At 37.7% G+C, this 230,686-nt stretch carries 190 protein-coding genes, 2 tRNA genes, 24 pseudogenes and 1 other annotated feature (1 of these 217 running past the window's edge); of the genes and pseudogenes, 89 read left to right on the top strand and 127 right to left on the bottom strand.

The annotated features are described in order from the left end of the window. Positions 1-183 precede the first annotated feature (183 nt). Positions 184-495: a metalloregulator ArsR/SmtB family transcription factor gene (locus ABLB98_RS06610; RefSeq protein ID WP_005215950.1), complete on the top strand. Its 312-nt coding sequence runs from the start codon at positions 184-186 to the stop codon at positions 493-495. Between the two features lie 48 nt (positions 496-543). Here ABLB98_RS06610 and ABLB98_RS06605 read toward each other — a convergent pair whose 3' ends face one another. Genes ABLB98_RS06605 through yaaA form a run of 3 tightly spaced genes read right to left on the bottom strand, consistent with a single transcriptional unit; the run spans position 544 to position 2,238 of the window. Further along, positions 544-1,161, bottom strand: a complete 618-nt coding sequence (locus ABLB98_RS06605) for a metal-dependent hydrolase (RefSeq protein WP_348883641.1) — start codon at positions 1,159-1,161, stop codon at positions 544-546. Positions 1,162-1,170: 9 nt separating this feature from the next. Beyond that, on the bottom strand, positions 1,171-1,434 hold the full coding sequence (locus tag ABLB98_RS06600; RefSeq protein ID WP_348883642.1) for a hypothetical protein: 264 nt from the start codon (positions 1,432-1,434) through the stop codon (positions 1,171-1,173). A 21-nt stretch (positions 1,435-1,455) separates the two neighbouring features. Further along, positions 1,456-2,238, bottom strand: coding sequence for a peroxide stress protein YaaA (gene yaaA / locus ABLB98_RS06595; RefSeq protein ID WP_348883644.1), 783 nt, complete (start codon positions 2,236-2,238; stop codon positions 1,456-1,458). Positions 2,239-2,362: 124 nt separating this feature from the next. Between yaaA and ABLB98_RS06590 the strand changes: the two genes are divergently transcribed. From ABLB98_RS06590 to ABLB98_RS06580, 3 genes and pseudogenes are all read left to right on the top strand, one after another. Continuing rightward, a complete protein-coding gene (locus ABLB98_RS06590) occupies positions 2,363-2,992 on the top strand; it encodes a hydrolase (RefSeq protein ID WP_348883645.1) in 630 nt (209 codons plus the stop codon). A gap of 28 nt (positions 2,993-3,020) precedes the next feature. Further along, on the top strand, positions 3,021-3,452 hold the full coding sequence (locus ABLB98_RS06585; RefSeq protein ID WP_348883646.1) for a hypothetical protein: 432 nt from the start codon (positions 3,021-3,023) through the stop codon (positions 3,450-3,452). A 125-nt stretch (positions 3,453-3,577) separates the two neighbouring features. Further along, positions 3,578-3,858 (top strand): annotated as a pseudogene (locus ABLB98_RS06580) (DUF2157 domain-containing protein); the annotation flags it as partial. 193 nt (positions 3,859-4,051) lie between these two features. On the opposite strand, the gene pepD reads toward ABLB98_RS06580, so the two are convergent. The 4 genes and pseudogenes from pepD to pheA form a co-directional block, all read right to left on the bottom strand. Beyond that, the gene (gene pepD, locus ABLB98_RS06575; protein WP_348883647.1) at positions 4,052-5,512 is read right to left on the bottom strand and encodes a beta-Ala-His dipeptidase; all 1,461 of its coding nucleotides are present in this window, start codon (positions 5,510-5,512) and stop codon (positions 4,052-4,054) included. Between the two features lie 101 nt (positions 5,513-5,613). Beyond that, positions 5,614-5,883: pseudogene (locus ABLB98_RS06570) on the bottom strand (hypothetical protein). 282 nt (positions 5,884-6,165) lie between these two features. Further along, complete coding sequence (locus ABLB98_RS06565) at positions 6,166-8,415, bottom strand: bifunctional prephenate dehydrogenase/3-phosphoshikimate 1-carboxyvinyltransferase (protein ID WP_348883648.1); 2,250 nt, start codon at positions 8,413-8,415, stop codon at positions 6,166-6,168. Between the two features lie 110 nt (positions 8,416-8,525). Then, positions 8,526-9,635: a prephenate dehydratase gene (gene pheA, locus ABLB98_RS06560; RefSeq protein ID WP_348883649.1), complete on the bottom strand. Its 1,110-nt coding sequence runs from the start codon at positions 9,633-9,635 to the stop codon at positions 8,526-8,528. Between the two features lie 297 nt (positions 9,636-9,932). Between pheA and ABLB98_RS06555 the strand changes: the two are divergent. Next, a pseudogene (locus tag ABLB98_RS06555) lies at positions 9,933-10,199 on the top strand (alpha/beta hydrolase); the annotation flags it as partial. Positions 10,200-10,288: 89 nt separating this feature from the next. On the opposite strand, the gene ABLB98_RS06550 reads toward ABLB98_RS06555, so the two are convergent. Continuing rightward, the gene (locus ABLB98_RS06550) at positions 10,289-11,434 is read right to left on the bottom strand and encodes an acyl-CoA dehydrogenase family protein (protein WP_348883650.1); all 1,146 of its coding nucleotides are present in this window, start codon (positions 11,432-11,434) and stop codon (positions 10,289-10,291) included. A gap of 249 nt (positions 11,435-11,683) precedes the next feature. Here ABLB98_RS06550 and ABLB98_RS06545 point away from each other — a divergent pair, with 249 nt between their 5' ends. Beyond that, the gene (locus ABLB98_RS06545) at positions 11,684-12,679 is read left to right on the top strand and encodes a glycosyl transferase family protein (RefSeq protein WP_348883651.1); all 996 of its coding nucleotides are present in this window, start codon (positions 11,684-11,686) and stop codon (positions 12,677-12,679) included. Positions 12,680-12,724: 45 nt separating this feature from the next. Here the strand turns inward: ABLB98_RS06545 and ABLB98_RS06540 are convergent, their stop codons facing one another. From ABLB98_RS06540 to ABLB98_RS06530, 3 genes are all read right to left on the bottom strand, one after another. After that, positions 12,725-13,654, bottom strand: a complete 930-nt coding sequence (locus tag ABLB98_RS06540) for an IS5-like element ISAba10 family transposase (protein WP_261632362.1) — start codon at positions 13,652-13,654, stop codon at positions 12,725-12,727. Positions 13,655-13,895: 241 nt separating this feature from the next. Next, on the bottom strand, positions 13,896-14,168 hold the full coding sequence (locus ABLB98_RS06535) for a YeaC family protein (protein WP_005159772.1): 273 nt from the start codon (positions 14,166-14,168) through the stop codon (positions 13,896-13,898). Then, the gene (locus ABLB98_RS06530; RefSeq protein WP_034601775.1) at positions 14,165-15,073 is read right to left on the bottom strand and encodes an NAD(+) kinase; all 909 of its coding nucleotides are present in this window, start codon (positions 15,071-15,073) and stop codon (positions 14,165-14,167) included. The genes ABLB98_RS06535 and ABLB98_RS06530 overlap by 4 nt, the downstream gene beginning before the upstream one ends. Positions 15,074-15,307: 234 nt before the next feature. Here ABLB98_RS06530 and mrcB point away from each other — a divergent pair, with 234 nt between their 5' ends. Beyond that, positions 15,308-17,722: a penicillin-binding protein 1B gene (mrcB, locus tag ABLB98_RS06525; protein ID WP_348883679.1), complete on the top strand. Its 2,415-nt coding sequence runs from the start codon at positions 15,308-15,310 to the stop codon at positions 17,720-17,722. Positions 17,723-17,741: 19 nt separating this feature from the next. Then, positions 17,742-18,311, top strand: coding sequence for a tetratricopeptide repeat protein (locus tag ABLB98_RS06520; RefSeq protein WP_348883678.1), 570 nt, complete (start codon positions 17,742-17,744; stop codon positions 18,309-18,311). 9 nt (positions 18,312-18,320) lie between these two features. Here the strand turns inward: ABLB98_RS06520 and ABLB98_RS06515 are convergent, their stop codons facing one another. Beyond that, positions 18,321-19,232 carry a thiamine phosphate synthase gene (locus ABLB98_RS06515; protein ID WP_348883677.1) on the bottom strand — a complete coding sequence of 304 codons (912 nt, stop codon included), beginning with the start codon at positions 19,230-19,232 and terminating at the stop codon, positions 18,321-18,323. Positions 19,233-19,407: 175 nt separating this feature from the next. On the opposite strand from ABLB98_RS06515, the gene hemP reads away from it, so the two are divergent. Beyond that, complete coding sequence (gene hemP, locus ABLB98_RS06510) at positions 19,408-19,578, top strand: hemin uptake protein HemP (RefSeq protein ID WP_004661888.1); 171 nt, start codon at positions 19,408-19,410, stop codon at positions 19,576-19,578. A gap of 138 nt (positions 19,579-19,716) precedes the next feature. Here the strand turns inward: hemP and ABLB98_RS06505 are convergent, their stop codons facing one another. Next, positions 19,717-21,474: a GspE/PulE family protein gene (locus ABLB98_RS06505; RefSeq protein ID WP_348883676.1), complete on the bottom strand. Its 1,758-nt coding sequence runs from the start codon at positions 21,472-21,474 to the stop codon at positions 19,717-19,719. A 230-nt stretch (positions 21,475-21,704) separates the two neighbouring features. Here ABLB98_RS06505 and ABLB98_RS06500 point away from each other — a divergent pair, with 230 nt between their 5' ends. Then, on the top strand, positions 21,705-22,976 hold the full coding sequence (locus tag ABLB98_RS06500; RefSeq protein WP_348883675.1) for an MgtC/SapB family protein: 1,272 nt from the start codon (positions 21,705-21,707) through the stop codon (positions 22,974-22,976). A gap of 8 nt (positions 22,977-22,984) precedes the next feature. On the opposite strand, the gene tsaA is transcribed toward ABLB98_RS06500, so the two are convergent. After that, positions 22,985-23,719: a tRNA (N6-threonylcarbamoyladenosine(37)-N6)-methyltransferase TrmO gene (gene tsaA / locus ABLB98_RS06495; protein WP_348883674.1), complete on the bottom strand. Its 735-nt coding sequence runs from the start codon at positions 23,717-23,719 to the stop codon at positions 22,985-22,987. A gap of 100 nt (positions 23,720-23,819) precedes the next feature. On the opposite strand from tsaA, the gene ABLB98_RS06490 reads away from it, so the two are divergent. After that, positions 23,820-24,599, top strand: coding sequence for a ferredoxin--NADP reductase (locus ABLB98_RS06490; RefSeq protein WP_005159755.1), 780 nt, complete (start codon positions 23,820-23,822; stop codon positions 24,597-24,599). A gap of 72 nt (positions 24,600-24,671) precedes the next feature. Here the strand turns inward: ABLB98_RS06490 and ABLB98_RS06485 are convergent, their stop codons facing one another. Both ABLB98_RS06485 and ABLB98_RS06480 read right to left on the bottom strand, forming a co-directional pair. Next, positions 24,672-25,409, bottom strand: coding sequence for a transposase (locus ABLB98_RS06485; protein ID WP_369028931.1), 738 nt, complete (start codon positions 25,407-25,409; stop codon positions 24,672-24,674). 127 nt (positions 25,410-25,536) lie between these two features. Next, positions 25,537-25,731 (bottom strand): hypothetical protein, encoded by a 195-nt coding sequence (locus ABLB98_RS06480; RefSeq protein WP_004662441.1) that lies wholly within the window; start codon positions 25,729-25,731, stop codon positions 25,537-25,539. A 604-nt stretch (positions 25,732-26,335) separates the two neighbouring features. Between ABLB98_RS06480 and ABLB98_RS06475 the strand changes: the two genes are divergently transcribed. The 5 genes from ABLB98_RS06475 to gcvH all read left to right on the top strand — a co-directional run bounded on the left by ABLB98_RS06475 (position 26,336) and on the right by gcvH (position 31,041). Further along, complete coding sequence (locus tag ABLB98_RS06475; RefSeq protein ID WP_348883260.1) at positions 26,336-26,731, top strand: hypothetical protein; 396 nt, start codon at positions 26,336-26,338, stop codon at positions 26,729-26,731. A gap of 394 nt (positions 26,732-27,125) precedes the next feature. Continuing rightward, positions 27,126-28,976 (top strand): ABC transporter ATP-binding protein, encoded by a 1,851-nt coding sequence (locus ABLB98_RS06470; RefSeq protein WP_348883259.1) that lies wholly within the window; start codon positions 27,126-27,128, stop codon positions 28,974-28,976. Then, the gene (locus ABLB98_RS06465) at positions 28,976-29,416 is read left to right on the top strand and encodes a MaoC family dehydratase (protein ID WP_004662447.1); all 441 of its coding nucleotides are present in this window, start codon (positions 28,976-28,978) and stop codon (positions 29,414-29,416) included. The genes ABLB98_RS06470 and ABLB98_RS06465 overlap by 1 nt, the downstream gene beginning before the upstream one ends. Positions 29,417-29,543: 127 nt before the next feature. Beyond that, complete coding sequence (locus ABLB98_RS06460; RefSeq protein WP_249571351.1) at positions 29,544-30,569, top strand: AraC family transcriptional regulator; 1,026 nt, start codon at positions 29,544-29,546, stop codon at positions 30,567-30,569. Between the two features lie 97 nt (positions 30,570-30,666). Continuing rightward, a complete protein-coding gene (gene gcvH / locus ABLB98_RS06455; protein WP_348883258.1) occupies positions 30,667-31,041 on the top strand; it encodes a glycine cleavage system protein GcvH in 375 nt (124 codons plus the stop codon). Positions 31,042-31,107: 66 nt separating this feature from the next. On the opposite strand, the gene aspA is transcribed toward gcvH, so the two are convergent. Beyond that, positions 31,108-32,550 carry an aspartate ammonia-lyase gene (aspA, locus tag ABLB98_RS06450; protein WP_348883257.1) on the bottom strand — a complete coding sequence of 481 codons (1,443 nt, stop codon included), beginning with the start codon at positions 32,548-32,550 and terminating at the stop codon, positions 31,108-31,110. A 480-nt stretch (positions 32,551-33,030) separates the two neighbouring features. Between aspA and putP the strand changes: the two genes are divergently transcribed. Then, a complete protein-coding gene (putP, locus tag ABLB98_RS06445; protein ID WP_348883256.1) occupies positions 33,031-34,527 on the top strand; it encodes a sodium/proline symporter PutP in 1,497 nt (498 codons plus the stop codon). A gap of 58 nt (positions 34,528-34,585) precedes the next feature. Here putP and ABLB98_RS06440 read toward each other — a convergent pair whose 3' ends face one another. Continuing rightward, positions 34,586-35,077, bottom strand: a complete 492-nt coding sequence (locus ABLB98_RS06440) for an Lrp/AsnC ligand binding domain-containing protein (RefSeq protein ID WP_004662457.1) — start codon at positions 35,075-35,077, stop codon at positions 34,586-34,588. Between the two features lie 120 nt (positions 35,078-35,197). Here ABLB98_RS06440 and putA point away from each other — a divergent pair, with 120 nt between their 5' ends. The 3 genes from putA (at position 35,198) to ABLB98_RS06425 (ending at position 40,753) form a co-directional block, all read left to right on the top strand. Beyond that, positions 35,198-38,959, top strand: coding sequence for a trifunctional transcriptional regulator/proline dehydrogenase/L-glutamate gamma-semialdehyde dehydrogenase (gene putA, locus ABLB98_RS06435; RefSeq protein WP_348883255.1), 3,762 nt, complete (start codon positions 35,198-35,200; stop codon positions 38,957-38,959). A gap of 231 nt (positions 38,960-39,190) precedes the next feature. Next, positions 39,191-40,276 carry a tRNA (uridine(54)-C5)-methyltransferase TrmA gene (gene trmA, locus ABLB98_RS06430; protein WP_348883254.1) on the top strand — a complete coding sequence of 362 codons (1,086 nt, stop codon included), beginning with the start codon at positions 39,191-39,193 and terminating at the stop codon, positions 40,274-40,276. Between the two features lie 249 nt (positions 40,277-40,525). Next, positions 40,526-40,753, top strand: coding sequence for a hypothetical protein (locus ABLB98_RS06425; protein ID WP_004661846.1), 228 nt, complete (start codon positions 40,526-40,528; stop codon positions 40,751-40,753). A 46-nt stretch (positions 40,754-40,799) separates the two neighbouring features. Here the strand turns inward: ABLB98_RS06425 and ABLB98_RS06420 are convergent, their stop codons facing one another. Next, complete coding sequence (locus ABLB98_RS06420) at positions 40,800-41,495, bottom strand: phosphodiester glycosidase family protein (RefSeq protein WP_348883252.1); 696 nt, start codon at positions 41,493-41,495, stop codon at positions 40,800-40,802. Positions 41,496-41,709: 214 nt separating this feature from the next. On the opposite strand from ABLB98_RS06420, the gene ABLB98_RS06415 reads away from it, so the two are divergent. Both ABLB98_RS06415 and ABLB98_RS06410 read left to right on the top strand, forming a co-directional pair. Further along, on the top strand, positions 41,710-42,243 hold the full coding sequence (locus tag ABLB98_RS06415; protein WP_348883261.1) for a lecithin retinol acyltransferase family protein: 534 nt from the start codon (positions 41,710-41,712) through the stop codon (positions 42,241-42,243). A gap of 129 nt (positions 42,244-42,372) precedes the next feature. Further along, positions 42,373-42,830 (top strand): annotated as a pseudogene (locus ABLB98_RS06410) (GNAT family N-acetyltransferase). 96 nt (positions 42,831-42,926) lie between these two features. On the opposite strand, the gene ABLB98_RS06405 reads toward ABLB98_RS06410, so the two are convergent. Continuing rightward, complete coding sequence (locus tag ABLB98_RS06405) at positions 42,927-43,505, bottom strand: YceI family protein (protein WP_005159723.1); 579 nt, start codon at positions 43,503-43,505, stop codon at positions 42,927-42,929. Between the two features lie 227 nt (positions 43,506-43,732). Here ABLB98_RS06405 and ABLB98_RS06400 point away from each other — a divergent pair, with 227 nt between their 5' ends. Then, positions 43,733-44,143 (top strand): OsmC family protein, encoded by a 411-nt coding sequence (locus tag ABLB98_RS06400; protein ID WP_005159721.1) that lies wholly within the window; start codon positions 43,733-43,735, stop codon positions 44,141-44,143. Positions 44,144-44,156: 13 nt separating this feature from the next. Here the strand turns inward: ABLB98_RS06400 and ABLB98_RS06395 are convergent, their stop codons facing one another. The 4 genes from ABLB98_RS06395 to ABLB98_RS06380 form a co-directional block, all read right to left on the bottom strand. Then, entirely contained in the window at positions 44,157-44,657 is a 501-nt protein-coding gene (locus tag ABLB98_RS06395; RefSeq protein WP_348883251.1) for a hypothetical protein, read from the bottom strand. Between the two features lie 67 nt (positions 44,658-44,724). Further along, positions 44,725-46,713, bottom strand: a complete 1,989-nt coding sequence (gene tkt, locus ABLB98_RS06390) for a transketolase (protein ID WP_348883250.1) — start codon at positions 46,711-46,713, stop codon at positions 44,725-44,727. Between the two features lie 243 nt (positions 46,714-46,956). Next, positions 46,957-47,409, bottom strand: coding sequence for a transposase (locus ABLB98_RS06385; protein WP_348883249.1), 453 nt, complete (start codon positions 47,407-47,409; stop codon positions 46,957-46,959). After that, positions 47,375-47,755, bottom strand: a complete 381-nt coding sequence (locus ABLB98_RS06380; protein WP_348883248.1) for a transposase family protein — start codon at positions 47,753-47,755, stop codon at positions 47,375-47,377. The genes ABLB98_RS06385 and ABLB98_RS06380 overlap by 35 nt, the downstream gene beginning before the upstream one ends. Positions 47,756-48,023: 268 nt before the next feature. Between ABLB98_RS06380 and metK the strand changes: the two genes are divergently transcribed. Further along, positions 48,024-49,190, top strand: coding sequence for a methionine adenosyltransferase (gene metK / locus ABLB98_RS06375; protein ID WP_348883246.1), 1,167 nt, complete (start codon positions 48,024-48,026; stop codon positions 49,188-49,190). Positions 49,191-49,240: 50 nt separating this feature from the next. Here metK and ABLB98_RS06370 read toward each other — a convergent pair whose 3' ends face one another. Beyond that, positions 49,241-49,498: a hypothetical protein gene (locus ABLB98_RS06370; protein ID WP_087535893.1), complete on the bottom strand. Its 258-nt coding sequence runs from the start codon at positions 49,496-49,498 to the stop codon at positions 49,241-49,243. 229 nt (positions 49,499-49,727) lie between these two features. Here ABLB98_RS06370 and ABLB98_RS06365 point away from each other — a divergent pair, with 229 nt between their 5' ends. After that, positions 49,728-49,910 (top strand): hypothetical protein, encoded by a 183-nt coding sequence (locus ABLB98_RS06365; protein ID WP_087535894.1) that lies wholly within the window; start codon positions 49,728-49,730, stop codon positions 49,908-49,910. Between the two features lie 43 nt (positions 49,911-49,953). Here the strand turns inward: ABLB98_RS06365 and ABLB98_RS06360 are convergent, their stop codons facing one another. The 3 genes from ABLB98_RS06360 to ABLB98_RS06350 form a co-directional block, all read right to left on the bottom strand. Beyond that, a complete protein-coding gene (locus ABLB98_RS06360; RefSeq protein WP_348883245.1) occupies positions 49,954-50,508 on the bottom strand; it encodes an FxsA family protein in 555 nt (184 codons plus the stop codon). 200 nt (positions 50,509-50,708) lie between these two features. Beyond that, positions 50,709-51,143: an I78 family peptidase inhibitor gene (locus ABLB98_RS06355; protein ID WP_348883244.1), complete on the bottom strand. Its 435-nt coding sequence runs from the start codon at positions 51,141-51,143 to the stop codon at positions 50,709-50,711. Between the two features lie 156 nt (positions 51,144-51,299). Continuing rightward, positions 51,300-51,461: a hypothetical protein gene (locus ABLB98_RS06350; protein ID WP_005159687.1), complete on the bottom strand. Its 162-nt coding sequence runs from the start codon at positions 51,459-51,461 to the stop codon at positions 51,300-51,302. A gap of 188 nt (positions 51,462-51,649) precedes the next feature. On the opposite strand from ABLB98_RS06350, the pseudogene ABLB98_RS06345 reads away from it, so the two are divergent. From ABLB98_RS06345 to ABLB98_RS06335, 3 genes and pseudogenes are all read left to right on the top strand, one after another. Continuing rightward, a pseudogene (locus tag ABLB98_RS06345) lies at positions 51,650-51,985 on the top strand (transposase); the annotation flags it as partial. Positions 51,986-52,236: 251 nt separating this feature from the next. After that, positions 52,237-53,601, top strand: coding sequence for a tRNA 5-hydroxyuridine modification protein YegQ (gene yegQ / locus ABLB98_RS06340; RefSeq protein WP_348883243.1), 1,365 nt, complete (start codon positions 52,237-52,239; stop codon positions 53,599-53,601). A gap of 2 nt (positions 53,602-53,603) precedes the next feature. Further along, on the top strand, positions 53,604-53,858 hold the full coding sequence (locus ABLB98_RS06335) for a YfhL family 4Fe-4S dicluster ferredoxin (protein WP_087545682.1): 255 nt from the start codon (positions 53,604-53,606) through the stop codon (positions 53,856-53,858). Positions 53,859-54,250: 392 nt separating this feature from the next. On the opposite strand, the gene glyA is transcribed toward ABLB98_RS06335, so the two are convergent. Continuing rightward, the gene (gene glyA, locus ABLB98_RS06330; RefSeq protein ID WP_005159681.1) at positions 54,251-55,507 is read right to left on the bottom strand and encodes a serine hydroxymethyltransferase; all 1,257 of its coding nucleotides are present in this window, start codon (positions 55,505-55,507) and stop codon (positions 54,251-54,253) included. A 162-nt stretch (positions 55,508-55,669) separates the two neighbouring features. Here glyA and ABLB98_RS06325 point away from each other — a divergent pair, with 162 nt between their 5' ends. Further along, complete coding sequence (locus ABLB98_RS06325; protein WP_348883242.1) at positions 55,670-56,512, top strand: DUF695 domain-containing protein; 843 nt, start codon at positions 55,670-55,672, stop codon at positions 56,510-56,512. A 55-nt stretch (positions 56,513-56,567) separates the two neighbouring features. Here ABLB98_RS06325 and ABLB98_RS06320 read toward each other — a convergent pair whose 3' ends face one another. Continuing rightward, positions 56,568-57,806 (bottom strand): prolyl oligopeptidase family serine peptidase, encoded by a 1,239-nt coding sequence (locus ABLB98_RS06320; protein ID WP_348883241.1) that lies wholly within the window; start codon positions 57,804-57,806, stop codon positions 56,568-56,570. A 265-nt stretch (positions 57,807-58,071) separates the two neighbouring features. On the opposite strand from ABLB98_RS06320, the gene ABLB98_RS06315 reads away from it, so the two are divergent. The 11 genes from ABLB98_RS06315 (at position 58,072) to ABLB98_RS06265 (ending at position 67,350) form a co-directional block, all read left to right on the top strand. Continuing rightward, entirely contained in the window at positions 58,072-58,764 is a 693-nt protein-coding gene (locus tag ABLB98_RS06315) for a 3'-5' exonuclease (RefSeq protein WP_087535901.1), read from the top strand. 139 nt (positions 58,765-58,903) lie between these two features. Further along, entirely contained in the window at positions 58,904-59,476 is a 573-nt protein-coding gene (locus tag ABLB98_RS06310) for a hypothetical protein (protein WP_348883240.1), read from the top strand. A 119-nt stretch (positions 59,477-59,595) separates the two neighbouring features. Then, positions 59,596-59,671, top strand: a tRNA-Arg gene (locus tag ABLB98_RS06305). A gap of 529 nt (positions 59,672-60,200) precedes the next feature. After that, entirely contained in the window at positions 60,201-61,136 is a 936-nt protein-coding gene (locus ABLB98_RS06300) for an ABC transporter ATP-binding protein (RefSeq protein ID WP_087535903.1), read from the top strand. Beyond that, the gene (locus ABLB98_RS06295; RefSeq protein WP_005159666.1) at positions 61,133-61,906 is read left to right on the top strand and encodes an ABC transporter permease; all 774 of its coding nucleotides are present in this window, start codon (positions 61,133-61,135) and stop codon (positions 61,904-61,906) included. Before ABLB98_RS06300 ends, ABLB98_RS06295 begins: the two co-directional genes overlap by 4 nt. Continuing rightward, positions 61,903-62,718, top strand: coding sequence for an NADPH-dependent 7-cyano-7-deazaguanine reductase QueF (gene queF / locus ABLB98_RS06290; RefSeq protein ID WP_348883239.1), 816 nt, complete (start codon positions 61,903-61,905; stop codon positions 62,716-62,718). The genes ABLB98_RS06295 and queF overlap by 4 nt, the downstream gene beginning before the upstream one ends. A 33-nt stretch (positions 62,719-62,751) precedes the next feature. Next, positions 62,752-63,411: a hypothetical protein gene (locus ABLB98_RS06285; protein ID WP_087545902.1), complete on the top strand. Its 660-nt coding sequence runs from the start codon at positions 62,752-62,754 to the stop codon at positions 63,409-63,411. Positions 63,412-63,653: 242 nt separating this feature from the next. Next, positions 63,654-64,796, top strand: coding sequence for a rod shape-determining protein RodA (gene rodA, locus ABLB98_RS06280; protein ID WP_005159663.1), 1,143 nt, complete (start codon positions 63,654-63,656; stop codon positions 64,794-64,796). A gap of 19 nt (positions 64,797-64,815) precedes the next feature. Continuing rightward, positions 64,816-65,817 (top strand): lytic murein transglycosylase B, encoded by a 1,002-nt coding sequence (mltB, locus tag ABLB98_RS06275; protein WP_178882796.1) that lies wholly within the window; start codon positions 64,816-64,818, stop codon positions 65,815-65,817. A 287-nt stretch (positions 65,818-66,104) separates the two neighbouring features. Further along, entirely contained in the window at positions 66,105-66,716 is a 612-nt protein-coding gene (locus ABLB98_RS06270) for a septal ring lytic transglycosylase RlpA family protein (RefSeq protein WP_005159659.1), read from the top strand. A gap of 181 nt (positions 66,717-66,897) precedes the next feature. Continuing rightward, the gene (locus ABLB98_RS06265) at positions 66,898-67,350 is read left to right on the top strand and encodes a DUF962 domain-containing protein (RefSeq protein ID WP_004662548.1); all 453 of its coding nucleotides are present in this window, start codon (positions 66,898-66,900) and stop codon (positions 67,348-67,350) included. Between the two features lie 40 nt (positions 67,351-67,390). On the opposite strand, the gene ABLB98_RS06260 is transcribed toward ABLB98_RS06265, so the two are convergent. Both ABLB98_RS06260 and sthA read right to left on the bottom strand, forming a co-directional pair. After that, positions 67,391-67,873 (bottom strand): DUF3465 domain-containing protein, encoded by a 483-nt coding sequence (locus tag ABLB98_RS06260; protein WP_348883238.1) that lies wholly within the window; start codon positions 67,871-67,873, stop codon positions 67,391-67,393. Positions 67,874-67,960: 87 nt separating this feature from the next. Next, positions 67,961-69,376, bottom strand: coding sequence for a Si-specific NAD(P)(+) transhydrogenase (gene sthA / locus ABLB98_RS06255; RefSeq protein WP_005159656.1), 1,416 nt, complete (start codon positions 69,374-69,376; stop codon positions 67,961-67,963). Positions 69,377-69,564: 188 nt separating this feature from the next. Here sthA and lipA point away from each other — a divergent pair, with 188 nt between their 5' ends. After that, a complete protein-coding gene (gene lipA, locus ABLB98_RS06250) occupies positions 69,565-70,578 on the top strand; it encodes a lipoyl synthase (RefSeq protein ID WP_348883237.1) in 1,014 nt (337 codons plus the stop codon). Positions 70,579-70,969: 391 nt separating this feature from the next. Continuing rightward, positions 70,970-72,673 carry a DUF4394 domain-containing protein gene (locus ABLB98_RS06245; RefSeq protein ID WP_348883236.1) on the top strand — a complete coding sequence of 568 codons (1,704 nt, stop codon included), beginning with the start codon at positions 70,970-70,972 and terminating at the stop codon, positions 72,671-72,673. Between the two features lie 58 nt (positions 72,674-72,731). On the opposite strand, the gene ABLB98_RS06240 is transcribed toward ABLB98_RS06245, so the two are convergent. Both ABLB98_RS06240 and hrpA read right to left on the bottom strand, forming a co-directional pair. Continuing rightward, positions 72,732-73,838, bottom strand: coding sequence for a beta-ketoacyl-ACP synthase III (locus ABLB98_RS06240; RefSeq protein WP_348883235.1), 1,107 nt, complete (start codon positions 73,836-73,838; stop codon positions 72,732-72,734). A 46-nt stretch (positions 73,839-73,884) separates the two neighbouring features. Continuing rightward, positions 73,885-77,739 carry an ATP-dependent RNA helicase HrpA gene (gene hrpA, locus ABLB98_RS06235; protein ID WP_348883234.1) on the bottom strand — a complete coding sequence of 1,285 codons (3,855 nt, stop codon included), beginning with the start codon at positions 77,737-77,739 and terminating at the stop codon, positions 73,885-73,887. A 475-nt stretch (positions 77,740-78,214) separates the two neighbouring features. Here hrpA and ahpC point away from each other — a divergent pair, with 475 nt between their 5' ends. Both ahpC and ABLB98_RS06225 read left to right on the top strand, forming a co-directional pair. Then, the gene (gene ahpC / locus ABLB98_RS06230; RefSeq protein WP_004662563.1) at positions 78,215-78,778 is read left to right on the top strand and encodes an alkyl hydroperoxide reductase subunit C; all 564 of its coding nucleotides are present in this window, start codon (positions 78,215-78,217) and stop codon (positions 78,776-78,778) included. A gap of 253 nt (positions 78,779-79,031) precedes the next feature. Then, positions 79,032-79,244 (top strand): KTSC domain-containing protein, encoded by a 213-nt coding sequence (locus ABLB98_RS06225; RefSeq protein WP_005159645.1) that lies wholly within the window; start codon positions 79,032-79,034, stop codon positions 79,242-79,244. 47 nt (positions 79,245-79,291) lie between these two features. On the opposite strand, the gene ABLB98_RS06220 is transcribed toward ABLB98_RS06225, so the two are convergent. Then, the gene (locus ABLB98_RS06220) at positions 79,292-80,491 is read right to left on the bottom strand and encodes an alkane 1-monooxygenase (RefSeq protein WP_348883233.1); all 1,200 of its coding nucleotides are present in this window, start codon (positions 80,489-80,491) and stop codon (positions 79,292-79,294) included. Positions 80,492-80,613: 122 nt separating this feature from the next. Between ABLB98_RS06220 and ABLB98_RS06215 the strand changes: the two genes are divergently transcribed. Further along, entirely contained in the window at positions 80,614-81,663 is a 1,050-nt protein-coding gene (locus ABLB98_RS06215; protein ID WP_348883232.1) for a helix-turn-helix domain-containing protein, read from the top strand. Here ABLB98_RS06215 and ABLB98_RS06210 read toward each other — a convergent pair. Both ABLB98_RS06210 and ABLB98_RS06205 read right to left on the bottom strand, forming a co-directional pair. Beyond that, a complete protein-coding gene (locus ABLB98_RS06210) occupies positions 81,640-82,227 on the bottom strand; it encodes an O-methyltransferase (protein WP_249571174.1) in 588 nt (195 codons plus the stop codon). The two genes, ABLB98_RS06215 and ABLB98_RS06210, sit on opposite strands and share 24 nt — an antisense overlap. Before the next feature lie 38 nt (positions 82,228-82,265). Next, positions 82,266-82,484, bottom strand: a complete 219-nt coding sequence (locus ABLB98_RS06205) for a DUF1653 domain-containing protein (RefSeq protein ID WP_004662574.1) — start codon at positions 82,482-82,484, stop codon at positions 82,266-82,268. A 227-nt stretch (positions 82,485-82,711) separates the two neighbouring features. Here ABLB98_RS06205 and ahpF point away from each other — a divergent pair, with 227 nt between their 5' ends. Together ahpF and ABLB98_RS06195 are read left to right on the top strand one after the other, a co-directional pair. Beyond that, the gene (ahpF, locus tag ABLB98_RS06200; protein ID WP_369028930.1) at positions 82,712-84,277 is read left to right on the top strand and encodes an alkyl hydroperoxide reductase subunit F; all 1,566 of its coding nucleotides are present in this window, start codon (positions 82,712-82,714) and stop codon (positions 84,275-84,277) included. A gap of 159 nt (positions 84,278-84,436) precedes the next feature. Continuing rightward, positions 84,437-84,781 carry a hypothetical protein gene (locus tag ABLB98_RS06195; RefSeq protein ID WP_004966800.1) on the top strand — a complete coding sequence of 115 codons (345 nt, stop codon included), beginning with the start codon at positions 84,437-84,439 and terminating at the stop codon, positions 84,779-84,781. Positions 84,782-84,833: 52 nt separating this feature from the next. Here ABLB98_RS06195 and ABLB98_RS06190 read toward each other — a convergent pair whose 3' ends face one another. Both ABLB98_RS06190 and ABLB98_RS06185 read right to left on the bottom strand, forming a co-directional pair. Continuing rightward, a complete protein-coding gene (locus ABLB98_RS06190) occupies positions 84,834-85,445 on the bottom strand; it encodes a glutathione binding-like protein (RefSeq protein ID WP_348883623.1) in 612 nt (203 codons plus the stop codon). 239 nt (positions 85,446-85,684) lie between these two features. Next, complete coding sequence (locus ABLB98_RS06185) at positions 85,685-88,147, bottom strand: ExeM/NucH family extracellular endonuclease (RefSeq protein ID WP_348883622.1); 2,463 nt, start codon at positions 88,145-88,147, stop codon at positions 85,685-85,687. Positions 88,148-88,331: 184 nt separating this feature from the next. On the opposite strand from ABLB98_RS06185, the gene trmB reads away from it, so the two are divergent. Both trmB and ABLB98_RS06175 read left to right on the top strand, forming a co-directional pair. Then, positions 88,332-89,048, top strand: coding sequence for a tRNA (guanosine(46)-N7)-methyltransferase TrmB (gene trmB / locus ABLB98_RS06180; protein WP_004662584.1), 717 nt, complete (start codon positions 88,332-88,334; stop codon positions 89,046-89,048). A 364-nt stretch (positions 89,049-89,412) separates the two neighbouring features. Then, a complete protein-coding gene (locus tag ABLB98_RS06175) occupies positions 89,413-89,772 on the top strand; it encodes a hypothetical protein (RefSeq protein WP_087545230.1) in 360 nt (119 codons plus the stop codon). 185 nt (positions 89,773-89,957) lie between these two features. Here the strand turns inward: ABLB98_RS06175 and ABLB98_RS06170 are convergent, their stop codons facing one another. The 4 genes from ABLB98_RS06170 to ABLB98_RS06155 form a co-directional block, all read right to left on the bottom strand. Further along, a complete protein-coding gene (locus ABLB98_RS06170) occupies positions 89,958-90,740 on the bottom strand; it encodes a DUF2520 domain-containing protein (RefSeq protein ID WP_348883621.1) in 783 nt (260 codons plus the stop codon). 131 nt (positions 90,741-90,871) lie between these two features. Beyond that, positions 90,872-92,104, bottom strand: a complete 1,233-nt coding sequence (locus ABLB98_RS06165; RefSeq protein WP_348883620.1) for a dihydroorotase — start codon at positions 92,102-92,104, stop codon at positions 90,872-90,874. 12 nt (positions 92,105-92,116) lie between these two features. After that, positions 92,117-93,133, bottom strand: coding sequence for an aspartate carbamoyltransferase catalytic subunit (locus tag ABLB98_RS06160; protein ID WP_005159617.1), 1,017 nt, complete (start codon positions 93,131-93,133; stop codon positions 92,117-92,119). A gap of 119 nt (positions 93,134-93,252) precedes the next feature. Beyond that, positions 93,253-93,612 (bottom strand): hypothetical protein, encoded by a 360-nt coding sequence (locus ABLB98_RS06155; protein WP_348883619.1) that lies wholly within the window; start codon positions 93,610-93,612, stop codon positions 93,253-93,255. A gap of 337 nt (positions 93,613-93,949) precedes the next feature. On the opposite strand from ABLB98_RS06155, the gene rlmKL reads away from it, so the two are divergent. Continuing rightward, entirely contained in the window at positions 93,950-96,154 is a 2,205-nt protein-coding gene (rlmKL, locus tag ABLB98_RS06150; RefSeq protein WP_348883618.1) for a bifunctional 23S rRNA (guanine(2069)-N(7))-methyltransferase RlmK/23S rRNA (guanine(2445)-N(2))-methyltransferase RlmL, read from the top strand. A 16-nt stretch (positions 96,155-96,170) separates the two neighbouring features. Here the strand turns inward: rlmKL and ABLB98_RS06145 are convergent, their stop codons facing one another. Continuing rightward, positions 96,171-96,590, bottom strand: coding sequence for a hypothetical protein (locus tag ABLB98_RS06145; protein WP_005159609.1), 420 nt, complete (start codon positions 96,588-96,590; stop codon positions 96,171-96,173). Between the two features lie 166 nt (positions 96,591-96,756). Beyond that, positions 96,757-99,336: an ATP-dependent chaperone ClpB gene (gene clpB / locus ABLB98_RS06140; RefSeq protein ID WP_348883617.1), complete on the bottom strand. Its 2,580-nt coding sequence runs from the start codon at positions 99,334-99,336 to the stop codon at positions 96,757-96,759. Positions 99,337-99,589: 253 nt separating this feature from the next. Here clpB and ABLB98_RS06135 point away from each other — a divergent pair, with 253 nt between their 5' ends. The 3 genes and pseudogenes from ABLB98_RS06135 to ABLB98_RS06125 form a co-directional block, all read left to right on the top strand. Then, on the top strand, positions 99,590-100,315 hold the full coding sequence (locus ABLB98_RS06135) for a peptidoglycan DD-metalloendopeptidase family protein (protein ID WP_348883616.1): 726 nt from the start codon (positions 99,590-99,592) through the stop codon (positions 100,313-100,315). 12 nt (positions 100,316-100,327) lie between these two features. Continuing rightward, a pseudogene (locus ABLB98_RS06130) lies at positions 100,328-101,561 on the top strand (IS3 family transposase). Beyond that, positions 100,603-100,719 (top strand) — a sequence feature (AL1L pseudoknot). It overlaps the preceding pseudogene by 117 nt. Before the next feature lie 32 nt (positions 101,562-101,593). Beyond that, positions 101,594-101,725, top strand: a pseudogene (locus tag ABLB98_RS06125) (M23 family metallopeptidase); the annotation flags it as partial. A 68-nt stretch (positions 101,726-101,793) separates the two neighbouring features. Here ABLB98_RS06125 and ABLB98_RS06120 read toward each other — a convergent pair. After that, the gene (locus ABLB98_RS06120; RefSeq protein WP_004662601.1) at positions 101,794-102,216 is read right to left on the bottom strand and encodes an OsmC family protein; all 423 of its coding nucleotides are present in this window, start codon (positions 102,214-102,216) and stop codon (positions 101,794-101,796) included. Positions 102,217-102,363: 147 nt separating this feature from the next. Between ABLB98_RS06120 and crp the strand changes: the two genes are divergently transcribed. Both crp and ABLB98_RS06110 read left to right on the top strand, forming a co-directional pair. Then, positions 102,364-103,071 (top strand): cAMP-activated global transcriptional regulator CRP, encoded by a 708-nt coding sequence (gene crp / locus ABLB98_RS06115; RefSeq protein WP_004662603.1) that lies wholly within the window; start codon positions 102,364-102,366, stop codon positions 103,069-103,071. A gap of 213 nt (positions 103,072-103,284) precedes the next feature. After that, positions 103,285-104,061: a M48 family metallopeptidase gene (locus tag ABLB98_RS06110; protein WP_348883549.1), complete on the top strand. Its 777-nt coding sequence runs from the start codon at positions 103,285-103,287 to the stop codon at positions 104,059-104,061. 73 nt (positions 104,062-104,134) lie between these two features. Here ABLB98_RS06110 and ABLB98_RS06105 read toward each other — a convergent pair whose 3' ends face one another. Genes ABLB98_RS06105 through ABLB98_RS06095 form a run of 3 tightly spaced genes read right to left on the bottom strand, consistent with a single transcriptional unit; the run spans position 104,135 to position 108,229 of the window. Further along, positions 104,135-105,862, bottom strand: a complete 1,728-nt coding sequence (locus tag ABLB98_RS06105; protein WP_348883550.1) for a biotin carboxylase N-terminal domain-containing protein — start codon at positions 105,860-105,862, stop codon at positions 104,135-104,137. After that, entirely contained in the window at positions 105,855-107,438 is a 1,584-nt protein-coding gene (locus ABLB98_RS06100; protein WP_348883551.1) for an urea amidolyase family protein, read from the bottom strand. Before ABLB98_RS06100 ends, ABLB98_RS06105 begins: the two co-directional genes overlap by 8 nt. A 32-nt stretch (positions 107,439-107,470) precedes the next feature. Then, on the bottom strand, positions 107,471-108,229 hold the full coding sequence (locus ABLB98_RS06095) for a 5-oxoprolinase subunit PxpA (RefSeq protein ID WP_348883552.1): 759 nt from the start codon (positions 108,227-108,229) through the stop codon (positions 107,471-107,473). A gap of 74 nt (positions 108,230-108,303) precedes the next feature. On the opposite strand from ABLB98_RS06095, the pseudogene ABLB98_RS06090 reads away from it, so the two are divergent. Continuing rightward, positions 108,304-108,543 (top strand): annotated as a pseudogene (locus ABLB98_RS06090) (IS3 family transposase); the annotation flags it as partial. Here the strand turns inward: ABLB98_RS06090 and ABLB98_RS06085 are convergent. Together ABLB98_RS06085 and ABLB98_RS06080 are read right to left on the bottom strand one after the other, a co-directional pair. After that, positions 108,505-108,636 carry a hypothetical protein gene (locus ABLB98_RS06085; protein ID WP_256415116.1) on the bottom strand — a complete coding sequence of 44 codons (132 nt, stop codon included), beginning with the start codon at positions 108,634-108,636 and terminating at the stop codon, positions 108,505-108,507. The pseudogene ABLB98_RS06090 and the gene ABLB98_RS06085 sit on opposite strands and share 39 nt — an antisense overlap. Before the next feature lie 170 nt (positions 108,637-108,806). Next, on the bottom strand, positions 108,807-109,577 hold the full coding sequence (locus tag ABLB98_RS06080; protein ID WP_348883553.1) for an SDR family NAD(P)-dependent oxidoreductase: 771 nt from the start codon (positions 109,575-109,577) through the stop codon (positions 108,807-108,809). A gap of 92 nt (positions 109,578-109,669) precedes the next feature. On the opposite strand from ABLB98_RS06080, the gene ABLB98_RS06075 reads away from it, so the two are divergent. Then, the gene (locus ABLB98_RS06075; RefSeq protein ID WP_348883554.1) at positions 109,670-110,767 is read left to right on the top strand and encodes an AraC family transcriptional regulator; all 1,098 of its coding nucleotides are present in this window, start codon (positions 109,670-109,672) and stop codon (positions 110,765-110,767) included. Here ABLB98_RS06075 and prmC read toward each other — a convergent pair. After that, positions 110,764-111,582 (bottom strand): peptide chain release factor N(5)-glutamine methyltransferase, encoded by an 819-nt coding sequence (gene prmC, locus ABLB98_RS06070; RefSeq protein WP_348883555.1) that lies wholly within the window; start codon positions 111,580-111,582, stop codon positions 110,764-110,766. The two genes, ABLB98_RS06075 and prmC, sit on opposite strands and share 4 nt — an antisense overlap. Beyond that, entirely contained in the window at positions 111,582-112,670 is a 1,089-nt protein-coding gene (prfA, locus tag ABLB98_RS06065) for a peptide chain release factor 1 (RefSeq protein ID WP_348883556.1), read from the bottom strand. The genes prmC and prfA overlap by 1 nt, the downstream gene beginning before the upstream one ends. A gap of 249 nt (positions 112,671-112,919) precedes the next feature. Between prfA and yiaA the strand changes: the two genes are divergently transcribed. The 3 genes from yiaA (at position 112,920) to ABLB98_RS06050 (ending at position 114,632) form a co-directional block, all read left to right on the top strand. Further along, the gene (gene yiaA, locus ABLB98_RS06060; protein WP_087547512.1) at positions 112,920-113,387 is read left to right on the top strand and encodes an inner membrane protein YiaA; all 468 of its coding nucleotides are present in this window, start codon (positions 112,920-112,922) and stop codon (positions 113,385-113,387) included. A gap of 234 nt (positions 113,388-113,621) precedes the next feature. Then, on the top strand, positions 113,622-114,053 hold the full coding sequence (locus ABLB98_RS06055; RefSeq protein WP_005159589.1) for a hypothetical protein: 432 nt from the start codon (positions 113,622-113,624) through the stop codon (positions 114,051-114,053). A 111-nt stretch (positions 114,054-114,164) separates the two neighbouring features. Further along, positions 114,165-114,632, top strand: coding sequence for a DUF4372 domain-containing protein (locus ABLB98_RS06050; RefSeq protein ID WP_348883561.1), 468 nt, complete (start codon positions 114,165-114,167; stop codon positions 114,630-114,632). A 377-nt stretch (positions 114,633-115,009) separates the two neighbouring features. Here the strand turns inward: ABLB98_RS06050 and ABLB98_RS06045 are convergent, their stop codons facing one another. The 5 genes from ABLB98_RS06045 to ABLB98_RS06025 all read right to left on the bottom strand — a co-directional run bounded on the left by ABLB98_RS06045 (position 115,010) and on the right by ABLB98_RS06025 (position 117,143). Further along, positions 115,010-115,228 carry a cold-shock protein gene (locus ABLB98_RS06045; protein WP_004661818.1) on the bottom strand — a complete coding sequence of 73 codons (219 nt, stop codon included), beginning with the start codon at positions 115,226-115,228 and terminating at the stop codon, positions 115,010-115,012. Between the two features lie 398 nt (positions 115,229-115,626). Beyond that, a complete protein-coding gene (locus ABLB98_RS06040; RefSeq protein ID WP_004661817.1) occupies positions 115,627-115,836 on the bottom strand; it encodes a cold-shock protein in 210 nt (69 codons plus the stop codon). Positions 115,837-116,327: 491 nt separating this feature from the next. Then, on the bottom strand, positions 116,328-116,537 hold the full coding sequence (locus ABLB98_RS06035; protein WP_004661816.1) for a cold-shock protein: 210 nt from the start codon (positions 116,535-116,537) through the stop codon (positions 116,328-116,330). 107 nt (positions 116,538-116,644) lie between these two features. Then, positions 116,645-116,878: a hypothetical protein gene (locus ABLB98_RS06030; RefSeq protein ID WP_004661814.1), complete on the bottom strand. Its 234-nt coding sequence runs from the start codon at positions 116,876-116,878 to the stop codon at positions 116,645-116,647. Between the two features lie 188 nt (positions 116,879-117,066). After that, a tRNA-Met gene (locus ABLB98_RS06025) sits at positions 117,067-117,143 on the bottom strand. A gap of 320 nt (positions 117,144-117,463) precedes the next feature. Here ABLB98_RS06025 and ruvC point away from each other — a divergent pair. Next, on the top strand, positions 117,464-118,009 hold the full coding sequence (gene ruvC, locus ABLB98_RS06020; RefSeq protein ID WP_005159580.1) for a crossover junction endodeoxyribonuclease RuvC: 546 nt from the start codon (positions 117,464-117,466) through the stop codon (positions 118,007-118,009). Here ruvC and ABLB98_RS06015 read toward each other — a convergent pair. Next, the gene (locus tag ABLB98_RS06015; RefSeq protein WP_348883558.1) at positions 118,006-119,499 is read right to left on the bottom strand and encodes an NAD(P)H-hydrate dehydratase; all 1,494 of its coding nucleotides are present in this window, start codon (positions 119,497-119,499) and stop codon (positions 118,006-118,008) included. The genes ruvC and ABLB98_RS06015 overlap by 4 nt on opposite strands. 22 nt (positions 119,500-119,521) lie before the next feature. Between ABLB98_RS06015 and queG the strand changes: the two genes are divergently transcribed. Continuing rightward, entirely contained in the window at positions 119,522-120,637 is a 1,116-nt protein-coding gene (gene queG, locus ABLB98_RS06010; protein ID WP_348883563.1) for a tRNA epoxyqueuosine(34) reductase QueG, read from the top strand. 87 nt (positions 120,638-120,724) lie between these two features. Continuing rightward, positions 120,725-121,714 (top strand): biotin synthase BioB, encoded by a 990-nt coding sequence (gene bioB / locus ABLB98_RS06005; protein WP_348883560.1) that lies wholly within the window; start codon positions 120,725-120,727, stop codon positions 121,712-121,714. Between the two features lie 43 nt (positions 121,715-121,757). On the opposite strand, the gene ABLB98_RS06000 is transcribed toward bioB, so the two are convergent. Both ABLB98_RS06000 and ABLB98_RS05995 read right to left on the bottom strand, forming a co-directional pair. Next, a complete protein-coding gene (locus ABLB98_RS06000; RefSeq protein WP_087547519.1) occupies positions 121,758-121,970 on the bottom strand; it encodes a hypothetical protein in 213 nt (70 codons plus the stop codon). A gap of 51 nt (positions 121,971-122,021) precedes the next feature. Beyond that, positions 122,022-122,667 (bottom strand): annotated as a pseudogene (locus ABLB98_RS05995) (IS5 family transposase). A gap of 440 nt (positions 122,668-123,107) precedes the next feature. On the opposite strand from ABLB98_RS05995, the gene ABLB98_RS05990 reads away from it, so the two are divergent. Beyond that, positions 123,108-124,262: a catalase family protein gene (locus ABLB98_RS05990; protein WP_348883462.1), complete on the top strand. Its 1,155-nt coding sequence runs from the start codon at positions 123,108-123,110 to the stop codon at positions 124,260-124,262. Positions 124,263-124,281: 19 nt separating this feature from the next. On the opposite strand, the pseudogene ABLB98_RS05985 reads toward ABLB98_RS05990, so the two are convergent. The 5 genes and pseudogenes from ABLB98_RS05985 to ABLB98_RS05965 all read right to left on the bottom strand — a co-directional run. Continuing rightward, positions 124,282-124,737, bottom strand: a pseudogene (locus ABLB98_RS05985) (IS3 family transposase); the annotation flags it as partial. A gap of 63 nt (positions 124,738-124,800) precedes the next feature. Then, positions 124,801-125,676: pseudogene (locus tag ABLB98_RS05980) on the bottom strand (class I SAM-dependent methyltransferase). 94 nt (positions 125,677-125,770) lie between these two features. Next, positions 125,771-127,291 (bottom strand): NAD(P)/FAD-dependent oxidoreductase, encoded by a 1,521-nt coding sequence (locus ABLB98_RS05975; protein ID WP_348883463.1) that lies wholly within the window; start codon positions 127,289-127,291, stop codon positions 125,771-125,773. 83 nt (positions 127,292-127,374) lie between these two features. Further along, positions 127,375-128,202, bottom strand: a complete 828-nt coding sequence (locus tag ABLB98_RS05970; RefSeq protein ID WP_348883464.1) for an SDR family NAD(P)-dependent oxidoreductase — start codon at positions 128,200-128,202, stop codon at positions 127,375-127,377. Between the two features lie 62 nt (positions 128,203-128,264). Further along, positions 128,265-129,209 (bottom strand): metal-dependent hydrolase, encoded by a 945-nt coding sequence (locus ABLB98_RS05965; RefSeq protein ID WP_348883465.1) that lies wholly within the window; start codon positions 129,207-129,209, stop codon positions 128,265-128,267. Between the two features lie 486 nt (positions 129,210-129,695). Here ABLB98_RS05965 and ABLB98_RS05960 point away from each other — a divergent pair, with 486 nt between their 5' ends. Beyond that, complete coding sequence (locus tag ABLB98_RS05960) at positions 129,696-130,313, top strand: TetR/AcrR family transcriptional regulator (RefSeq protein ID WP_348883467.1); 618 nt, start codon at positions 129,696-129,698, stop codon at positions 130,311-130,313. Positions 130,314-130,367: 54 nt separating this feature from the next. Here ABLB98_RS05960 and ABLB98_RS05955 read toward each other — a convergent pair whose 3' ends face one another. The 10 genes and pseudogenes from ABLB98_RS05955 to ABLB98_RS05910 form a co-directional block, all read right to left on the bottom strand. Next, complete coding sequence (locus tag ABLB98_RS05955; RefSeq protein ID WP_348883468.1) at positions 130,368-131,552, bottom strand: OmpA family protein; 1,185 nt, start codon at positions 131,550-131,552, stop codon at positions 130,368-130,370. A gap of 2 nt (positions 131,553-131,554) precedes the next feature. Then, complete coding sequence (locus ABLB98_RS05950) at positions 131,555-137,647, bottom strand: SdrD B-like domain-containing protein (RefSeq protein ID WP_348883469.1); 6,093 nt, start codon at positions 137,645-137,647, stop codon at positions 131,555-131,557. 129 nt (positions 137,648-137,776) lie between these two features. After that, positions 137,777-140,491, bottom strand: coding sequence for a hypothetical protein (locus ABLB98_RS05945; RefSeq protein WP_348883470.1), 2,715 nt, complete (start codon positions 140,489-140,491; stop codon positions 137,777-137,779). Between the two features lie 39 nt (positions 140,492-140,530). Next, positions 140,531-141,025: a hypothetical protein gene (locus ABLB98_RS05940; protein ID WP_087536132.1), complete on the bottom strand. Its 495-nt coding sequence runs from the start codon at positions 141,023-141,025 to the stop codon at positions 140,531-140,533. Positions 141,026-141,264: 239 nt separating this feature from the next. Continuing rightward, positions 141,265-145,294: pseudogene (locus ABLB98_RS05935) on the bottom strand (SdrD B-like domain-containing protein). Further along, positions 145,281-147,968 (bottom strand): hypothetical protein, encoded by a 2,688-nt coding sequence (locus tag ABLB98_RS05930; RefSeq protein WP_348883471.1) that lies wholly within the window; start codon positions 147,966-147,968, stop codon positions 145,281-145,283. The pseudogene ABLB98_RS05935 and the gene ABLB98_RS05930 overlap by 14 nt, the downstream one beginning before the upstream one ends. Before the next feature lie 19 nt (positions 147,969-147,987). Beyond that, positions 147,988-150,660: a hypothetical protein gene (locus tag ABLB98_RS05925; RefSeq protein ID WP_348883472.1), complete on the bottom strand. Its 2,673-nt coding sequence runs from the start codon at positions 150,658-150,660 to the stop codon at positions 147,988-147,990. Positions 150,661-151,009: 349 nt separating this feature from the next. Beyond that, positions 151,010-151,175, bottom strand: a pseudogene (locus tag ABLB98_RS05920) (hypothetical protein); the annotation flags it as partial. A gap of 225 nt (positions 151,176-151,400) precedes the next feature. Beyond that, entirely contained in the window at positions 151,401-151,574 is a 174-nt protein-coding gene (locus ABLB98_RS05915) for a cbb3-type cytochrome oxidase assembly protein (RefSeq protein WP_005159516.1), read from the bottom strand. Positions 151,575-151,618: 44 nt separating this feature from the next. Beyond that, positions 151,619-152,437, bottom strand: a complete 819-nt coding sequence (locus ABLB98_RS05910) for a hypothetical protein (protein ID WP_348883478.1) — start codon at positions 152,435-152,437, stop codon at positions 151,619-151,621. Between the two features lie 157 nt (positions 152,438-152,594). Between ABLB98_RS05910 and ABLB98_RS05905 the strand changes: the two are divergent. Together ABLB98_RS05905 and ABLB98_RS05900 are read left to right on the top strand one after the other, a co-directional pair. Continuing rightward, a pseudogene (locus ABLB98_RS05905) lies at positions 152,595-152,911 on the top strand (cytochrome ubiquinol oxidase subunit I); the annotation flags it as partial. A 246-nt stretch (positions 152,912-153,157) separates the two neighbouring features. Continuing rightward, complete coding sequence (locus ABLB98_RS05900) at positions 153,158-154,570, top strand: PLP-dependent aminotransferase family protein (protein WP_348883473.1); 1,413 nt, start codon at positions 153,158-153,160, stop codon at positions 154,568-154,570. Here the strand turns inward: ABLB98_RS05900 and ABLB98_RS05895 are convergent. Further along, positions 154,567-155,631 carry a helix-turn-helix domain-containing protein gene (locus ABLB98_RS05895; RefSeq protein WP_348883474.1) on the bottom strand — a complete coding sequence of 355 codons (1,065 nt, stop codon included), beginning with the start codon at positions 155,629-155,631 and terminating at the stop codon, positions 154,567-154,569. The genes ABLB98_RS05900 and ABLB98_RS05895 overlap by 4 nt on opposite strands. 118 nt (positions 155,632-155,749) lie before the next feature. On the opposite strand from ABLB98_RS05895, the gene ABLB98_RS05890 reads away from it, so the two are divergent. Both ABLB98_RS05890 and ABLB98_RS05885 read left to right on the top strand, forming a co-directional pair. Then, positions 155,750-156,466, top strand: coding sequence for an enoyl-CoA hydratase/isomerase family protein (locus ABLB98_RS05890; RefSeq protein ID WP_348883475.1), 717 nt, complete (start codon positions 155,750-155,752; stop codon positions 156,464-156,466). 37 nt (positions 156,467-156,503) lie between these two features. Further along, positions 156,504-157,331, top strand: a complete 828-nt coding sequence (locus ABLB98_RS05885; protein ID WP_348883477.1) for an NAD(P)-dependent oxidoreductase — start codon at positions 156,504-156,506, stop codon at positions 157,329-157,331. A 70-nt stretch (positions 157,332-157,401) separates the two neighbouring features. Here ABLB98_RS05885 and ABLB98_RS05880 read toward each other — a convergent pair. Beyond that, a pseudogene (locus ABLB98_RS05880) lies at positions 157,402-157,653 on the bottom strand (Glu/Leu/Phe/Val dehydrogenase); the annotation flags it as partial. 29 nt (positions 157,654-157,682) lie between these two features. Further along, positions 157,683-158,384, bottom strand: a complete 702-nt coding sequence (locus ABLB98_RS05875) for an IS1 family transposase (protein WP_369028929.1) — start codon at positions 158,382-158,384, stop codon at positions 157,683-157,685. A gap of 496 nt (positions 158,385-158,880) precedes the next feature. On the opposite strand from ABLB98_RS05875, the gene ABLB98_RS05870 reads away from it, so the two are divergent. Beyond that, complete coding sequence (locus ABLB98_RS05870) at positions 158,881-159,165, top strand: cysteine peptidase family C39 domain-containing protein (protein WP_348883735.1); 285 nt, start codon at positions 158,881-158,883, stop codon at positions 159,163-159,165. A 3-nt stretch (positions 159,166-159,168) separates the two neighbouring features. Here the strand turns inward: ABLB98_RS05870 and ABLB98_RS05865 are convergent. Further along, positions 159,169-159,645, bottom strand: a pseudogene (locus tag ABLB98_RS05865) (IS1 family transposase); the annotation flags it as partial. Positions 159,646-159,815: 170 nt separating this feature from the next. Between ABLB98_RS05865 and ABLB98_RS05860 the strand changes: the two are divergent. Genes ABLB98_RS05860 through ABLB98_RS05845 form a run of 4 tightly spaced genes read left to right on the top strand, consistent with a single transcriptional unit; the run spans position 159,816 to position 162,057 of the window. Further along, on the top strand, positions 159,816-160,382 hold the full coding sequence (locus tag ABLB98_RS05860; RefSeq protein WP_348883535.1) for a nuclear transport factor 2 family protein: 567 nt from the start codon (positions 159,816-159,818) through the stop codon (positions 160,380-160,382). Between the two features lie 48 nt (positions 160,383-160,430). Beyond that, complete coding sequence (locus tag ABLB98_RS05855; protein ID WP_087545873.1) at positions 160,431-160,799, top strand: hypothetical protein; 369 nt, start codon at positions 160,431-160,433, stop codon at positions 160,797-160,799. A gap of 59 nt (positions 160,800-160,858) precedes the next feature. Then, positions 160,859-161,359, top strand: coding sequence for a chalcone isomerase family protein (locus ABLB98_RS05850; protein ID WP_348883536.1), 501 nt, complete (start codon positions 160,859-160,861; stop codon positions 161,357-161,359). Positions 161,360-161,370: 11 nt separating this feature from the next. Next, complete coding sequence (locus ABLB98_RS05845; RefSeq protein ID WP_005159494.1) at positions 161,371-162,057, top strand: response regulator transcription factor; 687 nt, start codon at positions 161,371-161,373, stop codon at positions 162,055-162,057. Between the two features lie 5 nt (positions 162,058-162,062). On the opposite strand, the gene ABLB98_RS05840 is transcribed toward ABLB98_RS05845, so the two are convergent. From ABLB98_RS05840 to ABLB98_RS05795, 10 genes and pseudogenes are all read right to left on the bottom strand, one after another. Next, positions 162,063-163,391, bottom strand: a complete 1,329-nt coding sequence (locus ABLB98_RS05840; RefSeq protein WP_005159486.1) for a HAMP domain-containing sensor histidine kinase — start codon at positions 163,389-163,391, stop codon at positions 162,063-162,065. 30 nt (positions 163,392-163,421) lie between these two features. Further along, positions 163,422-164,471 carry a cyclopropane-fatty-acyl-phospholipid synthase family protein gene (locus ABLB98_RS05835; RefSeq protein WP_256414797.1) on the bottom strand — a complete coding sequence of 350 codons (1,050 nt, stop codon included), beginning with the start codon at positions 164,469-164,471 and terminating at the stop codon, positions 163,422-163,424. Positions 164,472-164,480: 9 nt separating this feature from the next. After that, a complete protein-coding gene (locus ABLB98_RS05830) occupies positions 164,481-165,260 on the bottom strand; it encodes a DUF1295 domain-containing protein (RefSeq protein ID WP_348883537.1) in 780 nt (259 codons plus the stop codon). 33 nt (positions 165,261-165,293) lie between these two features. Continuing rightward, positions 165,294-166,493, bottom strand: coding sequence for a cyclopropane-fatty-acyl-phospholipid synthase family protein (locus ABLB98_RS05825; RefSeq protein WP_348883538.1), 1,200 nt, complete (start codon positions 166,491-166,493; stop codon positions 165,294-165,296). Then, the gene (locus ABLB98_RS05820; RefSeq protein WP_348883539.1) at positions 166,468-167,283 is read right to left on the bottom strand and encodes a DUF1365 domain-containing protein; all 816 of its coding nucleotides are present in this window, start codon (positions 167,281-167,283) and stop codon (positions 166,468-166,470) included. Before ABLB98_RS05820 ends, ABLB98_RS05825 begins: the two co-directional genes overlap by 26 nt. Before the next feature lie 16 nt (positions 167,284-167,299). Beyond that, positions 167,300-168,574, bottom strand: a complete 1,275-nt coding sequence (locus ABLB98_RS05815; protein WP_348883540.1) for an NAD(P)-binding protein — start codon at positions 168,572-168,574, stop codon at positions 167,300-167,302. Continuing rightward, positions 168,574-169,560 carry an acyl-CoA desaturase gene (locus ABLB98_RS05810; RefSeq protein WP_087547546.1) on the bottom strand — a complete coding sequence of 329 codons (987 nt, stop codon included), beginning with the start codon at positions 169,558-169,560 and terminating at the stop codon, positions 168,574-168,576. Before ABLB98_RS05810 ends, ABLB98_RS05815 begins: the two co-directional genes overlap by 1 nt. Before the next feature lie 224 nt (positions 169,561-169,784). Continuing rightward, positions 169,785-170,588: a sulfite exporter TauE/SafE family protein gene (locus tag ABLB98_RS05805; protein WP_348883541.1), complete on the bottom strand. Its 804-nt coding sequence runs from the start codon at positions 170,586-170,588 to the stop codon at positions 169,785-169,787. 109 nt (positions 170,589-170,697) lie between these two features. Further along, positions 170,698-171,069 (bottom strand): annotated as a pseudogene (locus ABLB98_RS05800) (TIGR01244 family sulfur transferase); the annotation flags it as partial. A 10-nt stretch (positions 171,070-171,079) separates the two neighbouring features. Continuing rightward, positions 171,080-171,763, bottom strand: coding sequence for an MBL fold metallo-hydrolase (locus ABLB98_RS05795; protein ID WP_348883543.1), 684 nt, complete (start codon positions 171,761-171,763; stop codon positions 171,080-171,082). A 192-nt stretch (positions 171,764-171,955) separates the two neighbouring features. Here ABLB98_RS05795 and ABLB98_RS05790 point away from each other — a divergent pair, with 192 nt between their 5' ends. After that, on the top strand, positions 171,956-173,254 hold the full coding sequence (locus ABLB98_RS05790) for a sigma-54 dependent transcriptional regulator (protein WP_348883545.1): 1,299 nt from the start codon (positions 171,956-171,958) through the stop codon (positions 173,252-173,254). Between the two features lie 51 nt (positions 173,255-173,305). Here ABLB98_RS05790 and ABLB98_RS05785 read toward each other — a convergent pair whose 3' ends face one another. The 7 genes and pseudogenes from ABLB98_RS05785 to ABLB98_RS05755 form a co-directional block, all read right to left on the bottom strand. Beyond that, the gene (locus tag ABLB98_RS05785; RefSeq protein ID WP_348883546.1) at positions 173,306-175,771 is read right to left on the bottom strand and encodes an acyl-CoA dehydrogenase; all 2,466 of its coding nucleotides are present in this window, start codon (positions 175,769-175,771) and stop codon (positions 173,306-173,308) included. Positions 175,772-176,042: 271 nt separating this feature from the next. Next, positions 176,043-176,533, bottom strand: a pseudogene (locus tag ABLB98_RS05780) (IS5 family transposase); the annotation flags it as partial. Between the two features lie 132 nt (positions 176,534-176,665). Continuing rightward, a complete protein-coding gene (locus ABLB98_RS05775; RefSeq protein WP_004662783.1) occupies positions 176,666-176,938 on the bottom strand; it encodes a hypothetical protein in 273 nt (90 codons plus the stop codon). Positions 176,939-178,118: 1,180 nt separating this feature from the next. Then, positions 178,119-178,658, bottom strand: coding sequence for an IS630 family transposase (locus ABLB98_RS05770; RefSeq protein WP_112987680.1), 540 nt, complete (start codon positions 178,656-178,658; stop codon positions 178,119-178,121). Continuing rightward, a pseudogene (locus tag ABLB98_RS05765) lies at positions 178,654-179,130 on the bottom strand (transposase). The gene ABLB98_RS05770 and the pseudogene ABLB98_RS05765 overlap by 5 nt, the downstream one beginning before the upstream one ends. Positions 179,131-179,560: 430 nt before the next feature. Next, positions 179,561-181,414 carry a phospholipase D-like domain-containing protein gene (locus ABLB98_RS05760; protein WP_086222951.1) on the bottom strand — a complete coding sequence of 618 codons (1,854 nt, stop codon included), beginning with the start codon at positions 181,412-181,414 and terminating at the stop codon, positions 179,561-179,563. A gap of 11 nt (positions 181,415-181,425) precedes the next feature. Then, a complete protein-coding gene (locus ABLB98_RS05755) occupies positions 181,426-182,685 on the bottom strand; it encodes an AAA domain-containing protein (RefSeq protein ID WP_369028928.1) in 1,260 nt (419 codons plus the stop codon). A 42-nt stretch (positions 182,686-182,727) separates the two neighbouring features. Here ABLB98_RS05755 and ABLB98_RS05750 point away from each other — a divergent pair, with 42 nt between their 5' ends. Then, on the top strand, positions 182,728-183,756 hold the full coding sequence (locus tag ABLB98_RS05750) for a transposase (protein ID WP_081399852.1): 1,029 nt from the start codon (positions 182,728-182,730) through the stop codon (positions 183,754-183,756). On the opposite strand, the gene ABLB98_RS05745 is transcribed toward ABLB98_RS05750, so the two are convergent. Then, positions 183,747-186,002 (bottom strand): AAA domain-containing protein, encoded by a 2,256-nt coding sequence (locus ABLB98_RS05745; RefSeq protein ID WP_348883722.1) that lies wholly within the window; start codon positions 186,000-186,002, stop codon positions 183,747-183,749. The genes ABLB98_RS05750 and ABLB98_RS05745 overlap by 10 nt on opposite strands. 323 nt (positions 186,003-186,325) lie before the next feature. On the opposite strand from ABLB98_RS05745, the pseudogene ABLB98_RS05740 reads away from it, so the two are divergent. The 3 pseudogenes from ABLB98_RS05740 to ABLB98_RS05730 form a co-directional block, all read left to right on the top strand. Then, positions 186,326-186,738, top strand: a pseudogene (locus ABLB98_RS05740) (transposase); the annotation flags it as partial. 68 nt (positions 186,739-186,806) lie between these two features. Beyond that, positions 186,807-186,998 (top strand): annotated as a pseudogene (locus ABLB98_RS05735) (transposase); the annotation flags it as partial. Between the two features lie 157 nt (positions 186,999-187,155). After that, positions 187,156-187,863: pseudogene (locus tag ABLB98_RS05730) on the top strand (integrase core domain-containing protein); the annotation flags it as partial. A gap of 619 nt (positions 187,864-188,482) precedes the next feature. Here the strand turns inward: ABLB98_RS05730 and ABLB98_RS05725 are convergent. Both ABLB98_RS05725 and ABLB98_RS05720 read right to left on the bottom strand, forming a co-directional pair. After that, entirely contained in the window at positions 188,483-189,511 is a 1,029-nt protein-coding gene (locus tag ABLB98_RS05725) for a transposase (protein ID WP_081399852.1), read from the bottom strand. A 203-nt stretch (positions 189,512-189,714) separates the two neighbouring features. Continuing rightward, positions 189,715-194,580, bottom strand: coding sequence for an SdrD B-like domain-containing protein (locus tag ABLB98_RS05720; protein WP_171295057.1), 4,866 nt, complete (start codon positions 194,578-194,580; stop codon positions 189,715-189,717). Positions 194,581-194,810: 230 nt separating this feature from the next. On the opposite strand from ABLB98_RS05720, the pseudogene ABLB98_RS05715 reads away from it, so the two are divergent. After that, positions 194,811-195,839 (top strand): annotated as a pseudogene (locus ABLB98_RS05715) (transposase). A gap of 275 nt (positions 195,840-196,114) precedes the next feature. Here ABLB98_RS05715 and ABLB98_RS05710 read toward each other — a convergent pair. After that, positions 196,115-196,348 (bottom strand): hypothetical protein, encoded by a 234-nt coding sequence (locus ABLB98_RS05710; protein WP_057081907.1) that lies wholly within the window; start codon positions 196,346-196,348, stop codon positions 196,115-196,117. A 310-nt stretch (positions 196,349-196,658) separates the two neighbouring features. Between ABLB98_RS05710 and ABLB98_RS05705 the strand changes: the two genes are divergently transcribed. Next, on the top strand, positions 196,659-196,841 hold the full coding sequence (locus ABLB98_RS05705) for a hypothetical protein (protein WP_057081906.1): 183 nt from the start codon (positions 196,659-196,661) through the stop codon (positions 196,839-196,841). 220 nt (positions 196,842-197,061) lie between these two features. On the opposite strand, the gene ABLB98_RS05700 is transcribed toward ABLB98_RS05705, so the two are convergent. The 14 genes from ABLB98_RS05700 to ABLB98_RS05635 form a co-directional block, all read right to left on the bottom strand. Further along, complete coding sequence (locus tag ABLB98_RS05700; protein ID WP_057081905.1) at positions 197,062-197,808, bottom strand: M48 family metallopeptidase; 747 nt, start codon at positions 197,806-197,808, stop codon at positions 197,062-197,064. 1 nt (position 197,809) lies between these two features. Then, the gene (locus ABLB98_RS05695) at positions 197,810-201,091 is read right to left on the bottom strand and encodes a type I restriction endonuclease subunit R (RefSeq protein ID WP_057104442.1); all 3,282 of its coding nucleotides are present in this window, start codon (positions 201,089-201,091) and stop codon (positions 197,810-197,812) included. Between the two features lie 15 nt (positions 201,092-201,106). After that, positions 201,107-201,715: an SLATT domain-containing protein gene (locus ABLB98_RS05690; RefSeq protein ID WP_087548183.1), complete on the bottom strand. Its 609-nt coding sequence runs from the start codon at positions 201,713-201,715 to the stop codon at positions 201,107-201,109. Positions 201,716-201,717: 2 nt separating this feature from the next. Continuing rightward, positions 201,718-203,022: a nucleotidyltransferase gene (locus tag ABLB98_RS05685; RefSeq protein WP_086222948.1), complete on the bottom strand. Its 1,305-nt coding sequence runs from the start codon at positions 203,020-203,022 to the stop codon at positions 201,718-201,720. 117 nt (positions 203,023-203,139) lie between these two features. Then, positions 203,140-204,078: an endonuclease NucS domain-containing protein gene (locus ABLB98_RS05680; RefSeq protein ID WP_057104440.1), complete on the bottom strand. Its 939-nt coding sequence runs from the start codon at positions 204,076-204,078 to the stop codon at positions 203,140-203,142. Further along, positions 204,078-205,310 carry a restriction endonuclease subunit S gene (locus tag ABLB98_RS05675; RefSeq protein ID WP_060513750.1) on the bottom strand — a complete coding sequence of 411 codons (1,233 nt, stop codon included), beginning with the start codon at positions 205,308-205,310 and terminating at the stop codon, positions 204,078-204,080. Before ABLB98_RS05675 ends, ABLB98_RS05680 begins: the two co-directional genes overlap by 1 nt. Continuing rightward, a complete protein-coding gene (locus ABLB98_RS05670; RefSeq protein WP_057104323.1) occupies positions 205,300-206,823 on the bottom strand; it encodes a type I restriction-modification system subunit M in 1,524 nt (507 codons plus the stop codon). The genes ABLB98_RS05675 and ABLB98_RS05670 overlap by 11 nt, the downstream gene beginning before the upstream one ends. After that, entirely contained in the window at positions 206,823-207,443 is a 621-nt protein-coding gene (locus ABLB98_RS05665; RefSeq protein WP_057104322.1) for a restriction endonuclease subunit S, read from the bottom strand. The genes ABLB98_RS05670 and ABLB98_RS05665 overlap by 1 nt, the downstream gene beginning before the upstream one ends. 45 nt (positions 207,444-207,488) lie before the next feature. Further along, a complete protein-coding gene (locus ABLB98_RS05660; RefSeq protein WP_057081899.1) occupies positions 207,489-207,779 on the bottom strand; it encodes a hypothetical protein in 291 nt (96 codons plus the stop codon). 210 nt (positions 207,780-207,989) lie between these two features. Beyond that, on the bottom strand, positions 207,990-208,202 hold the full coding sequence (locus ABLB98_RS05655; RefSeq protein WP_057081898.1) for a helix-turn-helix domain-containing protein: 213 nt from the start codon (positions 208,200-208,202) through the stop codon (positions 207,990-207,992). Between the two features lie 48 nt (positions 208,203-208,250). After that, positions 208,251-208,901 carry an IS5 family transposase gene (locus tag ABLB98_RS05650; RefSeq protein WP_198114842.1) on the bottom strand — a complete coding sequence of 217 codons (651 nt, stop codon included), beginning with the start codon at positions 208,899-208,901 and terminating at the stop codon, positions 208,251-208,253. Positions 208,902-209,140: 239 nt separating this feature from the next. After that, positions 209,141-209,656 carry a YkgB family protein gene (locus ABLB98_RS05645; RefSeq protein WP_107680847.1) on the bottom strand — a complete coding sequence of 172 codons (516 nt, stop codon included), beginning with the start codon at positions 209,654-209,656 and terminating at the stop codon, positions 209,141-209,143. A 137-nt stretch (positions 209,657-209,793) separates the two neighbouring features. Continuing rightward, complete coding sequence (locus ABLB98_RS05640; protein WP_000088799.1) at positions 209,794-210,348, bottom strand: carboxymuconolactone decarboxylase family protein; 555 nt, start codon at positions 210,346-210,348, stop codon at positions 209,794-209,796. Positions 210,349-210,406: 58 nt separating this feature from the next. Further along, entirely contained in the window at positions 210,407-210,583 is a 177-nt protein-coding gene (locus ABLB98_RS05635) for a peptide-methionine (S)-S-oxide reductase (protein WP_005006244.1), read from the bottom strand. An 852-nt stretch (positions 210,584-211,435) separates the two neighbouring features. On the opposite strand from ABLB98_RS05635, the gene ABLB98_RS05630 reads away from it, so the two are divergent. The 3 genes and pseudogenes from ABLB98_RS05630 to ABLB98_RS05620 all read left to right on the top strand — a co-directional run bounded on the left by ABLB98_RS05630 (position 211,436) and on the right by ABLB98_RS05620 (position 214,317). After that, on the top strand, positions 211,436-212,722 hold the full coding sequence (locus ABLB98_RS05630) for a GAF domain-containing protein (RefSeq protein ID WP_000257537.1): 1,287 nt from the start codon (positions 211,436-211,438) through the stop codon (positions 212,720-212,722). Positions 212,723-212,809: 87 nt separating this feature from the next. Beyond that, positions 212,810-213,058, top strand: a pseudogene (locus ABLB98_RS05625) (transposase domain-containing protein); the annotation flags it as partial. Between the two features lie 281 nt (positions 213,059-213,339). Then, positions 213,340-214,317, top strand: coding sequence for a sensor domain-containing diguanylate cyclase (locus ABLB98_RS05620; RefSeq protein ID WP_002119794.1), 978 nt, complete (start codon positions 213,340-213,342; stop codon positions 214,315-214,317). Positions 214,318-214,536: 219 nt separating this feature from the next. Here the strand turns inward: ABLB98_RS05620 and ABLB98_RS05615 are convergent, their stop codons facing one another. The 5 genes from ABLB98_RS05615 to msrA all read right to left on the bottom strand — a co-directional run bounded on the left by ABLB98_RS05615 (position 214,537) and on the right by msrA (position 216,929). Next, positions 214,537-215,199: a peptide-methionine (S)-S-oxide reductase gene (locus tag ABLB98_RS05615; protein ID WP_001281573.1), complete on the bottom strand. Its 663-nt coding sequence runs from the start codon at positions 215,197-215,199 to the stop codon at positions 214,537-214,539. 205 nt (positions 215,200-215,404) lie between these two features. Next, on the bottom strand, positions 215,405-215,650 hold the full coding sequence (locus tag ABLB98_RS05610) for a glutaredoxin domain-containing protein (RefSeq protein WP_011711656.1): 246 nt from the start codon (positions 215,648-215,650) through the stop codon (positions 215,405-215,407). A 54-nt stretch (positions 215,651-215,704) separates the two neighbouring features. Further along, entirely contained in the window at positions 215,705-216,145 is a 441-nt protein-coding gene (msrB, locus tag ABLB98_RS05605) for a peptide-methionine (R)-S-oxide reductase MsrB (protein ID WP_005006253.1), read from the bottom strand. Positions 216,146-216,176: 31 nt separating this feature from the next. Next, entirely contained in the window at positions 216,177-216,413 is a 237-nt protein-coding gene (locus ABLB98_RS05600) for a glutaredoxin (RefSeq protein ID WP_005006251.1), read from the bottom strand. A 27-nt stretch (positions 216,414-216,440) separates the two neighbouring features. Then, complete coding sequence (msrA, locus tag ABLB98_RS05595; protein ID WP_005006250.1) at positions 216,441-216,929, bottom strand: peptide-methionine (S)-S-oxide reductase MsrA; 489 nt, start codon at positions 216,927-216,929, stop codon at positions 216,441-216,443. A gap of 122 nt (positions 216,930-217,051) precedes the next feature. Here msrA and ABLB98_RS05590 point away from each other — a divergent pair, with 122 nt between their 5' ends. The 3 genes from ABLB98_RS05590 to ABLB98_RS05580 all read left to right on the top strand — a co-directional run bounded on the left by ABLB98_RS05590 (position 217,052) and on the right by ABLB98_RS05580 (position 219,462). Continuing rightward, positions 217,052-217,987: an AraC family transcriptional regulator gene (locus tag ABLB98_RS05590; RefSeq protein WP_130139467.1), complete on the top strand. Its 936-nt coding sequence runs from the start codon at positions 217,052-217,054 to the stop codon at positions 217,985-217,987. Between the two features lie 2 nt (positions 217,988-217,989). Then, the gene (locus ABLB98_RS05585) at positions 217,990-218,274 is read left to right on the top strand and encodes a hypothetical protein (RefSeq protein ID WP_228274095.1); all 285 of its coding nucleotides are present in this window, start codon (positions 217,990-217,992) and stop codon (positions 218,272-218,274) included. Between the two features lie 22 nt (positions 218,275-218,296). Next, positions 218,297-219,462, top strand: a protein-coding gene (locus tag ABLB98_RS05580; protein WP_085944217.1) for an IS3-like element ISAba22 family transposase whose coding sequence is annotated in 2 segments (ribosomal slippage) — positions 218,297-218,555 and positions 218,555-219,462 — 1,167 coding nt in all. Because the reading frame shifts where the segments join, the coding sequence is not laid out codon by codon here. 39 nt (positions 219,463-219,501) lie between these two features. Here ABLB98_RS05580 and ABLB98_RS05575 read toward each other — a convergent pair. The 5 genes from ABLB98_RS05575 to ABLB98_RS05555 form a co-directional block, all read right to left on the bottom strand. Next, positions 219,502-219,756: a hypothetical protein gene (locus ABLB98_RS05575; protein ID WP_057104320.1), complete on the bottom strand. Its 255-nt coding sequence runs from the start codon at positions 219,754-219,756 to the stop codon at positions 219,502-219,504. 386 nt (positions 219,757-220,142) lie between these two features. Continuing rightward, positions 220,143-220,337: a hypothetical protein gene (locus ABLB98_RS05570; protein ID WP_057081956.1), complete on the bottom strand. Its 195-nt coding sequence runs from the start codon at positions 220,335-220,337 to the stop codon at positions 220,143-220,145. Positions 220,338-220,428: 91 nt separating this feature from the next. Next, positions 220,429-221,667: a tetratricopeptide repeat protein gene (locus ABLB98_RS05565; RefSeq protein WP_057081957.1), complete on the bottom strand. Its 1,239-nt coding sequence runs from the start codon at positions 221,665-221,667 to the stop codon at positions 220,429-220,431. Between the two features lie 13 nt (positions 221,668-221,680). Then, positions 221,681-223,267, bottom strand: a complete 1,587-nt coding sequence (locus ABLB98_RS05560) for a CAP domain-containing protein (protein WP_057081958.1) — start codon at positions 223,265-223,267, stop codon at positions 221,681-221,683. 30 nt (positions 223,268-223,297) lie between these two features. Then, positions 223,298-223,906, bottom strand: coding sequence for a hypothetical protein (locus tag ABLB98_RS05555; RefSeq protein WP_002159601.1), 609 nt, complete (start codon positions 223,904-223,906; stop codon positions 223,298-223,300). 1,035 nt (positions 223,907-224,941) lie between these two features. Between ABLB98_RS05555 and ABLB98_RS05550 the strand changes: the two genes are divergently transcribed. Continuing rightward, entirely contained in the window at positions 224,942-225,277 is a 336-nt protein-coding gene (locus tag ABLB98_RS05550; protein ID WP_057081832.1) for a hypothetical protein, read from the top strand. A 151-nt stretch (positions 225,278-225,428) separates the two neighbouring features. On the opposite strand, the gene ABLB98_RS05545 is transcribed toward ABLB98_RS05550, so the two are convergent. Beyond that, positions 225,429-227,858, bottom strand: a complete 2,430-nt coding sequence (locus tag ABLB98_RS05545) for a hypothetical protein (RefSeq protein ID WP_057081833.1) — start codon at positions 227,856-227,858, stop codon at positions 225,429-225,431. Between the two features lie 38 nt (positions 227,859-227,896). Beyond that, positions 227,897-228,469, bottom strand: coding sequence for a plasmid mobilization relaxosome protein MobC (gene mobC, locus ABLB98_RS05540; protein ID WP_057081834.1), 573 nt, complete (start codon positions 228,467-228,469; stop codon positions 227,897-227,899). Between the two features lie 1,078 nt (positions 228,470-229,547). Between mobC and ABLB98_RS05535 the strand changes: the two genes are divergently transcribed. Next, positions 229,548-230,686, top strand: the 5' portion of a protein-coding gene (locus tag ABLB98_RS05535; protein ID WP_087548380.1) for a site-specific integrase. 70 nt of this gene lie beyond the right edge of the window; the window shows 1,139 of its 1,209 coding nt (coding positions 1-1,139); it begins with the start codon at positions 229,548-229,550; the stop codon falls past the right edge of the window.

Here is a 230,686-nt window from a genome sequence, read left to right as displayed (position 1 = left end):
AATTTCTAACATTGCTAAAAATATCTAAACTCTCAAATTTTAAATTCTAAGCGTTATTAATGATAAATATAAGTTTCACTGATATAGATATTCACAAAAAACCATTGTATTTTTCAAGTTTTAATACATTTTTATGTTTTTCTCACCTTATACTAAGTTCGGCTTGAATGTAGTGAGAAAAGTATGCAAAAGGATATAGAGATCAACGTGATGAGAGAGTCTGCAAGCTCTATTGTCAATGTACTTAAGTCTTTGGCAAACACAGATCGCTTAATTATTTTATGTCATTTAGCCAAACAAGAATTAAATGTGTCTCAAATTGAAGAAGCTACTCATATCCTACAACCTACCCTGTCACAACAGCTTATGATGTTAAGAAAAAGTAATGTAGTTTCTACACGTCGGGATGGAAAGCAAATCTTTTATTCAATTAGTGACCCTAAGTTACAGGTTGTTTTAACAACGCTTTATGAAAATTATTGTCCTAATATCTGAATTTTACTAAAGAAAGATTATTAGAGAATTATTGAAATTCTTGATTCTCTAAAAAAGGTTAAATTTTAAGTTCTCTTTCGCCCTTTGCTCAAAATTCTGTTGAAAATATTTAGTTTGATACAGCGGTTCTGTCTGATAAAAATGTGCTAGAACTTGTTTTCTTTTAATCAAATAAATATCTGGATATACCCAAGCATATTCCTGCTGAATCTGCTGTTCATATTCCGTAAAACGCTCAGGTGAAGCTGCTAGAATCGCCAAATCAATATCCAGTAAAAACTGTAAATCTAGTTCATTCGTTGCTTCATGCTTTTGCGTGACAAGAATCCATCGCTTAATCTTTTGAACAATATCAAATGATAAATCTTGAGCCAAATACTGCTCGAACAGCTCAGCACTTTTAAGTTCATTATCTTTGGCTTGTGGGTCATAAACTGCATCATGGAACCAGAGCGCCAATGCTACAGCATCCGCGTCATTTAAATCAGCTCGAATCGAGTCAAGCAAAGCCAAACACTCATATAAATGTTTCAGCGTATGATAAGCCCGTTGCTTTTCACTGTAGGCAGCAATCAACTTATTAAAAACTTTCTGCGGCTCTGAAAAATGATAATGCTGATGGAGCTCAAACCATGATTTTTCTAATGTAGATAAATACAGCGGCATTGCTCATCCTCATTGGATTTCTTTATTCAGCCACTTTGCCAGTAATTCAGCATCTTTACGTTCTAGAAAAAGCTGATACAAGGTACAGGAGCCAAACTCATGTTTTAGTTCTTGCTGGCGTACAGGATGATTACCAAATCGAAAACGTCTGGTTCCATCACGATCTAAAGGTAGCGCATATACCCCATAACTCCGCGGTTCTGTCAATTGCTCTTTAATCCGGACTTGATCAGACGATATCGCGTGTTTTAATAAATGTTCTTTGGTTAACATCCCACCCTGCCCAAGGTAAATCTAAGCTGCGTGTTGCTCATCTCGCTTAAAGACCAATTCTTTATTCGATGAACTTTCAGCATCAAAGTAGTACCCTTCACTATCAAATGCTTTTAATTGTTCTACTTGGCTTAATTTATTTTCAATCAAGTATCTCGCCATCAGGCCACGCGCTTTTTTCGCATAGAAACTAATAATTTTATACTTTCCGTTCTTCTGATCCAAGAATACAGGCTTGATAATTTCTGCCTGAATTTTCTTTTCATTCACAGATTTATAATATTCGTCAGAGGCCAAATTTACCAACACTTTTGCATCAATTTCAGCTAAATCCTGGTTAATTTGATCGGTGATAATACTGCCCCAAAATTCATATAGATTTTGACCACGGCTATTCTTTAGTTTAGTTCCCATTTCCAAACGGTATGGCATCATCAAATCCAACGGACGCAATAAGCCATAAAGACCAGATAACATACGCAAATGCTGCTGGGCAAAATCAATCTCTCGGTCTTTTAGGTGATAAGCATCTAAACCTGTGTACACATCGCCTTTAAATGCAAATAATGCCTGACGTGCATTAGAAAAATCAAAATCTGCATTCCAGTCACGAAAGCGCTCTACATTTAAGTTAGCTATTTTCTCACTCACCGTCATCAATGATGCGATTTCACTCGCAGAAAGCTTGCGACAAACATCAATTAATTGTTGAGATTGCGCCAACAAACGAGGCTGAGTATATGTATCAGTCGGTAATGTAGTTTCATAATCTAGTGTTTTCGCTGGAGAAATTAAAGCAAGCATAATCAATCAGAATAAATTTATCTTGGTGAAACTATATCAGTTGATAATTTTTAATGCCAATTCGTGTTCTCGTTCAGTTTTATCGGTAAAATAGTGGATTCTTCCATTATCCATTGCGTATCTTATGTCTGAGCAAGTATTCATCCAAGGTCCTGTTGGTCAAATTGAAATGTTTGTAGATCAACCCCAAGGTGAAATCACAGGTTTTGCTGTCGTCTGCCATCCACATCCTTTGCAAGGTGGTACACCGCATCATAAAGTTCCTGTACTACTGGCTCAGATTTTTAATGAGATGGGATGCGTGGTTTACCGTCCTAGCTTCCGTGGCTTAGCTGGCAGTGAAGGTACACATGATCAAGGTCATGGTGAAACAGATGACATTATGGCAGTGATTGAATATGCCCGTGAGAAGCATGCAGGTTTAACCTTCTATGCAGGTGGTTTTAGCTTTGGTTCACATGTACTGGCAAAATGCCAAGCACAACTCAGCGAAGAATTACGTCCGAAGCAATTAGTGTTATGTGGCTTGCCAACAGGCTCAGTGATTGACTTACGCCACTACACAACCCCAGCAATTGATGGCAATATCTTATTTGTACATGGCGAACAAGATGACATCACCTTACTTTCAGATATGATTGCTTGGGCAAAACCACAAAAACATCCGATCACGATTTTGCCAGGTGCAAACCATTTCTTTACAGGTTATCTAAAACAGTTACGCCAAGTGATTGCTCGCTTTTTAAAACTGTAGACTTAAATAGAAAAACAGGACATTGACAGTGAAAAAGGATTTTTACATCATCAATCTAAAAAAAACACTTTATATTGCACATGAATTGCACAAACGAGGATTTGAATCTTTATATGTTGAACCCTCTCTATCTCCTTCTGGTTGTTATTGGAGATGTTCTTTTTTGAATAGCCATAAAAATGCATCTACCATTATTATTTCTAGCTGGATTCAAAAAAATAGAGATATCCGCAAAACAGAAATCACTCAAGATATTACTGAGCTGACTGAGCTATTTATTCAACAACATCAAGAGTTTTTAAACCAATGCAAAAATAAGAATTCTGTCTATATTGAGTGGTATCAAAATATGCTTAATTGTTTAACTATTGAAGAGCTGCCTTATGCCTATTCAGATTTCCACCATGAAAGCAATTATTGGATGACAACAAAAGATCAAAAAATACCCATTTTCAAATAATAAAATCAAATATTAACCATTGAAACATATAATAAAATATTCATTCGATTACTAAAAGAAATACTCCTAACGCCCCATTTCTGCTTTATCAATATCGATAAAATGAGCATTTGGATTTTTTAATAATGAAATTAAATAAAAAACAGGGACTTTTTTAAAGCAAACTATTGAATATTGGCAACAACAAGGCACGATTACGCCCGATTTTGCCAATGATTTAAATCAAAGTTCTTCGATTCGACCTTTTGACTGGGAACGTTTGGCAAAATACTCATTCTGGATTTTCATGATTTACGCCGTGATTGCGATTGCTGCAATGACAGCCGATAAGTTCTTAATGGAACTGATCGAAAAAATCTTTATTGACTCTAAAATCATCCCTTGTCTGATTTTTGCTGCAGTTGCGGTGGCCAATGTAGGCCAACACTACGGTAAGCCTGTGCTATTCATAATTAACACACCGCAAATGTATAAACACGGCTTTGAGTTTTATCAAACAGAAAATGGTGTTTGGCTAACAATACATGTACCAACACAATATTTATCACTGATTGATCAGACCAAGACAGGATGATCGGTCTGATCTCAGGATTAATTCGTTACTTCACACTTTCCAGTGCAGTCACCAGTAACTTCCAGCATTTATCTACAGTATCTACTTTCACACGCTCACCTGGTGCATGTGCCCCTTGAATATCAGGGCCAAACGACACCATCTGTAAATCAGGATAATGTTCCGCAATAATGCCACACTCCAAACCTGCATGAATGACTTTTAGATTAGGTTCAATATCAAATGCAGATTGATAAGCTTGTTGTAAGCATTTTAATGCAGCCGATTCTGGATTCGGTGTCCAACCTGATACTAAAGGCGTTAATTCAGATAGAATTTCAAAACTGGCAAAGTGCTGTTGAATCTTTTGAGCAAATGCTACTGCTTCTTGATTCACCATCGAACGAACCATAATTAAGGTTTTCGCTTCATCTTTGGTCAATTTGACCACACCAATATTATTCGAAGTCTCAACCACATCAGCTAAAGCGCTACTCCACTGGGCAATCCCGTATGGACAACTTGCCAATGCTTGCAACCAAGCTTGCTGTTGCTGCAATGTTATAACTTCATTTATCGGGTTAGCATTTTGCTGTAAGCTGATCTGTAGCTGATCATCAATGTTCTGTAACTTTTGTTGCCATTCAGTTTGTGCCACAGCAACGGTATTTTCCAACGCGGGTAATTGCTCTGCTTTAATAGCAATGGTTGCCACAGCTTCACGCGGGATGGCATTGCGTGCCGATCCACCGACAAACTCAACCAATCGGCCATTGGATGGTGCCAAATAATCATTGAGGAAATGGGCTAGAATGACATTTGCATTCCCACGACCTAAATGAATATCAACCCCAGAATGACCACCTTTCAAAGCTGATACCAGTAAATCTACAAAGATTAAATCACTTGGTGCTGTTTCATATTCAAGTGTCTGTCCCACTTCTAGGTCAATACTGCCTGCACAGCCAAGATACAGCTCACCCCATTCTTCGGTATCAATATTGAAAAGCCACTGTCCAGTTAACACGCCTGACTCAAGCAAACGAGCACCACTCATTCCTGCTTCTTCATCAATGGTCAACAGGACTTCAATCGGCCCATGAGCAATATCATTTGATTCTAATACCGCCATTGCAAGTGCAACGCCAATGCCATTGTCAGCACCAAGCGTGGTATTTTCAGCAATCAGCCAACCATCTTTTAAGACTGGTTGAATTGGATCTTTAAAAAAATCATGCTGGGTACCACGATTGGCTTGTGTCACCATATCCAGATGACCTTGCAAAATCACACCAGCAGCCTGTTCTTTACCCGTAGTTGCCGCTTTTCGAATAATTAGGTTACCAATGTTATCGACATAGGTTTCCAAATTGCGCTGTTCTGCCCAATTTTTTAAATGCTGTCTTAACCGTTGTTCATGTTTAGATGGTCGAGGAATTGTACATAAGGTCTCAAAATGCCGCCAAACTACTTGTGGAGATAATTTAGAAAAATCGACCTGTATCATGCACCAATACTCTCAAATAAAGTGTTTAAACGAATATACACCATACACCTAAATGGCGATGCTTAAATCACTTTATTTAAGATTTTATTGGCAAAATCGTCTTAGCTTTTCCATACAAATTGAGAAAAGCTATGCTCTGCTTTTAAGCTATTTTCTACGGCTTGAGCCAACTGTCGGATAATACTTTGCGTTTCGATTCGTTCAAACCAAGCTTGTTCTTGCTGTGAATTGGCAGAGATTTCACAGAGAATAATGTTCTAATTGTTTATGGAGTAGCGCTGCAACATATTCTTGCGTGATATAGCATTCATTTGGTGGATGATAATTACCTCATGTTTAGGGCAATCTGCTATAAATTGCAATGTTTTCATGGTATTCCCTCTATTTTTATTTTTTTAGCTGGATCGCAGCATAAAATCGACTCGTACGGTAAGAATGATTATATATATACAATTGTCTTTAATTGATTAGACGATTGTGTTAGTTATTTTACTAAATTGATAAATTTAGACCTAATTAGATATGTACATGGCCAAACTCATCATTTTCATTATTTATACGTTTTATGTTTGCACCTAACAACTTATTTTTATGTATAAACAAATAAAAAATGCAGCATTTAGCTATTCTAAATACTGCATTTCTCAATTCGTTTACTGATTTACAACTTGTAAATCTAAACCTGCTGAGTTTGCTAGCTCAGTAAAGGTTGGAAAACTAGTTGCAACCGTTTCCGTACCATGAATCGTGATGTTACCTGAAGTACGTAAACCTGCGATACTGAAACTCATGGCAATACGATGATCATGGTGAGATTCAATTTCACCGCCAGCAAAGATTGCCGACCAGTCACCTGACTTGCCTTTACCTTCAATGATGATGCCATCTTCTGTTGGCGTACAATCAATGCCCATGATTTTCAAGCCATCAGCCATCACTTGAATACGGTCAGACTCTTTGACACGAAGTTCAGCTGCACCCGTTAATACGGTTTGACCTTCTGCACATGCAGCCGCAATGAATAATGCTGGGAATTCATCAATTGCTAAAGGTACTTGATCTTCAGGCATATGAATGCCCTTCAATGTTCTTGAACCTTTGATATGAATATCTGCAATCGGTTCACCGCCTGCAATACGTTCATTCTCAACAGTCAGATCAGCGCCCATTTGCTTGAGAATTTCGATCACGCCAGTACGGGTTGGGTTGATGCCCACTGCTTCAAGGATCACATCGGCACCTTCAGTAATGGCAGCACCCACCATAAAGAATGCAGCAGATGAAATATCCGAAGGCACTTGAATATCTGTACCAACTAATTTACCACCACCCACAAGCGAGATTTTATTTCCTTCAGTTTTCACATCATAACCGAAAGCACGCAGCATACGTTCAGTATGATCACGGGTCGGTTCAGGTTCCGTCACTGAAGTTTCACCAGCAGCCCATAAGCCTGCCAATAAAATTCCTGATTTCACCTGAGCTGATGCCATTGGTAAATCGTATTGAATCCCTTTAAGGGCTTGACTACCCGTGATACTCACTGGTGGCGTACCTTTTTCACCTGTGGTTTGGATTTGTGCACCCATTTCACGAAGTGGCTTAGCAATACGCTCCATTGGACGTTTCGACAATGACGCATCACCTGTCATCACCGAGTCAAATTTTTGTGCAGACAACATACCTGATAGCAAACGCATACTAGTACCAGAGTTACCCATATACAACGCGCTCGCTGGTGCTTTTAAGCCTTGCATACCCACGCCATGAATCGTGACTTCACCATTCTTAGGCCCTTCAATGCTCACGCCCATATCACGGAAAGCCTGCAAAGTTGCAAGTGCATCTTCACCTTCCAAGAAGCCTGTCACATGCGTTGTGCCTTCAGCAATCGCACCAAACATGATTGAGCGATGTGACACAGACTTGTCACCCGGTACGGTGAATTTACCTGTAAATGTTTTCTTTCCCGGTAAAATGGTAAATTGCTGTGTCACCTTGTTTTTCTCCATCAAAGGTTTTTTGGCCAACATATGGTTAAAGTGCTGACGTGCTGCTTGAGCATGCCCGAGCAGTCCCATCAACGTTTGCGAATCTTCCTGTGCAATCAATTTCTTTAAAATCGACAATTGCTGTTCAAAGCCATCAACAGCATTTAAAATTGCCGTTTTATTGGCAAAGAAAATGTCATGCCACATCTGTGGGTCACTAGCCGCAATACGCGAGAAGTCACGAAAACCTCCAGCAGCATAGCGGAAAATATCTAAATTATCTTCACGATTTGCCAGTTGCTCAACCAGATTGAATGCCATCAAATGCGGTAAATGACTGGTATGTGCCAACACTTCATCGTGCTTAGTGACATCCATGCAAATCACTTCTGCTTTTGCTGCAGACCAAAGTTGAATCAGTTTTTCAACCGCCCAATCGGCACTGGTCGGAAGTGGTGTCAAGATCACTTTATGATTGACGAATAAATCAACTTTACCCGCATGTACACCTGTATGTTCTGCACCTGCAATCGGATGACCCGGTACAAAACCGACTGGTAAATTTTCACCAAATACTGCTTTTGCAGCTTCAACCACATTGCCTTTGGTACTGCCCACATCGGTAATAATGGCATTGTCTGCAAGATAAGGCTTAATCTGTTCAAGTACTTTTTGCGTTGCGCGAACAGGCAAAGCTAAAACAATTAAATCGGCATCCCGAACTGCTTCTTCAGGCGTTGCATAACCGTGTTGAATAAGACCGAGTGCCTTGGCATCTTCTAATGTTTTTTTTGAGCGTGTTGAAGCCACAATTTGAGATGCAAGTTGTTCTGCCACAATCACACGAGCAAGACTCGACCCAATCAGCCCAAGCCCAATAAATGCAACTTTCTTAAATAATGGTTGAGACATAAAACATATTTGCCTATGTAAAAATCTCCCCTAACCCCTCTTTAAAAAGAGGGGAAACTCCTCCCTTTTTAAAGGGAAGCTGGGAGGGATTCAAAATACAATAAATAGAACTATAAAACAGCGATTGGATATGAGCCGAGGACACGTAACTCTTTTACTATTGGACGGATTTCTTCCAATGCAGCCGCAACATTTTCCTGACCGATATGTCCTTCTAAATCGATAAAGAACACATAAGCCCATTTCTCAGGCAATGCTGGACGCGTTTCAATACTGGTCAAGCTAATTTTATGCTTGGCAAATGGCGCAAGAATCTCCAACAAAGCACCTGCACGGTCATGCGCAGAGATTAATAGAGAGGTTTTATCATTACCACTTTGAGGAATCTTTTCACGACCAATCACAAGGAAACGAGTGGTATTTTCAGGGTTATCTTCGATATTGCTATGTAAAATCTCAAGATTGTACATACTTGCTGCAATATCAGATGCAATCGCAGCAGAATGCCATTCATTACGAATACGGCGTGCTGCTTCAGCATTTGAATTCAGTGCAACACGCTCTACGCCTGGATAATGCGCATCTAACCATTTACGGCATTGTGCCAAGGTTTGTTGATGTGCATAAATCTGCTTAATGCTGTCTTTACGGGTATTTTCAGATACAAGGAATTGATGATGAATACGTAGTTCAACTTCACCAATCACATTGACTGTCGACGATTTAAAGCAATCGAGAGTATGGTTCACAATCCCTTCTGATGAGTTCTCTACGGGAACCACACCATAATGTGCGCTGCCTGCTTCAACTTCACGGAACACTTCATCAATAGTTGGCAATGGACGTACAACGGCATCTTTACCAAAATGCTTTAACACAGCCGAGTGGGTATAAGTGCCTTCAGGCCCAAGGAATGCAATACTTTGTGGTGCTTCAAGTGCCAAACATGCTGACATAATTTCACGGAACAAACGCGCCATGGTTGCATCAGATAAAGGACCTTGGTTACGCTCCATGACTTTACGTAACACCTGAGCTTCACGTTCTGGACGATAAAACAGCGGATTTTCTTCGGATGCAAACTTCGCTTTGGCTACCGCTTCTGCAAGCGTTGCACGGCGATTAAGTAACTCTTGGATTTGTTGATCAACACTATCAATATCGTTACGAATTTGTTCTAAATTAAGTGAATTCGATGTATTTTGTCCATCGTTTACCATTGGAATGCAGCCTCAGCAAAATCATCTATAAGAATGGATTACAATTCATCTGTGAATTGATTATCCGAGCTAGTATAACAACACTTTAAACTATTAAACACGCTGAGTTTTAACTCTTTTTATTACCAAACTTTATTGATAATGATTTTCATTATATATTGCTAGCAAAATTTTAATGTTCGCAAATAAATTATGATTAAACAATTTGGTATTTTGACTTTTTCTCTGCTCATTGACACAACATTGTCTTTTGCACAACCGACGAGTACCAGTACAAACAAGCAGCACTTAAAAGTACAAAATACAATGCTGATGACCACAGTGGGTACACATGAACATGGTCGAAGTCCAACACCAGACGCTGAATCCTTGCAGAAGCAGAATAACTTCTATCAAAACTTTAATCAGCAACGTTCAAAGCATTTCTTGTTCTGGAATTATCGACATCCAGCAGAGCAGCATTTAACTAATCTCTATGCCAGTTTACCCAAAGCGATTATGTTGGCAGGTTGTATGGATCATAAAAGTTGTTCCGCATTATTTGATAATCCAGTCACTCCTTGATCTTAAAAACATCACTACAAATAAAAAGACTGAATCAAATTTATTGATTCAGTCTGAAATCATCTGCTAAATAGAGATGATTTTTGTGCTTAAGACTTACCAATCAATCCACGTGCAACGATTTCTTTCATAATTTCGTTGGTACCACCATAAATACGTTGGATACGCGCATCAACGAAGAAACGTGAAATTGGATATTCTGTCATATAGCCATAGCCACCAAATAATTGAAGTAAATTATCGGCTACTTTCATTTGCATATCGGTACTAAAGCTTTTTAATGCCGCTGCGGTTTCTACATCCAACTTGCCCTCATTATACAAAGCAACGTTTTGGTTATAGAAAGCGGCTGTTGCTAATTCATCAATTTTTGCTTGAGCCAATACAAAACGTGTATTTTGAAATTGAGCAATTGCTTGACCAAATGCCTGACGCTCTTTCACATATTGGGTCGCAAGATCAATTGAGCCACGAATTGCTCCCAAAGAGGTCGCTGCGATTGCAGTACGCTCACGTGGTAATTCCTGCATCAAGTAAGCAAAACCTGAACCTGCATTGCCCAATAACTGGTCTTTAGGTACTTTCACATTATCAAAGAACAATTCAGAGGTATCTTGTGAATGCAGACCAATTTTGTCTAAGTTCGTGCCCTTTTTAAAGCCTTCCAAATGTGTATCAACCAATAATAAAGACACACCTTTAGCACGTGCTTGTGGATCAGTTTTGACTGCTAGAACAACAACGTCAGCATGCTGACCATTTGAAATAAAGGTTTTTGAACCGTTTAACACATAATGATCATCTTGCAAAATTGCATTAGTACGCATTGCCTGTAAATCAGAACCAGCTCCTGGCTCAGTCATACCAATCGCACCAACAACTTCGCCAGAAACCATTTTTGGCAACCAGTACTGCTTTTGTTCTTCAGTTCCGATATGTTGAATATACGGTGCCGCAATTTCAGAATGACAAGAAATTGCGGTTGATAATGCGCAATAACCCGCACGTGCAGATTCTTCAACTAACATTAATGAATAATGGGTTGGTACACCATAACCACCATATTCTTCTGGTACATCTACACAGAGAAAGCCATTTTCACCCAATGAAGACCAAACTGAACGTGGCATAATGCCTTCGCGTTCCCACTGATCATAATGAGGTGCAATTTGCTCGCTCATAAAACGTTTAAAGTTATCACGGAAGAGTTCCAAATCTGCATCGTAAGCTAACATCATTATTTCCTTTCGCTTTCATTGTTTTTAAAAATTCGATTTGCAGCCATGCTAATGATTTTTAGATTGGATGTCATGTTCCGTTTACATCAAATCACTAGACTGATTCGGTCAATAATTTTATTTGCACTCTGCATAAGCAAACGCTAATTGTTTATTGATTAGACAGCTCCTCATATTTTTTTACGCTAAATACGTCACTTTTATGTCATATTCCTTTTATTGTTGGCGAAGACTTCTCATACGATCATGAATACAAAACGAAATATTTATAAAACTGTAGAACATCCCTTTGCTCAGTATGTTCGTATCTTGGGTAAAGGGAAAACAGGTTCTCGTTCGCTCAGTTATGAAGAAGCCTATCAAGCATTTAGCATGATTTTAAAAGATGAAGTCTTGGATGTTCAGTTGGGTGCATTCTTAATGCTTTTACGTGTTAAGGAAGAATCTGTCGATGAATTGGCTGGTTTTGTTCAAGCCACACGTGATCAACTCAATTTTCAGCCACTTGATGTCGATCTTGACTGGTCATCATATGCAGGCAAGCGTAAGCACTATCCGTGGTTTTTATTGGCGGCATTAACACTGGCTCATCATGGCTATAGAGTTGTGATGCATGGCGCATCGGGTCATACCATTAACCGTGTTTATACGGAACAAGTTCTACAATACTTAGGCTATTCTATTTGTGAGAATGAGCAAGATGTCCGTAAACAACTTGAACAACATAATTTTGCATTTTTGCCACTTGAAGCCATTTCACCAATTCTGAGTGAATTGATCTCACTCCGCAATGTGATGGGTTTACGTTCTCCAATTCACACCCTTGCTCGTTTGATTAATCCATTTAATGCCAAAGCCACTTTACAAGCAATTTTCCACCCTGCTTATCGGACTTCTCATCAACACACCGCTTTTCGTTTAGGCTATCAAAATAGTGCTGTGATTAAAGGTGAAGGTGGTGAGTTTGAGCGCAATCCTGATGCCAAAACCTTAATTTGTGGGATTAAAAATGGTGAGCTATATGAACATGAGCTACCAAAATTAACACCTGACCGTAGTCCGATTGAAGAAGAACTTGATCTTGCAGTATTTAAAGCAGTTTGGCTCGGTGAGCAAAAGCATGAATATGGCGAAATGGCAGTGATCGAAACCATGGGAATCGCTTTGTATACCATGGGTGCTGTGAATAGTTATGATGAAGCAATGATTAAAGCGAAAGCGCTTTGGGACAATCGTTTTTAAACGGCTTTGTTGCACAAATAGACGAAAGGTAGAATCTTCAGATATTTATGCAACAGCCACCGTTTTAGCTGTACCAAGTTGAGTAAATTTATTCAAAATATCGACTCTTATTTGCAAGTCAACCACCTGACGATTAAAGCATCGACTAGATACACCTTGTCCAAGTCGTTTCAAGGCAAACATTTTAGCCTCTATTCTGGATCGTCGATGATAACCAATATCTCGTTTCCACTGCTTTTGACCCTTGTCCCAACAGCCTTGTACTGCATGATTCCTTGCTTTACCAATTTCATTTTCTACCCATAAAGCAGCATTGGAACGAGGAGGGATAATTACATTTGCTTGCCGTTTCAAAATCGCATCATAACAATTCACTGTGTCATAAGCACCATCAGTCGTGACAGATGCAATGGGTTCATCAATTTGATCTAAAAGAGGTGGGAGCATTTCAGCATCACCATATTGGCAGGTCGTGACTTCAACCGCTTGTATTTCTCCACTGTTTGCATCTGTCGCAAGATGTAATTTCAGCCATTGACGATGTTGGTTTACGCCATGTTTTTTACGCACCCATTCCCCATCGCCTGTAACTTTGATCCCTGTGCTATCAACTAAAATATGCAAGTCTTCCTGTGGATTTTTTGCTGATTTATGTAGAAGTGGCTGGAGCTTATCTGCTCGCCGACTCAATGTTGAGAAGTCTGGAACATTCCAGTCGAGGTGAGCCATTTGAAAAAGGCTTTGAATGAAACCTTGTGTTTGGCGTAAAGCCAGTTGGAACAGGTTTCGTATCGTCAGGGCAAATTGAATTGCTATATCAGTGTAGGTAGGTTGACGTCCTTTTTTTCCACTAGGTGTTGCAGACCATTGCATTTGGGGATCAAACCAAATGGTGAAAGCACCCCGTTGACGTAAAGCCTGATTGTACTCAGACCAGTTCGTTGTTTTATATCGGCTTTTTGATTCTGTATTCATCTAACATGTATGGGGATGAAATTTATTTATGCAACAAAGCCTTTTTAAACCAAAAAATAAATAAGGTGATTTTTTAAATCACCTTTTCTACAAAACTATATCTTTTTGATCCTAAAAATAAAATATATAAAGAGCAACCATTAAATTATTCGTTAAAGTAATCAGTATTTTATTTAAAGACATTATAAAAAACGATGACTTTATTAAAAGCATCGCTTTAAATACTACTTGTAGAAATTAATCAAACAAACCTTATCGGCTTAAATTCAGGCTCATTTTTGTGATGATCATCATCACACTCTTCACCTTCTTCTTTCGTACCTCGGTCGATATAACCACTACGCTGTTCTTTCGGTAAATTTTCCATTTCCCATGCATACACGGCTTGCATACAAATTTCACGTTGCTCTTTGGTCAATGCAATACCATTTGGCCATTTACCAATTTCAACAGCAGTTTTCAGACGCTCAACAATTTCAGGATTTAAAATAGCGAGCATTTGTTCAATATTCATGAGTCATCCTGTTGAAAAGATTCAAAATCTTGATTCCAGCCCAGTTTAGTACGGCAAGCCATATAAAAATCATAACCAGGTGGATGTAATAAGCTTAGTTTAAACGGATGTTTACGAATATGCACCGTATCACCTACATTTAATGCAACACTATGTTGTCCATCCGCACTCACCATCGGTAAGACACGATTTTCACGGATGGTGATCTTAATCTCACTTTGCCCACCGACAACGATTGGACGAGATGATAATGTATGTGGATGCATTGGTACGAGTGCGATCGCATCCATACTTGGGTGTAGGATTGGTCCACCGCCTGAAAGCGAATAAGCGGTCGAGCCTGTTGGTGTTGAGACAATTAAACCATCACTGTGCTGACGATAAACATATTGCCCATCAATACTCAGCTCAAAATCAATCATATGAACCGATTTACCTGAGTGTAACACCACATCATTCAAGGCAATTGCATCATAAATGGTTTCGTTATTGGTGCGAACTTCCATTTCTAGCAAGAAACGTCGATCGAGTTGAAATTGACCTTGTAGTACCTGATCCAGTTTAAAAATTGCTTCTGCCGGCTTAATATCAGTTAAGAATCCGAGTCGACCACGGTTAATCCCAATAACGGGTGTATTGTATCTGACTAAAGCACGTGCCGCATGAAGTAAAGAACCGTCGCCACCCACAACGATCACCAAATCCACTACTTCACCTAATAAATTACGGCTCACGGTCTGACCATAACTATAAGGTACAAGTTTGGCTGTTTCCTGATCAAAAACGGGATTTAAGCCTAAAGTGATCAAATGATCATGAATTAAACATAACGTTTCTACTACAGAATTCTTATCTGGTCGCCCAATTAGACCAATATTTCGAAAGGATTTATGTGAAATTTGCACGAATAACTCAGCTCCACCGCGACTATTGACTATCATATCATTAACAATCAAATTTTCGTTGATGATTGATTAAAAAGTATAAAAATGTCTATTCGTTGTTTTTTTATACTATTAATGTCAACACCTTCTGAAAGTTTTTATTGCATGTTGCTATTTATTCACAGTTTTATGATTGCAAAATGACAATAAGCTATCGCATCATTACTCACATTGTTTCGGTTTTAACGCAAGTCTATGAAGTGTGAACGTGGTATTGGTTTTCTAGCACTAATTTTTTCAATTTTAGTGATTGGTGTGTTTATTGCCTTTAGTATCTATCTGATCCGTTTGGATAATATTATTCGCAATAAATTTGAAGGTCAGCGTTGGGATATTCCTGCCAAGGTATTTGCTCGTCCATTAGAAATCTATGCGAACGCCCCTATTACTCAAGAAAATTTTGTCCAAGAATTAAAATTATTGGGCTATAAAAATACCACGAACTATGAAAAGTCAGGAAGTTACATCATTCAAGGTAACCAAATGTATGTTCATACACGTGGTTTTGACTATGGTGATAGTAATGAACCTGAACAGGTGCTTGAGATTGCTTTCAATCAAGGTCAAGTCGGTGAAATTCGTTCCACTAAACCCTCTAGCACAGGCATTGCTCGTTTAGAACCTCTATTAATCGGTGGTATCTATCCACAACATAATGAAGACCGTGTCCTCATTAAGCTGAATAAAGTACCCAAAACACTAATTGAAGCGTTAATTTCAACAGAAGACCGAAATTTTTATCACCATCATGGTATTTCTATTCGAGGTACAGCACGTGCCTTAGTCAGTAATGCAACAGGTGGTCGACGTCAAGGCGGCTCGACATTAACCCAACAGTTAGTTAAAAATTTCTATCTTTCACCAGAAAAAACGCTCAAACGTAAAGTCAATGAAGCACTTATGGCGTTGTTGATTGAGCTGCATTACAGCAAAGATGAAATTCTAGAAGCCTATTTAAATGAAGTAAATTTAGGTCAAAATGGTAATTACTCAATTAACGGTTATGGCTTAGCTTCACAATTCTATTTTGGTTTACCTCTGAGTGAATTGAATATTTCCCAACAAGCCTTTTTAGTTGGTTTAGTACAGGGTCCAACTTTATATAATCCTTGGCGTAATCCTGAAGCGGCAAAAAAGCGCCGTGATGTTGTATTAAACAATATGATGGTGATGGGCTATTTATCTGAAACAGAATATCAAGATGAAATCTCACGTCCTTTAAATATTGTGAGTAAACCAACTTTAGGGCCTGCAAAATTCCCAGATTTCCTTGATATCGTACGTCGCCAATTACGTACAGAATATCAAGAAAGTGATATTACCAATCAAGGCTTGAAAATTTTCACAACGCTTGACCCGATTGCACAGACCCAAGTTCAAAATGCTTTTAAAGACTCTGTTGAACGTTTAGCAAAAGCAAATCCAGCACGTTTGAAAAACTTACAAGGTGCTGTGCTTGTAGCCCATCCTGAGAATGGTGAATTGGTTGCTGCTGTTGGTTCAACTCAAGATTTTACTGGCTTTAACCGTACACTAGACGCTAAACGTCAAGTCGGTTCGTTGTTAAAACCAATTATTTATCTAAATGCGATCGAATCTGGACGTTATACGTGGGCGAGTCCGATTGAAGATAGTGCCGTTAATATTCCAGTTGATGGTGATAAGAGTTGGACACCAAAAAATTATAGTGGTGGTGAACATGGCGTTGTTTCTATGCAACAAGCCTTGGCAAATTCATACAACCTATCTGCTGTTCGTTTAGGAAATGAATTTGGATTATCAACATTTTCAAATAAGCTAAAACAATTTGGTGTCAGTTCGAATATTCCAGCTTATCCGTCTATCTATTTGGGTGCAGTAAATATGTCCCCAATGGAAGTACTTGGCATTTATGGCAACTTTGCAACAGGTGGTTTCAAATATCCTCCTCGCTCTATTCGTACTGTTGTTGATGCAAAAGGACATTTGCTTGAACGTTATAGCTTAAATGTTCAACAAACGATTGATCCTGCTGCTGCCTATATTTTGAACTATGGTTTGCAACAAGTTATGCGTTCAGGTACTGGACGATCAGCTTATGGCAGCTTACCTGAAACCTTAAATTTAGCTGGTAAATCTGGTACAACCAATGATACACGCGATTCATGGTTCGCTGGTTATTCAGGCAATCATGTCGCAGTCGTCTGGTTAGGTCTGGACGATAATAAAGTTACTGGTCTCACAGGTTCTTCAGGCGCATTACCTGTCTGGACCAATGTAATGAAACAGCTTCGTCAAGAACCCGTCAATCTTCGTCAAACTGACAATGTAGAATGGCAATGGATAGATAGCGCAACAGGTGATTTATCGGCGCAAGGCTGTGATGGCGCAATGTATATTCCCCTACTTCGACAAACTGTACCTCATCGTGCAACCCTCTGCGGCCAATCACATTATGAAGTTGAACCAACCAATATCCCATCCGAGGAAGACACTCAGGGGGATCATTACGGTGATGGCAATACTAATACCAATTATATTCGAGAAAGTGAAAATCAAATGGACACCGATTTATCCAATCATAATTCTACACGTGTGATTTCGAGCGGTAGTTATAGCGGTGAAAACTAAGTTACAAGGATGATTGGACATGATGAAGAAAATAACGATTGTGATTGGTGTATTGCTGCTTGCAGGTTGTAATTCAGCACCGCCTCCAAATAAAAAAGTGGTAATTAAATTGGGAGAACCGCCAAGTACGTCAACCACGCAGAAAAAGAAAACTGCTCCGCCCGCGTCGAATGTAAAAATTACGCCGTATGAGCAGAAAGAAATAAAGCGCCAAAACGTACCAGTGGTTGTACCTGAGCAAAAAGTACAGCAAAAGTTCAATGATGGGAGTCAATTACCAGCATTTAGAACATTAATGCAAAAAACCCAAGTCGCTTACAAGCAACAGCAACTTGCGGAAGCAGAACGTTATGCTCTTCAAGCTCAACGTATTGCTCCCCAAGCGACCGAAACTTATTTGTATTTAGCATTGATTGCAGACCAACGCAAACAATATGCAAATGCGGAAGCTTTGGCACGTCGTGGTTTAAGCTATGCGCAAAGTAACTCGATGAAAAAACAACTTTGGTTTATTGTGCTCCGAGCGAGTGAAGCACGTAATCATCCAGTAAAAGCTCAAGAAGCTAAAAAAGCCATTCAAGCATTATAACAAGTTTGATCAATTAATTGAACTAAATTGACGAATCCCTGCAAGCCCATAAGCATGATGTTTTTGGGCTTGTTCTAAATCTTCAGATGCTACGCCACCTAAAGCAAAAACTGGAATATCACTCTTCTGAGCTAATGCAGCAAAATCATTCCAACCCAATACTTTTACATTTGGATGCGTTTCAGTAGTTTTCACAGGACTCAAAAATACGGCATCACAACCTATATGCTGTGCATGTTGTAATGAAACAGCATCATGACAGGCTGCAATAAAACGTTTACCAACAATCAATTCACCTTTTTTAAGTGCCATTAATTGTGATTGTTTAAGATGAATTGTCTTCACTCTAGACTGTAGAACCATGTTCATATTTTGATAAATATCAGTATTTATTATAATTTTTTGTAATTGTTCATCAGTTAAAACCTCTAACTGCTGTTCAATCTGTTCAATTTCAGCTGTTTGGATGCGCCAATACATTTGAAAGTTATGATGTGGTAATGCATCAATTTGATCACTGATCTTAATCAAATGTGACCAGATTAAGCGTTCCAGAATTACAACATTTGCCTTCGGAAAGTTTAAACTCGCTAGTTGATCGCGTTGATACCAAGTCCAAGGTTGATGAATTTGATTGAGCATTTCCTCAGGTACGTGTGCATGAAAAAGATGTAAATTAACAATAACATCTTCATATTCATGACGAATAATATCAAACGGATGCCACTCTTTTAAACCAATGCCTACTTCCTCATAAATCTCTCTACGACAAGCTTGTTCAGGTGATTCCCCTAATTCGACTTTTCCACCAGGAAATTCATGTTTATTACCTTGATGTTGATCTGCTTGTCGCCAACCTACTAACACTTTAGATTTATGCAGTAAAATTGCAATCGCAACATCAACTATAGCTTTTGCCATAACAGTCTAATATCTCTATTTTTTCACAATAATTTTAATGAATTTAACAACGATTTCACATACTAAAAACATCAATAATCAATGATTTTGTAAATTCTTGAAATTTACGTTGACAGGTCTATTCGATAATGATTATCATTTAAATAACTAAAAAACACACCACGGAGCATAACAAATGAACGCACCATTTAACCTATTTACACGTAGCACAGATGCAGCTCAATCATTGCCAATGTTGCATTCCAATAATCTTTTTGCCTTAGGTCGGGAAATACGCATAATGCATGCGGGTGAAGAATACCGCTTGCGTTTAACGCGTAATAATCGTCTGATTTTAACCAAGTAATATAATAACAACCGCATAATAATAAACGTGGAAATAGCAGTATGTCAGCGCGTACTGCTTTTTTTGTTTGATCAAACAAGTGGGACCACCTCTTTAAAACAAATGAAGATGAGGTGAATCTGAAGATCGATAATTTGCTTAACTTAAAGGAACAACACGCAATACCTCTTCTAACGTGGTTGCACCTTCAATGACTTTGCGTGCACCTGCAATCCGCAGTGGCTCAACACCCTCTTTCTTAGATTGTGCTTTCAGATCATTCAGTGTGCCATGAGCACTAATAATAGACTTTAACTCTAAACTTACTGGCATAAATTCATAAATACCTACACGGCCTTTATAACCTGTATGGCGACATGCTTCACATCCAACTGCTTTATACATCGTCGTTGGCATATCCATCATATAATCAAAAGTAAGATGCTCCCACTCTTGTTCATTAATTGCCGTTTCTTGCTTACAAAGTGGGCAGAGTCGGCGCACCAAACGTTGTGCTAGAACACCTAAAATCGTTGCAGCAGTTAAGAATGGTTGTACGCCTAAATCATGCAAACGGGTCAGACTTGAAGGTGCATCATTAGTATGCAAAGTCGAAAGAACCAAATGTCCTGTTAATGCTGCTTGAATCGCCATATTTGCGGTGTCATGATCACGAATCTCCCCCACCATGATAATGTCAGGATCTTGACGCATCAGTGCGCGAACACCATCGGCGAAACCAAGTTCGATATTTGGATTCACCTGCATCTGGTTAAAACTTGGTTCCAACATTTCAATCGGATCTTCAATGGTACAAACATTCACTTGTTCTGTTGCTAATTGCTTTAAAGATGAATATAAGGTTGTCGTTTTACCTGAACCTGTTGGCCCCGTCACCAAAATAATCCCGTGGCTATGTTGTGTCAGTTGCTGCCAACTGTGTAATAAATGCCCTTCAAATCCTAATTGCTGAAAACTACGCACTAATACTTCAGGATCAAAAATACGCATGACCAACTTTTCACCAAAAGCAGTTGGCAACGTAGAAAGACGTAATTCCGTTTCTTGACCTTTCGGTGTACGTGTTTTTAAACGTCCATCTTGAGGCTTACGCTTTTCCGCAACATTCATACGACCTAAGATTTTAATACGGGAAATCACTGCTGTAAGCGTATTGGCTGGCATGTTATAAATAGTATGTAACACACCATCAATACGGAAACGCACCTTGCCTTTGTCTTTGCGAGGCTCCAAATGAATATCACTTGCACCCTGCTCAAAAGCAAATTGCAATACCCAATCCACCAGTTTCACAATATGCTGGTCATTGGCATCAGGGTTTTGTGTATCGCCTAATTGTAATAAAGCTTCGACCCCCTTATTGTCACGGTCAAAAGCACTTGTGCCTTGAGAAGAACTCACCGCTCGACTAACTTGATAATATTCAATCAAATAACGTTGTAGCTGTTCTGGATTTAATAGTACAGCTTCAACTTTTTTTGGGCTCAAACTTCTTTCTAAATTATTTTTCCATTCCATCATAAATGGCTGATCTGTACCGATTAAAATACGATCAGAGTGAACTTCTACTGCCAAAATATGATTTCGAGCGGCAAACTCTTGAGACATAACACTGGTTAATGCCGTCACATCCGCCTTTAGAGGATCAATGACAAACAAAGGAACATACGATTTTTCAGCTAACCATAGACATAGACGATTGAGTGTTAAAATGGTTTCTGGATTTAATTGATCTTTCAGATTAAATTTTGCAACCCACTGTAAAGGATGCCACTTCAATTCATCTTTTTGACGATGTGTTGTTTGTACTAATAATTTATCCCGTTCAGTGATTCGTCCATCTTTTTGTAATTGTTCTAAGCACCAAAAAATATCGATTTGAAAATTAAACGTCATTGTTATACCCCAAGTTATTTCTATAATATAACAGAGATTTATTGAAATCTCCCAGATCATTTCATGACTCAAGAATGATTAAATGCACTTTAAAAAACATATAGATAACTTAGTCATAAAAGTAAAAAGGGTTAAGATAGAGCGATGCATTTATGCAATTTTAAAGTATATAAATTCAACTCAATTTTGCCTAAACAATAATGATGATCCTCTAAACGAAAGGATATGACATGACTAATTTACTTGATTTATCAATACAAAATACGGCTTTAAGTCAGTTAATCATGATCTTTGCTGTATCGCTCGGTTGTGGATTATTGATCGGTTTAGAACGAGAACAAAGCAAAGCTAAACATAAGACCAAAACTTTTGCTGGTTTTAGAACCTTTGCAATTAGCTCTCTTTTAGGAACACTGTGCTTTTTATTTAATTTAGAAATAGGAATTACGGGGGCAATTTTAATTGGTGCTATAAGTATTGCATCACTTAAAAATCAACCCGATGATCCTGGTGTGACGACTGAACTTGCACTCATAATGACCTATTTCATTGGTGCTGTTTGCATATGGAATATCAATTTAGCTGCTGGGCTTGCAGTGACGCTGACCATTCTACTTTTTGCGAAACAATCACTTCACGGGCTCGCTAACCAATGGATTAATGAAAGTGAATTAAGGGATGGCGTGCTACTACTGGCTTTAATACTGATTGCACTGCCCTTAGTACCTAACCAAGCTTTTTGGGGACCTGTATTAAATCCCTATACAATTTTGAAATTATTAAGCCTCATACTATTTGTACAAGCATTAGCACATTTTGCCAAAAGACTTCTATCATCAAAAAATGCAATCGTCTTTTCTGCTTTGGCATCTGGTTTTGTCTCAAGCACAGCAACTATCGCAAATCTGGGTATGGAAGTTCGTAACAACGGTGCGAACCCTCATGTAAATGCTGGTGCTGCCTTGATGTCCTGCGTATCTACGCTTATTCAAATGCTCATTATTGTTGCAAGCATTAGCTTGGCTTGGTTCAAAATCATATTTTTGCCAACTATCATTTCTACCATCGTTCTATCTATTTGGGCTTTATATTTGATGCGGACATCTATTGGCGATGGTGAAACAATCGCAACCAATGATAGCAGCCGCATGTTCAGCTTCAAAAATGCTGTCATTATTACTTTTGCCTTATCAGGAATTCAAGCCGCAATATATGCTCTCAACCTTTGGCTTGGTAGTTCAGGTCTGATTTTAGGTACATTAATCGCATCTCTTTTTGAAATACATGCGGCAATTGCTGCAATCGTTGTCCAAGCAGAGCCTGATACCGTTCAGGCAACAACACTTATGATTGCATTAATGATCGGACTTGCTGCCCATGCTTTAGCGAAAAGTATCAACGCTGCGCTAACAGGAGGATATAAATTTGCTCTTGTTTTTATTCCAGCCCAAATCATACATATGACTGTGTTAATTATCATGCTCTGGATGCAGCAGAACTAATATGGATACTAATTGATAGTATCAAGCTTTAATATGTTGATCTTGTCATCATCAACATTAAAACTCACATCGAACGTGGAAAACTTCATTTTATAAATTCGACTCGCATCATCATGATAAGCAGGCCGTGGATCTAAAGATAAAACTTGTTCTAACTCATCAAAGATTCTCGGCTGAGTGTCATTCTCTTGAATGAACTTGTGCTTAATCGATTGTGCTAATTCGCTCCATAGAACACGCTTTCGAATCGGCTCATCTTGCGCATAGCCACTGACCGAATCCATCACAGCATCTGAATAATGGATATAAGGTTTAATATCCAAAATTGGAGTTTTATTGAGTAAATCACTTCCTATCACATACATTCGAACACTCTTAGCACATTTTTCAACACGTAAAAAGCGAACGACCGACAGACCTATAGGAGATGGACGATACATACTCCTCGTTGCAAATACTCCAATTTTTTGATTACCACCTAATCTAGGTGGACGTACTTGTGGACGGAATTTAGACATTTGATTCAAGGAGTTATCAGTATTTTTATTATCATGGAATTGCCACAGTAACCATAAATGACTGAAGTCTTCAATTCCCTCAAATGCCGAAAGATCATTATAAGGTTCTGACAACTCTATATAGGACTCCACCTGCACCAAATTTGGCTGTCTTGGAATACCAAATTTCTCCTGATAAGGAGAATGCATATAACCGATGATCGGCATGATCACAGAATTGCTCATCACTTTTTCTTATAAACACAATTAAATATATTCAGTTTATAGAGAATGATTTTAGATTAGAATAGCAATCTGTTTCTTTTAACTGTGATCGAGACCTTTAATGGCTGCTTTTAACGTTGAACGCATTACTCATGTTCACCACTGGAATGACACGCTTTTCAGTTTTAAAACCACGCGCGATACAAGCTTACGTTTTAAAAATGGTCAGTTTGTGATGATCGGACTTGAAGTGAATGGTAAGCCTTTAATGCGTGCGTATTCGATTGCGAGTGCGAATTATGAAGAAGAACTCGAATTCTTCTCAATTAAAGTACAAGATGGTCCACTCACTTCTATCTTACAAAAAGTACAAGTGGGCGACGAAATCCTTATTTCTAAAAAACCTACAGGTACTCTTGTACATGATGATTTATTGCCAGGTAAAAACCTATATCTGTTATCTTCAGGTACAGGACTAGCACCATTCTTGGCTTTATTACGTGATCCTGAAACATATGAAAAATTTGAAAAAGTGATCATGGTTCACGGTACGCGTTATGTATCAGAGCTTGCATACCAAGATTTAATCTTAAATGAACTACCAAACCATGAGTTCTTTGAAGAATTGGGTATCAAAGATAAATTAATCTACTATCCAACAGTGACTCGTGAACCTTTCCACACCCAAGGTCGCGTTACAACCGCAATTGAATCTGGTCAATTATTTGAAAAAATTGGTTTGCCACGTTTCAATCGTGAAACTGACCGTGCAATGCTTTGTGGTAGCCCTGCTTTCCTAAAAGACGTGGCTGCTTTACTTGACCAACATGGTTTAGTTGAATCCCCTCGTATGGGTGTAATGGGTGATTATGTTATTGAACGTGCATTTGTTGAAAAATAAACGTCAATAACCATATAAAAGAAACCGAGGTGATCCCTCGGTTTCTTTTTATCTCTCTGTACACGACAAATTTCATAGGGCCCTTGTCCTATCAGGCTTTTTCTTCCTTAAAATTGCGAGCACTTTCTTAAATTCTTCTTTTTTTCCAAAACCAATCAAACGTAGAATAGCCATTTGAACATAGTCCAAACCGTATCGAAATAAACTTACTGAAAGTCGTCCATGCTTCTTTATTTTTATCGCTTTTTTTCGATCATGTTGCCATTCACCTGTTAAATAGCACCAACAGAAACCGATAGCTAGTACTGCTATCAATTTCTTGACTCGTCTAGGGTCTGTTAAACGAGTATTTTCAAGATTGAATCCACGTCCTTTGAGACAACTAAATAAGGTTTCGATTTCCCAGCGTAATGCATAATCACGAATAGCAGAAGCATTAAACATAGGAGAAACAACAAGTATCGCTATTCCACGATAGACGATGGCTAACATCAAGAGATTGATATCTCGTTTTCCCCATTTCCAGTTGGTTCTATCCAAAGTTAATTGGACTTTATCGAATGAAAATATATTGAAAATTAACTGAGAAATTTGACGATAATCGAAATACTGATCTGCAAAGAAGCGTTGTATACGTCGATAAAATGATTGTGGTAAGCACGTGATGGGTAAGGCTTTAGATGCAGAAGAAAGATTACATGTCTGTTTTACAATTAACGCAAGCATAATCAGTGTAAAACATTTTACATGTGACTTGTTCCACTTTAGATATTTGTTTAAGATGAGATGTAACTCATTGAAATGTGTCATCATATTCGTCGTCAGAAAACAAGTATTATGCCATTATTTCAATGAGTTATCTTTTTTGTCGTGTACAAAGAAAAAAGCCCATTGGCATGGGCTTTTTAAATAATTACTTTAATTATTCATGTATGTATCACTGAATGCTTAACTCATCGTCTTTAGCAATGACGACTGAGGTAAGAATTGGAATACCTAAGATCACAGGAACGACAATAATCCACAAATCTGTGGTTAATTTGCTTGAGAAGAAGAACTGAATAACGATAGCAGCCAAGATAAGTACTGAAAGGAGGACAGCCATAAAGCGAATCGCAAATTTAAGAAGCATTTCTAATCCTATGTGATTGTAATGGTTAATTTGAGTATACGCCTTGTATCACATTTCATGCATTGATTTTTCACTGTAAAAGCTGTATCTCAAATGAATTTTTAAATAATTGCCTAGCGTAGTGTCTTGCTCTTCCTCTATGAAACAAATAGAACTTTAAGTGGGTACACTCCTCTCCATTACCAATCCGTAGCCTGTTAACTACTCGCTTAGGTTTCCCATCTTTTGTATCAAACCGACTCGTTCAACATACATCTAAAATGTCTCTCACTTATATCAGTTTTATCTCCTAAACACTTGTGGGGAAAAGACAGAAATTTTCTATCCTACTAATAGTTATTTGAATACAAAACTTAGATCTCATTCGCAGTTTCTATAAAAAATGAGATAATACCCCTAAGTTTTAAATATTATTAAATACCTTTCATATTAATTTAATATAATTAACTTATTATAACTCTCCAAATAAAAAGATTGATCAAATAGGCATTTTCGGATCAATAACCAATCAAAAGAAATAAATATTAATAAAACCTATTGAATTTTAATTTAAAAAAATCATTATGTATCAATATTGTTAATTAATGTAATAATGAGTTAGAAGATGCCTCACTCAGCAATAAAATTCAAAAATGAAAAAGATTACTCATTTTTCTCCCAAACTGAGAATATCGGAAATCAATCTGAATTTATAGAACTTCATTTAGAAAAAATGAGTCATAAATCTACACTTTGGATGGATGCTGCGGTCATTGCAACATTTTCTTTTGGTTTCTTTAATAGCTTAAATAATGAGCTTAGAAACAAAATAATTGATTCATTAATGCTCATCAAAGCGAATCAACTCGAACCAATTCTCTTCCAAAGTTCAAATATAGTTGATGATAAAGGATTCTCACTTCATCACACCTTGATGTATGAATTAAACAATTTAAACGCTATAAAATTTTATTTAATAAAGACTGGAATATTCATGAATTTAATAACGCATGCCAAATAATCATGAGAGAATTAACGGCATTTGAAATGAATCTAAGTAATCAAATTTCAAATTTACTAAACAATAATTTAATTTGTAATTTACTTATTTGTTCAGTAGATGTTAACTTCGATACCATTTACACCATTCGTTAATATCAACCATTTGGATTGCTAATGATCGGCGAATTCAAACATGAGGTGCGACAGTTTCATAGCAATTTTATTTACCATATTATTTGTTAAGAAAAAATTAATAACAAATATTATTTGAGATAAACTATTTTGGAAATTAAATTGCGAGTTTAATTATCCTTTTTTGAACTACGCGACATTCGCTCTTTTCATCTCTAAAGCTAATTTTCTGATATGCTACTGAACTAGCTGAATTAGAGTTTCATCAGAGGATAAGTGTAATGCTGAGTTGGTTTGAAAAATTAGTTGATCCTTACCCAACGAAAGATTTAAACAAAACATTACCGACTACTTTTTTTGCTTTTGTTTGGCAATCAACGAAAGGGGTCAGACCATTCCTCTTTTTACTTATTGCTTGTACAGCTGCTGCAGCGTGCTTTGAGGCATTATTCTTTTCTTATATTGGTAAACTAGTTGATTGGCTCACTAAAAGCCAACCCAATACCTTTTTAGAGACCAACCAACAAAATCTCACCATTCTGATTAGCATTCTGTTTGCCAATATTTTCTTTGTCAGCCTACAGTCTGTTATCAAGCATCAGGTTTTGTTCAGTAATTTTCCAATGCGTATGCGTTGGCTTTTTCACAACCTGCTGTTGCAACAAACTCTGGATTTCTTCCATACCGATTTTGCAGGTCGGCTTTCAGCTAAAGTGATGCAAACCGCATTGGCCGTTCGTGAATTCTGGATAATTCTAGGCGATATGCTAGTTTATGTGCTGATCTACTTTATTACGATTAGCTTTGTATTAGGCTCTATTTCACCTGTTTTAATCATCCCCTTGCTTTTATGGCTGATCTTATTTATCGCGATTGCCAGTTATTTCATTCCTCGTCTTGGTAAAGTTTCACAACAACAGGCAGATGCGCGCGCTATTATGACTGGACGCGTTACCGATGCTTATACCAATATTCAAACTGTGAAATTGTTTGCACATGCTGGTCGTGAAAGTCAGTATGCAAAAGAGTCCATGCAAGAATTTATGGTCACTGTTTATAAACAGATGCGCTTAGCTGTGAAATACCAAATCAGCATTCGTTTACTCAGTGCTTTTCTCTTTATTGGCGTGATTGGTAGTTCTGTTTGGTTATGGACACAAGGTCAAGCTGCTATTGGGGTAATTGCAGCAACCACGGCGATGGTTTTAAAACTCGATAGCCTAGCGGAATTCATCATGTGGCACATCACCATGCTGTTTGAAAATGTTGGTACCATTCAAGATGGTATGAAAACTCTAGGTAAGCCTATTCAGATTCAAGATAAAAAAGATGCAACTGAACTAAAAGTTCAACAGGGTGAAATTCGTTTTGAAGATGTTAGTTTTGCTTATAATCAAAAAAATGTAATTGATCATTTTAATCTTACGATTAAGCCTGGTGAGAAAATAGGTATTGTTGGTCGTTCTGGCGCGGGTAAATCTACCCTTATTCAGCTACTTTTGCATTTTTATGATATTAATCAGGGTCGTATCTTGATTGATGGACAAAACATCCATGATGTTACACAAGATAGTTTACGTGCAAATATTGCACTGGTCACTCAAGATACTTCTCTATTACATCGTACGGTAGCTGAAAATATCAAATATGGTCGCCCTAATGCGACTGAAGCAGAGATTCAGCTTGCTATCAAAAAAGCTAAAGCAGAAGAATTTATTCCACAATTGACTGATCAGAAAGGACGTGTTGGATTTGATGCTTATGTCGGCGAGCGTGGCGTAAAACTTTCTGGCGGCCAACGTCAACGTATTGCTATTTCTAGAGTTTTTTTGAAAGACGCACCTATTCTTATTTTAGACGAAGCAACAAGTGCGCTTGACTCAGAAGTTGAAGCCGCGATTCAAAGCAGTTTAAATGACTTAATGGTTGGCAAAACAGTCATTGCAATTGCACACCGTTTATCTACTATTGCTCAAATGGATCGTCTCATTGTACTTGATCAAGGCAAAATTGCTGAACAAGGTACACATGAGCAGCTTATTGCAAATGATGGCTTGTATGCACAATTATGGAAACGCCAAACAGGTGGTTTTTTAGTTGAGGAGCGAGCAGTGGCTCAGGACACAGAATAATGTTGTATTTAGAAGACTTAAATATTGGAGATCGCTTCATTAGTCGTGACTATGAAATCACGCTTGAAGAAGTGAAACAATTTGCAAGCCAGTATGACCCCCAACCATTTCATTTAGATGAGCAAGCAGCTGAGCAACATCCTATTTTTCAAGGTTTAGCTGCCAGCGGCTGGCATACCTCAGCAATCACAATGCGTTTGTGGACCGAATGTTTTCCCATCGCAGGTGGTTTACTGGGTTCAGAATCTAGTCTTCGTTGGCCTCGCCCTACCCGTGTTGGTGATAAGATTCATGTAGAAATTGAAATTACTGCAATCGTGCCGTCTAAAACCAAAACCGATCGCGGTATCGTCAGTTACGTTACGCAAGCTTTGAACCAACATGGCGATGTGCTATTAATATCAACAACCAAAATAATGGTCTTTAGAAAAGCAGCTTAATTTTGGAGATTGGATGACTCTTTTGTCCAACAATTTTTATGATTGATTATTTTATTTCGTGTAAAGATGTTTCAGACTTAAATGTTTAAAAGATATTGGCAAAATTGATGAGCGCCACGGAAAGCACATGCAAACAACTTCAACTCGTCAAGATCAAGGTATACCAGGCGTCTATGGCTTATTGCTATTAGATGTTGTTTCACGCTGGGGATATAGCGATGAAACCTTATTTGCTCCTTTTCATTTAACCAGTGAGCAATTAGCTGACCCAAATTATCGAATTCCTACGCCTATTGCGAATGAATTAGTTAAACATTCCTTGCGTTTAACAGGTGAAAGTACATTAGGATTTCACCTAGGTACGCAAATGCGTATTTCTATTCACGGTTTTATTGGTTATGCCATTATGACTGCGCATGACATTACCGATGCAATTGCACTTGCAAGCCGTTTCATTCAATTACGCTTACCTTTTTTACAACTTTACTTTTCTACTTTTGGATCTAAAGCAACCTTACAACTACAATGTGATATTGAAGTTGAACCATTACGTACTGAAATTATCTTAGGTTTAACGATTGGTATTATGACCATGGCCAAAGCCTTGACAGGAATTGAAGACTTAAAGAGTGAAGTTGATTTAGATTTCCCTGAGCCTGCGGGCTTTGATAAATATCGTGATAAATTAACCAGTACAGTACGTTTTAATCAGCCGCATTTAATTTCGAGTTTTGATAAAAAATATCTCGGTTTAAAAATGGTCAATGCAGATCCAATTGCCAGCCAAATTGCAATTAATCAGTGTGAAACTGAACTTTCTGCTTTAGGCGAACGTCGTCGACTTGCAATGCGTGTACGTGATATTTTAACCAATTCAGAACAGCATTATTTAAGCATCGAGAGTGTTGCTGAGCTTCTGCATGTGTCAGATCGCACTCTCAAACGTCAGCTAGCAGCTGAAGGTACATCCTTCTCTACCTTGGTAGATGAAGTACGCTATCGTCATGCAACATCTTTACTATCTAGAACAGATTATAGTTTAGAACAAATTGCTGATGAATTAGGGTATTCTGATGTAGCAAATTTTAGCCGTGCATTTAAGCGCTGGAGTGGACGCAGTCCGAGTAACTGGCGTAAAGACCCTTATTTGTAATATTGCAAAGTGCTTCATTTATAAACACTTTTGTTTTAACTAAAAAACCTGTATAAAGCCAAATAAAATGATACGACAGATTGTTTAAGGAGTTGTCATGAATCATCCAGCAGATTTAAAATATGCACGAACACACGAATGGGTAAGAATCGAAGGTGATTTAGTTGTTACTGGAATCAGTGACCATGCACAGGATGAGTTGGGCGATTTAGTCTATGTGGAAACACCAGAAGTCGGTAGTCATGTGACTGCAACAGAACAAGCAGGTGTTGTTGAATCTGTTAAAACTGCATCTGACATCCATGCACCTGTTTCAGGTACTGTCGTTGAAGTCAATACAGCACTTGAAGATGATCCAGATTTTGTTAATGAAGAGCCTTATGGTAAAGGTTGGATTTATAAAATCAAACCAGACAATATGGCTGATGTTGAAAAGCTACTTTCACATAGTGAATATGAATCAGGTTTGTAATTTTAAATAAATTCAAACATTAAAAAGCCCAGTCAAGAACTGGGCTTTTTATTTATGCTTAATTAATTAAGCAACATAATCAACCTGAATACCATCTACTTCTGAAACCAAATTCTCAAAAGAGAAAATTTCATCAAGTTGAGCCTGTGTGAGCAAACCTCGCTCTAGCACAACTTCCTGAATAGTTTTATTCTCTGCAATACATTGCTTACCAATTTCATCGCACAAAGCATGACCTAATAATGGATCGAGCAAAGTAATAATCCCTACACTACGCATGACCGTATCATGGCATGCTTGTTCATGTGCTTTGATTCCACGTACACATTTTTCATCTAAACTTTGAATCGCATGGGTTAATAGCTCAATTGATTCATTGAGGGAAATTGCAATCACAGGCTCCATGACATTTAACTGTAACTGTCCTGCTTCTGCTGCAAATGTAATCGTAAGATCGTTACCAATCACCTTAAATGCAATCTGATTTACAACTTCTGGAATAACTGGATTTACTTTTGCAGGCATAATTGATGAGCCAGCTTGTAATTCAGGTAATTGGATTTCACCCAAACCAGTACGAGGTCCTGAACTTAGCAAACGTAAATCATTGCTAATCTTCGAAAGTTTACATGCAAGACGTTTTAAGGCACTCGATAAAATAATAAAGACGCCACAATCACTGGTTGCTTCAACATAGTCTTCAGCACCAACTAAATTTAAACCTGTAATTTGTTTCAAACACGAAACTACTTTTACAGCATAGCCTTTAGGTGTGTTTACACCAGTACCAATTGCAGTTGCGCCTAAATTGACTTCAAGCAACAACTCGCATGTACGTTTAATCAGACGAACATCTTCTTTTAATAAAGTTGCAAATGCATGAAATTCTTGCCCAAGTGTCATCGGCACTGCATCTTGGAGTTGGGTACGCCCCATTTTTAAAATATAGCGAAACTCAATGGCCTTTTCCTCAAATGAAGTGATCAACTTATCCATTTGTGTAAACAAGGCATCCAGTGAACAATAGGTAGATAGACGAATTGCTGTTGGATACACATCATTGGTTGACTGCGATTTATTGACATGGTCATTTGGATGGATCACATCATACTGACCCTTTTGATATCCCAATAACTCAAGGGCAATATTGGCAATCACCTCATTCGTGTTCATATTAATCGAAGTGCCCGCTCCACCCTGATAGATATCAATCGGGAATGAGTCCTGCCATTTTTCAGTTTCATTGATTAAAGCATCACATCCATGCTGGATAGCAAGGCTTTGTGTTTCCGTGAGTTTTCCAAAACTTAGGTTCGCTTGAGCTGACGCTTTTTTTACCTGTGCCAGCGCACGGATAAAATAGCCATTTTGTCCAACTTTTTGCGAAGAGATTTTGAAATTTTCAATTGCGCGTAAAGTATGAATTCCGTAATAGCAATCCACTGGCACTTCTTTTGCGCCAAGTAAATCATGCTCTATTCTTATAGTTGCTGCTTGAACCGTGTCCACTTTCCATTTCTCTCAGACAATGCACCCTAATGGTGCAAAGAAATAATATGGAAGATTTCAAATAAATTTTCATTAGCAGAATTGCTTAACATTACGAGCTTTTTATAATGTAATTTCTCTGTATTATTGTTTTTATAACAACATGTGTTGTCATTTCACTCTGTTTTTCTGTTCAAAAATGCCTGTTATTTCTATCATTTTTTTGTTTTGGTAATAATTTGAAACATATAGCCTATTTTTAAGCCGTAAATATCTTTCTTTTATTAAAAAAAAGTGAGCTTTTTTAGATTTAAAAATTAAGATTCATACACTTAATTTAAATTACATAAAAAATACAAACAATATACAAAAAAAAACAGTATTTTAAAAATCATTCGTGCTTGAATCTGTGACCTTATCAGTCTTGTTAGAATAGTGAATCATTTTTGTCTATTCAGATGGGATTGCACAGTTATGGATATGTAAGGACAGGCATCCATTATGAATTTTTCGAATCCCACTGTTGTTGTGTTCGTGGTGTATATTATCGCCATGCTTGGTATCGGCTTATACGCCTATTTTTCTACCAAAAACCTTGATGATTATATTCTTGGAGGACGAAGCCTAGGTAGTTTCGTTACCGCCTTATCTGCGGGTGCATCCGATATGAGTGGCTGGTTACTCATGGGTTTACCTGGGGCAATCTATTTGACAGGCTTATCTGAATCATGGATTGCAATTGGCTTAATCATTGGTGCATGGCTCAACTGGTATCTTGTGGCTGGACGTTTACGCGTTCATACTGAGGTTCAGAATAATGCGCTTACGTTACCAGATTATTTCACTGGTCGTTTTGATGATCAGAAAAAGATCTTACGTGTAACTTCCGCACTGATTATTCTCATCTTTTTCGCGATTTATTGTGCTTCTGGCATGGTAGCTGGTGCACGTCTATTTGAAACATTGTTCCACTTACCTTACCAAACCGCTTTATGGCTTGGTGCGTTTGCAACAATTGGCTATGTTTGTATCGGTGGCTTTTTGGCAATCAGTTGGACAGATACGTTCCAAGCTGGTTTGATGATTTTTGCGTTATTGCTTTTACCTATCGTCACATACATGTCTTTGGGTGTAGGTGTCGAAGAATTTACAGCAATTGTTGAGAGTGCACGCCCACACGCTTATGATTTTGTTTCAAATTTAAGTATCGTTGGTATTCTTTCAGCAGCTGCTTGGGGCTTGGGTTATTTTGGTCAACCTCATATTCTAGTTCGTTTTATGGCTGCTGATTCTGTTAGGTCAATCCCTGCTGCTCGTCGTATTGGTATGATATGGATGATTTTATGCTTGGCAGGTGCAGTTGGTTCTGGTTTTATCGGGATTGCGTATTTCCATCAACATCCTGAATTTGCAGCGGTTGTGACAGCTAACCCTGAAACAGTATTCATGGAACTCACTAAAATTTTATTCAACCCTTGGGTTGTTGGTGTGATCCTTGCTGCAATTTTATCAGCAGTCATGAGTACCTTAAGTTGTCAGTTATTGGTATGTTCAAGCGCATTAACTGAAGATTTATACAAAGGCTTGATCCGTAAAAATGCAACTCAAAAAGAGTTAGTTTGGATTGGTCGAGGAATGGTACTCGCTGTTGCAATGTTGGCGCTTGCTTTAGCTCAAAACCCCGATAGTAAAGTACTTGGCTTAGTTTCTTATGCTTGGGCTGGCTTCGGTGCTGCTTTCGGTCCATTGATTATCATGTCATTGTTCTGGAAACGTATGACGCTAAACGGCGCTTTAGCGGGTATGGTGATCGGTGCAGTTACAGTGATTGTTTGGAAAAATGTATTTGCTAGTACTGGTATTTATGAAATTATTCCTGGTTTCATTTTTGCCCTGATCAGTATTGTTGTGGTGAGCTTACTCGGTAAAGCACCTAACGCAAATGTGACTGGTCGTTTTGAACAAGCAGATGAAATCTATACGAGAGAAATGAAATAAGATTTCTGAGTAAAATTTAAGGGGGCTTTCGAGCCCCTTTGTTTTATTTAATCTTTTATTAAAATTTAGTTCTTGATTTAATTTTTATTTTAGAGCTGTCTTTCACAACCTGCATCACAGGATAACTACGCGTTTCCTTCACCCCAGGAAGTTGCCATAAAATTTGTCCTGCTATACGACGAAACTCCTCCATCCCTGCACTACGCAATTTGATCAAAAAGTCGAAGCCACCACTCACCATATGACACTCAACAATTTCAGGATATTGCGTTACCGCATCAATAAAATCCTCGAGCACATTTGGGGTGGTTTTATCTAAAAGCACCTCAACAAACACAAGAAAACTGGCATTTAACTTATTCGGATTGAGTTTTGCCTCATATCCCAAGATAAATTCATCCTTCGTCAATTTTTGGACACGAGCCATCACGGCAGTCGGCGAAAGGTTCACTAATTCAGCCAATTTACTGTTGGAAATTCTTCCATCTGTTTGAAGAATATCCAGAATTTTCAGATCAGTACGATCTAATGTATAAATAGGGCCATTCAACTGAATTTTCCTCTAAAAAATAGGTAAATTATAGTGAGTTACTCGGGTTTTATTCTGTAATCATAAATTATCTAAACCTCTCTACTCAATATGTTCTAGAGATTGTTATTGGAATTTAGTATGAATACATTGGATACTCCTGCACAAATGGACACAGCTCACACAGACGGTTATATCACCGAATTTAAAGAAAAAAGTGAGTTTGAGCAACGCATTAATACAGCTTGGCGACGTGCTGAGCATGAAGCGGTTAAACAACTTGCAGAATCAGCAGATATTTCCCCTGATCTTGATCAAAAAATTTATGAATTAGCATTCAGTTTTGCCCACAACCTACGGGAACGTAAAAGCTCTGCGGGTAAAGCAGGTATTGTGCAGGGTCTATTGCAAGAATTTTCCCTTTCCTCTCAGGAAGGTGTCGCTCTGATGTGTTTGGCAGAAGCATTACTTCGTATTCCAGATACAGCAACACGTGATTTACTCATTCGTGACAAAATTAACCAAGGCAATTGGAAAGAGCATTTAGGTCAAAGTAACCTGATGTTCGTCAATGCCGCTGCTTGGGGTTTAATGCTGACTGGCAAGTTAATGGAAACACCTAAACAAACCAGCTTATCAAGTATTTTAACAGGTCTTCTGGCTCGCAGTGGACGTGGCATCATTCGTAAAGCGGTTGATGTCGCGATGCGTATGATGGGTGAGCAATTCGTTACGGGTGAAACCATCGAGGAAGCACTTGAGCATGCAAAACCATTTGAACACAAAGGTTTCCGCTATTCATACGATATGCTCGGTGAAGCTGCGCTAACAGACCATGATGCTGAGCGTTATTATAACGATTACACGCAAGCGATTCATGCCATTGGTAAAGCATCAAACGGGCGTGGTGTTTATGAAGGTCCTGGTATCTCGATTAAGCTCTCTGCTTTGCACCCACGTTACCAACGTGCGCAAATTGATCGTGTACATCATGAGCTTTACAACAAAGTTTTCGAACTTGCATGCTTAGCAAAACAATATGACATCGGCTTAAACATCGATGCTGAAGAATCTGAACGTTTAGAAATTTCCCTCGAATTGCTTGAGCGTTTATGTTTCGAACCAAAACTTGCGAATTGGAAAGGCATTGGTTTCGTTATTCAGGCGTATCAAAAACGTTGTTTCTACGTGGTTGATTACATCGTTGATCTTGCAAAACGCAGTAACAAACGCCTTATGATCCGTTTGGTGAAAGGTGCATATTGGGATAGCGAAATCAAGAAAGCGCAAATTGACGGCATGACGGATTACCCTGTGTTTACTCGTAAAGTTCACACTGATTTGTCATACATTGCTTGTGCGAAGAAACTTCTTGCTGCACCAGATCAAGTCTATCCGCAATTTGCAACGCACAATGCACAATCACTTGCAACGATTTATACACTTGCAGACCCAAGCAAATATTATCCAGGTCAATATGAGTTCCAATGCCTACATGGTATGGGCGAACCTTTGTATGAGCAAGTTGTAGGTTCAAAAGCAGACAATAAACTTGGTGTGCCATGCCGCGTCTATGCGCCAGTGGGTAACCATGAAACTTTACTCGCTTACTTGGTACGTCGTTTACTTGAAAATGGTGCAAATACCTCATTCGTAAACCGTATTGCAGACAAGACATTAAAAGTTGAAGACTTAATTCAGTCTCCAGTCAAAGATATTCAAACTGCTGCGAAAGATGAAGGTCAGATTGGCTTAAAGCATCCTGCGATTCCACTTCCGCATGATCTTTACCCATTACGTCCGAACTCAAGTGGTTTTGATTTAAATAACGACCAGCCTTTAGCTGCATTAGATACAACAGCACAAAAACTCCGTAGCCATATTTGGAAAAGTGCGCCTTTACTTGGATTTGAATCAACAATTCACGATCAAAGTAATGCGATTGCAATTACAAACCCTGCACAAAATAGTGAAATTGTCGGTCATGTCAATGAAGCAACCAGCGCGGATGTACAACTGGCATTAGAAGCGGCGGTACAAGCTGAACAAAGCTGGGCTGCAACAGATAAAGTTGAACGTGCTGCTTGCTTAAAACGTGCTGCCGATTTGATGGAAGCTCGCATTCAGGAGTTGATGGTATTACTTTGCCGTGAAAGTGGTAAAACTTATGCCAATGCCATTGCAGAAGTTCGTGAAGCCGTTGATTTCTTGCGTTACTACGCGACACAAATCGAAAACTTGCCTGCAAATGCACAAGTAAAACCATTAGGTACAGTCTTGTGTATTAGCCCATGGAACTTCCCCCTTGCGATTTTCTCTGGTCAAATTGCTGCTGCATTGGTCAGTGGTAACTGTGTGATTGCCAAACCTGCCGAACAAACACCATTGATTGCAGCGCAAGCCGTTCAAATGCTTTGGGAAGCTGGTGTGCCACACGGCGTTGTTCAACTTCTGCCAGGTCGTGGTGAAACTGTTGGTGCTCAACTTAGCCAAGATGATCGCATTCAAGGCATTATGTTTACGGGTTCGACAGAAGTTGCAAAAATCTTGCAAAAAACTGTTGCAAAACGTTTATCTCCAAATGGTCAACCAATTCCATTAATCGCGGAAACAGGTGGTCAAAATGCGATGATCGTTGATTCATCTGCACTCACTGAACAAGTCGTTCTCGATGTTGTAAGCTCTGCATTTGACAGTGCGGGTCAACGTTGTTCTGCACTTCGTATCTTATGCGTGCAAGAAGACAGCGCTGCAACCGTGATTAAAATGTTGAAAGGTGCGATGCAACAGTTGATCGTAGGTAATCCTGCAATCCTAAAAACTGACATTGGGCCTGTAATCGACACTGAAGCAAAACAGACCATTGATACGCACATTCAAAAGATGAAATCTAAGGGCTATCCTGTTCATCAATTGATGTTTAACGATGCGGTAAGCCAACAAGCGCTTGCACAAGGTACATTTGTTCCTCCAACAGCGATTGAATTACCAAACCTAGATGATCTAGAACGTGAAGTCTTTGGTCCTGTCTTACACATCATCACTTATAAATATGGTGAGCTTGAGCAATTGATCGACCGTATCAATGCTAAAGGCTATGGCTTAACCATGGGTCTACACACACGTATCGATGAAACAATCAATACTGTGATCCAGCGTACTGAGGTGGGTAACTTATATATCAACCGCAACATCGTGGGTGCAGTAGTCGGCGTTCAGCCATTTGGTGGTGAAGGCTTATCTGGTACGGGTCCAAAAGCGGGTGGTCCACTGTATATGTACCGTTTGATGGAACATTGTTCAGAGAAAGTTTTAGCAACACCGTTTGCGGTGAAAGCTGAAATCTCTCAGTTTGATGCTGTATCAAATGTTGCTTATCAAAGCTTATTGTCTTGGGCAAACCAAAACATGCCACAAGCAATTACTACAATCCCAGCATTTGGCGTTGGTAAATTCTATGAGTTGCAAGGGCCTACTGGTGAAAGTAACCAATACATTATCTTACCTCGTCATCGTGTGCTTTCTATCGCAGATGATGAAGCGAGCCAGTTACAACAGTTACTAGCGATTTTCTCCGTCAGTAGTACTGCTGCTGTGTTGAAAGACAATGCATTCTTAGTAAAACACAAAGCGTCTTTACCAAAAGATGTCTTAGATGCAATCACTGTGATTTCAAGTGTTGAAAAAGATGCGTTTGATGCAGTGCTTCATCATGGTTCTGTTGAACAGTTACAAGATTTGCAAACTAAAGTTGCTGCCCGTTCAGGTGCGATTGTCGGGATTACCCAGTTACAAGCAAATGAACAAATTCCTTTAGAACGTCTTGTTATCGAACGTGCAATCAGTGTGAATACGGCTGCTGCCGGTGGTAATGCGAGTTTAATGACTTTATCTGAAGACTAATTTAAGTCTCTTGCGGAACTTCAGTCGTTCCTCATCCCAGCCCGAATCATGTTTACATGGTTCGGGTTTTTATTTTCTAGCTTTGAAGCAAATGGATTTCAGCAAAAACTTCCCTACGATCATTTAAATAAAACTAATTCGTTTAAATCAGGGATAATCATAATTTCCCTGCACCTTTAACTGCTTTTTTGATACCATTCGGCTTTAGATTTCAGCTGTAGCTTTCTTTTTATGACCGTATCTTATCAACAGCAACTTCAAGAGAAAGTTGAACGCATTACCACACAATTCGCTCCGTTCAATCCCCCAACTTTAGAAGTGTTTCAATCACCTGAACAACACTTTCGTATGCGCGCAGAGTTTCGTATCTGGCATACCGAAAATGATTTGTTCTATGCCATGTTTGAACGTGCTGAAGATGGTAAACAAAAAGAAGTGATACGAGTTGATGAGTTTCCTATCGCAGATCAAAGCATCAACGACTTGATGCCACGTTTATTAGAAGAATTAAAAAAAACTCCTATTTTATCGCAACGTATTTTTGAAGCTGATTTCCTCGCCACATTGAGCGGAGAAATGTTGGTGACTTTAATTTATCATCGCCGTTTAGATGCAGATTGGGAAATCGCTGCGAAAGCTTTAGCAGAAAAGCTGAATATTAAAATTATGGGGCGTAGCCGTGGCCAAAAAGTGATTATTGGTGACGACTACGTGGTGGAACAACTCAATGTTCATGGCCGTACTTTTAAATACAAACAAATTGAAAGTAGCTTTACACAACCCAATGCACAAGTGTGCCAACATATGTTGGAGTGGGCTTGTGATGCTGCTGAAAGCTCTGAGAAAGACCTATTAGAATTGTACTGTGGTAATGGTAACTTTACTCTACCACTCTCTTTGAAATTTAAACGTGTCCTTGCAACTGAACTTGCTAAATCTTCAGTCTACGCAGCGCATTGGAACATTGAGCAAAACCAGATTAAGAATATTCAGGTGGCGCGTTTATCTGCCGAAGAATTTACTCAGGCGTATCAAGGTGAACGTGAATTTAGACGTTTGCAGGAAGCTCAGATCGACATTCAAAGCTACGACTTTGACACGGTATTTGTCGATCCACCGCGTGCAGGCATTGATGACGAAACATTGAAACTCTTACAAGGCTTTAAGCGTATTCTTTATATTTCATGCAACCCAGATACCTTACACGATAATTTAAAAACACTCAGTCAAACACATCGTATTATAAAATTTGCTATGTTCGATCAATTCCCTTTTACTCATCATGTGGAATCTGGTGTATTGCTCGAAAAGATTTAAACAAATTATTGCAAAGTAACCATTAAAAATAGAGAGTTCTCATAACTCTCTATTTTTATTTAAAGTTTTTACTAGAAAAAATGATGTTTTTCAAAGATCAAGTCATTCAACTGTCATAATTTCGTTAGAAACAAAAAGAATCATCGAAAAAATTGAAGATCAACTGCTGCTTTTATCACTTAAGCTGACTTGTATTTTATTTTAAAGTGACTATATTTCGATCTATGTTAGGTTGTATATGAAGGCTCTATGAGTTTTTGGCAAAAATTGTTTAATGCAGATCAGCAATATAATGAACACAAGAACCAAACCTCTTGCGTTGAAAATGATTGTTCTTGCAAATCAAATGAACAACTACTGGATGCTTTAGTCAAAGCGACAGATGAAGATGTGATTAAAGGTATAAAGAAAGTCCTCATTTCCCGAGGCTATAGCCGCAAAGAGCTTCTTGCTCTTATCAAAACGCCAATTCAATAAAAATAAACGCTTCTCATCTTCTAATGCCTAGAAGATGAGAAGTTGATTAATTACAATTCTCTTGAGCAATTTCAGCAACGATTGGACCTAAATTAAAAGTCTTGTCATGACGTTTAGTTTTGGATAAATATAAACTTGAAATTGAACCATCGAGATACAACGCATTATCAATTTTTAAATTTTGCTTGAAAAATTGTGCGAACTGATAAAAATTGACCCGTTGTTGTGAAATCACAAAATACAACTGATTATTTCTAACACCGACTCCATTTCTTATTTTTAGAGAATTTGAATCTGCTAAAAATTGGCGATTTACTTGGCCTTTATAAACCAACATTGGTCCAGACTGCGTAGCAAACCGTGGCTTAAATCTCATGGATTTATAATCTGTCGTTGTTTTAATTACAGCATATTTATCATTCCATGCAAGCACGCCATTTGGTTGCATAAAAAAATTACCAAATCCTTGCGCTTCATTAAGTTCAACAATTTCTTTACCCTCCTCAACATATAAACCGACAGGTTGAAAATCAGGGTGATACATACCTGCGTTCATAGCAAAACTTAACTGTTCACATGTTGGAAGCATTTTTTGGATATGAGCAAATTTTTGATAATAACGAGCTGTCTTTGGATCTTTTAGGAAAAGTCTGAGTTGCTGTAAATGGTCTACTTTAATTACATCGTATGAAATATTGTCTACTTTAATTATTTGATGCTGCATCGCATAAACATGAGACATACAAATACTGACCAATGAGGCTATAAACCATTTTTTTTAGCATAATTTAATATTGTTCAAATCGACTAACCGCATTGTCCCACAATGTGTTTCAACATAAAAAGAATAGATACAATCTCCACACATAATCGTATAAATGAGTCTTTAAATGCACTCGATAGATTTATATTTTTTGATTAAAATACATCTGTAAATACAATAGTCTTGTATGAGTATGCAGCAAATACAACGACATTTCCCTCTCGGTGCGCACCTAATTGTTAAACACTTTGGCTATAGTCATCATGGTATTTATGCAGGTCGTGGGCGAGTGATTCACTATTCAGGTTTTGCCCATATTTTTAAAAAACGTCCGATTGAAACAACCTCACTGCAACGTTTTGCACATGGCAAAACAATCCATATCAAGAATTATCTATCCCCTCGCTACAAGGCCAAAGCTGTAGTAATGCGTATGCGTTCACGTATGCATGAAAACCAGTATCATTTGATTATCAATAACTGCGAACATTTATGTACATGGGCAATTACAGGTGTTGAGTCCAGCACGCAGGTTGAGCGTATGCAACGCCGTCTTGCGACCATTGGTTATATCAGCTCAGTCATGAGTTATATGAACAGCATTATGCTGACGATTGCGACGGCTTGTTTTGCAATTGTTTTATACATCAAAATGATGCTACGCAGACAAGCTAATAAATCTATGCCTGAATATTTATTGCCAGAAGAAAAACAGGCGAAAGATTAAAACGCGTAGCCTTTATCAGATTAATGATTTATCGTTTATATTAACTCCCATAGATTCGGACATTTCATTAGGGTCAGATAAAACATGAACTTTCATATTCGCAATGAACAACCATCCGAAACTTAGGCTATTTTTAATTTAACTGAGATTGCTTTTAAAGATCAGCAATATTCCAGCCATACTGAACAGTTTATTGTGAATGCGCTGCGTAATTCAGGTCAATTAACCCTTTCACTGGTTGCTGAATATAACAAGTGATGGGGCACATTGCATTTTCTCCCGTTTCCATCTCAGATCAATCAACTGGCTGGTATGGTCTTGGGCCAGTCTCAGTTCAACCTGAATATTAAGCATAAAGTATTGGCTCAAAGCTAATCAATGATGGTTTAGCGGCATTAAAAGATTTGGGAGCAGCAGGATTTGTATTGCTTGATGAACCTGAATATTATGGCAGATTTGGCTTTAAAGCGGATTCAAGACTGGTTTTAGAAAATGAAGCTGCTGAATATTTTCAGGTGCTTGCTTTCTCCAAAACCATCCCAACAGGTAGCGTTGTTTATGCCGAAGCTTTCAACGCAACAGCATAATATTGAATCAATACACCAAATTTACACGCAAAATTAAAAAAAGCTCAGGGATTAGTTCCATGAGCTTTTTTTATCAATCTAACGATTTGTTTGATATTACTTTGCAGCAGTTGCTTCAGTCGTAATATTCACAGTGATCTTATCTCCAACATTCGGCACGTAGTTACCGATACCAAATGCAGAGCGGTTAAAGCTTGTTGTTGCATTGAAGCCAATCGCAGGTACTTTCGCCATTGGATGCTCGCCTTGTTTATTCAGCACAGCATCCAATACCACCGGCTTAGTCACACCTTTAACGGTTAAATTACCTGTAATTTTGAAGTGTTTCTTGTCTTTGGTTTCTACTTTAGTACTTTTAAAAGTAATGTTTGGATATTTCGCAGCATTAAACCAAGCTTCTTCTTGGAATTCTTTATCCAAAGCAACAACATTGGTATTTACGCTGCTTAAAGGGATCGTCACTTCTACAGATGAATTTGAAGGTTTTGCATTATCAACTTTAATTGTACCTTGAATATCAGTGAAGTTTGCACTCGGCGTAGAGAAACCAAAGTGATTCCAGCTAAATACTGTTGCTGTATGTGTTGGATCGATTTTATAGTCTACTGGCGCAGCTAAAGTTACAGAACTTGCGATAGCAGCAGCTAAACCGAGGCTTAATGTTTTAAATTGCATTTTTCGTATCCTTGTTTGATATAAGCAATAGTTTATAGATCAAGTATTTTTATTCACTATTCTTTATAAAACGATATGTTTCATCCGTGCAACAATAAAAACGTTACAGCACATATCAAACACAATTATCATAAGACCATTAGGTAGTGGACAATTGATCTGAGGAATAACATGATCGATTGATAAATTTAGATTTAAATTCTTAAAGATATACAACAAGGTAGAATATGACTCATACAGTTCAAGCTCTAAATACCCCAACCCCTTATCGTGTTACGCTTACGGATTCTTCGGGTCATACTTGGTATGCAGATGAACCAACAGATAAAGGTGGTCAAGATACAGCACCAAATCCAATTCAACTGCTTCTTTCAGCTTTAGGTGCGTGCACAACCATTACACTGGAAATGTATGCAAACCATAAAGGAATTAAACTTGATCATGTTCAGGTTGATTTGGCTTTAAATCCAAATGGTGAACCTGAATCAGGTCAAAATAATATTGAGCGTAAAATTACGCTAAAAGGTGAATTTACCGAAGATCAGCACAAACGATTACTCAAAGTAGCTGAAAGCTGTCCTGTGCATAAATTATTAACGTCGAATATTTCAATTCAGAGTGAATTAAATATCGGATGAGAGACCTATTACACTAAATTTCAATTACATCCGTGTACCATTCCAATGAGCCACTCATAGAGATATCTATTGCTAGATCGACAATATTTGTGAACTCATTTGGAATAAATGAATATAAATTTTCCCCATCAAAATGAATCCAAAATTCAGGTGGTGGAGTATCACAACCATCGATAAAGCCACCTGTTTCTTTTTCACCCAAACAGTCAAACATTGATGAATGTACATCAAATACTAAGATTTTACCCTTTAACTTTATTAAACTTGATGTGCACTCATATTTGGTCCGAGCTTGAATGGCCTCTTCAAAATAAGTTTGCATATGATAACTATAACCATCTAAGTTTAGGTCACTCTTGTTATTTATTGAACATTCTCGTAATGCACAATATAAAAAATTATATTTTGCGCACTGCCAAAGCATTTCTTTTTTATTTAGATTTTCCAAATACCAATATTTAATATCATTTAATATTTCATCAAAAGCATGAAGTTCAAATTCTTTTACCGTCATAACACCTCAACCTTATGAATACAAAAAAGCGCCCTATTCAGAGCGCTTTTTCTACCACTTAATTCGATTAAGCCGTCAATTCTTTAACCGCAGCAACAACTGCTTCAGTAGTGATACCGAAGAATTGGAACAAGTCTTTGGCTGGTGCAGATTCGCCGTAAGTGGTCATACCAATCACTTTGCCATCTAAACCAACAAACTTCCACCAGTAATCAACATGAGCCGCTTCAACCGCTACACGGGCACGAATATGTGCAGGTAATACAGCTTCACGGTAAGCAGCATCTTGCTTCATAAACTCTTCAGCACATGGCATAGACACGACACGCACACCTTCAAGTTGTGCATATGCTTCCATCGCCAATGAAACTTCTGAACCAGTCGCAATAATGATTGCTTTCAACTCACCTTTTTCTTCTGCAAGTACATAACCACCTTTTGCAGCGTTTTGAATTTGAGCTTCATTACGTGCTTGGAATGGCAAGTTTTGACGAGAGAAAATTAATGCGGTTGGACCATCTTTACGTTGTAACGCAGATTTCCAAGAAATTGCAGCTTCAACTGTATCGCATGGACGCCAAGTATTTAAGTTTGGTGTACCGCGTAACGATGCAATTTGTTCGATTGGTTGATGCGTAGGACCATCTTCACCCAAGCCGATCGAATCATGTGTATAAACATGAATCACGCGTTGCTTCATCAATGCCGACATACGTACAGCATTACGTGCATATTCCATAAACATTAAGAATGTTGCAACGTAAGGAACAAAACCACCGTGTAAAGCTACACCATTCGCAATTGCAGTCATACCGAATTCACGAACACCGTAATAAACGTAGTTACCCGCAGGATTGTCTTGTACGCCTTGGCAACCTTTCCAAAGTGTTAAGTTAGAGCCAGCCAAGTCAGCAGAACCACCTAATAATTCAGGGAGTAATGGACCGAATGCCTGTAAAGTATTTTGGCTTGCTTTACGTGTTGCAATTGTTTCTGCTTTTGCATTTGTTTCAGCAATGAATGCATCGGCTTGTGCAGCAAATTCTGTAGGTAAATCACCGTTGATACGACGTAACAATTCAGCTGCTTCAGTTGGATATTTTGCTTGGTATTGAGCAAATAATTCATTCCAAGCTGTTTCAGATGTTTGACCTTTTGCCTTTGCATCCCAAGCAGCATAAACATCTTCAGGAATAACAAATGCGTCTTCTTTCCAGCCTAATGCTTCACGTGTTAAAGCAATTTCGTCTTTACCCAACGGCGCACCGTGGCAATCTTCTTTACCTTGTTTATTCGGAGAACCTAAACCAATAATCGTTTTAGAGATAATGATCGTTGGCTTATTGCTTTCAGCTTTCGCTTCAACAGTTGCTTGACGAATCGCATCAGCATCATGACCATCTACGCGAAGCACTTGCCAACCATAGGCTTTGAAACGTTGTTCAGTATCATCACTGAACCAGCCTTCTACTTCACCATCAATCGAAATACCGTTATCGTCATAGTACGCAATCAGCTTACCTAGACCTAAAGTACCTGCAAGTGAACATACTTCGTGCGAAATACCTTCCATCAAGCAGCCATCACCAAAGAAGCAGTAAGTGAAGTGATCAACAACGTTTAAACCATCTTTGTTAAATTGTGCAGCTAAAGTTTTTTCAGCTAAAGCGAAACCAACTGCGTTAGCAATACCCTGACCTAATGGACCAGTTGTTGTTTCGATACCTGGTGCATAGCCATATTCTGGGTGACCTGGTGTTTTAGAATGTAATTGACGGAATTGTTTTAAATCTTCAATAGATAACTCATAACCTGTCAAATGCAATAATGCATATTGCAACATTGAGCCGTGACCATTTGACAATACAAAACGGTCGCGGTTCGCCCACTGTGGGTTGCTTGGGTTATGATTTAAAAATTCGCGCCAAACTACGTCAGCGATATCTGCCATCCCCATTGGAGCACCAGGATGCCCTGAGTTTGCTTGTTGCACAGCATCCATAGCCAAGACACGAATTGCATTTGCAATACGACGTTCATTTAAAGGGGTTGTCATAAGTCAGAATCCGATTAAATCAAATAAGATGAGAGAAGATGAGAAATCATCTTTCAAAAACTGCGACTATTGTCTTAAAAAAACAAGATGGGGTAAAGTGCAATACACGATATTTCTTATATTTTGATCATTCAAATACAATTCTTTATATAAATACTCACCATCTAAACAACCACTAAAATGCATTCACGCCAATATGAAAATTTACAATTCAGAAAAACTTTATTAGACCTCTTGCAAAAATCATTTTTTAACCAACTCCATGTTGTAAATTGCAGCAATTAAATTCAGACGTAAACCCATGCGTTTACACCTATTTCGGTAACGTGTAGCCAGAATTCTAAAGGTCTTTAATTTTCCATTGACGTGTTCAATTCGAATACGACGTTTACTAATTTCCCGATTTATTTGCTTCTGTAATAAAGTTAACGGCTTCTTTTTACTTGCCTTGAATGGCATCAGGCATTTTATCCCCAAACGATTTAAACCTAAATAACCTTTATCAATCAGCATAAAGGCTTGATATCTCTGCTTTTTACGTTGAGCCTTAAACAACTGGAAATCATGTGTACTCCCATGTGTAAGACCTAATGAAATAATCTGCATCGTTTCATAATGAATGATGAGTTGAGCTTTGATCGTATGTCGTTTTTTCTTACCGCTATAGAATCTTTTCTGTTTTTTTTGGACGCTCAATTGTCATTTCAGTTGCATCGACAATAACAACATTCCAATCTATCCCTGCACCATGCGGTAGTTTCTTAGGTAAATGAAATTTATCAGATTTTATTAAAATATTTTCTATTTTATGAATAATTCTGGACGCAGTTGATTCGTGGATTCCATAACTCATAGCAACATGAAAGTGCGTGCGATATTCACGCCAATAACTTAGCGTCATTAACAGTTGGTCTTCAAGTGAAAGACTCGAAGGTCTACCTCGTTGAGTATTGACTTGGCTTGACTCTAATACTTCAAGCATTTCTAAAAAGGTTGAGGGTTGTATTCCAATCAGTCGTTTAAACTGACTATTTGATAGCATCTTTACTTTTTCATATTTCATGTACTCATGATAGTAGAACATGACTTTTTAATGTGGATAAAAAACAAACAAAACGTTGATCGTTTTTTGATTTTTGCAAGAAGTCTATTAATTAAAGCATTAATATTAGTTCTACTGATACACATATCAATAAAAACACAATGAAAATGAAATAAATTCATGCATTTTAGTCAGCTTATGCTAGTCCTATCCGCCAAGTCGATGTAACATACTCTGTCTTTTTGAAAATAACCATGATAGGACGTTCATGCGCGAGTATGCTGTTTTTACTTCAGAATCTGTAAGCGAAGGTCATCCAGACAAAATGGCTGACCAAATTAGTGATGCTATTTTAGATGCAATCCTAAAAGAAGACCCGTATGCGCGTGTCGCTTGTGAAACATTAGTAAAAACAGGTGCGGTTGTTCTTGCTGGTGAAATTACAACGACAGCAAATGTCGACTTTGAAGCAATTGTGCGTCAAACCGTGAATGGTATTGGCTACCATCACTCAGATTTAGGTTTTGATGGTTCAACATGTGCCGTGATCAATATGATCGGTAAACAATCTCCTGAGATTGCACAAGGTGTTGACCGCCAGAAACCTGAAGATCAAGGTGCTGGTGACCAAGGCTTAATGTTCGGTTATGCAAGTCGTGAAACTGACGTACTCATGCCTGCCCCAATTTCTTATGCGCATCGTTTAATGGAGCGTCAAGCAGAATTACGCCGTTCAGGTGCTTTACCTTGGTTGCGCCCTGATGCAAAAAGCCAAGTAACATTTGCTTATGAAAATGGTCTGCCAGTTCGTCTAGATGCTGTGGTACTTTCAACTCAGCACGATCCTGAAATTAGTCAAGCTAACTTAAAAGAAGCTGTGATTGAAGAAATCGTAAAACCGATTATTCCTGCTGAAATGTTCCATGCGGGTACAAAATTCCATATCAATCCAACAGGTATGTTTGTGATTGGTGGCCCTGTAGGTGACTGTGGTCTAACTGGTCGTAAGATTATTGTAGATACTTATGGCGGCATGGCACGTCATGGTGGCGGTGCTTTCTCTGGTAAAGATCCATCAAAAGTTGACCGTTCTGCGGCCTATGCAGGTCGTTATGTTGCAAAAAATATTGTTGCAGCCGGTTTAGCGGATAAATGTGAAATCCAAGTCAGTTATGCAATTGGTGTTGCTGAACCGACTTCGATTTCAATCAATACCTTCAATACAGGTAAAGTATCAGACGAATTAATCATTCAATTGGTTCGTGAGCACTTTGATTTACGTCCATACGGTATCACTCGTATGCTGAACTTAATTCAGCCAATGTATAAGCAGACAGCTGCTTATGGTCACTTTGGTCGTGAAGGTTCAGATTCTGCATTTACTTGGGAAAAGACAGATAAAGTCGACGTTCTTAAAGATGCTGCGGGACTATAAGTTTATCGCTTATAAAAAAGTTCGCAAATTGCGAACTTTTTTATTTATTATTATTTATTAGATTCAGCACTATCTTGTTTAAACATTTCAAATAAAGAACTTGTCTGAGTTGTTTGATCTTCCTCATAATGTAATGAATATACATGTACCATCTTAATTACAAGTACAACTACAAAACATGCAGCCACACAGAACATCCATAAACCATAAGGACTTCTAATATGCTGAGAACCACAATAAGGGCATTCCTTATCTGTTGAAGCGACTACCTTGTCACAACATGCGCAATGATATTGATATAACATCATTCCTCCATCCACTTACTATTTACAACAATTTCTTTCGTAACACTTTTATCCTATGAGAAAAAAAATCAGAATTCAATCTAGTTTTAAAGGCAATTCATTCAAATTAACAATTCTCTTCGATACATTGTAAAGAAGATATGCAAAGCTAGATTCAACTAACGCTCAGTATTATTTTGATCTTTCACATAATTTGTTAAAATATATCTTTTAAATCATAGATGACATTACTATGACTCAATTGATCAATAAAGGTGGATTTCGTGAACGAGCTAATCGAAGTCGTTCATATAAACAATCTGAAAATGAAATAACAAATCTCCCTCCTACCCACTATCAACCTCAGAGCAAAGAACAACAAACACCAGACAAAACAGAATCTAAACAAGAGCAAAGTGTAAAAAATAAAGCATAAAAAAGCACATCAACTAGGATGTGCTTTTTAAGCGTATCAACGACTAATTAACATCTTTGAATTCAATTTTCTTTTGATCAGGTTGAACTTCTCTCGCTTCGCCATCAATAATGGTTGAGTCACGATATTGACCACCACCTTGTTGTTGATTCTGCATGTCCTGCATTTGACGCATGAGATCAGCAAATGGATTCTGACCAGCAGCATTACCACCCATCATTTGATCCATCATCGCCTGTTGACGCTTTGCCATTGCTTTCATCAACATATTTCTAAACGCTGTTTGAACTGCAGGAATTAAAACCAATACAGCCAATACATCAGAAATTAAACCAGGAATCATTAACAAGAAACCCGACATTGCAATTGCTAATTTTTTAGTAACAGCAGGATCAGCTCCAAGTTTACCTGTCATCTGCATTTGTTGCAATTGCGGCATAATATTAGATGTACTAGAACGAACGAGATTCAAACCCACGAAAAAAGTTATAACAAACCAAAAGAATACGTACCACATACTCCCAACAAGGTCGCCCACGCCGATCCATACTAATATCTCAGCAATTGCGCCAAACACTACGATAAGAAGTAGATTCATGTCAAAGTTTCGTCTATCTCAAAAATTAGAAAATAAATACAGTGATTATACTTTTGGTTAAAGCCAAAACGAAAAATATTACTGCGATATTATAATTGATGGGTACAAAAGTAGATTTATCAAGGTCTATCTTTCATTTAGATGAGAAAAGCTTTCAAATTGGTAGATACCAACTTGAAAGCAAGAACCTAGTTCACCAATTAACCACAATTTGCGCTAAGAATTTTTTTAGATTGCGGATCAATCATTACCGTCACTCGATTTTCACGGTAATCCATCGTTACGGGCTGATCTGGTCCTACACTACGCACAATTTCGGACTTGGTTTTTTGCTTAATTTGCTGTTCGGTTAAACCAGACTGCCCTACAAGTTTTTGTGCTTCATCAGCAACACATTTACTTTGATTTGCACGGAAAAATGTCCATTCCTCAATCACTTGCCCATTAGGCAATTTACAATATCCAGCCTGACCATTTGCCTCATTGCGAATCTCAAGCTGACCTCCTTGTTCAACGCAGTATTGGCTTGCAGGATTTGCCTTACCAATTTTAGGTGGAGTAACATCCTTGCTGGGTGTTAAAGAACACGCTGTTAATGTAGTAAGTGCTAAAGCTAAAAATAGAATTTTCTTCATAATTTGAAATCTTGCAAAAATTTAAAGATAACAAATAAATCAAAATATTATGTCTATTACTTGAAACAAAAACCCCAATTTCAGATCAACAATACATAATAGATAAGTCTATAAACAATCGGTTTTTGTCATTTATAAGCTCCTTTAAATTCAAAATTATTGAATAATGATATATTCAACACGAATAGCCTCATCAATCAAATACTGATCCTTAATCACATAGAAATAAGGTTTGTGTTCAAGCCACTCATCGATTGCTAAAATGGCATTTGTATACCCAGTCAGAGCTGAGAAATCTTTTATTTCAATGGCATCCATAGGCTTATCCTTTTTTCTTAAGCCTAGCATAGAGTGAATATTTAGATATAGTTTAAAATTCAATCTTAATCGTCATTTTTATTGATGTTAGAAGGCTTTGTTGCACAAAGCTATTCTTGAAGGCTTCTTCAGCAATATAATTTCTAGTTGAAGAAGCCTGTGACTAAAACCTACCGTACAACTAATGTTTGAATTGGACAGCACCAGATTACTCCACCCTCTGTAGACGACAAAAGCATATTGATATTCCGAGCCGACAAATCTTTTTAGATCGAGATGCACATGCAGTCATTACTACTAGGAAGCATGCAAAGCTTTGGAAAGATAAGAAATTAAGATATTTAGAGAGGAATGAATTATTAAAAACAGTCAAACGGGTAGGTAGGTCACTCTGGAAAAAATGGTCTGGTTATCATCATCGAAGTTTAGTGGAAACCAAAATGCATTGCATCAAATTATTAGGTGATAAATTAACAGCAAGGAGTTTTCCTAGTCAGATGAATCAGATTCATTCACATGTATAAATTTTTAATAAATTCAAACAATTAGACAACTTTCATATCCAAGTTATCACTTGAATTTAGCTCAATTAGGGTAGCATTGTCTTTCAAACCTTTGTGCAACAAAGCCAATATAATTTATAAAGTTGCAGTAATTCTAGAGTTATTTTTTTATATGAGAGAAAAACAGCTATAATTCCGAGCAAAATGCTTGGTTGAATCTTAGTAATTATATTTTTAAAATAATTCCCTATTTTTTATATGCCTTTTGCATCATGATTACTGAATTACTCTCTCCTGCTGGTTCACTTAAAAATATGCGTTATGCTTTTGCTTATGGAGCAGATGCAGTTTATGCAGGACAACCACGTTACAGTCTCCGTGTTCGTAATAATGAATTTGATCATGAAAATTTAAAAATCGGAATTGATGAAGCACATGCATTAGGCAAAAAATTCTATGTTGTTGCTAATATTCAGCCACATAACAGCAAACTTAAAAATTTTATTCGTGACATCGAGCCAATTATTGCGATGCAACCTGATGCATTAATTATGTCGGATCCAGGCTTAATTATGATGGTTCGTGAACATTTCCCTGACATGCCTATCCACCTTTCGGTACAAGCCAATGCGATTAATTGGGCAACTGTAAAATTCTGGAAAAACTATGGTTTAAGCCGAGTCATTCTTTCTCGTGAACTCGCATTAGAAGAAATTGAAGAAATACAGAAAAATGTACCAGAAATTGAACTTGAGGTTTTTGTACATGGTGCGCTATGCATGGCCTATTCAGGACGATGTTTACTCTCAGGTTATATGAATAAACGAGATGCAAATCAAGGCGCATGTACCAATGCTTGTCGTTGGGAATATAAAATTCATAAAGCACAAGAAGATGCCAATGGTGACGTGATTCCTGTTCAGCAGATAGAACAATCCAAACAATGCTGTTCCAATAAAGCTCAAGATGACCTAGTTCAAAGTGTTTTAGTACAACGTAATGATGAAGAAATGTTTGCGGCTGAAGAAGATGAACATGGTACTTATTTCATGAACTCAAAGGACTTACGTGCCATTCAACATGTTGATCGTTTGACTCATATGGGAATTGCTTCACTTAAAATTGAAGGAAGAACAAAATCCTATTTTTACTGTGCTCGAACAGCTCAAATTTATCGTAAAGCAATTGATGATGCGCTATCAGGTCAACCATTTGACTCAAGTCTAATGGATCAACTTGAAGGTTTGGCAAATCGTGGTTACACAGAAGGATTTTTACGTCGCCATGTGCATAGCGATTACCAAAATTATGAGGATGGTTCATCACATTTCGACTATCAACAGTTTTGTGGTGAGATAATTGAGCGCAATGGCGACTATGTTCAAGTCGAAGTTAAAAATCGATTTTTAGTTGGCGATACACTTGAGCTCATGACTCCCAAAGGTAATCTTGTCTTCACTTTGACTGAAATGCGTGATTTAAAAGGTCATCCAATCGACAATGCAAAAGGTTCTGGACATATTGTGGAAATCCCACTTTCAGCAGATATCGATATTGCTTATGCCTTATTAATCCGTCATCTTCCACACGCCAAAACGCAGTTAAAAACTGATGCCCTTGCATATTCGGCAGATTAAATATGGCGCTATTCATTACCACAGCATGTATCAACTGTGATATGTGCTTGCCAGAATGCCCGAATCAAGCGATTTATGAAGGTGCAAAAATCTACGAAATTGACCCACAACGTTGCACTGAATGTGTCGGCTTCTACGAATCACCCACATGTATTGCAGTTTGCCCTATTGATTGCATTAAACCTGATCCTTTACACATAGAGAGCAAGGATCAACTGCAAATTAAATTTAATAGTTTAAATTTATTAGGTAATTAGAGGCTTACACAATATAAGTGAATCACTCAATCGCATATCAATCATCGATTATCATCTCTAAAAAGAAAGCAATATTTACGGACTTAGGCAAAACACTGGCATCAAACTTGCTTTTTAGTATTACGTTTTTAACAATTAGAGAAATTTGCTCAGCTTGTTGATTATCATAAGGCTTTTGAAACTGTCGCACCTCATGTTTGAATTCGCCTTCAAGATACACAAATTGTCTTTACTCGTACTGTAACACATGCTGAATTATTCAAGTAACATCAATACAAAAAGATTCAGCCGAAAAATTGAATTCTTTTAGCTAGCTCCAATAAATCATCACCATAAAAAACACCCCAAACCAAAGTTTGAGGTGTGTTTAGAATTTTATTTAGCGAAACAAATTACGCAGCATAAACTGGGAATTTAGCGCACACTGCTTCAACTTTCGCTTTCACATCAGCAATCACTTGTTCATTACCTTTACTGTCGATAATGTCGGCGATCCAACCTGCAAGGTCACGAACTTCATCTTCACCAAAACCACGAGTGGTTACAGCTGGCGTACCAATACGAATACCAGAAGTCACGAATGGAGAACGTGGGTCATTTGGAACAGCATTTTTATTTACTGTGATATGAGCAGCGCCTAACCATGCATCAGCATCTTTACCCGTTACATCTTCTTGTTTAATTAAAGATAATAAGAATAAATGGTTATCAGTACCACCAGATACAACATCATAACCACGAGCAATGAATACTTCAGCCATTGCTTGAGCATTCTTAACAACTTGCTGTTGGTAAGTTTTATATTCAGGTGCCATAGCTTCTTTAAAACAGATTGCTTTAGCAGCAATTGCGTGCATTAAAGGACCACCTTGGTTGCCTGGGAATACAGCTGATTGAAGTTTCTTCTCGATTTCTTCGTTTGCTTTTGCAAGAATTAAACCAGAACGTGGACCACGAAGTGTTTTATGTGTAGTCGTTGTCGTTACATCAGCAATTTGAACTGGATTTGGATAAACACCAGCAGCAACTAAACCAGCAACATGCGCCATATCAACAAAAAGGTAAGCACCAACTTTATCCGCGATATCACGGAAACGTTGCCAATCTACAACACGGCTATAAGCAGAGAAACCAGCTACGATCATACGTGGCTTATGTTCTAAAGCTAAACGCTCAACTTCTTCATAATCGATTTCACCTGTTTCAGGGTTTAAACCGTACTGGATCGCATTATAAGTTTTACCAGAGAAGCTAACTTTAGCGCCGTGAGTCAAGTGACCACCGTGAGCCAAGCTCATACCTAATACTGTATCACCAGGATTAAGAAGCGCTAAGTAAACTGCTGAGTTTGCTTGTGAGCCTGCATGTGGTTGTACGTTTGCATAATCTGCTCCAAACAACTCTTTCGCACGGTCAATTGCAAGTTGCTCAATAACGTCAACATATTCACAACCGCCATAATAGCGTTTGCCCGGATAGCCTTCTGCATATTTGTTAGTAAGTTTCGAGCCTTGAGCTTCCATTACAGCTTTAGAGCAATAGTTTTCAGAAGCAATTAACTCGATGTGAGCTTCTTGGCGGTCGCCTTCCGAAGCAATCGCTTGAGCTAATTCTGGATCAAATTCAGCAATAGAGATATTGGCAAACATTAGCGGAGGGTCCTATAAATTAGGGCTTTTAAGCCGTGCTAAAGATTGGTGCGAATTATAGCATGAAGTTTACTGTTACAGAGCTTGATATTTATTTAATTATTCGTGAATTTGACTGAATTTAGCTGTTAAGCTATCGATAAAAATTCACAAGAGCTAAATATGTTTTCTTTCTTAAAATTTTGGCATAAAAAAAACAATACTTTTCAAGAAGATTTACAAAAAAATGATTCACCTGATTTAGCTCTTGAAGTTCCAGAAGACTGGAACTTTTATATGTGCCAAATAGATGAAGTTCCTGCAAGTTACTTTCTAAATCTAGCTCTGGCTAAAATTGCCCCTATAACCAATAGATCAACCCTACTTTGGGTTGAAATAAAGATGAACTGCTCAAGAGAGGATGGATTATCTTCAAGTGAAGAATTTGAACATCTCGCTCAAATAGAAGATCAAATTATTCCTGCTCTTACAAGCGAACTTGCTATCTTGTATGTTGGTCGTTTAACACATAATCATTTAAGAGATTTATATTTTTATTGTGAAGATGGAACAGATCCAGAACATATCATTAATGAGGTAATGCAGTTTTATCCAGAATATCGTTATAGGTTTGGTCAGAAACTTGATTCAGATTGGTCAACATATTTCAATTATATGTATCCAAGTAAAGAAATTATGCAAACCATTTCGAATCGATCTGTAATTGAAAATCTTCAAAATCATGGAGATAATCTTGAAGTTGCTCGAGCTATAGATCATTGGATATATTTTAAAAATGAAGTGGATCTGAATAAATTTGTGGAAATAATATTATCGTGGGATTTTCAAATAAATCAAAGAAACAAAATAGAGGAATATGATGGTTTTCCATACCAATTACAAATTTCTAAAACTGAATTTGTTGATCAGCAATCAATAGATCACTGTACATTACAGCTTTCGCAATTAGCGAATCAGTTAAATGGTGAATATGACGGTTGGGAAACCGTGGTCATTAAAAAATAGACAGAAAAGCCCAATCCTCAACACACAGAATTGGGCTTTTATAAAACTTAAATTCTTAATTACTAGCAGGCATTACTGATTTGACATCATTCACAATATTTTCAATATTAAGCACATATGCCGTTCCATGATCCCATTCAGGATTTGTTACATATCGAATAGTAGATCCCTTATTAGCTGCATCAAATACTAAAGCATCCGTTGCTTCTTTTGGTACAGTTGTATCTTTTGCTCCCTGATAAATAACAACAGGTTGATTAAGCTTAACTTGTGCAGGTTGAGAATCTTTTTCTAAAAACTCTTTCACCAAAGGTAAAGCCATAAAGTTTGTTTGGGTACGTGGGTAATTTTTCAAATCAACATTTGTTTTTAAATAATTTTGCATCCCGCTAACAAACTCATTGCCTAACGCACCTGAGCAGTTTGACTCAGCTTTACTCGCAATTAAGTCAGTTGGTGATTTAAATACATTTGAATAACTGAATGTTAAATTATTATTTCTTAGACCTGCAGTAATCAATGCAGTAAAAGTATCAAGTTGTGCATAAACTGGAATTTGAAAGTTTACAGGCGCATCTTTTACAGATAGCTCTCCATTTGTTAAAATTGCACCAAGATTAGATGCGGGTGCTACAGCAATCGTTCCTTTATAGTCTAATTTTGCGCGACTCGCATATTGAGCTGCTCCTAATGCGGCTTGTCCACCTTGTGAATGCCCGACCGTCATCCATTGACGTGATGTCATTTTTCCTTGACTAGATAAATATGATCTAGCTGCTACTACAGCATCTGTAATAGAATATGCCTCACTTTTTACATTTAAAAATGGATGAAGTTCACGCCCACTCGGTTCGCCAAGCCCTTCATAATCAGGCGCAACGACAATGTAACCTGCTGCCAAAAATTTACTAATCATTGCATACACATATTCATTAGTCACATTACGACTCGGTGCGCATATATCAGCCACACCAGTTGTTCCATGCGCCCAAGCGACAATTTTCCAACCATCCACTGGCATCGTCCCTTTCGGAACAAAAACTAAACTTGTTGCCGTCGTTTCTTGACCATTTTGACCTAACATTTTATAAGTCATAACAGAGCTTTCTGACGCTACAAGACTAAAATCACTTTTTGTATATGCTGTTGGCATGCCAACAACAGGGTCTTTGATATTATTTTCAGGAATCTCAGGTTTAGGTACAAAAACTGCCGATTCATTATCGTCGCCACCACAAGCTGTCAAAAACAAAGTCGTGCTCAGCATTGCAACCGTTAATAGTTTAATTTTCATTTAGTTTTTCCTTAACTATCTTCTTTTTTGATTTTGTCCTTAGATGTTATTTTTCTAAGGCAACTACGTCCATAACAATTACGCCTATTACAAAATTGTTTCAAGTATTTTTTTATATCCTTTTATATTTGTTTTTTATTTGCGCAATACACTACTAATTTATTTAAAATCCAATCAATCTAAGCATGATTAAGCACAGCTCATCCTAAATTTCTTGTAAGATAAAAAGTCTGAGAGACTATCCTACCCAATTAGGTTCAACTTTATGCAAGCCATTATTTTAGATACGGAAACACATACATTAAATGGTTTGCCTATAGAAATTGCTTACGCGCCAATTGAAATTGAGCATGGAAAGCTGAGCTTAGATAAGAAAAAGATTTTTGATCAGCTGTATCAAGTTGGTCAACCTATCTCTTATGCCGCGATGGCGGTGCATCACATATTAGAATCAGACCTAGCTGATCAACCTTTTTACAGTGAGTTTCAACTGCCTGAACAAACCCAATATATTATCGGTCATAACGTTGATTACGATATTACAGCTATTGCAAAGTGCGGCGTAGATACATCAAAAATTAAACCAATTTGCACTTTAGCACTTGCACGTCGTGTTTGGGAAAATGCGGAAGCACATAATATTTCAGCCTTAATTTATCTGATCTCCAAGGGCAGTGATAAAGCTAGAGAAATGCTCAAAGGTGCTCATAGAGCTGATGCTGACATTATTTTAACAGCTAATATTTTGATGCATATCATTCATCAATTAAACATTGAAAATATTGAACAGCTTTATATAGCTTCAGAAGAAGCTCGTATTCCAAAGAATATTACTTTTGGTAAACACAAAGGTACTGCGATTCAAGATCTTCCAACGGATTATATCCAATGGCTTTTACGCCAAGACGATCTTGATCTCTATTTACGTAAGGCATTGGAAACAAAATTAGTTAGATAAGCCCTCTTAGAAAATTTTTAAATTATTTTCCAGCCATTCCAATCAAGACAATGATATTTAATAAATTGTTAATATTATTGTCATTTTTTAACTTTATCTTAATCCTCATGCTAGATCTTAGGCTTGTGGGGATTAAGAAATGTCTAATTTTTTCAAAACTGAACTCGGGCAAAATGCCCTGCAACAACGTGATAGTGCTTTAACTCCACGCCAGCGTCGTTTATTGCTTTTGATTGATCATGAAGATTTTCAAGAACTTGATCATGGATATAAAGAAAGAATAGCACCTACGGAATTAGTTCAACAACTGATTGATATGGGCTTATTAGCACATCAACAACCCGAATCCATACATATTGAAGAAGAAGTCACATCAGAAGAGAATAATACTTCTACGAAAATCTCACACATTCAACCAGATCAAAATAAAAACATATCTAATCCAGCAGAAAATCTTGAAGCAGAAATTATTACCTTAGAAAAACTTCCTTTTATTGAAATCCAACAAGTTATGATCCAAACCTTAACAACTTATTGTGGTTTAATGGCGAGACCATTAATACAAAAAATACAGATAATCAAAAACCTACAGCAATTAAAAGCTTGCCAAATGCAATGGATTACTTTTCTACAAGAATCACGAATTCCACCAGCACAATTGAATCAAACATTGAAGTTGATTAATTATTCAGTACAGCATTTGCAAACATAATTGAAATATTTTGGCAATTAAAGTTCAAAATCGTTGTTTTAATAAACAATAGATCATATTGCTTACGTCTTTATATTTACCTATATGTATTTTTTGCCTATGATGTGCCACACATGTATGCGCTCATAGCTCAACTGGATAGAGTACAGGTCTCCGAAGCCTGTGGCGTGGGTTCGAGTCCCGCTGAGCGCACCAAATTCGTTTTTCAATTCATATCAAAAGCATTGCACAATAAGAACTCTTAATTTAAGTTTATTATCATAACTTCCCATGCTTTCCCAACTATTACCGTAATTGATGCGGTAAAGATTGCGGTAAACCTTAAATTACTCAAAAAAGTTACCGTAAAGATGCCAAAACAAATCGTTGGCTTTTCTCTATTATTAATTAGCTGTATTTATTTAATTACTTTTTTAATAAAAATTCTTCTTTTTCAAAATCAATTTATCGTTAAGTCTTAAGCTAGCAACAAAAGTCTTAAAAGCTACGCTCTATTGCTTACGATTATTTTGATAATCGTACCTATAGTTGATGCGATACTTAAAACTCTAAGAGTTTGATAATAAATAAAAAATTTAATATTTGACAATTTAAAAGTAGATCATTTTACAAAATTATCGAATTAATCGTTCTATTTCTAAAACGCCAGAAACCTATTTTTCTACTTGGTTTATTTTTTCATATCACTCAAAATACGCATTCTATTAAATAACGTGAGACGTTCATGACTGATGCTTTGGTGTTGAGCGATTTGTCCAAAACTTATCGTAATGGTTTTCAGGCGTTAAAAGGTATTGATTTGACCGTACCTGAAGGTGAATTTTATGCATTATTAGGTCCCAATGGTGCGGGTAAATCTACAACGATTAGTATCATTAGCTCTTTAACCAAAAAAACATCGGGTACAGTGGAAATCTTTGGGCATAACTTAGATACCCATCCATCCCATGCGAAACAATGTCTTGGTGTTGTTCCTCAAGAGTTTAATTTCGGTCAATTCGAAAAAACTTTCGATATCTTAGTGACACAAGCAGGTTATTACGGCATTCCTAAAAAACATGCTGAACAACGTGCTGAATATTATTTAGAAAAACTCGGTTTATGGGAAAAACGTAATATTCAATCACGTATGCTTTCAGGTGGTATGAAGCGTCGTTTAATGATTGCACGTGCCATGATGCATGAACCTAAGTTGCTGATATTAGATGAACCAACTGCGGGTGTGGATATTGAGTTACGTCGTTCAATGTGGGATTTTCTCACTGAAATGAATGAAAAAGGTACATCAATTATTTTAACGACACATTATTTAGAAGAAGCTGAGATGCTTTGTCGTCGCATCGCAATTATTGATCGTGGTGTGATTAAAGAAGATACCACCATGAAAGGCTTTCTTAATCAGCTCAATGAAGAATCATTCATCTGTGACCTCGCTGAACCTATTGAAAATTTGCAACTGGATATCATCGGCTTCAAATTTAATTTAATTGATCCAATGACATTAGAAGTCACTATGGATAAAGCCCATAGCATGAATGATTTGTTTTTACTATTACAATCACAAAATATTCAAGTCAGCAGTATGCGCAATAAATCCAATCGTTTGGAAGAATTATTCGTGAAAATGGTCGAGAAGAATCTTGCTGGAGCGAATCAGTGAACTTTAATCAATTAAAAACAGCACTTTGGACTTTGGTTGTTAAAGAAATTCGCCGTTTCATGCGGATATGGCCACAAACTTTATTACCACCAGCAATCACAATGAGCCTATATTTTGTGATTTTTGGCAACTTAGTTGGCTCTCGTATTGGCGAAATGGGTGGCTTTAGCTATATGCAATTTATTGTGCCAGGCCTGATCATGATGGCGGTAATTACCAATAGCTATGCCAACGTTTCATCAAGTTTCTTTAGTGCCAAATTTCAAAAAAGTATTGAAGAACTGATCATGAGCCCTGTGCCCTTACACCTGATTCTTTGGGGCTATGTGATTGGTGGCGTATGTCGTGGTGTGTTGGTCGGTTTGATTGTGACCATCATGAGTTTATTCTTTACTCACTTAGAAATTTATAATCTATTCGTTACTATATATACTGTCATTATTACTTCACTATTATTCTCGCTTGGTGGTTTCATCAATGCGGTTTATGCGAAGTCATTTGATGATATCTCTATTATCCCGACTTTTGTATTAACTCCACTTACTTATTTAGGTGGTGTCTTTTATGCGATTAGTGCGCTTAGCCCATTTTGGCAAAATTTATCTTTAGTCAATCCAATTGTATATATGGTCAATGCTTTCCGTTTTGGCATTTTAGGGCACAGTGACGTCAATGTAACGTTCTCACTAAGTATCGTTACACTATGCTGTGTTGCGCTCTATGCAGTTGCTTATCGTTTATTAGCTCGTGGTTCAGGAATGCGTGAATGAGTGTTGAACATTCTTTATTGGGTAAAGACACCCAATACCCTACTCAATATCAGCCCGATGTTTTATTTCCAATTGCTCGCGCTGAGTCTCGTCAACAGTATTTGCATGTTGAAGGAATTACACAAGGTAAAGACTGGTGGCATGTATTTGAAATTTCATGGCTGAATCATCTTGGTTTACCACAAGTGGCGATTGGTCGTTTAACCTTACCCGCCAACTCCCCCAACTTAATTGAATCAAAGTCACTTAAACTTTATTTCAATAGCATGAACTTTACTCAGTTTGAGTCTCAACAAGCTTTTGTCGAAACGGTTGAACGTGACTTATCCAATGCGGCGGGTGGAAAAGTTGAACTAGAATTATTCCAAGTTGATGATTTAGAAATTTCTAAACCGCAAGGGATTTGTATTGATGATCTCATCCCTGAGCGTCTATCTGAGCATCCAGATTCAACTCTATTAAGGTTAGATCCTGCGACCCAAGAAAGTGTTGAAATTGAACTTTACTCTCATCTTTTAAGAAGTAATTGTCCAGTCACAGGACAACCAGATTGGGGTACGATTTTTATTCGTTTTCAAGGTAAAAAACCTTGTTATCGCAGCATATTAGCCTATATTATCTCGTACCGTCAGCACAATGGTTTCCATGAGCAATGTGTCGAGCAAATATTTGCTGATATTTGGCAATTGCTTCAACCTGAAAAGTTGATGGTCTATGCAACCTATACACGCCGTGGAGGCTTGGATATTAACCCATGCCGTGTATCAGACTTGTCATGGATGCCCGAGCCAATTCGCTTGGCGAGACAATAAAACGAATAAATTTGATATAGAGGAAATGTTTCAATGACCAGTTATTTCGGTATTCTTCCATCAGCAGGTTTGAGTCAGGATATTCAACTTGCACAGGCTAGCCGTGACAGTAAAGAACCACAATACCCTTTACGTGACAAAATCTCTTTACAATTGACGGATGAATTACTAGACAACATGCTGATTAAGCTGGTTCAACAATTTCCGCCAAGTGATAAGCGTGACACTACCGAGAAGCTTGCAATCAAAATCCGTGGCATTGTTGAGACTTTACTTAAACAGTTATTAGGCAAGGCACCAAACGAGCAGGTTCTTGAATCGTTGTCGTTTATGGAAAAAAGCCTGTTTACTGACAATGAGGGTCAACAACGTCTTGGTACGGTTCTGCCTGATACGTTGGTCGCTGACATGAAGAAAAGCTTTGCAGAAGTCGCTGCTGGAAATGGCAAGGCACAACGTGATGCATTAACCCAGCAATTTAAAACTTTTGCTGATGCATTGATTCACCACTTCATGACCGAATTTAACAAAACGCTGGGTCTGGGCATGATGAAACGCGGTGTTGCGAGCGTTGCAACCAGTGGTGTCGAAACAGCCGTTCATATTGTGATCAACAAGCTCATCCCAGGTTTAAGCCAAGGTGAACTTGAAGTATTTGCAAAACATTTTGATCAGTTATTGGTTCAAAAGTAATTCGCCAAATGATGCAAAAGCGATGGTCATGGAACCATCGCTTTTTATTAGGTGCATGCAATATAACATTTAATATATAACATTGATTTATAATAATTATTTAATATAATTCATAGATAACAGATGATCATTCCAATTATAAACTGGATACTTATAGATCTCACATTTTCTAAATTTGCACGCTCTAAATCCGCATTTATGTTAGCATTCGCGAAGCCTTGATTTACCTGATTTAGAATCACATGTCCCCAAGCTCACAATACAAATTTTTACGTCAAGCACCTCGTGATGGCTTAAGTACAGCTGCACAGCCCTCTCGTTGGCAACAATTGCATATCGACCCTTGGCTTTGTTCTTTTTTGGTTTTAAATGCCTTACTTGGACTCACAGTATTATATAGTGCTTCTGCGCAAGATGTCGGACTAGTCAGTAAGCAAGCAATGAGCTTTGGGATTGGCTTTATTGTTATGTTTAGCTTGGCTCAAATCCCCCCAAAGGTATATCAGGCATTTTCACCTTATTTTTATGTGTTTGGTGTACTTTCCTTAGTGGCAGTCGTCATTTTTGGCGAAGTCCGTATGGGAGCACAACGTTGGATTGATATCCCTGGCTTCGGCAGTGTGCAACCCAGTGAATTTATGAAGATTGGTATGCCAATGATGATTGCTTGGTTTCTATCACGAAAAGCATTACCTCCGAGCCTTTCACAAGTTGTACTGTCATTGATGTTGATTGTCGTACCTTTTCTACTTATTGCAGAACAGCCTGACTTAGGTACATCACTATTGGTTCTGGCCAGTGGTATTTTCGTACTATTTTTAAGTGGTTTATCTTGGCGACTCATCGCTGCAGCAGCAGGTCTAGCCGCAATTATTATTCCAATTGCTTGGGAATTTTTACTACATGATTATCAACGTCAGCGTGTTCTTACATTATTAGATCCTGAGGCAGATGCTCTTGGCACAGGTTGGAACATTATTCAGTCTAAAACTGCGATTGGCTCAGGAGGATTCTCAGGTAAAGGGTTCTTAGAAGGCACCCAATCTCATCTACATTTCTTACCTGAAGGCCATACCGACTTTATTATTGCCGCTTATTCTGAAGAATTTGGCTTAATTGGCGTCACACTACTTATTATTCTTTATTGTGCAATTATCTTTAGAACATTCCAAATTGGATTGCAGAGCTTCCATAACTATGGTCGCTTGGTCGCAGGCGCATTTGGTTTGTCATTTTTTGTTTATGTATTTGTAAATGCAGGTATGGTCAGTGGTATTTTACCCGTAGTTGGTGTGCCTTTACCCTTCATGAGTTATGGTGGGACGGCAATTATTACCCTGATGTCTACTTTTGGACTGGTGATGTCTATTCATACACATCGATAATGAGGAATTTTATAAACATATGTTTCTTCCTAATTTAAATAAAACTTTTAAATTGCTTGGTTTGAGTGCCAGTTTATTTGTCAGCAGTAATTGGGCTCAAGCAAATGAATTTTATACACATCCGAATTACTTTGCTTTTAAGCAGAAAGCAATGTCAACTTATAATTTAACGAGTGAACAAATTGATGCAGCCATGAGTGGCGCTAAAGATTTACCTAATATTCTCAATATCATGACTCGCCCAGGCGAAAGTAAACCTTGGTATGAATATCGTTCAATGTTTCTTGTTGATGGCACTATTCAACGCGGGGCAAACTTTAAAAATCAATATCAAGATGCGTTGAATCGTGCTGAACAGCAGTTTGGCGTACCTAAAACAGTCATTCTGGGCATTTTAGGTGTAGAAACAGGTTATGGTGCGAATAAGGGCTCTTTCGTCACTAGAGATGCGCTTGCGACACTCGCTTTCGGTTATCCTCGTCGAGCAGACTATTTTAGTGATGAATTAGCTGCCTTGATCGCTTGGACGTACAAAGAAGGTTATCCAACAAATAGTATCGTTGGTTCATATGCAGGTGCTATTGGTTATCCGCAATTCATGCCAAGCAATATTCAAAAGTTGGGCGTAGATTATGATGGAAATGGTCACATTGATTTAAGAAATTCAGCAACAGATGCTATTGGCTCTATTGCTAACTATTTAGCTCAACATGGTTGGCAGCGCGATCGACCAATTGGGTTTCCAGCCCGTTACTTAGGCAACAACCCAGATAGTATTATTTCCAAGGATTTAACCCAACCTATTCCCTATGGAGAATTGAAAAGACTAGGGGTTTCCCCTGTTGACCCTTTGGTAAAAATTGATGATTTAGACTTAGTCAATGTCATTCAATTACAAGACCAATTTGGTCCAATTTACTATATTACTTATCCAAATTTCCAAGTGATTACGACTTATAATAAAAGTCGTATGTATGCAACAGCAGTATGGTTATTGGGCACCGAAGTAGCTAGTCGATAGACTAGCTTTTTTATAACATCCCGAAAAGTCAATAAAAAAATTAAGCAAAAAGATCACATATTCAGCAAAAAATATATTTTGTTACAATATTGATTATTTATTAACCACAAACTGTAAGTTTTTGCCCTTTTTGTAACTATTTATCGTTAAAGACTAGACACACTTCGTAAGCGATGAATATTATCCACTCAAGTAAAGTAATTGCAAAAGTGAATAATTAGACATGTGCACTATGTTTCAAAGTTGTTTTTTGAAATAGAAAAGCATGTTCTCTAGGAGTTTATACAATGCAGTTTTCGCTAAAATATATTCTAGCGCTGACGGCAGGCTTAAGTTTAAGCCCGTTACATGCGGAAATGGTACAATCGACATCAATGAATAATGATGTGGATGGTTCTAATTTAGCTGCCCGCGTACTAAGCAAAGATTCTCAAAATTTTAATTCGCGTTTTTCAAACGTTAATAGTCTTTCAATCACTGAGCGTTCAGGTGACCAAATCCGTCGCCAAACGATTGCTGCAAAAATCGATATTCCTGAAGACGAGCCTTCAGTGATTGAAAAACTGAATACTGTTGCTTCGAACACAGTTCGTAAATTCAGCCAAAGTGGCGTTGCATCTTGGTATGGACGTCAGTTTCATGGTCGTAAAACAGCAAGCGGTGAAACATTCGATATGAATGGATTAACTGCAGCTCACCGTAGCCTTCCTTTAAACTGTTATATCCGTGTAACAAATAAAGACAACGGCAAGAGTGTTGTAGTAAAAGTAAATGATCGTGGTCCATTCCATGGTAACCGAGTACTAGATTTATCTTATGGTGCTGCAAAGCAACTTGGTATGTCTGGTTCTGGTACTAGTAATGTGAGCATCGAACGAGTTGATGGGCCAAGTTCTTAATAACTTAGTTTTACACTCTCCAAAAAAAGCCACCTAGTGTGGCTTTTTTTATTATGAGACAAAAGAATTTAGAAATTACAGTTATTCTTTGGAGCAACATCAAATCCGCGAATGATTTTGACCCTTTTTATTTAATTCGTTATATTGAGCAAATAAAAATGAATACAGTAAAGGAACTAACATGAAGTCAATTGATACGTGGTTTGATGAGTATAGTGACAGCCATCAAAATCAAACCAATAAAAAAATTCATTGGGTTTGTGTCCCAGCTATTCTTTTTTCAATTATTGGTATTTTGGCTCATTTTAGCACCCTACTCACCGCTTTGCTTCTTGTACTCACTTTAGTATTTTATGCTCGCTTAGATATTGTTTTGGCTGTTGCAATGGCTGCACTGTTAGCCGTTATGGCATGGCTCATTATTATTTTACCTGTAGGCGTAGGATTCTATATTGGTGTCTTTGTGATAGCTTGGATTGGCCAATTTTATGGTCACAAAGTTGAAGGGAAAAAGCCTTCTTTCTTTAAAGACTTACAATTCCTCCTCATTGGCCCTGTATGGTGCATGGACGCTTATTTAGCTAAAGTCCTACCTAAATGGAAATCTCGTCAGAAATTAGCGCTTACAAGCTGATTGAGAACATGCAAATAGAATGAGTGATAAAAGGAAAATATCATTGATATATTTTCCCTTTATATTTTAACCATCCGTCAATATGTTTTCTTTGTGGATCATGATGGGTCCAATGAATCACACCGCCTTTTGGGTTATATTCATATTCACCAAAAAACTCAAGCTGATCACCTTTTTTAAGCCCGTCTATTCTTGGGGCTAAATCAATATTATGTGCAATCAAAACCGTTAAACCATTCTCAAGTTTAAGAATAATTTTCTGATGTTTTGAACCTTGATTGTCATCTGGTAAAACTGCTTTCACAATACCCTGCGCTTGAACTTGAATATTGCTTCTTTGCTGTTGATAAGCCTGCATGATCTTGTTTTGATCATCGACAGAAATATTAGTATCAGAAACTGAAGTTTGTGTGGTGCTGCTAGTAATTCTAGTATTTTGCTTTTCTTTAAAATCGAAACTCAAATAAGCTGCAAGCAACAAAATGATTACTACAAGAAGTAGATTATTTATTTTAGTTTTCATCGCAAATTTCCTAACTAAATCCAGATAACAAAATGCCAATCAAGTTGATTGGCATTTTGTTGCTTATCGAACTAAATCCATCGCCATTTAAAACAAACGATTCATACCATTCAAAGCTGCTACACGATATGCTTCTGCCATCGTTGGATAGTTGAATGTCGTTTCAACGAAGTACTTCAACGTATTGTTTGGACTATGCATCACCACTTGCCCAATGTGAATAATCTCTGCCGCATTATTACCAAAGCAGTGAATACCTAGTACTTCTAAAGTATCGCGATGGAACAAGATTTTTAATTCACCGACAGTATCACCCGTAATTTGGGCACGAGCTAGATGACGGAATGAAGCCTGACCTACTTCATAAGGTACTTTTTCTTCAGTTAATTGCTGCTCGTTCTTACCAATTGAAGAAATTTCTGGGATTGTATAAATACCTGTTGGTACATCTTTAATTGGCTTAACATTTTTCTCACCAACCATATTTGCACCTGCACAACGCCCTTGGTCATAAGCAGCCGATGCAAGTGATGGCCAACCAATAACATCCCCTGCAGCATAGATGTTATCAACTTCAGTTTGGTATTGATCATTGACCATCAGCTGACCACGGTTATTCGGTGTTAGACCGACATTTTCCAAACCAAGACCATCTGTATTACCAGAACGACCGTTGCACCATAAAATTGCATCAGCTTTAATCTTCTTACCGCTCAGCAAATGTAAAACCACATGATCATCAAAGGTTTCTAAGCGGTCAATTTGCTCATTATGTCGAATCAATACGCCTTGTTCACGTAAGTGATATGACAATGCATCTGCGATTTCATCATCAAGGTAGCTTAAAAGCTTTTGTTGAGTATTGATCAAATCAACTTTATGGTCTAAACCAATGAAAATCGAGGCATATTCGCAACCGATCACACCAGCACCATAAATAATGATTTTTTGAATTGAATAATCCAAATCAAGAATTTTATCTGAATCAAATACACGCGGATGATTAAAATCTAAACCTTGTGGTTGATAAGGACGACTACCTGTTGCAATCACGATTTGCTTACAAATGATCGTATCCTTGATTCCGTCCTGACCAAAAATCAAAACCGTATTTTTATCTTGGATATAAGCACGTCCATGAAACACATCAATTTTGTTGCGATCATAGAAACGTGTATGCGTATCAACTTGCTGTTGAATTACCTTATGTGCATTACGTAGCACTTGTTTCATGGTGAATTGTTTCCACTCACCGACCTTCTGAAACATTGGGTCACGTTGATATCGAATAATACTTGATACTGTTTGACGTAATGCTTTACTCGGAATTGTTCCTACGTGAGCACAATTACCACCAAGTTGATCACGTATATCAACGATCGCTACACGTCTACCTGCTTTAGCTAGCTTCATTGCCGCGCCTTCACCAGCTGGGCCAGAACCGAGAATGACTGCATCAAATTTTACAACATTCCCACCAACGACCTCTTTCTTACGTGGCATTCAAAGCTCCTTTGTCTCTTCGCTGTTTACTTCATATATGATAACTAATATGCTATGGCTTGATGTATTTCTCAACCATATATTTTTATATATTCACATTTTCAAAATGAATACCTAATTCATCCTATAAACCCATAAATTTGACTATAATAATCGAATATCTCAAGCAATAGGTTGTAGAAAATAATATGTCTGAACACCGTAAACCTGAACAGGGCATAAAACTTCGTGGCGCAGAAAAAGTCGCAAGAATTCCTGTAAAAGTTATACCTACGGTTGAAGTGCCTCGTAAACCAGACTGGATTCGCGTCAAAATGACTGCACCTGAAGAGGTTCAGCGTATAAAAACAACTCTACGTTCGCAAAAACTCCATACTGTTTGTGAAGAAGCTGCCTGCCCTAACCTCCCTGAGTGTTTTGGTGGTGGCACTGCTACTTTTATGATCATGGGTGATATTTGTACTCGCCGTTGCCCGTTTTGTGACGTGGCGCATGGTCGACCAAATGCATTAGACCCTGATGAACCACGCCACATGGCTGAAACCATTTCTAACTTAGGTCTTAAGTATGCAGTGATTACTTCTGTAGACCGTGATGATCTATTAGATGGTGGTGCTCAACACTTTGTGGATTGTATTAAAGAAGCTCGCGCACTCAGTCCAAAAACTTTATTAGAAATTTTAGTTCCAGATTTCCGTGGGCGTATGGATATTGCCTTACGCATCATGACCGAATGTCCACCCGATGTTTTCAATCATAATATCGAGACTGTTCCTCGCTTATACAAAGCAATGCGTCCAGGTTCTGACTATCAACATTCTTTAAATCTTTTAAAAATGTTTAAAGAATACTGTCCTGACGTACCAACGAAATGTGGTTTGATGGTTGGGATTGGTGAAACAGAAGAGGAAGTGATTGCTTTACTCGATGATCTTCGTGCGCACGACGTAGATTACGTGACTATTGGTCAATATCTACAACCTTCTAAACAGCATGCACCGATTGATCGTTTTGTTACACCAGAAGAGTTTGAGCGTTATGCTGAACATGGTCGTAAATTAGGTTTTAGAAATATTTGGTCAGCGCCGATGGTTCGTTCGAGCTATTTCGCAGATCGTCAATATCACGGCGAATCTGTTCCAGCAGTACGACGTAAAGTCGATCATGCAAAAAAAATCACAGTACAAACTGTCGAAGCGTAAGCAATAAATATATCGAAATCGAGAGAGTTTTAAAATTCTCTCGATTTTTTATTTTTGAGTTTTAAAGATTATATTTTTTCATAACAATTACTTTAATAATTTAGAGTTTCTTAGCTGCCGTGAAGTTGGTGTGAATAATTACAACTCAAAACTCAAATACGAAAAAATCACTTAAAAACACTAGTTTACTTTCAAGCTTGCCCCACTTAATCTAACAAAAGTAAATATAAGATTTTTAAATTATTCATTTAAAAATAAAAGTCGAAATCTTTTTCTAAGGCTAGCCCCCCCATTACAGCAATCCAATAACAAGAAGCTCAGAGTTAATAAATAACAGGGAATCCTTCTCAAAAGCTTCTTATAACCAAAATATGTATCAGGATAAACGACTATGAATAAACGAGCATTAACTTTGACTGCAGCAACTCTGGGTAGCCTAATATTATTGGGTTGTAATAATGATTCTAACAACGATACAGAAACTACAAATACTAATACAGGTGACACATTAATCTTAACAAACAACGGTATGATCAGTTCAATTGATCGAATGATGCCAAATAAAATCGTGTCAAATCTTAAAATTACAGGTCTACAAACAGATGATGAACTCGTTGGAATCGATTATCGCCCGAAAGATGGAAAACTTTATGCGGTGGGATTATTAGGTAATATTTATACTTTAAATCCTGCAACTGGTTCAGCCACTTTTATAAAAAAATTAATGGCTGACCCTACTGATACGACTGACGGAAATGCCCCTTTTAGTAAAATTATGGGTGATGCCGATTTAATTACAGTTAACTTCAACCCAGTCGCAGATCGTCTACGAGTCATGAGCAACACAGGACAGAACTTACGAATAAATGTTGATACTGGCGCAACGATTACTGATGGCGCTATCAATTTGACAGAAAGCAACCCTACCATTGTCGCTGGTGCATATACCAATGCATTTGCAGGAACTGGATCAACCAAACTCTATAGTATTGATCAAAATAGTGATCGAATTTATATCCAAAATGCGAATGCTGGAACATTGGGTGTTTCAGCTGCGTTGGGAGCAGATATAAACATTAATGGCGGTGGTGGATTTGACATCGATCCTGTGAGTAACGTCGGCTTCGCAGCGCTAAAACTCAATACTGGTGGTTATAAATTCTTTCAACTTAATCTAGCAAATGTAGGAACAAGCAATTATGCCATTTTTGCATCTGGTGACCTAAATAGTAACTTTAATAGTATGGGAATTCGCGGTATCGCATTAAAAAGAGCAAGTGATGCCACCGCTCAAGCTTATGGATTGACAGCCAATAATAAATTATTGAACTTTGCTTTAAATAATCCAAATGCGGTGATGGAAAAAACCATCACAGGTTTACTCGTTGATGAGAAATTTATTGGAATTGATTACAGACTCAGAACCACTATGACCAATTCTGGAAAACTTTATGGTCTTACCAATAAAGCAAACTTGTATACTATAAATACAGATACAGGAATGGCTAACCTGATTACCTCACTCAAACCTGCGACGGGTAGTAGTTTCACAACATTAGATGGAACAAGTTTCGCAGTTGATTTCAACCCTACAGCAGATCGACTCCGCGTAATCAGCAATAATGGACAGAACTTAAGAATTAACGTCGATACTGGCGATACTATAAAAGATGGTGATATTAACGGAATTGCTGATGCTAAAGTCACTGCAGCAGCATATACCAATAGTTTTGCTACACCAATTTCAACGCTTGCTACTGAACTATTTGATCTTGATCAAACAGGCAAAACTCTCACTAAACAGAATCCACCAAACGCAGGCACATTAAACCTGATCGGTAATTTAGGAGTCAACTTAGGTATAGATAATGGCTTTGATATTGCTGGTGGTGATAATGGTTTAGCTTTAGCAGCAGTCTCAGGTGCTTCTGGACCTTCTGTGTTATATCGCATAGATCTAAATAGTGACACGACTATTACAACTCCAAGAGCACGTTTAGCTATCAGTGTAGATGGAACACCAAATCTAGCAGCTTCAACTATTGGTGGTAACACGACTCCACAAGTCATCGACCTAGCGATCTTACTTAAATAAGCTGAAATCAAAAAAAAACCGCATCATTGATGCGGTTTTTTATTTTTGCCTATAAACTTTAAGCAATATGTTTTTGTACGATAATCGAACCAACCGAATATCCTGCACCAAATGAAGAGATCACAGCATATTCGCCATTATTGACTTGCTCACCTGTACGATGCATCGCAATAATTACGCCCGCAGAAGAAGTGTTAGCAAACTCATCCAAAATAATTGGTGCTCGATCTAAATCAGCATCTTTACCAACAACCAATTTTAAAATTAACTCATTCATATTGGCATTGGCTTGATGCAACCAGAAACGCTTCACTTGTTCAGGAGTTAATTCAAGTTTTTCTAACTGTGCAGTAATAATTTTTGCAACCAATGGGCAAACTTCTTTAAAAACTTTACGACCATCTTGGCGGAACAATTTGTCATCAACCACAGCATCTTCACTGCGGTTTAAGAAACCAAAGTTATTACGAATGTTATTTGAGAATTGAGTAAATAAATGAATATCTAGGATTTCATAGCCTGATTTAGTTTCAGTCTCTTCGATAATTGAAGCCGTTGCAACATCACCGAAAATGAAATGTGCATCACGGGTACGGTAGTCTAAATGACCTGAGGTAATTTCAACATTGAGTAATAATACACGGCGTGCGCCACATTTCACTGCATCATAGGCTTGCTTCAAACCAAATGTTGCAGCAGAACAAGCCACATTCATGTCATAAGCATAACCTTGGATACCCAAAGCTGACTGAATTTCAATTGCAACCGCTGGGTAGGCACGTTGCATATTTGAACAAGCTAAGATCACAACATCGATGTCTTCTGCGGTTACACCTGCATTTTCCATCGCTTGTTTTGCAGCAATGACGCCCCACTCCGCTTGAAGTGAAAGTTCATCATTACTACGCTCTTGTAAACGTGGACGTAAGCGTTTTGGGTCAAGAATACCAGATTTTTCGACCACATAACGGCGTTGGATACCAGAAGCTTTTTCAATAAATTCTGGGCTTGAACCACGCAATGCTTCGATCTCACCTGCTGCAATTTTGTCAGCATTTTCTTGATTAAATTGTTCTACATAAGCATTTAAACTTTCAACCAACTCTTCATTAGAAATAGATTCGGTTGGGTGAAATAACCCTGTACCTGTTATACGAATGCCCATGTAAAACTCCTGTAAAGAATGCTTCTAACTTTCATTATTGCTCAGTTTAACCGATTGCTAATCGATCCCATAGTTTTTGCAATCTAGTTGGTGAAATTGGCATCTTTGTTTTCATCGGTTGAGAAAACAAGGAAATTCTAAGTTCTTCCAACATCAAATACAATTCTTTGATTTTAGGATCATTTTTAAATTTAAATACTTTGTCCATCCATGGATCAACATCGTCAATTGCAGCGAGGTCACGTTGTAGATTATTTGGCAAACGATCCAAACGCAATAGCAATGCTTTTAAAAACCGTGGGTATTCCTGCCAAATCTCAACAGGTTTACTGTAGACAAAGTTCGCCAACGACATTAAATCAAGTTGGTCTTCTATGTCATCCACACTTCGACCAAAGATATCCTGATCTAAAACCAATAACTCGCGACGAATTTGCTGCCATTGAGTAAAAATCTCAGTAATATCAATTAAAACTTTTTGACCATCTGCCAAGAATTGCTTTTTTACATCAGCCATTAGCTGATTAAATTCCGCTGTATCTTTAGGCAAGGTTTTTATTGAAACTTGTAAGGTTGCATAAACCAGCATTTGCTCCAACTTCGCCCGATCACCTAAAGGCGAATATGCCAAAGCTAATGGTTTGGAAATCTGTTTTTTCAATTGACGAATTAAATCCCCCAATTGCATGTGTAAAAGACGAATCACGCCTTCACGATGTTGCTTAATTGCTTCATCCTGATCATTAAAGGTTTGAATCACCACACCCGACTCATCTTTAACATCAAGTTCAGCAAAAACTTTACTTGGAACCAAAGCCTGATATTGCTTTACGACCACTCCCGTGACTTTATGAGACGCTTCAAATACAAAATTTTCAGGAAAAGTCTGGAACTCACCCTTTTGCTGCTTCACAGGACGATGAGTTTCGACACGACAACGCGCTTTGAGTTCGTCTAAATCACGTCCTTGCGCAATGAGTTTACCTTTTTCATCCACAACTTTAATAAAAGGTACAAGATATTGATCAATTCGTTCAAAAGAAAAATCTTTTTCAGTAATTTGCTCCCCACGCAGAGCGAAAGCCAAGTAACTAAACAGATGTTCACGCAAATGTACTGCATCGACACCTTGCATCAGTTTTTTCGCAGTATCTGGAATCGGGACTAAATTACGACGTTTGTCTTTAGGCAACGCCTTGAGCAAAGCCTCGATTAAATCCTGACGCCATCCAGGAATCCCCCATGACCATTGTTTTTCATCTACTTGTGGCAAAGCCTGCACAGGAATTTTAACCGTTGCACCATCTTCATCATGGCTTGGATCAAAACGATAGCTCGCAGCTAAACGCAATTGTCCATTATGTAAATAATCTGGGAATTGCTGTGTGGTTGGCCGATCATTCATCCATAACGCATCGTCTTCTACAAAAAGATAACGCGGATGATCTGGCTCTACTGTTGCACGCCAATCTTCAAAACTACGGCGGCTAGCAATTTCCTCTGGCACTTTTTCAGCATAAAATTGATAAATAGTTTCTTCATCGACCACCAAATCACGACGACGCAATTTATCTTCAACTCGCTCAACTTCTTCAAGTTTAAGTAAGTTGTGTTTTAAAAATGGCGGTGTAATACCCAAATTACCAGTCGTTAAGGCATCCCGTAAAAAAATTTCATGTGCCGCGGCTTGATCAACTTTCTCAAAATTCACCATACGTTTTGGTTCAATAATTAAACCAAACAATGAAATTTGCGCATAGGCATTCACAATGCCTGCTTTTTTCGACCAATGTGGTTCGAAATAGTGATATTTCAATAGCTCACGTGCAGCTAATAAAATCCATTCAGGATCAATTTTTGCTAAAGTTCGTAAATACACTTGAGAAGTTTCCACCATCTCAAATGCCATCACCCAAGCAGTATTGGTCTTATGCAGTGTACTGGCAGGAAATACTTTGGCTTTCTGCTGACGTACCGCCATAAAGGTATTACGTTCATCGGTTTTATTGGCGATGAATGACAGTAAACCTGTTAATAATGCTCGATGTAAATTTTCGTAATTGGCTGCCTTTTCATTAAAGCTCAGCTTTAATCCTTCAGCCAATTCAACTAATTGTTGATGGGTTTGCTTCCATTCCCTTAAACGCAACCAACTTAAAAAATGTTGACGTGCAAATTGACGGCGCTTGTTTTCAGACTGTGTATCAGGACTGGTTTGCAGCGTATTCCAAAGTTTTAAATAGAATAAAAAGTCTGAATCTGCTTCTTTGAATAAAGCATGCTTCTGATCAGCCTGCATTTGTTTATCGGCAGGTCGTTCTCGTGGATCTTGAATCGCCAAGGCACTGACAATAATTAAAGTTTCTTTCAGCACACCAAAATGAGCGCCACCAATCAGCATACGAGCTAATCGTGGATCAATCGGCATGCGTGCCATCATTTGACCGACTTTAGTTAAATCATTCTTACGTTCGCTTAATGCACCTAACTCAATCAAAAGCTTGCGTCCATCATTCACCAAACGGAAATCAGGCGGCTCAATAAAGTCAAAATCTTCTAAACTACCTAAACCAAGACTTTGCATTTGTAAAATTACAGAAGCCAAGTTCGTCCGTTTGATCTCTGGTTCGGTAAACTCAGGACGACTTAAAAAATCTTCTTCACTGTATAGACGAATACACACACCCGCAGCAATACGACCACAACGACCTTTACGCTGATTGGCTGCTGCCTGTGAAATTGCTTCAATCGGTAAGCGCTGTACACGTGAACGGTAGTTATAGCGTGAAATACGAGCAAAACCGCTATCAATCACATACCGAATATTAGGAACGGTTAATGCTGTTTCAGCAACGTTGGTTGCAATAATGATACGGCGACCTTTGCCGCTTGGACTGAAAATCTTTTGCTGCTCGGCGAGTGCCAAACGTGCATATAAAGGCAACACTTCAGTATGCCGAGGACCATATTTTTGCAGCGTTTCCTGTAATTCACGGATTTCTTGCTCTGTACTGGCAAAAATCAAGATATCAGCATGTTCTGGATGTCCTTTACTCTCAGCATCAGCAAAACACTCTTCGACCGCTTGTACAACAGCACGTGGTAAGTTCTCTTCAAAATCATCAAACTCATCATCATCACTACCAATAATACTGAGTTCCGAAATTGGACGATAACGTACTTCAACAGGGAAGCTACGCCCTTCTACTTCAAAAATCGGTGCATCATTAAAGTATTGGCTAAAACGATTTACATCTAAAGTCGCCGACGTCACGATTACTTTTAAATCAGGACGCTTTGGTAATAACTGTTTGAGATAACCCATGATGAAATCGATATTCAGTGAACGCTCATGGGCTTCATCGATAATGATGGTGTCGTATTTTGAAAGGAAGCGGTCGTTCGTCAGCTCAGCCAACAAAATACCATCCGTCATCAAACGCACGATAGAATCTTGCGATCCCTGCTCATTAAAACGGATTTTAAAACCAATCGCCTCACCCAGTTTCTGCCCAACTTCTTCTGCAATACGTTGCGAGACACTGCGAGCAGCTAAACGTCGCGGCTGAGTATGCCCAATCATCCCAGTGAGACCACGACCAGCAAGCATAGCAATTTGTGGTAGCTGTGTGGTTTTACCCGAACCCGTTTCACCCGCCACAATAACCACTTGATGCTTTTGTATTGCGGCAATCAAACGATCTGCATACTGAGTAACAGGTAAATCTTGATTGAGTTTAATTTGGGGAATACGCGCTAAGCGTTGTTTGACTTTGTCATTTGACTGTTGAAAAAGTTTTTCGATTTCTGCTGTTTCTGTTTTTTTATCTTTGCGCAGTCGATTTAAACGGTGACGGTCACGTGCCATAACCCATTGATCTACATTTAAATGACTCTGCACTGAACAGCTTTCCTAGAAAATAAACTAATCAGCTATTTTACGCCTTAAAGCGTTGCTATGCAAAGCAACCACATTTAGTTCTTTTCAAAAACATGCACTATTCAATTGATACACAGGGGTACTTTTGCATTTTCTTATTTTTAAACCAAGCAAAACATAGGTAAAAATCTAAGTATATATCTTGGTTTTCTCTATGTTTTTTAGATTTTTTCAATTTTACCCTTGAATTTTAATACTATCGACTGCATGTTGTTATGCAAGTTAGTTTTAGGTATTCGTCATATTTACTTCATCTTATTGGAGTCAAATAGGCTTATATCTAAGGGTGAAAATCGTTTTATATTGATTCATTCAATTTTCCGATTTTAGTCATGTAAAAATACTATTTCCCCAATAACTAAAAATTATTTATTCTTAACCTCGTAAACAAATAAGGCATTAGCCTCTCAATAAAACCTCAATCATGGAGACAATGATGAGCTTAATTAATACTGAAGTTAAACCATTTAAAGCTGATGCATTCCGTAACGGTGAATTCATTCAAGTCACTGATGCTGATCTTAAAGGCAAATGGTCTGTTCTTATTTTTATGCCTGCTGCATTTACTTTCAACTGTCCTACTGAAGTTGAAGATGCTGCTGAAAACTACGAAGAATTCAAAAAAGCTGGTGCAGAAGTTTATATCGTAACAACTGATACTCATTTCTCTCACAAAGTATGGCACGAAACTTCTCCTGCTGTAGGTAAAGCTCAATTCCCATTAGTTGGCGATCCTACACATCAATTAACACGTGCTTTTGATGTGCATATCGAAGAAGCTGGTTTAGCTTTACGTGGTACGTTCATCATCAACCCAGAAGGCGTAATTAAAACTGCTGAAATTCATGACAATGCAATTGCACGTGATGTTTCAGAAACTTTACGTAAGCTTAAAGCTGCTCAATTCGTAGCAAGCCACCCAGGCGAAGTTTGCCCAGCTAAATGGAAAGAAGGTGAAGCGACTCTTGCTCCATCAATCGACCTCGTTGGTAAAATCTAATTTTTAGATTTAACAATGTTGAAAAGAAACCACTCTAAAAAGAGTGGTTTCTTTTTATTTGTCATTTGCTCACTTTTTGCGATACATCGATCTCGATTTAATAGTAAATTTTTTACAATTCTTATACTTATAAATTTATAACGAAATTCACTTATCAATTGTCAGCCTGCTTTACATGGAGTAATGTCAAATTATGAAACATAAAGAGTTTTTCGTATGTACTAAATGATCAAACTAAAATGGGGGAAAATATATGGAAAAAACTGTTGTTGTAACCTTTTGGAAATATGATATTTCTTCACGCTACTTAAAAATTTTTTACAGCAATGGCACAGCCGAGCTTTATCATCCTGTTCCAGAATTTATCTATGACAATTTGCTACGCACAACTGATAAGACTGCTTTTGTCCATAAATACCTTGAGTTTGATCTGCATTTTAAACGACTTTATCTTTTAGCCTCATAAATAAAAAAACCAGCCTAGATTAAGGTTGGTTTTTTTATTTAAATTTATTAAGCAGCTTCGACTTCAACTTGTTCAGCATACTTCTCTAATATTTTTTCTTTTGCGTCTGGATGAATATTAATTTTCTCCATATTGCCTTTGTAATGCTCTACTACTCGATCATCCATAATTTTTGACCACCATGAAGGAATAAAGGCTGGTAAAATCATCGCTCCATAGCCCGCTGGTAACTGTGGTGCATTTTCAAAATGACGTAGCGTTTGGAAGCTACGTGTTGGATTTGCATGATGATCTGAGTGACGCTGTAATTGATACAAGAACAAGTTAGTCACTACATTGTTATTGTTCCAACTATGCTCAGGTAAAGTACGCTCATATTGACTATTGGCTTTCTTTTCACGTTTTAAACCATAATGCTCAATATAATTTACTGATTCAAACAAAGTAATTGCATAGGCAGCCTGTGTCACTTGGAACGGTACTGAACGCACTCCAAATTTGCTAAACATAGCAGCATGGTACACGGCAGACATCGCCCAACCATGAATCAATTCATTCTCTTTACAGAAGAATGGCAATTTTTTACGCTCTAAACGATTTTTCTCAATTTCGATCGCAGATTTGAAACTACCAATCACTGTACGCGGTAAAAATTTCCAGAAAGTTTCACCAAGTCGAGATGATGCTGGATCTTCTGGCGTTGCAACACGGCGGTGATGACCATATGGATGCTCAATACGGAAGTGATTATAGCCCGATGGAGCTAATGCCAAATGTGATAAATAATGTTCGAGACGACCACTTTTATGACTCAATTCATGCGCCGTATTGATGGCAATACCATTCACCATCCCCACCAACGTACCCAATAACGCTTGATCTGCAAGTGATGTACCTTTACGACTTGCCAAATAAGTGCCGTAAATATTGGTCGCATATTGCAATGGAATAAAAAGTTTAACAATTCGAGAATAATATGGATCAGCTTCTAAATCTGCAATCGCATCAAGTGGTGGATTTTCTGTGTCCTCACCAATTAACTTATCCAATGCAGGAATAACACCATGAATAAATAATGGGCCAAAAGAGGCAAAGAATTTTTTGGTTTTTTTCGGCCCAAATTGATAACCCGCTAAACCACTCATTGCAATAGTCGGTACTGCCAAACCCAATAACCACAAATGACGTTTTTTATCTTTAAAAGTTGTTGTTGCTTGCTCTACATCCAGTTGAGTATGCATATTCATTAGAAATTCCTCAATCAAACACAAAATGTTTTGCTTGAATTGATTGTGTTCTTTTGCAGTCACTCTATATTATCATTTTAAGACTTGATATTATCATTTTAAGACTTTGGTGGTTTTTTATTGTGCAAAAACAGCAAATCCCTGTTATTCCGTCTCGTTATTACTTGCGGTTGATCGAAATTCTGATTGGTACTCATCAATATGATAATGAGGTATTAAACGCATTTCATAACGAACTTTCTAAAACTGAGCTTTTAACAATTCAACAAATTGAACAATTTATTGCACTTGGCCTGAGCCTACCTAATACAGAAGATTTGGCTTTTGAACTCGGTAAAAATCTAAAACTCAGTTCGCATAGTTTGGTTGGATATGCATTAATGACCAGTCCAAATTTAGAACATGCATTGAGATTAATCGCACAATATTTTCGGCTAATTATGCCAAGCTTTAAGCTATCGATTCAATTTCCAACTAATCAACATAAAGTTGAGTTATTACTTGAACCAATCTTACAAATGAATAAGCAATGTTTAGCATTTCATATTGAAGCAATCGCGGTTGGCTTTTACTACAGCCTGCTGGAACTGGCTGGACAGCAACTACAACGTTATCAGGTTTATCTAAGCATTCCTGAACCTGTGTATCAGGAACGTTATCTACATTTAGTCAAAGCCAGCTTTTATTTTAACTATACGTGGATGTCTGGCATCCGTGTCGTGATTGATCAACAACAGTTGGCACTTTCCTTACCTTTGGCGGATGCTCATAGCCTAAAAGTGGTTGAACAACGTTGTCAGGAACAGATTCAAAAAATTTACCATCAGGGCGAAATTGTTGAATGGGTCAGCATGATGCTAAGACAAGCCAATCAAGTGCCGACCTTAACCGAATGCGCTAAAGTTCTAAATATTTCTACCAAAACCCTGCAACGCTATTTACAGCAACAAGGAGTTGAATTTCATGCCTTAAAACAGCAGATCAGCATTGAACGCGCTATCGACCTTCTACAAAATTCAACCTTTACCATCACCCATATTGCCTATGAATTGGGTTATTCCAACCCTGCAAACTTCACCCGCGCATTTAACAAAGTATTAGGTTGTAGTCCCCAGAGCTATCGCTCAAAACATCAAGATCAAACGCATCTACTTCAAGACAACCAGACATAAACCTGCACCTACAGGTAAAATAGTACTCATATAATTTTCGTCCGCTTTAATCAACTCAAGAAAATCTTTGACCTCAGCAGCATGCGAAATCACATTATCAACGATCAATGTATTACCCGAGAACTGCAATAGACGTTTTAAATCATTCCAGTAACTCACATAGCAGCCACGTTCCGCATCTAATAAAATTAGATCATAGGATTCAGTTGCTTGTGCCAAATAATCTGAGGCATCGCCGACCCAAAAATCAATAAAACGCTCTAATCCAAATTCTTCAGCATATTTCTTGGCTTGAGCACTTCGGAAAGCATTGATCTCTAGGGTTTGAACTTTACCTCCGACCGATTTTGCAGCCTCAGCCAACCATAAGGTTGAATATCCCGTCGATGTTCCAATTTCTAAAATCTGCTTTGATTGCTGAGTACGTACTAACATCCCAAGTAACTTAGCAGATTCTGCTTCAATATTTCGGTAACGTTTTAAACGATCAGACTGCCGAGCATCATGTTGCTTAAGTTCATCATATAAATCAGCAATACGTTGTAAAAAAACGGCGCTCGTCATGTCTTGTCTCCGTAATGCTCAAAAGCAAAAGTTCAAATTTAAGTCGCTTGTATTAATTTAAAACGTGGAATAACTTGCCCATCTTCAAGTTCAACTGTTTCAACAAACATCGATAATGGACGCACCCACATTGAATAATCACCATATAAACATTGATATACAACAAGTTGTTCCTCAGTTTCACTATGTCTAGCAACATTAAATACCTGATAAATTTGACCCTTGTAGTGTTGATAAATACCACGTTGTAATACCATTTGCTGCTTCCTTATATACGTCATGAAATAATTGCAGTTATATAACAAGTTTGAATATATTCAAATTTTTAGGTATAAAAATCTTCAAAATGTTTATTTTATCTTAAATTCAAAAATCCGATCAAACCCATAAAAACATACTGTTTTACCTATTTATTAGTTTTGCGTACTATAGCTTCATCGAATGAATTTAGCTGATTTGAACTGCTTAGAATTTGGAGAAATACATGTTAGATCAAAATATTAAAACTCAATTAAAAGCTTACTTAGAACGTTTAGAAAGTCCAATCGAGTTAGTTGCGGCTTTAGATGAATCAGACAAAGCTGCAAAAATCAAAGAACTCGTGACTGAAATTGCAGAACTTTCTGACCAAGTTACGGCGCGTTTTGACGGTTCAAACGCTCGCCGTCCGAGTTTCGGTGTAGCTAAAGCAGGTGAACAACCACGTGTGTTCTTTGCTGGTTTACCGATGGGACATGAGTTTACCTCTTTGATCTTGGCTTTATTACAAGTATCAGGTTACGCACCTAAAGTATCTGATGAAGTCTTGAACCAGATCAAAGGCTTAAATTTAAAAGCAAACTTTGATGTGTTTGTTTCATTGAGCTGCCATAACTGTCCAGATGTGGTTCAAGCACTCAACTTGATTGCAATCTATAACCCGAATACAACGGCGACCATGATTGATGGTGGTTTCTTCCAAGAAGAAGTTGAAGAACGCAAAATCTTAGCTGTACCGATGGTGTTTCAAGACAATGAACATATTGGACAAGGTCGTATGACTTTGGAAGAAATCGTGGCGAAGCTAGATACCAACTCAGCTGAAAAAGATGCCGCAGCACTCAATGCCAAAGATGCTTTTGATGTATTGGTGATTGGTGGTGGCCCTGCAGGTGGTACAGCAGCGATTTATGCAGCACGTAAGGGTATCAAAACAGGTATCGTGGCTGAACGCTTTGGTGGTCAGGTCATGGATACTATGGACATTGAAAACTTCACCACGGTTCAAAAAACTGTAGGTCCGAAGTTCGCTCAAGATATGGAAGCCCATGTACGTGAGTACGGTGTGGATATCATGAATTTACAACGTGTCAGCAAGATCACAGGTGCAGATCAGACCGCCAATGGTTTGGTTGAAGTTGAATTGGAAAATGGGGCTAAGCTTGAATCGAAAACCATTATTCTTTCAACAGGCGCACGTTGGAGAGAAATGAATGTACCGGGTGAAGCAGAATACCGTACCCGTGGTGTGGCGTACTGCCCACACTGTGATGGCCCATTATTCAAAGGCAAACGTGTCGCGGTGATTGGTGGTGGTAACTCAGGTGTAGAAGCAGCGATTGACCTTGCAGGAATTGTTGAGCATGTAACATTGGTTGAGTTTGATACCAAGCTTCGTGCAGATCAAGTGTTGCAAGACAAATTAAACAGCTTACCGAATACCACTGTGATCTTAAATGCGCTCAGTACTGAAGTGGTCGGAGATGGTGCTCAAGTGACGGCGTTGAAATACAAAGATCGCGCGACTGATGTTGAGCATACGGTAGAACTTGCAGGAATCTTTGTGCAGATTGGTTTATTACCAAACACAGATTTCTTGAAGAACAGTGCGGTTGAACTCAGCAATCGTGGTGAGATTGTGATCAATGATCGTAATGAAACCAATGTCAAAGGTGTATTTGCTGCGGGTGACTGTACCACCGTGCCTTACAAGCAAATTATCATTGCGACAGGTGAAGGTGCCAAAGCGTCTCTATCCGCTTTTGATTATATGATTCGCTCTGGTGTTTAAAATAATCTAAAAACATGTACACGCATTTACATTTAAAAAATGTAAGTGCGTGTTTTTACAAGTTATCAACAAATTTGTAACTTTCTTATTCACTCGCTTTGTGTTTATATTTTCGATATCCATACTTGTTGGATGCCACAACGAAAAGGAAATATGAAAATGAATAAATTACTTGTTGCGTTAGGTCTAGCTGCTACTGTTGCTCTTGTAGGCTGTAATAAAGATAAAGCACCTGAAACTGGTGCAACAACGGGTGAACATTTAGAAAACGCTGCTGAACAAGCTGGCGCTGATGTGAAAGATGCTGCTGATGCTGCAACAACCAATGTAGCTACAGCGGTTGATACTGCTGCTGATCAAATCGACGCTGCTGCTGATCATACTGCTCATGCAACTGCTGAAGCTGCTGCTAAAACTGAAGCTGCTGCACGTGATGCGACTGCCAATGTTGCTGGTGCTGTAGAATCAGGTGCTGCGAACGTTAAAGAAAAAGCTCAACAATAATTTGTTGATAATAAAAAAGCCTCTGTATAGAGGCTTTTTTATTTGTAGATTTTTAATTAAACAAACCTTCATCACGCATTGCAATTTGTACAGACTGACGTTCAGCTACTTTATTACGAAGCGCGATAATATTGGTATAAGGCGTTAAATCATGCTCAATATGATTTGACCAGTTTGTCAGTACAAATAAATACGCATCTGCTGGACCAAAATTATCATCAACTAAATAATCATATTCTGATTCTGCTAAATAATTGTCGATATATTTCAGTAAACGATCTACTTCAGCATATGCTTTGATTTTTTCATCATCAGTTAACTTACCACTAAAGAAAACTGCATAAGCATCATGTAACTCAGAATTTAAATAACCTAACCATTCAAGGACTTTGGCACGCCCCATGCCCGATGGTGGGATTAAATCCTGTTTAGGATCGTGTTGTGCCAGAAACGGTAAAATTGCAACGTTCTCTGTTAAGATTAAACCAGGATTAATCTCTAAAGCTGGAACATAACCTTTTGGGTTAATTTCATAATAATCTACCCCTTTCGAGGTTTTATGTGTTTTTAGATCAACTCGTTCTAAATCAAAATCTACATTTATTTCATTTAAAATAATATGTGCTGCCAATGAGCAAGCACCAGGTGAATAATACAACTTCATAATTGATCCTTGTTATCTAACTCTTATGTTCTAAAATGCTTTACGTTAATTTGCAAAATGTGTTTCCACAAATTTGTCAAAAAAAGTAAAAAATACTGAATGATCTGACTATTAGTGAAATTACATGATTTTGCAAGTAGTCTTATGTCAACTTTTTATTATCATCGTATATATCCTGCTCAAATAGATCATTTTTTTGAGGAGAATAGATTACTTCTATCCTCCTCTTTTTGCATAGATCACACTTTATCTTTTCTTGAGCGCTTGGAAAAACTTGCAAGACCCAAAAGACCCAAGATCGATAACCATCCAAAACTCCCCGATGAAGTATTTGACGGTGAAGGTTTATTCTCGGCATCACTCATATCAAGATCAACAATTACAGGATCATGATCTGAAGAGCGATAAGCATCTTCTGAGAAAAATAATGCTTTTTGTGCATCGGTTTTATATTCTTCGTTGTAATCTAAGACTGTTGGTTCATCTGCATTGATATGCCAAGTAAATGCTTTTTTTACTTTACTATATAAATTTGCATCTGCAATTGCGTGATCTAAATTGCCTGCGCCGCCATAGCCTTCCGCATTACTTGATACACCAAATACATAGCTATAAGCCTGCTCACCTTGCCCTACAACTTTGTCATTTAATAGAACTTTGTAATTTGCCTTTTCAAACACCTGAATCGGATCTTCTTTAGCATAACTATTCATATCCCCTAAAACTAAGATGTTTGGCTTTTCTACCTGAGTTGGATTTTTTGCCATCCATTGAACGAGTTGTTCAACAGCTTTCACACGTGTCGGGTTCCAACAACCTTGCCCATCTTTTTGATCAGCGTCTGTTGTATTCGTATCAACACCTGTACATCCTTTAGATTTCAAGTGATTAGGAATAATCGTGAACATTTGCTTTCCAGAAATCGGTTGGAAAGTTTGCGCAATCGTCGATCTATTCTTATCACCTAAATCAAGTACAACTGGCTTGTTCACAGGTTTTACACGTTTGCTGTTATAAATAATGGCAACAGCAATCACATCTGTTCCTAAACGATCCTGATTTTCAGGAACTACATATTTCCAATCAGCGCCTAAAGCTTGGGTTAAATATGCGATTGCACTATTTTTATCATAGCCATTGTTTGTAATTTCCATCAAACCGTATACATCGGCATCAATTGCTTTTAAAGCTTTAATAATTTTCAGATGCTGTTTATCAAATTCAGATTGACTAGATGCACCACGCTCAGTAGGAAATCCTGTTTTGCCATTGTCGTAATTTAAGACATTAAATGCTGCTGCACGAATCAACTGCGTATCTTTAGTGGCGACATTTGGTCTTGACGGGGTTTTAGTGACTAATTCTGGGAGACTACGCCCCTGAATAGGCTGAATGCGCCAACCATTAAAACGATATTCTAAAATCCCTTCAATGTTCTTAAGTTGATCACCAGAGCGCAAACTATTTGTTGCACTAAAGCTCTGCGGCAACCAAGGCGTTCTGTTTTGATTGTTATAACCATCATCTAAAATAATCTTCGATAATAAGTTTTTCTGTGCTAATACTTTTGCCTCGGCAGATAAAGGTGGATATAAGTTTGTTGGAATAAATAATCGCTCCTTACTCAGTGACAGCTCACCAAAGCGACCATAGTTATAATTTTCACTGATGGTTAAAGTTTGTGGTAGTTTTACCAACATCCCTTGATAAAGTTGCGGTGAATTTGCAGTTAATTCAGTCAAACTATTAAACGGTAAATCAACACTTTTTGGCTGTATCTGATTTGCCATATTGCTATTACAAGTCAAAATATCTTGCTGTAACTGATCAATCTGTAATTGGTTTTGATACGCAATCAAACGTCCTCGTAAGATCACTTCATCCCCAACTTGCCCGCCTTTAACAGAGCTACTTGCTGGAATATAAACAAAAATTGCATTACTCACGTTTGGTTTAGCTTTGCTATCAACAGTTTGAATATAGAAACCAGAGAAACCATTTTCATAACGATAATCAGCAGTGATCACACCACGGAGCGTATAGTTTTGCCCTTGAGTTGATTTATTATTTAAATCTGCAATCGGGGTTTCCGTACTTGAGCAACTTACTATTTCAGTAATAGGAGGTGTTGTTGAGCCTGTTAGATTTGAAAAATCATTCCGATCCTTCCATGCACGCCAAGAATTATCAAGATCAAATATAGTTTTAGGATCAACCTCAGTGACAGGATTTACCGTTTGCAAGCGAGTAAAACTATTCGCTTTACTGATTGTTGTTGTGCCCCAGCCACCAGAAGCTGGTTGCTCACCCAATCTTCCAAAACGATCTACCACTTTGCCTTTATAAACTAATAAAATGGCATCATCGCCATTAAACGAAAGTGCAGCGACTTGATTGACCTTATCCCCTAACTCAGTTTGTAAGGCAGTATGCCCAACTAAAAAGCGCCCCTTACTCGCAAGGTTTCCGACTAAAGGATAGACAAATGGCTTAGATGTACCACCATTATTAAACTGTTGAATCTCATAATCAGCTAAATTAACGGCTGATTGATCTGGATTATAAATTTCTAATCCTTTTTTATTATTACTACCATCAATATATTGGCTAAACATCAACTGGGCATGTGCCACAGAAAATACCGAAGAAGCCCCCAATAAGCCTAAACAAATTGCAATCGAATGGAATTTAAAATTTTTCATAAATTTTTACTTAATGTTTAAATCGACATTAGGCTATTCAATCTCTGTGACAAAAACATGAAGATTTTTTTACAAGTTTTTGATCGTTTGGAAAAACAAATGATCAAATAAAATCATTTAAAGATTTGACTTGACCTGATGAACACTTAAAATACGGCATTTCTATATTTATATCTCCAGAATCATGTCAAACGATCAGTTAGAAACGCAAATTACGGAACTCGACAATTTGCCTGAGCACCGTGAAATTGTGACGTTTATGCGTCGTTCAGCTCCGCTTAATACATCACAACGGACTGCTTTAGAAGATTATCGTGATTTAATTTTGGAATACCCCGTTGGTGATTTACGTCAACACTTTGAACATCCTGAACGACCTTTAACTGTTGAAATTGGCTTTGGTATGGGGCGTTCTTTGGTACTCATGGCAAAAGCCAATCCAGAACGTAATTTTGTCGGAATCGAAGTACATGTACCAGGAATTGCACAATGCGTGTATGAAGCTGGTATGGCTGGCTTGAAGAATTTATTTGTACTTGATGCAGATGCGATTCAAGTATTACGTGAAATGCCTGACAACAGCATTAACTGTGTGCAACTGTACTTCCCAGATCCATGGCAGAAGAAGCGCCACTTTAAACGACGCTTTGTGATTCATGAACGTATGCAACTGGTTGAACAGAAGTTAGAGCTTGGAGGTACCTTCCATGCTGCTACTGATTGGGAGCCATACGCAGAATGGATGCTTGATATTTTAGATAATCGTCCAGACATGGAAAATTTAGCAGGTAAAGGTAATAGCTACCCTCGCCCTGAATGGCGTCCAGTAACCAAATTTGAGCGTCGTGGACTTGAATCTGGTCACAAGATCAATGACTTTATTTTTAAAAAAATTAAGTAGTGACTCTTAAAATTTCAAATACCAATAGCATTAAATATTATTTATTTAATGCTATTTATCTCTTATTGGCTTACTCATATTCATTTTTTAATTCTTAAAAGAACAAAAAACTGAATGCTCTCTGGTGTCCATAGACGATAAAAACTATATCTCTCAAACCGTTATTATCGAACTGACTTTATAGAATCAAATCTGATCAAACCTAAGTTCTTCTATTTACATGATCTATAAATATTTTTTACTCATATTTAGCTAAAATAAGAAACAGATAATTTTTACATCCCTTTAAGAAGTTATCGTTTCATAAACAATGAGTGCTATTCACTATAATGATTTAACTCAATGATGAAGATAGGTTGGTTTTATGGAAAAAATACTGCAATGCCCCAAATGTGGTTCTACAGAAATCGAAGTACGTGATCATAACAAATTACTAAAAACAACAGGCGGAGTTCTAATGACAGCGGCGGGAACTACGGCTGGAACAGTGGGTGGAGCTGCAACAGGTGCATCAGTTGGTGCCACGATTGGTACTGTAGCAGGTCCATTAGGCGTCATTGTGGGTGGGACTATTGGAACATTTGTAGGTGCAATTAGTGTCGGAATTACTGGAGGAATCGCGGGTAATATTTTTGGGAAAAAAGCAGGTGTGGCGATCGACAAAAATATTTTCCAAGACTATCTTTGTCTCAAATGTAAACATCGTTTTAAACAGAAAAATTGATTAAGCTTGAGGCACATTTACATTCTTTTTTAAGCTGATATTTAACAAATGATATCAGCTCAATGTATTTACAGATAATCGCTCGATTTTCTAGAATACAAATACATGATGTTCTAACATCTCTTGATATTAAAAATCATTCAAATTTTGTCCATCACAAATAAAATGAAATGGTTTCCCTATCATTATTTTCCGTGTAAATGTCGTTTCATAATACCTTCACTTAAAAGTTTATAAACATCCACAAGATCGCTTCCTGAATTCTTTTCTAATAACTGTTGATGCATTTTTAAAATATTTTCATCACCACGCATTGCAGGACCTGTTTGCATTTCTTTAGGATTATTGATCGTTGCTTTTTGAGCAGTTTCTAAAATCAATGGATAAAGTAAAGAAAAATCAACCTGTTGCTCATCAACAATTTGTTTAGAAAGATCATAACAGTAATTGCTAAAATTACATGCAAAAACAGCAGCCATGTGTAATGTCTGACGTTGTTGAGAACTATATTGATAAACCTTCGGAGTCAGACTATGTGCTAATGAAGCGAGCAACTCCAAGTCATTGTGCCGAACTGCCTCGACAAACATAGGTGTTTCTGCCCAATCAATCGCACGCTCATGACTAAAAGTTTGTAAGGGATAAAATACGCCAGATCTCTCATGTACTGTTGAAAGCACCTCTAAACTGGTACTTCCTGAGGTATGAACAATTAATGCTTGCTGTAAATAATGATTAATTTTCTGAATAACATTAGCTATGGATTGGTCAGATATAGCAATAATAACGAGATCAGTATTGGGATTTAATTGATCAAAATGATTAATCCCAGTAGCTTCCACTAAAGATGCTAAACGATTTGCTTTTTCTAAATCACGACTAAAAACTTGTACAATCTGGTGATCAGGATGTAATACTTTTGCTAAATGATAAGCAACGCGTCCTGCACCAATAAATGTAATTCTCATTTTTATTCGACCTATATACAAGCAAAGCTATCCATTATTAAATTATTTACGGAAAATTTCTAATAATGAATTAAATCACTAAAAAGTTAAGCAGAATAAGTCACAAAACCTATTCTGCTCAGAAACAAAGTTTAGATGAATGTCTGTACCGCTTTACCTTTCAATGTCTGGCCTAGCAAAGGTGTATTTTTACCTTGAGATAAAATTGTCTCTTTTGATACTACCCACTCTAGTTCTGGATCAACCAACACCCAACCTGCTTCTTGCTGCCAACGTTCAGTCATATTTGCAACCTGCGCTGGAATTGAAGTCACTTTTTCAACCCATTCTAATGGTTCAAATAGACTTTCTTGAATCAGTTGTACACCCAAAGCTACATAAGTATCAAAAGCCGTTATTCCTGGTTGTGTTTCTGCAAAAGGCGCCATTTTTGCTGAGCTACTTAATGGTTCATGATGAGTACAAATTGCATCTATCACGCCTTCTTTCACACCTTGACGTAATAATGCTTTATCTTGCTCAGAACGTAATGGTGGGCGAACATGCGCAAGTGAGTTAAAACCATCAGTGAGTTGTTCAGTTAAATGTAACTGATGCATCGCAACATCCGCAGTGACTGGCAAACCTTTGGCTTTAGCTGCGCGAATCAAATCAACTGACGCACCACAAGACAATAAACCAAAATGTGCTTTCACGCCTGTTGCTTCAATCATCAAAAGGTATTTAGCAATTGCAACTGTTTCCGCGATCGCTGGAATCATTGGTAAGCCTTGACGAGAAGCGATAAAACCTTCGTGCGTGCAACCATCTTTTGCAAGCTGTGGCTCTTCGGCATAGAAGACAACGGTCAAATCCAAACCAGCAGCATACTCAAGAGTACGAATCACAACATCATCATTTTCAAATGCTGCATTGGCATTAGAAACAGCAGTACAACCACCTTTCTTTAAACCTGCCATATTAGCCGGCTGCTTCCCATTCAAACCTTGAGTTTGTGCACCAATAATATGTAGATAAATACCACCATCTAATTGTGCCTTTTCAATCAGACCATGAATAAGTGCGCCATTATCTTGTACGATAGGTTTTGAGTCTGGTGGAGTAATGACATGTAAAATACCATTTGCACGCGCAGCTTTACCTTCTGACTTTAATGTCCCATGTTGTTGTTGCCCTGGCTCACGTAAGCGTGCGCACAAGTCAACCATGGTTGGCATCAACCATTTACCTTGACCGTCAATCGTTTCATCAATTTGATCTGCGCTATCAACGAATTTACCATTCTTAATATAAACCGTTTGAACTTGATCAGTTTTTTGAATTGGATCGAGCACACGGACATTTTCAATTTTTACAATACTCATGTGATCTATCCTTTAAAGTGCAATCGCTTCAATTAAACCTTGTTCTTGTAACTGCCCTTGCATCGCAAGTGCCAGTACCGCCATTCGTACTGCAATACCGTTGGTTACTTGTTTCAAAATAACCGATTGATCTCCATCCGCAATACTTGAATCAATTTCAACACCACGGTTCATTGGACCAGGATGCATAACGATGCAATCAGGTTTAGCGAGCGCCAAGCGTTCTTTATTAAGTCCATACATTTTGTAAAATTCAGATTGTGAAGATAATGCAGGTGAATCAATACGCTCATTTTGAATTCGTAATGCAATAATCACATCACAGTCTGTTACGCCTGCATCCATTTTATTAAACAGGCGTACATTTTCGCCATATTCATTAAAACCAACTGGTAACAGCGTATTTGGTGCAATCACGCGAATATCTTTGCAACCTAGTGTTTGTAAAGCAGCCACATTGGAACGTGCTACACGCGAATGTTTAATATCACCAATAATCGCCACAGTTAAGTCTTCAAATGGCTTCTTGGTTTCACGGCGAATGGTCAGCATATCTAGCATCGCTTGCGTTGGGTGCGCATGACGACCATCACCTGCATTAATAATCGCAACTTTCGGGCATACATCTTTTGCAATAAAGTGAGCCGCACCCGAAGATGAATGACGAACTACGAAAATATCCGCAGCCATCGCTTCCAAATTCCAAAGCGTATCACGTAACGTTTCACCTTTAGAGGTACTTGAACGTGCAATATCGATATTCAGAACATTTGCAGACAAACGTTTTGCAGCTGCCTCAAATGTAGTGCGAGTTCGAGTAGAATTTTCAAAAAAAAGATTCATTACCGTCAGCCCTTCTAATAACGGACGGTTAATCAAATTATTATTGTCGTCTAAAAAACTTTGTGCGGTATCTAAAATCTTGGTCAGGCTTTCTTTAGAAAGACCTTCAATGGTTAAGAAGTGCTTTAAATTTCCTTGTTGATTCAATTGAACCTGACTTGGTTGATGCAGGGCTGCAATATGCATAAAAGATTCCTATAGGTCGAATCACCAAAACTTGCATAGTGTAGCCCAATTTCTCTACTTTCGCAGAACAACTTTTCACCATTATGTTGCATTAAATGAGAGAGTTGCAACAGATTCGGCTAGCGGAGCGCACCAATATAGTGATGCGATACTTGTGCCCGATAGATTTCCTCTTCAGTGACTTCGGCAAAGTAAAGTTCTTCATCATTTGTTTGCTTTGGTTCTGCTACAAATAGTGTTGGTTCAGATTCAGGATATAAATCAAGCAAATGACTTAAACGCTCAACATAATGCGCTAATTCGGCATCGCGCGTTTCCAGTGCAATTTGCATAATATATCTAGCATAAGCTTGGTCATGCACCAAATACATCACATCAATCACACGACTACAGACTCGTCTTAAACGCACATACATTTGAGTTGCAACAGAAAAAGCTTCGGCATTTAGTACAAGTTCATGGTTCGTATTTGCTTTCATAAAGTCCTCACATCGTTGGGAGAAGTATTTCTTGATAATCCAGCTTTAGAAAGCAAAATATGTACCAACCATTCAAAACAAATAAAAATTATTTTATGACATGGTGAACTTATCTGATAAGTAAAAAACATATGCTGAAAATTTAAAGCAAAGACGTGATTCAATCTAAATAAGTAATACCGTATTACTAATCCAAAGAGTTTCACAATATGCCTTAGACCACAAATTAGAATTAATCTATGGAACATAATAAGGCTAAACATCAAAAGAAAAACCGTATTTCTCTTCCAAAATCAGTTAAAATAGTCGATTGCTAAAAATGTTTTTGGAAATTTGAATGAACGCTAAACCACGTCTAACAGACTATTGGGTGACCTGTGCTGACGGGCTTGAAACCTTATTACAACAAGAACTTGAGAATTTAGGCATTCAAAATATCCAACGTTTTGCTGGGCGTTTAATATTTAAAGGCACACTTGAGAATGCCTATCGCGTTTGTATGTGGTCTCGTTTAGCCTCTCGTGTGTTGTTACCAATACATACCCATGAACTTGAATTCACACATGACGCGCGTGATGTTGCAGAAGAACTCTACGAGGGTGCGATTAGCTTTGATTGGTCTCTTGTTTTTGCACCACAAAGTACCTTTGCTGTTCGCCTACATGTAGAACGCGAAATTAAAGTCAATACACAGTTTGCTACACTACGAGTTAAAGATGGTGTTGTTGATTCATTTATGGAGGCGGTTGGCAAACGCCCAAGTATTGATATTAAACAACCCGAAATTACACTTTATGTATTGGCTGGCAAAACTGAGCATACTTACTGCCTAGATTTATCAGGTGATTCTCTGCATAAGCGTGGCTATCGCCGTTTTATGACCGATGCGCCAATTAAAGAAAATCTGGCAGCGGCAATTCTACAAAAAGCTCAATTAGCACAATATCAGCCTGACATTATTCTTGACCCAATGTGTGGTTCAGGAACATTCATTATTGAATCATTAATGATTTTAACCGATCGTGCACCAGGCTTAGTACGTCGCTTTGGCTTCAATGGTTGGCATGGACATGATCGTGAATTATGGTTATCACTGAAAGCAGAAGCAGCAGAACGTCATGCAAAGGCTTTAGAGCAACCTCTACCCAAGTTTTATGCCTACGATGCGGATTGGGAAGCGGTTAAAGCCACTCGCCAAAATATCATTGCAGCAGGTTTTGAAAAAATACTCGAGCAAATTCAAATTGAAGAACGGACTTTAGCAGATTGGGATGATTTCCATGCTGAAGGTAAAAAAGCCTTTGTTGTCACCAACCCTCCTTATGGGGAACGTTTAGGTGATAAGGCCTCTAGTCGATCATTCTATTTAGGTTTATCAGGATTATTACAGAAGAATTTTCCAAATCAGCCTGTTGCCGTGATTGCAGCACAAATTGAACAAGCAGATGTACTGGCTATCACCGAACCTCAAACTTTACGTTTGATGAATGGTAAATTACCAATCTACGTGCGTTTTGGTACCATCAAGCCAGCAACCGTCACCCAACCTTTTTTGGCAACATGGCAACCTCAGCAATTTGAAAAAATTGAAGGTGCAGAAGACTTTACTAATCGTTTGCAAAAAAATATGCAAGCCTTAAAAAAATGGGCTGTGAAAGAAAATATTTTTTGCTTACGTTTGTATGATGCCGATCTACCTGATTTTAACATTGCCATCGATTTATATGGAGATCGTTTGCATGTTCAGGAATACGCACCACCAAAAACAATTGATCCTGAAAAAGCAAAAAAACGTTTTAATTTGGGTTTAGCTGCCATTCGTGCAGTGACTGGCTTAAATCGTGACGCAATTTTTATCAAAACCCGTGCAAAGCAAACGGGAACCAATCAATATGAGAAACAAAGCACTGCGTCTAAACGTTTTATTGTGCAGGAAGGCAAAGCTAAAATTCTCGTCAATTTAACAGACTATTTAGATACTGGTTTATTTTTAGATCATCGTCAAATTCGTCTAAGAATTGCCAAAGAAGCACGTGGCAAACACTTTCTTAATCTTTATAGCTATACCTCAACTGCTAGCTTACATGCAGCACTTGGCGGTGCAGCAAGTACCACCAGTGTCGACCTATCAAATACTTATTTGAATTGGTCAAAAGAAAATTTTGTATTGAATGGTTTAACGGTAGATCATGCTGATGAACAACATATGTTCTTTTCGAGTGATTGCTTTGAATGGTTAAAAGAAGGTCATGAACAATATGATCTCATCTTCATTGATCCTCCAACTTTCTCTAACTCAAAAAAGTTTTATGGTACATTTGATGTACAGCGCGATCATATTTCCCTGCTTAAACGTGCAATGAATCGTTTAACCAGTGATGGTACTTTGTACTTCTCAAATAACTATCGTGGGTTTGAGTTAGATGAAGAAATCGAAGCAATCTATCATGTCGAAGAAATTACTTCTGAAACGATAGGCTTAGACTTTAAACGTAATCAAAAAATTCATCGTGCTTGGAAAATCCAACATAATCAAATTTAAGGAATGATTTTTCTCATTATTTAAATGTGAATTTGGTTCTTTTTACATTAGGAGAATCAAACTCATAAATCATGAAGTTATCTGGAGCCTCATCATGGGGCTTCATACTTGCTTTCTTCTTTTCCCGCACATCCATTACAGACGTTTTCTTTTGTTCTTCATAAGGTGATAAAGCACCTTCAGCAAGCATACTGATCCTTATTTCACGCAAATTACGGTCACTCAATATGCGTTGAGAACGCCAACGTTCTTCCTCTGGCTTCATCGCATCTCGTTGAGCTTTTTCGATAATATTAGGCAAGGATCTATTTAATGCACCTGTTTGTAAGGCTAAAGTTCCCTCTGTCATCGGCTGTGCAGCCGAACCAATTAATGGTAAAGCCGTAAAGAATACAATTACACCAATATAAGTGTAATAATGCTGCTTATTCTCCATTTTAATTCATCCTGAATTTTTTTCTTATTTATTCCGAAACTAGCAAGCTTTTCATAAAATCGCAATGTCATTGGTAATATTCCTTAAGAAATCAGATAAATTGCACTGATATAAAAAAGATGGCGATTTTCATCGCCATCTTTTTAGCCAATCATTCAAATTAGATTTAGCTAAGTTTCATTTTATCAAACACAAGCTGACCACTATCACCTTTAATCAGAATATTATCTCCGGGCTGGAATTCACCAGATAAGATTTTCTGAGCCAAGTTATTTTCAACTTGTTGCTGTATTGCACGTTTTAGTGGTCGTGCGCCATAGATTGGATCAAAACCAGCATCAATCAATAGATCAAATGCACTATCATCGACAGTTAAAGCCATATCTCGTTCGCTCAGACGTGAACGTAAACGATCCAATTGAATATCCGCGATACCACGAATTTGAGCTTTTTTCAACGAATGGAAAATGACTAATTCATCAATACGGTTAATGAACTCTGGACGAAAATGCTGAGTTACAGCGCTCATGACCACTGTTCGAACTTCCTCATCAGTTGCACCTTCACCTAATTCACGTACATCTTGTGAGCCTAAATTAGATGTCATCACAATGACCGTATTTTTAAAATCGATAACACGACCTTGAGAATCAGTTAAGCGACCATCATCCAATACCTGTAACAGGATATTGAATACATCTGGATGAGCTTTTTCCACTTCGTCAAATAACACTACACTATATGGCTTACGACGAACAGCTTCTGTTAAAACCCCGCCTTCTTCATAACCCACATATCCCGGAGGAGCACCCACTAAACGGCTGACAGAATGCTTTTCCATAAATTCAGACATATCAATACGAATCATGGCATCATCACTATCAAACAAGAAGTTTGCTAACGCTTTAGTTAACTCAGTTTTACCCACACCTGTCGGTCCAAGGAATAAGAATGATCCACTCGGACGATTCGGATCAGATAAACCTGCACGTGAACGGCGGACTGCATTGGAAACTGCAACCACAGCTTCATGTTGCCCAACTACACGGTTATGTAAAAACTCTTCCATATTCAGTAGTTTTTCACGTTCACCTTGTAGCATTTTCGCCACAGGAATGCCTGTTGCCGCACTCACTACTTCAGCAATTTCATTTTCAGTCACTTTGGTACGAATTAGCTTCGGTTCTTCATTTTCCTCAGCGACTTCCGCTTGTTCCAAGCGTTTTTGCAACTCAGGAATCACGCCATATTGTAAGCGTGCTGCTTCAGCCAAATCACCTTCACGTTTTGCTTTTTCTAAAGCAACACGGGCTTGATCCAATTCAACTTGAGCTTTCTTATCACCTTCAACGAGTGTCTTCTCGGCTTTCCAAATTTCCTCTAGATCATTATATTCTTTTTGCTTTTCAGCAATTTGCTGTTCAAGATGATTCACTTCAGCTTTACTGCCAGCATCTTCATCTTTCTTCACTGCTTCTAATTGCATTTTCAATTGGATTAAACGGCGATCAAGTTTATCTAAAGCTTCGGGTTTAGAATCGATCTCCATTTTGATACGTGAAGCAGCTTCATCAATTAAATCAATGGCTTTATCAGGCAATTGACGATCCGTGATATAACGATGCGACATTTTTGCAGCTGCAATAATTGCTGAGTCTAAAATTTGCACGCCATGATGCGTTGCATATTTTTCTTTTAGACCACGTAAAATCGCAATGGTATCTTCCACACTTGGTTCATCAACGAGTACTTTTTGGAAACGACGCTCTAGAGCAGCATCTTTCTCAATATATTGACGATATTCATCTAAAGTTGTTGCTCCAACACAACGCAACTCACCACGTGCTAAAGCAGGTTTAAGCATATTACCTGCATCCATTGCACCATCGCCTTTTCCTGCACCTACAAGCGTGTGTAATTCATCAATAAATAGAATGACTTCACCTTCTTGTTTTGCAAGATCATTCAAAACGGCTTTCAAACGTTCCTCGAACTCACCGCGATATTTAGCACCTGCAAGCAACGAACCTAGATCCAAAGACAATACCCGTTTACTTTTTAGACTTTCAGGAACTTCACCATTAATAATTCGTTGCGCTAGACCTTCAACAATCGCAGTTTTACCCACGCCAGGTTCACCAATCAAGACTGGGTTATTTTTAGTTCGGCGTGATAAAACCTGTATCGTGCGACGTATTTCATCATCACGACCAATAACTGGATCAAGCTTACCAGCCAAAGCACGTTCTGTTAAATCAATGGTATATTTATTCAATGAATCGCGTTGATCTTCATGATTATTGCTCATGACTTTGTCATTTCCTCGAATATTTTCAATTACTTTGCGTAAACTATCTGGTGTTACCCCAACGCTGTTTAATATCGTTTTGGTTTCACCCGTTTCCGCTAAACTTAATAACACCCAATCTGTTGATAAGAATTCATCACCTGCTTTTTGCGCATAACGATCAGCTAAATTTAAGATCTTTACCGCTTCAGGATTAAGATTAATATCTCCAGTTGGATTTGATAAAGTCGGTGCATTTCTTATTGCTTGTTCTAACTTTTGTTTCAACTCTGGCAAGCGTGCACCTGATTGCTGCAACAAACTTAAATTGGCAGGCTCTTCTAGTAAAGTCGATAAAATATGAATACCCGCAATAGAAGTATGGTCTTTACCCATTGCCAATGACTGTGCATCTGAAAGAGCTTGCTGTAGACGGTTCGTAAATTTTTCAAAACGCATTCTTGTTATTCCTCACAACAAATTTTTAACTTACCACTAAGATGGGAACACTTTTTAAAATTTCAAATCAAATTTATATATTTTTCAATATTTTGTTTAAATTAAACTTTATAAAACTCAGTAATAATATGGGTATACAAACAATCTATTTCAAGTATATTTTGTATAATTTTCTATCTATTCTGATTTAAACAATATCCATATTGTTATTTTACAGTGAAACTTTTAACTTAAGACTTTACTTCATTTAAAAATGATCGTTATGCATTTAAGAAGAATTGTAATAGCTAGTATTTGCCTTTTCCCTATTCAGATAGCTATCGCTCAATTACCACAGAATTCACGACATGCAGGCGGTATAGCCGTTATTCCAGTTCCATCAACGATTACCCAAGTTTTCTATGAGAAAAAACCGATTCTAATTACACAAGAAGGCACTCAACGATACGCTATTTTTGGAATTCCTCTTTCTACCCCATTGGGAACGTTAAGCCTAGCAACCAATACTATGCCCATAGAGATTGAAATACTGCCATATCAATATGCTGAACAACACCTCAATGTAAAAAACCAAGACTACGTCAACCCCAATCAGGAGCGGTTGGATCGTTATGCGCGTGAAGCAAAGGAGCAAAATGACATCTACACTTCATTTAACCCAAGCATATGGACAACATTTCCAAGTTTTATTCCACCAACAGCAGGAAAATTTAGTAACTCATTTGGACGCAAACGTTTCTTTAATAATGAAGAACGCGCCCCACATTCAGGTCTAGACATTCCAGCACCAATTGGCCAAAAAGTTGTAGCGCCAGCAGATGGCATTGTCGTTCAAACTGGTGATTATTTTTTCAATGGTAAGACTGTTTTGATTGATCACGGTCAAGGTTTAATCAGTATGTTCTGCCATCTCAGTAAAATTGAGGTTTCAAAGGGACAACTGAACCGTACCGGGTTTGTCGGAGAGTCAATATTCTGAGAGACTATCCCGATGACAAAATTAAAATATACCCCTGAAATCAGAGAAAGAGCGGTTCAATTATTGATTGAATCTGAAAAAGATTATCCTTCTACTTGGGCTGCAATCACAGCAATTGCGCCTAAGATCGGTTGTACTCCTGAAACACTTCGTGCCTGGCATCAAAAGCATTTAGATCAGCAAAATCCTATTAAAGTACAACAGATATCTGATCAAGAAAAAATGAAGCAAATGGAACGTGAAATTAAAGAATTAAAGCGTGCCAATGAGATTCTACGTAAAGCAGCCGCTTTTTTCGCCCAGGCGGAGCTCGACCGCCCACACAAATAATGGTGGATTTTATCCATAATAATAAAGAGCTGTACGGAGTCGAGGCGATTTGTAGAATTTTACCGATCGCACCCTCAACCTATTACCGGACTCTAGATCTCTGCGAAAATCCAGAACATCGAGCAAAGCGAGATTTACATGACTTGCATCATGCTGAGGAGATTAAACGAATTTGGAAGGAAAGTTCAGGTCGGTATGGTGTACGTAAAGTCTGGCAAAAACTGAAACGTGAAGGCTATATTATTGCACGCTGTACTGTTGCTCGATTAATGAAAAAGCTAGGTATACAAGGTGTTTGGCGAGGTAAGAACAAACAAACCACCCGTAGCCGAGATGACCAAAAACGAGCAGATGATTTAGTGAAACGTAATTTTAATGCTGATCATCCTGACCCTTGCGAAGCAGTGCTTCTCAGGTGAGTGACTTTACGTATATTCAAACTCATTCAGGCTGGGTATATACCGCATTTGTTATTGATGTGTTCTCACGAGCAATTGTTGGATGGAAAGTATCTACACGGATGAATACAGATATGGTGCTCGATGCATTAGAGCAAGCATTGCACGACCGAGGCATGCCAAAGAATGTGATTCATCATTCCGATAGAGGTGTTCAATATCTTTCTATTCGCTATACCAATCGTTTAGAAGCTGCAAATTTACGAGCATCAGTCGGTACGACTGGTGATTCATACGATAATGCTTTGGCTGAAACGGTGAATGGCTTATACAAAACAGAGGTGATTGAATATTTAAAAGCAGATTGGCAAGGTTTAGCAGATGTACAACTTGCGACACTAAACTGGGTAGATTGGTTCAATAAAAAGCGTGTACACAGTGCACTGGGTTATGTATCGCCTTTTGAGTTTGAAGCAATGTACTATGATAAGATTAACCCGTTAGGTCAGGTGGCCTAACTTAAATAAAAAAGTCTCCGACAAACCCGGTACGGTTCAAACATATTACTCAAGGTGAACTTTTAGGTTTAGTAGGAAATACAGGTCGAGTCACTGGTCCACACTTACATTGGGGAATGAGTTTAAATGATGCACGGGTAGACCCACAATTATTACTGAAATAAAAACTATGTCGATAAAAAAGTGATCTAAACAAATAGATCACTTTTTAGTTAAACTTAATAATTAAGTCTTAATCAGCTTCTACAATTTCAAAGTCATGTGTGATTTCTACACCACCATCAGACAACATTTTGCTCGCAGAACAATATTTTTCTGCTGAAAGCTCAACTGCTTTTTCAACTTGCTTTGCTTTAACCGCTTTACCTGTTACTACGAAATGTAAGTGAATTTTTGTAAACACCGCAGGAATAGAATCAGCTCTCTCCGCTTTTAACTGGCATACAACATCGGTCACATCTTGGCGTGATTTCTTTAAAATAGTCACAATATCAAACGAAGCACACCCACCAAGTCCCATTAAAATCAACTCCATAGGACGTGGTCCACGGTTTTCACCACCATACTCAGCAGAACCATCCATCACTACACTGTGACCACTTTCTGATTTCGCTTCAAAAGCAACATTCTCTAACCAATGTACACTTGTTTGCATTGCAACTACCCGAAAAACGTTATAAATTTACTTCAGTTCTTGTACACTAACATAAAATGAGTTGATAAGGAATTTCATCTCTTCTGTGTAGAAAAGGCTCCATGGGGCCTGTGCGATCGGTTTTATCCAAATTCGGAAATTTTAAGCATGACTTCAAATTTTTCACATCTTAGCACTGATGCTTTGTCTCCAGGTCAATTACCTGAGTCAGTTAAAGCATTGCTAAAACGTGCTCATATTAATAGATACCCTAAACGCACCACGATTGTTGACGCTGGAACGGAATCAAAATCACTGTATTTAATATTAAAAGGTTCAGTGTCAATCATATTACGTGAAGATGATGAGCGTGAAATTGTTGTTGCATATCTCAATCCAGGTGATTTCTTTGGTGAAATGGGGCTGTTTGAAAATAACCCTCAACGTACCGCAGAAGTACGTACTCGAGATGTTTGCGAAATTGCAGAAATCTCATATGAAAATTTCCACGAACTCAGCAAGCAATACCCTGACCTGAGCTATGCTGTATTTGCTCAGCTTGTTCGCCGTCTGAAGAATACAACGCGTAAAGTCACTGACTTAGCATTTATCGATGTATCTGGTCGTATTGCGCGTTGTTTAATTGACTTATCTGCGCAGCCTGAGGCAATGATTCTACCGAATGGTCGTCAGATTCGTATTACACGTCAAGAAATTGGTCGTATTGTGGGGTGTTCACGTGAAATGGTTGGTCGTGTTTTAAAAACACTTGAAGATCAAGGCATGATTCAAACTGATGGTAAAGCAATTTTAATTTTTGATACTTCTTTAGATGATAACGCATTTTCTGAAGATGAATTTGATGATGAGGATTAATCCCCTCTAGCTTTAAGCTAATTTCAAAGCCAGTGCAAACCACTGGCTTTAATTTTATTCAGATGAAGCTAAGATATTTAGCTTTTCATCAATTCTGCTTACATAATTACTATGATTATAGAGATAATCAGAATATAAAGCCTTGCAAACTTTTTTTATAATTCTTGTTAATCATGGGTATATTTATAAGATACTGATTTGGAGCAAATAAGTATGAAAAAATTGGCTTTAAGCCTTTGTGCAATGACTGTAATAACGATTTCAGGTTGTGCATCATTTGCAGATATGGCAGGTGCTGACAGTGCCACATTAAATGCTCAGTCGGCTCAAAGCTTTGCAAAGATGACACAGGAAGCTCGTGCCAAGAATCAATTGGATATGAGCTCAAATACTTATCAACGTATTAATTCAGTATTTTTGCGCTTAAAACCGTATGCTGACCAAATGAACCAAACAGGTCAGCGTTTTGATTGGCAGTTAGCAGTACTAAAATCAGATACTGTAAATGCCTATGTTGCGCCAGGTGGGAAGGTCGTTTTCTATACGGGTATTGTGAACAAGCTGAATTTGACCAATGATGAAATCGCAGCAATTATGGGACACGAAATGACCCATGCCTTAGAAGAACATGCCAAAAGTAAAATTGGTGCGCAAGCACTTACAAACTTAGCGATTGGGATTGGCACGACTTATGCAGGTGTGAATATTGGTGAAGCAGGTAATGCGGCAATTGCTTTAGGTAGTCAAATTGGTATTGGTTTACCCTATTCTCGTAATTTAGAAAGTCGCGCTGATTTTGGTGGATTAATGCTGATGGCAAAAGCAGGATATAATCCAAATGCAGCAATTAGTCTTTGGGAAAAAATGGATCGTCTAGATGGTGCTGGTGGTGCATCATTCTTATCAACTCACCCATCAAATAGTCAACGTATTGGTGATATGCGTAAAAATTTACCTGCTGCTCTGGCAGTTTATAATAAACGTCGTTAATTTAGCCAAAGCCATTAGATCTCATTTTAGAGATTTAATGGCTTATCCTTTAGCTGTCTTATATACAAAAACTCTAATTTATCTCAGCAATTTTTGAATCCGTTTCAACAGTCTGATTAATCTCTATCAGCTTTTGAATTTTCCCCGTTTGTGGAGCAATCACAGGGACCTCCATTTTCATTGCTTCCATAATTGCAATTGTCTCACCTTGGTTTACATGATCATTTTCTTGAACTTTCCACACGGTGATTACACCACTCATCGGTGCTAAGACACTATTACTACTTGGGTTCTGATCAGAATCATTTGGTTTCTGATTGGGTGGGGGTGTCCCGACTAAACTAAAAAATCCATTTGGTAAGCCAATCTGATGCAACTTTCCATCTATTTCAATTGGATAACGTTGTAATTCAACTTGATTGCTCAGTTTACTACGTGAATAGTGAGGATAATCATGGCGACTATCTTGTTCAATCCAACGTGTATGTACTTTAAATTCATCAATAAAGTCAGCATCTGACAGGATTGCACGATGGAATGGTAATACTGAAGCAATGCCCTCTATTTCAAAATGGGCAAGCGCTCTTTTGGCCCGTTGAATTGCAATCTCGCGGGTTGCACCAGTCACAATTAATTTCGCAATTAAAGAATCAAAATGACTTGAAACAACACTTCCAGTCATCACCCCCGTATCAAGACGAATACCAATTCCTGATGGTGGGTGAAAACGAGTAAGCTGTCCAAATGCTGGGATAAAACCACGTGCTGGATCTTCCGCATTAATTCGGAATTCAATTGCATGTCCTATTGGTTTTGGCATTTCTTGAATCGAAAGTGGTTGACCTAAAGCAATTCGAATCTGTTCGACAACTAAGTCTAGGCCCGTAGTTTGCTCAGTAACTGTGTGCTCAACTTGTAGACGTGTATTAACCTCTAAGAACGAAAGTTGACCATTTTGACTAAGTAAATACTCGACGGTACCTGCCCCGACGTAATCTGCAGCGCGGCAAATTGCAATAGCAGATTGCACTAACTGAGCTTCAATATGCTCATTAATAAATGGTGCAGGTGCTTCCTCGACTAGCTTTTGATTACGGCGTTGTAAAGAACAATCTCTCGTTCCTACAACGACAATATGTCCCTGTTGATCAGCAATAATTTGTGCTTCCAAATGCCGAGGCTTATTTAAATATTGTTCAACAAAACATTCTCCTCGACCAAAAGCAGCGAATGCTTCTCGCACAGCCGATTCATATAAATCGGCAACTTCATTCAATTGCCAAGCAACTTTTAAACCACGTCCACCACCACCATATGCAGCTTTTATCGCAATCGGCAGACCATACTGTTTCGCAAAATATACCGCTTCTTGAGCTGATTGAAGTGGTTGTTCAGTACCATGAACCAAAGGTGCATTTACCGACTGTGCAATTTTACGCGCTTGTATTTTGTCACCAAGTTTATGGATAGTTTCAGGAGATGGCCCAATCCAAATCAGCCCCGCATCCATCACAGCTTGGGCAAATTCGGCACGTTCTGATAAAAAACCATAACCAGAATGAATCATGGTCACTTGGGCTTTATACGCAATATCAATAATTTTATTGATATCTAAGTAAGTGTGCTGTGCTGTTTGTCCTGATAATGCCCAAGCTTCATCTGCAAGTTGAACATGCAAACTGGCAATATCATCATCTGCATAAATCGCCACTGATGTAATATCCATATCTTTACATGCGTGAATAATGCGTACAGCAATTTCTCCACGATTCGCAATCAACAGCTTATGTTTTTTATGCATCTTTTTTGACATCCATGAAATCATAAATTTTACGAAATTGAATATGGCAACCAGCTGGAATCTGTGCAATTAAGTCCAAATGATAGGATGCGACCGCCGCAATCACAGGATAACCCCCTGTAATAGGATGATCATTCATAAATAATACAGGCTGACCATTTGGAGGAATTTGCAAAGCACCTGTACAACAACCTTCGCTCGGTAATTCTTGCTCGAATTGTCGCATTAAAGGCTGATCACCCACTAATCTCAATCCAATTCGATTACTCTCTGTGCTCACTAACCAAGTTTGTTTAAACAATAAATCAAGGCTTTCTTCGGCAAACCAATCTGTACGCGGCCCTAACACGAGATCTATTTCAATAATCTCATCTCGTTTAGGTAATTTAATCGGTATTTCATTTAAGCTGACAGGCTGCGTTATTAATTGGGCAAAATGAATCTCATCACCCACTTGAATTGGTTTTGTACCCAATTCAGCCAAAGAGTCATAACTGGCACTTTCGAGTACTTGCTCAACAGCGATACCGCCACGTAGCGCAATATAATTACGAATCCCTGCATTCGGTGCTGAAATATAAATTTCATCACCATAATCTAAAGCAATCGGCTGATACAAAGCCACTTTAACTTTATCCGCGCCAATATAAGTAATCCAGACTTCCGTTTCCGCACCTGTCACAGCAATAACTGTTGCTTCTAAAACCTGTAATCGCAATCCACCATTTAAAACTTCCATGACGGCTGCATTCTGTGGATTGCCAACAATTAAGTTTGCCTGACGAAATGCCTTTTGATCCATAGCACCTGCCCGCCCCACGCCTAGCTCAGCTAAATTTTTACGTCCTTCATCTTGGATCAATACTTGTAAGCCAACATTTTTAACGCGTAACACGGCAGGTTTTTTAATCGATTTTCTTTGAGAAAATCTCTGAGCAGGCACACAAATTTGGGTTGGATTATGACTATCATCCTTGAAGATGACATGATCACTCGGCAGTAATAGAGCAGGCTGTTGTCGATGAATATCCCACAATCTCTCATCAGTCTGTCCAATCAACTGCCAACCACCCGGACTATCTTGAGGATAAATACCACTATATTCGCCTGCTAAACCTACTGCCCCTGCACTAACTTTTTTACGTGGTGATGCTAAGCGTGGAATACTCCTAAATACTTGCTCAGGATTGGTTAGATAAGCAAAGCCGGGAGCAAAGCCAATAAATGCAACTTGCCAATAAGAGTTGGTATGTTTCTGAATGACTTGTTCAGTACTCATTCCTAAATATTCAGCAACATTATTTAAATCAATACCGTTATAGCCCACACCGATAACGATTTCCTTCCCTTGACGCAAAGTATCCTGACTGATTTTTTGGCTTGAAATCCATCGAATCAGTGTATGCATCTCGACCAAAAACGGGTCAAAATAGACCAGTATGCTACGTGCCGCAGGAATAAGTTCTTTTATATGAGGATGCTGTGCTTGTTTTAAGCAGTAATGAACCGCCATTGTTTCTTCTAAACTTTCAAGCTCAATCAAAAAACAATCCAAATTAACGGATAGAAATCGCATAAAACAGCTCTTTTAAAATGTTTAAAACTCATTCAAAGACTAAAAGCACGAACTTCAATTTGATTTTCTAACAATACTTGGCGAATCTTTTCTGCCATTTGTACCGCCCCAAAGGTATCACCATGCAAACAAATGGTATCTGCCTGAATTGTAGTGAAATCCCCTTCAATCGACTCAATACCTCCGTTCTGAATCATGCTCAGTACACGTTGAGCTGCGACTTCTGCATCATGTAAAACAGCACCTTCTAAACGGCGTGAAACTAGTTCACCATTACGATGATAAGCACGATCAGCAAACGCTTCAGAAATAACGCCAACTCCCTGCTTACGAGCAAAATTAATTAAAGGCGAACCCGCCAATGCAACTAACACTAATTTTTTATCTGAATGCTGTATTGCATCAATCACTGCTTGAGCTTGAGTTAAATTGGTGGCAATAGTGTTATATAAAGCACCATGTGGTTTGACGTAAGTCACTTTTGTTCCAGCGACTTGAGCCAACCCTTGCAGCGCTGAGATTTGATAAAGTACGTCTGCGTATAATTCATCATAAGATACATCCATATTACGGCGACCAAAACCAACCCGATCTGGATACGAAACATGCGCTCCCACACTAACATTTTGAGCAGCCGCTTGTTTTAAGGTATTTAACATATTGACAGGATCGCCTGCATGAAAACCGCATGCAATATTAGCGCTACTCACAATCGCAAGAATCTGCTCATCATTTCCCATTTTCCAAGCACCATAGCTTTCGCCTAAGTCGCTGTTTAAATCAATATGCATATATAAACCTAATGCTGATTTTATGATCCGATAATTGTGTAATATATTCGAAGTGATTACAAAATCACATATTTTATCGACTTTAACAGCTTATAGCTGTGACTAAGGTTATGGTTTCTTGTGCCTGTAAATGTCTAAGTGTTAGCACTTCGGGATACTATGCTTGGCGAAAGCGACAGATGTATGTTCATCAGAAATATACTGATTTAAAAGCTATTTATTGGCAGCACCATGCTCGCTTAGGGGCACCTTCATTGACGCATGACATGCATGATTTAAGTTACTGCATAAGTGAACGTACAGTTGGAAGAATGAGGATTTGAGTTGCCGCCTGTTGGATTCATATTTCCAACACAACCATTTAAAAACAAGCTAGATGCAGAACAGATCAAAATTGGATATTTCATCTATACACCCCCTATTGAGTGAATGAATGATTTGCAAAATTGTACAAAAACCAGCAGAAATGACTAAAACTCAAAGCTAGTTTATGAATAAACCATATCAAAACAAAAACAGTTGTAAATTTTCATTCACAACTGTTTTATACATAAATCTATAAATGGTTTAAATAAATTTATTTCGCAGCCATACGAATACCGCCATCTAAGCGGATCACTTCACCATTTAAATATGAATTTTCAGCAATATGTGCAACCAAACGACCAAACTCTTCAGGACGTCCCAAACGTGATGGATAAGGCACCATTTGCCCTAAGGCATCTTGTACATTTTGCGGTAAGCCTTTCAGCATTGGAGTTTCCATAATCCCTGGTGCAATGGTTAAAACACGAATTTGATGACGTGCTAACTCGCGCGCAATCGGAAGCGTCATCGCAACTACAGCACCTTTTGATGCAGAATAAGCCGCTTGTCCAATTTGCCCATCAAAAGCAGCAACTGAAGCTGTATTTACAATCACCCCACGATCTTCATCGCCTTCAGCAACAATATTTTTACTCATTGCATCTGCTGCGAAACGCAACATGTTAAATGTACCCGTCACGTTGATATGTAAGGTTTTTGAGAACATAGCTAAATCATGTACAGATTCTTTGCCCACAACTTTTGCTGAGGGTCCAATCCCTGCACAGTTGACTAGTCCATATACCGCACCATGTTTTGCAACAACATCTTTAAAGAGTTGCTCTGCAGCTTGTTCATCAGTTACATCTAATTTTACAAATTCAGCTTGTGCACCTAATACCTGTGCCTGTTGTTCACCCGCTTCAGTGTTCATATCGACTAAGGTAACCGTCGCACCTTGTTTAACGAGAACCTCTGCTGTTGCAGCCCCTAAACCAGAACCACCACCAGTAATAACAAAATGTTTTCCTTGAATTTTCATCTAAATTTCCTCGTAAATTAAAGATATAAATTTTTATAAGCGAGAGTAAAGCCAAGTTTTTTCCGATACAATTCCTAAAAGTAGCAAAAGTGATGCGACTTTTGAGCATTCAACCTATTTACTCTTCTATATTTCATTTTTATATGAACAAAAGCACCGATGTCGATCTTAATTCTGCTAAGGATACAATTTCAATTGCTTTAATTCGTGAAGCATTGAGTGTTGCAGCAAGTCGAGGTTTAGATATTCTCCATATCGCTAATCAAGCAGGCGTTTCAGTCGAACTGCTCAGTTCAACCAAAGCCCGTGTTCCAGTGATGCAATGTGCACGATTGTGGATTGAGCTAGCAGAACATATGAATGATGAGTTTCTAGGAATGGATCGCCATCCAATGCGTCGAGGAAGCTATAGCTTATTGGCAAAGTTGGCATTCAGTGCAGAAACATTAGAACAAGCTATTCAAGAAATCTTAAAGTTTCTGAGTTTAGTGTTGGATGACATTCAAGGTGAGTTGATTCAACAAGGTGCAAAAGCATACTTAATTTTGCATGACCGTGAACATCCTAAACGAATGTTTACTTATTCGACCTATTTGATGTTAGTCCATAGTTTAATGTGTTGGCTAAGTGACCAGCGCATCCCTTTTCAGAAAATGACCTTTAAATGTCATCAACCTGTCGAAATACAGGATTATCGTGTTCGTTTTTGCGAAGATATTCAATTTAATGCTGATCAAAATCGAATTGAGTTTGATGCAAATTACCTCAAACACAAAATCAAAAAAGATAAACAGGCTTTAAATGACTTTCTCAGACAAACGCCTTACAACCTAATTGTTCGCTTTAAAAATGAAAACTCTTTAAGCTTGCAAATACGTCGTCAACTGCTTTTACAACCACCCTCAGAGTGGGATGAACTCAAAGAAATTGCCCAACAACTGAATATGTCAACGGCAACCATTCAACGCCGTTTAAAACAAGAAGGTGTCAGTTATCAGCAGCTAAAAAATGATATTCGCTGCGATATTGCAATTGAACGGCTCAGTAAAAGCAATGATTCAATTCAGAACATCAGTGATGATTTGCATTTCCATGATCCAAGTGCATTTCATCGCGCTTTTAAAAAATGGACAGGCGTTAGTCCCGGTGCTTATCGTGCGAAAACACTATTTAGTAAAATAGAAGCTTAAATAGTTTTTTGTCCTAGACTGACACGGTCATTGCCACCATAATCCTTGATAGTCTGAATCTGCTTAAAACCTTGTTGTTCAAACATATTTCGCACTGCTTGCCCTTGATCATAACCATGTTCAAGCACAATCCAACCATTGGGTTTAAGCCAATCTTTGCCTTGGGTAATAATTGTTTCAATATCTGCGATACCCTGCTTATCAGCAATCAAAGCACGCTCAGGTTCAGACTTGAGCTTTTGCATATGTACATCTTCAGGATCAATATACGGCGGATTGGAGACAATCAAATCAAACTGTTGCTGCTCTAAAGCCTCGAACCAAGCCCCACAAGCGAACTTCACTTGCATCAGCCCGTGTCGAACTGCATTGTCCTGCGCCACGTCTAAAGTTGGTGCGTATATATCAGTTGCAGTGACTTGCCATTGCGGACGCTCACTTGCGAGCGCCAAAGCAATTGCGCCTGTTCCTGTGCCTAGGTCAACAATATTCGCGTGTTGATCGAGTGGCAGTTTGAGCACCGTTTCAACCAAAATTTCAGTATCTGGGCGTGGCACTAGAGTGTCATGGGTGACTTTTAAATCCAACGTCCAAAAAGGTTGTGAACCTGTGACATAAGCCAAAGGCTCACCCTGTTCGATACGCGCAAGCCCTTCTAAAAAAGCCTGTTCCTGTATTTCAGTCAACTCTTGCTCAAGTCTTAATTTGAGTTCTAAAGCATTGATACCTAGTAGGTGTTCAAGTAGCCATGCCGCCTCTTGACGTTCATAGCTATCAATTTCACCTTTGATTTCTAAGGCTTGAGCAATATTCATTAGCCGCCATTTTCCTGTGCAAGCATCGCCAACTGATCCGCCTGATATTCACGATGTAAGCTATCCAGCAATTCCGTTAAATCACCTTCCATAATTGCATCTAACTTATATAAAGTCAGGTTAATACGGTGATCAGTCATACGACCTTGAGGGTAGTTATAGGTACGAATACGTTCAGAACGATCACCTGAACCGACGAGGTCACGGCGCATTTCTGAAGTTGCTGCATCAGCGGCTGCACGTTTAGCATTTTCTAAACGTGAGACTAACAATGCCATCGCTTTGGCTTTATTCTTATGTTGCGAACGCTCTTCCTGACATTCCACTACCACACCCGATGGAATATGGGTAATACGCACCGCAGAATCGGTTTTGTTAATATGCTGACCACCTGCACCTGATGCACGATAGGTATCAATGCGCAGATCGGCGGGATTGATTTCAACTGTGGTATCTACATCCACTTCTGGCAGAATCGCAACAGTACACGCTGAAGTGTGTACACGACCTTGAGATTCAGTCGCAGGTACACGTTGAACACGGTGTGCACCACTCTCAAATTTCAAACGACCATAGACGCCTTCGCCATCAATACGGCAAATGATTTCTTTATAACCGCCATGCTCACCTTCATTTTCAGAAAGTACTTCAATACGCCAACTTTGTGTTTCAGCATATTTGCTATACATACGGAATAAATCACCCGAGAAGATCGCAGCTTCATCACCACCTGTACCCGCACGCACCTCAAGATAGGCTGCATTGGCATCATTTGGATCTTTCGGAATCATTAGAACATTTAATTGTTCTTCGAGATTAACGAGAATCGCTTTATTTTCTTTAATTTCTTCTTCAGCCATATCTTTGAAATCGGGATCTGATTTCATTATTTCAGCCGTTTCAATATCTTCTTCAGCTTGACGATATTTGCTCCAAACCTCAGTGATTTCTGTTAAATCATTATGTTCGCGAGACAATTTACGAAAACGTTTATTGTCCGAAATTACTTCTACATCAGCGAGCAATGCAGTCAGCTCTTCGTGACGATCACAAAGTTGATCTAGTCTTAAACGGAGTGATGCTTTCATGGGCGGAATATCTCAAAACTAAAGACTCAGTGCCGATCAAAATAATGAAGCACGAGCAAAATCAAAAAATTGCGCATAGTTTACAGATTCTAAGGCTTAAAAGACATAGAGAAACTAGGTAACTTACCAATCCCCTATTATTTCATCACAAATTCTGCGTTTTTTTAGTATGTATAGGTTGTTCTCTTACCTGAGCTTCGATATAAATAATCAAAGATAAATTAGAATGATAAAACAATAGGATAAACCATGAGTAATTTAATAAACCGCCCTACACTCGCCTTCACAGCCGCAAGCTGGCTTGCGGTTCTTATTGGTGTTGTTGGTTTTATGATTGGATTGTGGAATGCAGAAATGCCTCTGCATGAAAAAGGCTATTATTTGATCATTCTATTATATGGACTGTTCTCCACGATCTCACTACAAAAAACATTACGGGATCAATTAGAAGAAATACCTGTGACTATGATTTATGTTGCACTTTGTTGGGCATCAGTTGGTATTTGCATTGGATTATTACTATTTAGTTTAACTAACGCTACGCTCACTTTAAGTGAAAAAGGGTACTACATTATGTCTTTCTTACTCAGTTTGTTTGGCGTCACAGCGACCCAAAAGAACATTCGTGATCTAGATCATTTACGTCATCAACAAGAAATAAATTCTCATCAACCCAAATTAGAAGAAGAGTCGAGTAAGAAAGTTCCATTAGATTAATTACAATCTATTAAAGAGTGCTTGTCGTTCAAGCCTCTTTTTGTGAATTAAATCAGTATTTGATTGATTACAAATATTTATTTCACGTTATTCAGGATTGTTATTAACAAAACACTACATTCTCCTTACTAAGTAGTAATAATTTCTGTCGGTATCTCCATATTTTCTTTCTCAAACTTTGTTACATTTGCAGTCATTAAAAAGATGTCCCATTACTGGGAACATGGAGTCAAAATGAAAGCGAATATTTTGTTATTGAGCGCAATTTTAGCAAGCTCAACTCTAGCAACCAGCGTGTATGCTGATAATGCCACACGTGTTGCAGCAACTTCTGCTTTAGGTAGTGTTGTTGGTACAGCAATTGGTAAAGAAATTGGTGGTAATAATGGTGCGATGATTGGCTCTGCTGTCGGTGGTGCTGGCGGTGCGGCGGCTGCAAGTAGCAAACGTACTCGTACTGAAGCTGCGATTGGCGGTGGTCTAGGTGGTGTTGGTGGCTACACTGTAGGTAAAAATGTAGGTGGAACCACAGGTGGATATATCGGAGCGGCAGCTGGTGCAGCGGGCGGTGCAGCATTAGGTCGTCAAGTTGGTCAAGATCGTGATTATGACAATCGCCAAGATAACAAACGTCATTGGAAAAAGAAAAAACATCGTCATCATTAATCATTCTAAAAAGCACCTTAGGCACTGCTGTCCCATAGTTAGACTTAAATAAAAAAACCTGAGTCCAAAGTAGTTAAAATATAAGTGCGAACAAACACTTCAACTACAAGGATTCAGGTTTTTTCACATCAGAATACGGTATTTCATCAATTACTCAAGCCCATTTTGAGACAAGATTTTGAACGTCTTGCAAAACAATACCATCAAGGACAAAAATTAAGATCAGCAACACGATGGGATCAATTTATTGCAATATTAATGTCCCAACTATCATGCCGTCAAAGCTTGAGGGATATTGAATCTAATCTCGAATCACAACAGGAAAAGCTTTATCACCTTAAATTGAAATCGTTTCTAGGCCGTAGCCGCAATGCGATACAAACACAAATATGGATTGCACTAATCGCGTATTTACTGGTGAGTTTTGCGAAACATATGGCACAAGAACGATGGAGTATTCAAAGATTATTAAGAATTATTCATGTGAATTTATTTGAAAGGAAACCATTGAAGGCTTTGTTTTTACCTGACAAAAAATGGAATAAACAAGAAGAACCTCAGTTGAGGTTCTTCTTGTGATATTTGTGAGACAGCAGTGCCCTAAGGTGCTTTTTTCACTAGAAGCTCGTTGCGATCAAAACTAGGAAACTAAACAACAACGTACCTATAGATCGTTTACAATGTACATGAACTTCTTGCTCAAGCCCTTGAGTCAATTGCTCTAAGTTTTCCATAACTTTGCGCTCATTTAATGTACGGCAATTGTTAATTTGCCTAAATAATCCACCAGTTAAAATTAGCAAAAAGTCTAATAATCTGCTAGAGCAATTTTTTAACCAATAGGTTAAATTGTGACAAAAATAAGTACATTACAAGAAATAATGATGATTAAAATTTATAGATACTATCCGAAAATTAAAAAAGCTCACTATTGTGAGCTTTTTTAATTTAGATGTTTAGTTTTGAGCAATTACTGTAATACCAGTTGCTTGAGGTCCTTTTTTACCATCAGCAATAGTGAATGAAACACGTTGTCCTTCATGTAAAACCTTAAAACCGTTACTTTGGATTTCACTAAAATGAGCAAATACATCTTGCCCAGAATCCGCATGAATAAAGCCAAAACCTTTAGTTTCATTGAACCATTTAACTGTACCAGTCACAGTGTTAGACATATACTTAACCTATTAGAAATATTTGGAATGCTTAGCAGCAAGTAACTTGGAATCATAAACTCTGAGATTAAATCTGATAACACGAAAGGTTTATCTAAACTACGAGATGAAAGATTTTCTGAATCAACAGTGTTATTCTTCTAGTTATTATTTAATATACACCACTTTACTTTTTCGACACAAACATTATCTAACTGTAGATGAAAAATTGGGGGCGAATAGTTGTATTACTAAAAAACCCTATTAAAAAACAATCGCTTTTAGCATTTCAAAAAATTGTAAAATTTCATTTATCTCAATCAAATAATTATATTTAAAAATTATTTTGATGCTTTTCTCGCACATAAAAAACATCAAAAAAGCCCACATATGTGAGCTTTTTTTTACTGGTCTAAAAATTAGATAACAGTGATGAGCGTTGCTTGTGGTCCTTTCTTACCTTGACCAAGTACGAAAGAAACGCGTTGGCCTTCTTGTAATACTTTAAAACCTTTGCTTTGGATTTCGCTGAAGTGAGCAAAAACATCTTGACCAGAATCAGCTTGAATGAAACCAAAACCTTTAGTTTCGTTAAACCACTTAACAGTACCAGTAACTGTATCAGACATACTTTTAAACCTTTTAAAATTTGTTCATTTATAAATTAAATCAAAATTTTCATTCTGATTTAACTTAATCTATCTTTATTTGAAAGATACTGCAAGCATAGCAAATTTTAAGTCATACGAGATAGTGCATCTATGAAAGTATTGAAAGTTTTATCTCTTGAATGAAAGAGGTTGAGCTTTAATAAACCAAATCATGTAAAAATAACATTCTTTGCTAAATCAAAAAATTAGCTTTGATAGTGTAGTTACACAACTTATAAAACTTAAGATTTACTGACAAGAGATCATAAAAAATATTTTATCTTTCCCCATTTAAGATTTTCTTATATACAAACTTACTGATTACTTTCTTATACAAAACTCGTCTTTTAGGCAGAAGATCAACCTCTATAAAGCTTAGAATTTCATGCAAAGCACAACTAGAAATCAAAAGATAGTTTTTAGATATAAAAAAAGCCCACATAAAGTGAGCTTTTTTTCAAGCAATCTTATTAGATAACTTTAATTGTAGTTGCTTGTGGTCCTTTTTTACCTTGACCAAGTACAAACGAAACGCGTTGGCCTTCGTTTAATACTTTGAAACCATTGCTTTGGATTTCACTGAAGTGAGCAAAAACATCTTGGCCAGAATCAGCTTGAATGAAACCAAAACCTTTAGTTTCGTTAAACCACTTAACAGTACCAGTAACTGTATCAGACATACTTTTAAACCTTTAAACTTTGTTCATTTATGAATTAAATCAAATTATGAATATTGATTTAACCCAATCTATCTTTAACCAATAGATACTTCAAGTGCGTAAATTATCTATATTAATCGATAAAGCTGATTAACATCGGTATAGAAGCTTTTCCCATCTAGATTAAAATCGACTTCTCGACCCGACTCTAGCTGGATTTTCTTTCCAACCTCTACCCATTTGAAACCATCCAACGTATTTTGTTGACGTTTCATCGGGATAATTTGCACACAAATTTCATTGCCATTGCTGGCTTTGGCTACACGCCATTCATTAATAATTTTCAAAACAAAATCACTCATTTCTGAGCTCAAGTGATCGATTTGGATTTACTATAACGCTAGATATATGGAGAGAGGTAAACTACAATTCTAGAATCTAATAATTTTTAGCTTTCTTTAGGGTTATTTCAGCTAACTTAATTGCCGTCTAATCTTTCAGATAACAACAACTCAATAATCACAGAGCTAATATTCAATTAACTTTAAAGTGGTAGCGGGAGCTGGATTTGAACCAACGACCTTCGGGTTATGAGCCCGACGAGCTACCAGACTGCTCCATCCCGCATCAACATCTTGATCAACATGTTTAATCAATGAGATGCTTTATACGCCCATATCCCCCACAATGCAATTTTTTTTTAGAAAAATCACATAATTTACTGCCTAACGCTCAAATTAAATACAAATTGATTAAAAACAAATCAAAATAAGCCTTATTAGTTGATCTATTCAAAAGAGACCGAATTTTGGAATATGTACTTAATAAAACTAACTCTGTTTAATAAATCCACTATTTTCTTATAATTCAAAATCCTACAAAAATATTATGCAGCGAAAAGCCTGCTATGTAACAATATCAACAATCTTTCATTTTTATAGTTCGACATGTCATTAATTATTGGTATTGATCCTGGTTCACGCTTAACAGGTTATGGAATTATCGAAAAAGATGGCAATAAACTACGTTTTGTCGATGCAGGAACCATTCGTACTGAAACTCAAGCAATGCCTGAACGACTAAAACGTATTTTTGCAGGTGTTGAACGTATTGTTAAATTCCACGGTCCTACTGAGGCTGCCGTGGAACAAGTTTTCATGGCGCAGAACCCTGATTCTGCTTTAAAACTTGGACAAGCTCGTGGTGCGGCAATTGCGGCATTGGTCAATTTAGACCTACAAGTCGCGGAATATACTGCTCGTCAAATCAAACAGTCAGTGGTAGGTTACGGCGCTGCTGAAAAAGAGCAAGTACAAATGATGGTAATGCGTTTATTGAACCTAAGCATTCAACCACAGGCTGATGCAGCCGATGCGTTAGCTGCTGCAATCTGTCATGCCCATGCTTCGGGAAGTATGAGCAAAATGGCAGTGTTAAATGCGCTCGGTGGTATGGCTCGTGGACGGAGTCGTTCAAGTAGTAGAAGGCGTTAGTTTTGTTGATTTACCACTGTGTAAATCATTTTGCCCATTTCTTGTGCTTGCAAACCCCTCATACCATTTTCAGCAAGTAAATCCCCTGCTTGCGCATGTAAGCTTACAATTTCATGTAATGCAATCTGCCTATGAAACTGAGCTTTTAAACTGGCAATCATACCTGCGAGCACATCCCCCATTCCTCCTGTACCCATTCCTGCATTGCCTTGGGTACAGATAAATAATTCAGTTTCTAAGACCAAGCTACCTGCCCCTTTAAGCACCCATTTTCCTGCATATTTTTGCTCTAGCTGATAAATTGCTGCAATACGATCTTGCTCAATGTCCGCAGCCGTACAACCCAATAAAGTTGCTACTTCACCTGAGTGCGGCGTTGCGTAGAGATGAGGATTCAATTTTTTCGGATGCTTTGCTAAAAACCAAAGCCCATCTGCATCCAATACCACTTCTAAATGCGAATTTTGGTTGAGTAAATTGAACCATTGCTGATAAATCTGCTCTGCCCATTGATCTCTCCCTAAGCCCATCCCGAAACAGACGGCATCAATTTGAGTTAATAGGTGTTGGATCAATTTTTGATCTAAGGCATTAATATCTCGCACCATAATATTCGGTGAACGCGCCAGAATAGCTTGATGATGTTTGGCATGACAGACCACACTGACTTTCCCCGCTCCAGCATGAAACGCAGCTTCAGCAGACATAATCACCGCTCCGCCCATATCCACATGACCACCAACGACAAGCACATGCCCATAACTTCCTTTATGTCCAAAAGCTTGGCGTTTCGGTAATACAATTTTTTCAGAGGATAGATATGCAAGTGGCTTTAATTCTGCATCAATTGGGATCAAGCTGACTAAATGTAGTTTCCCCACATATTCCTTGCCTTGCCCAGTGAACAACCCTGCCTTATAACCTAAAATTGTAAAGGTTTGATCTGCCTGCATTGCACAGGGTAAAGCCTGACCTGTATTAGCATGTAGACCGCTCGGAATATCGATAGCAATCTTTAAACCAATCTGTGAGTTAAATAAATGGATGATCGATTGCCATTTTTGATCCAGCATTCGATTGAGACCTATGCCAAACAGAGCATCAATATGACAATCAAAAGTTGGAATTTCTTGGTGATTCGCATTTTCCGACAATAAATAATCGATACTTTGAATATCAACTCGATTTAGCAGTGCATATTGTACGGCTTGTTTTAAATCTAAAGATTGACCGAGTTCAGCTGCATAAACCGTGATGTGAAATCCATGTTGCTTTAGAAAAGCAGCGATATAGTAACCGTCACCTGCGTTATTACCTTGTCCACACCAAATTGCGATCTTTTGAATTTTATTTTTATTAAATGCTTCAATTAACTGTTGTGAGATTGTCCAAGCGGCTTGTTGCATCAACCCTAAAGATGAATTTTGCTGCGCAATCCAACGCTGCTCCCATGCTTGAATGCTTTGGCTATGGTAAACTGAACGTTGCATGTTATCCCCTAATTATTGGTTTATGGCTTCAACCACATCCTCTGGAAAATCACTTGATAAAATTGAGCTTCAGCAGCTTGATCCTCAAGAACTTAAAACATGGATAAAAACTCAAGCTTTAGACTTGGGCTTTTCTGATTGTGTCATTGCCAAACCTGATGCTCAAGATCAAATGCCACGTTTTAAAGAATATTTAAAACGGGGTTACCATGCTGATATGCACTATTTAGAGGAAAACCTAGAAAAACGTGCTGATCCAACATTGCTTGTACCTGGAACTAAAAGCATTATTTGTGTGCGAATGAATTATCTTATGGCATCACCTAAGCCCCGTTATGTACCATTTGAACCAAATTCAGCCATTATTGCACGCTACGCGCGTGGACGTGACTATCATAAAGTCATGCGTGGTCGACTTAAAATTTTAGCCACTCGTATTAAAGAAAAAGTGGGCGATTTCGAATCACGCCCGTTTGCGGACTCAGCACCTATTTTTGAAAAATCACTTGCCGAAAGTGCAGGCATGGGATGGACAGGAAAACATACCTTACTCATTCATAAAAAATCAGGTTCTTTCTTCGTTTTGGGTGAGCTATTTACTTCGCTTGACCTCCCTTTTGATCAACCCGCAACAGCCCATTGTGGCTCATGTACTGCTTGCATCGACATTTGCCCAACACAAGCGATTGTTGAACCTTATATGTTGGATGCAAGGAAATGTATTGCTTACTTAACTATTGAATATAAAGGAATCATTCCTGAAGAGTTACGTTCAGGTATAGGTAATCGTATTTTTGGTTGTGATGACTGTCAGCTCATTTGCCCGTGGAACAGCTTTGCTAAAACTGCATCAATTCCAGACTTTGACCCAAGACATAGTTTAGATGACATTAGCTTGTTAGAGATCTGGCAATGGGATGAAGTAACTTTTCTTGCAAAAACAGAAGGTAGTCCAATTCGCCGCACAGGCTATCAATCCTTTAAACGGAATATTGCAATCGGCTTGGGAAATGCTCCATACTCGGCTGAAATCGTGAGCCAATTGCAAGAAGCAAAAGCTCTACACGATGAGATTGTCAATGTACATATTGAGTGGGCAATTCAACAACAATTGCAGCAAATAAACATACCTGAATAGAAAAATGATGTTTTTTGCCCTTTGGCTTTGGCACGATTTCTGTATGATTAATCTCAATGTTTGTAATCAATCATCATGGATATAACAATGACTTTACGTAATGACTGGACTCGTGATGAAATCCAAGCTTTATATGATCAACCTTTTCTAGACTTAGTATTCAAAGCACAAAGTGTTCATCGTGAGCATTTTCAGCCAAATACCATTCAAGTCAGCACACTGCTTTCAATCAAAACAGGTAAATGCCCAGAAGATTGTAAGTATTGCTCGCAATCTGCACATTACGACTCAAAACTAGAAGCAGAAAAGCGTATTGCAGTAGATAAAGTCATTCGTGAAGCTCAAACAGCAAAAGATTCTGGTTCTTCACGTTTCTGTATGGGCGCTGCTTGGCGCAATCCACACGAACGAGATATGCCCTATGTATTAGAAATGGTTCGTGAAGTAAAAGCACTCGGTTTAGAAACTTGTATGACTTTAGGTATGCTGAATCAGTCACAAGCTGAACGCTTAAAAGATGCAGGTTTAGATTATTACAACCATAACCTTGATACCTCTCGTGAATACTATTCACATATTATTAGTACGCGTACTTTTGATGATCGTTTAGATACATTAGATCATGTACGTCAAGCGGGTATGAAAGTATGTAGTGGTGGTATCGTTGGCTTAGGTGAAAGTCGTAATGACCGTATTGGTTTATTGCATGAGCTTGCAACCATGCCTGTTCACCCTGAATCTGTGCCAATCAACATGCTGGTTCCGATCGAAGGTACACCGCTTGCCGACGTTGAAAAACTGGATGTCACTGAGTGGATTCGTACAATTGCCGTTGCACGTATCATTATGCCACACAGTTACATTCGTTTATCTGCGGGTCGTGAGTCACTGAGTGATTCAGATCAAGCGCTTGCATTCATGGCAGGCGCAAACTCGCTTTTTTCTGGTGATAAGTTATTGACTACACCTAATGCTGGCGAAGGTAAAGACCAAATCCTATTTGCTAAATTAGGTTTAACCGCAGAAAAACCAAAACCAACTGTTGCTGAACTCTCTGTAGATGCTATGAGCGCATAAACAAAAAAGCCTTGTTATTTGACAAGGCTTTTTTTCGATCATATTAAATTGATGTCACTAAAATGCCGTATTTGGCATTTAAAAACATTCCTACCCGAATAATATCCACACCTGCTGCATGTGTGACTGACAACTCTTGAGTATGTACATCAAAATGGAAAGAATCAAAAATATCCTGATGCTGCATCAACCATAGAATGGTATCAGTCGTACTTTCATCTACCTTATAAGTTTCTGACTTAAAATCTTTACCCATACTATTCAAATATCTTTGCTTGATCTATTTATCATAAACGATCAATAGCTTTTATGCAGCTTGTAAAAAAACACTTAGCCAAAGGAGATTAATAGCAGAACTTTGATAATTTCTTTTGAGCTTGTCATATCGAGTAGCTATTCCTCTAAATTACTTTAATCAGCAAAACATATTTTCAACTAAGTGGTTCTGAATCATACCCTTTATCTGCGCATACCACTTTTGTCTCTTTTAAATCTAATATTGATATTAAATCAGGTGTAACTTTAACATCATGTGTGGTTCCATCGGTAATCATGAAATCAATAGGATTGCCATGTGCATCAACAATCAAATGTATTTTTGAGGAGTTACCTCCTACACTTTTAGAAATAGATTGATTCGCTATGCCGGCAGAATGTTGATGAGCACGTACATGAGAGCCATCAATAAAAATCCACTCCATATCGAGGCATGAGGCTAGTAATTTGAATAATCTAAGTATCTTACCGCTGCTTGAGCAACGATTAAAACGTTTGAAAATAGAGTTTGAATGACCAAAACAAGAAGGAATATCTCACCACGGACAGCCTTTTCTAATTCTATAGAGAATAGCTTCAATAAAATTGTGTAAATTTGAGTTGTGGTGAATGGATAAATTACGCAGAATAACTTTCAACTTTTGCCAGTGTTGATCTGTCAGCATGGTACGAGGCATAGCGAATAGTAAAATTGGGTTTGGAGATTTGATTTTACTACTTCGCTATTTTTTTAAGCTAAAAGTGTCAATACACCCTAATAAAATTATCAATACTTATGAAAATCGTCGTTACCTCCTATACAAGCAAGAACAAAGGTGGACCGACAACCCTTTTTGGCAAGCACATCAAACCGTAGCAAAACAACTTGATTATGCAGTTATGAACGAAGATTTTATGCGCATATTTTAAAAGTCAGACATAAACATCATCTATAAACACCCACATTTCGATAAAAGTTAAATATAAAATCAATAACTAAGAACAGCTTGTATTCTTACTCAAGTTTTGATGTAATAAAATACAAAATAGCAATAATTCCGATAACAACATCTTTTACCACACAGTGTATCGATCCATCGCACTCAACAATAGCTGCGATGGGATAAGGAGCAAGTAAATGTCAAGTTATATGCCATCGATACGTTTCAGTTTGTTGTTATTTGCCATGACTCCTATTTTGATAAACATAAGCGGTTGTTCTAACAACCTTCAGCAAAAAAAAACCATAACGAATATGCATCAACTTCCCTATCCAACCATTGATAGAGAACTCGGCGAAAAATTACAGCCTGATGAAGAAATAATAGCGAATCAAATTACAGAGCAAATTGTTCAATCAATTCGAAGTCAATACTCCTCTGGCAATGCATTGAGAGATGCGCACCCAAAAGCGCATGGCTGCGTACGTGCAGAGTTTCATGTATCAAAATCTATACCCAAAAACTTAGCCCAAGGAATTTTTGTTCCTGATAAGACCTATTCAGCATGGATTCGTTTTTCTAATGCTTCTGGTGATGCCACAAGAGCAGATGGTACAAAGGACGCGCGTGGTATGGCAATAAAATTGTTAGGTGTCCAAGGTAAAAAAATCTTGGAAAATGATGAACAAGCGCTGACTCAAGATTTTATCATGATCAACCACCCTGTATTTTTCGTAGATGAACCTTTACGTTATTTATCTTTTATAGAAGATACAAATAGCAAAAGTACTTTAAAAAAATTGCATATCCCTTTCGCATTAGGTTTTAAAGGAACACTCAACGCATTGGGAGCAAGCAATTCAAAAATATCGAATCCAGTTCAAGCTCGCTATTGGTCAATGGTTCCCTATCAATTAGGATTAGGTGCTGATCGTCAAGCAGTAAAGTATTCAGTAAGACCTTTCTCCCTAAGTACGGATACTATGCTTAATCAATCAGATCCTAACTTTTTGAGGGCAGCTCTACAAAATACCTTAAATAAGAAAGATGTATGTATGGAATTTCTTATACAACCAAGAACATCAAATAAAATGCTTGTAGAAACTTCGATGAATGAATGGAAAGAAGACAAGGCTCCTTTTTATAAAGTTGCAACCATTCATATTCCTCAACAGGTTTTTAGTACGCCTGATCAGAATAAATTTTGTGAAAACCTTTCATTTACGCCTTGGCATTCTCTACCTGAACATAAACCATTAGGTGCGATAAATAGATTACGTAAAGTAATATACGAAAATATAAGTATCGTCAGACATGAAATGAATTCTGCTCAGAGACAAGAGCCTAAATAGAAATGGGCTTTGTTTGATCCTACACAGTATTATGGACAGTCGGTCCCCTCAAAACTCTTAAAATGTTTCTGTTCAAAGGCTTCTGGGATTAACCAGCCGTTTGCGGAATGCCTTCTGACGCGATTGTAGTAAACTTCAATATATTCAAACAAGACAGAGTTTGCCTCTTTTTTTGTAGAAAATACACTGTCATGTACCACATGTCCTTTTGATGTATGAAAAAAACTTTCTGTTACTGCGTTATCCCAGCATGAGCAGTATACTGCGCAAGGCTGCGTGACATACTTTCAAGACAGTTATTCGTTAATAATAGTACTCTAAAATCACGACTGCAGTATTGACTGCCTTGGTCTGAATGGACCATGATATTCGTTGGATATAGAGGTGCAAGCGCATAATTAAATGTGTCAAACACCAATTGACGGTCTATTCGATGGCCGTTTTGTCAACCAACAATTCGACAACTAAATAAATTGGTGGTGTTTCAATAACCTAACTCTGCTCTAGCAAAGATGATAAAGCAGTTTGTGATGCCAACTTATACCTTTAAACGTAAATGCAACATATGTGTCGCTATGGTATGACGAATATGATCTGCCCGATTTTTAAAATATCGTTCGCTTAAACCATATCCCGACAGATCTTCAGCCACTTGATAGCCCATTTGATTTACAGCTTGATGTAAAGCTTTAGGTCTAAATTGTCCTATTAACGGCTCTTTTAAGAAACGTGTGAATTGAGAAACGAACATACTTCCAAAACGTTCTACTCCAGATAATTCACGATAATCAATTGAATAATCCATCACCACTTCACTTTTTGCAGCAGCAATACTGCTAATAATTTTTAAAGTATGGAGTGTCGTTTGCGGTTCAAGATAATGGGTTGTACCTAACCATGAGAAAAATGCAGGTTGATTTTGTTGAAAGCCACTTCGAGCTAAAGCATTGGCAATAGACTCTTTTTAAAAATCAATTGGCACAAATTCAACATTGGTCGGGATTTCTCCAAACTCTTTCAGCTTTTTTTGTTTTGCTGCCTGAGTATCAGGATGGTCCACTTCAAAAATTTTGAGATCAGGATAGTGTTGAGCTTGGCGTAAAATAAACGAATCCAACCCAGCCCCAACCAAGACATATTGTTGGATATCGTGTTGAATTGCTTGCTGCAAAGCATCTTCGGCATAACGTGAACGCCCAACCACCTGCCCTGTCAACAACCCCAAGCTTCGGTTAAACGTGGATGAGTTCATTACTTTAACGGTCAGTGGTGTCGTTAGTAATTTTTTCCAGCCCTGACTAGTCAACTCAAATGCAAACGGATCAGAAAATACTGGATTTTCAGCATTCTGAAAGTGATTTGCTCTTAATGCCGCCGCAGCCTCAGCCGTTCGGCTGGATTGTCCTTCTTTCATATCTTTTTCCCAAGTTCTTTATATTTGGCAAAAAATAAGCAGCAAATTCCATCCTAAGATAAAATTTACTGCCCTTTCACGATTTATTTAAAAATTAGTTGGTTTTTTCAGTCTGGTATGTCACTTGGTAATCATTCAAGTCCATACGTTTTAAACGTTGCTTCAACTTCTTCAACGACCACGGCCATGCAGCAAAGTTACGGCCATTTGCATCTAAATAATAACTCTTACAGCCACCCGCATTAAATACTGTGGTTTTAAGATGTTTTTGCACCAGCTCATTATGATGCTTGATCACTTCAGGCTTGATGTTCAACTTGGCAATGCCTTGGTCTCTGATTTTCAATAAACCATCAACAATATAATCCAGTTGCGCTTCTGCCAAACCAATGAATGAGTCATAGACCAGTATGTTTGGACCTAATACCAAGAATGCGTTTGGTACATTTTCAATACTTGTACCTAAATATGCTTCTGGAGAACTACTTTTCCATAAATCATTCAGGCATTCACCTTTCTCGTTTGAAACACGCTTACCAATAGGTGGATGTGAAACTTCAAAGCCTGTCCCCCAAATGATCACATCCACTTCATGACGTTCGCCATTGGCAGACACCACAGTATTGCCTTCAACCTTGACCAATCCATGTGGAATGAGTTTAGTATTTGGTTGTTGTAGGGCTGGATAATAGTTGTTAGCGAACAATAAACGCTTACAACCAATGGTAAAGTTTGGCGTTACATTTTTGCGTAATTCAGGATCCTCAATCTGGAAACGTAGAATCAGTTTCGCTAACTCACCAACAGGCTTTAATACCGCTGGATTACGCAAACCAAAGTTGATTGCATTCAATGATTGAGCAACCGCTTGACGCCAAGTTTTTTGAATCAATGGAAATTTTTCAATTAATTTTTTGCTGATATCACCCAAGTCAGTATCAGGCTTTGGTATCACCCACGGCGCAGTACGTTGGAATACATAGAGTTCTTTAGCTTTTGGCTGGATTTGTGGCACAAACTGAATGGCTGATGCGCCAGTTCCAATCACCGCAATACGTTTACCCGTTAGATCATAGTCATGATTCCATTTTGCTGAATGGAACATTTCACCCTTAAAGGTTTCCAGACCATCCAGTTTTGGAATTTGTGCCTCAGTAATTGGACCTGTGGCAAAAATCGCAGTACGCGACAAGAATTGCCCTTTATTGGTGTCCATCACCCATAAATTACGTTCATTGTCCCATTTAGCGCCCAACAACTCTGTACCGAATTCAATTTTCGAACTTACATTGAATTTTTCGCTAACTTCTTCTAAATAACTTAAGATCTCAGGCTGACGAGCAAATAAATGACTCCATTTAGCGCTTGGCGCAAATGAGTATGAATATAATGCTGATGGAACATCACAACCACAACCTGGATAGGTATTTTCACGCCATGTACCGCCGACACGCGTCGCTTTTTCAATAATCTTATAGTTTGTATAACCCACTTGATCCAGACGGATTGCAGTTGCAATACCTGAAATACCTGCACCTACGATAAATGTATCGTAAATGTGTGGAGGTAATGCTTTTTTGTCAGCAGAATTTAATTTTTTTGCTTGAGCTGTCATTAAAATTTCCTTTTATTTATTGCTCTGAAATAAGCGTATCTTTAATCTTATTTCAGTCATCAAAATCTTTTACCCGATAGGATTTAATTCATTAATCGGTACGATGTGCCCAAAAATTTTGCATATAAATTTGGTGCAGTACGTTTCATCAACCAGAATAATTTGGCATCAATTTGTGGGATGGTATAAAGCTCACCTTTGTCTAAACGATCCAATGTCAACTTTGCGACTTTATCACTGGTCGTAAACGCAAGATTGGTCAAGGCATAATCTAAAAGACCCTTATGTGGTACTTTGCCATTTTTGATGATATTGGTCGGGACCAACGTTGGACAAAGTACATTAACCTTAATGTTCGACTTTTTAAGTTCTGCTGACAGCGTTTCAGATAATGCTCGTACACCCGCTTTGGAAACGTTATAAACAGTCATCTCTGGTGCTGCGGTAAAGGATGCTGCTGAAGCAACATTAATGATTGCACCATGACCTAATTGTTTGAATTTCGGTACAAAAGCACGACAACCATAGATCACCCCCCATAGGTTGATATCCATACACCATTTCCAGTCTTCTGATGACATTTCATCAAACTTACCACCAAGACCAATACCTGCATTATTAATCACTAAAGTAACAGGGCTCCGCATCAATTGTTCAGCTTGCTCAGCCAATTGATTAACCTGCTCTTCTTTCGCAACATCACATTGCACCGCAAAGGCCTTTTCCCCTTGTGCTTCAATCAAAGCCACCGTTTCTTTTGCTGCATCCAGATTGATGTCTGAACACACCACTGTGCCGCCACGTTTTGCCAGTTCAAGGGCAAAGCTACGCCCAATGCCACTGCCTGCACCTGTCACCACAGCAAAGGCTTGTTGGCTTGGTTTATTTTTTTTCTTACCAAATAGTCTCATCGTAATTCCATAATTAACCAATGTATTGATCAATACAAATTTATTTCCATCTCAAAACTGTTTTAAGCAGCTTGCACTTTTGGCGTAAATTCCTTCACAAAAAATGGATGTAGTGCTCCACCTTCTGATAATAATTTCTTTTCGTAATATGCAAAATAAGCAGACGCATCATGATCATTTGGATGGAAATCTGGACGTAAATAATCAAAGATTCGTCCCTGTGTACTACCAAACACACCATCTTTTGGACTGAATACCAGTTTCACGCCACGTGCCGCATCTTTCCAGAATTTAGGAGTCGACATTTCATATGGTTTACGCAGTACAGGAACAAACAGCGTTGAGAATGGAATCAGACCTAAAATTGTCCCGTATGCCAAAAAGAAACCTGCAATACGCAAAGCATAATTACCATTTAATGTTTGATACACATCATAAGCGACATCTTTATGCTCAGACTCCTCTAACATATGCCACATCCAAAGCGCACGTGTTTTAGCGTCGTCAGAAAAATAGAAATTTTGCTCATGTGCCATCATGTATTCAGCTAATACAGCCGTAAAATGCTCAATCCCTGCCATTAAAGAAAGTTTTAATGGTTGTGGAAATTTTAAGAAGATATGATCAAAAAATTGCTCGCCCAAGAAACGATAAAGTCTCACTGGATAGCCAAGCTCAACAATTGCATCATTAAACTCATTATGAAGTTTTGAGTGAATCGCCTCCTGACCAATCAATGACGTCACACGCTGCCTTAAAATAGGATCTTTGAGTAAATCACGATGGTGACGTGCAGTTTCTATCACTAAATCTTCACCATAAGTCAGGAATACTGAAAGTGTCGCAAACTGATTATTCATATAAAACGAAAGATCAACCTGTTTGCCTTCAAACCCAATTGCCAGATGGCGGATTGGAATACTTTTTTTACTTGCAAAATCAATTTGCTCAGTTATCGGGTTAGATTTAAATAAACTTAAACCTTTCTTTAATGTGTTGCTAATCATGGCTACACCTACCTACTTCACTTGAGCGTCACTTGCCCTTTACATTCTTTGAATCAGGTTCATCTCTTTTCGTATAGCTACATATTCTTTGAGTTACGAAAAAACATTCGGGAGATTTTTGTGAACCTAATTTCCTACTAGAAACAATGTAAACCGATCTTACGTTCGGATTCAATTCGGGTAAAACAATCAATTTAATAAGGTAATGATCAACACAAAAAGTTAGACATATTTATTTAAAATTAAAATATCAAATTGACTAAATTTGAAATAATACAATATATATCAATTATTTATTTTATTTAAAATAATTTAAGTCATCTATATGTTTCATTGATATAAAAGAAATTATTATTTTTATTACACTGCATAACTTGATATTCAAAAGTATGTAATTTTGTTTGTTCGGATTATGTAGGCTGATCTTTTACTTCCATGTGGAGCATGCTAATCTGACATTATGTTCGGATTTATATAACAATATTTATGGCTACCCGTAAACCACGTCAAACTCGATCAAAAGTAACAGTAGATACGATTATTGAAGCAGGCTTTATCGCTGTTGCAACAAATGGTACGAGTGGAACCACAACACGTCACATCGCAGATATTGCAGGCGTCAGCGTCGGCTCTTTATACGAATATTTTAAAAATAAAGAAGAAATCTACGATGCAATGGCAAAATCATTTGTCAAAGAAGTTCTAGACATGGTTAAAGAACTAACACCTATTATAGTCGAAATGGAGTTAGAACCATTATTTGAAATGATTTTCTATACTTTCCGTGACTTACTTACCCGTGATAATGATCGTTATCTCATCTGTCTACGATATGCAACTGAACTTAAATATGAACGCTATATTGGGCAAATTGAAATGGCATTGATGGAAGTTCTGATGAAATACATGATGCACCACCCTAAATATTTGAAAGTGAGCAATTTGAGTGTTACGGCCTATATCAGTATCAATAGTAGTATTTTTAATGTAGCACGACATCTCATTTTGCCTAATCCACAAATTAGTTTCGATGAAATGGTCAAAGGCTTAAGTACGATGATTATTAGCTATATTGATGCAGAATTAGCTAAAGCTGAACGTTAAAAAAGAGCTTTAAAGCTCTCTTTTTAACGTACTTTCACTGTTTTCAACAGAGTGTTATTTTTCTACTTGGAGATCCTGACGTTGCTTGAAAGTTGATACCTCTTTACCTTCTGGATCAACATAGACTAACTCGACTCTACGACTTAATGCATGACCAAACTTCTGATTTTCATCGTTAATTGTTTGATTTTTACCTTTTGCCTCAACAGCAACTCGATCTAAATGAATCCCTTGTTGTTGAAGATATGCAAGCACACTCTGCGCTCGTCTCATGGAAAGTTTCAAATTATACTGTTCGCTTGCACGAGCATCAGTAAAACCATACAGAGTCAAGGTGTAGGTTGGATTGTCTTTTAAGAACGTTACAACTTGATTTAACACATCAATCGATTCTTTTGACAAGTTTGATTGATCTAAAGCAAAGTGAACGACATTTGGCGCATTTGATGGAACTTTAGCTACCAGTGGTTCAGTAACAACTTTCTGTTCAGGCGACCAAATTGGCCACTTCCCTTTCACTCCATGACAACCTTTAGCATCACCATTCAATTCTTGTAAAGATGGATAATTAATTTTAGGTAATTCTAATGTTGTTGCAGACTTGCACGCCGATGCTTTGAGATTTGATTGATCAATTAAACTTTGAGCGGATAGAAACAGTTCTCTTGAGTGTCTCCATCCAAGTTCACAATGTTCTGCTGCTGCCCAAACCAACATCACTTCTGCTTGAGCAATCTCAGCCTGAGCACATGAAAAACCTTCAGTTTGCTTTAATAATTCAGCATTTGCCCAAAGGTCTCTGCGCATGACACTTGAATCAGAAAGAATAGCCGTTGTCAGCGTAAACTTTTCAATTTGTCCTTGTTCTAAAGCATCAATAATATATTTTGCTTGTTGAAGTGCTTCAGTTCTCGCAGAACTTAGACTCTTTTCACTTCCTTCGTGGGCAGCGTAACTTAACCATGTTAAGGCTTTTATCGCTTGATAATATGCAATATTTTCAGATGGTTTTAAATAAGGTATCAGACGTGTTTGTAATGCCGCAACTTGCTTATCTTTAGGATTATAAGGCTTCTGTTGATTGACATCTTGTACCAAAGAACTAGATTGCTCTCCAACAATAATTTGCTCAGATGCAGACTCAGCAAATACAGAAGTGTTTACTGCAAGCAAACTAGCAGAAACCCCTATATAAAAATAAGAACACATTTTATATAAATTATTGTGAAGATATTTCATGTTTATGGTTCTCTCGAAGCATTTATTCCAGCGTTATTACCAGCAAATAGATTCTCATCGAATTTGAATCTAAAACGAACATAAGCGCCCTGAATTGTAGTATCACTATCTACCAGATCATCATCTTTATAACCTGAGAAGTTATAGCCACCTGACAACCATAGATTTGCTGCAACGAGATACCCAACCTCACCACCCACGAGAACTCGACGCCCTGAACTCATATCAGACCATAATACACCTGTGTGTATTCCTGCATCCCATCTTTCATTGATGTCATATATAGCTCTTGCACTGAACATGTGTGTCATACCTGTAGACTCTAAACCAGAGAATGTAGCCTGCACATTTTTCACCGCATATTGACCCGACAAGGTAAAATCACGTGTTGGATGATAATTTAAATGGTTCGAGAAAATATAAACATGTTTAAGATACGGATTGTTTAAATCAGTTTTATTATCATCATAACGATATTCAACTTTAGCTAGTGCATCAAAACGATTGTGTTCTGTATCACGATAAGCCAATCCTAATTGGAAGCGATCCACTAAACGATCACCGCTACTATCATTTTTGCTATCTGTTAGGCTAACAACATTTTTTGCCAATAATGTCACATCATCCGAATATTTATAAGCAACGCCTAAATTGTTCAATATCGTATCTGATTGATCTGTCCAGCGTGCTTCAATGCGAGCAACAGCTTTCCAGTTAGGGTTCTTTAAATATTCAATACCTAAAGATGCTGCTGTGCTATCAGAATTTGAGTTATTGGCATTTGATAATGATTTAGTTTGCTCAAAACTCGTATTGGCATAAAAACCTTTTTCAAGTTCCCAACGATTACGTAAACCAATTGCTGCCTCAGCCTCTCTCGCACTAATACCATCCCGAACGCGATATTCACTGAAGGCTGTTCCATTATTGTTATATTTACTATCAAGACCGAATACTGTTACATTGCGGCGTTGATTACTATTCAGATCATAAAGACCACCAATGCTTGAAACTAATTCGTGACGACCATAAGCACGGAGTTTGGAATTAATTTGATAATTTGCACCCAACGCGAAAATACGACGACCCGCTTCAGAAATGTCTTGTTCATATTCAGCAAAGACATTCGAACCTTGCCAAGGTAGTTGACTGATTAATTTAGAGCGAACTGTGACACCATGATATGGTGCAACTTGTGTTGTATTCAGTGTTGCTGAATTAGATGACTCATCATAATACTTTAAACCAAGTTCTACAGCCAAAATACGGTTAATTGCCCGTTCAATACTTGCTGATACACCTTGATTTACGCCACTTAACTGATCTTCTGTGCGAATCGCTTCAAGCTTAGCTAAGCCGATTTTATTTAATTGTACACGTCCCTTAATACCACTCTCTTTACGACCAGCAGTAATAGGTGCCGCTGTATTATAAAATTCTCTATCAGCTTGGTTATGATAAACTTTCATTTCCAAGTCTTTATAAGAATAGTTTAATTCAACTCGTGCAGCATCCCCCGATAACTTACCAGTTGCATCTGGTTTCACATTTCCTGAGGTCGATGAATTTAAGTCATCATTAATATTCTCTGAACGAGCAAACTCAGCAATGAATTTACCTTTATCATTGGCAAATTTAACGACAGTATTCACACTTGCTAACTGATCTTGAGTTAGTGGGTTATTACTCTTCACATAAGAACCACCTACTTTAACTTTATCGGTGACTTTTACAGAACCAGACACACCACCAACCGTATATTCTTCACCACCTTGATCAGATTCAACTGTAATTCGTAAATATACTGGGTTTAAGTCAGCATCAACACTTGGAACTGGATCTTTCAAATAAATACTATTACTGAAAGTATCAATCTCATAATCAGTAAAACGAGTCAAACTTGTACGTGCAACAATTAAACCCGAATTATTACGATCACGCGTAATAACTTCTACTTTTTCACTGTTTTCACGCACGTCTTGCGCATTAACACCATTACCTAAACTATAAGGACCTGAAATACCCATAGCACGTTGTTCATTCACAACTTGTTGTGTATTTGTCTGTGCAGCAAACGCAGTAACTTTATATTTATCAGCTTCTACTGTACTACGAACACCTGTCAATGAACGGTTGTATTGACCTAAAGATAAGCCCTCATCATTTTCAGTACGTGTTACGTAGTCACCATACATTGCATATGAACGTCCTTTATCGACACGAACATACAATTTACTAGTAGATTGAGCATCAAAGCCTTTGGCAGCAGAGTCACCATAAACTGGGTAATATTCATCTGGACGAATATCACGGAATAATCTTTGGTTTTTATCTTTATCTGAATCATATGCAAGTGTGAGCAGGTATTCACCTTTTACCTTACCTTTCAAAAATAATGCAGCACGACCCGTTATATTGCGCTTACCGTCTTTTGAAGCTGAAATCTCATTTAATTCTTCTTCAAAACCATCATTTGAATTAATACCACTCAGTTCTTTAGGGTCAAACTTTTTGAAATTAAAAGAACCTTCAACCATACCTACAGCGATAATCGGTCTTAAATCAGGTAAGAAACGAATAGGTGTGCTTGAGTGGAAGATACCACTTTCAACTGATAATGTTCCTTCACCAGCTTCAATTGGCGCTTGAATTGGAACAAGTAAAGTTCCACCTTCAACGAATACTTGAATACCTGACTGTTTTGGATCTAAGTCTACTAAGTCAATCTTACCGATTGAACTATCTAATGTGATAGGTGTACGGTTTGATACAAGCGTACCATGTCGATCGACAATTTTTAAATTAACATTAAAACGATCGCGTCCATTTGCCTGTGGAATCGTTTTACTCGGCTCAAGTTGTAACTTATCTAACTGATCAGGTGCAATAACATTAATACGTTTAATGTCTCGAGTATTGCCCATCATATCTACTTGACGTACTTCTATCGTGTTGTGACCCGTACTTAAATCAACACCAATAAAGTCTAAACCTGCAACCTGCATGTTCGGCAATACAGCACGTTTACCAATGCGTTTTTCAGGAACACGCGTTCCATTTACCCAAAGTTCAAGCTGAGTGCCTGCTGCTCCTTTAACTTGAATGGAGGTCTGAGGATAAGGCAATACTTGACCATCTTTAAGATTTAAAATTTCTAGTTGATTATTCACAGCTGTTTCTAAAGCTGCTTCAAGATTAATCATTTTGGCAGAATTAACAGTATCTACAGACTCTTCATCTGGCATAGCAAGAGTTGAAGAACTTGGTAAAACGCTAGATGCTTGAACACCAGACTTTTCGGGTTCAAATTGTATTTGCTTGATTTCTTTAATTTGTTCTTTTGAAAAATCAAGATTACAATTCGCCTGAACTCCAACGGCTGAAATACAGCCACTCGATGGCTGTCCACGAACATCCGTAACTTTAGAAAAAATTGGATCAATCGTTAAATCAGAACGTAATATTTGCTCTAAATTTGTATTATCTTGTTCAATGCGTTTTTTACGCTCTAGCACCCGTTCTATTAAAGATTCTGAACATTGACCAACACCTTCAGCTATCGCAAAATCGGCACGATGCAATTCACCACGTTTTAAATCGACAAAACGGCTATTTGGATCACCTGCTTGGCGATTATTTATTAATACTAATTCAGAACCAATCGGTAGAGTTGTACGATCGACTTTTAAAACATGCGTTTTTGCACTAATTCCATAAAAATCATACTTACCTTCGCTATCAGTAATAACATAACTACCATCTTCAAGATAAATACGAACACCGGGAACACCTATTTCACCAGCATCTTGGACGCCATTCCGATTACAGTCGGTGAAGATTTTACCAACAATAAAACCGTCAGAAATCATCATACCAGGCGTAACTTCTACTTTTGCTGATGCTTCATTAGACTCAACACCTTTCGCATCTTTGGCACGAACACGGTTAATACCATCACCATTGAGAGCATTTGGTCCAATATAAACGCGATACTGTACTTTAACTTCTTTATTTGGAGTGAGTGTACCTAGTCCAAGTGTTAAATAAGGTCCCTTACCACCTAATGGATCTGCTACCTTTTTACCATCAACACGCATTGAGCCTTGAACATAAATAAAGCCTCGAGGAAGTGTATCGGTAATCGAAACACTCGTTGAATCTGCCGTTCCACGATTTGCAACATTCACCGTATATTCTTCGAATTCACCAATTTCAGCAGTTTTATTTGAAGCAACTTTTTTTACAAATAAAGATGAATTCGTATTATCCACTTCAGGGTCAATTGGAATATCGATATTGAGTGCAGGGTCACCATTATTTAATGTGAACTGTCCTGCATAAGACCACTTTAAATCAACCGCTTTATCTGCTGGGAAACTTGAATATACCTTGCGATCACTAATAAAAGTATAACGTTTGTCACCCGGAATAGTGTTTGTGTCTACAATAAAACTATATGTACCTGCTTTCACCAGTGGGTAAACAAATTCACCAGCACTATTAGTCACTTGTTTTGCAGGTATAGAAATCTTATCACCTGTTTGAGGATCAATTTCAAATGCTACATTATCACCAATTGGTTGACCATTTTGATCCAATAAAGTAACTGTAGCACCGGCTACAGGTAAACCCGTTTTAGCATCAAATACTGTACCATACGGATCGATTAACACACTTGTATTAATGTCGGTAATTGTTCCTGTAGATTGGCCTTGCGCATCCAAACAGTCAGTTAAACTAATATCAACTTTATCACGTTTAAGTGTCTGTAAAACTGCATCATATCGAATGCCTTTATCTGAAAGAGTTGTTGGTAATGTATAGTGGAATACACCTGTATTTGGTCCAGTTTCAATACCAATAACTTCTTCTAAATCATCTGTTTTTGTAGATTTAATTCGAATTTTCACACGATCTGGAATATAACGATCAGCATTACAACTTGCATTTTTAGCTTCTATATTCAGCGGCTTATTTACACTACCAGTTGCCAAAATATTCTTAAAATCACTTGAATTATTTGTAATATCTGCTGAGCCGCTAACTAAAGTAGATGCAACGTTTGATAACACATCTTTCTGACTATCAGTGACAGCATACGAAACTTTATAAGTATTTTTTACTGTGGTTTTTGCAATATTGCGGTTCATACTAACAACAAGATCAACTTGCTCAGATGTATTTGCAGCAATTTGTGGAAAACCGACAACAAGCTGGTTGATCTGTGTAATGTCACTTGGAGCAATAGTGCTATAACTATTATTGGCAAGCTTGTATAAAATTTTTGCTTGAGTATTTTTTACTAAAGCAGATTTAAATGTTGTATTAGGTGGTAAATCATCAACCAACAAAACCATTTTTTGTGTTTGACCATCCACCATGACATCAGTTGGTCTAGCTGGCTTCTTACCTTCATTGCTAATATTGAGCGTGTAATTTAAGTCATAATTTGCACTTGCAGAAGGCTCAAAAGTTTTTTGTTGTACTTCTTTAGTTGCAACTAATTTTGCACCATAGCTAATTGCACTATCTGTAGCGATTGCAATTGCTGTTTTATCTTCAACAACTGTTGCTTTAATTGGTAAATTAAATTGCTGACCTTCTGTTAAATTTGAACTTGTGGTAGCAACAACCCACAAATTGACACTTTGGCCAATCTGTAAAGCTATATTAGTTGTTAACTGTTGATCATTCGTATCAAATTGACCGTCTTTGTTACTATCTATGTAGATTTTAATATTATTTAATTCATTAATTGTTAATGCTTCTAGCTGAACATTAACAGGTGCATTACTATTATTCGATAAAGTATTGGCCCATATTACTCGCACACTAGGTTCGACATCGAGTACTGGCGGTGTAGTTAAAGTAATAGCGTACAAAGCTGAAACATTAACTTCGACTGTATTAGAAACTGATTGTTGTTCTTTACCATTTGCTACTGTAAAAGTTGCGTAAGCAACGTTTTTGATTTTACTACCTACATCAGGAATATTCGCGGCATGACCATACTTCGCAGACAATATAGATATTGTCAACGTTGACAACATGAAAGACATGTTTCGACTTACACGAGTTTGCTTCTGTTGTAGCACAGCGCTCTACCCTTCAACTAAATAGTCTAAATGAAAAACTTTAAAATTATTGTTGTGGACACCTGCTTTGCGCAAATGCCCACATATTTAATCAATTCATTTTGAGCAATCGAAATTACTTAATGAATATTAATTGTTTACTTTGATTACAAACTCTAATGAAGCACTAGAGTTAGGAGCTAATGTATCTTTACCATCGCCTGTTGTAACTTCTTTCATTTCAGCAGCTACAGTTCCAGTTGAACCATCAGTTAATGCAGCAGTTGAAGTATTTAATGTCGCATTTGTAGCTACTGGAGATGCACTTGCAATCACTTTCAACGTTGTATATGCAGGTGTAGCATCGCTAATCACAACATTAGTTACGTCAGCATTACCTTCATTCGTTGCAGTAATTCTATACTTCACACACTCGCCTGGTTTAGCATAAACTACTTTTTGAGTATAAGTACCAGCAGCACCTGTTGAACAGTCTGCTAAAGATTGCTCTTTCACTAAACGGACTTGACCACTTGTTACAGTCGTTAAGTCAGTGTTCACTAGATCAGCAACAGACTGACCACCAACAACTGTTGGTTTGATCGTCAATACAACTGAACTTGGTGTTCCAGCAGTTGCATTTGTTGGAGCTTGAACTTTGATGAGTAAGTTAACAGATGCACCAAGAGCGATACTTCCAGTTTTCACTGCAAGATCACTACCTGTGACTAATTCACCAGCATCAGCTATACCATCGTTATCCGAATCCACATATAAGGTTGTTACCCAACCATTTGCAGCTTGGTCGTTGGTTAATGTGAAAGGTAATGTATTCGCTGCAGCACCTTCAACAATGTTACCGTTGTTGGTTAAGGTATGCTTGTAAACAACCGTACCACCTGGTGCAACTTGACCAGTACGGTCATTTTGCAAGCTAAGGATACGATTAGTTTCGACTGTTACACGATCAGACATTACATCTGTTAAGCCAGTAGCAGGCGAAGCCACTTTAAAGATAACTTCTTGATCACCAGCTTCTGCATTTGCTGGAGGCGTTACAACTGCAACAAGTTTAACAGTACCGCCACTTGGTATATTACCCGTATTCGTGATTGGAGCACCTGTTGGATTACCTGCAAGGTCAGCTAAGTAATATTGAACTGTCCAACCCGTTGGTAATGTCGGTGATGTAGATAAATTATAGTTATCTCCAGTTGCACCTTTATTATCAATAGTTAATGGGAAGTTAGTTGCTTGACCAGGTTTAGTTGATTTAGTATCAATAAATTGACCAGTATCTTTACCAGATGCGCCAACAACTGCACCCGAGCTATTCGTTGCATCACCATTGTGTAAGTCAACTGTTGATGCTGTTACTTGACTAATCGTTAAAGTAATCTTGTCTCCTGTTGCAGTTGGGTTAGTTACTGGAGTAGCAGTTAAAATTGTGTTAATTGCTGTTGCTGTATAATAAGTTGAAGGTAGAGTTACCTTCGTAACAACTTGGTATGTAGCGCCGCTTGCGATTGGACCCGTGTCTGCAACACCATCACCATTCGTATCAGTTAATGGCGTTACACCATCAGCTTTGAATAATTCAACAATGCTACCAGTTGGTAAAGCGTTTTTGTTTACAGTAATGTTGAATGCTTCAGTAACATTACCAGTGTTATGGATTACGATTGGCTCACCACCACCCGCAGTAACACCGAAGGTAACTGGAGTACCTTGAGTTGTTGACTTAGTAATTACGTCATCAGCTGGAGCCGTAGAAGGTTGTCCATCAGCAAAGGCATCTGTTGTACTGTCGTTAATTGTACCTTTTTTAACACCTAACACTGTTACATCATTCGGGTTAGATGGTGTTTTACCTTCTGTACCTGGACCATCTGGATCCACTTCAGCGGTGTTTGTAATGATACCAGCTGGAGTATTTAGGTTTACTCGAACTTTGAATTTCAATACACCACTGCTGTTTGCAACAACTTTAGGAATAACTAATGTCGCCGTTCCTGAAGTAAAGTTATATCCATCAGAATCAGCAGTACCATCATTTAAAGCGGTACCATTTAGAGTAGCAGAACCAGCAACATAAGTTAAACCAGCTGGAAGTACGTCTGTAATCGTAACGCTAGTTGCAGTCGTGTTACCCGTATTTTGATAAGCTAAAGTATATTCAACTTCACGTGCTGCAGGGCTTGATGAAGTTGCATCCACATTACTAACACTTGCAGATTTTAATAAACTAATTACAGCACCATTGGTAATTGTAACAGTATCTACGTTTTTAGCAGTTACACTTGTATCATAACCACTGATTGCTGAAACCGTTAACTTACCAAGATCATTAGCAAAAATGTTGTTGCTTGCTGTTGTTGCTTGCACGATCAAGTTAACAGATTGGCCTGCTGTTAAAGTTACGCTTGTTATAGGAGTTTGGCTATCTGGAACACCATCTTTGTTGGAATCAAGATAAACGTTTAAACCGCTGAAATCGAAATTATCATTTGTGTTATCACGTGTATCATTATTGACAACAGCTACGGTAAAAGTATCGGTGCCATTACCAGTATTTGTTAATGTGTGAGATAAAGATACTTGACCATTCGCATTAGCAGTTTTAGTTTGATCTGCGATCAACGTGAAACTTGCTACTTGCAATACAGTCGTAGTAACTACGTTTGATGTCACAGTTTTATTAGAACCGTTGCTATCTGTATAGCTTGCAGATGCAATGTTACTAATGTTTGTGCCCGCACTAGGAGCTGCTGCGTGTGCTGAAGGAAGGAAAGCTGCACCACCTGCAACAAATGCAATCGAAGCTGCTAATTGCGTTAGTTTTAAACGTTGAGTTTGATTTGACATTCGGAACTTACCCCTGTTGAATATTCAATGTCAGTTTGTTTAATTTTTGGTTTTGTCACTGTTAATACGCGTTTGCGCTGATACCGTTACAGATTTCCCAGCCGGAAGTTCTGCGATCGTCCAACGTAATGCACGATAATCTTTCAGTGGAACATTCACCATTTGATTACCCTCTTTGCGTTTTAAAGGCATCGGGGCAAAATTTGTACCGTCTGTACTTGCTTGCGCGTTTTCTGGCTCAGATTTCGCCAAAAATAAAGTTTCTACGGGTATTGGTAACGTCGCAGCTAAGTTTTTAATTTTTCCTGATGTATTATTTGTATACGTTGCACGATACTCAATTACATCATTCGGCTTCACTTTATTGACTAACTTAGCTACTGGCTTCCCATCTGTGCTTACACTAATGAGATAGGTTTTTAATTCTACGGATACAGGATCTTTTGCAACTTTAGTTTCAGCAGAAACACTAACCGCCAAAACCAAACTAGCTGCACCAAGTAAACCTTTTTTCCAATTATCTTTTAAATGCATGTTTATTATTTCCACACTCAACATCCTAAACTTCTGAACATATTCTATTCTATAGACAAAATTCAAAATAATTTTTAACATTACTAAAATACAATACTTTTATGTTTTTTTGTTGAAAAAAATCACTTTTTTTGTAAAAAAACATCTACTGGTTCAAACAATTGAAAACAAACTCTATACCAGCTATCAGCACAAAGTATGCCAAGTAAATAATATTTTCGACATACTTTATCTATTATTTACTGTTGAGACACACAAAATCTCAGAGTACCTGAAGCTGATGGATTTAATAACCCAGTCAAGCTCCATTCAAGATAATCACCGGAACGGTTTGTATTACAAGTATTTCCACTTGGTGTCAGTCCACAACTCACACTGCCAAAATTAGTACCAATTGGTAAACTATCTTTCACTTTTACGTTCTGTAATTTCTTGGTAGTGTTATTTTTATAGGTGATCTCATATTCTAAATTATTCTGCTTAGCAGCTTGATTCGTGATGACAAATGGATTTGTATCGGAAGAAGTAGATGGACAACTGCTTACTGCACGTACTTTTTTTGTCAGTGTTAAACCAGCACTACCAATTAGTGTCACATCCTGACGTTTAAGCGTTTGCCCTGGAATCGTTTGTGATGGATTTGTCAGAGCAAATTGATAGTTTGCTTGAAGAGTTCCAATATGTTGTGCGCCCGCAACAACATTAGTTGGCACATGAACTCGCTGTACTAAACAAATATCAGCACCTGGCTGTAATAGAACAGTACTTGCAGCAGTTGGGTTAAATACAACTTCACCCATATCTACCTGACCATTACAGTTCGTATCTCGATAAACCAATGCTTGCCATGGTTGATCAGCGTTAGCATTTGGTTGCTGAGTCTGAGTCTGTAATAATTGAGTGAGTTGAACTGGAATTTGCGTGCTTAAACGGTGAGGATAGTCAGTGACATCTCCTGCAATAGCTGTATGTTGCCCATCTTCATTCAACACAACATTAATAATCACATCACCAAAATTATTTGCTGTATAACTTGTCGCACTTGTCTTGGTTAAAGCAATTGTATCTGTTGAACGAGTGTAGCCCGATGTGCCACTGACAGAAATATATTCTGGTAAATTCTGCTGAACAATACAAAATGGTGATGGTAATAAGCTTTGTTCAATTGAGAAAGCATAATCACCATTTGCACTTGTCACTGTTGAAGCTAGTTGTGTAGTAGTACTACAGTTGCTCAAACGAATCGTACTATTTGCAATCCCAACTTCACCTGCATCTTGTATGCCATTATATGCTTTACTCACATCTAATGTTGTTCCGCTATTATCAACAAATACTCGTCCAGTAATATCAACGTAAATAAGCTTCGTATTTGTAAACGTACAGGTAATATCGGCACCTTCTTTTATGCGAACACCGGGAATCGTCACAATATTATTTACAAGCGTCCAAAAAGTACCTGTATTCCCTGTTACACCGCTATTTGCATCTACACAGCTAACACCTGATAAAACATATCCTGCTAAAGCACTTTCTGTAAAGGAAACATCTGTATTCAATGTTTGCGCCCAAAGCTGTTGTGCAGAGGTTGCTGTGGTTCCTGCTGTCACTGTAGTTACAGAATCCGTGGTAACTGCTGTTGTATTATTTACAAGATTGCTAAGATTAATATAGTTAAACGTACCCGTCCCATTCACAGAGTTTTTAGCAATTTTAATTTTTGCACCATCTATAATGTGAATACTGACAGGAACACCTGTACCTGTGACTGTGTCATAGTTTGCAGTCGAACAATTCCCACTTAAAGACAAACCAATTGGTCCATAACCCCCCGGAGGTAGCTCACTTCCGGCAGAATAGGTGTTACGGTTAACAATACGATAGCTAATACGGTGATAACCAGCACTAAGAGTAGTTGCTGTTGATATTACGCCTCCAGGTACATAACCATCTACAAGCGTTACAGCAACACCATCAACCATGATATAAGCACCATCATCCACACCAACGCTTGTATTTCCAACACAAAAAGTGACTGCTTGTGACGTTGGAATGTATACGCCCGTTGTAAACTCCCATGCTCTACGGTTATCCCCAATGTCAGGAACACTAATGTTATTTAGTTGAACTGTTGCATTTGCATCCGAACTCATGTTGGTAATAATTCTTTGAATCATTGCAGAAGCAGTTGTACTTGATGCTCCATAAGTTGAATCACTCGTACCATTATTACCAGAAACTAAGTATCCACCTGTTGGGCTGGCTTGGTTCAATGGCCATGCACTCAAGATTGGTGTGTCTTCATCAGCAAAATCACCGACTTTTGCAGTTCCCCCAGTTCCTTCATAACCCACCCAAAATGCACCATTAGGTCTATATTCTTTTTGTTGATTAGTTCCCCATACTTTATAGAGTGTCTCTCCTACACCACTACCCGGGTTAAATTCATCACTTGACACTTTAACGGTCGCTTGCTGAGCAGTACCTAAAGAGGAAGCCGCTGTTGTGCTGTAACTCACAGATAATTGTTTTATAGCCCCATTCGCCATATTCCCCAGATTACAATTCCAGTTACTTCCACTTGGTGTACAAGCAGCCCCACCCACCACGCTTACCGAAGCGATTGTTACTCCTGTTTGTGGTGCTGGAATATAGGTTGCGATGGCATTGGTAGCACTATCTGGCCCTTCATTTTTAATATTGATGGTTTGTGTACCAACTCGTCCTCGTACAATCGTTGGTGAATCAGGAGTAATTGTAAAACGAGCTTCTTTGATAACTGGGTCTGGTGTAATTGCTGTTGGGTTAACGATTACGGCATTAACAGAACTACTCACTGGCGTATATGATGAGGTTGACTCTATTGTTGCTGTATTGGTTAACGTACCTACTTCGGTTGCTGTACCCTGAATCGTGATTATACAGGTTGCTGTTGTTGCACCTGTAAACAGTCCCGAAACTTTCCAGCCCGCATTATTATCACCTGTTAAACTTGGTGTACAGGATGTAGCCGATGGACTTGTTCCTCCTACACCCTGTGTCGTAGTTGGTGTTCCGACAATAGAAACATTTTTTAAACTGACTGGGAGTGTGTCATTAAAAGGTAAATTTACAACTGTCCCACCCAATGTTGCACCTGATGGTGTATTGTTGGTAATTTCCAATTGATATTGCATCAATGAATTAACAGGCACATTATCTAATTGTGTCTGTACAAATGTGCCTGTATTGCCTACACGTTGACTTTTGACAAGGGCAATTGCACTATCAGCGTCCATACTAGACATCCCAAAAAAGAATGTATCTGCACCATCATCACTCCATCCATCACTACCACCATCTCCTTTGATATAGACATCAAAGACTAAAGTTTGTATACCTTTTCCTTTAATATAAATACTACCACTCGCTCCTCCAGCATTAGAATTAGCTCCTTTTGTACTTGCATTATTTGTAATATCATTTCCAATAACAGATAGCTCTTTACTACCTGCTAAACGACTTAATATTACGGGGGTATTACCACTCACTAATGTAAATTCAGCAGAAGCACCAAAATTTCCATTAGCCCCCCCCCATTCCTGCTGCCTGCAAAATAGGATTATTCACAGGACGATTAAATTCTATTTTGATCTGTCCAACCCTTATTCTAGCAGTCTTTGACAAGTTCAAGCTGCCCCGTGAGTTTGAAAATCCTGCTGTTTTTATATGTACAGTTACTCCATAATTCGCTCTAGTATCAGATGAACTAGATCCTGCTCTAATTCCGCCATTAGTACTTGGGCAAGCAGAACCATTAACACAACCAGCTGGTGCATTCTGTATAGAAGCAGCAAACATCTCATCACCACTAGCACCATATGAAACTAATGGTAAAATAACATTTGTAGCTTCTACTGTTGAGTTAGTCCCGCTCCCACCTATAGTTAAATTAGGTTTATTTGACCCACTAGAGTAAGTAGCTTTATTATAGACTGACTCAGTAATTGTGTAGGTTGCTGTAGTCACAGGTGTATAAGCAGTACTATTATTATCACTTGGATTATTTGCATTTAATCTAAACGTTGTCGTTACTGGGCCAGCAGTTGGACCCTGCCCAGATCCAGAGCCTGAAAAAATCTCAATCGTTGGTGGAGCAGCGAATACAGCTTGACTACACATCAAACAAATTAAGATAAACAAAACCAAAGTATATATATAACTAACTTGATGACTCATCATGCTGTAATTAGAGGTATTCTTTTTCATTTTTTGCTTACTGACCCACATAGCGCACCCCGAAATTAAATTCATAACTTTGGTTTGCAGCTACACTATTTAATGTTCCTGAAACCGCACCAGCATTACCGACTGAGGGAGCAGTCATACTACTACATGATGTGCAGATAGGCGATTGAGATAAAACTGTATAGGCAGGCGTCATGTCTCTAAAGGTAAATGCAGTACTCATAGCAGTAGCACTTGTATTGGTTAAAATCACCTTATACAAAACACATTGACCTTGGCCATTTGCTTGTTTACCGATATTGAGACTATTTGTTGTATAGGACTCATCAGCTGTGCCATTACAATCAAAATCACGTGCTTGCAACTTACTCAACTTCAATTGTCTCTGATTCACTGTAGTTACATCAGTAATTGATGCCAAAACTTGACCATTGGAATTATTCGTTAAATTAATCGTGGTGGTATTCGCTTGGGCAATATTATTTGCTACAAGATTTTTAACCTGAAGCAATAATTTGACTTGTGTATGTGCTGCTAATTTTCCACCCGGCAAATCAGCTAAACTTCTCATCACCAAATCCCCAGCATCAAAAACACCATTTCCATTTACGTCATAGAAAAGAGTGCTATTAAACTCAACCTGATCGTTATTCGAAAGGAAACTATAGTTCCCTGTATAATCAACATCAGTATTATTGGTTAAAAGATGACTATAAATGACGGTGCCTAATGGCGAGACTTGTCCACGAGAATTTGGCGTGAATTCTACTTTAGCTACAGAATTGACACTTTGAATAGTAATCGCATCCATAATAATATCTTGGCTCGGATTACTACTATTATTACCACTTACAAAACTTGTAGAAAGAGCGCGGAAATAGATCGGTGTAGTTACACTACTGTTCAATTGATCCACTTCAACAACAGCACAGATTAACTGACTTTCACCATTATTCAGATAGATGGTTTTACCTGTTTCGCTACCCATAACACTACAGTTTGAACCATTTCCAGAAACATAAAAACGAACACGGTTCACGCCATTAGGCAAAGTTAAGCTTGTAAAATTACTCGTCGAGTTCGCACTAAGTAAATATTCAGTTCCAATACCAGTATGGCTCACTTTTAATGGAAATATTGCTTGCCCACCGGCAACAGGATTGGTACTTGTTGCGGCAATCACGATTTTCCACGGATTACCAGCATTATCAACATTCCCATTACCCGAACCATTGTTTTCAGGACTATTCGTCAAATCAACTAAACGTGCTACCGTTGTGGCAAGTAAATTACCCTGATCTTTAATCAAACTCGTTTTGCTAATATCACCTAAAGACTGAGCTTGAGGTGAAACTTCGAATGTCTTATCAGTCGTTACAGCATAACTACTAGGTAAACGTACTTTAACAACGATTGGTAAATTTACGCCTGCGGATAATAAACCTGTATCAGGAATACCATCTCCATTGCTATCTAATAAAGGGGTTACGCCATCTGCACGATAAAATTCAATTTGGCTACCTGTCGGAAATGTACTACCTGTCGTTGTTACATTAAATACATCAGTATTATTACCCTTATTCCAAACATAGTTATTAAAGCTAAGCTCCCCACCTTGAGCCGCAGCAGAAGCAATAACCGTAGCACTATTGTTTACATCAGTTGCACTACCATTAATTTTGACATCATAAATTGAAGCAATATTAAGTACAGCTATGTTACTGAGATCAGATATATCTGCTGTTGTTGTATTATTATCATGATCATACTGGAAATTAACCTTATTATTAATTGGTCCTGCTGTTGTTTTACTTGCTTTGACTTTAAACTCAATATAGCCAGTTGCATTTGCTGGTATTGAGCTAATGACCGCAGTTACAGCATTTGATGTCACACTGTAATTGATTCCTGCTGGATCGTTACTCCCAGTACTTGGATCTACAGTTGTACCGTTCCAATTCTCACCAGCATTTAGTTGATAAGCCAAACTTGAATCGAGTGTATCCGTTAAAGTTACAGAGCCTGTCGCTGTACTACCTAAATTTTGATAATCTAAACGAACGGTAACAACGTCTCCATTTGCCACGCTTGTTTGAGAAAACTTTTTACGAACAACTAAAGCAGACTGATTCGTAACAGTTGCTGTATCGACATTGGTCTTTGTTCCAGATGCACTATTTAAAGAATTTACAGTTAATGTTAATGATCCATTTTGACTAACTGTTGCACCACTTGGTACATTTGCCGCCACAATAAGACCAACTGACTCGCCCGCACTTAAAGAATAAGAAGTAATCGCTGCGCCATCAGGCACGCCATCATTATCTTTATCTAAAAATACAGATAGATTACTGTAGTCATAGCTATCTCCAGTATTATTTGTCACTGCAAAGGTATACTGGTCGACTTCATTACCCGTGTTAGTCAAGGTATGGTTAAAATATACAGTCTGACCCGCTACGACATTTTTAGTATTATTTGCCGTCAAATTAACAGAATAAACTGGAAGAATCGTTGTTTGAACTAAATTCGAACGGCTGACTTGAACAACAGTTGAACCTTCTTCAGTGTACTCACCGATCGCCATATTACTAATGATTTGGCGTGTAGGAACAGCAGCAGAGCTAGACTGATGCACTCCCAACAAAGTAACCAACAAAATCCCTAAAGTGATCTTACTGTTGCGGATATTTTCTAATGTATTGATTATATTCATCTTCTAGCATCCGCCTAACTTAAGGTGTAACCTGAATAGAAAAATACAACGCTGCTTGCTCCTGTGGTGCAAGTGCTCCAATATTTCCAGATATTTGATCTCCACTCACAGCTACAGAACCCTTACTCACTGACGGCGGCAATGTATTTCGCAAAATACTATAAGCAGGTACAACATCATTAATCACAACATTCGCTGCTGGTGTTGAACCATCATTTTTAATTGTTAAACGATAGGTAACGCATTGATTTGGCTTAATCGTCAATGGGTTACTTGCATAGGTCGCAGTGGCAACATTCATAAGTGCACATGCTTCATCTTTAGACTGTTCTTTGGTCAGACGAAGTTGCGTAGGATCAACTGTTGTTAAATCTGTATTTTGAATTGTTGTAAGTGTTAAACCTTGGATTGTATTCGTGGCAGAGACGACGATATTTGCTGCACTAGAAATACCATTTACTGCAGTTAATGGAGCTTGAACTTTTAAAATTAGCTGAACTGAACTTTGAGGGTTTAATCCACCTGTTATAGACAAATCAGTAGCGATCGGATCTGTAGTATCTAATACACCATTATTATTGGCATCGTAATACAAAGTATAAATAAAACCATCATTAATGTTTTGAGGGACTACGCTAAGACTTACTTTTCCGCTTGTATCACCTTCAACAAATGTACCCATATTTTTTAATGTATGCAGATATACAACCGTACCGCCGACATTAATCCGCCCTTGTTGATCATTTGCTAAAGTCAACTTGCGTACTGCTACATCAACTTGATCTTTAATACTATCACCTTGAGCATTCATCGGTGATTTCATAGCAAACCAAATTGGTAAACTTGTTAAAGTCGTATTTGCAGGAACAGTGACAACGGCACAATACTGTTTAGTTGTTCCAGCCGCCATGTTGCCAGTACTGGTAATTTCACCTTGTAAGGTCTGACATGTTGCATCACCATTATAGAACTTCACTACCCAATCTGTTGGTAACGTCGTATTGATACTATTAATGTCAATCTCTGTACTCGATGCATACAAATTATAATTATTTGAGGTCGTGCTGTTATTTCGAATAACAAGTGGGAAAACAGCTGTTGCACCTTTTACAGCATTTTTCACCAATAAGGCTTGCCCACCTGAACCAGTAACATTCCCAACCCCCACACCTGAATTGTTGCTGTTATACAAATCGCTTTCGCCCACAGCAACTGTATTGACTAATCGATCACGCGTACTATTTTTTATATTAGTATCTGTTACAGAAGTTGCGGTAATGTCGAAATCCATTGTACTTGTAGAAGTACAATTCGCTGGGAAATAAACCCCTAATTTAATTCTTTTTGAAGTGCCGTAAGCCAATCCACCTGTATCAATGACACCATCGCCATTAGTATCTGTCAGCAATGTACGACCATCTGCATGATATAAACGAACTACAGCACAACTTGGTACATTACTTTTAACGAAGCTTAAATTATAAGTATCCGTCGCCTGTCCTGTATTCCAAACATAGTTATCAAACTGGATTTCTTTTGCTACACCCCCAAACGTATTATTTTGGGGGTTTAAGTTACGCAAGCCACCATTTGGCTCGCCATCATCATTCGCGTTACTTGGGCTATTGTTCAGTACAACACCCAGAGTTTGCTCTACATTAAAAATAACAGTATTGGTGTTGGTGTCTTTCAATAAAGTAGTTGTATTGTTTTTATACTGTTTATAGTTCGCAGTGTTATTGATCTTTTTCGCTGCATTTGGATTAACTTTTACCTTAAAACTCACTGTGCCCTTGCTTAATGCGGCAATGCCTGTAAGTTTAAACTCCACCTCACCATTTACATATTTATAGTTCATGACGGATTCAGCAGTACTACCTGCCTCATTGTCATTATCCGCCTCTGTTAATGTAATCGTACCATTACTCCAACTGGCGTTTTCTGCCTGATATGTAACATTACTCGGCAAGGTATCATGAACTAGTAACTGCCCTAGTGCAGTCCCTGTATTGCTATATGTGAACGTATAGGTAATTTCTGTACCTGTTTTACCCGTGCTGATATTCTGTGATTTCGTTACTTGAATTACAGCATCATCCACAACTTTTGCTGTATCACTTACGGTCATAGCGATTGCATTATCATGCTGGCTTGTAGCTGTTAAAGTAAAATTAGCGACGTTATTTGCAGTTAGGTTGGTTGGGATACTTCCAACGACAACTAATGAGGCAAACTCGCCACCTTCTAAGCGAAAACTTGTGGTTGAATTCAGTAAATTATTATTATCATCAGGCTCGCCATTCTGATCCCGATCGATGTAAACTGCGATATTTTCCAAATCAAATTGATCATTCGTTAACTGAGTAAGGCTTAATTTATAGTCGTCTACAATGTTACCTGTATTGGTTAAAACATGCGGGAAGTTAACTTTGCTTCCAATAGTCCCGATATTTTGTTGATTACTTTGTAAAGTTAAAGAGTAAATTGGTTGAACAGTTAAAATAACTGCATTTGAATTAATAACTTGCAAATTACCTTGTTCATCATAGAAGTCACCACTTGCAATATTCGTGATACTACTTCCTGCTTTTGGTTGAGCAAATGCAATAGAACTATGAAATCCAATAAACAAGCCAAATAAAGCGATAAATGAAGTTTTTGAGACAGCACTTTTCTTGAATCGGCTTATCATGTTTCATAACCCACAAAAATGTAAAATTGATTTTTTATTGATAAATTGTACGGTTTTATTGACAATCTTCACGAAAGAATACTACAAAAATATCGACTTGAACACGCAAATTAACAAAAAGGTGATTTTTTTCTTACAGACTATCATTTGTAAAAAAACCTGTAGATGCCTGTTATTTATAAATAATACTTATGAAATGATTAGGGTCTGTTGACATTTCATAATGGCAACCAAATGTATATGCAAGCTAAAGCAAAAGAAATTATCAAAGTTCTGTTGCTTTAGCCTGTATATTTTTATGGCTACCTTTATAGGGTTAATTATGAACAGTAAGTGTCAACAGACCCTAAATATTCAGTAAAGTAATTGAACCTTTTTTTTAAAATATCTTGCCTTTTTAGATTTCGAGCGACACTCAGTAATGCGCCCCATCCACCTGCGGGTTGGGTATAGGGTTCAATTCTGGCAAAATTAGTATTTTCTTGCTTATGAATGGTTTGTTCTGAGTTATCAATCATGTTGCCCTCATCTGAGCTATTTTTTAACATTTGCTACAGATAGGATTAACATGAATTATGCTTCTTTTCTATTCTTGATTTGTCTCATTCGAACAATTAGAGCGTTGAAATCTCTCTTGATTTTAACAATTACAACCAAGCCCAAAACAAAAAAACTTACTGGCAATTGCTCAAAATCACCAGTAAGAGAGAAAAACCAAGCTTCGGATTAAAAAACATAAGCTATTGCTTCGATTGAGCTGATGATTGTACATGAGCAGCATTTTGCTTCTGTTGCGATGGCATATAATCAGGTTGATTGCTCACAGCCAGAAAGAAAAAGACTAAAAATAAACAACCCAATAAAATACTGATTCCAACCGCAAGGTATGGGAATCTTGATTGCTGTTGAGACATAAGTTCTGCTCCTATTGAAAGACTAAAATTTAATTCATAACAATCTACATAGTGGATAGAGCCTTAAAACTAGCGCCATTTTGAATACGGGTTTGCATGTATTCGGCATAGATCGATAACTTTTCAAAAATATGTTCCGAATAGAACATATCCTCGATTAAATGTGCCGCTTGGACCGGACTAAACTGACCAATCTTCGCGACTAGATTTGCATTAAGACTTGAAAACAAAGTACATAAGCTTTTGTGTGCTTCATCTTTGTTTTTAAATAGCAGCCTACGCGTATTAATCAATTCATCATTGAGCATGCTTGGCCTACGATCAGCGTGAATCACATCAATTTTTACATCAAAATAATCTTCTAGGATTTGAATCTGTTGCTGATCTAAAGATAAATGTGTAACCAAGAAAATATGAAAAATATCTGTACGACACAATGCTTTGACTAAACAACGGAACAGAAAATCTTGCTCTGCTTTTGCATCATCGACCAGCTCGATATAAAGCTTGAGGCTGTGGATGACATCTTCGATTTTAAGATTGACACTTTTCTCAGCTTGATAGTATTGATTCAATATCTTAAGTACAGAGGATGAGACTGGCGTGGTATAAATCACAGGCTGATTTAAATTAGCAATCATAAATGGTGCAAATAAATAGGCTAGATTATTATCATTTTCCACTATTTCAGCTTGAGCAATATAAGCGACCTTCTCCTTAGAAAAATCTCTCAGTACCTTGCCCCTTAATAAAGTGGCTTCCAGATTTACATATTCTAGACTTAGCTGTTGTTGTACCGCTTGCGAAGGGACTTTGCTTTGAAAAAGCTGAGTCAACGCATTAAGTTCTTTAGTGATAAACATAGTCATACGCCATTCAGTCCGAATTAGTGTCATTCAAACGACTTACAATGCTTGATCAATATTTAACACACTGCATCGTTGCTTGATGCTATTTTGAATCAGGTACAAACAACTGAATAGCTACAGAGTTTCGCTAAAAAAATATAACAGATCATTTATGGATCTTGGTCTAACTGCTTTAGAATTAGCTCGGATACATTTTGCATTTACTGTTTCAGTTCACATTATCTTTCCTGCCGCCTCGATTGGTCTCGCTTGTTTTCTTGCTATGCTGGAATGCAAATGGCTATGTAGTCAAAATCCCATTTATAATGCGGGGTTCCTCGGCATCATGCTCTGTGGTTGGGGACGGGTCAACCCCAAAGCGCATTTGTTGCTACCCTCATGGTTGCAATCGGCACCTGTATTTCCATGTTTTGGATAGTATCCTCTAACAGTTGGATGCAAACACCGCAAGACTTTAGCATAGAAAGTCGTACTGAGTATTTCGGAATAAAGTCCGTATTGGTGATGAAGGCTATCACTAGGAGCTTTGTATGAAAATAAAATCGCTGCATTTAAATCCAGCCCAATGGTTTATAATCTTATGGTTAGTCGGACTTTTTGCACTCGCCATCTTTGCAGGTCTATTTAGATTACTCTTGATGTTTGCTTATTAAAAAATGGGTGGAATAGCTTTTAGATGAGGTCTATTCCATCAATACGGGTTTACTTTATTTTATGTATAAATCAGAACAATTAGCACATAACTTGAAACTGCTTATTGAAAATGGTTCTTGGCAGCCACACACCAAGTTACCCTCTTTACGTGAGCAAGTACAACAATCAGGTTTCAGTCTGATTACCGTAATGAATGCTTACCAAGAACTGGAAGCACAAGGGCTGATTTATTCAAAAGAAAAGTCAGGTTATTTTGTGGCTGAGCAAAATCATATTCAGATTCCACAAGCCTATTCAGTGGTGTCTTTAAATCCGAAAATTGAAATTAACTCACTCGTTTTTAAATATCTCAAATCAATTCAATCTTCCAACGTCAGCCCATTAGGTTCTGCTTTTCCAGACAGTCAGTTGCTGTATCCTCAAAAACTGATTCAAATCATGGGGCAACTTTCTCGCAATCGACATAGTTATGACCAAACTTCAAATTTACCTCCCGGTAATTTGGCACTCAGAAAGCTAATTGCGCAACGCTATTGTATGCAAGGCATTCCAACCGATGCAGATGACATTGTCATTACATCAGGTGGACTAGAAGCATTAAATCTTTCACTACAAGCCATTACGCAACCTGGTGATTATATTTTATTGCAGCAAACAATTTTTTATGGTGCTTGGCAAGCTGCTGAACGTTTGGGTTTAAAAGTCATCACCATCCCAGAACATTCACAGCATGGCTTTGACATTGAAGCTTTTGAACAAGTCATCAAAAATTATCCAATCAAAGTCTGTTGGTTTATGCTGAATGCACATAACCCAATTGGTTTTACTGTCAGCGATGACATCAAATATAAAATCGCTAAATTGTTGCATGAACATCAAATTCATTTAATCGAAGATGATGTTTATGAAGAAATGTTTTATGGCAGCCAAAAACCATTGCCAATGAAGTATTTTGACCAACAAAATCTGGTATTACACTGCTCTTCTTTTTCTAAAACCTTAGGTTCAAGTTTCCGTATGGGCTGGGTCTATGCAGGTAAATTCTCTGAACATATTCAACATTTACAATTGATGAGTACTATTTCTGCCAATGCGCTGATTCAAAATGCGCTGGTGGAGTTCCTCTCTCATCATCATTATGAAAAGCATTTAAGAACTCTGCGACGTGCCTTAGAAAAGAATAAAAAGCAATTCTTTCAATATCTCAAACAACATCTACCGAAAGACTGTAAGGTGTATAACTATCCAAATGGTTATTTTTTGTGGATTCAACTCCCTGACAAAGTCAGTAGTATGCAAATCTATGAGCAACTGATTCAGCATCATATTGGTGTTGCGCCAAGTCCCTTATTTAATGTGTTGCCCTCACATCAACATTTTATTCGTATGAATTGTTCTTTTGAATGGACAGAACAAATTCAGCATTCGCTAGAGTTATTCATTACAACGATTCAACGTCAAATACCCAATTAATTCAGTTTGGATAGATTATACTTGCGATACTGACTCGGTGTTTCCCCAAACATCTTTTTAAAGGCACGAATAAAATTGGTGGCTTCTTCATACCCTACCAAGCCAGCAATATCCTGAATACTATATTGCTGCTGTTGTAGTAATTTCTTGGCTTGATTAAACCGAACCTCAGCCAAGATTTGCAAAAATGTGGTGCCCTGTGCTTGCAAATGCCGCTTAATCGTTCGTTCTGACATATTTAAACGTTGCGCAATTAATGTAAGTGAGGGATAACCGTGACTGGAATGATATAACAACTCGGAACGAATACTTTTTTGTAAGTCCCGTGTACTTTCTTTTACGAGTTTAAGCTTGTCATTTTCACAATACAAAATAGCCTGTTGGAATGCGACTTGATCTGCATTCAAATTCTTACAATGTAAATATTTTTTAGAAAATCGAAAACCATTACGTGGTTGATTAAAATGAATCTTTATCTGGGATAAATCAATTTTTTCATAATTCTGAGCATCTGCCCAATCCACAAAAACCTCACAACTTTCTGCAATTTTCTCAGAAAATAAGGTAAGAAAATGAATTGCTCCAAATAGCAAACTTTCGATCATAAAGTGCCGTAATTGATCAGATTGCTGTTCATTGCCAAATTTAACAGGATGTACATCGTCCAAATAGACATAGACAAAGTCTTCCTCGATACGCCATTCAGGGATAAAGTTCTGGATGCGGGTACAGAAATACTGCTGACAAAGACTTAACGCCGTTTCAACATCCGCACAACTGAGAAATGCAAACCCTAAAGCCCCATGCGAAGTTGGGCGTAACCTAAACCCATATTCAATCCCAAGACGCAGATTCCCCGTCAATCGTAACGCATTCACCACCAATTTTGACCATTGATGCGCACTCATCTTGGCGTCGGCTTGTTGCATTTCAGTCGGAATCAATCCCGTTCCATACAAAGCGATGTGTGCATCAATGCCATATTCATAAACGATTTCTAATAATACATGGGCATAAGAAACAGAGATGGTTTCTTGAAACAATCCAAAAGGATCACGCATGACACATCCTATGTCCTAAAATGATCATTAATATGGCATAGTCTCCCCTATTGAGCGAGCATTTTCTTCGAAATAATAACCTCAAGATTGATGACTAAAACAATGGGGAATTGCTGAAATGGCAACCATGACACTCGATAAACAGCAATCGACCTATGTGCTGAATTTGACGAATGGCAATCAGGAAAATGCTTTAAATAAAGCGGTATTAGAAGAATATTTTGCTATTTTTGATAAAATTGAAAGTGATAAAAATAATGCCTGTTTAATTATTCGAAGTGAGCATCCTAAAACCTTTTGTAACGGCTTAGACCTTGCTTGGTTAATGCAAAAATCGCTGGAAGATAAAAAAGCTTTTACCCTGCAACTTGAAAATATGTTGCTTCGTTTAGCATTACTCAACTTACCTGTAATTGCTGAAATCGGTGGTAATGCTTATGCAGGCGGTGCAATTCTCGCGTCTGCTTGTGACTTCCGATTTATGCGATCAGATCGAGGACGTTTTTGCTTTCCAGAAGTCCATCTGGGCATTCCTTTTACAGATATCATTGCTGAAATTGTGCAACTACTTCCTAATCAACATGCAATTTGGGAAATGTCTTTGACAGGCAAAACCATGACAGGCACTGAATGTCTACAATCCCAACTCGTTCATCAAATTGAACCAATCGAAACATTAAGTCATGAAGTGTTTAAATTTGCAGAAGATATGGCACAAAAGCACCGCCTAACCTATGCCGTGATCAAACGTCAGCTCCGCCATCGAATTGTAGAGATTGCCAAGCAACGTCGACTCTATGATCCTGAAAAATTTGCTCACCCTTTTATGATCTAATTCAACGTTTACAACAACTCAAATCTAGGAAATATCAATGAATAATATGCAAGGAAGAACTGTTTTTATTACGGGCGGCAGTCGAGGTATTGGCAGAGCGATTGCGTTAAAAGCAGCTCAGGCAGGTGCGAATGTCGTGATTGCAGCAAAAACCGAAGTCGAGACCACTAAATTAACAGGTACAATTTATAGTGTGGCTGAAGAAATTGAAGCTGCAGGCGGCAAAGCATTGCCACTGTTACTAGATGTTAGAGATGAGCAACAAATTCATACCGCTATTCAACAAGCCGCCAAAGCCTTTGGCGGAATTGATGTGCTGATTAATAACGCAGGTGCAATTGCATTAATGGGGGTGGAATCCACATCGTTAAAACAATATGACCTGATCCAAACCATTAACCATCGTGCAACCTTTATCTGCGCACAAGCTGCATTGCCCTTTTTAAAGCAAGCTGAAAATCCACATATTTTAAGCTTATCACCGCCTGTAAATATGTCGCCAAAATGGCTCGGTATGCTTGCACCTTATGCTTTATCTAAATACGGTATGACGATTCTGACTTTAGGCATGGCGGAAGAATTTCGTCACTATGGTATTTCATGTAATACGCTTTGGCCTGAAACTTATATCGCAACAGCAGCAGTTTCGAAGAATTTAGGTGAGGAAAATACCTTACAGGTCAGCCGAAAACCACAGATCATGGCAGATGCAGCTTTTGCGATTTATAGCACGGCTAGAGGTGAACTCACAGGGCAAAGCCTCACTGATGAACAAGCTTTGTCTCGTATTGGCATCACTGACTTTTCTCAATATGCATGTGTCGCTGGAAATACCAATCTACAGAAAGATTTCTTTTTGGATTAATTCAACAATAAAAAACGACCTTAAAACATCAGTCTTAAGGTCATTTTGAAAGCTAAGCTAAAAAATAAAATTAACCAGGGAAAATACCACGCTCTTTACGTGCTTTTAAAATACGCTCACAACCTAAAATGAAGGCAGCAGTACGTAAGGTACATTCTTTCTCGCTTGATTTATACCATACATCGTTAATGGCTTGAATCATCAACTTATCCAGTCTTTCGTTAATTTCTTCCTCAGACCAAAAGTAGCTCGACATATCTTGAACCCATTCAAAGTAAGATACGGTTACACCACCCGTATTACAGATGACGTCAGGTACAACCGGGTGGTGTTTCAAAAAGTATGCTGACATTAAATGAAGCCATTATTGATGTAAAAAAAGGTTAAGTCGAAAGCTTTAAAATGGTTTTCAATCTTTTTTGAAAAATTACAACTCCTTCTAAAACCACGCCTAATTCGATGCCTTATTTTGCAATTATTACCTTCAATACCTACAGTCAAAAATTTACCAATACTTTGCTTGCAGTTTTTAAAAGCAGTTATGAAACTGTCCCAATGATCACTTGCAATTCGGGTGTAGTGAATACCTAATTGTTTAAGCTTTGTCTTCAATTGTTGAACTGTAGCTAAGTCTCTTTTACCCCAAACATAAGCAACAATCTCACCTGTTTCTCGATGGTCGGCGTAAATAAGCCATTGTTTATTATTTTTATTTCCCACAAAAGTCCAAAACCCATCAACTTCAAGAGACTCATAATGACTTTGTTTAGGCTGAATTTGGTAGGTCGATTCGGTTAAAGTGCGTAAAACTTTACCGATACTGATTCGCTCAACTTCAGCGATATCTCGTATACCACTACCTCTGACCATCAACTGTAATATTTTTCGAGTAATGCCTGAATTACATCCTAGATAGCTCAGAGCATGGTCACCAATAAACTGACGTTTACAGTCTTTGCACTGATAGTTTTGTTTCCCATCTACTTTGATGCCATTTTTCTTTATACTGTCACTGAGGTAGGTTGGACATTTGATTTCTAGAGTTATTCGCATTTCTCTATTTTATCAAAATTCAACATGCTTTGTTTCAGCATACTTTTTGAAACACCACCTAAATTTTAATTAATTCTGGATATGAAAACTAAGGAATTCTATGGAAGTAAATGGTTTACTATCATTAATACTGAATGCTGTTATCTGTACAATTATTGGATTTTTTATTATTGGCAAAATACTGGAGAAAATTAAAAATAAGAATAAAACTTTTGCTGCCATATATTCTTTTATATTATTTACTATTATAAGCTTTTTAGCTCTCACGTTCATAGACTATAAGAATAATAGGATTCCACTTGAGTTAGATGCTTTTATTAAAAAAATTTCATTTGTATTCATAGATAGTATGGCTCTTTCTTTAATAGTATGTATATTTTTTTCATTTATGATACTAATTCTATATGTTTTTGATCATAAAAAATAGGAATATATATGAAATACAACATACTTACTAAGAATTATTTATGAATAAGCTTTTCATTAGACTATATTAATGACACAATTCACTCATGCAAATCCCATTTACTTCAATCACTACCACAATGAGATTAAAGTAAAATCATGGAAACAAATCCGTGATCATAATATCGTAAAACAAGATCTTGATTTTTCTTGCGGTGCTGCATCGATTGCAACCCTTCTTAATGGTTATTACAACCATAAAGTAACTGAAGAAGAAGTTTTAAAAATCATGGATAAGGGTGATCTTATGGCATCCTTTGACGATATGCAGAAAGCATTAAATAAATTAGGGGTGGTATTTCAAAAAGTATGCTGACATGTAGTGAATACCTAATTGTTTAAGCGTTATCTTCAATCGTTGAACTGTAGCTAAGTCTCTTTTACCCCAAACATAAGCAACAATCTCATCTGTTTCTCGATGGTCGGCGTAAATAAGCCATTGTTTATTATTTTTATTTCCCACAAAAGTCCAAAACCCATCAACTTCAAGAGACTCATAATGACTTTGTTTAGGCTGAATTTGGTAGGTCGATTCGGTTAAAGTACGTAAAACTTTACCGATACTGATTCGCTCAACTTCAGCGATATCTCGTATACCACTACCTCTGACCATCAACTGTAATATTTTTCGAGTAATGCCTGAATTACATCCTAGATAGCTCAGAGCATGGTCACCAATAAACTGACGTTTACAGTCTTTGCACTGATAGTTTTGTTTCCCATCTACTTTGATACCATTTTTCTTTATACTGTCACTGAGGCAGGTTGGACATTTGATTTCTAGAGTTATTCGCATTTCTCTATTTTATCAAAATTCAACCTGCTTTGTTTCAGCATACTTTTTGAAACACCACCAAAAAATTATTTTCTTAGGCTATGAATAACGTATTAGGTTTAATAATCAGTTCACATCAGATTCACATAACGCGCTCTAAACTATTTATAAAATGAAATGAGTTTACGAGCATGGCATTTATACGAACTTTAGCGGTTTCAACATTAGCCTTATTCTCTTTAGCTTCGTGTAAAAGTATACCAAGCTATTCATCTGACTATAGCAAAGCAAGTAAAGAAATATCAGGCATTGCTTTGACGCAAGAACAAGCGACTGAAATCGGTAAGCGGTTTACTTCAGCATTCAATACACTTGGAACACCAAGTTTTATTAAAAATGCAAGCCAACTTTATGCTAATGACCTATACATTAATGACACCTTATCCCAGTTTTCGAACAAACAAGATTTGGTAAAACATTTTTCAGGTATGAATGAGCATGTGAGTAACGTCAATGTCAAACTTATTAGTGCCACTTATCAAAAAGATTCAGCCTATATACATTGGTATATGGCTTATGATTTTAAAATCTTTGGTCGCAGTAAAACTATGGCATCGTATGGCATAAGCGAAATCAAAATCAACTCCTCTAGCCAAATAGTTTTTCAACAAGATTATTGGGATCCTGCCAATGGCTTATATCGTTCATTACCATATATTGGAAAGGGTTACTCTCTAGTTTTACCTTTCAAAAAATAGTTTAAAATTCATCCATCATAAATTTGTAATAATTCAAGGGTGATATATATGAACGATAATTTCTTATTAAATCAATTCAGTCACATTGATGGTTTAATCTTCCTTGCTGTGATAGATAATTATGATGGTACTATATTAAAATCTATAGGAGATCATCATATAAATATAGATAGTGCTATACTTGAAGTTACCAATATATATAACATGCAAATAAAGCTGACACATCAGTTTGATCCAATGGATTATCTTGAAGGTATATTTATCAGTTTACACAATCAATATCATATGATTACTCCCCTTGAAAGTAATCAAAACCTATTTTTATATGCAATTTTAGATCATACTCTAACAAATCCTGCATATGCACGTTACGAAATTGAACGTATTGAAAAAAATCTGAATTTTTATGCCTATTAAAAATATATCTTATTAAATAAGCTTTGAACTGAGTATTTCTTTGTACAATGGAGCTAAAAATGAATTTTAATTTAACGAAAAAAATATTTTCATTTTGTGCCATTAACTTAATAGTAGGTACTCATGTAGTGCATGCAAGTGTTCAAACTTGTCAGAATGCTCCACTAATTGTTACGGGAAAAGTTGTTGGTTCAGTGACATACTTTGCAGAGGATTGTAAAAAAAACTGGGAAAACCAAAACATACGCCTAGACTTTTCTTATCGTCAAAACATTCCTGAATGGGCGTTTAAACGCGCGGCAACTCATTTCCTTAAGAAAAATATTGCGGACTTCTCAGATAACTCACCACTGAATAACATCACAGAATTATATCACCCTGTAAAAAAAGGTGATCTCTATAGCCTCAGCTACAATCAAAATAGCAATACACTTACATTATCTTTAAATCAAAAGACTCTCGGTGCGATTACAGATCAAAAAGCAAATCAGTATTTTAAAATTTGGTTTGGAAATTCACCTTTTAATGCTAAATTAAAACAACAATTACTTAATCCATAGTGGATATTATTATGAGCAACCAATTTATCCTGATGGTTGAAGACCACTATGAACTTGCGGCAACTGTATGTGAGTTTTTAGAGGAACATGGTTTTGTAATTGATCATGCGCGTAACTTGGATGCTGCACGTAATTTTCTTAAAACACAGGCATATCATCTGCTTTTATTAGACATAAATTTACCTGATGGCTCTGGTTACGATTTATGTGAATGGTTAAGAACAGAACAAGGTATGGATATTCCCGTGCTTATGCTTACCGCTCGTGACACCTTAGATGATAAATTGAAAGGTTTTGTTGCAGGCACAGATGATTATCTAGTTAAACCTTTTGATTTCAATGAATTAGTCATGCGTATTCGTGCCCTAATTAAACGTTCATTAGGCGAAGTTTCCAAAAATAAAATTCAAATTCATGACTTAATTTTAGATAGCTCCACACAAACCATTATTCGTGCAGGGCAACACATTGAATTACCACGGATTCAATTTAAATTACTTAAAATTTTAATGAGAAACTCACCAAGAGTAATAACCAAACAAGAAATTATTATTGAGCTTTGGGGTGATGAAGAGCCTGAAAGCGATGCTTTACGTAGCCATATTTATAATTTACGTAAAATGGTGGATAAACCTTTTCAACAAAAACTCATTCATACGATTTCAGGTGTTGGTTTAAAAATCGCACTTGAGGATTAAGTGCTTTAATTCATATATACCACAACAATTAATCCTGTTGTATTCGGCAGTTCAAGGTCAGTATGTGTATTTAAATAATATTGACGATCGAACAACTCGACTCTCCAGCCTAGTTGCATACATAGTTTTTCTACTAACTGTAGACCTATGCCATGTCCTTTAGGATTGAGTTTTAGCTGACTACGACTTAACTCTCGGACTTTTAATTCATCTGGTAGGCTAATTCCAATGCCGTTATCGGCAATGATGATGCTATTTTTCTGTTGAATAATATGAATACTTGAGCCTTGAGAATAATTTAGCGCATTACGCAAAATATTGCTAAACACCATTTTTGTCATTGATGAATATAATAAACGTGTTGATTCTGAATCATCATACTGCACCAAGATCTCTATCCCTTTACTTTGGCTCACCATATCTAAATCATGAACTAGATCAGTAATAATGGCAGATAATCGGGTTTGCTCAGCATTTAGGGTATTGGTCGTGTTACGTGCAATTGCAAGTAAAGTATCTACGAGTAATTGCATGTCCTCAATGGTATTTGCTATACGGTTCAATGATTTATCATTACCATATCTTGCTTGGCAGATTTGGACATTACCTTTCAAAATCGTCAAAGGGGTACGTAATTCGTGACTAACATCCCCCGTAAACTCGCGTTCACGATGAATAAACTCACTCAATACTTCATGGTACTTTTCTAATGCCTGTTTTAGATATTCTGCTTCCATGTTGCCATTGGTACTAATATCTTGAAATGGAGAAGCCTCTTTACTTTGATGAACCCAGTCTATTAGTTCTAGCGCATTTGCAAGACGGGTAATCGGTGAGAAATAACGTTTCGCACGGCGATTTGACCACCATAAAATGCTATAGAGCACAATCAAACTAAACATTAATGGCGCAAGACCAAACATCCAAACAATTTTATTGACGTTACTTTCACCGAACACCAACAACACATGCTGACCATTGCGCTCGCCATAAACAGTCATACGATCTTTGCCATCTACAAAAATACGATGCACACCTTGCTGTAAAGTCAAATCACGAAGTGGTTGCGGAGGCTTGTTTGATGACCAACGATAGCCATATAAATTTTTAGTGTCTGGAAGATCGGCATTTGGATTACGATCAACACGTATCCAATAATGTTCCATTTCTTGTTCAAGCGCAGTTTTGAGTAATGAACCTTTAATCACCCATGCACTACAAGCAATACCAATAATAATTGAAAGTGCGATCAGCCCGATCTGCAACCAATAATAGCGATTAAACATCTCACCGAGTGGATGATTATTTCCGTCATTTTGTTTCGATCTAAACATTGGCTGATCTACTTACAGAGCTATCTTTAATTATACGACTTTCTTTTTAAACAGGAAGTGACCGACAACCCACTCTTGCCCTTGCTCAAACCCAAATAATTCTGCACAAGCCATAAAGAAAATACGCCAACGTTGCCACCATGCTTCTGCATCTTGAGCGTAAACTTGTTCAAAAAGTGGTTTTAATTGTTCGACATTGCGATCCATATTTTCTAACCAAGCATTCGCTGTTTTCTCGTAATGAGTACCCGACCATTGCCAATGTTTAGATAGCTCTAAATGATCTTGGAAATGTAAGAATGTAGACGTTGATGGCATCAGACCACCCGTAAAAAAGTAACGTGACATCCAATCATATTCACTTTTAATTTCAAATGGATAATGTAAGAAACGATGACAAAAAATATGACACCACAACATCCCATCTGCTTTGAGCCAAGACTGAATTTTCTCAAAAAGCTTTTGATAGTTTCGAACATGTTCAAACATTTCAACCGAAACAACACGATCAAAAGTATTCGCTTTTAACTCAAGCACATTAACATCACAGGTTAAGATTTCTACGTTGTTTAGACCACGCTTTTGAGCTTCTGCAAGAATATGTTGGCGTTGAGTAGCTGAATTAGACACTCCAGTAATTTTTGCATTTGGATAACGCTCTGCCATCCATAACGTAAATGATCCCCACCCACAGCCTAACTCTAAAATTTGTTGACCATCATGTAATTGAGCGCGATCACTATATATCTGTAGCGCAAACTCTTCAGCTTCATCCAAATTTGTTCGATCATGGGGAAAGAAACATGCACTATATTTCAAACGTTTTCCTAGAACTGCCTGAAAGAATGCTGTAGGTAATTCATAATGCTGCTCGTTGGCTTTGTCTGTCTCAATCGCAATCTCACTGTGCTTCAACATATTGAGCACGTCCATATAACGCTGTGCACCTTGCTCAGGATCATAGCGCCCTTCTTGAATCAAACGCTTTTTACTCAATGCACGGATTGCTGCACGAATCGCCTGATCTGGAACTAAACCGCTTTCAACGAGTTTTAATGATTTTTGAATAATAAAGTCCATGTGCAGTACCTACTGTTTGGGTTTCCACGGAATAAACATTGAAGTTCGTTTTTGATAATCGAGATAATTTTGACCTCGATTTTTTAATGCTTGTTGCTCACTGAATGGAATACCCGTGATGTAATACAAGAATAACCACATCAAAATTGGATAAATCCACAAGCTTAATAATCCTGCCGCTAATCCTATGATGGGATAAGCAAACCAATGTAGCCATTCAAAGAAGTAGTTTGGATGCCTTGAATACTTCCACAAACCTTGATCCATTGTTTTGCCATGATTATTGATATTCTGCTTGAACCGATATAATTGTTGATCTGCAACCGTCTCGCCAACGAATGCAACAAACATAATTAAACCTGCAATAATCAGATAATCATTGGTATCCATGCTCCAAGACATACTTGGCACATTGAGCAAACTCCACATCGGAATACTAAATAAAATGGCTAATCCAGCCTGAAACATGAAAAATAGAAAGAAACCAAAATGTTGATATTTGCCCATTGCTCTGCGCATGTTGGCATATCTACGATCTTCTTCATGCTCAGCTAGATAACGACGGAATAGATGTAAAGTTAGACGCAAGAACCATATGGCACTGAATATGCCGAGAAACCATCTGACATTTAACGGAGCGATTTCAACAAACAATGCTGTAATGACAATATTGAGAACAATACAAAAACTCCATGCGACATCTACGATACCAGCACGATGGTTCACTGTTGCCCACAACCAACAAAGCGTCATGACTGCGGCATCAAGTAAAAACAATTGCCATATCATAACTGCCTCCTTGATGCTTATAATAATGAGGAATTAATAAGGACTTGCTTCAAATAACAGGTGTACATCGCTGATCACCCCTTCTTTAAAGCCACCTTCGCAATAGCAAAGATAGAAATCCCACATCCGAATAAAGTTTTCATCAAATCCTAAAGCCAAAACGTGTTCTTTGGCATTTAAGAAACGCTCACGCCATTGATGAATCGTTTCTGCATAGCTCAAGCCAATATCTTCAAGGTGTTTTAAACGTAACTGTTGTTCAGATGCAGCTTGAGTTAAAACGCTGATACACGGAATAAAACTACCTGGGAAAATATAGCGTTTAATATAATCCACGGTATTCAAAGCTTTTTTATAACGTGCATCTTCAATCGTAATAGCTTGAATCAATCCCAAACCGTTCGGTTTTAATAAAGATCGGCATTTATTGAAATAAGTCGATAAATATTGCTCACCTACAGCTTCGATCATTTCGATCGAAACCAACTTGTCGAACTTGCCTTCTAACAATCGGTAATCTTTGAGTTGAACATCGACACGATGACTAAGGCCCGCATCTGCGATACGTTTGGTTGCTTCATCATATTGTGCTTGAGAAATCGTAATCGTAGTCACTTTACAGCCATAATGCTGAGCAGCGTAAATCGCAAAACCGCCCCACCCGCTCCCAATCTCAACCAAGTGATCCATCGGTTTGAGCTGTAACTTCTGACAAATCAGTTCTTTTTTATAATCCGATGCTTCTTCTAAAGTCATATCTTTGTGCTTATACACCGCACTGGAATACATCATTGAAGAATCAAGAAAGAGTTTGAAAAAGTCATTGCTCAGGTCGTAATGCTCTGCAATATTTTTTCGACTTCCTGACAATGAATTTTTACGTGTTTTGTACCAAGCTTTTAATACAAGTTGGCTGGCTTGAGAAATCACATTCTGATTAATCTTATCAAGCACATGACGGTTTCTCGCCAAAATTTGAATGACTTCAACGAGGTGTTCACTGCTCCAATAGCCGCGAATATAACCTTCAGCTGCACCAAGTACACCGTTTTTAAAAATCAGATCAATCAATTCTTTATTATGAACCTCTATCGTCGCTTCTAAATCAGAAACCTCACCCACGGTACCATTCCATTCTCCACGAAAATGAATTTGTCCATGACGAAGTTTGAGCAAGCTTCGAAGAACCAAAGGCAGTGAATCCTGTTCACCGAAAATAAGCGTTTTCATCATGTTGTTTTAAATCCTTATCTTTTTTTGGGTGCCGATAAAATGGAACTTTCTTTCGCCATAGATGAGAAGCTTGAAGGTAGATCGAAGCTAACATCTTGAAAGGTTCAAAGATATGATAAATAGCATAACGATTCAGTTGTGAAGGAACTGTGATGCTGGTTAAAGTGAAACGCATCGTTGCATCAAAGATAAATTTATCTGATTGATAAAGCTGCATATGAATCACATTTTGTTCATCTGAAAAGTTAAATCGCCATTTGTACTGAATATCCATTGGCATAAATGGAGAGACATGAAAGCTCTTTTCAAATTCGAACTCATAACTTTCGAAATGACTGTGCTCTTTTAATTTTTGACGACAGTCATGCACATAAACTTTACGTTCATTCCAAGGGGTATTGGTGATTTCGCTCAATATGAAAACAGGTTGTTTTTGTGGATTGAATACAAAATAAAAGATGACTGAATTAAAACTAAATCCTAAAGTTCTTGGCAATGCGAGCACACGAATTTCTGATTGTGTCGATAAAATCGTGTCCACTTGCTGCAAAAGGATTTTCTTAATTCGTTCTCTGATCGAACCTGTATAGCCTCTTAGAAAATCATTTTCATAAAGATTTAAGATATTCCAACGCGAAGTTGAACCAAGCCATGAACGATCTAGGTTTTGATCGATACGATCTGGATCAAAACATAAATAGCTCAAACTAGACTCAAAATCGTGTGCTTTAGGATAAAAGCGCCGATGTCTAATCTGAGCTTTGGCTATGGACAGTGAATCTTCAAACATGTGATCACCTCCAAATTTAGCCGTTCAATTTTAATAGTTGATCGACTACACGTTGAGCACTTCTCGCCCCATCTTCATGAAAGCCCCAACCCCAATATGCCCCACAGAATGAACTGCGGTTTTGACCATCGATCAAATCCCAACGCGCTTGTGATTCAATTGCTTTTTTATCAAAAACAGGATGTCGATAACGACGTTCGACATAAATCTTATCTTTTGCGATCGGCATATTCGGATTGAGTGTAGAAAAGATCTGAGTCTTACACGGTAGCTTCTGCAAACTGTTCATCCAGTAAGTAAATCCATAATGTACTTGATGAGCTTTGCTATTTTTTTGATGTTTCTCTTGAGCAGTGACATGCACATGCCAACTTGCCCATTGGGATTGACGCTTCGGCATAATCGAAGTATCAGAATGTACCACCATAAAGTTATCTTGATAATCAAAACAACCTAATACTTCTCGCTCATCTGCCGAAGGATTTTCAATCAGCTTTAACGTATCATCAGCATGACTCGCAAACACAACCCAATCAAAAGTTTCTTGTTCTTGATTGGTGACAATATGAACTAAATCATTTTCACGAATCGCTTGTTGAACTTGCGCTTTTTTCCAAATAATTGATGGACAAGCTTTTTGAATCGCTCGTATATAAGAAGCTGAACCACCTTTGACCGTCTGCCATTGAGGGCGGTCTTCCAATTGCAACATACGATGATGTTGAAAAAAGCTTACGACAAATTTATAGGGAATATTTCCAACTTGATCCACTGGGCTTGACCACAATGCACCACACATTGGATATAAATGTTCTTGGCGAAATACCTCTGAATAGTCATTTTGATTCAGATAGTCTTCGATACTCAGTTCAGCGTTGCACTGATCTAACTGAATATCTTTGTTGTCTTTATAAAAACGAATCAAGTCGGACAGCATGGTCCGAAATTTCTTATTTAAAAAATTCTGAGGTCGAGTTAATAGTGACCATTTTTTTGATGGATTATATTGAAGCCCTGTCACTTGATTATTGACTGAAAAGCTCATGTCACTATTCTGTGCTTCTACACCTAATTCAGCCAGCATGGCGCTAAATAGAGGATAATTATAATCATTGAATACAATAAAACCGCTATCTACAGCAACGTTTTTACGTTCAATCCAAAGATCATGTGTATCCGTATGTCCACCGAAATACTGTTCTTTCTCAAAGATAGTGACTTGATGCTGTTTTGATAATTTCCACGCAGCGTATATACCTGAAATACCAGAGCCTACGATTGCAATCTTCATCAAGACTCCTCGCTTTGAATTTTACTCGTGTTTATTTTGAGATTTAATTGATGACTTTTATGGGTGTCATAAATACGTTGTGGTACAGGTTTAATTCCCCAAATCAAACCGAAAAAAGACATCATTTTTAAAATGTAATAAGTAATGTCGATTTGCCACCAGAAGAAACCTTGCCGAGTACTCCCAGCATAATAATGATGGTTGTTATGCCAGCCCTCACCCAATGTAATAATCGATAAAAATAAATTATTTCGGCTGTTATCCTTCGTCTCGAAGTCTCGACTGCCATACAAATGCGCAAGTGAATTGATACATAAAGTCGCATGAATCAGCAAAACAGTTGAAATCACAAATCCCCATACCAATAGCTGTAAGCCTGAAGTACCTAAACTCGGATAAGCAATACTCAACCACTCACCTAAACCATAAATTGCAAAAGCAGTGAACAAGACCACAGGTAAACTAAAACGGTCTAACCAAACAATTTCAGGAAACTTTAGCCAGTCTTTAATGACTTCTTTTCGTGTAGAAAAATTCTGTTCATTTAAAAACCATCCAATATGACTGTACCAAAATCCATGTGTAGATGAATGCGGATCGTGATCTGTGTCAGTAAAACGATGATGATAACGATGATGAGCTGCCCACCATAAAGGCCCTCGCTGTGCACTCATGGTTCCGATCAACACAAAAAAGAATTGTATTGGACGCGAAGTTTGAAAGGTTTTATGCGAAAGATAACGATGAAAAAAAGCAGTGATCGCAAACATACGAATAAAATAAAAAAACAGCATGAATGCGATAGCAAACCAAGACACACCCACCCAAAAAACTGCAAGACAAGCGATATGCAGCAAAATGAATGGTAAAATTCTAAACCACTGAATCTTGGTATCTTTTGAGCTTTCTTGAAAAGGAATATGCTGTTTGTCTAAAGTATCAGTCAGTGACCAACTATCCATCCATCGCAGAAAAAATTTAAACATTGATTCTTCCTGACCCAATCTCTTTTTATATTTATGATATTAATAGAAATCATATGAAGTTTATGTGAAGCATCCTTTTAGGCATGCTAGTGAACTCTTAGCATCATAATACAAAATTACATAGGAAACATAAATTTATGTATCTTTTAACCTAAACTCAAAACCTCATCGTTTGAGTCTAGGCTCAGTTTTAGAAACTAAAAGTCAAATAGATAACAATATAATTAAAGTGAAATCATGGGCAAGATTTTCGATACGCTTGAAATCACCAAATAAATCGCAACACAAATTACCACTACAGCAAATACCTTTTGTACCGTTTTGATATCAATCAGGCTGATTAATCTTCTGCCCATTAACATGCCGATAATACAAGCCACAACAAAGCTAACAGTTACAACGATTGGATACTGAAAGCCATCTATGATGTGTATTGAAATACTTACACCACCAATTAAGAAAATGATCATCAGTGACGTTGCAACGATACTACGCATATCTAGATCAGTGACTTTACGCAAAGCTGGCACAATCACGAAACCGCCACCAACTCCTAATAATCCAGTTAATAGACCTGCAATCACACCGATAATACCCAACACTGAAGCAGTTTTAACATTCCAAATCAGTTGCCCTGTTGATTGATTCACCTTACACGGCGGATCTTCAAAATCATTCACCTTATTGAAGAAAATACGATAAGCCACAATCATCATCACGATACTAAAACCAAGGCTTAACCAAACTGGAGAAATAATACTCGCAAGATGAATCCCGTAACGTGCTGATGGAAAACTGATTAAAGCGATCCATATCGCGGCACGATAACGTACGATTTTCTTGAATAAGCCTTGAACCATGCCAACAAATGCAGAAAGTGTTACTGCCAACAAACCTACTGGTGCAGCTTGAGACACCGTCCATCCTTGACTCGCCATCAATGCTGGTACAGCCAAAATACCGCCACCTGCGCCTGTCAATCCAAGTAAACATCCGATCGCAAGACCTTCTAAGACTAATAACCACATGATATGCAATGTCCTCGTACAAGGCTGAACCCATTTCTGGAGAAAATACTGCCCTAACTCAGCTCTGAATCAGGACTAAGTATTTGATTTATTTAAGCTGAATAAACTAAAGTTTTGACTGCAACAACATCTGATCAATGGTAAGTTCAGCCACTTGAGATAGTGCCCATAACGTGATTGATCGAGTTCCAGAACGGCAAAATGCTAGTACAGGTTTTTGGGATTTTTGATAAAGTGACTTAAATTCAATTGCTTGTTCATCTGTCACCCGCCCACTTACAACAGGTAAATATTCCAATTGAATCCCACGTCGTATTGCAGCTTCTTGGATTTCAATGATATTTGGCTGGTCAACACCTTCACCATCAGGACGATTACAAATAATCGTTTTGATTCCCTTGGCTGCAATTTCAACCAAATCAGATTGATTGATCTGCGCAGATACCCAAAATTCAGGGTTAACTTGTTTTAAGTCACTCACAATTTTCCCCTTATTTCCCACACGCTTTATTGGCAGGCAGGGCTATATCAATCTTTTTAGGATAAGGAAGATCAAGATTTTTCATAATTTCTACAAAATCTTGTTTGTTACACCCATGACCTAAACGAGAGTTCGATTCGCGTTCACGCCTTACAGTTGAAGACAAACGACCTTTATAATCATGCCCCGGGTAAACGATCGTGTCGTCGGGTAAAGTGAATATCTGTTGGTGGATACTGTCGTATAAGGTTTCAGCATTGCCTTCTTGGAAATCAGTACGACCACAACCATCTATCAGTAATGCATCGCCTGTAAACACCATATTGTCAATGACATAGCTTGTGCAGGCATTCGTATGTCCAGGGGTATAACGTGCTTCTATTAAGCATTCACCAATACGGATCGCACTGCGGTCAGTGATAAAAATATCGCCGCAATCTACACCCGAATTACGATGTAAAACTGTTTTACAGCCAAAACGTGCTCTGAGTAAATTTGCAGCCGTAACGTGATCTGCATGAACATGCGTATCTAAGCTGTAAACTAACTTGAGATTCAACTGATTCAACATTTGTTCATAACTTTCTATTTCAGTAGCAACTGGATCAATCAGTACCGCTTCACGTGTTTGTTCAGATGCAACCAAATAAGTATAAGTTGAACTTTCTTTTTCAAAAAATTGATGAAATATCATTTCAATTTGTCTCGATATGCTTGGTTATATTTTTATTTTGCAAACTAAGTGCCAACTTTATGCAATATAAATTATATTCAAATAAAACAATATATTAATTAATAATATTTAATTTTAAACAAAATCACCATTTCATTAATGTTGCACAATATGTTTCAATTGTTTCAAATGAAAAACATTCGATGAAACACCATGCACCAAGCGATTGATTTTGATACTCAAGCTGATTTAGAGAGCTTTTTGTTTAAATTGCAAACCCTCATGTTAGATAGCTCCTTTCTTATCTTAGATCAATCTAAGCAGCGTTTTGTGTATGAATTGAACGATAAAAAAATCAATAATTCGTTATTTCAAACTTTAAAAAAAACAATACAACATCATGAGCTTGAAATCGGACGACATATGATGAGTGATGCGGCTCAATCCATCGAGCTGTTTTGCCATCGTCATCCTATTAGAATTATCGATCAGCACTTTGAGGGAACCTTATATTTATTACAATCCACTCAAGTCATACAGAAAATAAAACAAGATCAAAACATCCCAACTTTAGAGCAGACTTTTCATAGCCATTCGCCAGAAATGCAACGCATGTTTTCCATTATTCAACGTGTTGCAGTTACAGAATTCCCAGTTCTAGTTCGCGGTGAATCTGGTAGTGGAAAAGAACTGGTTGCGCAGGCTATTCATGATCATAGTCAGCGGAAAAATAACGTATTTATTGCCATTAACTGTGCAGCTTTAAATGCCAATATTCTGGAAAGCGAATTATTTGGTCATGTTAAGGGGGCTTTTACAGGGGCGATTCGAGAACATAAAGGCGTATTTGAACGTGCTGCAGGCGGAACACTTTTTTTAGATGAAATCGCTGAAATTCCATTAGAACTTCAAGCAAAATTATTAAGAGTTCTTGAGACTGGTGAATTTACACCTTTAGGTGGAGAAAAATCGATTAGAGCGAATGTCCGTATTATCACCGCTACTCATCGAGCGTTACGAGAAGAAGCTCGCCTTGGACGCTTCCGTCAAGATTTATTATATCGACTGCGTGTTATTCCAATTTTTGTTCCACCACTGCGTGATCGTAAGCAAGATATTCTATATATTGCAGATTATATTTTATCTGAACAACACAATGTTTTTGGTACATCGACTAAATTATCTAATTCAGCATTACAAACCTTAATGCAATATGATTGGCCCGGAAATGTCCGTGAATTAAAAAATACGCTCCTTTACGCACTGACCATGGCAAACGAGAAGTCTGAAATAGATGTTTGCGATTTACCCGATGAAATTATTGATAAACAACATATTTCACCTTCAAACTCAATCATTGAAGATGAACCATTACTGATCTCGGATAAAATCAATAAAGAAACAATACGGAAAACATTAATTCAATACCAAAATGATCTTTCACTCGCAGCAAAAGCACTGGGTATGAGTCGAACCACACTTTGGCGCTATCGTAAAAAATTTAATTTATAAAAAATAAAAAAGCGAGACTTGGATATCTCGCTTTTTTATTGACCACCTTATCTAACTTTTCAAATGAGGGTTCCCAAGAGACAGGTCATTTTCTAAATGCTGATCAAATATATCAGTCAGCATACTGTCGTAGCGTTTAGCATTATATTTTAAAAGCTGTTCCGCTTCATTTGCAGTAATAAAACCCACTGCAACTGCATCTGTAATATGTTCCTCAAAAGTCAGTCCCTTAAACTGATCTTTCGATTCAGCTTTTTTAAACTTATCCCAAAGCGGCTGCAATGTTAGCAACATTTGGAAGGTTGATTCCATGCGCCCCATCACATCTGTTTCATCGGTTGTGTAATAAACATGTTTTTTCAATTCCGCTCTAAAAGAATTTTCTTTAACTAGTAATTGAGCAACTTGTTGTTTAAGTTCATCCGATGGTTTTGTGACTGGTCGACCAAATGGGAAACTGATTAATTTCACCAATGTCGCAGCAATTTTCACAGGGAAATTTTCATACAATCCAAAGAATGCTTCCTGAGCATTATAGAGAGCCTTATTTAATGCTAATTCTGCATGTTTTTGATCCGACTCAGTTCTTTGTCCATGCTCATAATAATTAAGAATCGCTGTTGCAATAAATAAATGGGCATGAATATCTGCTAAACGACCTGAAAGCATTTCCTTACGTTTTAAATCTCCAGCCAATATTCCCAATGCCATGTCTGCCGTCAAAGCAAAATCAGCACTCATACGATTGATCATTGCATAATATGGTTTTGAGAAATCATCAGCCGATGAAGAGCCCTCTTTACTCCCCCCTGTGAGACCAAATGCAAGCGCTTTTGCAGCACGATTAAAAGTATAAGCAAGATGTTTAAATAACAGAGTATTGAATTTTTTTAGAGCACTCTCTTTATTGTCTGATTGCAATAATTGCAGTTCTTCAAATAAATACGGATGGCATCTCATGGAACCTTGACCGAAAATCATCAAAGAACGCGTAAGAATATTTGCCCCTTCTACCGTAATTGCAACAGGTATGGATTGATAAGTTAAAGCCATAAAATTACGTGGTCCTAGCTGAATCGCACGTCCACCAACGACATCCATACCATGATTAATCACTTTTCTCATGGTTTCAGTCGCATAGTATTTTGCCATAGCTGTCATGACGGCTGGAGTCCCACCCTGATTCAAGCCACAAGTCACCATATATCTAAATGACTCAAGCATATAGGCATCACTGGCAATATCACTAGTTGCCTCTTGCACACCTTCAAAATGCCCAACTGACACTTTAAACTGTTGTCGAACACTAGCAAATGCACCCACTAAAAGGTAACTCATCTCACCCGCAGCAGTCGCCAATGCAGGTAAAGAAATACCACGACCAACCCCAAGGCATTCCATCAACATGCGCCAACCTTTCCCTGCATTTTGTTGACCGCCAATAATCCAGTCGATTGGAATGAAAATGTCTGTTCCTTCCACCGTTCCATTCATAAATGGCGCACCAGGATTATGGCGTGCACCTATTTTTATGCCTTCATGACTTGCAGGTATTAATGCACAGGTAATGCCATATTCGCTTTTACTTTTATCACCCAATAGACCATCTGGATCGTACAACTTAAACGCCAAACCAATTACCGTTGCAATCGGTGCAAGCGTAATCCATCGTTTAGAAAAATTCATTTTCAGACCAAGAACTTCTTGTCCTTGATAAGACCCATAACAGACTATACCTGTATCTGGAATCGCTCCCGCATCAGAACCAGCTTCTGGACTGGTTAAGCCAAAGCAAGGAATTTCTGTACCATTTGCTAAGCCGGGTAAATAACGTTGCTTCTGTGCAGTTGTACCGTAATGTAGCAATAGTTCACCGGGACCAAGCGAGTTGGGCACCATACAACTCACTGCCGCAGTCAATGAACGTGATGCTATCTTGCTCATAATGCGGCTTTGAGCAAATGCTGAAAATTGTTTTCCCCCAAATGATTTTGGAATGATGAGTCCTAAAAAACCTTTATCTTTAATAAACTGCCAAACTTCAGGAGGTAAATTTTTATTTTTGTGGTGAATTTTCCATTCATCAAGCATGGAGCAAAGTTGTTGAACTTCATTGTCTATAAAAGATTGTTCTTCTACAGAAAGTTTTGGATATGGATATTGATCGAACTTTTCCCAATCAGGCACTCCCATAAATAATTCTTTTTCCCACCAACTTGTACCTGCTTCCAAAGCCTCTCTTTCTGTAATACTCATGCTAGGCATTGCTTTGGAAAGAATATTAAATGCAGGTTTAGCAATTAACGCTTCACGTAATGGTGCAACAAGTAAAATAATACTCATTAAAATGATGGGAATACCAACCACTAAACTCCAAGGTGTAATAAAAATCGCGCATAGAATCGCAGTAGCGATAGCCACAATACTACCAATTGTTCGATTGAGTTCGAAATAAAATGCAGCCCACAACACAAAAAACTGAATCAACAAGCTAAGCAATATCAATACGAGAGTCATAATTACTCCTTTGCCTTCAACTTGAACTGAGAAAGATGATTTATTTGAATTACTTCATGTTTAAACTTAGATGGAAATAGGTGAAAAAAGCGTGAATTTTTATTCTACAGATTGGATTGATTTTTTTTAAATTCGCTACCAAACATTACACAACCGCATCAAGATAAGACCTCTTGCGAAAGTCGTTATTGCAAGTTTATCTGGTTTACTAGTGCAGCGAGGCTTTGTTGCCAAAAGTTTGAAAGAGAATGCTACCCTAATTGAGCTAAATTCAAGTGATAACTTGGATATGAGGTCGACCTAATTTTGTGAATTTATTCAAAACTGCTACATGTGCATGAATCTCATTTACCTGACTAGGAAAACTCCTTGCTGTGAATTTATCACCTAATAATTTGATGCAATGCATTTTGGTTTCCACTAAACTTCGATGATGATAACCCAACCATTTTTTCCAAATTGACCTACCTAGCCTTTTGACTGTTTTTAATAATTCATTCCTCTCGAAATATATCAATTTCTTATCTTTCCAAAGCTTTGCATTCTTCCTAGGGGGAATGACTGCATGTGCATCTCGATCTAAAATGACTTGCCGGCAGTGCTTTGTATCATAAGCACCATCTGTATAGACTAAATCAATTCGTTCATCCAACGGAATTTGATCAAGCAAATCACCAAGCACCTGTGAATAACTCACATTGTTTGTTGTGAGCTGAACTACTCGTATTTGATATGAAGTTTGCGCCATTGGCGACGATATTCAGTATCAAAATTATAAAATTGATTTTATTTTCGATAAAATAGTTTTATATAAAAAGACCACGTCAAGGGGATGACGTGGCGAAAAACTGAAATATATAACTCACTATACACAGCATATAATCAAGCTATGTATTAACTTTTCGCAATGTTATCGAGTAGTTCTGGTTCCAACATAAAGAAATCTCGTCCAAAATTTTCCAATGGAATATCAGAAAGGTTAATTTGGTATTCAATATCACCGTTAAAAAAACTTTGAGATTTTTGTATCGAACGTTCCCAACCGAATTCCTTACCACATTGCTTGAGCAAATATTGATAAACCTTTGCATCATTGACTCTTAACAAGAATGCATCATCAGATAACTGATGTATCGAGACATTTTCGGAATATTGCACATCAATCATGATCTACCTCCTAGAATGAATGATCAAATGGATATTAGTTATCATTATAGATAATTGCTTATTATTCAACCATTTTTTAATATTTATTTTTAGTTATTAAATATTTAAGTCATATTTTTGAAATAAACAACAAGACTGGAAGCGATGTGGCGAAAATTGTCACTAATGCTAGCTTTCTTCTCTGTCAAATTACTAGCGATAAAGAGTAGGTCTTTGGCTGCATAAAATCAAAAAGTGCAAATTCTCATAATAATACTTCCCATTAAAACCAATGATGTTCTAAAAAATTATTATTTATACAAGCCTAAATACATAAAACAGCATTGATTCGATCTTGATCTGTGATTAAGTTTAATCCATTCATTACCTAAAATATTCTCCATAACAACTTCTATATTTTCTGATGGGTAAACTATTTTCCAAATTAAGTTAGTAGACACTAAAAAGATTCAGTTTAAATTATTCAACGGTAAATGAATAACATCTTAATTGTTTAGAATTGTCTTCTATAGAAAACAATCATTATAACCTCAGACAACTGACAGTATTTTTTTAAATGTGTACCCTATCTTTTGAATAATTACTACTGAATTTAGGCAGATCAAACCGTCATTCACATCTATTCTACTTTGAAAGAGTCAGTTAAGTTGTTCGAAGTATAGGCTTGTATATTGTTAGCATTTCAAACTGACGATTAGCTAATTCTCAATTGCTCCTTACAAGTTTTATCCCATGTAATTCAATCCAATATTGGATGTGGGGTAGGTTTAGGGGTAAAACCAGAGGTAAGAAAAAAGCCCTTGTAAAAACAAGGGCTTTTTTAAATATTTGGCGGAAGCGGTGAGATTCGAACTCACTAAAATACTTTTCAATAGATTCTATTAAAGTTTAGTTCATTATTTATCAATTAATTACACTTCAATAGAATCTTTTAGATTTTATTATTTGTGCCAAGTTTTGTGTCAAAGTCTTTTATAAAGCTATACTCATTCTCAAGAATTTCATTCCAATAAATGACGAAATTTTACTAGTAAATTGATAGTAGCCCTATTCACAACCAGACCTAAATTCCCATTGCTGATAAGTTTTAGCTTTATTAAACATTTCTAGCTCTCCATCTTTGAATAAGGTTTTTATAGGTTTCTTCGTAGACGAACTTTTTACCCCGCATAAGTATCAACTAAAAAGTAAACATGTATTCATTACCAAAACCCTTTGAAATCTGCCCAACCCAACGCTCTATTTGATCTGCCTTCATCACCTTAAAATCCCGCCAGTTATACTTCATCTGCTTCCAAACCATCTCAATTCTATTCAGCTCAGGACTATACGCAGGTAGAAAATACAAAGTCGTTGAATACTCTTGTACAAGAAGCTTGCGCCAATCTACCATCTGTTTGCTGCAATGAATCGAGGCATTGTCAACAATCAACACCAAAGGAACTTGATAGCTGCGTTTCACCTGTGCTGCTACACCCATCAAATAGGCATAAAACCAGCGACTGTTAACGGATTCCTGTAGGCAACTGGTGATCAGATGACCCGTTGACAGCAGACAACCCATCACATTAACTCGCTTTAGTCTTACAGCATCAACCGCATGAACATCGCCTATCTTTGTCCATGCATAACGGTTATCTGGCGTAGCCGAAAATCCTGTTTCGTCGACATAGCCCAATACAATTTCACCACGTGCCGCTTGCTCACGTAATGCTTCAATCTGCTGTTGCGCTTGTCCAAATGCGGTCGGGTCTCTTTTTTTTCAAGCTGTGGCGGGTGCGTTTGAAGACCATGCCTGAATCTCGCAAAAACTTGCGAAGAGTTTCAACAGACACGGACACACCGTGTTTTTCATGCAGTTTGACTCGGATTTGTTCTGCATTGAGTGGGCTTGTGTTGACCCACTCTAAGATTTGAGCCTGATAGTTTGAGGTCAGTGTATTGGGACGGCCTGAGCGATGACCTTCTTGAATCGATTCAAACTGATGTAGCTCCCAATGTCGGCGTTGTAGCCTTATGGTTTCTGGGATACGCTCTTGTAACGCAGCAACTTCGGCAACAGTTTTACCTTCGGAAAGCCAGAGAATGGTTTGGGCACGTTGTCTTTCACGCTAATGTGCTGCATGCTTGGTCAAGAGAATTAGTTGTGCACGCTGTTCTAAGCTGAGTGGGACAGTAACAATCCGTGGCATGTGCAAACATCGTTTAACCAAAAATGTCTTTTCGCATGTTTAGTTGTTTTTGTCAACTTATGGGCTCCAGCCATAAATAAGCTCTGTGCCTTCTGGAATTCAAAGCATGGCGGGCGTGACATTATGTTATTGACCATTGGCAGTAAGCTCAATTTAGAGGGACAATATCATTTAGATTTCTTTGAACCTTTTAGGAAGCGAATGTGTATTAGAAATCATTGAATATTATGGAAATTAATTTGACGAATTGCCAAATTTGAATTGTAGGAAATACTCATTATAAAAGACTTGTAAGTATTTCTACTTATAAGTCTTTAAATCTTGGCAGGATATCCTCTACCATACTAAATTATAACCATATGATTTACATTAATTTTAAATAAAAAAATAATGAGACACACGGTGATACAAATATCATATTCCTAATTAATTAGGAACCATTAAAATGCTGAACAAACTCTTGTTCAATTTTAGGATGATTGATATATACACCTATCTCATGATTATTGTCAAAGTCATTTGCTTGCGTGGATAACGAGTTCGCAGAAAGCCAATTTAAGCTAGTAATGACAATGTGATTTTTGTCCCAAGCTAAAATTTTACTATGATTTCGTTTCCTACTTGTATCGTGTTTCAAATTAATTTTTTCGTTAACTTCATTTTTCAAAGTCTGACTAAATCTTTGAATTTGATCATGTGTAAGTTGCTCTGAATCAGATGTATACCAAGCTTTAATTTTTTGTGCTTTTGAATGCTTTAATCCTGCCCATACAGCCCTATTAATATTAAAAGAAATTTTGTCACTAAGAATATATATTCTTTCTTTTGCTCGCTGAGCTAAATTCAGCACTTTATAGTGGTCATACTTTAAAAGTAGATTAACTTTAGCAATTTGATCATCTTCATGTCCCTCAAGAGATTTAGATGGAGGAATTTGATTACTTAATCTCGATAATTTTTTTGTTAACTCATTTGACAAATAACTGCGACCCGTCGCAATACTAGCTGCTAGATTTAATAACTTTTTTGCGAAATCATTATCTTTAATTAAAACTGAGCCTTCATATCTATCAAAATTAGTATAGAACCAATTACATGAGCCAATAATCGAGATGCAATCTGACTCTTGTGTATCAAAAATAATAAATTTTGCATGAGATCCTGTTTGAATTTTATGTAAATAGAATAAGCCATAATAGTCATTCTCTATTTTCTCAAAATATTCTTTTATCGCATCAAAATTACTGTCATCTTCAATCATTTGATCTTTACCCCACAATAAATAAACAATTACGCCCCTCTTTAATGCAGAAATAATTGAGTCTATTGTGAAATTAAAATTCCATTTACCAATGAAAGTCGAATGAATTATCACATAGCTTTTTGAATCATTAAAAGCTGACTTAAAGTTTTCTAAATGTTTCGTAGATCCAAGAATCAACTCAATATTTTCACGTAAGATATTGAATTCATAGCTTGGTTCCAGATCTAATGGTGTATAACTAGAATTTACTTTCCGAACTGAAGCCTTACTTTTAGCATGTAACCTCTCAGCGATATGATTTGATATCTGCTTTAACGATGTAGCAGAAAAAATTCCTTTGCTATTTTCAGATTGCTCATTATCAAACTTAGTCTTAAATGAACTATGGACAACACCTTTCACAACATTAATATTAAATACAACGTATTTATAATCGCTAGTCGTTAAAAACAAATTAACTGGTGGTATATAAGTAACAATCTCTTCATCATCTTTTATTATACATTTTTCAGCTTTATTTACATCGATAATTTTAAAATGATTATTACTAATATCATCTAAGAAAATAAAATTATCATAAGTTCTTTCAAACTCTTTAACTTGAGTATAACTATATAAATTAATATTATTATTCAGCAGACCGATGTGATCACCATTTGTAAAATTAACAATAAACTCTCTCTTAGTATTAATTTTTTTTGGTGATTGTGGTAAAGATTTCATATCAGCCACTCTTAGTCCATAGGCAGTAATCTGCAAATAAATTTTATTTTCATCTTGAACCAATGTAATCCAATCAAGTTTAATAAATGGCAAAATGATCTGTATAAGCAGTTGCCTATTTAAATTTGATTCAGCCACAAGATCGTCTAAAGTTACTCTTTCACGTGCAATTCTTCTAATAACAATAAGGTCCAAAACACTCCATTGTGAGCTCTTCCGTAAAGTAACATCAGAAATAGAATATCCAAATGGTATAGCTACTAAATAATGATTATTTTTTGCTGATTGTGCTTTCATAATTTTTCATCTTATAGAGTAGAGGCATCATGGAATGTGCAATATTGAGGATTACGTACCAATTTTATCAACTGCTCAATAAAAGCTGCCTCAATTGGCAATTCTTTATGATTCAATGCACTATTGACCCAATAATCAAACATACCTATAGAACCAACAATAATGAGATGAAATTTAGCTCTGCTAAACATAACATTCATTCTTCGTTCATCTATTAAAAAGCCCAAAGCACTATAAATATCATTATTTATGTTATTTCTAACTAGACTAATAATCACCAAATCAGCTTCGCCACCTTGGAATGAATCACAAGTTTTGCAAATTTCATTCTCAGATATAATTTCAAAATCTTTTCTAATTAGCTCCTTTAAGACACCATTAGTTTTTAAATATTCATTAATATAATTAACTTGTTTAGCGTAAGGGGATAATAAAACAATTGATGGTTTTTTAATAAAATTAGATTTTTTATAAATACAATTTAAGATATCTTCAATTATTAAAACCTCAGATTTGTTAACAAAGTTTTCCTCTAAAATTTTTATAACACTTGAATCAGAATAAGGCTCCTTTACATTTAACCAAGTAAATCTTTTAGAGTTTTCTAAATCTACCTTCTTAAAATCTTTAAAATAAAAAGGTCTATTACAATCATCTAAATAAAAAACCTTTCTTGATTCATTATCTAACAACTTATAATCATAAAATACTTTTGTAATAATTTTAGAAATATCTGGATGCATCCTATATTGCTCAGATATCATACTACCAAAGTTAATCTTCGACTTATTCGATTTATTAATATCAACTTCCTCAAATAAATATTTAAAAAGTGAATAATATTCAATAGATTTTTCTATGGCAGGTAAATATTTATCTTGTACAAATTTTAGCAACTCATCCATATCAGCATCATCATCATTTAACTTTGGTTTTATATCTGTAAATATTTCTAGCAAACTATATAAACCGCTATCATGAACTATACTATTTTTAAATTTCCCCTTTGTTATAAAACTTATAATTTTATCCAAATTTAAATTTTCTGGGACCATAATTTTTTTGAAATCTTTTTCAAAAAAAGTTGGTAATTGTTTATGATCTCCAATTAATAACCTTTTGTAAGATAGAAGAAGTGGACTAATAAGATCATTAGTCGAAGCTTTTGCTGCCTCTTCCATTATACTCCAATCGAAATAACAATTATTATCAAGCATTTTTTCGATTGTTTTAGAATTTGTAGTTGTTAAAATAATATAGGACTTACGCATTGACGGATTCAAAAAAGTATTAAAATAGTTTATAAAGTATCTGTGATCAGACGAACTAAACATGCTTCTACAGCAACTTGTACATTACCCATTTATATGGGCTTTCTCATGACAGAACCGAACTCTATTAGCTGCACACAACTTGCCGAGACTTATAATATCTCGCATGATAGTGTAAATCGCTTTCTGGAGCGTGAAGACTACACACCTCACGACCTATATCAAGAAGCAATTCAACATATTGATAATAATAAACTTATAGTCAGTATTGATGATACTGTTTTAGATAAACCATATAGTCAACATATGGACTTGGTTAGCTATTTTTGGTCAGGCAAACACCACCGATCCGTCAAGGGGATTAATCTCATTACCCTGTATGCGACAGATCAGAATGGTCAAAATATTCCAATTAATTTCCGAATTTATGACAAATCTGAGGGTAAAACCAAGAATGATTACTTTATGGATATGTTAAGTGAAGTACTTAGTTGGGGTGCAAAGATTCAATTTATTACAGGTGATAGTTGGTATTCATCGACTGGAAATCTAAAAACCATAAGAAAATATGGTATTCGATTTATGTTTGGTATCGACTGTAACCGTAAGGTTTCCCCAGAAAAAGGACAATGGTTTCAACTGCGTTTATTGCCAGATTTTCATCAGGGTCAAGTGGTCTGGCTCAAAGATTTTGGCTTTGTACAATTATTTAAGACTCAGTTAAAAGAACAGCAGAGGTTTTATATTGTGCATCAAGATGAAGATGATTTATTGTCCTTTGAGGGTTTTCATGAATTACATTCAAGTCATTGGAAAATAGAGCAATATCACCGAGTGATTAAACAGGTTTGTCATATTGAAAAGTTTCAAGTAAGACGATCTAAACTGATTTTGAATCATATTTTTGCAGCCTTGATGGCCTACGTCGAGATACAAAAGAACCAGTTTGAGCGGATCTTTGAAAATGTATATCGTTGGCAGAAGAAATTATTTAGACCAATCATCAAAGACTTCATTGATGACTTTATTCTCGATAAAAATCATCTCCTACCACAGAGAATCTATAAATAATAGTGCGTAAGTCCTATAATATTTGCACTGCTTAAAATTTTATCATAAAAATTATAATTTTCCTTATTATGCTTAAACTTATCCATATCCTGTCTTAAATCTATATTTGTAGAATATGATTCTTTCCATAATTTACTGATATATACGGGTTCTAAATGCTCCAATAATGTATTAGATATAATTGATTTAGCTTCATGATCACTATTATTAAAAGCTTTGATCATTACTAATTTTTTTTCAAATTCACATTTATCAATTTCATCACTCAACACTTCTACAGTAGAGTGACTTTGAGCACTTAATACTATTTTGCTAAATGGTTCATTTTTGAAGATCTGTTCAACTAAAGTTTTGACTAAAAATGTTTTTCCTACTCCTGGAGGACCTTGAACTATATAATTTGGATATGTGTTTAAAGCTTTTTCAAATACTTCTTTTTTTGAATCATCCAGTTCTTGATAACCATCAACATATTGAAGCTTAGAGTTATAGATTTTTGTATTCTTCTTTGGAAATATAAGACTATTTAATAGGTTTGTATTTTTAACAAGTAATGTTATAGCCTTATTTTTTCTTAAAAGCGAAGAATGATTTCCTAATAATGACTTCGGATACATAAACATATGCTGATTTATTTTACCGACCACTTCGCTAATTTTTTCTGGATTTTCAGAGTCTATTTTAGAATCTAAGAAATACTCATAATTTTTATTAAATCCACTAGAAAATAATCTGTATCTAAAATCTTCATTATCCTCACCATGAGCACTATAAAACTCTCTCTTATTTTCAGGTTTAACGTTAGAAATTATCCATTCCACATCTGGATTATCCCTATAAAACTTATTAAAACACTCAGAAACTGTTTTTTTACAAAGAGCTCTATTAATTGCTTCAGATTGCAAATCAGTATTTAATTTTACTTTAATTTTTTCCTTATCCTCCAAAATATCTACCACTTCAACCGAGTATATTTGAGAGTAATAATCAGCAATATCTATAGCCTGAGATATAAGAATACTATTAATGAAGTTTTTCACATTTTCATCTAGTTCAATTTTATTTTTAAAAGCTGATAACAATCTAGACCAATCATTTTTTTTATTTTTTTCCCGCCCTACATCTACTACAATATCAAACTCTTTAAACTCTTTTTCGTGTTTAGCATAAAAAGGAATACTTTGATATATATCAATTAAAACCATTTTATCTGTTGTATAAACACCCATGAAATTTTTAGATTTTTCTATGTTGTATAAAAACTTCTCACCTTGAATAAAATACTTATTCACACCCTGCTTATAGTGTAAAGCTTTAAACATACCAACTTTATTAAGCTTATTAATATCACTTTTAATAAATTCAATTATATTTCCATGATCAACTCCTTCTATTAACTTATTTATTTCTCCTAAAAAATCGTCCTCTTTTCTAGTAATAATATGTAAATAATATTCCGTACTATTCTCCTCTTGAACGTCTAATTGCTGTAAAATTTCATCTAAATCGTTTAAAATATCTTCATCATTTATTTTCTTAGAACTCATATGTTTATAGAAGAAATACACTTCTTTTCGAGTAAATATTTCATCTATTTCTTTTATTTTTTTTATATTAAATATTTCTTCAGCCAACCTTAAATAATCCATCCAATCATTATTATATGAACTTTCTAGAAGAACCCCATAATTTTTTTTATTATAGTTGAATCTACCTAACTCAAGCATCCATTCGAAGCCAGTTAACTTAAAATCACTTGGTATTTCATCATCAATATTTACAATTATTGATTTTGTATTAATACTCCTATGCAAAAAACCATTTTCATGTAATAGATTTAAGCCTTCTGCTATATTCTTTAAATTTCCCCATATCTTAAACCTTAATTCTTTATCCCTTAATTTACCTTTACTATTCCAATTAGTATTTTTTTTATAAAAAGTCTCATAATCAATTTCATCAATCTTAATTTTGTAGGTTGTTACAAAACAATCTTCATATTCTTTTGCATCATCTATGATCAATAAATATTTTTCTGCATTTGGTGAGTTTTTTAAAAAAATTAGCTGTCTTATTTCTTGCAACCAAATTTCTTTTACACTTTGATCAAATATTTTTTCCCATAATTTTACCAAATAGACATCACTATCCTCATCTACACACTTATATAATTTATAAGATGTATGCTCATCGTCAGCTAATAAGTAGGATTCCTCAAAATTTTGTTCTATATCAAATTTCAACATTTTTTTCATTGCAGTTTTAAATTTTACAAATTATACACATTTAGTGGTGATCCTAGCCAAAATAATGGACAATGATTCCCCCTAAAGCTAACATAATGTTAACTTTGAAGATACAAGAAATGGCTAAACGCTTTAGTCCTGAATTTAAACAACAAGCGATAGAGTGTGTACTGGCGAACTCACATGAACCATTAGCGGCCATAGTCAGAAAATTAGGTGTTGGTGATCTGTGCTTAAAAAACAGGAGGGTTTAACTTGGTAAACTATACATACTCATTAGGAGTTTAACTTGGTAAACTATACATACTCATTAGGAGTTTACCATGAGCAAGAAACAGAAGACTTACACCGCAGAATTTAAAGCTGAAGCCATAAAAGCCATTGAAGAGAACCAAGGTAATGTATCGGAATCCGCTAGACAACTTGGCATTTCAATGCAAACCCTTTCGAACTGGAATAACAAAGCAAAGGCTGGAACTTTAGCAGGCACAAAACAGTATTCGCCCGATCTAAACGCCTTACTCGAAGAAAATAAGAAGCTTAAACAACAGCTCAAAACAGCTGAAATGGAACGTGAATTTTTAAAAAAGGCAGCAGCGTACTTTGCCAAAGAAAGTCAGTGAGGTACGCCTATATGAAATCGCAAAGCCACTTATTTCCGATTATTTTAATGGCTCGATTACTTCGTGTATCCGTTTCTCGCTTTTATGATTGGCTAAAGCGAGGCATGAGTAAAAGTGATGTGTGCTTAAAAAACAGGAGGGTTTAACTTGGTAAACTATACATACTCATTAGGAGTTTACCATGAGCAAGAAACAGAAGACTTACACCGCAGAATTTAAAGCTGAAGCCATAAAAGCCATTGAAGAGAACCAAGGTAATGTATCGGAATCCGCTAGACAACTTGGCATTTCAATGCAAACCCTTTCGAACTGGAATAACAAAGCAAAGGCTGGAACTTTAGCAGGCACAAAACAGTATTCGCCCGATCTAAGCCAAAGCGGATATTACAAAATATATAGAGTTATTTTATAATCAGCGAAGAATTCAAAAAGGCTTGGATTTTAAGACACCAAATCAAATGGCAGAAGACTTTTATTGGTTCGCTGCCTAAAATCTCCCAAGTGAAAGTCTCCTGCTAATTCAGCACACATCAGAATTGATGAGGCTACACAGAATCTCGTTGTCCTAAGCGACTATCCATCTAGTACTATACACTTATCAAGTCAAACCGATTAAAAAAATCCGTCCTAAAGCAGATTTCATTCGTTATGAGCGCCCATTACCAGGCGATAGAATTCAAATGGATACCTGTAAATTGGGTCCTGGGCTATATCAGTACACATCTATCGATGACTGCACACGATATCGCGTTTTAAGGATATATAAACGCCGAACAGCAGCGAATACGCTCGACTTTTTAGATTGCGTAATTGAAGAAATGCCTTTTCCCATACAGCGAATACAGACCGATCGTGGGCGGGAATTTTTTGCTGAAAAAGTACAGAAAAAATTGATGCAGCATGGAATCAAATTTAGACCAAATAAACCAGGTTCACCTCATTTGAATGGCAAGGTAGAGCGTTCTCAAAAGACTGATAAATCTGAGTTCTACGCTACTGTCGATATTAATTCTGAAGATATCCAAGACAAGCTAGCCGAATGGCAGCATTACTATAACTGGATGAGACCACATTCAGCTTTGAAAGGTAAAACACCGATGGAAAGGTACTTTGAATTATGTGAAGAAACCCCTTTCTCTGATGAGGTCCAGAAGCAATACAACCCATCAAATGAACGGATTCAACACGCCAATTACAAGATGGATTTAGAGATCGCTAAATTGAAACGATCTCTATGAATCACACACATTATCAGCTAAATATTTTGCAGTACCACACCCTTTCTAAGTCATCTGTGCGATAAGAAAAGCCCCCCCTGAGGGGCTATCTTATTATAGAACATCGCTTCTTATTTAGATTTTTTTAAACGTGAGCGCATTTTACAGCAAAAAGTATATTTATGCTCAGACGGTTTTGTCTATTTGTGTCATTTCCCTTGAGCTGCTTGAGTAGCTTTCGCCTATAACAAACTTAATCAAAGCTGAGGTTATATTTCCGTTGAAGTTGGTTAATACTCAATTCAGTGGGTTCATTCCAATATTTTTCTACCCATGCTTTTTTATCATTGCGCCGTCCAATATTGTCTAATAAAAAAGTTTAAGTTCTTTACGTGCATACATAATTTGCCGTTCGGTCTGATTCAAGTTTTTAGCAATCTCCTTGACCTCTATATCTGTTCTAAAGATTTCCTGTTGGTGTTCAAGTAGCCAGTTTTTACAACGTTCACTATAAGTTAACTCAGGCTGTTGGAATTCTTTACATGTTCTCTGATAAGCAGCTTTAGCAGTGTTGTATGGATATATATACCTATATTTAATAAAAATTAAATAATTTATTGTTTTTAGGACTTACGCACTATTATTTATAGATTCTCTGTGGTAGGAGATGATTTTTATCGAGAATAAAGTCATCAATGAAGTCTTTGATGATTGGTCTAAATAATTTCTTCTGCCAACGATATACATTTTCAAAGATCCGCTCAAACTGGTTCTTTTGTATCTCGACGTAGGCCATCAAGGCTGCAAAAATATGATTCAAAATCAGTTTAGATCGTCTTACTTGAAACTTTTCAATATGACAAACCTGTTTAATCACTCGGTGATATTGCTCTATTTTCCAATGACTTGAATGTAATTCATGAAAACCCTCAAAGGACAATAAATCATCTTCATCTTGATGCACAATATAAAACCTCTGCTGTTCTTTTAACTGAGTCTTAAATAATTGTACAAAGCCAAAATCTTTGAGCCAGACCACTTGACCCTGATGAAAATCTGGCAATAAACGCAGTTGAAACCATTGTCCTTTTTCTGGGGAAACCTTACGGTTACAGTCGATACCAAACATAAATCGAATACCATATTTTCTTATGGTTTTTAGATTTCCAGTCGATGAATACCAACTATCACCTGTAATAAATTGAATCTTTGCACCCCAACTAAGTACTTCACTTAACATATCCATAAAGTAATCATTCTTGGTTTTACCCTCAGATTTGTCATAAATTCGGAAATTAATTGGAATATTTTGACCATTCTGATCTGTCGCATACAGGGTAATGAGATTAATCCCCTTGACGGATCGGTGGTGTTTGCCTGACCAAAAATAGCTAACCAAGTCCATATGTTGACTATATGGTTTATCTAAAACAGTATCATCAATACTGACTATAAGTTTATTATTATCAATATGTTGAATTGCTTCTTGATATAGGTCGTGAGGTGTGTAGTCTTCACGCTCCAGAAAGCGATTTACACTATCATGCGAGATATTATAAGTCTCGGCAAGTTGTGTGCAGCTAATAGAGTTCGGTTCTGTCATGAGAAAGCCCATATAAATGGGTAATGTACAAGTTGCTGTAGAAGCATGTTTAGTTCGTCTGATCACAGATACTTTATAAACTATTTTAATACTTTTTTGAATCCGTCAATGCGTAAGTCCTATCATCTTAAAATCCTATAAATAATCTTTCACTTTTATGACATCAATATGAATCCTTTAATTGAGAATTCAGAACTCCTCCCCCTATCAAAACACCCAGCAAGTAGCTAACAGCCAGACTTCCTGAGCATTTTGCAATAACCACCCCATCACGGTGAAACACAGAACCTCACTGTACCCGTAGCAGAAGGTGGCAGATTACCTGTCAACACCCACTCTAGCTGGCCATTGTTATGGGTTGCTGTACAACCTGTAATGCCTGAAGGGGTAGACTGGCAATTGATGCTACCAAACGTTGTATCCAATGGCACACTGTCTTTCAGCTTTACATTTTGCAACACTTTCACACTATTGTTCTTATAGGTGATCTCATACTCCAGTTTTTGTTGGCTGGTCGCCTGATTGTTGATCGCAAAAGAAGTGCTGTCACTCACTGTTGATGGGCACGTGGCAACGGTACGTACTCGTTTCTGCAAATCAAGTCCTGCACTGCCAATCAGGGTGGTATCCTGTCGCTGGTTGCTTTGTCCTGTGATCGTTTGCGATGGATTACTCAGGCTAATCTGATAGCTGGCCTGTAGTCGGGTCATTTGCTGTGCGCCTGCATAGGCATTACTTGGCGACAGGACACGCTGTACCAGACAGATGTCGGTTGCTGGCTGTAACAGGATTGGGCTACCTGTGGTGGGGTTAAATACACTTTCCCCCGCGTCCACTTTGCCATTACAGTTAGTATCCTGATAGATAATAGCCTGCCATACCTGATCTGTACTGGAAGCTGGCTGTTGTGCCAGATTTTGTACCATCTGGGTAATGTTCACAGGCGCGTAACTGATCAGTCGATGTGGATAGTCAGTCACTTCTCCTGCTTTAATGGTATGTTGCCCATCTTCTATGAGTATCACGCTCAGATTAGCATCGCCAAAATTTCCTGTGGTATAGCTGGCTACAGTACTATTTGCCACGCTAATGGTATCGGTACTACGTGTGTAATTGGCAACACCGCTAACTGAGGTAAAATTTTGCGTATTAGTTTCTATAATACAATAGGGACTTGGCAGATTTGCATTACGAATAAACTGATAATCACCTGCTGCATTGGTTGTGGTTTCTGCAATAATACTACTAATACAATTGGTCAGTTGAATCCTCGCACCAGCAATCCCATTCTCGCCAGTATCTTGTACACCATTATAGGCATTAGCAAAAATATTATTTACTGTGCCGCCATTATCATTAAATACCCTTCCTGAAACAATCAGTTGTGAGTTAACACTCACGCTAGACTGGTTATTATCCAAAATAAGCTCAGGTGTCGAACCACTTACATTTGCTGTATTGATAATCGTCCCTAATTGTCTGGAAACTGCCTGTACTCTGACTTGCTTAGTTGTAGCTGGAGTCATTAACCCCATGTTGCAAGTCAGGGTCTTATTGCTACTATTGTAAGTACAACTTCCCCCTGTTATGGTATAGGAAACATAATCAATTCCTACAGGAATAGTATCTGTGAGAGTCACATTACTGTTTGCAGGCCCCTCATTGAAAATATTAATGGTATACCAAAAAGATTGATTAACATAAATATTTGTACTATCGACCAATTTGGTGACCTGAACATCTGTTCCAAGTTGCACTGTGGTATTTTCACTATCACTATTATTGGTCGTTAAACTATCTGTTTCACTTGCCTGAACACTGACCTGATTGACATCGGTACCAATATACTTTGCCAACATACGGATAGTAATCGTTATTGTTTGACCCGCCTCTACACTTCCCAGATTACAGAGCATTTGATGACTGCTATTTGGTGTTGTGCAACTTCCCTGCTGAGGGGTGGCATCTATAAATTCAAGATAAGTATAAGGCAAGTTTTCAGTGACTATCACATTGGTTGCAACCGAAGGCCCCAGATTATTTACTGTTACCGTATAAACCACAGTGCCGTTTTGCGCAACAGGATCAACCAGATCTGATTTATTGATCACCAGATCAATGACAGCAGAAGTTACTGTTGTAGACACTGAAGATGTGTTGTTGGTACTCACAGCATCATAAATATCGGAACTAATAGTGGCGGTATTTATGATGTTTGTACCTGCTGCTGCCTGTTGGGGACGCACCACCACTGTCACTGATTGCGTAGTATTATTGGCTAAACTTGCCCATTGGCACTGAATTTTTCCTGCTGTAGGTACGTCCTGCTGACAAGTACCAGCGCCTGTTGGTGTGATTGACATCACTGTCACATTACTCGGTAAAGTATCAATAACAGTAACATTGGTAGCAACACTAGGACCATTATTTCTGGCGGTTAAAATATAGGTCAGGTTCTGACCAGCAGCAACCGTGGTTAAGGAAGCACTTTTGCCGATCTGCAAATCAGCACTTGGCAGTACATCTAAGGTCACAGTACTGCTATTATCTGTAAAATCTGGATCAGCAACAACAGCAGTACTGACAAAACTGATACTGGCTGTATTTGAACGTGCCGTCCCAACCGTCCTAGGTGTCACAGTCACAGTAAATGAAGTACTCGCCCCCACTGCCAGACCACCTGCATAATCACAAGTCAAGGGAGTGACATTTCCTGTTCCTGCTGTGGTACAAGTCCAGCCATTGGCTGTCGCTGTCGTAGACACCAGTGTTGCCCCTGGATCAGGATTCATACTATCAACCAAACGAATAGCATTTGACGCTCCCACTGGTACAGCAGTTCGCCCCTGATTCGTCACCACAAAAGTATAGGTATAGCTCTGTCCCATATAAACACTAGTGGCTGACACTGTTTTAACCAGTTTTAAATTGGCATCATCCAGAATAGTGGTTTGCTGTTGGGCAGTATCATTGCTGCCTATTGGATCGTTTGTGGTCACTACTTGTGAGTAGTTAGTCATTGTTGTGCCGTTATTGGCTTTTAATACCACATCAATATCATTGGTTGTATTTACCGTCCAGGTAGATGAAGCGCTCACAGTGCGGATACAGGTAATCACCGTGCCAGTATCACTACAACTCCAGCCTTGGGTAGATACAGTGGGTGCATAACTCACAATGGTAGAATTGACAGGAATGGTATCCGTTACTGTCACTGTACGACCCGTTGGCATATTAGATGGTCCATTATTGGTTACACGTAAGCGATAGCGTACATTACCTGTTACTGCCACAGGATCAGGTCCATAAGTAGTATTGCCTGATACGGTATCGTCCTTAACAATTGACAAATCACTATAAGTACCACCTCCTGATGTATCTACAATCGTCAGCGTATTGTCTGACTGGTTATTACTCAGATCAGGATCGGATATGACAGAGCTAATATTGCCAATATTTTGCTTCACCCCAGTACTGGTAAATTTTGCGGACAGTGTGATGCTACCATTATTACTACTTGATACCACCAGACCATTGGTCAGTGTACATGTAATGGTTGTAGGTCCATTAATGGGAGAAGCTGTGCTTGCAGTTGGACAACTCCAGCCAGCTGGCGCAGTAATCGCCGTAATTTGAACACCACTAGGCAACGTATCAGTAATCGTTACTGTTGTTCCAGCAGGGATTGGAGATGTACCCGCATTACGATAAGCAAGCGTGTAAGTTGCTGTAGAGTTTAAAGCACGTACAGCACCAGAACCATTGACAGTTTTAGTAATTCTCAGATCGGCATTTCCGTTCACTGTATGTGTCACTGAAGCTGTATTATTGCTGGTTGCAATATCAGTTAAGATATTACCCACAGAACCTACTGTTGCCGCATTAGTCAATGTACCCCCTTGAGTTGGGATAAAATCAAACTGGATAATCCCCAGACTTTGTGTTGTCGTACTGGTATTCACATAGGGTGTTGAAGAGTCACAAATGACACTCACAGGGTTACTGGCTGATACCGTAAAAGGTAAAGTCTGGCTTGGACTATAATCACAACTCCATACCCCTGAATTACCAGATACTGTTGGTGAAGTAGTGACCTGTATATTATTCGGTAATGGATCCGTGACTCGAACCGTTGCACCTGCTGTATCCCCAATGACTAAAGACGGTGTTAGACGATACCGATAAGTCGCACCTGCACCGATCTGTGTACTCGTCCCAATGGTAGTATTTGACGTATTGGTAAGTACCTTTGCCACACTTAAATCAACCGCCTGATTTACCGAAGTATTTTCTGTAACCGTATTATTGGCAGTGTTTTTATCAGCCATCGTTGAACTCACGCTGGCTTCATTGGTTACCGTCCCATAAGCCAATGCCTTGACGGGTACTGTAATATTCTGAAAACTTGCATTGACTGCCAAGGCATTATTGGCTTGTATATTTCTCTGACACGTTACAACAACTGGTCCATTTTGGGGAAATGTTGTACCACCAGAACTACTACAAGTCCAATTAGTACCACTGGGTAGACTTTGTAGACGCATACTGGATGGAATATTATCTGTTACAGTCACTGTATCTGCTGTAGTATGAGCAAAAGGCCCTAAATTCTTGATCGCCAGCACATAATTATAAGTCGCCCCCTCTGATACTGGATCAGCACTATCCGTTTTTGTGATTTGCAAATCAGCACTTTGTACAACTGTTGTTGTTTCAATCTTACTATTATTGGTTAAATTAGTATCAATTTGACCACTTGAACCTGTGAAGGTACTGGTTAATGTCCCTGGTGTGGTGGGTACAGTCACCTTAATCACAATATTGACTGCCGCATTATTATCAATATTACCCAGACTACAAGTAATTGTTGTTGTACCTGTACATGTCCCCTGCGAAGAAACGACACTTTGCAAACTTACTGTTGCAGGTAACGCCGCCGTCAAACTAACTCCTGTCGAATCATCAGGACCATTATTAGCTACATTCAGAGTATAAGTTAATGTCCCACCTGCTGCGATTGGGTCAGGACTATCATTCTCATTGACAACAATATCAACAGCAGCATGTAAAATAGATGTATATAAGAAAACAATAGCACAAATAAATAAATAAAAGATTTTATTAACTTTTATCACAAAAATTCTCCTCCATCGGTGGGACATTTTTCATCAATAATGAAAGTGAACAACTTCAATCTGACCTTTATTTTTGTCCTAATTAAAGTTTTAATTAACCCTAATGAGTAGCCACACATAATTGTGTGAAATATATCACGTAATTTACAATTTTAAAACATATTTAACATTAATTAGGACTTACGCATTGACGGATTCAAAAAAGTATTAAAATAGTTTATAAAGTATCTGTGATCAGACGAACTAAACATGCTTCTACAGCAACTTGTACATTACCCATTTATATGGGCTTTCTCATGACAGAACCGAACTCTATTAGCTGCACACAACTTGCCGAGACTTATAATATCTCGCATGATAGTGTAAATCGCTTTCTGGAGCGTGAAGACTACACACCTCACGACCTATATCAAGAAGCAATTCAACATATTGATAATAATAAACTTATAGTCAGTATTGATGATACTGTTTTAGATAAACCATATAGTCAACATATGGACTTGGTTAGCTATTTTTGGTCAGGCAAACACCACCGATCCGTCAAGGGGATTAATCTCATTACCCTGTATGCGACAGATCAGAATGGTCAAAATATTCCAATTAATTTCCGAATTTATGACAAATCTGAGGGTAAAACCAAGAATGATTACTTTATGGATATGTTAAGTGAAGTACTTAGTTGGGGTGCAAAGATTCAATTTATTACAGGTGATAGTTGGTATTCATCGACTGAAAATCTAAAAACCATAAGAAAATATGGTATTCGATTTATGTTTGGTGTCGACAGTAACCGTAAGGTTTCCCCTGAAAAAGGACAATGGTTTCAACTGCGTTTATTGCCGAATTTTCATCAGGGTCAAGTGGTCTGGCTCAAAGATTTTGGCTTTGTACAATTATTTAAGACTCAGTTAAAAGAACAGCAGAGGTTTTATATTGTGTATCAAGATGAAGATGATTTATTGTCCTTTGAGGGTTTTTATGAATTACATTCAAGTCATTGGAAAATAGAACAATATCACTGAGTGATTAAACAGGTTTGTCATATTGAAAAGTTTCAGGTAAGACGATCTAAACTGATTTTGAATCATATTTTTGCAGCCTTGATGGCCTACGTCGAGATACAAAAGAACCAGTTTGAGCGGATCTTTGAAAATGTATATCGTTGGCAAAAGAACTTATTTAGACCAATCATCAAAGACTTCATTGATGACTTTATTCTCGATAAAAATCATCTGCTACCACAGAGAATCTATAAATGATAGTGCGTAAGTCCTAGTTTTATAAATAAATATAAATATTAAAATTACATAAACAGAATATTACGTTAAATTAATAAAAGATCTATGGCTATTTTGACCGTAAATTTACACTGATAGTTTTCTAAAAACAGTAATAAATACAAATAGAATTTTCTCTCGAGATACTAGCAAGTGATTCGAGGTGAGAACATCTAAACATCTGACTAAAGTTCAGTGATTGACCTAAGCTATTCAATCATTTTAGTGTACTAACACTGCTTTGTTAAAAATGATGATTAGGTCGTATAAAGTTGTTTTTTTAAGCGGGCTATGCGGTTTCTAAACCCTTCTATACTACGTTCTAAACGTGCATAGCTTGCTGTATTTTTATCTTTGCGACATGTTTGGATATAGCTAAATTCTTTGAGTTCTGCCTCAAGTTCTTGAATTTTTAGTACCGTGGCAAGTTTTTTATCCCATTGAGCTAATAAATTGGCTTCTCTGTATTTGAAATAGTCTTCATCGATCATTGCCGTCCTTCTTTTAATTCGCTCATAAAATAGGCATATCAACCCAACCCTACGATAACATAAGCAATTAATTAATATTTCATTATATATGCCGGCAATAAACCATGACTAGCAATTAACTTCAAATAATTACATAACACGCCCTGTATGAGTTTGTAAAAAATTCACCATTAGCAAGTGAAATTCGTGGGTACAAGTTCGTTTTGATATTGGTGAAAAAATACAAGAACTTCTTTCCGTTGCCGAAGATCAATTTGAGCAATATAAATCAAAACGAACAACTATTTGGCGAAATAAACTGATCAATACTATGAAAGGTTTATTGAATGAATGCTTACCTCAAGCTCAATATTCAGCTATATCATCTACTGTTACCTTATCTGATGATATATTCAAAAATATAAAACAAGGTATGGAAGATGAAGGACTGTGGAATGAGGAATTAGAGCAAAAGCTTTTTTTTGCATCTCAAATACAGCTTTCATATTTGTAATCTATAAGGGAGATATTAAATTTCCCTTTTTATAGCTTACGATAGGCTTACATTGCACAAACTTCCTGAAAAGCCATTCATTGATATTTTATGTATAAGTTGCTGTTTTGTAATTACAATATTTTAAATTTAAGCTCACTTATGCCACATACCTTAATCAGTTTATAAATTATATGGAAGAGTTCCCCCTTACCGAATTTCCACCGCTGAAACAAACTTGTTATAAAATATCAAAAAACTTCACAGCCATGTTATCTAATCTCTCTTTCACTACCTCCCAATCAGGCATAACTTGATTCAATAGTTGGTAGAAACGCTCACTATGATTATGTTCAACCAAATGACAAAGTTCATGCAGAATCACATAATCAATGCAGATTGTAGGCGCTTTAACTAGATGAGGATTGAGCGTAAGTAAACCTGATGGGGAGCAGTTTCCCCACTGTGTTCGCATGGTCATCAAACGAATATCAGGGTAATTTTCAACCCATAAAGCTTGTTCTAGAATATGTTGCAAACGTGCTTCGAATATGACTTTTGCTCGGATTCTATACCATTCATTTAAATAAGATTTAATACTTTCAAGACCCATATCCAAGGTGTTTACTTCCAATCTTCCTCTTAGAAGTTTTACACCTTTTGGCTTGGTATCATCATGAATCACTTTCAATTGATATTGTTTACCTAAATAAAAGTGGCTTTCACCACTTTTATATTTGCGAGGCGTGATAAATCTACTTTGTTCACGGAACTCTCGTAATTGTTTATAGATCCAACGACTACGCTGCTTTACCGCTTCAATAATTGTTTGATCATCTGTATTTAACGGTGTTGATACAACCACCCGACAATCAGCATAGACTTTAATCAGTATCTTTTGAGTACGACTAGGACTTTCAAGCACCTCAAAATCAATAATTTCATCACCATAAACAATGCTTAACTTTCTCTCTGGCAGCGTATTCATCCTAGAGCCCATTTAAACCAACCCGAGTAATTTGTACGATCATTTCTACAATTTTTTTTGCTTGATCCATACCACTCCCAATGGATTTACATTCACGGAACATCTGAGGTAATAATTTTTTACGGATATCCGCTTCAATATTTTGCGGATTGATGGAGTTTTCAGCCACAGAGCTCATCACAGAACGATCAACCTCGAAAGCGAGTTCAATCCACTTATCTTGATTCTGTTGATTTGTTATCGAGAATGCTTCAGGTAATAGCTTCTTAAAGACCCCGTAATAAGCTTGAGCATGCTTATTACCACTGAACACATCGGGAATTTCATCTAAACGACGAGCTTCAACTTGTTCTTCAAACTCTCTAAACAACATGTGTTGCTTCAATGGGTGATCAAACTCTTTCTCTGCTTCTTCAATGACTTGACGTAACAGCTTAGAGAAAGCCTCCTGAGCATAAGGATCATCACGCAATTGTTGCTCAATCATCTTAGTTACACGAGTTTTAATGATATCCGTTTCATTACGTGTTTTCTCTTCACTCCAATCTTCAGGCTGAGCTATTTTACCCATCTTGCCAACTTCATAAACCCCATCAGGGTCCTTAACTTCAATGCCCACAACATGCTTATCAATCAGTTTTTTGACTTGCTCTGCATACTGATCGTAGTCAACAGTCTCCCCAGCATCTCGTTTCACAATTTGACGCAAGCTTGTAAATAGTTTGACTGTTTCTTTGTAGTGCTGACGATCTGCATCAGAAAAGCTTTTATCTTCAAAGAAGGTTGCTGACTGCAACGCAACTTTTAAACAACTTGCAAACTCTGTAAGTGCTTCATAAAAATCATCACGAACTTTTAAGTGAATATCGACTAACTCACCCTTACGTTCTTCAATACGAGGAACTAAAACTTGGCGTAACTGCTCTGGATCATTTTTATTTTTAACATCAGCAAAAATTGCCCAAAGTGCTTTATACAAACGAGGTAATCGTTTGTATTCAGAACTCATTTGAGTATATAAGCCTGTAAGATCGTTAATATCATAACCACCTTGGGTACGAGCAGCGAGATCTTGGTAATCAAGAATTGTGGCATCCAATTCTTTTAAAATACCGCGATAATCAATTAATAAACCAAACTTTTTCAATGGGTGAAGTCTGTTTACACGCGCAATTGCTTGAATTAAATTGTGCTGTTTTAAATTTTTATCAATATAAAGAACAGCATTTTTAGGTTCATCAAAACCTGTTAATAGCTTATCTACTACAATCAATAACTTAAGGGATTCATCTTTTTCAAAGCGTTCGATGACTTGTTTTGTATAGGATTGTTCATCTTGAGTACCGACATTCTCTTTCCACCATTGAGTCACTTCAGGGGTAGTTGATTCATCAACATCAGTATTACCTTCACGACTATCGGGTGGACTCATGACCACTGCCGATTCAAATAGACCAGCTTCATCCAAATATTTTTTATATTTAATCGCTGAGGCTTTACTGTCACAAGCAAGCTGACCTTTTAAACCATCATCAATATTTTTAACAAAATGATTGGCAATATCTAATGCAATCAGGCGAATACGGTCATCAGCAGTATAAAGCTGACCTTTTCTCGCAAATTTACGTTTTAAATCTGATTTTTGCTGATCATTTAAACCTTCTGTAATGCGCTCAAACCATGTATCAATAGCACGTTCATTTACATCTAAATCAGGAATGCGCTCTTCATATAGCAAAGGCGTTACGGTTTTATCTTCTACGGCTCTTTGCATTGTATAAGCATGAACAATAGGTCCAAACTTGTTAACGGTCTTTTCATCTTTAAGCAATGGTGTACCTGTAAATGCCACGAATGCCGCATTTGGCAGTGCGAGTTTCATACGTACATGGTTTTCACCACCTTGGCTTCGATGCCCTTCATCAATCAGGACAATGAAGTCTGAACTTGTGTTAACACATTCAGGAAGCTTGGTTGCAGAATTAAACTTCTGAATCAAAGAGAACATGATTCGTTCTGTACCCTTACCAATTTGTTCAGCCAAGCGTTTGCCTGAAGTCGCCATGGCATTTTGCTTGTCTTTTTTTCCTGCCAGTTCACCACCTGATACAAAGGTTTTACTCAGTTGATCTTCTAAATCGACACGGTCAGTGACAACCAAAATACGGCATTTTTTTAAAGTTTCATGTAAGATCATGGCTTTACTGAGAAAGACCATAGTAAAAGATTTACCTGAGCCTGTTGTATGCCAAATCACACCACCTTCACGACCACCTTTGCTGTTCTTCGTACTAATACGCTCAATAAGTCGTTTGATACCAAAGATTTGCTGATAACGAGCAACAATTTTTCCTGCTTTCTTATCGAAAAGCGTATATAGGCGAACCATTTCAAGTAGGCGTTCAGGCTTTAATAGACTAATCAGCAGTTGATCTTGACCTGTAACAGCTAAGTCTCCACCTGCAATTAGGTTTTCATACCAATTTAAGTCATCAACTGGACGATAAGAAAATAGGCTCTGTTTTTGAGAAGCACTTAATTTCTTATTTTTAAGCGCATACATTTCTGCATCAGAAATATCTTCTTCTCGCCATGCAGCCCAAAATTTTGCAGGGGTATTACATGTGCCGTAACGACCTTCATGCCCATTTATAGAGAGTATCAGTTGGCTATATGCAAACAGATGTGGAATTTCATCAGGTCGCTGATTACGAAGTGTCTGAGAAATACCTTCATTAATTGTTGGACCTTTCTTTGCCTGACTGTCAGGGCGTTTTGCTTCAATCACAACTAAAGGAATACCATTTACAAAGCAAATGATATCGGGTCTACGTGTATCTACTCCACCTGAACGTGTTACAGCAAATTCTTCTGTATATGAAAAGTCATTATTATGGATGTTATGCCAATCAATCAATGGAATCGTTGGGCTAACTTTTTTTCCATTTACAAATTCAGTTACTGGAATACCGTAGAACAAATGGTTATACATTTTTTCGTTAGCGGTCAGTAGCCCCTCATTCAAAGCTGGGCTACAGATTTCAGCAATTAAGTTGTCTACCGACTTTGCTGAAAGTGGATATTCTTGACCCGCAAATGGAAAAGTACGTTTAGAGAGCTCTTTACGTAAAATTTGGCGTAATACCACTTGGTCTTGTTTACCATCACGGGCAACAAGTGCCTGTGATGGCGGTAAAAACGACCACCCCAGATTCATTAACAATGTTAATGCGGGAATCTTAGCACTGTATTCTTCTTGAAACTTAATTGAGAGACCATTCATATCAAACCAAAACTTTTAAAATAAAACTGCGAAACATGCACTAAGATTTGCTTTATAAATAAAGCAGATAGCCATAACAATTAATACCACCAAGAACATATAAAAACTTAACGGCACTTTATCCCTAAAAAAACTAAAATTTTTCTGCTCATCAACCCATTCAATCTGATGTTGCCAAAAGAATTTATAGTGTGCATACCAATCACTGAACAATATTTGCTTACTCAGACCTACTGAATAATACTGACTTTCTAACTGCTGATATTCACTAATCAAATTTGTTAAATCATCAGAATCACTTTTACTTTGGACTGAGTAATATAAAGCTCTAAGCTGATTATAAATTTTAGTCAGCTCAACACCTGCCTTTTCATAATCACTTTTTTTTGCATCATACATACTGACATAGAGACCAACCACGCCAAGCACAGTGAAAGATGCTGAAAGAAAGCTTGTTGAAAGCTCCTTGAATGCTAAAGAATAAATACCGAAAGCAATTGATATAAAACTAATCCATCCTGGGGATTTTTCAACAAGATCATAAGTAGCAAAGTGTTTTTTCGCTCCAAATCCTACGTTATAGCCAGTTTCAGCGATACATTTAAGAAAATCAGATCGATTCATATTTAATCCTCAATTGGCACATAAATGCGATCACGAGCTACAACCACACCATTTTGAATGATGTAGCACTCCACTAGATGTTCACCATTAAAACTTGAATATTCATCAATGCGTTCTTTTCCATCATCCAACACAATTTGACCACGAATACAATTACGTCTTTTCGCTTCTTCACCTCTATTCAGCACTTTCCACTTCACAGAATAGTTCTGTAAATTTTTTGGTGTTGTATTTTCTTCAATATAAAAACTTAAACCACGTCCATGATTTAACTTTTTCTTTCTACGTTTAAATCCTCTTAGCCAATCAATCGTTTGACCATCTTGAGTAACTTTAGACTCAATTTTTAGCTTATATCGAATATCAATTGGATATTGATCCTCAATAAACTGCTCTGTATGTTCATAACGCATATCTTCAATGCGTATCGACATTTCTGCTTGTTTACTTGGTGCTTTAGGAAACTGTCGTCCATAAATCATTCGCCACTTACTATAAGCTTTATCGTCAGTACCTAAATCAATAGCCTCTAAACATAAATCATAAGCATCTTGTGCAGCATCTTGGAATTTAGCTTTAACTTTAACATCCTGATTACTGCCTAAAGCTTGATAATGATCACGATCAGGTTGATCAGCTAAAAATTTAAAAAAATCTCGGCTTAACCAGTCATAATACATATAGCTTTTATCATCATAGTAAGTCGTAGATTTCATGAAGTTATAGGCAAGTGTATCAATCAGTAAGCCCCCCATTGAGACACCATGCTTATTTTTCCAAGCTCTAGCCATCTTGCATAAACGACGCAAATTTCGATTTTTTGCATTATTCATATTTTGCATTTCATCAAGTTCAGCTTGCGGTTTTGTAATCTTCCAACTACCGCCATTTTTAGTATCTGGATATTTATATGATCCATCCTCTTGCTTAAATACAGGCTGTACCTCTACATGAAAGTTCGTATATTGGACACATACGACTAATCGATCTACAAACACAGTGGTTCGAGGATAACGTGCAAGAATTGCATCTTTTGTATCCTTTAATAACTTTGATTGACCTCCATTTTTATAATCCTCCCATTTTGAAGATGGCATGATGTACAACATGTCTAAATCTGAAATACCTTTAATCGCAGTCCATCTGCCATAGGAACCAACTTGTAATTGATTTGATGTTTTTGATTCGGTATCACGAAACTTTTTGTTCAACGCACATGTTATCTCTTGATAACGCAACGTGATTTGTTCTTCATTCGCAACCTTAATATTGCTTAAAAAGTCTTGAAACATTTGGGAAATTGACATTACAGCCCTCAAATTTTAATTGTTGATAAAGTATTAAAAACGTCCTTGTTTCTAACAATACATTTAATATTTTGTGACGCCAAACATGATCAATCAGCGCCAAATTTCACTTTTGCATTAGCTTTTATTGAGCTTAAAACTCAACTGATAACGATAAAACTCAATATTCTGAGCCACACTCAAAGCACGACGAATTCTTAGGTCATCTTCTAAGGCAATGATCACGCCTTTCACTTGCTGATCTGCCTCAGCCAACTCATCTTTGACATAGCCCATATAGCGTTGAATTTGCCCCACAACACGATCACTTGCACGACCACGTTTTAACTCAACAACAAGCAATGTCTTTTTATCCTTACTGATTGCCAAAATGTCGATAGGACCTGTATCCGATGGATACTGCTGACCGACCAATTGACCTTCTTCAGTATAGATATCGTATGTTGCCCCCAACTCAGTTTTAGACCAATTCTCTACCAAGAAATGTTCTAAATGCTTTTCTAAAGCAAAAGCCGTTGGGTCTTCGAGCACTTCATCAGGCTCGAGATGCTCAACTGTTTCTTTACCATCAATAAGCGTTTTAAGCTCTTCTGCATACTTGGTGATATTACAAACCGCACCTGCTGATCCCGATGAATTTTTCAACTCTTGAGACATCATTTCTCTAGGTAAAGTCTGTTCAAACCATTCAACTTTTCTGCGATGGCTTAGTTCACCAGAAGGCACGTAGTAATAGTCTGAAATGACTTTACCAACTAAGTAATGACCATCCCCACGAGGTGTAAGGATAATGTCACCCTGTTTAATGCCTTTGCAGATGGTGTGTAACATGCCACAGGCTAAGCCTGCTGAAATTTTGGTTTTATCAGGTAAGGCTTCAAGATAGACAGGAATAAAACGGTGATTAAACTCACGCCAATCATCAGGTAAGTCATGTGTTAAGTCTTGGTCAATGTTCCAGTTGGCGGCAATAAAGCCGCCTTCTAGAAACTCTTGAGCAAATACAGACTTTGCACCCGCCATAATGCGGTAGTAGCTAGGATTGATTTGCAGCATTAGGCAGCCACCTTGACACGTTTTTTACCTGTCAAAAGTTGTTGCATGAGTGCTTTTTTCTCTTGCTTTAAGTAATCAAGTTTTTTCTGCAAGGTTTTAATTTCTTGATCTGAAAGCGTTAGAATTTCGGCAATCTTTTTTTGCTCTGCAATCGTTGGCAATTTTAATATTAACTTCATTAATTGATTTTTAGACAAGTTGTAACGTGTTGCACCTTGCCCAAGAATCGATATTTGCTTTCTAATATTACTGCTGCGCAGAATATAAGCTGCAAACTGAGGAAGTAAAACTTTAAAATTATTCAATCTAAAACCAAAACAAAAGGAGTTAAGATATAGTCTTTCTACTTCTTCCAATAAAACTGATGACATACCAACTTCTTCAGCAGTTTCGGAAGATGTTGTAAAAAATATATCTCCATACCTTACAGAGTTCTGATTTTCATCTTCTTTAACAACCACGTAATCGACTTGATTAATATCAATTCGACTATTTTTGAAGATATTCATGTAAGTGATGTATGGAACACCACTTCCAAAATCATCTTTAGTTTTACCCGTCAGCCCTGTAAAAGTATTTCCTAGATTTCCAAGTGAATACTCATTCCACCCTTCGCTAAAATTAACCCCATTTTCATCTAACAAACGCTTCTTACCCGTCAACAACTGTTGCATTAACGCTTTTTTCTGCTGTTGGCTATTTTCAATCAGTTTTTCAGTAGCCGAAATTGCTTGATCCCAAGTTGAAAGGATTTGGGCGATTTTTTCCTGCTCAAAATAAGGAGGTACAAGTACAGGAATTGATTTGACAATTGATCCACTCAAATTTTCCTGACTACCACTATTCGACATATCTCGAATGTTTTCATATTGGTAGATCAAAAATTGATAGTAGTAATCTACGCAATAATCAGAAGATAGAATAATTGCAGCACAAGCCTGATTCGTAGAAGCTTCAATCCCTAACTTTGCAACTTGCCCTCTAGTCTTACCTTGCCCATACATTGCCATTAAAATGGTATTTATTGGAAATAGCTTGGCAGAAGAATTTGTTAAACCTTCTTTAGTAATTTTTTCAGCACTATCTAAAATAGTTTTAAACTGAACTTCAGCCGTTGTTACCCATGGAATATCACCATTCCAATATGCTTGTTCTTTTCTGCTTGGAGTTCCTCCAGAGGATACTGTTGCAATATCACCTATAGTCTTAATTTCCCATTCTTTAGGCACCATAACCCAACTCCTCTAAATACTTTGCTATTTGAACTTCAAGCTCAGCAAGTTGAGTCTTTAATTGCTCACGCTCAGCACGTACAGCAACCAAATCAATCTCTTCTTCCTCTTCAAAAGTATCCACATAACGAGGAATATTCAGGTTGTAATCGTTGTCTTTCACTTCCTGCAAAGTCGCTAAATACGCATACTTATCAATACTTTCACGAGCACGATAGGTTGCAATAATCTTGGCAATATTCTCTTCAGTTAAATTGTTTTGATTTTTACCTGACTTAAACTCACGGCTTGCATCAATAAACAAAACAGAATCATCAGACTTTTGCTTTTTGAAAATTAAAATCGCAGCAGGAATACCCGTACCGTAGAACAGCTTTTCAGGTAAACCAATCACCGCATCTAATAAGTTCTCGTTAATCAACTTCTCACGAATCTTACCTTCAGATGAGCCACGGAATAACACGCCATGTGGAACCACAACGCCCATACGACCCGTAACAGGTTTTAGCGTTTCAATCATGTGTGAGATAAACGCATAATCACCTTTGGTCTTTGGTGGTAAACCACGACGGAAACGATCAAACTTATCATTTTCAGCTTGCTCATAACCCCACTTGTCTAATGAGAATGGTGGGTTTGCGGTCACGATATCAAACAGCATCAAGTCGCCATTTTTATCCAATAATTTTGGATTACGAATGGTATCTCCCCACTCAATTTTATGATTATCTTCACCATGCAAGAACATGTTCATCTTCGCCAATGACCAAGTTGAACCAATCGCTTCTTGCCCATAAAGTGCATATTCTTTGCTATCGTGATTCGCTACAACTTTACGACCACATTTCATTAATAGTGAGCCAGAACCACAGGCAGGGTCACAAATGCTGTCGCCTTTTTGTGGGTCAAGTAACTCTGCAATTAAGTCCGATACTTCAGGTGGTGTATAGAATTCACCTGCTTTTTGACCACCACTCGCGGCGAAATTTTTAATCAAAAACTCATAACCGTTGCCAATCACATCAAGTAAACCTACACGGCTTGGTTTCAGATCTAAATCCTTAGAAGCAAACACTTCAAGTAAGTCTTTCAGAATCGTATTCTTTTGTTTTTCTTCACCCAATTTATCGGTATTAAACGAGATATCTTGGAAAACGCTTTTGCCTACATCTTTGAGCTTTGTACCATTGGCTTCTTCAAGTGCATGCAAAGCCATATCAATACGTTCACCATTGCCGGGTTCAAAGCGACGCTCATGCAAGGTATAGAAATTTGATTCACGAGGCAGGACAAAACGCTCGCTTTTCATTAATTCTTCGATGAGCTCAGGTTCATCGCCATGTTCATTTTTATAATTATCGTAGTGATCTTGCCATACATCAGAGATGTACTTTAAGAATAACATCGTCAAAATATAGTCTTTGTAGGTATCTGCACTCACCGTGCCACGGAATACATCACATGCCGACCAAAGGGCTTTATTGACGGTATCTTGATTGATTTGAGTAACCATTATTTGTTTCCTTGGAGCAGTTGTTTAAACATGCCCATCATCATTTGTTCACGATTTTTAAGTAATTGTTGGGTCAAGATCTGCTCTTGCTCCCAAATACGGTTTAATTCGATTATGCGTTGCTGAATATCCAAGCTAGGGATTTCAACTTCAAACTGGTTGACTGTAGATACGCTAAGCATTGGCATCTTAGAGCCCTGACTTTCTTTCCGTAACTCGTATTGCACATGAGGTTGGTTTAAGTACCAGCATAAGTATTCAGGCACTACATTTTGATTTGGCATTATTATCAAAAACTGGCTACTCACAATTAAGGGTAATGCTTTTGATTGATCTTGATTGCCTACAAAATAATGTGCCTTGAGATACTCTCCACGACAGGGCAGCAACACAGACTCAGGCGACACGATTGCGTTATCTTTACCTTGCCAATCAATTTGCGGTAAAGCATCTGCAAAAAGCGTATAACTACATGTATCCGTTGCTATGTTACGAATGTCTTTGATCTGCAATACGTGGGCATTGCCAGACTCAACTTCCTCGATCTTTTCTCGAAATGTAAAGCCTGTACGAATCTCTGTAAGGTCGCTCAGTTTTAAGAATCTCTTTAACTTTGCCATAAATATTTACTCAGAAAGGGATTGAGCCATCCTTGGCTCACATATTTAAGAAGCTTTGCCTAAGTTTTCTTTAAGCCAAGTAGTAACATCTTTCATTCCCTTTGAATCAAGGTTGTACCAAGCTGCCTCATTTTGTAAGCGAGTCACTAATAAGCCATCATTACCATCCATGACTTTGAATAATTCCTCTGCAATTTGTGATGGTGTTTTTTCAGAGACAATTAACCAACATGACTCCAGTGGATGACACCAATTGCCTAGAGACCTAATTTTTTCATAAAGCTCATCATAGTTACGTTGTTTACGCAGGTCATAATTGATCTGATATACTTTCATTTGTTCTGAACTCCTAATATTTAGTCGTGTTAATGGTTTTGAACTCGATGACAGGCGGCCACCTGTCATCCTTATTTTTTGCAGTAGAACATCTATTCAAACCAGCTAAATAGCATATTATGTTGCTGATAGTACTATGTCAATTAAAATTACAGTAGATTATCTACGTTTTTTATTTAATTTATAACCTTTTGTTAAATAATTAATTTTCTAAAAGTTCGGTAATAAGTGTTGAGGATGAATCTTCAATATTTTTGCAATCTCATATAGTTTTTCGACAGTTAGATTTACTTCCCCACGCTCAATTCTTCCCATGTAGCTCCTATCTATAGAGCACTGTAGGGCCAAGAACTCTTGAGTCATGTTTAACTCTATTCTTTTATTACGGATTAATTTCCCAATTTTTATAGATAATTCTGACATGTTCGGCGTCAACTATCTTGGCCGGTTCGCGTCAATTATGATGGCCGGTTAGGTTTTCTCATTTTTCCTACTTCCAGCTTGTTTTAACTGATGTTGTTTTCGATAGCTTTCTCCTTCTAATTCTATAATTGTCGCGTGGTGGATCAGCCGATCTATGGCCGCTACCGTCATCATGCTGTCTGGGAAGATCTGATCCCATGCACTAAACGGGTGATTGGCTGTGATGATCAGGCTACCGCTTTCATATCGATGCGCGATAAATTCAAACAGTACCTGGGTTTCTGCATCGGTTTTTTTCACATAACCAATGTCATTTATCTGACCACCCGATATTTCAAAATAAACGGGAAGCCCACCGCTATCTACAGCGAGATGAATTTTTGTAGAACTCCCACCCCGACTTTTTCCTATCGCTTCATCTGAACTGCTTGCGGCTCCGCTACTGTCTTGATGCGCTTTGACAATACTTCCATCAATAAACAACCATTCTGGATCATTATCGGACGATATGCTTTGAAACCATTTTTGTAACACACCTTTCTTTGACCAAAGGTTAAAGCGCTTAAATACAGAGTTCCAACGACCGAATCTTTCAGGCAAATCTCGCCACTGAATGCCTGTGCGCATACGATAAAGTATGCCTTCCAGTGTATTTCGGTGTTCATATTTATTGTAAACACGCCCTGTCTCTTTAAGTATTTGCTTTAGGGCTTCCTAGGCGTTATCTGTTAGCATTGTCCTTGGCATAGCAACGTCCGTTCTCGGTGGTATTTTTGATTTTTGGCGAAACCATTATACCTTGTTGCTATGCCGTTCATTTTTCACTCAAAGATCAACAGCCTCTAGTAAGGCACGTACTTGAAGCACTTAAAAGATAAAAATAAAGGCTCTCTAATGTGTTTAGGAGCCATCTAACTTATAGTTGTTTCGGGTGAGGCTTATTTGTTTTTGTGCTCCAGTGCTGTAAGTGATGTACCTACGATAAATATAGACATGACAAACAAGCCTAAATCTTTTAGCAAAAACTGGCCAGGAACCACAGAGATCGCAGGAAACCCAAGAGATGCCTCAAAAACACCGGGTGTAGTCAGCATGAACGACAATGTCGTAAAAAAGAGTCCGGTTGAAAGTACACCGCCCAAGATTGCGAGCTTAGGGGAGAAAACTCGTGCAGCGATTAACAGGCCAACTGAAATTTCAAGCACACCCAGAAAATTTGAGAATCCTTGAATGCTGAGGAAGCTATACATCCACGAAAGCAGAGGGCTATTACTAACAAAACCATGTATACCGTTTGCTTCGTAGCTAGTGAATTTCATGCCACCAAACCACAAATATATTATCGTCATGGCAACGTAGATGCCACCTATACCAAACTTAGTGATTTTTGCACCGAGATTATTACTAAGGGTATTGGTAGTCTGGACACCATTTTCAATTTCGGGAATAGTCATCTTATATCTCCAATTATTTTTAGCCATGTGGACTCACTCTATGTAGCCCACTAAAATGATATGACTCTTGAGAAAAACTATATGTTTACTCGAGTCGAACCTAACTTAGGTAATTGCTGTAGTTGAGCACCAATGGATTAGACATCAATGCCTAGTGGTTGAACGGCCGGGAAGTCGACCTCGGTCTGTGTCACTTCGTTAACGTAGTTAGTGAAAGTGTTCAGGGCAACAGCCAACAGAATATCCACTACATGTGCATCACTGTAGCCAGCGTTCAGCACCGCTTGGACCTGGTCATTGCTGACTTGCCCGCGCTGGCGGACTACGGCGGCAGCAAAACGCACGGCTGCGTCGGCCTTAGGGTCATTTGATGCACCGCTGCGGTTGGCAGTGAGTTCAGCATCATCAAGCTTGGCCACCTTACGGCCTAGGAAGGAATGGGCAGCAAGGCAATAATCGCAGCCGTTGATCTCAGCGACGGCTAGGGCAATACGCTCAAGAGTCGCTGTACCCAAGCCGCCCTGTGCTGATGCTGCGCTCAATTGCAGGTAGCCAGTCAGCGCAGCAGGGCTGTTGGCAACGACGCGGAACATGTTAGGAACGCGGCCCAGTTGTTTTTCCACAGCCTTGAGTGAGGTATGGGTAGCAGTAGGCGCGGCGTCGATTGTGGTAGGGGTGTTCAAACGTGACATAAATTTCTCCTAGTGATTTGAAAGACAGCACGCTGTATTGGCGTGGAATAAATTGTATTTAAGAAGGTTCTGCTTGATAATCCGTTGCTATCAGACAGCTCATCTTCACGTCTTGCGCAGTCGCCATTTCAGTGCCACTACACACCTTCGTTGACGTCACGCCGTCCTGATTTCTAAGGAGGTCTTCGAGACCCCAAAAACACCCTCCGGCAACGATCACATAATCTAGTTTCATAAAGCCTCCTTAGTTTTCATCCACTTACTGATTAGACTGACTTTACAGCATGTAAAATAGATATAATATGTTCAATAGTTCGTATAACATGACCTATTGGACAGTTTACGTAGGGGCTATGTATGGATGCAGACTTTGGATATCAGATTAAAAGAGTTGTGAAATTAAGGGTTCACGAAAAACTGCAAATATAGGGCAAATCAGATTGTCTATACCCATAATTTAGAGCGCCCGAGCATCAGGAACTCACTGAAAGCAGACGTTTCTGAAAATAAACAAGGCACAGCGCTTGAAAATTTCGAGACATCAACGTTTTGCCAAAAGGCTAAAAATGCGTGCACTACTCATTTCGCATTTAAAGAGAGCATCGGTTATTAGGCAATAACGATGTGGCCAAAATTTGTCGACCACTACACTATCTCGTAAACGAGTTTGATAGACGTCAACTAGTACGTATTTTTAGTGTAAGGTCATATTAATGCACGATGCTAAACTCTGCTGTGAGCTAGGTAGGATGTATAAATACCATAAATATTTCAATGCTTTACTTTTTAAAGCTCAAGTGAGTTACTCAGTTCCGACTGTTGGTGGCAGATTTGGAATCTCGCGATTTGTCTTAAATGTCAGCCAAGCAAGTCTCTCGCTAATAAAGTGTTGACTATCCCTGACAAAGTAACAATTTCTTGGCATAATCAGACTTAAGCACTTTACTTAGAGTGTATGTGCGCCGCTTAATGCATCAATGCTGCTAATTCCCTGATTGACATCAATCACTTTGTTTCCTGTTTGATACTCTGAGATAAACAAGATCGAATGATGCAAAAGGGGACTATTTAAATACTGAGGGAACAAATGGCAGTAGATTTGAGCATAGAAACCGCTCTGCTCCTAGAGCGCTGGCAAGGCATTGTAAACTCGATGGCTCAAGTCGCGGAAGTGCCTTGTGTGCTGATTAATCGATTAGATAAAAACGAAATTTGTCAGGCTGTTGGCAGTGTGTCAGTACCAACTTTTTATTGCGGTGAACCTGTTCCATTGGCACTTAACACTTATTGTTCCCAAGTCATTTCCAGTAACCAGCCATTACTAGTTGAAAATGCAATCGGTACCCGATATGAAAACAATAACCCAACATTTGCAGCAGGCTTTAGTTATTACTATGGCCTGCCATTGCTTTGGCCTAGCGGAAAAACTTTCGGTACTTTGTGTATGTTGGACTTTTCAAGCCCAGATCGGGCATCACAACACTGTTCCTTACTCACACTTTTTAAGCAGGCCATTGAATACGATTTACAGATGCTTCAACAACAGCAAGATCTGCTAAAGCGTGAGCAACAAGCAGACAAAAAATTTATACAACTATTCAATGAGATGTCAAATAGGATAAGACCGGTAACTAATAATAAGTTGCTTCAATCTGAGTTGTTTGTACTTTTGACAAGCCAATACCAATACTGGCATCAGGAACTGGATAAGCAGCTTAATCAAACCGTCCTGACTGATGAAAACTCCATTCATATAGCGGCACTGGTTCGAATTTGGTCAAATTTGTTGGCGATTGCCCATGAAACAGAATGGTTGAGAGCTACGGCAGTTCTAGAACCTTATAGTTGTGATGCTGTTGCGTCACTGGTCAATGCAACTCCATTATTAGAACAAGCAGTGTATAAAACAGCGCTGACCCTTGGTGCTGATCTCGTTTTGAGGAGTCATTTGCCTAATCCACTGTTACTAAGTGGGAAACCAGAGTTATGGTCTCTGATAGGACTAGCTATCACGAGCTTTTTAGTTGTTGGCGCCAGCGGTACAAGTATAACTATTTTTGTCAGTAACCGATTAAAAGGTAAGTACAGAGTTTTGGAATGGTCCCTTCTTGTAAAAGGCCAGACGATGCCGCTGCGTTTTACCCGCGATAATCAAGCGCTTTATGGTTTTGCAACAGTATGTGCCGAGTTAGCGGGTGCTGTTCTTGAATCTGGTGAGTGGCAATTAACTGAGAGTCTTCAGCAACAGAGTCGTTATCTCAACTCAAATCGTGATCACGTTGACGACATTGAAAGCAGGAATGCTTCAAGAACTGCTAATGGCATAACCAGGCTTATCTGCTTATCGATACCGGTGATGGGAGACGATTTATAAACACTCAGCGATGATCAGCGAAGTTGTGTTTTAGTTTTCTTGTTGGCACTACATCCGGTATGGCGGCCTTTAATCTGAGAGTGACACTTGGGATAACTGAAAAACTGGCTGTGATTCTGCTGAACGGAGCTTGGTGCTAAGCATGTTGGCGTCATTCAAAGCAAGGTCAACACTGCTATTAACGTTTACGATTATCTGACGGACGTGCTGCTGCGCGTCAACCAACATCCAGTAAGCAAGGTACATGAACTAATGCCGAAGTTACGGAAAGCTCAGTTCGAAAGCGCATTACAGCGTTCAGCTCTATTTAGCAATCCCGATGCTTCGGTAAAATAAGCCACGGAAAATGCTCCGGAGGCCGCATGCACACTAAATAGATGACGTTAGACGAAGAGTTGGATTTAAACGAGCAAATTATAGAGCCTGCGACCGGAAAAGCCAAAAGTTTATAAATACAGCTAAAACTCAAATCAAGCAGGCGAATATTGTACAAAACAATACCATTGCTACAGAGATAACTTCAAGTCTGACAGATCTATGCTAGAGTTAAATCAACGATTTAATTCATTTTTCTATGCAGGATCTTTGAAAAATGCAGTAGAAAAACGGAGAAGTACATGACCTTTAGTTTAGCTCAAACAGCTAGTGCAGAAACCACACTAAAAGCACCTGCTGAAGCAGATCAGAACCTGCGGGATATCACTGAACTGGCGTGTTATATCTGTGATGCACCAGTGGCTATGGTGACGCGAACCGATGACACAAAGCTGAATCTAATTGCAAAAGTTGGTATTTCGCGTACCTCTGTATTAATTAAAGAGTCCTTTTGCGTGTATGCAATGGAAACACCTGATGCGGTAATGGTGGTCCCTGACGCTACTTTAGATCACAGATTCAGTACCAATGCTATGGTGATTTCAGGACCTGGCTACCGATTTTATGCTGGCTCGCCGCTGATTGATCCCGAAGGTGCAGTGATTGGTACTATTTGTGTCTATGATCATGTTCCTAAGCAGCTGAACCAGCGGCAGATAAGCTCTTTGCAGGCTCTGTCCAGACAAGTGATCGCCATACTGGAGCTGAAAAAAGTCGGCGAACAATTACATAATACCAGCATGACGGATGCGCTGACAGGGGTGAACAACAGAAGAGCTTTTGACCTCAAGTTTGAAGCTGAATTTGCTCGCTGGCAAAGAACAGGACAATCTTTTGTACTGGCATTGATTGATATTGATCACTTTAAGAGTTTTAACGACAGCTATGGTCATGCCGCAGGAGATGAGGCACTGAGTCAAGTCGCGGCTCTGTTTCAGCGCCATAGCAGGAACTATGACTTTTTCGCCCGTTATGGTGGTGAAGAGTTTGTGCTGATCCTGCCAGGCACAGACACAGCGTCCGCAAATAAAACACTGGAAAAGTTAAGGCTGGTAGTGGCTAACCATGAGTGGTTATTACGACAATTAACGGTCAGCATAGGTTTGGCCAGCGCTGATTTATTTGACGACAAAAAGCAGTTGCTCGAAGTCGCCGATCAGATGTTATACAAAGCTAAAACCCAAGGCCGCAATCAAACCAGTGTGTTCGCCACACTGTAAGAGATCTGTTCATGCTGCGCTGATCTCAAGACCTCATAAAAACTGAGGTCTTGCTTCGGTCGATAAGCTGGTCTGATATTGGCATTATTTATTCCTTTCAAATACATGGGTAATGCGACTTACACAGATTTTTTATGCTCTCTTGGACTCCATGTGAAGGAGATCGTCACATTCTTTACATATAGAAAATAGAGTTCTTTAGCCAGCTGCAATTTCAGATTAACCGATTCGGTAAGCTTTCTGCATTTCCGGAGACAACTTTTTTAGCCAGCTTGAGAGACTGAAGCCTTTTCTATCGGTACTATTTAATTTAGTAAAATACAGATGTTCATCCCAGCGAGGACCGAAATCTACTTCTGCAAGACTTACAAGCTGTTTGTTTCTGCGAAGACGATGCTTTTGATGGTAATCTTCGGCGGGCCAAAAATAACCATTTTGTTCTCCGGCCTCAATCACCTCGGGAGATTTCTCCTTTCCAATCGCTTGAATCAGTTCTTCAGCTACTTGTTTTTGCTCCAGATCAAAAACAAAAAGTATCTGGCGATACTGGCCCTGCTTTCTACCATGAACAGACCATGATTCAAAACTTCCAAGAAGTTCCCTGTAGCTGATTTGGTCTTTATCGTAGATCACTCTGACGACTTCGGCGTGTCCGTTGATGTTGCGGTAACTCGGATCCAGAGTTGATGCTCCAGCGTAGCCAACACGTGTTTGCACTACTCCCTGCGTCCCTCCAAAATTAGAATCCGGTCCCCAAAAGCAACCCATGCCGAAAACCGTTTGACTAAGCTTCCCGATTTTCAATGCTTCTTCGATTGCTTCAGGGGTTGCAAATTCATAGCTTTCAACACCGTCTTCTTTATTCATTTTTAGATCCGACATATTTTTCACCTAACTTTCAAAAATTGAAGCCACTCCCATTCCTCACGCCGTGCAAACGACGATAAGACCACGTTTTCCAACACCAGCTTGATGAAGTATCTTTGCTAAAACTCCGCAGCATGTTTCTTGGTAACACAACTGCGGAAAATTGCTGTAATCATTGATCTTACTGCTTATTAAGTTATTAATAATTCTAAAAAACTCATTATTTCATTGAAGCTTCCAACCACCTGTCAAGGTCCTTGAACTTGGGGTTTCTCAGCTTCTTTGTCCCAACCACTATTGTCGGGAAATTCAGCTTTCCGTTCGAATAGAGGGAGCACAGTTCATCAGCAGCCGCGTCGTCTTCATGAACATCCAAAAAAACAAACTGGCTCCCTTTTTCTTGCAAGTACGAATGGTAAATCTTGGTTTTATGGCAGTCTTTATGACCGAACAGCTTAATCAACACGAACGGCTCCTTTTTTCAAAAGGTTCACTTTCATAAAACTCCTCAATTTAAAAATTATTCTACAAACTTCAATGACTCAGAGTTAATGCAGAATCGGACCCCTGATGGCTCAGGGCCATCTGGAAAAACGTGCCCCAGATGGGCTTCGCACACATTGCATAACACTTCGATTCTGCGCCCGTACGTCGTATCCAGTTCATATTGAATTACGTTGTCGGCGACAGGCTCAGAAAAACTCGGCCATCCCGTTCCCGAATCGAACTTTAGGTTCGAGTCAAAGAGTTCGGTGTCGCAGCCAACACAGGCGTATCTACCTGCTTCATAAAATGAACAGAGTCCTCCCGTGTGCGGGCGTTCGGTGCCTTTCATTCGCATAACCCGAAATTGCGCGGGCGTCAGAATTTCTTTCCACTCTTCCTCGCTCCTTTCAACTTTTCTGGGAGGTGCTGGAGTGCCGTTATCGAGGTAGCTGTAAATGCTTTTCCAATTGAACATATATTTGATCCTTTATTTTAGGGCTTGCTCTTTAGCCATCAATCCACGAGAAGAAGTCTGTAGCACTGCCAATGAATTCTCCATCCACAAAAACTTGCGGAACAGTTTGAAGATTTGTTCTTTCCTTCAACTCCAAGTAAGTCTTCGGATCGTCGTCTACGCGAATTTGTTTGAAATCAACCTTTTCAGAAGTTAGGTAATTCTTTACGCGTGCGCAAAATGGACAATGGTCTTTCGTATAGATGACAACATTCTTAAGTGTTTTCATAATTTCCTCTTTCATTTGGTTTATGGTTTAGTCTCTTTCAAAATGGCAAGAGTATCCGTTGGGATTCCTTTGCAAATAGTTTTGATGATATGCCTCAGCGTCGTAGAATTCTTTTTCCAAGGCGACGGTCGTAACTACTTCATTCTCGAAGCGACCGATCTCATTGACCTCCTCAATCACGTTTTCGATAATCGCTTTCTGGGCATCGTCACGATAGAACGCAGCAGAGCGATACGAAGATCCAACATCATTCCCTTGGCGATTCTTCGTAGTTGGATCATGGATCTTGAAAAAGTAATGTAGAATCTCTTCGAGAGATATTTCGTCTGGGTCGTATTCCACGCGAACAGCTTCGGCGTGACCCGTTTTCCCTGTTTTAATATCGGCGTAGGTAGGATCATCAAAATCTCCGCCAGAGTAGCCCACCTTTGTTGACGTCACGCCGTCCAGATTCCTAAGGAGGTCTTCAAGACCCCAAAAACACCCTCCGGCAACGATCACATAATTTAGTTTCATAAAGCCTCCTTGGTTTTTATCTATTTACTGATTAAACTGACTTTACAGCATGTATAATAGATATAACATGCCCAGTAGTTCGTATAATGTGACTTATTAGACAGTTTGCGTAGGAGCTAAGTATGGATGTTCTCAGTGAGATTTTAGATAAGGTAGAGCTTACTAGTAGCTACTGGTATAGAACATCATTTGCAGGAGACTGGGGCATCAGTCTCCCGCAGGAAGAGAATCTAGCGAGATTTCACATCGTGACCCATGGCGAGTTTTGGTACGAGGTGCCAAAACTTAAACTTAAGGCTTTGGCGGAGCAAGGCGATATTTTGATTTTATTCAAAGGGATGGAGCACACCATGACCAGTGCACCAAAAATCAAGGCCGAGCCCGCGGTCGAATTTAGATCCAAGGCCAACCTCACTGAAACTCAAGTTCTGGAATATGGTGATCAGAGCAAGCTCAAAGCAAACGTCGTTTGCGGACATTTTTGTTTTGATGGCGGACCCGATCATCCATTCTTAAATTCGCTGCCAAACGTCGTGCATATCAAGAGTACTGAGAACTCCCACTCGCCTTGGCTTACCATGCTTTTAAGTATTATAGAGCAGGAAGCAAAATCAGGGCTTCCTGGAAGCAACACGCTAGTCAGGAAGCTGACCGAAATTATCTTCGTGCAAGCGTTAAGAATTCACATGTACAAATCCAACAAAAATGTAGGATTTTTCAAATTGATCGAAAATCCGCAACTCAGCAAATCCTTGGAAGCTATCCATCATAGTCTCGATAAAAAATGGGGTCTTGACGATCTCGCTGAGATTGCTGGAATGTCGCGTACGAACTACAGCGTTAAGTTTAAGAAACTGTCTGGCATGACACCTCTTGATTATTTAACCTATTGTCGGCTTGAAAAAGCGAAGCAGCTGCTTAAAGAAACCGGTAAATCTGTTCCTGAAGTGAGTGAAGCCATTGGGTATCCGGCACATGAACACTTTCAAAAATTATTTAAGAAAAAAATTGGCAAAACTCCTAGCGCGTACAGAAAAGAAAATTCTGAAAAGGTGTAAAAATGAATATCTATAACTCTCCTGTTACCAAAATAGCTTTCTGGGTCATAGTCATTGGTGGTGCGGCTTGCCTGCTTATCCCTTTGTTTGCACCTCTTCTTCCGCTGCAATATTTGAAAGGTTATGGCGAAATAGGAGATGTTCTTGGAGGTATTTCAAGCCCATTTCTACAAATTCTGGGTTCAGTGCTTCTCTTTCTGGTGTTAAAAGCTCAGATTGACGCTAATGGCATCCTCCATCAGCTGATGTGTGCTGAAAAAACAGGAGGTTTTAACTTGGTAAACTAAACACACTCATCAGGAGTTTACCATGAGCAAGAAACACAAGACTTACACCACAGAATTTAAAGCTGAAGCCATCAAATTAATTGAAGCCAATCAAGGCAATGTCTCGGAAACAGCTAGACAACTTAGCATTTCAATGCAAACTCTTTCAAATTGGAATACCAAAGCAAAGGCTGGAACTTTAGCAGGTACAAAACAGTATTCACCTGATCTAAACGCTCTACTCGAAGAAAATAAAAAACTCAAACAACAGCTCAAAATAGCTGAAATGGAACGTGAATTTTTAAAAAAGGCAGCAGCGTACTTTGCCAAAGAAAGTCAGTAAGGTACGCCTATATGAAACAAAAAAGATATTCTTTTCCAATTACCTTAATGGCTCGATTACTTCATGTTTCAGTTTCATGTTTTTATGATTGGCTCAAGAGAGGCGTGAGCAAAAGAACGATTCAACGAAATCAACAGACGATATTGGTGAAAATAGCCCATGAGGAGACAAGGCAGAGCTATGGTTATATTCGATTAACCAAATACTTACAAGCTCAGGGCATAAAAATGAGTATGTACGCTGTACGTCAGATAAAAGCGCTGAACCACCTGTATTGTAAGCGACACAAGCGTTTTAAAAGGACTACGAATAGTGACCATAATCGAGCGATCTATGAAAACCTGCTGGAGCAACAATTCTCAATGACTAGACCAAATCAAGCATGGTCAAGTGATATTACGTACATATGGACTGTTGAAGGATGGCTGTACTTAGCAGCGGTAAAAGACCTTTACACGAAACAAGTGGTTGGCTATAGCTTAAATGAGCGCATGACAGCACAGCTTGTTTGTAATGCGCTAAATATGGCTATTCACAATCAAAAACCAACCAAAGAACTGATTGTGCATTCAGACAGAGGAAGTCAATATTGCAGCCATGAATATCGAAATATACTTGAGCAATATGGTTTTCAAGGTTCAATGAGCAAGCGCGGAGACTGTTACGATAATGCACCGATTGAAAGCTTTTGGGGAATACTGAAAAATGAGTTAGTGCATCATTACAACTATCAAACCAGAGAAGAAGCCAAAGCAGATATTATAAAATACATTGAATTATTTTATAATCATCGAAGAATTCAAAAGGGTTTGGGTTTTAAGACACCAAATCAAATGGCCGAAGACTTTTATAAGTTGGCTGCCTAGAATCTCCCAAGGGAAAGTCTCCTGATAATTCAGCGTATATCAGCCTTCTATCTGTTCTGTAGTCAAAAACTGTTTCTTTAAGAAAGTTTCTTCCAATAAAATGTTATTAGTATGACACCATTCTAATAACAACTTAACGGCATTGAGATAGGCTTCTATTGTATTTGAGGCCTTCGCAGAATTTCTGAGCTTACTTGTAGCAAAAAGAGTCGGATACCAATTCGGAACTCCATTGTCATCTATCAAAAGTGAATAACGTTCGCCTGACTCAAATTTTGTTCTAATGAGTTTCATTATGTAGACTCAAAACATTACATTATTTGATGGTACATCATTACCTGTTAAATTCAATTATTATATTTACTTACATGTTAAATTATTATATTTTAATATCAATTATTTATATAAAATTATTTACATAAAAGTCTTTGGTGCATTTAAATATGAAAAATTATAATTTTGTTGAATATCCTTCAAACTCATCGTACGCATGGCATGTTTATTTTGTTGATACCATTTTCACGTAATACAATTTGCTCTCGTGATCGTACGATCTGCTGTCTCTTAACACCGATATATTGAACCAGATAACGGCAGTATGAAGATACTTGTCTTTGAGTAACACTATTCATTGCTCATATCTTAGAATATGTTTGTTAATGATAAAAGCCGTAGATATTTCATTTAACTTTTAATATCTCACTACTCTTTACAACTTTGATTGGATGATATTCCTCTTCATAAGCTTCAATGAGTGTGACTAAAATTTCCCTTTCCTCGGCTTTAGGCGTACCTTTATTCGCCTGAAAGATACTTTCTAATCGAATAAAAGCGTTAGTAAGTTCAACATCATTTTTAATTGGTTTAATATTCACTGATATTTCCTCATTCTTATAGTGTCCTCCAATTCCCAATACCTAGAAACAGGAGGATAGACATCAATATAGCTATTCTAATTTACGAGTATTATTTCAGCTTTGAATAAAACTTACTCTTACTGTCATACTGATAAAGTACAATTTTATTTACTTTAACCATCCGATTATTGTCGCTCATATCCGTTCCCTGATATTGAATCTGGAATGGATAAAATGGTTGTCCATTTTTGTTGACTCTGATTACTGAAGAATACCCGTACTCTGGTTGTTCTGAAACTTTTCCTTCTTCAAACATTTGTTCAACAATATAGTCGTCCTCATTTAACAGAAGAAGTGACCATACGCTTTCCCCATAACCATTTCCGTAATAACCATCAATGGTATAGCTTCCTAGTGTATTGTTTCCAAAAGCTTGTAAGTTCTTTTTAAATTCTTGAGCATTCCATGAGGTTCGACCATATCCCTCTATACTTTCAATTCCCCCTTGGGCTGTTTTTGAAATCATTTGGAATTGTCGATTGTCCAATTTTTTAAAGAGATATAATTCCAAAGTGCCTCGTGTAACATGTGAAGTTTCTATCCTGCCTTCGATTGCTAAAGTCACTTCGACAGGGACTATATAACGGACTTCCCCCTGCATATTCTGGTAAGTAAAAATAGGCGCGATACTGATTACAGCATCTGTGAGATCATCCAAGTCGCTAGGCTTATTAACATAGTAGTATTTGCCACTTCCCCAGTAATCATCTTTTTGTCTTTCTCTGGATGATGTCACTTTATAAAAACTTCGAGCAACGGTATCTGCACTTAGGTTAGGGAGTACAACTTGCTTAAAGTTCTTAGGTTCAAGCTTGGATGTATCATAGTATTTAATGGCTGTTGTAGCTGTTTGTACTGATGGCGTTTGAACAGCATTGAGCTGCTGTGCTTTAGCCTGCAATACATTGTATAACTTGACCGCTTCAGGTTGTCCCTGCCGTGCAGCACTTTGCAACAAGGTAACGCCCTTTTTTGCATCCTGTGGTACACCATCCCCATTAAGATACATGACTGCTAATGCGTACTGTGAAGGAGCAAAACCATTCACTGCTGCCTTGGAAAACCATTCAGCCGCTTTTTTATGATCTACAGGTAGACCTTTCTTTCCTAAGTAGTAAAGCATTCCCATATTATGGTGACTTTGATTATTATCTCCTTTGGTCACGACTTGTGACAGTACATAGTTCAGTCCTGCCGACAGGTTCACTTTCTTGGTTTCAGCAAATACCGTTGAACTAGCAGCTATAATACTGGTGGCTACAACAAGGTTAAGCATTAATTTATTCATCTAATTCTTATCCTTATTTATCATCTACTTTAAACCAGTATGAATATTCTTTAGGTTGACCATTCACTAAGACATTACTGAGTTTGACATCATAAATGATATTGTTTTTTAAACCATCGAAGTAGAACTGGATATTATTTGGAATCCCCATACCAAGATTGTCATAGCTAATATCTCTAATTTTTTGCTCACCACCACCTCGCTCTGTTACCACCAGTTTTGCTTTGGAATAATCTACATTTTGATTCGCCCAATAGTCATTTTGATCAATGAGGATAGAAACAGAAAGTATTGCTCCTTTCATAAAGTATTTCGAAGGATAGTTGTGATATGGATAAGCAATCACACCAAGTTTTGCAGTGGTTGGATTCTTCTGGAAATAAATTGTTTTATGAGAAGTCCCAACCACATAAGGAAATTGAGTATCTTTAATTGATGGTGCATTGACTGAACCATAAGCAGACTTTTCCATAAATGGATTAATGATCCACCTACGATGACCAACATTATTTGCTACAACATTCAATTTATCATGTGTCATATTTCTAACACTTTCGGCAGGCGAATAATCATACATGATTGATCTCACACCCATTTCAAGATTACTGGTGCTTGCACCAACAGCACCAATATCAGAGTAGCAGTCTGTGTTAGGTTCTGGATAATGGGTCAAGATATTGTTTGCAGCAAGAATAAGAGCGGTCTGCATCATCTCATCTTCATGGGCATAGTCGTATGTAATACTTGGTAGTCCATGCAAAGCACGAACTGTATTCATTTCAGTTAAAAATTCATTTCTAAACTTTGTACTGAGCTTGCCTGCATAACAGTTGTTTATATCTGGGGTTTCGCTCATGGATGAGGCTTTAAAGACATCAAAACTGATGGTCTTACTCTCTGCTGCCAGTGTTTTAGCATCCCCCTCTTGAGTAAGTTTAAGGGTACATAACCCTGCACCAATCCCTTTGAGTTCCCCCTGACTATAGGTACAGGTTGATGAAGAAAGGCTGCTAATCGTGACAGGTAGTTTGGCACTGGATTCCGTATCCAGTGAATACACACTCTCCGTCAGGATATATTTGATTTTTAGTGGGGTAATGGTTTGCTTGAGCTTATTCACGCACACATTATTTTCTAGATATTGCTCAGCCGCACAACTCACATTGACGGTCATGCTGCTATTCAGTGCTAGAACTTTTGCCGTCCCTGCCTGTGTCAATACCAGATTACACTGACCGACTTTATGCGCTTTAAGTTCACCGCCACTTACACTACAGATGTTGGGTGTGTTACTGCTAAACGTTACTACTAGACCTTGATCTGTTTGCAGCGATAATGGATAGCGTTGACCTTGAATCAGCATACTGAATGGTAGTGACTGAATATTCTGCACTACCTTGTTTTTACATACACCCTCTTCCAGATATTGGCTTTCAACACAGGTCACGGGCTTAGGGATTGGATTGCCATTATCTGGATTATCCGTTCCACCGCCATTGGATGAACTTGAATCTCCACCCGAACCACCACCACACCCGACCATTGCTGTACTGATTGCCATCATTAGAACTGATGGCATGAACGATTTTGAAATCATCATGATTGACTGCCTTAAATTTTTATATTGTTGTTATTGATAATGATCAGCCGATAATAATTGACGGATTTCACTGGCCATTTGTGGACTACGCCAAGGAAATAGGACTTTTAGGCTGTAATTCGGTTTGAATGGATCTCGTGTACCGATATTGACTTGAAACTCTCGTTTCATCGGTGTGCGATGAACCTGTTGATTGACATGCGTTCCCATCATTGGATTGCTGATCACAGTGGTCGTGGTTCTAAAATTATCTTCGACTAAGTTGTAGTGTCCGACGGAGGTGATGTAATCAAAGGGATATTTCACGAGACGTTGATCAGGCTGATCAAACAGGATAATGGTTTTATCTTGGCTATTAATCCAAACACCACGGTTTTGGTAGTTAAAAGTTTCTCCTTGACGCTTGAGTTGTTCAGTCATCCCGTCAAAGTAGGTATTTCCATATTCATAAAGGTAGTAAAGGATCACAAACCAGAACAGGTCAAAGCCAAAGAAGATGTAACCGAAAGCACCAAAAGAGAAGATTTTGGCAACGATGAGAAAGATCACGATGGGTAAGACCACACATTTTATAAAGAGCTTAGATTTTTGTGGACGGTGTTCAATGGGTATGATTTTGGGTTTGCTTAATTCAGTCATGGTTGTTTCCCGCATGTTCAATGCAATGCACAATCACCAGCAGATATAAAAAGGTTTATTTTTTATAGGCGTGACTTAGCCATCCACCGTTGGATTGTTTTTGTAAAAATATTGTTTGAATACAGACGAATAATAAAAAATTAGCCGTATCGCCCCCGTTGCAAAGCACAACAAGGTTGAACATGGGGTGAAACACAAATTAGAAAAGATTGGTACAGCATGAGAAGCTCCTAGATGTTTATAGAAGTTCTACCAATTACTGCTAAATAATGGTGGCAGAACGAAAAGGGGTTAGCAGACTGATCATCTAGGAATCAGCACACCCGAAGGTGTCCCCCTTCCGTCCTACCATAGAAAAAAAGGGGGACGAGAGGATTCCCACACTCAATTTATATCCAAAAATATAAACGTCATGTGCTAGATGAATTCGGTCTGCTAAAACCGACTGGCAATGTAGGCCAGCGAGCCCATATTAATTTTATCCAAGAATTTAGTCAATTTCACCATGCGATAAAATTCACATTATCCTTTGGAAAGAATCGAGTTAAGTGGTTGATTTTTCCCATAGGCTCAAATTGAACCCATCGATTTTGCTTATTTTGATTTTATGGATAAGTCTAAAATGTTTATAAGAATAATTATTAGGCTGACATATCCGTCAGCAGATATTTTTAATAAACAGTTTTTCAGCCGTCAAAAATTTAAAATATCTCCAGCAGAATCAATCAATTATTTAATGTTAAGATATGTAAAATAACCAATTTGATAGTTGACACGTTAAGGTATACCCAGCTAACCTAGTATTACACAGCAAAATCTGTGTTCAGGCGTGAGAACCTGATACAATCTAGGTGCAAATCAATGTCGCACTAGCGGCTATTTTTTTGTCTACTGTTTAGTAGTCGTTATGGCAGCTTGCAGGGCAACCGTAAGGTTGGCTGATCCTAGATTCAGTATTCTCACCCCTGTCTTGCTGCCACCATTACCGTGAGAAGTAATGATGGTAAGTGTTAAAACTTATCTAGGAATACTGCTATGAACGCAATTCTTCATGGTGCAAACTCTTGCACACCTAAACAACAAGCTGGTCAACTTATCGTTGAACTTGGCAAAACAATTTCAAATCCTCAACGTCAAACACTCGCCAATCTTTATATTGCTGTTGACACCGCAAATTCCTTACTCAAAGAACTTGAACAAGCACATCAAATCATTCGTCAATGCATGCATGAAATGACTGATGAGCAAATTCTTGAAGTTGCAAAGCTCAATCAAAATAACAATCTCTCCTCTTTATGGGCATTTCGTACACATCAACGTCACAAGATGATTGAACGTGCACAGCGTGTATTGGGAATCCGTTCTATTTAGGTCACTTAATTAATTATGTATTTTTAGCTTGCTACTGTGCACTGTATTAATCGACTGCATTATTATCGAATAAGCAGAAATAATGCTGAATGCAATCAGTGACAGCAGCAATGCTAAAGATAATAGACTTGTGAATATTAAAAGTGATTGTTTAAAACTCAGCACCAAAATCATTTGGTTTTTGTTGTTTAGCTTCAACTTGTGGTTGATGTTGAATGTTATATTGCTGCCCCAGCATGGTAGCAATTAAACTCATCATCAACCTGACAATTTCTTCAACGAGTTTTGCAAGTTGCAATATTGTTGCTGTAAGCTCTGCTGAATGCTCTCGATCGAATTGGCATTGCTGTTGCATTGTTGCTGCATGCTCTTGATCTGCATCTGCTTGTTCTCTAAGTCGACGCATATTTTGTTTAAATTGCTCATACTCTGAATACAATTCAACATCATCTCGTTTAAGTCTTTGATTTGTTTTTGCTGTTGCAATTGCAACTGTTTCAAATTCGACTCTTGCTTCTCCAGCACGTCGAAGCGCTTGATCCAATTTGTCGTTAAGTGCTCTAGTCTGCTGATCTGTGTAGCGAATGACATGCTCTGTTCTTGAAGTTGCTGCTCTTTCTGATGCTGTAACTGCTGCTGTTGTTCTAACTGTTCTAATTTTTCCTGCCTCGATTGTAACTCTTTGATCATCAATCCAATATTCTGAAATAAACTGATCTCGGTGTGGCTCAATTCTGACGGATTGCTGAAGCCTAAGATTTTCAAGATCTTGTTCATGTCGTCTCTGTTGCTCTGCTCGTAATGCTCGATCACGCTGAGCCTTTTTTTCATCTTCTCGACGTTTTCTTGCAAGTCTTGCATAGTACTCAGCGATGATGGCATCAAAGCTAAACTCATTTGTTCGAGTAAATCCAAAATCATCTGCTGTGTATCGCTGCCGTTGTGATGTTGAATAATCGTATGTTGCTGTTCTTTCATAACTTACTTCTCCACGAAACAAGGAAATGTCAGATGAATATTCGGTTCTGTCGGATGGACTTTCTTTTTGCTCAAATTCAGGGTATTGCAATCGATCCATTTCGAGGAGGTGATCGCTCGGTATCGAGTGCCGTCTTCGTCCGTCAAGATTTCGGTCTCGTTTTTGGTTAAGATCGGCTGTGTGAGATAGTAGTTGGAGGGCAATATTACTAAAATATTCAGTAACCCCATTCCAAGCAACATCAAAATAAATGTTTTCAGAATTAATTTCGGGTTGTAAGTGATCGACTGAGTTAATGCTTGAGCTACTTGCTGCTGCAACTGATTCTTCTGATCTTCTAATAACAGTGTGATACTTTGGGTATTGTCCTGAATTTGGGCTTTGATCAGATTCTGATTGTCTTTGATCGTATGTTGCAATTGGGCTTTGCTCTGCTGAAGATGCTTTTGCATGATCTGATCGATTTCGTTGAGATGTGAAGAAAGCGTCATTTGAATATTGCTGATATTCTGCTTCAACTCTGCTCGATATGATTTCAATCCTCTGATTAAAATCTGAGTCTCGTTTTTCTGATGTTGTAGCAGATGCATAACGTTGTCTGTTGTAAGCTGCTCTTGCCTGTCTAGCTCCTTGCAAAGTTTTTTCTGCTCTATCTCGAAGTTCTGCGCAAGGCATTCGAGTATTTTTTGAAATCTGATTAACTGTTCGCTGCTCATCGTTTCCACGTTCGCTATCTGCTTTTCGAACTTGCTCAAAAGCTTTGATACGTTCTCGAAATGGTTTTGAGCATTTTCTGATGTCAAATTGTCTTTCATATATTTCTCCTTGAAAATAAATAGGTTTTTTCCCGAAAGTTGGAATTAAGCTAAACTGATTTTCTCGAATTTTGGCAACTTCGCTAGCAAGTTTGTTTGTGAGTACAAATTGCATAAAGTCATCACGGTTATGTACTAAAATTTCAGAGAAGAGAAATTCATTTTGATTTGTTTCTAATTGTTTTAACGAAATGGACAAGAGTCCAACATATAAATTTTCAATGAATGTTTTATAGTTTCCTCTATTCTTTTCAACTTTTTTCAGCGCAGATTGTAAATACAGCTCATAGCCTTTTTTTGTAAATCTTGCACGGTCAGGATCCTTCGGATCTGCCCACCCATATTCGGAATTAAGCTTGTCTTGCAAAGTATGAAAATGCTTTTGAAACAAACCTGGAGGGGCTATATTCATTGCTTTTCCTGACCTGAGTTCAAGCCGAGGAACAAGTATATGAACATGTTTTGAACCGTTTGGTTCCTGATGCAGAACAGCCGTCATATGATATTGGTCAGGTTCAAGACCGCTGAAAGCCAATGCTTCGAACTGTTTTAAGACATCTTTTATTTCAACATCGGTCGGTTGATCTTCCTCAGTAAATGCAATGACGGCAGACGTGTATTTATGTTTAAAAGGAGAGCTGTCTGCAATTTTTGCAAAGAGATGTGGATCACCACAGAGCACTTCGACATGCGGACGGACAATATTCATGTGATCTTTTTCATCGAGCACATAACTTGCTGCACGTGCTGCACTGCCCGTTCCATGCCTCAACATCTTAATCAACATGCCCCGCTCTCCCGTTTAAAATAAAAAAGGAAATAAAATTAAATTTCTATATGGTCATCAGAAAGATCAGCGTCTGAAACTGATTCAAGTTCACCGTCTCCAACGACTTGCATTTGTCGCAATAAATCGGCGAGATATTTCTGTTCAATATGCTGGTGTCGGCGCTGAACTGTCTTATCAGAACGATGCAGTGACGGAGGACAAGGAAGCGGATAAAGCTGATAGATTTTTTTTAAATAGTCTTCGACAAGTAGGTAAGTTCGAAGTAAGTCGACTGGTTTTCCGATTTTGTTGCTAATGTGAATTGCACGGGTAATCTGATTGAGATTATTGCCAATTTTTGCAAGTTGGAATGCAATGCTTTCGCTATCTTCTTGCGTCCTGTGATTTGAATCTTTTTTCTTCGCTACAACATGCGATTCACGAATTGAAGATCGATCAACATTCAAATTATTTTGAATATAACAACTCACGCTAAATCGAATAAAATCACTCACAGTTTTATTTAATAGACTTGCTGAATCTCTAATTATCTCTAATTCATCATCATTTAAACGCAATTCAAGTCGACTTACTCTTCTTGATTTTTTAATAACATTAGCAACAACCATAATACACCTAAAAACCGTCAATCTATTTTTAAGCTATAATAAATTTTAAAATAATAAAAGTGTTTTTTGATAGGAATTTTAAAATAATTTATATGTAGAATAAATAGTTACTCTAAAAATTCAAAACAAACACATTATTAAAAGTAGCGGTTTGGCTGCAAGCCAACCAGATTCCGTTCGTATACAATTACAACTTTTGTTGTTATTGTGTACGGACAGGGTACTCTGGCTCGACCGATTATTTTCATATTTTATGTACTTTGGACTATTAAGTGATATATTAAATATCACAAAGACTAAACACGTTCTAATTTTCAAATAAAAATAAGATCATGATCTATAGAAGATATACACCAAGAGGAATTTTAAATTTATTTTATAATTAAAACATATGCTTAACTAAAAACAACATCTAAGTTTAAAGTTTATTCTCTTAAATTAAATTAGATCAAATATTTAATCTAATTATTAAATAAATAATAGTTCTCATAAGAAAAATATTAAAATGATCAACATCAAAAACTAATAAACCCCAACTAAAACAAAAAAGGAATTAAGAAATAAAAACCTAACCACAAAAAAACAAAAGTAGTAAACCGAAGAACGTACTAAAGATTAATTACTGTTATAATAGATAAAAATTAATTAAAAAAATAAACCTATTTCTTGATCTTTTATACACAAATCATTTTTACACAAATAAAACATGTTAGCTTTAAATGTATAGAAACTTGTTTTACTCTTCAGATCCTAATTAACAACATGAGGATTTTAAGACAACAGGCTTTCTTCAACTGCATTAAAAACTGAAGAGGTCAAAATGATAAAAAATCTTTATCTAATAAAATTAATTATTAGATATAAAAAACTGGAGCAAGACTTTCAAATAAAAATGCGGAGGTTCAACAATGAGTAAATATTTTGAACTGCTGGATTGGGTCACCGCAGAAAAGTTTTGTGAATTGACGGGTGAACAGATCACGAACCTAAAGAATCTTAGGCCTCACTGGGAGGAAGGAAAAGTCTGGGTGAAAGTGTCTGATCGAAAAATTCTATATAGTTTGAAAGGTTATAACGCATGGGTCGAACAAGCAGCTCAGGTCTACCAAAAGGCACAAGAGCAAGATCGGGAAAAATACAGATTAACTTTAAATGGAACGACAAGCGCGAGTGGTTCACCCTCGACCTCATCGATACCCCAGCCAACTTCATTAAGGCGGCTAAGATTAGAGAAGATTTTGTAAACAAGGCTAAATACGGGATATTAAAAATCGAGGATATCGAAGCTGTCACCGCCAAACCCATCAAAAAAGCTGACGCTGCGCAAAAAACATTGCCAGCGTCAAATGCTCCGACATTTGCTCACTATGCCCAAGAATACCTTTATAACCTTTCAGATCATAAGCTAGGCACCAAGAAAAAATATCTATCAATTTTAGAAAGGCTCTGGATGCCATTATTCGAAGATATGCTGATTAATACGATCACCAGTCAAATGTTGCGTACAGCCGTCAATGGACGTGAATGGTCATCGGCTAAAACTCGAAATGATGCTTTGATTCCATTACGTGGCGCATTCGAACTAGCGCATGATGATGAAATTATTGATAAGAACCCATGTGACCGATTAAAGAATCAGAAAACACAGGAAACTGAACCTGATCCATTTAATGAAATGGAAAAGGAAATAATACTGAACTGGTTAAAAGAGAAATATATTGCAGACTACCCAACTGTGTATTGGTATTTTGTGGTGGCATTCTGGACAGGTTGCCGTCCATCAGAAATTATCGCACTCACTTGGCAGGATGTAGATTTTTTAAATAAGCAGATTTACATCAATAAAGGTCGTGTGAACGGCGTTCAGCAAGAAACGACTAAAACAAATAAAGCTAGATTTGTAGATTTAAATGATTTTGCATTTGAAGCATTTCAACAACTCAGATTACTAACCTACCTCAAATATGAGCACGTATTTATCTGTGATGAGACAGGTAAGGAATTTACTACGCAAAAATCATTGAGCGAAAAGTTTGTAGCTTCACTGAAAGTGAATGGCATACGTTATCGCCCTGCCTATAACACTCGTCATACATATGCGACTGTATGCTTAATGAATGGACTTAATCCAGTTTATGTGGCTTCACAGCTAGGGCATAGTTTAGTGATGCTAATGATGCGTTATGCCAAGTGGATTAATTCAGATAAGAACAAAGA

It is taken from the genome of Acinetobacter yuyunsongii (assembly GCF_041021915.1).
In the GTDB taxonomy this organism is placed as follows: domain Bacteria; phylum Pseudomonadota; class Gammaproteobacteria; order Pseudomonadales; family Moraxellaceae; genus Acinetobacter.
This window is presented reverse-complemented; position numbering and strand designations above follow the sequence as displayed.

Bases quoted from the DNA above. Each gene is read 5' to 3' on its own strand.
- ABLB98_RS06610 (WP_005215950.1), top strand. From the start codon at position 184: ATGCAAAAGGATATAGAGATCAACGTGATGAGAGAGTCTGCAAGCTCT.
- ABLB98_RS06605 (WP_348883641.1), bottom strand. From the start codon at position 1,161: ATGCCGCTGTATTTATCTACATTAGAAAAATCATGGTTTGAGCTCCAT.
- ABLB98_RS06600 (WP_348883642.1), bottom strand. From the start codon at position 1,434: ATGTTAACCAAAGAACATTTATTAAAACACGCGATATCGTCTGATCAA.
- yaaA (WP_348883644.1), bottom strand. From the start codon at position 2,238: ATGCTTGCTTTAATTTCTCCAGCGAAAACACTAGATTATGAAACTACA.
- ABLB98_RS06590 (WP_348883645.1), top strand. From the start codon at position 2,363: ATGTCTGAGCAAGTATTCATCCAAGGTCCTGTTGGTCAAATTGAAATG.
- pepD (WP_348883647.1), bottom strand. From the start codon at position 5,512: ATGATACAGGTCGATTTTTCTAAATTATCTCCACAAGTAGTTTGGCGG.
- ABLB98_RS06565 (WP_348883648.1), bottom strand. From the start codon at position 8,415: ATGTCTCAACCATTATTTAAGAAAGTTGCATTTATTGGGCTTGGGCTG.
- pheA (WP_348883649.1), bottom strand. From the start codon at position 9,635: ATGGTAAACGATGGACAAAATACATCGAATTCACTTAATTTAGAACAA.
- ABLB98_RS06550 (WP_348883650.1), bottom strand. From the start codon at position 11,434: ATGTTAGCTTACGATGCAGATTTGGAACTCTTCCGTGATAACTTTAAA.
- ABLB98_RS06545 (WP_348883651.1), top strand. From the start codon at position 11,684: ATGAATACAAAACGAAATATTTATAAAACTGTAGAACATCCCTTTGCT.
- ABLB98_RS06540 (WP_261632362.1), bottom strand. From the start codon at position 13,654: ATGAATACAGAATCAAAAAGCCGATATAAAACAACGAACTGGTCTGAG.
- ABLB98_RS06535 (WP_005159772.1), bottom strand. From the start codon at position 14,168: ATGAATATTGAACAAATGCTCGCTATTTTAAATCCTGAAATTGTTGAG.
- mrcB (WP_348883679.1), top strand. From the start codon at position 15,308: ATGAAGTGTGAACGTGGTATTGGTTTTCTAGCACTAATTTTTTCAATT.
- ABLB98_RS06520 (WP_348883678.1), top strand. From the start codon at position 17,742: ATGATGAAGAAAATAACGATTGTGATTGGTGTATTGCTGCTTGCAGGT.
- ABLB98_RS06515 (WP_348883677.1), bottom strand. From the start codon at position 19,232: ATGGCAAAAGCTATAGTTGATGTTGCGATTGCAATTTTACTGCATAAA.
- hemP (WP_004661888.1), top strand. From the start codon at position 19,408: ATGAACGCACCATTTAACCTATTTACACGTAGCACAGATGCAGCTCAA.
- ABLB98_RS06505 (WP_348883676.1), bottom strand. From the start codon at position 21,474: ATGACGTTTAATTTTCAAATCGATATTTTTTGGTGCTTAGAACAATTA.
- ABLB98_RS06500 (WP_348883675.1), top strand. From the start codon at position 21,705: ATGACTAATTTACTTGATTTATCAATACAAAATACGGCTTTAAGTCAG.
- tsaA (WP_348883674.1), bottom strand. From the start codon at position 23,719: ATGAGCAATTCTGTGATCATGCCGATCATCGGTTATATGCATTCTCCT.
- ABLB98_RS06490 (WP_005159755.1), top strand. From the start codon at position 23,820: ATGGCTGCTTTTAACGTTGAACGCATTACTCATGTTCACCACTGGAAT.
- ABLB98_RS06485 (WP_369028931.1), bottom strand. From the start codon at position 25,409: ATGACACATTTCAATGAGTTACATCTCATCTTAAACAAATATCTAAAG.
- ABLB98_RS06480 (WP_004662441.1), bottom strand. From the start codon at position 25,731: ATGCTTCTTAAATTTGCGATTCGCTTTATGGCTGTCCTCCTTTCAGTA.
- ABLB98_RS06475 (WP_348883260.1), top strand. From the start codon at position 26,336: ATGCCTCACTCAGCAATAAAATTCAAAAATGAAAAAGATTACTCATTT.
- ABLB98_RS06470 (WP_348883259.1), top strand. From the start codon at position 27,126: ATGCTGAGTTGGTTTGAAAAATTAGTTGATCCTTACCCAACGAAAGAT.
- ABLB98_RS06465 (WP_004662447.1), top strand. From the start codon at position 28,976: ATGTTGTATTTAGAAGACTTAAATATTGGAGATCGCTTCATTAGTCGT.
- ABLB98_RS06460 (WP_249571351.1), top strand. From the start codon at position 29,544: ATGCAAACAACTTCAACTCGTCAAGATCAAGGTATACCAGGCGTCTAT.
- gcvH (WP_348883258.1), top strand. From the start codon at position 30,667: ATGAATCATCCAGCAGATTTAAAATATGCACGAACACACGAATGGGTA.
- putP (WP_348883256.1), top strand. From the start codon at position 33,031: ATGAATTTTTCGAATCCCACTGTTGTTGTGTTCGTGGTGTATATTATC.
- putA (WP_348883255.1), top strand. From the start codon at position 35,198: ATGAATACATTGGATACTCCTGCACAAATGGACACAGCTCACACAGAC.
- trmA (WP_348883254.1), top strand. From the start codon at position 39,191: ATGACCGTATCTTATCAACAGCAACTTCAAGAGAAAGTTGAACGCATT.
- ABLB98_RS06425 (WP_004661846.1), top strand. From the start codon at position 40,526: ATGAGTTTTTGGCAAAAATTGTTTAATGCAGATCAGCAATATAATGAA.
- ABLB98_RS06420 (WP_348883252.1), bottom strand. From the start codon at position 41,495: ATGTCTCATGTTTATGCGATGCAGCATCAAATAATTAAAGTAGACAAT.
- ABLB98_RS06415 (WP_348883261.1), top strand. From the start codon at position 41,710: ATGCAGCAAATACAACGACATTTCCCTCTCGGTGCGCACCTAATTGTT.
- ABLB98_RS06405 (WP_005159723.1), bottom strand. From the start codon at position 43,505: ATGCAATTTAAAACATTAAGCCTCGGTTTAGCTGCTGCTATCGCAAGT.
- ABLB98_RS06400 (WP_005159721.1), top strand. From the start codon at position 43,733: ATGACTCATACAGTTCAAGCTCTAAATACCCCAACCCCTTATCGTGTT.
- ABLB98_RS06395 (WP_348883251.1), bottom strand. From the start codon at position 44,657: ATGACGGTAAAAGAATTTGAACTTCATGCTTTTGATGAAATATTAAAT.
- tkt (WP_348883250.1), bottom strand. From the start codon at position 46,713: ATGACAACCCCTTTAAATGAACGTCGTATTGCAAATGCAATTCGTGTC.
- ABLB98_RS06380 (WP_348883248.1), bottom strand. From the start codon at position 47,755: ATGCTATCAAATAGTCAGTTTAAACGACTGATTGGAATACAACCCTCA.
- metK (WP_348883246.1), top strand. From the start codon at position 48,024: ATGCGCGAGTATGCTGTTTTTACTTCAGAATCTGTAAGCGAAGGTCAT.
- ABLB98_RS06370 (WP_087535893.1), bottom strand. From the start codon at position 49,498: ATGATGTTATATCAATATCATTGCGCATGTTGTGACAAGGTAGTCGCT.
- ABLB98_RS06365 (WP_087535894.1), top strand. From the start codon at position 49,728: ATGACTCAATTGATCAATAAAGGTGGATTTCGTGAACGAGCTAATCGA.
- ABLB98_RS06360 (WP_348883245.1), bottom strand. From the start codon at position 50,508: ATGAATCTACTTCTTATCGTAGTGTTTGGCGCAATTGCTGAGATATTA.
- ABLB98_RS06355 (WP_348883244.1), bottom strand. From the start codon at position 51,143: ATGAAGAAAATTCTATTTTTAGCTTTAGCACTTACTACATTAACAGCG.
- ABLB98_RS06350 (WP_005159687.1), bottom strand. From the start codon at position 51,461: ATGGATGCCATTGAAATAAAAGATTTCTCAGCTCTGACTGGGTATACA.
- yegQ (WP_348883243.1), top strand. From the start codon at position 52,237: ATGATTACTGAATTACTCTCTCCTGCTGGTTCACTTAAAAATATGCGT.
- ABLB98_RS06335 (WP_087545682.1), top strand. From the start codon at position 53,604: ATGGCGCTATTCATTACCACAGCATGTATCAACTGTGATATGTGCTTG.
- glyA (WP_005159681.1), bottom strand. From the start codon at position 55,507: ATGTTTGCCAATATCTCTATTGCTGAATTTGATCCAGAATTAGCTCAA.
- ABLB98_RS06325 (WP_348883242.1), top strand. From the start codon at position 55,670: ATGTTTTCTTTCTTAAAATTTTGGCATAAAAAAAACAATACTTTTCAA.
- ABLB98_RS06320 (WP_348883241.1), bottom strand. From the start codon at position 57,806: ATGAAAATTAAACTATTAACGGTTGCAATGCTGAGCACGACTTTGTTT.
- ABLB98_RS06315 (WP_087535901.1), top strand. From the start codon at position 58,072: ATGCAAGCCATTATTTTAGATACGGAAACACATACATTAAATGGTTTG.
- ABLB98_RS06310 (WP_348883240.1), top strand. From the start codon at position 58,904: ATGTCTAATTTTTTCAAAACTGAACTCGGGCAAAATGCCCTGCAACAA.
- ABLB98_RS06300 (WP_087535903.1), top strand. From the start codon at position 60,201: ATGACTGATGCTTTGGTGTTGAGCGATTTGTCCAAAACTTATCGTAAT.
- queF (WP_348883239.1), top strand. From the start codon at position 61,903: ATGAGTGTTGAACATTCTTTATTGGGTAAAGACACCCAATACCCTACT.
- ABLB98_RS06285 (WP_087545902.1), top strand. From the start codon at position 62,752: ATGACCAGTTATTTCGGTATTCTTCCATCAGCAGGTTTGAGTCAGGAT.
- rodA (WP_005159663.1), top strand. From the start codon at position 63,654: ATGTCCCCAAGCTCACAATACAAATTTTTACGTCAAGCACCTCGTGAT.
- mltB (WP_178882796.1), top strand. From the start codon at position 64,816: ATGTTTCTTCCTAATTTAAATAAAACTTTTAAATTGCTTGGTTTGAGT.
- ABLB98_RS06270 (WP_005159659.1), top strand. From the start codon at position 66,105: ATGCAGTTTTCGCTAAAATATATTCTAGCGCTGACGGCAGGCTTAAGT.
- ABLB98_RS06265 (WP_004662548.1), top strand. From the start codon at position 66,898: ATGAAGTCAATTGATACGTGGTTTGATGAGTATAGTGACAGCCATCAA.
- ABLB98_RS06260 (WP_348883238.1), bottom strand. From the start codon at position 67,873: ATGAAAACTAAAATAAATAATCTACTTCTTGTAGTAATCATTTTGTTG.
- sthA (WP_005159656.1), bottom strand. From the start codon at position 69,376: ATGCCACGTAAGAAAGAGGTCGTTGGTGGGAATGTTGTAAAATTTGAT.
- lipA (WP_348883237.1), top strand. From the start codon at position 69,565: ATGTCTGAACACCGTAAACCTGAACAGGGCATAAAACTTCGTGGCGCA.
- ABLB98_RS06245 (WP_348883236.1), top strand. From the start codon at position 70,970: ATGAATAAACGAGCATTAACTTTGACTGCAGCAACTCTGGGTAGCCTA.
- ABLB98_RS06240 (WP_348883235.1), bottom strand. From the start codon at position 73,838: ATGGGCATTCGTATAACAGGTACAGGGTTATTTCACCCAACCGAATCT.
- ahpC (WP_004662563.1), top strand. From the start codon at position 78,215: ATGAGCTTAATTAATACTGAAGTTAAACCATTTAAAGCTGATGCATTC.
- ABLB98_RS06225 (WP_005159645.1), top strand. From the start codon at position 79,032: ATGGAAAAAACTGTTGTTGTAACCTTTTGGAAATATGATATTTCTTCA.
- ABLB98_RS06220 (WP_348883233.1), bottom strand. From the start codon at position 80,491: ATGAATATGCATACTCAACTGGATGTAGAGCAAGCAACAACAACTTTT.
- ABLB98_RS06210 (WP_249571174.1), bottom strand. From the start codon at position 82,227: ATGACGAGCGCCGTTTTTTTACAACGTATTGCTGATTTATATGATGAA.
- ABLB98_RS06205 (WP_004662574.1), bottom strand. From the start codon at position 82,484: ATGGTATTACAACGTGGTATTTATCAACACTACAAGGGTCAAATTTAT.
- ahpF (WP_369028930.1), top strand. From the start codon at position 82,712: ATGTTAGATCAAAATATTAAAACTCAATTAAAAGCTTACTTAGAACGT.
- ABLB98_RS06195 (WP_004966800.1), top strand. From the start codon at position 84,437: ATGAATAAATTACTTGTTGCGTTAGGTCTAGCTGCTACTGTTGCTCTT.
- ABLB98_RS06190 (WP_348883623.1), bottom strand. From the start codon at position 85,445: ATGAAGTTGTATTATTCACCTGGTGCTTGCTCATTGGCAGCACATATT.
- ABLB98_RS06185 (WP_348883622.1), bottom strand. From the start codon at position 88,147: ATGAAAAATTTTAAATTCCATTCGATTGCAATTTGTTTAGGCTTATTG.
- trmB (WP_004662584.1), top strand. From the start codon at position 88,332: ATGTCAAACGATCAGTTAGAAACGCAAATTACGGAACTCGACAATTTG.
- ABLB98_RS06175 (WP_087545230.1), top strand. From the start codon at position 89,413: ATGGAAAAAATACTGCAATGCCCCAAATGTGGTTCTACAGAAATCGAA.
- ABLB98_RS06170 (WP_348883621.1), bottom strand. From the start codon at position 90,740: ATGAGAATTACATTTATTGGTGCAGGACGCGTTGCTTATCATTTAGCA.
- ABLB98_RS06165 (WP_348883620.1), bottom strand. From the start codon at position 92,104: ATGAGTATTGTAAAAATTGAAAATGTCCGTGTGCTCGATCCAATTCAA.
- ABLB98_RS06160 (WP_005159617.1), bottom strand. From the start codon at position 93,133: ATGCATATTGCAGCCCTGCATCAACCAAGTCAGGTTCAATTGAATCAA.
- ABLB98_RS06155 (WP_348883619.1), bottom strand. From the start codon at position 93,612: ATGAAAGCAAATACGAACCATGAACTTGTACTAAATGCCGAAGCTTTT.
- rlmKL (WP_348883618.1), top strand. From the start codon at position 93,950: ATGAACGCTAAACCACGTCTAACAGACTATTGGGTGACCTGTGCTGAC.
- ABLB98_RS06145 (WP_005159609.1), bottom strand. From the start codon at position 96,590: ATGGAGAATAAGCAGCATTATTACACTTATATTGGTGTAATTGTATTC.
- clpB (WP_348883617.1), bottom strand. From the start codon at position 99,336: ATGCGTTTTGAAAAATTTACGAACCGTCTACAGCAAGCTCTTTCAGAT.
- ABLB98_RS06135 (WP_348883616.1), top strand. From the start codon at position 99,590: ATGATCGTTATGCATTTAAGAAGAATTGTAATAGCTAGTATTTGCCTT.
- ABLB98_RS06120 (WP_004662601.1), bottom strand. From the start codon at position 102,216: ATGCAAACAAGTGTACATTGGTTAGAGAATGTTGCTTTTGAAGCGAAA.
- crp (WP_004662603.1), top strand. From the start codon at position 102,364: ATGACTTCAAATTTTTCACATCTTAGCACTGATGCTTTGTCTCCAGGT.
- ABLB98_RS06110 (WP_348883549.1), top strand. From the start codon at position 103,285: ATGAAAAAATTGGCTTTAAGCCTTTGTGCAATGACTGTAATAACGATT.
- ABLB98_RS06105 (WP_348883550.1), bottom strand. From the start codon at position 105,862: ATGCATAAAAAACATAAGCTGTTGATTGCGAATCGTGGAGAAATTGCT.
- ABLB98_RS06100 (WP_348883551.1), bottom strand. From the start codon at position 107,438: ATGCGATTTCTATCCGTTAATTTGGATTGTTTTTTGATTGAGCTTGAA.
- ABLB98_RS06095 (WP_348883552.1), bottom strand. From the start codon at position 108,229: ATGCATATTGATTTAAACAGCGACTTAGGCGAAAGCTATGGTGCTTGG.
- ABLB98_RS06085 (WP_256415116.1), bottom strand. From the start codon at position 108,636: ATGAAATATCCAATTTTGATCTGTTCTGCATCTAGCTTGTTTTTAAAT.
- ABLB98_RS06080 (WP_348883553.1), bottom strand. From the start codon at position 109,577: ATGAAAATTCAAGGAAAACATTTTGTTATTACTGGTGGTGGTTCTGGT.
- ABLB98_RS06075 (WP_348883554.1), top strand. From the start codon at position 109,670: ATGCGACTTTTGAGCATTCAACCTATTTACTCTTCTATATTTCATTTT.
- prmC (WP_348883555.1), bottom strand. From the start codon at position 111,582: ATGAATATTGCTCAAGCCTTAGAAATCAAAGGTGAAATTGATAGCTAT.
- prfA (WP_348883556.1), bottom strand. From the start codon at position 112,670: ATGAAAGCATCACTCCGTTTAAGACTAGATCAACTTTGTGATCGTCAC.
- yiaA (WP_087547512.1), top strand. From the start codon at position 112,920: ATGAGTAATTTAATAAACCGCCCTACACTCGCCTTCACAGCCGCAAGC.
- ABLB98_RS06055 (WP_005159589.1), top strand. From the start codon at position 113,622: ATGAAAGCGAATATTTTGTTATTGAGCGCAATTTTAGCAAGCTCAACT.
- ABLB98_RS06045 (WP_004661818.1), bottom strand. From the start codon at position 115,228: ATGTCTAACACTGTGACTGGTACAGTTAAATGGTTCAATGAAACTAAA.
- ABLB98_RS06040 (WP_004661817.1), bottom strand. From the start codon at position 115,836: ATGTCTGATACAGTTACTGGTACTGTTAAGTGGTTTAACGAAACTAAA.
- ABLB98_RS06035 (WP_004661816.1), bottom strand. From the start codon at position 116,537: ATGTCTGATACAGTTACTGGTACTGTTAAGTGGTTTAACGAAACTAAA.
- ABLB98_RS06030 (WP_004661814.1), bottom strand. From the start codon at position 116,878: ATGAGTGATTTTGTTTTGAAAATTATTAATGAATGGCGTGTAGCCAAA.
- ruvC (WP_005159580.1), top strand. From the start codon at position 117,464: ATGTCATTAATTATTGGTATTGATCCTGGTTCACGCTTAACAGGTTAT.
- ABLB98_RS06015 (WP_348883558.1), bottom strand. From the start codon at position 119,499: ATGCAACGTTCAGTTTACCATAGCCAAAGCATTCAAGCATGGGAGCAG.
- queG (WP_348883563.1), top strand. From the start codon at position 119,522: ATGGCTTCAACCACATCCTCTGGAAAATCACTTGATAAAATTGAGCTT.
- bioB (WP_348883560.1), top strand. From the start codon at position 120,725: ATGACTTTACGTAATGACTGGACTCGTGATGAAATCCAAGCTTTATAT.
- ABLB98_RS06000 (WP_087547519.1), bottom strand. From the start codon at position 121,970: ATGGGTAAAGATTTTAAGTCAGAAACTTATAAGGTAGATGAAAGTACG.
- ABLB98_RS05990 (WP_348883462.1), top strand. From the start codon at position 123,108: ATGTCAAGTTATATGCCATCGATACGTTTCAGTTTGTTGTTATTTGCC.
- ABLB98_RS05975 (WP_348883463.1), bottom strand. From the start codon at position 127,291: ATGACAGCTCAAGCAAAAAAATTAAATTCTGCTGACAAAAAAGCATTA.
- ABLB98_RS05970 (WP_348883464.1), bottom strand. From the start codon at position 128,202: ATGAGACTATTTGGTAAGAAAAAAAATAAACCAAGCCAACAAGCCTTT.
- ABLB98_RS05965 (WP_348883465.1), bottom strand. From the start codon at position 129,209: ATGATTAGCAACACATTAAAGAAAGGTTTAAGTTTATTTAAATCTAAC.
- ABLB98_RS05960 (WP_348883467.1), top strand. From the start codon at position 129,696: ATGGCTACCCGTAAACCACGTCAAACTCGATCAAAAGTAACAGTAGAT.
- ABLB98_RS05955 (WP_348883468.1), bottom strand. From the start codon at position 131,552: ATGAAATATCTTCACAATAATTTATATAAAATGTGTTCTTATTTTTAT.
- ABLB98_RS05945 (WP_348883470.1), bottom strand. From the start codon at position 140,491: ATGTCAAATCAAACTCAACGTTTAAAACTAACGCAATTAGCAGCTTCG.
- ABLB98_RS05940 (WP_087536132.1), bottom strand. From the start codon at position 141,025: ATGCATTTAAAAGATAATTGGAAAAAAGGTTTACTTGGTGCAGCTAGT.
- ABLB98_RS05930 (WP_348883471.1), bottom strand. From the start codon at position 147,968: ATGAATATAATCAATACATTAGAAAATATCCGCAACAGTAAGATCACT.
- ABLB98_RS05925 (WP_348883472.1), bottom strand. From the start codon at position 150,660: ATGATAAGCCGATTCAAGAAAAGTGCTGTCTCAAAAACTTCATTTATC.
- ABLB98_RS05915 (WP_005159516.1), bottom strand. From the start codon at position 151,574: ATGTCTCAACAGCAATCAAGATTCCCATACCTTGCGGTTGGAATCAGT.
- ABLB98_RS05910 (WP_348883478.1), bottom strand. From the start codon at position 152,437: ATGTTTATCACTAAAGAACTTAATGCGTTGACTCAGCTTTTTCAAAGC.
- ABLB98_RS05900 (WP_348883473.1), top strand. From the start codon at position 153,158: ATGTATAAATCAGAACAATTAGCACATAACTTGAAACTGCTTATTGAA.
- ABLB98_RS05895 (WP_348883474.1), bottom strand. From the start codon at position 155,631: ATGCGTGATCCTTTTGGATTGTTTCAAGAAACCATCTCTGTTTCTTAT.
- ABLB98_RS05890 (WP_348883475.1), top strand. From the start codon at position 155,750: ATGGCAACCATGACACTCGATAAACAGCAATCGACCTATGTGCTGAAT.
- ABLB98_RS05885 (WP_348883477.1), top strand. From the start codon at position 156,504: ATGAATAATATGCAAGGAAGAACTGTTTTTATTACGGGCGGCAGTCGA.
- ABLB98_RS05875 (WP_369028929.1), bottom strand. From the start codon at position 158,384: ATGCGAATAACTCTAGAAATCAAATGTCCAACCTACCTCAGTGACAGT.
- ABLB98_RS05870 (WP_348883735.1), top strand. From the start codon at position 158,881: ATGACACAATTCACTCATGCAAATCCCATTTACTTCAATCACTACCAC.
- ABLB98_RS05860 (WP_348883535.1), top strand. From the start codon at position 159,816: ATGGCATTTATACGAACTTTAGCGGTTTCAACATTAGCCTTATTCTCT.
- ABLB98_RS05855 (WP_087545873.1), top strand. From the start codon at position 160,431: ATGAACGATAATTTCTTATTAAATCAATTCAGTCACATTGATGGTTTA.
- ABLB98_RS05850 (WP_348883536.1), top strand. From the start codon at position 160,859: ATGAATTTTAATTTAACGAAAAAAATATTTTCATTTTGTGCCATTAAC.
- ABLB98_RS05845 (WP_005159494.1), top strand. From the start codon at position 161,371: ATGAGCAACCAATTTATCCTGATGGTTGAAGACCACTATGAACTTGCG.
- ABLB98_RS05840 (WP_005159486.1), bottom strand. From the start codon at position 163,391: ATGTTTAGATCGAAACAAAATGACGGAAATAATCATCCACTCGGTGAG.
- ABLB98_RS05835 (WP_256414797.1), bottom strand. From the start codon at position 164,471: ATGGACTTTATTATTCAAAAATCATTAAAACTCGTTGAAAGCGGTTTA.
- ABLB98_RS05830 (WP_348883537.1), bottom strand. From the start codon at position 165,260: ATGATATGGCAATTGTTTTTACTTGATGCCGCAGTCATGACGCTTTGT.
- ABLB98_RS05825 (WP_348883538.1), bottom strand. From the start codon at position 166,493: ATGATGAAAACGCTTATTTTCGGTGAACAGGATTCACTGCCTTTGGTT.
- ABLB98_RS05820 (WP_348883539.1), bottom strand. From the start codon at position 167,283: ATGTTTGAAGATTCACTGTCCATAGCCAAAGCTCAGATTAGACATCGG.
- ABLB98_RS05815 (WP_348883540.1), bottom strand. From the start codon at position 168,574: ATGAAGATTGCAATCGTAGGCTCTGGTATTTCAGGTATATACGCTGCG.
- ABLB98_RS05810 (WP_087547546.1), bottom strand. From the start codon at position 169,560: ATGTTTAAATTTTTTCTGCGATGGATGGATAGTTGGTCACTGACTGAT.
- ABLB98_RS05805 (WP_348883541.1), bottom strand. From the start codon at position 170,588: ATGTGGTTATTAGTCTTAGAAGGTCTTGCGATCGGATGTTTACTTGGA.
- ABLB98_RS05795 (WP_348883543.1), bottom strand. From the start codon at position 171,763: ATGATATTTCATCAATTTTTTGAAAAAGAAAGTTCAACTTATACTTAT.
- ABLB98_RS05790 (WP_348883545.1), top strand. From the start codon at position 171,956: ATGCACCAAGCGATTGATTTTGATACTCAAGCTGATTTAGAGAGCTTT.
- ABLB98_RS05785 (WP_348883546.1), bottom strand. From the start codon at position 175,771: ATGACTCTCGTATTGATATTGCTTAGCTTGTTGATTCAGTTTTTTGTG.
- ABLB98_RS05775 (WP_004662783.1), bottom strand. From the start codon at position 176,938: ATGATTGATGTGCAATATTCCGAAAATGTCTCGATACATCAGTTATCT.
- ABLB98_RS05760 (WP_086222951.1), bottom strand. From the start codon at position 181,414: ATGAAAGCACAATCAGCAAAAAATAATCATTATTTAGTAGCTATACCA.
- ABLB98_RS05755 (WP_369028928.1), bottom strand. From the start codon at position 182,685: ATGCGTAAGTCCTATATTATTTTAACAACTACAAATTCTAAAACAATC.
- ABLB98_RS05745 (WP_348883722.1), bottom strand. From the start codon at position 186,002: ATGTTGAAATTTGATATAGAACAAAATTTTGAGGAATCCTACTTATTA.
- ABLB98_RS05710 (WP_057081907.1), bottom strand. From the start codon at position 196,348: ATGATCGATGAAGACTATTTCAAATACAGAGAAGCCAATTTATTAGCT.
- ABLB98_RS05705 (WP_057081906.1), top strand. From the start codon at position 196,659: ATGAAAGGTTTATTGAATGAATGCTTACCTCAAGCTCAATATTCAGCT.
- ABLB98_RS05700 (WP_057081905.1), bottom strand. From the start codon at position 197,808: ATGAATACGCTGCCAGAGAGAAAGTTAAGCATTGTTTATGGTGATGAA.
- ABLB98_RS05695 (WP_057104442.1), bottom strand. From the start codon at position 201,091: ATGAATGGTCTCTCAATTAAGTTTCAAGAAGAATACAGTGCTAAGATT.
- ABLB98_RS05690 (WP_087548183.1), bottom strand. From the start codon at position 201,715: ATGAATCGATCTGATTTTCTTAAATGTATCGCTGAAACTGGCTATAAC.
- ABLB98_RS05685 (WP_086222948.1), bottom strand. From the start codon at position 203,022: ATGTCAATTTCCCAAATGTTTCAAGACTTTTTAAGCAATATTAAGGTT.
- ABLB98_RS05680 (WP_057104440.1), bottom strand. From the start codon at position 204,078: ATGCTGCAAATCAATCCTAGCTACTACCGCATTATGGCGGGTGCAAAG.
- ABLB98_RS05675 (WP_060513750.1), bottom strand. From the start codon at position 205,310: ATGGTGCCTAAAGAATGGGAAATTAAGACTATAGGTGATATTGCAACA.
- ABLB98_RS05670 (WP_057104323.1), bottom strand. From the start codon at position 206,823: ATGGTTACTCAAATCAATCAAGATACCGTCAATAAAGCCCTTTGGTCG.
- ABLB98_RS05665 (WP_057104322.1), bottom strand. From the start codon at position 207,443: ATGGCAAAGTTAAAGAGATTCTTAAAACTGAGCGACCTTACAGAGATT.
- ABLB98_RS05660 (WP_057081899.1), bottom strand. From the start codon at position 207,779: ATGAAAGTATATCAGATCAATTATGACCTGCGTAAACAACGTAACTAT.
- ABLB98_RS05655 (WP_057081898.1), bottom strand. From the start codon at position 208,202: ATGTCAGAATTATCTATAAAAATTGGGAAATTAATCCGTAATAAAAGA.
- ABLB98_RS05645 (WP_107680847.1), bottom strand. From the start codon at position 209,656: ATGACTATTCCCGAAATTGAAAATGGTGTCCAGACTACCAATACCCTT.
- ABLB98_RS05640 (WP_000088799.1), bottom strand. From the start codon at position 210,348: ATGTCACGTTTGAACACCCCTACCACAATCGACGCCGCGCCTACTGCT.
- ABLB98_RS05635 (WP_005006244.1), bottom strand. From the start codon at position 210,583: ATGAAACTAGATTATGTGATCGTTGCCGGAGGGTGTTTTTGGGGTCTC.
- ABLB98_RS05630 (WP_000257537.1), top strand. From the start codon at position 211,436: ATGGCAGTAGATTTGAGCATAGAAACCGCTCTGCTCCTAGAGCGCTGG.
- ABLB98_RS05620 (WP_002119794.1), top strand. From the start codon at position 213,340: ATGACCTTTAGTTTAGCTCAAACAGCTAGTGCAGAAACCACACTAAAA.
- ABLB98_RS05615 (WP_001281573.1), bottom strand. From the start codon at position 215,199: ATGTCGGATCTAAAAATGAATAAAGAAGACGGTGTTGAAAGCTATGAA.
- msrB (WP_005006253.1), bottom strand. From the start codon at position 216,145: ATGTTCAATTGGAAAAGCATTTACAGCTACCTCGATAACGGCACTCCA.
- ABLB98_RS05600 (WP_005006251.1), bottom strand. From the start codon at position 216,413: ATGAAAACACTTAAGAATGTTGTCATCTATACGAAAGACCATTGTCCA.
- msrA (WP_005006250.1), bottom strand. From the start codon at position 216,929: ATGAAACTAAATTATGTGATCGTTGCCGGAGGGTGTTTTTGGGGTCTT.
- ABLB98_RS05590 (WP_130139467.1), top strand. From the start codon at position 217,052: ATGGATGTTCTCAGTGAGATTTTAGATAAGGTAGAGCTTACTAGTAGC.
- ABLB98_RS05585 (WP_228274095.1), top strand. From the start codon at position 217,990: ATGAATATCTATAACTCTCCTGTTACCAAAATAGCTTTCTGGGTCATA.
- ABLB98_RS05575 (WP_057104320.1), bottom strand. From the start codon at position 219,756: ATGAAACTCATTAGAACAAAATTTGAGTCAGGCGAACGTTATTCACTT.
- ABLB98_RS05565 (WP_057081957.1), bottom strand. From the start codon at position 221,667: ATGAATAAATTAATGCTTAACCTTGTTGTAGCCACCAGTATTATAGCT.
- ABLB98_RS05560 (WP_057081958.1), bottom strand. From the start codon at position 223,267: ATGATGATTTCAAAATCGTTCATGCCATCAGTTCTAATGATGGCAATC.
- ABLB98_RS05555 (WP_002159601.1), bottom strand. From the start codon at position 223,906: ATGACTGAATTAAGCAAACCCAAAATCATACCCATTGAACACCGTCCA.
- ABLB98_RS05550 (WP_057081832.1), top strand. From the start codon at position 224,942: ATGAACGCAATTCTTCATGGTGCAAACTCTTGCACACCTAAACAACAA.
- ABLB98_RS05545 (WP_057081833.1), bottom strand. From the start codon at position 227,858: ATGTTGATTAAGATGTTGAGGCATGGAACGGGCAGTGCAGCACGTGCA.
- mobC (WP_057081834.1), bottom strand. From the start codon at position 228,469: ATGGTTGTTGCTAATGTTATTAAAAAATCAAGAAGAGTAAGTCGACTT.